This is a genomic window from Microbacterium sp. UMB0228, from assembly GCF_002871415.1.
In the GTDB taxonomy this organism is placed as follows: domain Bacteria; phylum Actinomycetota; class Actinomycetes; order Actinomycetales; family Microbacteriaceae; genus Microbacterium.
In genome coordinates, this window is the sequence record NZ_PNFU01000004.1 from 166,489 (window position 1) to 354,503 (window position 188,015).

Consider the following 188,015-nt stretch of genomic DNA (forward strand, 5'->3'; position numbering starts at 1 on the left):
TCGATGCGTCGTCCACGCGTGCTCCTAGTCGTTGAGGGGTCGGACGATGGCGGTCGCGCCGTTGATCGCACTGACGGCGACCGGCGCCCCCGCGGGGATGGCCATCGGGGTGGTCGTCCTGGCGGTCCAGGTGTCGCCGTTCGCGAGCTTCGCCTGGCCGGAGATCTGCGTGATCTCACTGAGCGCGATGCCGCGGAGGTCGACCAGCGCCTCGACGTTCGAGCGCGTGGGATCGGCTCCGCGGTGCAGGCGGCGCAGGAGGGGTGGCCGCAGGAAGAGGATGAAGAGGGCGGATGCCAAGGCGGCGATGAGGATCTGGATCCAGACCGGGAGGCCGACGAAGTCGGTGACGAGACCGATCACGCTCCCGAAGCTCAGCATCAGGAAGGTGAAGTCGAGGGAGAGCATCTCTATGACGAGGAAGACGGCGATGAGGACCAGCCATCCGATCCATGCCCAGTGGTCGATGAACGTGACGAACGTCGAGAAGTTGTCCATGCGGCCTCCTTTGCCGTCAACGTACCACGCGCGGCGACAGCGGACCGGCCGCCACCGCGCCCCCTTGGTAATCTGTGAGAGCCGTGCGCTCACGGCGTTCCACGCACCATGAGGAGTCACCCGTGACCGACGTTCTTCCCGCAGGATCCCTCGACGGCAAGGTGGCCCTCGTCACCGGCTCATCGCGGGGGATCGGCGCCGACACCGTGCGGTACCTCGCCGAGGCGGGCGCCGACGTCGTGATCAACTACCGGAACAAGGCGCCGCGCGCGGAGAAGCTCGCGGCGCAGCTGCGCGAGCTCGGCCGTCGGGCGCTGGTCGTCGGTGCGGACCTCACCGACCCCGCATCGGTCGCCGAGATGTTCGACGCCGTCCGCGCCGAGTACGGGCGCCTCGATGTGCTCGTCCTGAACGCGTCGGGAGGCATGGAGTCGGGCATGGCCGAGGACTACGCCCTGAAGCTCAACCGTGACGCGCAGCTCAATGTGCTCGACGCCGCGACGCCGCTGCTGTCGGACGGCGCACGCGTCGTGTTCGTCACCAGCCACCAGGCGCACTTCATCCGCACGACGCCGACGATGCCGGAGTACGAGCCCGTCGCGCTCTCCAAGCGCGCCGGTGAGGACGCCCTGCGGGAGCTCATCCCGGGTCTCGCGGAGAAGGGAATCGGCTTCACGGTCGTCTCCGGCGACATGATCGAGGGCACGATCACCGCGACGCTGCTCGAGCGCGCGAACCCGGGCGCCATCGCCGAGCGCCGCGAGTCCGCCGGCCGCCTCTACAACGTGTCCGAGTTCGCCGCCGAGGTCGCCAAGGCCGTGATCGACCCCGTCCCCGCGGACAACACCCGCCTCGTCGGGGACGTGAGCGCCTTCGCCGCGGAATAGTCGTCAGACGCGAAACGCCCCGGACCCGCTGGTGCAGGTCCGGGGCGTCTCGTGTCTGCGGATCAGACGGCGGCAGCGCCCGTGGTGAACGCCTTCTCGTCCTTGCCGAGCGTGATCGCGCGGATGATCTGCACGATGCCGAGCACGACGAGCGAGATGCCCAGGAGCAGCCAGAGCGCGAAGCCGGCGATGACCGGCGAGAAGAGGACGATGATTCCGGCGATGATGCTGAGGATCGCGTAGATCAGCGTCCAGACCCGCGATCCGTCGCTGCCGAGCAGCGAGAGCGCCACGACGCCGTCGACGATCCAGCTCACGCCGATGAAGATCACGACGACCAGCGCGAGGGTGGCGGCGGCGACGTTCAGGTTGAAGAACGCGATGACGCCGGCGACGATGTAGAGCAGGCCGAGCACGATGTGTCCGACGCGCGACCAGCCGCCCTTCGCGCGGGAGAAGATGCCGAGGCCGATGTACACGACTCCCGCGACGATCAAGTAGGACGCGAAGATGGCCGTCACGATGACGGCCGACTTCACCGGCCAGACCAGCAGCGCGATGCCCGCGAGCAGCGCGAGAACGCCGGAGACCGCGAGAGCGACGCGGATGGACTTGAAGAACGACTTCGTTTCAGCGAGTGCTTCAGACATGGCGGGGAACCCCTTCTGAGAGAATCCTGTGAGGATGCCCCCAGGGTAGCGCCGGATCTCCGACAGCGGGGGAGGAGGGCCTCCGCGCGTCGCGGATGGTCATTTCGCGTCTTCCGGCGTCATGGCAGGATCATGACGTGACACCGGTGGATGATGCTCGCCTGCGGGAGCTGGTCGTGATGCGCAAGGTCCGCGACCGCATCGATCGCGAGTACGCGAAGCCCTTGGACGTCGAGGCTCTGGCGCGGGGCGTGCACCTGTCTGCCGGCCATCTCAGCCGGCGGTTTCGCGAGACGTACGGCGAATCCCCGTACTCCTATCTGATGACCCGCCGCATCGAGCGTGCCATGGCGCTGCTGCGTCGCGGCGACCTCAGCGTCACCGAGGTGTGCTTCGCGGTGGGCTGCTCCTCGCTGGGCACGTTCAGCACCCGGTTCTCGGAGCTGGTCGGTGTCCCACCCAGCGTGTACCGTGAACGCGCCGCGAACGTCGAGGGCATCCCGTCGTTCCACGCCAAGCAGGTCACCCGACCGATCAGGAATCGAGAAGCGCCGCGCCCTGAGGCGCACCTAACGTGAGCATCATGAAGATCAGCATCCACTACGCCTTCCTCCCGCACACCGACGCCGACGCCGCCCTCGGCTTCTATCGCGACGCCCTCGGCTTCGAGGTGCGCAACGACGTCGGATACGACGGCCTGCGCTGGCTCACGGTCGGCCCGGTCGGCCAGCCCGAGACCTCGATCGTCCTCCACCCGCCGGCCACCGATCCCGGCATCACCGAGGCGGAGCGGCAGACCATCCTGGAACTCATCGCGAAGGGCAGCTATGGCGCTCTCACCCTCGCGAGCGATGACCTGGACGCCCTGTTCGAGCGGCTGGTCGCTGTCGGCGCCGATGTCGTCCAGGAGCCGATGGACCAGCCCTACGGCGTCCGCGACTGCGCGTTCCGCGACCCCGCCGGCAACCTGCTCCGTATCAACCAGGCCGCCTGACGGCGCCACCACCACGAAGGACCCCGCATGACCGCTGCCGAGCACCCCGCGGACACCCACGACCTCATCCGCGTGCAGGGCGCGCGCGAGAACAACCTCAAGGACGTGAGCGTCGACATCCCGAAACGACGTCTGACGGTGTTCACCGGGGTCTCCGGGTCGGGGAAGAGCTCTCTCGTCTTCGACACGATCGCCGCCGAATCGCGCCGGATGATCGACGAGACGTACAGCGCGTTCGTGCAGGGCTTCATGCCCTCGGTGCCGCGTCCCGACGTCGACGTGCTGGAAGGGCTCACCACGGCGATCATCGTGGACCAGGAGCGTCTCGGCGCGAACCCGCGGTCGACCGTCGGCACGGTGACGGATGCCAATGCGATGCTCCGCATCCTGTTCAGCAAGCTGGGCCAGCCCTACATCGGCGGCCCGACGGCGTTCTCGTTCAACATCCCCACGCAGAAGGCCAGCGGCGTCATGACCGGGCCGGGTGGCGAGAAGAAGATCGTGAAGGATGCGATCTACCTCGGCGGCATGTGCCCACGATGTGAGGGCAGGGGAGTGGTGTCGGACCTCGACCTGTCTCAGATCGTCGATGAGTCGAAGTCCCTCGACGAGGGCGCCATCATGGTGCCCGGGTACACCGCGGATGGGTGGATGGTGAAGGGCTTCTCGCAGTCGGGGTTCTATCCGGCAGACAAGCCCATCTCGTCCTTCACCGACAAGCAACGCCACCTCTTCCTCTACGGAGAGGTCACGAAGGTCAAGATCTCGGGCATCAACATGACCTACGAGGGTCTGATCCCGAAGATCACGAAGTCCATGCTCTCGAAAGACCTCGACGCGCTCCAGCCGCACATCCGTGCCTTCGTCGAGCGCGTGGCCACCTTCGCGGTGTGCCCGGAGTGCGACGGTACTCGTCTCACCGAGGGCGCGCGATCCTCGAAGATCGACGGCGTGAGCATCGCCGACGCGTGCCGCATGCAGGTGACGGATCTTGCCGCGTGGGTCCGCGGCCTGGATCTCCCGGGAGCCGGGCCGCTGCTCCAGGCGCTGAGTGCCAACCTCGACGCCTTCGTGACCCTCGGCCTGGGGTACCTGAGCCTGGACCGGCCCTCGGGGACGCTGTCCGGGGGAGAGGCGCAGCGGATCAAGATGCTGCGGCACCTGGGCTCCTCGTTGACCGACGTCACGTATGTGTTCGACGAGCCGACCATCGGGCTGCATCCGCACGACATCGAGCGGATGAACGGCCTGCTGCTCCGCCTTCGCGACAAGGGGAACACGGTGCTCGTCGTCGAGCACAAGCCGGAGACCATCGCGATCGGCGATCATGTCGTGGACCTGGGGCCGGGTGCGGGAAGCGCCGGGGGAGAGATCTGCTATCAGGGGAGCGTCGAGGGTCTCACAGCCAGTGGAACACTGACCGGGCAGCACCTTGACGACCGTGCACAGCTGAAGGACGCCGTGCGTGGCCGCACCGGCGCGATCGAGGTGCGCGGCGCATCCACCAACAACCTCCAGAACGTGGACGTCGACATCCCGACCGGTGTCCTGACCGTCGTCACCGGTGTCGCCGGCTCCGGCAAGAGCTCGCTCATCCACGGTTCGGTGACAGGACGCGAGGGCGTGGTGGCGATCGATCAATCCGCCATCAAGGGCTCGCGTCGCAGCAACCCCGCGACGTATACGGGCCTGCTGGAACCCATCCGGAAAGCCTTCGCGAAAGCGAACGGCGTGAAGCCCGCCCTGTTCAGCGCGAACTCCGAGGGCGCCTGTCCTACGTGCAAGGGCGCCGGTGTCATCATCACCGAGCTCGGGTTCATGGACACGATCGAGACCCCCTGTGAGGACTGCGGCGGTAAGCGCTTCCAGGCGGCGGTGCTGGAGTACAAGCTCGGTGGCAAGGACATCACCGAGGTGCTCGACCTTCCGGTCTCCGAGGCTCGTGTGTTCTTCAGCGAGGGAGAGGCCAAGCTCCCGGCCGCGGCTGCCATCCTCGGACGCCTGGAGGACGTGGGGCTCGGGTACCTGTCGCTCGGCCAGCCGTTGTCGACCCTGTCGGGCGGTGAACGACAGCGCATCAAGCTCGCGATCCAGATGGGCGAGAAGGGCGACGTGTACGTGCTGGACGAGCCGACGACTGGTCTGCATCTCGCGGACGTCGACACGATCCTCGGCCTGTTGGATCGACTTGTCGACGCCGGCAAGACGGTGGTCGTCATCGAGCATCACCAGGCCGTCATGGCACACGCGGACTGGATCATCGACGTCGGCCCGGGAGCCGGCCACGACGGTGGTCGCATCGTGTTCGAGGGAACGCCTGCCGAGCTCGTCGCTGACGGGTCGACGCTGACGGGCGAACATCTCGCGGCGTACGTCGGTCGTTGAGGGGAAAGTCGAACGTTCCGGGCCCTCTGTTGCGCTCGCCCACCCCTTATACGGAGTATCCGATAATGCACATTATGTCAGCTTACTGATGGGAGCCTCTCCTCCGAAAACGGGTCCGTACTCACCCCCGCCGTCTTCGGTGCTCGGCATAATGGTCGCGTGAGCTACGAACTGGCGTTCTGGTCTGGGGGCGACGAACTCGACCCGTTGGAGGCCTACCGCCGTCTCGACGCGGAACCTATGGAACCCGTCCCGGGTCTGCGAGCTGTCGACCCTGCCGAAGTCGATCGAGCGATCGTCGAAGTCCTCGAGGGGTGGACCCGAGATGGGATCCACCTCCACCCGCCCGGAGTCGAGATCGGCTCGGCTCCTGTGTTCGAGATGCACATCGGACGCCACATTGCGAGGTTCTTCGGGTACGGAATCGAAGAGGGCGACCACTTCAACGCCATCATCGACGTCATGCGTCCGCTCGGATACCGCTTGTTCGACCCGCAGACCAACGAGCGATTCGGTTAACCGGGACGCGGCGCTCCCCCGATCGACAGAGCAGCAACGTGAGTCGTAGCCGGCTTGGCCTCGACCGGGTAGAGCGACAACGATCTCGCTCCCCTGTGGTCACGAGTCCCTCCTGATCTCCTGCGCCCGCGCCACGATGTCATCCACTCGCGATTGGAGGAACGGGCCGGGGCACTCCGTTCCCGACCACGTCTCCTTGTGGGTGATGACGTGCTCTCGGTCGATTCGGAAGCGCACCGGAACGCCGTCCAGGGTCCGGCCGTCGAAGCCTGCGAGCCACGCGATCATCTGCGCGATCTCCTCCACCTGCGCGGTGGTCACCGTGTACTCCGGCGCTCCGGTGAAATCCAGCGTCTCCACCGCCACGGACCGCCAGTTCCAGTCCGCGCCGGTGGACGACGGCTTCGCTCCCGGGCGGATGGTCTCGATGACCGAGCCGTCGTGCCGAAGATAGAACGTGGGAGCCGATGATCTCCTGTTGCAGCGGGAGAAGAAGTCCAACTGGTCCGTCGTCGTGCCGGTGTGGTGGATGATGAAGCGGTCGATGACCGGGCCCACGGTTCGACGTTCGCTTCCCGCGATGCTCCGGTCAACGCGCACCGTCGGGTGGGCGCAGTCCTCGAAACCGAGCGGTACCTCGAGACCGGTGACCGCGCGGTCGTAGACCGGCTCGTACTCTGGTAGCCCTCGGGGGTTGTCCGGGCGGCGTCCGGTGTCGTCTGCCTCTCCCCCGGAGCGCGTGGAGAGCCAGATGCCGATGCCGGTCACCGCGACGCCGGTTCCGGCAGCGATGAGGAATCCCCGCCTCGTGTGCGTCGGGACGTGCTCATCGGCGTCCCGTGCTCCCGGGTCCTCCGGATGCTGACCCTCCCTGCGCGTGCTCATGCGGCCTGGTCGTTGTGGTGTGGCTCTCGGGGATCATCCTGCGGGCGTCGTCCTGGCCAGACGAAATGCGCGACCGAGAAGGCGAGGACGGTCCACGAGACGACGAACGCCCACCACGGGAGCGCCGCTCCCCCGCTTCCGCCCGCCAGCACGACCGACACGATGCAGGCGCCGAGTCCGACGACGACCCCGAGGACGGTGACCTCGCCGTGCGCGAGCCACCGCGCGCGCAGCGCCGAGACGAGGCGAAGGGGCAGGCCGATCACCAGGGCGGTGATCATCGACACGACGGACAGGACGACGGCGATGATGCTCGCCCCGACGAAGGACGTCACCCCGTCGTACTCTTCCGCAACTCCGAGCGCGAGGAAGAAAGCCACCATGAACAGGAAAAAGCCGCCGACGAAGAACTGGCCGAGGATGAGCGAGGCGGTCGAGTCGTCGGCTCCCCGAAAACCCCCGCGTTTCCGCAGGCCTGCGGGGACACGGCGAGGCGAGGTCATATCGTGATCCTACGAGGTGCGGCTTCCCGAGCGGGTGCTCCCTGCGGGCTGCCCCTGAACCTGACGACGAGGGTGATTGCGTGAGCGATGGGGCCGAGAACGCAACTGCTGACAGTCGAGCGCGTCGGCTCACATGGGTCACCGGCGGCGTCCTGTTCCTCCTCTCGATCGTCATCTGGTTCACAGCCCGCGGGGAGTTCGCCGGCTTCGCGATCGCGAAGGATGCCGTGTTCGCATCGGCGGCCGCTCTGTTCGTGGTCGGGGGTCGGTCGTGCGGGTAGCGTCACTGGTCGGCGACCGGTGAGCACCGTCGCGACCGTCCTGCTCGCCGTCGCGCCGTTCGCACAGTCGCTTTGGTTCGATCTCGTTCCGGAGTCGCCGGGCGACCCCCACGCGCGCGAAGACGCCTCGGTGCTTGCTGCCGTGCTGTACTACGGGAGCGTGGCCACGTTCGCGATCACCGCCGCCGTAGGAATCGGACGCGCGAAGGTGGGCCCCGCTGTGGGTCGTCTTCTGGACGCCGCTCGCGTTCGTCGTCGGCATCACCGTCTCCTCGTCGGCGCCCTCCGGCACAGCGACATCAAGGATTGCCGGTCATCTCGTCGTCGACGGGCCCGCAATCGGCAACGTCTTCCTCGGCATCGTCGCCCTCGTCCTCGGCATCCGCGAGCAACGTCTGCGCGTCGCGCCGGTCACCATCACCTGAATGACGGCTTCGGCGTCATTCGGTGACGGTTCATGGAGCGCGTGGCCTGACCAGCGCGTAGACGAACATGTCGCGACGACTTCCGGCGATGGACTGCCAGGAGCGGAGCAGTCCTTCGCGGACGAAGCCCGCGTGCTCGATAGACCGACACGACGCTTCGTTCGCCGGCTCGACGTGAGCCTGCAGCCTCTGTAGATCCTCCATCGTCCACGCCCACTCCGACAGGACGCGAAAGGCCATGGAGGCAGTTCCGCGCCCACGACGACGTGGCCGTATCCAGTAGCCGACCGTCCCCCGTCCCTGCTCGATGTCGCGGAGCCACAGACCGATCTGGCCCACGCACTCCCCCTGGCGCTCTATCGCGAAGGAAAATCCCTCACGACCGGGCCGTGAGCCCGCGCCTACAGCAGAGCATGGCCGACCGGTGCAGCGACTCGCGAACCCTGTCTGCGAGCCATTCACCGTACATCTCCATGCCGCAGACCGTGGCCGAGGAGATCGTCCGGTTCGCCGCGTCCGCGTGAGGGCGGCGGTGCGGCGCATCGCTCGCTCCCACCGGTGTGCGTGCCTGCGCTCGACGCAGGAGTAGCGTGGAAGGGTGCCTCAGGTCTCCCACTCCCCCGTCTCCACACCGGGGTGGCGGGCCTGGGCGATCTGGTCCGTCGGCGTCGCGGCCTACGTGCTCGCCATCACCAACCGGACCTCTCTCGGCGCCGTCGGTGTCGAGGCCGCCGACCGCTTCCAGGCGGACGCCTCGACGCTCGCGCTGTTCGCGGTCGTGCAGCTCGCCGTCTACGGGGGGATGCAGATCCCGGTGGGCGTACTCCTCGACCGCTACGGATCCCGTCCGATCATCACGGCGGGGATGCTGCTCATGGCGGCCGGACAGCTCACCATGGCCCTCTCCCCCAGCATCGGCATCGCGATCGTCGCGCGTGTCCTCCTCGGAGCCGGCGACGCCGCCGTCTTCCCTGCCGTGCTGCGACTGGTGGCCACGTGGTTCCCCGCGCAACGCGGGCCCGTCATGGTCCAGTTCACCGGGATCATCGGGCAGGCCGGGCAGCTGATCGCGCTGGTGCCGGTCGCCGCCCTGCTGCACGCCACCACCTGGTCGATCACGTTCGGCAGCATCGCCGGTCTCGGCCTGCTCTTCACGATCCTCGTGTGGCTCATCGTGCGCAACAACCCCGCCGAGAGCGGCCCGGACGTGTCGGTGAACACGGACACCGGAGTCGTGCGTGTCGTGACGTCGGCGATCGACACGGGCGTCGGCATCCGGGCGGCCTGGGCGCATCCCGGCACGCGGCTCGCGTTCTGGTCGCACTTCACCACTCCGTTCGCCGGCACGGTGTTCGTGCTGCTGTGGGGCATGCCGTTCCTCACGGCAGGCGAGGGCCTGACCACCGCCCACGCGGCGGGGATCATCTCGATCTACGTGGTCGCGGGCATGATCCTCGGTCCGATCATCGGCGATCTCTCCCGCCGCCTCCCGAATCACCGCTCGCTCGCCCTCGTCCTCCCCGCCGTCGGCGTGCAGATGGCCGCGTGGATCGCGGTCATCGCCCTCCCCGGCCCCGCCCCGGACTGGCTCCTCTGGGTCCTGGCGATCGCTCTCGCGACCGGGGGCCCCGCGTCGATGATCGCCTTCGACCACGCCCGCACGCACAACCCCGCGCACCGCCTCAGCACGGCGACCGGAGTCACGAACGCGGGGGGCTTCATCGCAGCCCTGATCGCGGTCTTCGTGATCGGCCTCCTCCTCGACGCCCAGGGCGCCGGCACCCCGGACACCTACACGCTCGACGCTTTCCGTGTCGCGTTCCTCACCCCGATCCCCCTCTGGATCCTCGGGGTCGTCTTCATCCTCATCGAACGCAAACGGACGCGCATCCGCATGGGGCTGGATCCCGAGCGGCGTCGCTGAGCGCCCATAGGATGAGGCATGGCCTCCGCTCCCCCGTCGACCGCCCCCGTCTCGAGCGCCCGAGACGGCCGTACGAGGCCACCGTTGACGGCGGGGCTGCTCGCCGGACTGCTCCTCGGCGCACTCTGGATCGTCTCCGGTGCCATCGCTCGACTCACCGGTTCCGACATCGTTCTGACGCGGTTGCTGAGCTTCGCTGGTATCCAACCGCTTCAGAGTCATGCCTGGCTGCTCCCCGGTGCGTGGGGCGTCCTGGTGCTGACGGTGACGGCCGCCGTGGTGTGCAGCGTCGTCTGGGTCGTGGGACGGGGTGCGCAGGGTGTCGGCCGGGCTCCCGCGTTCCTCGTGCTCTGGTTCGGTGCCGTCCTCGCCGGAACGGTCGTCGGGCTGTGCGATGACGTCACCCGGGTCCTGTCCTTCCTCCCTCTCTCGGGCCTGCACGGTCTCACGGCTGCGGTCGTCGAGTCCGCGCCGGACACTGCCTACTGGGGACTCGCCTGGGGCTGGATCCCCGCCTGGGCGTTCTCGCGCAGAGCCGGTGAGGAATCTGCGCGGCGGTGGTCCCCGGGCCTTCTCGGTGTCACCGTCGCGAGCGTGGTCGCTCTCGTCGTGGTCGGGAGCCTGGCCGATGCCGCGTGGCAGCGCCAGATCGTCGAGGAGAACGCCGCGCTGCAGGGCGCCACCGACGAGACGGGAGCCTTCGTCGATCCGGCGGCAGTGGGCGACCCTGTGCCGGAGCGCGCCCCGGGGGCCTCGACTCCCCAGCTTCCCGCGGGCGCCTGCACCCTCGACCGAGCCACACTGCTGCTCGGAACCGCCGACGGGGCCACGGGGCACCGCGCCCAGAGCATCCGGCTGATGAACGTCGGTGAGGAGCCCTGCGTGGTCGAGGGGTATCCCGACATCGCGTTCGCGGACCACAACGGCCATGCGCTCGACGTCGAGGTGCGCCCCGGTTCCTCATTCCTGGCGACCGACCCCGGTATCGCGCCCGTCACGGTGCCGCCCGGCGGCGAGGCGACCGCGGTGATCGGCTGGGATGCCAATGCCACGGACGGCGCTCTCGTCGCCCGCGCCCTGCATGCCGCCGTGCTCCCCGGACTCGACCGCGGCTCGTGGCCGGTCGAGCTCGACATCGTCTCGGGCTCCGAGGTCGAGATCACCGCTTGGCACCTCGGCGCCGCACCCGCCGCGCCGTGACGGCCCTGCGCGCCGTCAGCGCAGCAGGTGCTGCACCGTCTCCACGATCAACTCGACGCTGACGCGCTCCGGCACCTCCGCGTCGCCCGCCTCGAACTCGGCGAGCTCCACGCCGCGGACGTCGGCGGCCGGGATGGCGGCGAACAGCGCGGCCACCTGGTGCGGCAGCAGACCGTCGCCGACCCGATAGGCCGCGGGGATGTAGCCGGGCTCCAGGACGTCCCAGTCGACATGGATCCACACCGGTCGCCCGGCGATGAGAGCGCTCAGCCGCTCCGGCGTGCTCTCCGCGGGGCTGAGGACGGTCACTCCCGCGCCGGCGAGGAGCTCTCCCTCGGCGGGGTCGATGTCGCGGCCGCCGACGACGATGACCTGCCGCGGGTCGATGCCCGCCCCGTGGCCGCTGTCCCACAGGCCGCAGGCGGCGGCGAGGACCATGCCGCCGAGGTAGCCGGAGTCGGTGGTGTCCGGCGTGTTGAAGTCGCCATGCGCATCGATCCAGAGCACCACCGCGTCGGGGTGGTGCTCGGCGACGCTCGGCAGCGTTCCGAGGCTCGCCGCACACGTGTTCGTCACGAGGAGCGGGGTCGTCTCCCCCGCGATCGCCTCCTGCACCGCGGCACGGAGGCCGGCGAGCGTGTCCGAGGCCTCGGGCAGCGCGACCGACCAGTCGTCGAGCCGACCGGGCTCCGGAGTGCCGACCACGACGGGCTCCCGCCGGAGCAGCGAGGACAGGGCGTCGGCGACGCGGCGCGCCCCGACGAGGGCTCCGTCCGTGCGGTCGGCGACGCGACCCTGGTTGAGGATGAGCGCGAAGGGCCTGGTCATCCGCTCAGTCTCCCACCCGGCGCAGACCGCGGCCAAAACCGCCGTATCCGGCCTGCACTATCGCCGGCGCGGCGTCCATCCCGACGGCAGCCCTCCGTCGACGAAGGCGCGGTCCCGGTCTGCCGCCGCCGACCAGCCCTGCGCCTCCTCCTCGGTGTCGAAGGCGCCCCGGGCCACGCGGAAGCCGACGTCCTCGTGGTGCATGCGCGGCGCTCCCCCACGACGGACCGAGGCGCGGACGCTCCAAGCGTCGTCGGCGAACCCGCCGCCGCGGAAGACCCGGTAGTCGTCGTACCGCGCGGGGTCGAGGAGGTCCCAGCACCATTCCCACACGTTCCCGAGCGTGTCGAACAGCCCATGCAGGTTCGGGAGCTTCCCGCCCACGTCCTGCGGCGTGCCGACTCCGTCGGCAGCGGTCCACGCGGCCTCGGCCAGCGGGGCGTAGTGCGGCCCGGTGGAACCGGCGCGGCAGGCGTACTCCCACTCGGCCTCGGTCGGCAGGCGGTAGCCGTCCGCCGTGGTGTCCCAGGCCACATCCTCACCCTCGAAGTGGTAGACGGGATCGAGCCCCTCCCACTCCGAGGCCGCGTTGCAGAAGTGGACGGCCCGCAGCCAGCTCACGTCGGCGACCGGGCGACGAGGATGCCGTGACGGGGTGCCCAGGACCTCGGTGACCTGTTCTTCGGTCACCGGGAAAACACCGAGGGCGAAGGGTTCGAGTTCCACGGTGCGGCGCGTGCGTCGCCGGGCGTCGTGCAGCGTCACCGTGCCGGCGGGAAGACGGACGAGTTCGATGTCGCTCATGCGCGGGGCACGACGACGCTCACGCCGGAGTCCGCTCGACCCAGGTGGGGTACTTCGCTGCGCGGCCGTCTCCGGACGAGGTCCTCGTCACGCGTCGACGCACCCAGGGCCCGACGAACTCCCGGTAGTAGGCCAGACCCGCGGGGCCGGCGGTCCAGCGATCGAGCGGCGCCCACCAGGCTGCCGGCGGCTCGAAGCCGAGGCCATGCAGCACGCGGGCCGCGACACGATGGTGTCCGGCCGCGTTCATATGAAGCCGGTCCTCCGACCAGTACGCGGGCTTCGAGAGCTCCGTGTCCGGCCAGTTCAGGGCGCGGATCACGTCGGGGCGGTCCTCGATCCGCCGCAGGACCGCCTCGGAGAGCAGGTCGCCACGCCGCTGCACGAGGGAGCCCATCGGAAGCTGCCCGCTGGGATTGGCGCCGGAGAGCAGGATCATCGTCACGCCCTCCTCGTCGCACCGTCGCAGCACCCGGCTGAACGCATCGGCGATGTGCTCCAGGTCGGTCCGCGGCCGCAGCATGTCGTTGCCGCCCCCGTTGAACGACAGGTGCGTGGGACGCAGGGCCAGGGCGGGTTCGAGCTGCTCCTCGACGATCGGCCAGGCCAGCTTCCCCCGGATCGCCAGGTTCGCGTACTGGATGGGGTGCCCCGCGGCATCCGCCCATCCCTGCGCGGCGATGTCGGCCCAGCCGCGCTCGCGCCCATCGGGGAGCACATCGCCCACGCCTTCGGTGAAGGAGTCGCCTATCGCGACGAAACGTACATCAGCCACGCGCCCAGCCTATTCCCGGTCCCGGACGTCACCGGTCGTCCAGCGCCGCTCCGCTCCGGTCGACGAGTCCCCACGCGGCGGCCGCCGCGACGAGGAAGCAGGCCGCGAACACCACGAACAGCAGAGGAGCGCCGCCGGCGACGAGGAGGACAGGAACGGCGAGGGGCGCCACGATGGAGGCGATGCGTCCGACCCCTGCGGACCAGCCCGCCCCGGTGCCGCGCAGCGAGGTCGGGTAGATCTCAGGCGTCACCGCGTACAGCGCGCCCCACGCGCCGAGGGTGAAGAACGACAGCGCCATGCCGGCGCCGATGATCATCGGCACGGTCGTGGCGGTGCCGAAGACGACGGCCGACGCGGTCGCCCCCAGCAGGAAGACCGACAGGGTGATGCGGCGTCCCCACACCTCGATGAGCCAGGCCGCCACGGCGTAGCCCGGGAGCTGCGCGAGCGTGATGATGAGGGTGAAGCCGAACGAACGGACGAGGTCGAATCCGGCGTCCACGAGAATGCTGGGGATCCAGATGAAGGCCCCGTAGTAGGCGAAGTTCACGGCCAGCCACACGAGCCAGAGGCACGCTGTCCGCACGCGGAACTCCGCGTTCCAGAGGGTCGCGAGCCGTGCCCGTGCCGTCTTCGCGATGGCCCGCGACGCCGGTTCCTTCCGGAGGGGCGGGGTGTACTCGACTCCCGCATCGGCCTCGAAGGCCGCCACGATGCGATCCGCTTCCGCGATGCGTCCGCGGGACGCCAGCCAGCGCGGCGACTCGGGCAGACCCCACCGCACGACGAGGGCGTAGACCGCGGGGATCGCGCCGAGCGCGAAGGCCCATCGCCAGCCCGCCTCGGAGGCGGGGATGACGAAGAACCCGATGAGCGCGGAGGCCGTCCAGCCGACGGCCCAGAATGCTTCCAGGATGACGATCAGCCGTCCGCGGATGCGCGCGGGAGCGAACTCGCTCACGTAGGTCGAGGCGACCGGCAGCTCCGCGCCGAGACCGAGGCCGACGAAGAACCGCAGCACGAGCAGGGCCGCCACTCCCCCGACCAGAGCACTCGCTCCGGTGGCCACACCGTAGACGAGCAGAGTGAGGGCGAACACCTGCCGGCGGCCGAAGCGGTCAGCGAGAAGACCGCCGAGGGTCGCGCCGACCGCCATGCCGACGAAGCCGAGCGAGGCGATCCAGCCGGCCTCCCCCTTCGTGAGATCCCACTGCTGTGAGAGCGCCGCGATGATGAAGGAGATGAGTCCGACGTCCATCGCGTCGAGCGCCCAGCCGACGCCGGAGCCCGTGAGCAGGCGCAGGTGCCGGCGGGTGAACGGGAGGACGTCGAGGCGCTCGGCGAGCGAGGTGCGGCTCGGCAGAGCGGTATCGGCCATGATTCTCATCGTAGGGCCGGCCGTCCCGCCGGGCCGCGAGATGACGCCCGCTCAGTCGCGGTCGGCGAGGAGCTTCCGCACCCGAGGGATCACCTCGGTGCCGTACAGCTCGATGCTGCGCATCATCGACTCGTGCGAGAGGGTTCCCGTCGCGTACTTGAGGTCGAAGCGGCCGAGCCCGAGGGTCGTGATCGTGTCGGCGATCTTCGCGGCGACGCGCTCCGGCGAGCCGGCATAGAGGGAGCCCTCGGGACCGATGTCGTTCTGGAAACGCGCGCGGCTGTAGGGCGGCCAGCCGCGCTCGCGACCGATGGTGTTGTTCATCGCCTCGAAGCCCGGGTAGGCCTCGTCCCATGCCTCCGCGTCGGTGGGCGCGATGTGTCCCGGCGAGTGCACGGCCACCGGGTGCGCCGTCGTCCCGAAGGAGGCGACCGAGCGGTGGTACAGGTCGACGAACGGCTTGAATCGCCCGGCCGGGCCGCCGATGATCGCCAGCATGAGGCCGAGACCGTGACGCGCGACACGCACGACGGACTCGGGACTGCCGCCCACGCCGACCCACGTGCGCAGACCATTCTCGGTCTTCGGGAAGACGTCCGCGTTGTCGAGCGACGGCCGCAGCGACCCGGACCACGTCACGGGCTCCTCCTTGAGGAGCTCGACGAACAGCTCCAGCTTCTCCTCGAAGAGCCGGTCGTAATCGCGCAGGTCGTAGCCGAACAGCGGGAAGGACTCGATGAACGAACCGCGCCCGAGCACGACCTCCGCCCGCCCTCCGGACAGGGCGTCGAGGGTCGAGAAGCGCTCGAACACGCGCACCGGGTCGTCCGAGGACAGGACGGTCACGGCGGTTCCCAGCCGGATCCGTTCGGTACGGGCGGCGATCGCCGCGAGCACCATCTCCGGAGATGAGACCGCGAACTCGCGACGATGGTGCTCCCCCACGCCGAAGAAGTCCACGCCGACCGTATCGGCCAGCTCCGCCTGGGCGACGACGTTCCGGATGGTCTGCGCGCCGCTGAGCACCTCGCCGTCCTGATCCCGGGTGATGTCGCCGAACGTGTCCAGCCCGAACTCGATGTCCATGTCACACCTTCCTATTCAGGTGAATGGAACACATGGTGGGAGGCGGGCATTCCCGTCACCGAGGCAGCAGCGCGCTCCGCAGCGTGTCCAGCCCGACGCCGCCCAGATCCAGGGCGCGCTTGTGGAAGCCCTTGAAGCTGAACGCGTCGCCCTCCGCCTGCTGGACGGCGTCGCGCACCTGCTCCCAGATGCGCTGACCGACCTTGTACGACGGCGCCTGACCCGGCCAGCCGAGGTACCGGTTGACCTCGAACTGCACGAACTGGTCCGACATGTTGACGTTGCGACGGAGGAAGTCGAGCGCGTAGTCGGCATCCCAGACGCCGTCACCGTCGAGACGGGGCTTGCCGAGGTGCACGCCGATGTCGAGGACCACGCGCGCCGCCCGCATCCGCTGCCCGTCCAGCATGCCGAGGCGATCCGCCGGGTCATCCAGGTAACCGAGCTGCTCCATCAGTCGCTCCGCATACAGCGCCCAGCCCTCCGCGTGACCGGAGGTGCCGGCGAGCAGCCGTCGCCACGAGTTGAGCTCGGCGCGGTTGTACACGGCCTGGGCGATCTGCAGGTGATGCCCCGGCACACCCTCGTGGTACACGGTGGTGAGCTCGCGCCACGTGTCGAACTCGGTGACGCCCTCGGGGACCGACCACCACATGCGGCCGGGGCGCGAGAAGTCGTCAGTGGGGCCGGTGTAGTAGATCCCGCCCTCCTGCGTCGGCGCGATCATGCACTCCAGAGTGCGGATGGCCTCCGGGATGTCGAAGTGCGAGGCGCCGAGCTCGGCGACCGCGCGGTCGCTGGTCTCCTGCATCCACCGCTGGAGCGCCTCGGTGCCGACGAGCTTGCGGGCGGGGTCCGATTCCAGATGCGCGACGGCCTCTTCGACGGAGGCGCCGGGGAGGATCTCGTTCGCGATCGCCGTCTGCTCGGCCACCATGCGGGCGAGCTCTTCGCGACCCCACTCGTAGGTCTCGTCGAGGTCGATGGTGGCGCCAAGGAATCGACGGGAGTTGAGAGCGTAGAGGTCGCGCCCCACGGCGTCCGTCTCACCGGCCTCGGGCGCGAGCTCCTCCGCCAGGAAGCGCCGCAGCTCCCCGTACGCGACCCGCGCAGCCGCGGAGTTGTCCGCCAGGGTGCGGGCGAGAGAGGCCGGAAGCTGGCCTTCCTCGGGATCGGCGTGCGCGACGAACGCCGCGAAGAAGCCGTCGTCGGCGATGTAGCGGTCGATCTGCGTCGCGACCTCTGCGACCTGGCGTCGTGCAGGCGTCACGCCCTCGGCGATGCCCAGGCGCAGCGTCTCGACGTATCCGCGCAGCGCCGCGGGAACCGCGGAGAGCCGGGTGGAGATGACCTCCCAGTCCTCGACCGTCGCGGTGGGCATCAGGTCGAAGGCGGAGCGGACGTCCTGCGCGGCGGAGGCGATGACGTTCAGATCGCGCAGGTGCCACTTCGCCTCGTGCAGCTCGAGGTCGAGGCGCAGCTCCGCACTGAGGTCGGTCTTGGTCACCTCGTCGATCGCGTCGACGGGCTCCAGCGCGGAGAGCGTGTCGAGGGTGGCCCGCGTCGCCGCGGCGATCTCCTCATGACCTTCCGGGCTCAGATCGCCGAACCGGTCGTTGACCTCGGACCGGCCGATGTAGGTGCCGAGAGTCGGCGCCAGGACGGCGATCGTGTCGACCCATTCATCGGCGACCCTGTCGATGGCGGAGGGGGTGCGGGGTGCTGAAGTCATACCTTCCAGCCTAATCCCCGCCCCCGTCGGCCACCGGGATCAGTGCGCGGCTTCGTTCCAGTCCCGACCGCGGCCCACCTGCACGTCGAGCGGCACGGAGAGCTGAGCGGCATCCCCCATCCGCGTGCGGACGATCTGCTCCACCGCATCCCACTCCCCTGCCGCGACCTCGACGACGAGTTCGTCGTGGATCTGCAGCAGCACCCGCGACTCCAGCTTCGCGGCATGGAGGTCGTCGTGGATGTGGAACAGCGCGATCTTCATGATGTCGGCCGCGCTGCCCTGGATCGGGGCGTTGAGCGCCGCCCGCTCGGCGTTCTCCCGCAGCACGCGGTTGGGGCTCGCGAGATCGGGGAACGGCCGCCGACGCCCGAAGATCGTCTCGGTGTAGCCGACCTCCTTGGCCTTCATCACCGAGGCCCGCAGGTAGTCGCGGACCGCGCCGAACCGTGCGAAGTACTCGACCATGAGCTGCTTGGCCTCGGACTGCTCGATGCGCAGCTGCTTCGAGAGCCCGAAGGCGGAGAGGCCGTAGACGAGGCCGTACGACATCGCCTTCACCTTGGTGCGCATCGCCGGCGTGACCTCGGACGGATCGACGCCGAACACGCGGGCGCCGACGAAGCGGTGCAGGTCTTCACCGCTGTTGAACGCCTCGATCAGCCCCTCGTCGCCCGAGAGGTGCGCCATGATCCGCATCTCGATCTGCGAGTAGTCGGCGGTGAGCAGGGTCTCGTAGCCCTCGCCGACCTCGAAGGCGCTGCGGATGCGCCGCGACTCCTCGGTGCGGACCGGGATGTTCTGCAGGTTCGGATCGGTGCTGGACAGGCGCCCGGTCTGGCTGCCCGTCTGCACATAGGTCGTGTGCACCCGGTGGTCCTCGCGGATGGCAGTGTCGAGGGACTCGATGATCTGCCGCAGCTTGGTCGCCTCACGGTGCTGCAGCAGCAGGCTGAGGAACGGGTGCGGGTGGGATTCCTGCAGGTCGGCGAGCACCGCGGCATCGGTCGAGTACCCGGTCTTCGTCTTGCGCGTCTTCGGGAGCTGCAGGTCTTCGAACAGCACCTCCTGGAGCTGCTTCGGCGACCCGAGATTGAACTCACGACCGACGACCGAGAAGGCTTCCTGGGCCAGGGCGTCCGCCCGCGTCGCGAGCTCGGCCGAGAACGTCGACAGCACCTCGTGCGACACGGCGACACCGGCGAGCTCCATGTCGGCGAGTGTGCGGAGCGTCGGCAGCTCGATGTCGCGGAGCACGGCGTCGACCGGCTCCGGCAGATCGTTCCGCAGCGCCTCGGCCACCCGGAGGATGAACCATGCCTCCTGCGAGGGGGTGGCGCCCTCGGTCTCCGGCACGAGCTGCGACGGATCGGCCTCGGGGAGCTTCTCCCCCAGGTAGCGCTGCACGAGGTCGGACAGCGTCTTGTCGGGGAAGCTGGGGCGCAGCAGCCAGCCCGCGAGGCTCGTGTCGTAGGCGAGCCCGCCCAGACGGATGCCCTGACGGAGCAACGCCTTCACCTGCGGCTTGGCGTCGTGCAGCACCTTCGGCGCGTCGGACTCCAGCCACAGGCGCAGCGCCGCGGCCGCCTCCTCCGACCAATCGAGCTCGCGCAGCTCGCTCCCGGTGGCGACACCGACGCGCACAGGTGCGCCCGACTGCACCACGACCCGGAGAGCGACGTCTCCGTCCTGCGCCGCGGCCCAGGTGGCCAGATCCGGGGCGGACACCTGTGCCGGCGTGGGCATCTCGACGACGGAGGCCGGGTCGTCGGCGACCTCGCCCGCTCCGACGGCCTCGAAGACCCGGGGCAGCAGCGTGCGGAACTCCAGCCGGGCGAAGATGTCGCGGACGGCCTCGGCGTCGATCGGGGCGACGGCGAGGTCAGCCGGTGCGACAGGCAGCTCCACGTCGGTCAGCAGGCGGTTGAGCTTGCGGTTGCGGCGGACGTCTTCGATGTGGTCGCGGAGGTTGCCGCCGACCACGCCCTTGATCTCACCGGCACGCTCGAGCAGCTCGTCGAGGGAGCCGAACTGCGTGAGCCACTTGACGGCCGTCTTCTCCCCCACCTTCGGCACGCCGGGGAGGTTGTCGCTGGTCTCACCGACGAGGGCGGCGATGTCGGGATACTGCTCGGGGCGGACGCCGTAGCGCTCCTGCACGGTCGCCGGGTCGTAGCGCTTGAGCTGCGAGACCCCCTGGACGGACGGATACAGCAGCGTGACGTCGTCGGTGACGAGCTGGATGGTGTCGCGGTCTCCCGAGACCACGAGCACGTCGTAGCCCTGGGCCGCCCCCTGCGTGGAGAGGGTGGCGAGGATGTCGTCGGCCTCGATGCCCTCCTGCGTCAGCACCGGGATCGACATCGCCGCGAGGCAGTCCTGCAGCAGCGGGATCTGGCCCTTGAACTCCTGCGGCGTCTCGGACCGGGTGGCCTTGTACTCCGGGTACTCGTCGGTGCGGAACGAGTGGCGGGAGGTGTCGAACGCGATCGCGAGATGCGTGGGCTGCTCGGCCTTGATGAGGTTGACCAGCATGGACAGGAAGCCGTAGATGGCGTTCGTGTGCTGGTTGTCCTTGGTGGTGAAGTTGTCGACCGGGAGGGCGAAGAAGGCCCGGTAGGCGAGCGAGTGGCCGTCGACGACCATGAGGGTAGGCTTTGCGGAGTCCGTCACCCTGTCAGCCTAACGAGGAGCACGGACACCCGCAGAGGAGGATGCATGAGCGAGGTCGCCACCAGCGAAGGACTCGAGTGGGCGGCCGCCCGCGGCATGGGTGCGCTGGCCGAGAAGATGGGCATGGAGTTCGTCGAGTTCGGCATCGACCGCTGTGTGGCGACGATGCCGGTGGAGGGCAACACCCAGCCGGTCGGTCTCATGCACGGCGGCGCCTACGTCGTGCTCGGCGAGTCGCTCGGCTCCATGGCGGCCAACCTGCACGCGGGCGCCGGCCGCCTCGCTGTCGGCGTCGACATCAACGCCACGCACACCCGGTCGGCCACCTCGGGCGTGGTCACCGGAGTCTGCACGCCCGTGCACCTGGGGCGCAGCATCACGGTGCACGAGATCGTCGTGACCGACGATCAGGGCCGGCGCTGCTCGACGATCCGCATCACCAACATGATCAAGGACGCTCCCGCCGCGGGCTGAGCGGCTCCTCCAGCAGCAGCTGGAACAGGATGTGGTCCTGCCACTCCCCCGCGATCCGCAGGTACTTCGGGGCGATGCCGATGCGCTCGAAGCCGGCGGCGGCGAGGACCCGCTGCGAGGCGACGTTGTGCAGCAGCGTCGACGCCTGGAGGCGGTGCAGCCGCAGCTCGTCCCGCGCGTGCTCAGCCACGAGGGCAACGGCGCGCCCTGCGAGCCCGCGGCGCAGTCGGGTGGAATCGATCCAGTACCCGAGATCGGCGCTCCAGAACGCACCGCGCACGATGGTGTTCAGGTTGACCCGGCCGCGGATCTCGCCGTCGTCCGAGAGGATCACGAACCGGGAACTCCGGCCGAGGGCGGCCTCGGCGACGCACTGCTGCGCGTTCTGCTCCTGCCAGTCCTCCGTGAAGAACGCCTCGGAACGCGCCGGCTCCCACGGGGCGAGGTGCTCTCTGTTCGCGAGATACGCGCGCGCGAGCGCCGCACCGTCGCCGGCGCGGACCGGCCGCAGAACGTGCTCTGCGTCCAGCCGGAGCACCGGAGTGCCTTACTTCTTGGGAGCGAGCTGCTCGATGATCGCCTTGGCGACGTCCTGCATCGTCAGGCGGCGGTCCATCGACGCCTTCTGGATCCAGCGGAACGCCTCGGGCTCGCTCAGGCCCATCTTCTCGTTGAGGAGGCCCTTGGCGCGGTCGACGAGCTTGCGGGTCTCGAAGCGCTCGACCATGTCGGCGACCTCGGCTTCGAGGGTGATGATCTGCTCGTGGCGGGCCAGGGCGATCTCGATCGCGGGGAGGAGATCGTTCGGGGTGAAGGGCTTCACGACGTAGGCCAGGGCTCCGGCCTCGCTCGCGCGCTCCACGAGCTCCTTCTGGCTGAACGCGGTCAGCAGCACGACCGGGGCGATGTTGCCCTTGTGGAGCTTCTCGGCGGCGCTGATGCCGTCGAGCTGGGGCATCTTCACGTCCATGATGACGAGGTCGGGACGCAGCTCGGTGGCGAGGGCCACCGCCGTCTCGCCGTCGCCGGCCTCGCCGACGACATCGAAGCCGTTGTCGCGGAGGATCTCGACGATGTCGAGACGGATCAGCGACTCGTCTTCGGCGACGACGACGCGTCGGGGTGCGGATGCCGTGGGCTGCTCAGCCTGTTCTTGCTCGGTCACCCCTCCATCCTAACGGAGAGGTCCCCACCGCCGGCTGAAGACGGCGGGCGCGCGGGGAACCGTCCGTCGTCTGCGCTACAGTCGAAGTCGCGAGACACGGGCCGGCGTGGCGGAATGGCAGACGCGGAGCACTCAAAATGCTTTGTCCGAGAGGGCGTGTGGGTTCGAGTCCCACCGCCGGCACCAGCATCGCGGACCGCTCGCCCCGTCACTCGGCGAGGGCGGCGAGTTCGGCCATCACGCGGGGGTGGGCGAGGATGCGGAAGTGCCCGCCCGTCTCCAGGACGACGTTCTTGGCCCCGGCGAGCTCGCTCCCCTCGGGGATGTGCGGATCGAACGCGGCGTAGATCGAGACGATGCGGGCGTTCACGTCGAGCTCCCGTCCTAGGGCCACGATCGAGGGGTCATCGGGCGAGAACGCCCGCAGCACCCGTCCGGGGAGCAGCCGCGCGTAGCGGGAGCCTCCGAACGGCGTCGCGATGGCGAGCATGCCGCGGATCCGCGCACCCTCCGGGCCGGTCATCACCAGCTTCCCGGCGAGACCGCCCTTGCTGTGGGCGACGAGGAACACGCCGGAGAGGTCGTGCGCGCGCAGGTAGTCGGCCACCTGATCGGCCTCATCCCGGACCGGGAACTGGTTGCGGCGCAGCGCATCCACGACATGGACCGGGTGCCCCCGCTCGTGCAGCGCGACGATAAGCGGCTCCAGGAAGCGCCAGGTCTCGTAGACACCGGCGAGCACCACGATCGGGGCGCGGTCTCCGGTGGTGAAGTCGTCCGCCTGGTCACGGCCGAAGAACGAGCGGACCTGCCAGAACCCCGCGTAGGCGTAGTCTGCGGCCCACCAGCCCAGGATCCTCAGGACGCTGATCGTGCCCTCCCCCGTCGGAGGGGCGCGGCCGGCACCGCCGTCGGCCATGCTCCCGTCGTGTGGGTCAGGATCGCGGACGCCACCGCCCGGGGCGCGGACTGCTGCGCGACATGATGGTGACCGGGGATCTCCACCAGTCGCGAGACGGCCGCCGCGTCGCGCAGGCGCCGACACCACGCGCGTCCTGCGATCGGATCGTCGCTCCCCCGGACGACGAGCACCGGCATGGTGAGAGCCGCGACCCTCTCCTCCAGGGGATATGCGAGCATGTGCCTAACCTGGCGGAGATACCACCGCACGCCGCAGCGCAGATAGTCGGTGAAGACGACCGTGTTGATCGCCGGGGTCTCGCCGACGGTGTCGACGGCCAGGGCCCGGGCCTGCTCGCCGAGAGTCCGGTGGGCGTCGTCGGTGACGGGACCGATCGTCACGACGGTCCGGACGTACTCGGGATGCCGCAGCGCCGTCTCCACGGCCCACTGCACGCCCATCGAGTGCCCGACGAGCACGACGCGATCGTCGTCGAGGCTCGCCACCACCTGAGCCAGGCCCGCCGCCATCTGCGGGATGGAGACGTCGAACCGCGGCTTGGGCAGGCCGCCGAAGCCCGGGAGGTCGACGGAGACCACCCTGGTGGTGTCGGCGAGCACAGCGTGCAGCCGCGACAGGTACCGATGCGACATCCCGATCCCGTGCACGAGGACCACGGTCGGGGCGGCGCTGCCGGCGGGCCGCGGACTCTCCAGGATGCGGAACGTCAGCCCGGAGGTGACGAGGAGACGACGGAGGACCATGGCAGCACGCTAACGGAGGCCGCCGTCACGGCCGAGAGGCTTGACGCACCGGCCCGGAGATGACAGGGAGGGGCGAGGCCGAAGCCCCGCCCCTCCCGGAACGCCCTGCGTCAGACGCCGGCCTTGTAGATCGGCGCGGCGCCGCGGAGCGCATCGCCGACCTTGTGCACGCGCAGGTCGTTCGTGGAACCGATGATCCCGGGAGGGGACCCCGAGATGACGACGACCTTGTCCCCCTCGACGGCGAGGCCGTTCCCGAGGAGGTACTCGTCGACCTGGTGGTACATGAGGTCGGTGTGCTGCACCATGTCGACGAGGGTGGAGCGGAGACCCCAGGTCAGCGCCATACGACGACGGATGCCGGGCTCCGGCGTGAAGGCCAGCATCGGGATGCGGGAGCGCAGACGGGACAGGCGGCGCGCCGAGTCGCCCGACTGCGTGAACACGCACAGGAACTTGGCGTCCACGAACTCCGCGACCTCGAGGGCCGCGAGCGTGATGGCACCACCCTGCGTGCGGGGCTTCGTGGTGAGCGGCAGGATGCGCTCCAGACCGTGCTCCTCCGTCGACTCGATGATCCGGGCCATCGTCTCGACGACGACGACCGGGTAGTCGCCCACGCTGGTCTCGCCGGAGAGCATGACCGCGTCGGCACCGTCGAGGACGGCGTTGGCGACATCGGAGGTCTCGGCGCGGGTCGGCACCGGGCTGTTGATCATCGACTCGAGCATCTGCGTCGCCACGATCACGGGCTTGGCGTTGCGACGGGCCAGCTCGACGGCGCGCTTCTGCACGATCGGGACGGCTTCGAGGGGCAGCTCCACGCCGAGGTCGCCACGGGCGACCATGATGCCGTCGAACGCGTCGACGATCTCTTCGAGCGCGTCGACGGCCTGCGGCTTCTCGATCTTGGCGATGACCGGGACGCGGACGCCCTCCTCCGCCATGATCTCGTGCACGCGGGTCACGTCCGAGGCGTTGCGCACGAACGACAGCGCGATGAGGTCGGCACCGGTCCGGAGGCCCCAGCGGAGGTCCTCCTCGTCCTTCTCGCTGAGCGCGGGGACGTTGACGGCCACGCCGGGCAGGTTGATGCCCTTGTTGTTCGAGACGGCGCCGGCGACGACGACACGCGTGGTGACGGTCACGCCGTCGGTCTCGACGACCTCGACGCGGACCTTGCCGTCGTCGATCAGCAGGAAGTCGCCGGGCTTGACGTCCTGAGGAAGGCCCTTGAACGTCGTGCCGCTGATCTCCTTGTTGCCGATGATGTCCTCGGTGGTGATCTTGAAGATGTCGCCCTTGGCGAGCTCGTACGGTCCGTCCTCGAAGCGGCCCAGACGGATCTTCGGACCCTGGAGGTCCACGAGGATGGCGACGGCACGACCGGAGTCCTCCGCCGCACGGCGCACGTTCGCGTAGTTGTTCTCGTGGACGGAGTAGTCACCGTGGCTGAGGTTCAGTCGGGCGACGTCCACACCGGCATCGATCAGTGCGCGCACCGTCTCATACGTGGAAGTGGCGGGGCCCAGGGTGGCGACGATTTTCGCGCGTCTCAACATGTCTCCAGGGTAGAAGTGGGGGATTACAAACAGGCGACACTGCCGGCCTCAGCCTACGCGGGCTGGAGGCCGATCGCGACATCGCTCGGGCGCACCGGCTCCGGCAGCACGGTGGTGCCCATGAGGAAGCGGTCGACGTTCGCCGCCGCCGCCCGGCCCTCAGCGATCGCCCAGACGATGAGCGACTGCCCGCGTCCCGCGTCCCCGGCGACGAACACGCCGGGGATCGACGACTCGTAGCTCGCGGCGCGACGGAAGGCGCCGCGCTCGGTCACCTCCGGCCGGGTGTCCTCGGTGTAGCCGTCCTGCTCCGGCCCGGTGAAGCCCATCGCGATGAGCACCAGGTCGGCCGGGATCTCCCGCTCCGTGCCGCTCTTGGGCACGCGGCGGCCGTCGATGTACTCGGTCTCGGCCACGCGCAGCGCGCGGACCTCGCCGACGTCGTTCGACAGGAACTCCACGGTCGAGGCGAGGAAGACCCGCTCCCCGCCCTCCTCGTGAGCCGAGGCCACCTCGAAGATCGTCGGCATCATCGGCCACGGCTGGTGATCCGGCCGCGTCTCGCTCGGCTGCTTGCCGATGGCGAGGTTGGTGACGCTGAGGGCGCCCTGGCGGTGCGCGGTGCCGATGCAGTCGGCGCCCGTGTCGCCGCCGCCGATGACGATGACGTGCTTGCCCTCGGCGGTGATCTGGTCCGGGACGGTGTCGCCGGCGACCGCGTGGTTCGACTCGACGAGGTACTCCATCGCGAAGTGGACGCCGTCGAGGTCGCGACCGGGGATCGGCAGGTCGCGCGGGACCGTGGCGCCGGTGGCGATCACGACCGCGTCGTACCGGGCGCGCAGGTCGGCCCAGGAGATGTCCTTGCCGATCTCGACGCCGGCGCGGAACCGCGTGCCCTCCTCCTGCATCTGGCGCAGGCGGGCCTCGAGCTGGCTCTTCTCCATCTTGAAGTCCGGGATGCCGTAGCGCAGCAGGCCGCCGATGCGGTCGTCCCGCTCGAAGACGGCGACGGTGTGTCCGGCGCGGGTGAGCTGCTGGGCGGCGGCGAGACCGGCGGGGCCCGAGCCCACGACGGCCACGGTCTTGCCCGTCAGACGCTCCGGCGGCTCCGGCTCGACCCAGCCCTTGGCGAAGGCCTCGTCGATGATGGAGACCTCGATCTGCTTGATCGTCACGGCCGGCTGGTTGATGCCGAGGACGCACGAGCTCTCGCACGGGGCCGGGCAGAGCCGTCCGGTGAACTCCGGGAAGTTGTTCGTCGCGTGCAGCCGCTCGATCGCCGCGCGGCCCTCCCCGCGCCAGGTGAGGTCGTTCCACTCCGGGATGAGGTTGCCCAGGGGGCAGCCGGAGTGGCAGAAGGGCACGCCGCAGTCCATGCAGCGACTGGCCTGGCGACGGAGCACCGCCTTGTCGCCGGGCTCGTACACCTCTTTCCAGTCCATGATGCGCACGGGCACCGGACGGCGAGCGGGAAGTTCCCGCTCGGTCACCTTCAGAAAGCCTTTGGGGTCAGCCACCGGTCACCTCCAGGATGCGGTTCCAGACGATGTCGCCGTCGGGGTCGATCCCCTCGGCCAGTGCCTCCTCGCGCATGCTGCGCACGGCGGCGAAGTCGCGCGGGAGCACCTTCACGAACTCCGCCGCGCTGGCGTCGAAGTCCTCCAGCAGAGCCGCGGCGCGCGGGGACGCCGTGCGCTCCACGTGCTCCACGAGCAGGCCGCGCAGCACTTCGAGGTCGGCGCGGTCCAGCGGCTCGAGCCGGAGCTCGCCGCTACCGAGCGACTGCGCGTTGACCTTCGCGGTGTCCAGAGCGTGCACGTAGGCCACTCCCCCGGACATGCCGGCGCCGAAGTTGCGGCCGGTCGATCCGAGGATCACCGCGAGGCCGCCGGTCATGTACTCGAGCGCGTGGTCGCCCACGCCCTCGACCACCGCGGTCGCACCGGAGTTGCGGACGAGGAAGCGCTCGCCCACCACACCGGAGATGAACATGGTGCCGGAGGTGGCGCCGTACCCGATCACGTTGCCCGCGATGACGTTCTCGTGCGGGGCGATCGCGGAGCCGCGGGGCGGCCGGATCGTGATGTCCCCACCGGAGAGTCCCTTGCCGACGTAGTCGTTCGCGTCACCCTCCAGCCGGAGGATGATGCCCGGCGGGAGGAACGCACCGAGAGACTGTCCCGCCGTGCCGGTGAGGGTGACGTCGATGGTCTCCTTCGGCAGTCCGGTGGCGCCGTGGCGCGAGGTCACCTGATGCCCGAGCATCGTGCCGACCGCGCGCTCGGTGTTTGCGATCGGGAGCTCCACCACGACGGGGTCGCCGTTCAGCAGCGCTCCCTTCGCGATGTCGATGAGCTGCACGTCGAAGTGCTTGTCGAGCTCGTGGTCCTGGGCGCGGCCGCTGCGACGCGGCTCGCCGGCCGGGAACGCCGGACCCTCCAGCACCGGGCTGAGGTCGAGTCCCTCGGCCTTCCAGTGCGCGATCGCCGCGTTGGTCTCCAGGAGCTCGGTGCGACCGACGATCTCGTCGATCGAGCGGTAGCCGAGCTCGGCGAGCAGCTCGCGCACCTCCTCGGCGATGAACTCCATGAAGTTCACGACGAACTCGGGCTTGCCGGTGAACCGGTCGCGCAGGACGGGGTTCTGCGTCGCGACGCCCACCGGGCAGGTGTCGAGGTGGCAGACGCGCATCATGATGCAGCCGCTGACCACGAGGGGCGCGGTGGCGAAGCCGAACTCCTCGGCACCGAGCAGGGCGCCGATGATGACGTCCCGTCCGGTCTTGAGCTGCCCGTCGACCTGCACGACGACGCGGTCGCGCATGCCGTTGAGCATGAGCGTCTGCTGCGTCTCCGCGAGGCCGAGCTCCCACGGCGTTCCCGCGTGCTTCAGCGAGTTCAGCGGGCTCGCGCCCGTACCGCCGTCGTGACCGGACACGAGGATGACATCGCTGAGCGCCTTGGCGACACCGGCCGAGACCGCGCCGATGCCGGACTGGCTGACGAGCTTCGTGTGGATGCGCGCCTCGGGATTCGCCCGCTTCAGGTCGAAGATGAGCTGCTTGAGGTCTTCGATCGAGTAGATGTCGTGATGCGGCGGCGGCGAGATGAGGCCGACCCCCGCGGTGGCGTGCCGCGTGCGCGCGACCCAGGGGTACACCTTGGTCGGCGGGAGCTGACCGCCCTCACCGGGCTTGGCGCCCTGGGCGAGCTTGATCTGGATGTCGTCGGCCTCGGTGAGGTAGAGGCTCGTGACACCGAATCGACCCGAGGCCACCTGCTTGATCGCACTGCGCCGCTCGGGGTCGACGAGACGGTCGGGGTCTTCCCCGCCCTCCCCCGTGTTCGACTTGCCGCCGATCCGGTTCATCGCGATCGCGAGCGTCTCGTGCGCCTCCTTGGAGATGGAGCCGTAGCTCATCGCCCCCGTGGAGAAGCGCTTGACGATCGCCGAGACGGGCTCGACCTCGTCGAGCGGCACGGGCTTGCGCGTGCCGGTCCGCAGCGAGAACAGGCCGCGCAGCGTCTTCAGCTCGGCCGCCTGGTCGTCGACGAGCTTCGTGTACTCGCGGAAGATGTCGTAGCGGCGGGTCCGCGTGGAGTGCTGCAGCTTGAACACCGTCTCCGGATTGAAGAGGTGCGGAGAGCCGTCGCGACGCCACTGGTACTCGCCTCCGGTCCACAGGCGCTCGTGAGCGCGGGCCGCGGCATCCTCCGGGTAGGCGTAGTCGTGGCGGGCCTGGTTCTCGGCGAAGATCTCCTCGATCCCGATGCCGCCCAGCTTCGACTCGGTACGCGTGAAGTAGGCGTCGATGAACTCCTGGCTGAGGCCGACCGCCTCGAACACTTGCGCGCCCGCATAGGACGACACCGTGGAGATGCCCATTTTCGACATGATCTTCAGCACGCCCTTGCCGAGCGCGTAGATGAGGTTCTTCACGGCCTTCTCCGGGGAGATGCCCGTGATGTAGCCGGTGCGCACGAGGTGCTCGACCGTCTCCATGGCGAGGTAGGGGTTGATCGCGGAGGCGCCGTAGCCGATGAGCGTCGCGACGTGGTGCACCTCGCGCACGTCGCCGGCCTCGACGATCAGACCGACCTTCATCCGGTTCTCGCGCCGGATGAGGTGGTGGTGGATGGCCGACACCATGAGCAGCGACGGGATCGGGACGAGATCCTTGTTCGAGTCGCGGTCGGACAGGATGATGAACTCCGCGCCGTCCTCGATGGCCTGATCGACTTCGGCGCACATCTCGGTGAGGCGCTCCGCGAGGGTGTGGGGTCCCGCGTCGAAGTGGTAGAGACCGCGGATCGTGGCGCTCGAACGCCCGGGGAGGGCCTTGTCGATGTGCCGGATCTTCGCGAGCTCGTCGTTGTCGATGACCGGGAAGTCGAGCGACACCGTGCGGGTGTGCTCCGGACCCCAGCTCAGCAGGTTGACCTCAGGGCCGAGACCGAGCTTGAGGCTCGTGACGACCTCTTCGCGGATCGAGTCGAGCGGCGGGTTGGTCACCTGCGCGAACTGCTGCGTGAAGTAGTCGAAGAGCAGCCGCGGGCGCTTGCTGAGCACGGCGATCGGGGTGTCCGATCCCATGGCGCCCAGCGGCTCGACACCCGTCTGACCCATCGGGGTGAGGAGGATGCGGACCTCCTCCTCCGTGTACCCGAAGGTGCGCTGCCGCCGAGTGATCGACGCCGGCGGGTGCACGATGTGCTCGCGCTCGGGGAGGTCGGCCAGGCGGACGGAACCCGCGTCCAGCCACTCCTGCCACGGGTGCATCGACGCGAGATCGTGCTTGATCTCCTCATCCTCGACGATCCGGCGCTGAGCCGTGTCGACGAGGAACATCTTGCCGGGCTGCAGCCGGCCGCGGCGCTTGATGCGCTCCGGCTCGAAGTGCAGCACGCCGGTCTCGGAGCCGATGACGACGAGGCCGTCGGTGGTCTCCGTCCAGCGTCCGGGGCGCAGACCGTTGCGGTCCAGGGTAGCGCCGACGAGCGTGCCGTCGGTGAAGATGAGGGCGGCCGGGCCGTCCCACGGCTCCATCTGGTTGGAGTGGTACTCGTAGAACGCTCGCAGCTCCGGCGAGATGTCGGCCTGCTTCTCGTAGGCCTCCGGCACCATCATCATGATCGCGTGCGGCAGGCTGCGGCCGGTGAGGGTGAGCAGCTCCAGCACCTCGTCGAACGAGGCGGAGTCGCTGGCGCCGTCGGTGCAGATGGGCAGCAGGGGCGAGATGTCGCCGAGGAGCTCGGACTCGAGCTGCGACTGGCGGGCGCGCATCCAGTTGCGGTTGCCGCCGACGGTGTTGATCTCGCCGTTGTGGGCCAGCATCCGCAGCGGCTGCGCGAGCGGCCACGAGGGGAAGGTGTTCGTCGAGTACCGCGAGTGCACGACGGCGAGCTCCGAGGCGAAGCGCTCGTCCTGCAGATCCGGGTAGAACGGCTCGAGCTGGAGCGTGGTGACCATGCCCTTGTAGCCGAGCGTGCGGCTGGACAGGGAGACGAAGTAGGCGCCGAGCTCGTGACCGGCGCGCTTGCGGAGGCGATAGGCGACGCGGTCGAGCGTGATGCCGGTCAGCGGCGCATCGGCGAGGGTGGCGCCGCCGGCGCTCACGAAGAGCTGCTCGAAGGCGGGACGGGCCTCGTCGGCGAGCTTGCCGAGGTTCTCGTTGGCTGTGGGGACCTCGCGCCAGCCGAGGACGCGGAGCCCCTCCGCGCGGGCGATCTTCTCGATCCCGGCCTTCTGCTGGCGGCGCTCGCTCGAATCGCGAGGCAGGAAGGCCAGCCCGGCCGCGTACTCCCCCACGGGCGGCAGTTCGAAGCCGGTGACCGCGCGGAGGAACTCGTCCGGCATCTGGGTGAGGATGCCGGCTCCGTCCCCGGTGCCCGCGTCGGACCCGATGGCCCCGCGGTGCTCCAGGTTGCGCAGGGCCTCGAGGGCCAGCGCGATGATGTCGTGCCCGGCTTCGCCGCGCAGCGTTGCGACCATGGCCAGGCCGCAGGCGTCCTTCTCGAACGCCGGGTTGTACATGCCCTGCTTCGGGGGGTATGCGCCGGAGGCGCCGTAAGGGGGCTGGAAGTACACCAGTTACCGTCCTCAGATCTTCAGTGAAACCCGGGGACGTCGTCGGCCCGCTCGTTCAGTGCAATGGTTCTCCCGCCGCGAGTCGGCGTTATCGGGAGCCGTCCCCGCTCGAGGGAGCAGCGCTTGTGGCAGTGGCTCCGGCGGCGACTTCTTCGGCCGGAGGCTCGCTCACGTCCACGAAATCAGAGGGATTGTCCTGCGATTGTACATCAGCGTCCACGTCCTTCCGTCCGCGGCCCGGCTGGTACGGCGAGGGCTCGAGACCGGGGTGACGGCGCGTCTGCACCACGAGGATGACGAGGCCGAGGACGACGCCGATGATGGCGGCCCAGACGTTGCTGCGCAGGCCCAGGATGATCTCGCTCGGGTCGATGCGGATCGACTCCCACAGGATGCGTCCGGCGCTGTACCAGATGAGGTAGATCGCGAAGAGGCGCCCCCACTGGAAGAACAGCTTGCGGCCGAGCCACAGCAGCACGAGGACGCCGAGCCCGTTCCAGATGACCTCGTACAGGAAGGTCGGGTGGAAGAGGGTGCCCTCGGGGAGACCGGGAGGGAAGGCCGAATTGGTCGACTCGATCTCCAGGCCCCACGGCAGCGAGGTCGGCAGGCCGAAGAGCTCGTGGTTGAACCAGTTGCCGAAGCGGCCCATCGCCTGCGCGAGGAGCAGCCCGGGAGCCAGCGCGTCCGCGAAGGTCCAGAAGCGGATGCCGGTCCACCGGCATCCGAGGTAGGCGCCGACGGCACCGCCGATGAGCGCCCCGAAGATGGCGATGCCACCCTCCCAGATCGCCCACACGGAGCCCGGCTCGAAGGGATTCCAGGTGTTCTTGCCTTCGCCGAAGTAGAAGTTCGGGTGCGTGAGCACGTGGAAGATGCGCGCACCGATGATCGCGAGCGGCACGGCGAGGATGGCGATGTCGATGACCACCCACGGCTCCGCGCCGCGCTTGGTGAGGCGGTGGTTCGTCATCAGGACGGCGACGATGATGCCGGCGATGATGCACAGCGCGTAGAAGTGGATCCGGAGCGGACCGAGATCGAAGTACGACACGGGCGGGCTCGGGATGCTGGCGAGCACGCCGGCGGCGGTGCTGTGGAGCGCGGAGGACATGAGTGCGATCCTACTTCTCTGAGGCGAAGCGCGCCGACGCGGTGCCGGCGGCCAGGGTTCGGGTGACTTCGGCGAGGGCGGGCACACCGCCGTCGCGGAGGGCGCGGACGAGAGCGGTGCCCACGATGGCGCCGTCGGCGTACTCGGAGACGCCGGCGATCTGCTCCGGGGTCGAGATGCCGATGCCCACGCAGGCGCGACGGGCACCGTGGTCGCGGAGCCGCGACACGAGGGTTCGCGCCGCACGGTCGAGCTCGGCCCGCTCCCCCGTGATGCCCATGGTCGAGACGGTGTAGACGAAGCCCGTCGAGGACCGCACGACGAGGTCGAGGCGCTCGTCCGACGAGGTCGGAGCCGCGAGGAAGACCCGGTCGAGACCGAGCCGCTCGCTGGCCGCGATCCACTCACCGGCGGCCTCCGGCGTGATGTCCGGGGTGATGAGACCCGCGCCACCCGCGGCGAGCAGGTCCTCGGCATACCGCTCCACCCCGTACTGCAGCACCGGGTTCCAGTACGTCATCACGAGGACGGGGACATCGGTCGCGGCCGTGATCGCGCGGATGGCGGTGAAGAGGTCCTTCATCCGGAAGCCCGCGGCGAGGGCCTTGGTCGTCGCCTCCTGGATGATGGCGCCGTCCATGACGGGATCGCTGTAGGGCGGCCCGAGCTCGATGATGTCCACGCCGTTCTCGGCGAGGGCGATCGCAGCCTGGATGCTCGTCTCCAGGTCGGGGAAGCCGACGGGCAGGTAGCCGACGAAGGCGCTGCGGCCGGCGTCGTGCGCGCGCTGAATGGCTTGTTCCACGCGGCTCACAGCTGCGGCTCTCCCTTCGAGGCCGCGTCCTCGGCGGCGCTCTCCTCGGACACGTCGTGCGCGAGGGCGTCCTCGTCGTAGAGCTCGAAGTAGCGGGCGGCGGTGTCCATGTCCTTGTCGCCGCGACCCGAGAGGCAGATCGCGATGAGGCCGTCGGGGCCGAGCTCGCGGCCGATCCGCAGCGCGCCGGCGAGGGCATGAGCCGACTCGATGGCGGGGATGATGCCCTCGGTCCGGCTCAGCAGCCGTAGAGCCTGCATCGCCTCGTCGTCGGTCGCCGGGATGTACTCGGCGCGGCCGATGTCGGCCAGCCACGAGTGCTCCGGGCCGACGCCCGGGTAGTCGAGACCGGCGGAGATGGAGTGCGATTCGACGGTCTGGCCGTCTTCGTCCTGCAGCACGTACGTCTTCGCGCCGTGCAGCACGCCGGGGCGGCCGCGCTCGATCGAGGCCGCATGCTTGTCGGTGTCGACGCCGTCGCCCGCCGCCTCCACGCCGTACAGCCGCACGCCCTCGTCGTCCAGGAACGCGTCGAACATGCCGATCGCGTTGGATCCGCCGCCGACACAGGCGACGACCGCGTCGGGAAGCCGGCCGACCTCGTCGAGGATCTGCGCGCGGGCCTCCTCGCCGATGATCTTCTGGAAGTCGCGGACCATCGCCGGGAACGGGTGCGGTCCCGCGGCGGTGCCGAAGATGTAGTTGGTGGTCTCGACCGAAGCCACCCAGTCGCGGTAGGCGTCGTTGATCGCGTCCTTCAACGTGCGCGATCCGGAGGTCACCGCGACGACCTCGGCGCCCAGCAGGCGCATCCGGGCGACGTTCAGCGCCTGGCGCTCGGTGTCGACCTCACCCATGTAGATGGTGCAGTCCAGCCCGAACAGCGCGGCGGCGGTCGCCGTGGCGACGCCGTGCTGGCCTGCTCCGGTCTCGGCGATGACCCGGGTCTTGCCGAGGCGCTTGGTGAGCAGAGCCTGCCCCAGCACGTTGTTGATCTTGTGCGAACCGGTGTGGTTGAGGTCCTCGCGCTTGAGGAAGACCCGCGCGCCGCCCGCGTGCTCCGCGAACCGGGGCACCTCGGTGAGCGCGGACGGACGCCCGGCGTAGGAGGACAGCAGGTGGGCGAGCTCGGCACGGAACTCCGGGTCGGCGATGGCCTCCTCGTACGCGACGGTGAGCTCGTCGATCGCGGCGACCAGGGACTCCGGCATGTACCGCCCTCCGAAGTCACCGAAGAACGGACCGTGCTGGTCGCGCAGACTCACTTCGCCTCCAGGAAGCTCTCGAGAGTGGCGACCGGGTCTCCGGTCACCAGGGCCTCGCCGATCAGCACGACGTCGGCACCGGCCGAACGGTAGTGCGCGACGTCAGCGGGGGTGAGCACCGCGGACTCCGCGATCTTGATCGCCGAGTCCGGGATGCGGTCCACGAGCCGGCCGAAAAGATCGCGGTCGAGCTCGAGGGTCTTGAGATTGCGGGCGTTCACGCCGATCAGGGCGGCGCCGAGATCGATCGCGGCGTCCAGCTCCTCCGCCGAGTGTGTCTCCACGAGCGGCGTCATGCCGACTTCGAGGATGAACCCGTACAGGTCGCGGAGGACGTCCGGCTCCAGGCCCGCCACGATCAGGAGGACGAGATCGGCACCGGCGGCACGCGCCTCCAGCACCTGGTACCGGGTGGCGATGAAGTCCTTCCGGAGCACCGGCAGCGAGACCCGGGCGGTGACCGCCTCCAGATCGGCGAGACTGCCGCCGAAGCGGCGCTCCTCGGTGAGGACGCTGATCGCGGAGGCGCCACCGGTCTCGTAGAGCGCGGCCTGATGCGCGGGATCCGGGATCTCCGCGAGGGCACCGCGGGACGGACTCGCCCGCTTCACCTCGGCGATGATCTTCACCCGGTCGGCGGGAGCGAGGAAGGACAGCGCGTCCTTCGCCGCGGGGCGCGCGAGGGCGTCACGCTCGACGACCGCGAGCGGACGGGACTGGGAGCGACGCTCGGCGTCTGCGACAGCGCCGGCCGTCAGGTCGGCGAGGACCACTAGTGCGCCTTCGGAGCGTACTTGGGACCCTTCACGCCGTATCCCGCCTTCGCGAGCACCCAGCCGACGATCGCCCCGATCGGGATCAGTGCGGCGGCGATCCACACCAGGGTCGGCTGCTCGAAGCAGAACGCGACGGTCGCGGCGGCGAAGCCGACGAGCATGATCACGACGGCGGTCCAGGCCGCAGGCGAGTGTCCGTGGCCGGGGTCAGCGATCGGGTTGGTCATGTTCTCCTCCGGGGACGACGTGGGGATCTGGGTTCAGTCTATCGGGGTCAGCGCGTCGGGTCGGACCCGCGGGACAGCTCGTCCCAGGAATCGACCGCGTCGACGGGACCGTCGTGCGGCGCGTCGCTCGGCGCGTCGGTGCGATAGCGACGGCCGCCGGCCTTCCAGCGCCGCCAGGTGGTCAGCACGACGACGGCGGCGGCGAGCAGGATCACCCAGCCGACGAGGGCGAGGAACGGCCAGGCCGACGGCACGATGCTCGCCGCGACCTCGTGGACGGCTCCGCTGCCGGCGAGTCCCGTCGTCTCGGTGACGGTCGCGGCGACGGCACCGTAGGCGTCGCCGAGGAGGAGCTGCAGCGTGGACCAGCCCAGGAACAGTGCGGCCGCGGCTGCCAGCACCCCGAAGACGACGCGCACGACCCGGCCGGCGATCGCGAGGGCGGCACCGAGCGCCAGGACCGCGAGGCTCAGCGGGGCGAGGAGCACGAGGGCGGAGGCACCGGGGACGAGGATGTCCTCCCCCGCGTCCGCGCGCTGCACCGTGAACCAGGTCTGCGTGGAGGAGATGATCCCGATGGCGCCGGCCATCAGGAACCCCGTCACGGAGAGGGAGCGGCCGCGCTCCGCGATGCTCACGAGGCGCTCACCCCGTCGACGGCGTCCAGGTCGGTGGTGTCGAAGCACGTCCGCGTGCCGGTGTGGCATGCGGGGCCGGTCTGATCGACGAGGAGCAGGAGGGCATCTCCGTCGCAGTCGAGCCGGGCCTCCCGCACGACCTGGATGTGGCCGGACGTGTCCCCCTTGCGCCAGTACTCCTGCCGCGAGCGGGACCAGTAGGTCGCACGACCGGAGGTGAGCGTGCGGCGCAGGGCCTCGGCATCCACCCACGCCAGCATGAGCACCTCGCGCGAGTCCCACTGCTGCACGATGATCGGGGCGAGCCCGTCGGCGTTGAAGGCGACCTGCGCGATGCGGTCGTCGACGGAGACCTCGTCCTGCTTCGGCGTGTCGGTCATCGGACGAGCACTCCTTCCGCGCGCAGCGCTTCCTTCACGTCGCCGACGGTCAGGGCTCCGGTATGGAACACGCTGGCCGCGAGCACGGCGTCGGCGCCGGCCTTGATGGCCGGAGCGAAGTCGGTCGCCCGTCCCGCACCGCCGGAGGCGATGACGGGGATCGGCGCGACTTCGCGCATGAGGCGGACGAGCTCGAGGTCGAAGCCGTCGCGGGTGCCGTCGGCGTCGATCGAGTTCACCAGCAGCTCCCCCGCCCCGCGCTCCGCGGCCTCGCGCGCCCAGTCGAGCGCGTCCAGCGTGGTCTGCGTGCGACCGCCGTGCGTGGTGACGACGAAGCCGGAGCGCGTCGTGTCGGCGCGCTTGACGTCGAGCGAGAGCACGAGCACCTGGGCACCGAAGCGATCCGCGATCTCGCCGATGAGCTCGGGACGGGCGATCGCCGCGGAGTTCACGCCGACCTTGTCCGCCCCCACCGAGAGGAGCCGGGCGACGTCGTCGACGCTGCGCACCCCGCCGCCCACCGTCAGCGGCACGAAGACCTGCTCCGCGGTGCGCTGCACGACGTCGTAGGTCGTGGCCCGCGCATCCACCGTCGCGGTGACGTCCAGGAACGTGATCTCGTCGGCACCCTGGGCGGCGTAGTGGCGGGCGAGCTCCACCGGATCGCCCATGTCGCGGAGGTTCTCGAAGTTGACGCCCTTGACGACGCGACCGTCGGCGACGTCGAGGCACGGGATGACGCGACTCGCGAGGGCCATCAGAGCCTCGCCGCGTGGATCGCTGTGACGAGGATGGCCCGGGCGCCCAGGGCGTACAGGTCGTCCATCACCTGGTTGACCCGGCGACGCGGGATCATGACGCGCACGGCCACCCAGGCCGGGTCGCGGAGCGGCGAGATGGTCGCGGACTCGCGACCCGGGGCGATGGCCACGGCCTGATCGACGAGCTCGGTGGGGAGGTCGTAATCGAGGAGCACGTAGCGACGCGCGACCATGACGCCGCGGAGTCGGCGCAGCAGCGTCTCCACGCCGTCGGCCTCACCGGGACGGCTGATCAGCACAGCCTCGGACTCCAAGATCACGGGGCCGAAGATCTCCAGCCCCGCCTGGCGCAGGGTGGTGCCGGTGGACACCACGTCGGCGACCGCGTCGGCGACGCCGAGGCGTACGGCGGACTCCACGGCACCGTCGAGCTGCACGAGCTCGGCGTTCACCCCCTGGTCGCGGAGGAAGGATCCCACCAGACCCGGATAGGCGGAGGCCACGCGGACGCCGTCGAGATCCTGGACGGAGGTGAAGCGTCCGGGAGGACCGGCGAAGCGGAACGTGGACGCCCCGAAGCCGAGCTGCTCGATCTCGCGCGCCGGCTGCTGCACGTCGAGGAGGAGATCACGACCGGTGATGCCGACGTCGAGGGCGCCGGAGGCCACGTAGGTGGCGATGTCACGCGGGCGGAGGAAGAAGAACTCGACGTCGTTCTCGGCGTCGATGACATGCAGGGTCTTGGGGTCGCGGCGGCCGGCGTAGCCCGCCTCCGCGAGCATCTCGGCGGCGGTCTCGGAGAGCGAGCCCTTGTTGGGAACGGCGATGCGCAGCATGAACGGCTTTCAGTTCGAAGGAGTGGGACCGGAGCGCATCACAGATGTCGGTAGACGTCCTGCAGGGTGAGGCCCTTCGCGAGCATCATCACCTGCAGGTGGTAGAGGAGCTGGGAGATCTCCTCGGCGGCAGCGGCATCCGACTCGTACTCCGCCGCCATCCAGACCTCGGCCGCCTCTTCGACGATCTTCTTGCCGATCGCATGCACGCCGCCGTCGAGCTCCGCCACGGTGCCCGATCCCTCGGGTCGGGTCTCGGCCTTGACGCTGAGCTCGGCGAACAGCTCGTCGAAAGTCTTCACCCCTCCAGGCTACCGGCTCGCGCGAGGTCCCTGAGCCGGGTGACGGCCGCCTCCACGTCGTCCGCCCCGTAGACCGCGGATCCGGCGACGAAGGTGTCGGCTCCCGCTTCGGCCGCCTGGGCGATCGTCGCGTCGGAGATGCCGCCGTCGACCTGGAGCCAGACGGACGAGCCGCGGCGCCGCGCCTCCGTGGACAGCGCCTGCAGCTTCGGCATGGTCTCGGGCAGGAAGCCCTGTCCGCCGAACCCCGGCTCGACGGTCATCACGAGGATCTGGTCGAACTCGTCCAGCAAGTCGAAGAGTCCCTCGACAGGGGTCGCGGGCTTGACCGCGACCCCCGCACGGGCGCCGATGTCGCGCAGCCGTCGTGCGAGAGCCACCGGCTCCCCCGCCGCTTCCAGGTGGAAGGTCACGCTCGCGGCGCCGAGCTCGGCGTAGCCCGGGGCCCAGCGATCCGGATCCGTGATCATGAGATGCACGTCCAGCGGCACCGGGCTGGTCTCCTGGATGCGCTGGACCATCTGCGGGCCGAACGTGAGGTTCGGGACGAAGTGGTTGTCCATGACGTCGACGTGCGCGAAGTCGGCCGTCGCGATGCGGGCGAGCTCCGCCTGCATGTTGACGAAGTCGGCGGCGAGGATGCTGGGGTTGATGCGCGGGGCGCGGGGCAGATCCATGGTCTCAACCTTCCTTCGGGGCGTCTGTCGCCTCCAGCGGGCGCTGCAGGAGTGCGAGGAACATCGCGTCGGTGCCGTGCCGATGCGGCCAGAGCTGAGCGCTTCCCGTCTGCGCCCGCCCGTCGTCGGCGAGATCGATCGGCGACTGCGCCACGCCGTGCAGCACCGCGCGGGCATCGAGCTCGACGAGCTCTGGCCGGATGCGCCGCACCTCCTCGACCACCGCCGTGGTCTCCGCGAGATGGGGCGAACAGGTGACGTACGCGACGACGCCTCCCGGTGCGAGAGCGTCCGCAGCCGCCGTGAGCAGGCCGACCTGCAGGGGCACGAGCTCGGCGACGTCCGCCGGGGACTTCCGCCACCGGGCCTCCGGGCGCCGTCGGAGGGCGCCGAGGCCGGTGCAGGGGGCGTCCACGAGGATCCGGTCGAACGCCTCCGGCCGCTCGGCCGCCAGCTCCCGGCCGTCGCGCTCGTGCACGGTGACGTCGCCCGGGACAGCGCGCAGGGCGTTGCGCACGAGCCGGGCGCGGGTCGGCACCACCTCGTTGGCCTCCAGGACGGCGTCGTTCTGCCGGGCGACGGCGGCGAGCAGGGCGGTCTTCCCGCCGGGGCCTGCGCACAGGTCGAGCCATCGCTCCCCCGTGCGCAGCGGCGTCGCCGCGGTCAGCGCGAGCGCGACGAGCTGAGACCCCTCGTCCTGCACCCGGACCGCACCGTCGGAGGCGGCCAGCGCGAGACGCGGATCGCCTCCCGGAGACGCGAACGCCGTGGCGGCGTAGGGCCGGCGGGGCTCCTGCGGCTCCGCGAGCCCGGGGAGGGCGACCAGGGTGACCTCGGGCGAGACGTTGTCGGCCTCCAGCAGGGCGTCCAGCTCCTCGACGCGCCCCTCGGCGGCGAGGGCGCGCCGCAGCGCCCGGATGATCCACACCGGGTGCGCGGCTCGGAGGGCCCGGCGTTCGTCGTCCGATCGCGCCGCCGCCTCGATGCGCGCGAGCCATTCGCCCGGCGACTCGCGGGCGATCCGCCGGAGCACCGCGTTGGCGAAGCTCGACGCGCCACGCCCCGCCGTGAGGGCCACGAGGTTCACGGACTCGTTCACGGCGGCGTGCGAGGCCACCCGCGTCGCGAGGAGCTGATGCACCGCGAGCCGGAGGGCGTCGAGCACGGCGGGGTCGATCGCGTCGGCGGGGCGGTCGGCGGCGGCGGCGATGATCGCGTCGTAGGTGCCCCGGCGACGGAGCGTGCCGTAGGTCAGCTCGGTCGCGAGAGCCGCGTTCTGCGGGTCGAGCCCTGCCTCGGCGATCGCCGTCGGGAGGAGCAGGTTGGCGTAGGCGTCGGAGTCCGACACCGCCCTGATCACGTCGTAGGCCACGCGGCGCGCCGGCTGGACCGACCGGTTCGGGCCGCGGCCGTTCCGCGCCCGGCCTGCGTGCTGCCGACCCGAGCCGGGGCGCCGTCCGTCGTTCGCGTTCACGAGCCGGCCACCGGAGTCGTGCCCTGCAGACCCCGCCACCAGTCGGCGGCGTTCATGGGGCCCTTGCCCGCGGGCTGCAGCCGGGTGACGGCCAGCGGCGAGGTGGCCGTCCCGATCAGGACCTCCGCGCGCGTGCCCGCCATGGCACCCGGTCGCAGGTCCTCCGCCTCGGCACCGGCGGGTCGCGCCTCGAGGATCTTCAGCCGCTGACCGTCGATCGTCGTGTGCGCTCCCGGCTCCGGCGTGACTCCGCGGAACCGGGCATACACGGCGTCGAACGGCTCGCGGAAGTCGAGGAGACCGTCCTCGAGCGTCAGCTTGCCGGCGAACGTCGGCTCGCCCTCCTGCGGGACGGCGCGGGCACTGCCGTCCGCGATCGCGGCGACCACGTCGGCGGTGAGACCGGCGCCGTCGAGGGCCAGAGCCTCCAGCGCCTCCCCCGCCGTGGCGGTCGCCGGGAGCTCGACGGTACGCATCGCGAACACGTCGCCGGCGTCGAGCTCGGGGACGAGCTGGAAGACGCTCGCGCCGAGGACGGCATCTCCCGCGATCAGAGCGCGCTGCACCGGCGCGGCTCCGCGCCAGGCCGGCAGGAGCGAGAAGTGCAGGTTGATCCACCCGGCATCCGGCACCGACAGGAGCGGCTCGCGCACGAGTCCGCCGTACGCGACGATCACGCCGAGCTCCGGGCGCAGGGCCGAGACCTCCGTCGTCACCGGCTCGTCCAGCCGGGCAGCGTGGATGACCGGCAGGCCGAGCTCGACCGCAGCCTGAGCGACCGGCGACGGGGTCAGCACCCGCTTGCGCCCGAGGGGGGCGTCGGGGCGCGTCACCACCGCGACGATGTCGTGCTCGGCGGCGAGGCGTCGCAGAGTGGGGACCGCGGCGGCGGGAGTGCCGGCGAAGACGAGGCGCATGAAGGTTCTCCGGAAGGGTCAGAGTTCTGGATCGAGGATATCGAGGCGGACCGACAGCGTGCTGCGGGCGGCCTTGGTCCGGCCTCGGCGGCCGCTCACCGCCTCCGCCACGACGGCAGCACGGAGGGTGGTCGCGACGCGGCTCCCCGCGCCGTAGTCGAAGCGCACGAGCGCCCGCACGCGGGGCGGGACGTCATCCGATTCGACGGGGACGGGACCGAGCACCGCGTCGGAGGGCAGGGAGAGTTCGGACAGGGCCTCCAGAGCGCGCGCCACGGCGGCGGACGAGCCTTCCACGAGCGCGACGCGTGCGGTCGGCGGCATGTGCAGCGGCGCGCGCTGCTCCAGCTCGGTGCGTGCGTAGGCAGGGTGGTTCCACGTGGCGAGGGCTCTCGCGACGGCGCCGTCGACGCCGACGAGGTGGACGGGGGCGCCCGGCGCGGCGAGGGCGGCGGCGTTCGACCACCACCGCAGACACGCTTCGCCGATGCGCAGATCCGGCGCCTGCAGCATCCGCGGGCCGTCGAGCAGCACGACCGCCCGGTAGCCGCCCTCCGCGAGGGGCTCGGCGCCGCGCGTGGCGACCACGAGGGCCGGGCGCCCGTCGACGCGCTCCACCGGATGGCTGCCGTCGGCGACGATGACGCGGACGCCGGGGAAGGCGCGTCCGAGCTCGTCGGCGGTCCGCTCGCTGCCGGATGAAGCGAGCCGGAGACGGGTCGAGGAGCACGCCGGGCAGGTCCACGCCCTGGCACCACGCCCGCACCACCCGCACACCGGGACCGCGCCACGATGGCGGGCGCCGAGAGGACCGCCGCAATGAGGGCATCGGGCGGGAGCCCGGCAGTCGGCGCAGACGAGGGACGGCGCGAAGCCGGGCCGCGAGACCTGGATGAGCACCGGCCCTTCCGCGGCCGCGTTCCGGGCGGCGAGGAAGGCCGACGACGGCATGCGCTGGGGCGTCGGCTGCTCCATCTCCTGCGGTGTGCTCAGCACCACACGCGGGAGGACCCGTCGGGTCGCGCGGACATCCCGCAGCCAGCCGTGCACGACGAGCCGCTCGACCTCGGTCGTCCGCGTATGACCGGCGAAGAGCAGGGCCGAGCCCTCCGCCTCCTGTCGCAGCAGCGCCGCGTCCCGGGCGTGGACGTAGGGTGCGAGCGGCTCGCCCAGCAGGCTGTCGCCGTCGTCCCACAGCGCCACGAGACCGGCGACGACAGGGGCGTACACGGCGGACCTGTTCCCGACGACGATGCAGGGCGCGTCCTCGAGCGTGCGCAGGAAAGAGCGATAGCGATCCGGGTTGGACTGTCGGGAGTCGTACCGCGCGATCGCCTCCGCAGGGACGAACGTGTCGAGGGCGGCCAGCAGCCGATCGAGGTCACGGTGGTCGGGCACGACGAGGATGGCCGACCTCCCCGCCGCGAGCGTGGTCGCGGCGGCGGCAGCGAGCATCCGCGCCCAGCCCGGTGTGTCGTCGCTGAGCTGCGGGATGGCCTCGACGGCCGCGCGTCCGTTCTCGTCGAGCACCGCCCGCAGTCCGTCGTACAGTCCGACGACGGACGCGGCCGCATCGCGGGCCTCGGGTTCCAGGAGCGGCGTCGGAGCGTCGGCGGTCCAGGCCTTCTCGACCCGCACCTGCCGCTTCGGGATCACCAGCCGCAGCACGTCGGCTGCCGACCCTGCCGCGCGATCGGCGACGCGCCGCGCCAGTCGGTACAGGCGATCCGGCAGCACGGGAACGGCCGACACGATGCTCTCGACCTCGGAGAGAGGCCGATCGGCGTCGTCCTCCACGTCGAGCTCCACCACGAATCCGTCGACCACGCGCCCCGCGGTCCGCAGGGGCACGCGCACGCGGACCCCGGGCTCGACGTCACCGAGCTCCGGCGGGAGCGCGTAGTCGAACAGGCGGTCGAGCTGCGGCAGCGGCGACTCGAGGAGCACCCGCGCGATGCGCCGGCTCTCCGGGGAGATCAGCACCGCGGACCCGTCAGAGCCCGGCAGCGCGCCGCAGCTCCTCGGCCCGGTCCGTCCGCTCCCACGTGAAGTCCGGCAGCTCCCGGCCGAAGTGCCCGTACGCGGCCGTCTGCGCATAGATCGGCCGCAGCAGGTCGAGCTGCTCGATGATGGCCTGCGGCCGGAGGTCGAACACCTCGTCGATGGCGCGGGTGATGACCTCGTCGGACACCCGTCCGGTGCCGAAGGTCTCCACGTACAGGCCGACGGGGCGGGCGACGCCGATCGCGTAGGCGACCTGCACCTCGAGGCGGTCGGCGAGGCCCGCGGCGACCGCGTTCTTGGCGACCCAGCGCGTCGCATAGGCGCCGGAGCGGTCGACCTTCGACGGGTCCTTGCCGCTGAAGGCACCACCGCCGTGCCGTGCGGCGCCGCCGTAGGTGTCGATGATGATCTTGCGGCCGGTGAGCCCGGCGTCTCCCTTGGGGCCGCCCGTGACGAAGGGGCCCGCGGGGTTGATGTAGTAGGTGACGTCGTCGAGGTCGAGGCCGGTCGTGGCGAGGACCGGATCGATGACGTGCTCGCGGATCTGCGCCTTGAGGTCGTCCTGGGCGATGTCCGGGTTGTGCTGCGTGGACAGCACGACGGCGTCGACGGTCTTCGGGGTGAAGCCGTCGTAACCGAGGGTGACCTGCGTCTTCCCGTCCGGGCGCAGGAAGGGCAGCAGCCCGCTGCGGCGCACCTCGGTCAGCCGCTCGGCGATGCGGTGCGCGGTCCATGCGGCCATCGGCATGAGCTGCGGGGTCTCGGTGGTGGCGAACCCGAACATGATGCCCTGGTCCCCGGCGCCGAGGCCGTCGAGCGGATCGACCGACGAGCCGTCGCGGTGCTCCTGGGCGTTGTCGACCCCGTGGGCGATGTCGGTGGACTGCTCCCCCACCGAGACGCTGACGCCGCACGAGTCGCCGTCGAAGCCGGTGTCGGACGACGTGTAGCCGATGCCGTTCACGACCTGGCGGACGATCGTCGGGATGTCGACGTAGGCGTCGGTGCGGATCTCGCCGGCCACATGCACGAGCCCGGTCGTGACGAGCGTCTCGACCGCGACCCGGGAGGCCGGGTCCTTCGCGAGCAGTCCGTCGAGGATGCTGTCCGAGATCTGGTCGCAGATCTTGTCCGGATGCCCTTCGGTGACGGACTCGGACGTGAACAGACGCAGCGCGCTCATCGATGCTCCAGAACGGGGACGGACGGTGGGAGGGTGTGGCACCCATTCTGGACCGCGCCACCGACGTTGCGGCGGCGCGGTCGTCGAGTTACTCCGCGTGACGCAGGCGGAGCTTGTCCTCGTTGATCTCGTGCAGGGCGATGGTGAGCGGCTTGTCCTCGACCGAGGAGTCGACGAGCGGGCCCACGTTGTCGAAGAGGTTCCCCTCGTGCAGGTCGGAGTAGTAGTCGTTGATCTGACGGGCGCGCTTGGCCGCGTAGATCACGAGCTCGTACTTGGAGTCGACACGCTCCAGCAGGTTGTCGATGGGGGGATCGATGATGCCGTTGTTGCGTCCGGCCATGGGTGGACCTCCTGATCAGGCGACGGGATTCGCCGCGAAGACGGTGCTGCGGGCGCGCGACCCTTCGACGAGCTCAGGGACCGGCGTGGTGCTCGACCCTGGAATCAGGTCAGCGCGCAGAGCTTGTAGACAAGTCTACGACCTCGCGAGCGGCGGTGGCGACGTCCTCGTTCACGATGAGGTGGTCGAACTCGTTCTGCGCCGCCAGCTCGACCTTCGCGGTCCGCAGCCGGCGGGCTCGCTCCTCGGCGTCCTCGGTGCCCCGGCCGACCAGTCGGTGCACCAGCTCGTCCCAGCTCGGCGGCAGGAGGAAGATGAGGGTCGCCGACGGCTCGGCCGCGCGCACCTGGCGCGCGCCCTGCAGGTCGATCTCCAGCAGCACCGTCTTCCCCTCGGCCAGGGCGGCGTCGATGGGAGCGCGCGGGGTGCCGTAGCGCGAGCGGTTGTGCACGACCGCGTACTCCAGCAGCTCGCCGTCGGCGATCAGGCGGTCGAACTCGGCGTCGTCCACGAAGTAGTAGTGCACGCCGTCGATCTCGCCCGGGCGTGGCGGTCGGGTGGTCGCCGAGACGGACAGATGGATCTCGGGGTTGTTCTCGCGGATGTGCGCGGCGACGGTCCCCTTGCCCACCGCCGTGGGACCGGCGAGGACGAGCAGTCGGCTGCGCGCCCCGCGCGGGGTCGGCACCGGGAAGCGCTCGTTCAGCCACTCCTCCAGCACCCGGCGCTGCCGGGCGCCCAGCCCGCCGAGCCGCTTGACCGGCGAGATGTGGAGCTGCTCCAGCACGCGGTCGCGCTTTCCCGCGCCGATCGCCGGGAGGGCCAGGAGGAAGTCGGTGATGCGCATGGACCCCTCGACCGAGTCGGGGTCCTCCGTCGCGCGATGCAGCACGGCCTGCGGGGTGACGACGCGCATCGTCAGATCCCGCTTGAGCGAGGCCCTGGCGCGTCTTCTCTCGACCGCACGGCGGGCGGCGGCGGCCCTGTCGACCTCGGGGACGGTGCGGCGTTCCTCAGCCACGGCTGACCTCTCGATACTGGGCGGCACGGTCGGCGATCGTCTCGGCGAGGGCCGCCGGGCCCGCGGAGAGGAGGCTGCGGCTCTCGCTCGCGATCACCGAGGCGGCCTGGGGGCCGAAGCGGCGGGCGAGATCCGCGGGAGTGGCGCCCTGCGCGCCGAAGCCGGGGGCGAGGATCGGGGCGACGGGCGCGAACGGCGCGAGGCCGGCCTCCGCCGCGTCCACGGTGGCACCGATGACGAAGCCGAAACTCCCCCACTCCCCCGCGGGCGTCGCGGCGGCGTTCCGGCGCGACACCTCGGCGACCACGGCCGCGGACACGGTCTCGCCGTCCGCGGTCGTCGCGCGCTGCAGCACGGTGGCCTCGGGGTTGCTGGTCGCCGCGAGGACGAAGAGCCCCTTGCCGTGCTCCTCAGCCAGGGCGAACGCGCCCTCCAGCGCACCGACGCCGAGGTACGGGTTCACCGTCAGGGCGTCCGCCTCCAGCGGCGCACCGGCGGGCAGCCAGGCCTGCGCGTAATCGGCCATCGTCGATCCGATGTCCCCGCGCTTGGCATCGGCGATCACGAGCAGTCCGGCCGCCCGCGCGGCGGCGAGCACGTCCTCCAGCGCGGCGAACCCGGCGGCGCCGTACCGCTCGAAGAACGACACCTGCGGCTTCACGACACCGACGCGACCGGCAGCCGCCTCGACGGTACGGAGCCCGAACTCCCGGACTCCGGCGGCGTCGGCGGTCAGCCCCCACGCCGCCAGCAGAGCGGCGTGGGGGTCGATGCCGACACAGAGCGGACCGTGCGCCTCCAGAGCGGCGCGGGCTCGCTCGCCGAAGCGTTCCGTCATACCGTGGCCATCCGGTCCTGGGCGTACTCCTGCAGGCTCTTGACCTGGAAGCCCTCGTGCGCGGCGTCCATCCCGCTCACCGCCGCGCCGAGCACGGCGATGGTCGTGAAGAGCGCCTTGTCCGCGGCGACGGCGGCGGCGCGGATCTCGTAGCCGTCCGCGCGAGCGGCACCACCGGACGGGGTGTTCACGACGATGTCGATCTGCCCGTCGTTGATGAGGTCGACGATGTTCCGGGCTCCGGACTCCTGGGTCTCGCTGTACTTCTCGACCACGGTGACCGCGATGCCGTTGCGGGACAGGATCTCCGCCGTGCCCTCGGTCGCCACGATCGTGAAGCCGAGCTGCTGGAGGCGGTGCGCCGGAAGGATCACCGCGCGCTTGTCGGAGTCGGCGACCGAGATGAACACGGTGCCCGAGGTCGGCATGCCGCCGTAGGCCGCGGCCTGGGACTTCGCGAACGCGGTCGGGAAGTCGCGATCGATGCCCATGACCTCGCCGGTCGAGCGCATCTCCGGGCCGAGGACCGAGTCGACCGTCTTGCCGTCGGCGGTGCGGAACCGCTTGAAGGGCAGCACGGCCTCCTTGACCGAGACGGGGGCGTCCAGGGGGACGCGCGAGCCGTCCTGCACGGGCAGCATCCCCTCGGCGCGGAGCTCGGCGATGGTGGAGCCGGCCATGATGCGGCTGGCGGCCTTCGCCATCGGGATACCCAGCGCCTTGGAGACGAAGGGCACCGTGCGGCTCGCGCGGGGGTTCGCCTCGATGACGTAGAGCACGCCGGCACTGATCGCGAACTGCACGTTCAGCAGACCGCGCACGCCCACGCCCTGTGCGATGGCGAGGGTGGCCTCGCGGACGCGGTCCACGTCGCTGCGGCCGAGCGAGACCGGCGGCAGCGTGCAGCTCGAGTCGCCGGAGTGGATGCCGGCTTCCTCCAGGTGCTCCATGACGCCGCCGATGAAGAGGTCGGTGCCGTCGTACAGGGCGTCCACATCGAGCTCGATCGCGTCGTCCAGGAAGCGGTCGACCAGGAGCGGCTTGCCCTCCTCGATCACGACCTCACCGGCGGTCCGCACGAAGTAGTCGCGCAGCGCGTCGGTGCCGTAGACGATCTCCATGCCGCGGCCGCCGAGCACGAAGCTCGGGCGCACGAGCACGGGGTAGCCGATCTCCTCGGCGATGCGCACCGCGCCCTCCACGTCGATCGCCGTGCCGTTGCGGGGCGCGAGGAGTCCGGCCTCGTCGAGCAGGCGCGAGAACAGCTCGCGTTCCTCGGCCAGGTCGATGGCCTCCGGGCTCGTCCCCAGGACCGTGTAGCCGGCCGCCTCGATGCCCTTCGCGAGCCCGAGCGGGGTCTGCCCGCCGAGCTGGCAGACGACGCCGAGGATGGTGCCGCTCGCGGCCTCCGCGTCCAGGACCTCCAGCACGTCCTCGAGCGTCAGCGGCTCGAAGTACAGCCGGTCGGACGTGTCGTAGTCAGTCGACACGGTCTCCGGGTTGCAGTTGATCATCACGGTCTCGAAGCCCGCGTCGGACAGCGCGAACGAGGCGTGCACGCAGGAGTAGTCGAACTCGACGCCCTGACCGATGCGGTTCGGGCCGGAGCCGATGATGACGACCTTGGTGCGGTCGGATGGCGCGACCTCGGTCTCGGCGTCGTAGCTCGAGTAGTGGTACGGCGTCAGCGCGGGGAACTCACCGGCACAGGTGTCGACCGTCTTGTAGACCGGGCGGATGCCGAGACCGTGGCGCACGCCGCGGATCTCGGCCTCGCTCTCGCCGCGGAGCTGGGCGATCTGCGCGTCGGAGAAGCCGTGCTCCTTGGCGTAGCGCAGCGTCGCGTCGTCCAGCTCGCCGGCGGTGCGGACGACCTCGGCGACCTCGTTGATGAGGACGATCTGGTCGAGGAACCAGGGGTCGATGGCCGTGGCCTCGAACGCCTGCTCGATGGTCGCGCCCTTGCGCAGCGCCTGCTGCAGGGTGACGATCCGGCCGTCGGTCGGGGTCTTCGCGATCTCGAGCAGTTCCTCGACGGTGCGCGGCTCCTCGCCCCAGTGGAAGCTGGATCCCCGCTTCTCGAGCGACCGCAGCGCCTTCTGCAGCGCGGTGGCGTAGTTGCGGCCGATGGCCATCGCCTCGCCGACCGACTTCATGGTCGTGGTGAGAGTGGCGTCGGCGGCCGGGAACTTCTCGAACGCGAAGCGCGGGACCTTGACGACGACGTAGTCGAGCGTCGGCTCGAAGCTGGCCGGGGTCACGCCGGTGATGTCGTTCGGGATCTCGTCGAGGCGGTAGCCGAGGGCGAGCTTGGCCGCGAGCTTGGCGATCGGGAAGCCGGTGGCCTTCGACGCCAGGGCGCTCGACCGGGACACGCGCGGGTTCATCTCGATGACGATGATGCGCCCGTTCTCGGGGTTGACCGCGAACTGGATGTTGCAGCCACCGGTGTCCACGCCCACGGCGCGGATGATGTCGATGCCGATGTCGCGGAGCTTCTGGTACTCGCGGTCGGTCAGGGTCAAGGCCGGAGCCACCGTGATCGAGTCGCCGGTGTGCACGCCGACCGGGTCGACGTTCTCGATGGAGCAGACGACGACCGTGTTGTCGGCGGTGTCGCGCATGAGCTCGAGCTCGTACTCCTTCCAGCCGAGGATCGACTCCTCCAGGAGCACCTCGGTCGTCGGAGAGTCGCGCAGGCCGGCGCCGCCGATACGGCGCAGGTCCTCCTCGTCGTAGGCGAAGCCGGAGCCCAGCCCACCCATCGTGAAGGACGGGCGCACCACGAGCGGGTAGCCGAGCTGCTCGGCACCGGCGAGGAGGTCGTCCATGGTGTGGGCGATGACGCTCTTGGCGACGTCCGCGCCCGCCTCGAGGACGAGCTCCTTGAAGACCTGACGGTCCTCGCCCTTCTTGATGGCGTCCACCTTCGCGCCGATGAGCTCGACGTCGTACTTCTCGAGGATCCCCTGCTCATGCAGCGCCATCGCCGCGTTGAGCGCCGTCTGGCCGCCGAGCGTCGGCAGGATCGCATCGGGCTTCTCCTTCGCGATGATCGTCTCGATCACCGCGGGGGTGATCGGCTCGATGTAGGTCGCGTCGGCGAAGTCGGGATCGGTCATGATCGTCGCCGGGTTGGAGTTGACGAGGATGACCCGGACGCCCTCCTCACGGAGGACGCGGCACGCCTGGGTGCCGGAGTAGTCGAACTCGCAGGCCTGGCCGATGACGATCGGGCCGGAGCCGATGACGAGGACGGAGCGGATGTCGTCGCGCTTGGGCATTACTTTGCATCTCCCTGGGTGGGTCCCTGTGCCTCGACGGGCTCGGCAACCGAAGTCTTGTTCGCGATGACCATGTCGCGGAAGCGGTCGAAGAGGTAGTTGGCGTCGTGCGGTCCGGCCGCCGCCTCGGGGTGGTACTGCACCGAGAAGGCGGGGATGTCGAGGGCGCGCAGGCCCTCCACGACGTTGTCGTTGAGGCCGACGTGGCTGACCTCGACCTTGCCGTAGCCGTGCGGGCTGTCGAAGGAGCCCTCCAGGGGCGCCTCGACGGCGAAGCCGTGGTTGTGCGCGGTGATCTCCACCTTGCCCGTCTGCTTGTCCAGCACGGGCTGGTTGATGCCGCGGTGGCCGAACGGCAGCTTGTACGTGCCGAGACCCAGGGCCCGGCCGAGGAGCTGGTTTCCGAAGCAGATCCCGAAGAAGGGCAGCCCGTCGTCGAGGACCGCGCGCAGCAGTTCGACGTGGTCGCCCGAGGCCGCGGGGTCGCCGGGACCGTTCGAGTAGAAGACGGCGACCGGCTGGATCGCCCGGATCTCGTCGATGCCCACGTCCTGCGGGAGGACGTGCACGTCGAAGCCGCGGGCCGCGAGGTTGTCGATCGTCGCCTGCTTCACGCCGAGGTCGAGCACGGCGAGGTTGCCGATGCGCTCCCCCACCGCCGGGGTGACGGTCGCGCTCTGGACGGACACCTGCGCGGAGAGGTTGAGGCCGGTCATCTCCGGGGCCTCGCGGACGATGCGCAGCTGCTCCTGCGGGTCGAGCTCCGCCTCCGCACCCGAGAAGATACCGCCCCGCATGGAGCCGGCGGAGCGGATGTGGCGAGTGACCGCACGGGTGTCGATGCCGCTGATGCCGACGATGCCGTCCTCGACGAGGACCTCGTCGAGAGAGGCGTTCGCCCGCCAGTTCGAGACAACGCGCGAGGGGTCGCGCACGATGTAGCCGGCGACCCAGATGCGGCGGGACTCGGTGTCCTCGTCGTTCATGCCGGTGTTGCCGATGTGCGGGGCCGTCTGGAGGACGATCTGTCCGGCGTAGGACGGGTCGGTGATGGTCTCCTGGTATCCCGACATGCCGGTGGCGAACACGACCTCGCCGAGGGTGCGTCCGCGCGCGCCGTACGCGCGTCCGCGGTGTCGGGTGCCGTCCTCCAGGACGAGGACGGCGGGGTCGGGAAGGCGGGCCGCAGAGGCCTGCGGGGAGGAAGTCGAGAGGGTCATGACGAGGCTCCTGTGTCAGGGGCGGCGGGGATGAGCCGCTGCAGGTCGGAGATGAGGGTCGGGAGGTCGCCGCCGGTGAGGCGCACATAGCTGTCGACGACGGTCGTGTCGTCGACGTGCCACGAGATGCGCACGAGCCCGCCGGGCTCCACGACGCGATCGATGGTGACGGTCGCGCGGTCGACGGAGACGAGGCGGTCGGCGGCGAGGAAGACGGTGGGGGCACCGTCCAGTGCCAGCGCGATGCCGCGATCGGTCACAGCCAGCTCGCCGCGTGCGCGGAACGCCAGCGGGGTGATCGCGAGCCGTTCGAGGGGCTGCTCGTGCCGAGTCGTGGACACGTAGAGCACCTCATCGCGGCGCGTCACCTCCGCGTGCTCCGGCACCCCGAGCGGGGCCGTGTACGCGGCATCGCGCCGCACTCGTCGTCGCCAGGCGAACAGCATCGAGAGCAGGATCAGCAGCGCGACGGCGATGATGATCGCGACCGCGAGGTCCCGTGCGCTCATGCGCCGAGCTCCTCGACGACCGCGCCGCCGTCGACCGTGAGGACGCCGCCGTGCACCGTATACTCCACGCGGCCGGGCAGGGCGCGGCCCAGGTAGGGCGAGTTCACGCTGCGCCCGTGCAGGTCCGCGGCGGTGAACACACCGTCGACCGCGGGGTCGTACAGCGTGACGTGCGCGGGCTGCCCGGCTTCGAGCGGCGTGCCGTGGCCGGAGAGCCGGCCGATGCGGGCGGGCGTCGCGCTCATGACGCGGGCCACGTCGGCCCAGCCGATCAGGCCGGTCTGCACCATCGACTGGTGCACGACCCGCAGGGCGCTCTCCAGACCGACCATGCCGTTCGCGGCGGCCTGCCACTCACACGCCTTGTGCTCGCTGGGGTGCGGTGCGTGGTCGGTCGCGACGATGTCGATCGTGCCGTCGGCCAGACCCTCCCGGACCGCGAGGACGTCCTCCTCGCGGCGCAGCGGCGGGTTGACCTTGAACCGCGCGTCGTAGCCGCGAACGAGTTCGTCGGTGAGCAGCAGGTGGTGCGGCGTGACCTCTGCCGTCACGTTGACACCGCGCTTCTTGGCCCAGCGGATGATGTCCACGGAGCCTGCCGTCGAGAGGTGGCACACGTGCAGTCGCGAGCCGACGTGCTCGGCGAGGAGCACGTCGCGGGCGATGATCGACTCCTCGGCGACCGCCGGCCACCCGGCCAGCCCGAGCTCGGCCGAGACGGTGCCCTCGTTCATCTGGGCGCCCTCGGTGAGTCGCGGGTCCTGCGCATGCTGGGCGATGACGCCGTCGAAGGACTTCACGTACTCCAGAGCCCGGCGCATGATCAGCGGGTCCCACACGCAGAAGCCGTCGTCGCTGAAGACCCGAACCTGGGCACGGGAGGTGGCCATGGCGCCCAGCTCGGCGAGGCGCTCGCCCTTCTGCCCCACGGTGACGGCGCCGATCGGCTGCACGGTCGCGTAGCCGGCCGCCTCGCCGAGGGCGAGCTCCTGCTCGACCACGCCCGCCGTGTCGGCGACCGGGGAGGTGTTCGGCATCGCGAACACGGCGGTGAACCCGCCCGCGGCGGCCGCTCTGGTGCCGGTGAGGATCGTCTCGGAGGCCTCGAACCCCGGCTCGCGCAGGTGGGTGTGCAGGTCGACGAGGCCCGGCAGCGCGACCAGGCCCGCGGCGTCGATCACGCGCGCGCCGGTGCGGGTGAGCCCCGTCCCGACCTCGGCGATGACTCCGTCCTCGATGATGATGTCGGCGCCGTCCGCGCCGAGCAGCTGTGCACCGGTGATGACGAGGGTCTCGCTCACAGGTCTCCCCCTCGTTCGTCGTCTCGTTCTCCTGCCAGCAGCAGGTACAGCACCGCCATGCGCACGGAGACCCCGTTCGACACCTGTTCCAGCACCGTCGAACGGGGGGAATCGGCAGCTTCGGAGGAGATCTCCAGTCCCCGGTTCATGGGTCCGGGGTGCAGGACAATGCTACCGCCCGGCAGAGCCGCCACGCGCCGTGCGTCGAGGCCCCACCGGCGCGAATACTCCCGCTCAGTCGGGAAATACGCCGCGTTCATCCGCTCGAGCTGGATGCGCAACATCATCACGGCGTCCGGCCCCTCCGCGAGGGCTTCGTCCAGGTCGTAGACCACGCGGACCGGCCATAGGGACACGTTCTGCGGAACCAGGGTCGGCGGCGAGACGAGCGTGACCTCGGCGCCGAGCGTGGTGAGCAGCCAGACGTTGGAGCGCGCCACCCGGGAGTGCAGCACGTCGCCGACGATAGTCACCCGGAGACCGGAGAGGTCGCGTCCGCGGCTGTCCGCACCGAAGCGACGCTTGCGGATGGTGAAGGCGTCGAGGAGCGCCTGGGTGGGGTGCTCGTGCGTGCCGTCGCCCGCGTTCACGACGCCGGCGGAGATCCAGCCGCTCGTGGCGAGCGTCTGCGGGGCGCCGGAGCCGGGGTGCCGCACGACGACCGCGTCGGCGCCGATCGCCTCGAGCGTCTGCGCGGTGTCCTTCAGGCTCTCGCCCTTGGAGACGCTGGAGCCCTTGGCGGCGAAGTTGATGACGTCGGCGGACAGGCGCTTCGCGGCGGCCTCGAAGGAGATGCGGGTGCGCGTGGAGTCCTCGAAGAAGAGGTTGACGACGGTCTTCCCGCGGAGCGTGGGGAGCTTCTTGACCTCGCGGGACTGGGTGTCGGCCATGTCCTCCGCGACATCGAGGATGCGCAGGGCGGTCGCTCTGTCGAGCGTGCGGGTGTCGAGGAGATGCCTCATTCGCCGATCGTCACCTCCTCGGCGCCGTCGTTCTCGAACAGACGCACGTTGACGCGCTCGGTGCGCGCGGACGGGATGTTCTTGCCCACGAAGTCGGGGCGGATGGGAAGCTCCCGGTGTCCGCGGTCGATGAGGATCGCGAGCCGCACGACGGCGGGACGGCCGATCGACTGCAGGGCGTCGAGCGCGGCGCGGATGCTCCGGCCGGAGAACAGGACGTCGTCGACGAGGACAACCGTCTTCCCGTCGATGCCGCCCGCGGGGATCTCCGTCGGCTGCGGCGATCGCGTCGGGTGCTTGGCGAGGTCATCGCGGAAGAGCGTCACGTCGAGGGATCCGACGGGGACGGAGACCTGCGCGATCTCGCTGATCAGCGCGGCGAGCCGGTGTCCCAGCGTCACGCCGCGGGTCGGGATGCCCAGCAGGACGAGGTCGTCGGCCCCGCGATTGGACTCGAGGATCTCGTGCGCGATCCGGGTCAGCGCTCGTGAGATGTCGGCTTGGTGCAGCACAGTGCGCACACCCATCAGCCGCTCCCTTCTCCGCCTCACAGGACGGTGTTAAAGGTTGCTTGTGATCTCAGTCTATCGGAGGGATCAGACGCCGACGACCTCGACACCGCGCTCTCTGGCGACCGTCGCGAGACGACGGTCGAAGGTCGCCAGCGTCGCGCCGAACGCCTCCGCTGTGACGAGTACCGCGCAGTCCGGGAGCCTCAGGGAGGTCGCGGCGCGGAGCCGCGCTATATGGACCGGTTCATCGACCGTCTCCTCCCGACGCAGCAGCCCGAGGGAGTCGATCTTGGCGAGATCGGCGAGCTCTGTGCCCATCCGCGCCGGATGCACGAGCGTCTCCGCGAGGGTGATCGGGTGGATCAGAAGGTCTTCCTCGGTATCGAGGATGTCGAACGCCGCCTCCTGGTGGACATCGTCGGTGGAAAGGTGCGCGATGAGGACACCGGCGTCCACGACGATCACTCCGGCCAGTCCTTCCGGAGAGCGTCGAGATACCCCGGTGGATAGGCGATCGATCCCCGTGTCGCCTCGAGCGCCGCCCGCCGGGTCGCGCGCCGGTGGGATCCTCGCTCTGCGAGCCGCTCCGCCCCCAGCACCGCGAGCCTCGCCACCTGCTCCGACTTCGGTAGTCCCGGCCACTCGCTTTCCGCGAGTTCCAGCGCCTCGCGCAGCGCGGCGGTCTGCGTCACCTGGATACGGGTCAGAGCGGTCGGCATCGCCTCACGGTACCACCGGCTACGCTCGGTGGTACAGGCGCGCTCAGCTCGCCTCGCGGAGCACCGGATCCGTCACGTCGTCGATCTTCGAGGAACGGATCGGGTGGCCGCTCGTGGAGAGGCAGCGTCCGGTCTTCAGGTCCCACTTCCAGTCGTGCATGCTGCACGTGAGGATGCCGTCCTCGTCGACCTTCCCCGTCTTGGTGAGGTCGGCGCGCAGGTGCGGGCAGCGGCGCTGGACGACCCAGTCGCCGATCTCCGCGTCCTCGGTCTGGTCGGTCTGCTCCTGGTACCAGTTCTCGACGTACTCGATCCGGTCGACGGAGAGGCACTTGAGGAAGGTGGTGAGGAACTCGTTGAACTTGCCGCTGCGCCCGACGGAGAACTGCATCGACAGGAAGATCGAGTTCGACCAGTCGATCTCGTGGTCGCGGATGTTCGTCGAGACGAGGTCGGCCGGGATCGTGTACCAGTACACGCATTCCTCGCCCGCGTACTCGCGGACCTTGGCGCGCGGGAAGTCGACCACCATGTCCAGTTCCCCGATGCGGAAGCGGACGTGCCCGCCGACGCCGAGGCGGATGGTGCGCGACTTCTTCAGCAGCGGCTCCCACCACTCCTTGATCGCGGCCAGCATCTCATCCGGCGGGATGATCTCGGCACGGGAGGCCTCCTCGTCGCGGATCTCCTGCTGGCGGGTCGCGCGCTGCTCCTCCAGGTACTCCCACTTCTCGTCGAAGATGTGGGCGAGCTCGGCCTCGGTGTAGAGCGTCTGCTCGGTGGTCACCGCACCGCCGTCGATCGTGACGAGCGTCCCGGGGACGAAGAGCTGCCCGTCGTACTTCGGGGCCAGCTCCTTCATGTGCGCGATGAACTGCTTCTGGTCCGTGAAGATGGACTCGCCGTTGCGGCCCATCCCGTTGAAGTCGAAGAGGTCGTCGCGGAGGAACATGGGCGGGCCCGCCATCGGGAAGACGTGCGGAGCGTCGACCTTCTCGATGTAGTACATCGCGCGCTTGTTCTGCGCCTCGCGCTTGAGGCGGGCGAAGTTCTGCTTCGCGTCCAGCGGCAGGTCGTAGACCATGGGCCACCAGATCGCTCCGGAGACCTGCGTGAAGTAGGCGTCGGGCTTCCCGAAGTGCAGCAGCTTGTCGAGATCGAGCGGGTGCGAGTCGTTCTGGTTCAGCATCGAACCGGTGCCGTCGTCCACGCTGAGCGACGAATCGCCGATCGGGCCGTCGCTCGGCGCGCGCAGCGGGGTGATCATCATCTTGAGCGCCCCGCGCTCGATGATCTCGCCGGCGGGCGCGTAGGTGATGTTCGTGTAGCCGAGCGCCCGGATGTCCTGCTCCAGGTCGTCGATCGGATACTCCGGCAGGAGCACCTCGATGTCCTTGCGGATGTACCGCTCCAGGAGCGCCGGGTCGAAGTGGTCGCGGTGCCGGTGCGAGATGTAGAGGAAGTCGGCTTCACGACCGTAGCGCTCCCAGTCGAGGGCGCGGTTGTCCGGGAACGGGAACCAGGACCCGAAGAAGGACGGGCCGAGCACCGGGTCGCAGATGATGTTGCCGCCCACCGTCTCGATGAACATGCCGGCGTGGCCGAGTCCCGTGATCCGCATTGCATTCCTCTCGAAGATGAACCGTTCGATTGTACCGACGGCTCCCTGAGCGCCCGGCGGGACGGGCCGGGGAAAACGGTCTAGTCGTCGAAGAGACCGCGGATGTCGTCGGCCGTGAGCGCCTGGGCGAAGAGCGCGTCGTCATCGAGCACGGCGGTGAACAGGCGGGCCTTGCGACGTTGCAGCGCGAGGACCTTCTCCTCGATCGTTCCGCTGGCGATCATGCGGTAGACGAACACCTGGCTGCGCTGGCCGATGCGGTGCGTGCGGTCGACGGCCTGGGCCTCGGCGGCGGGGTTCCACCACGGGTCGAGGAGGAAGACGTAGTCGGCCTCGGTCAGCGTGAGCCCGAACCCGCCGGCCTTCAGGCTGATGAGGAAGACGGGCTGCTCCCCCTCCGCGAAGTCCGCGACCACCTGCTCGCGATGACGCGTCGAGCCGTCGAGGTGCGCGTACGGGATCCCGGCGGCGTCCAGACGCGCGGCCGCCATGTCGAGGAAGGACGTGAACTGGCTGAACACGAGCGCGCGGTGCCCCTCCGCCTGCAGCTCGACGATCCGCTCCAGGAGCTCGTCGAGCTTACGGGAGCCGAGGCGCGCGTCGGCCGGGTCGATCAGCCCCGGAGCGAGGCTCAGCATCCGCAGCAGCGTCAGGGAGCGGAACACGATGAAGCGGTTCCGGTCGAGGTCCTCCAGCAGGCCGAGCACCTTCTGCCGCTCCCGCTGCAACACCGTCTCGTAGAGCTCGCGATGCCCCGCGCTCAGCTCGATCTCCAGCACCTGCTCCTGCTTCGGCGGGAGGTCCGGGGCGACGACTTCCTTGGTGCGGCGGAGCACGAGCGGGCGGATCCGTCGTCGGAGCTGCGCGAGGCGGCGCTGCCGGTACGGTCCGCCCTCCGCGTTCTCCGGGACCTTCCCCTGCTCGATCGGCTGGATGTAGTGCTCGCGGAACTTCCGCGCCGAGGCGAACAGGCCGGGTGCCGTGAGCTTCAGCAGCGCCCAGAGCTCCTCGAGGCTGTTCTCCAGCGGTGTGCCCGTGACCGCGATGGTGACGCCGGCCGGGAAGCGTGCGACGGCACGATGCAGCTTCGTCGCCGGGTTCTTCACGAACTGGGCCTCGTCGAGGATCAGCCCGGCCCAGGTGACGCCCGCGAACCCCTCTTCGTCGAGCCGCGCGACGGCGTAGGTGGTGAGCACCACGTCGGCCTCGCGAGCCACGGCGGCCACGGCAGGCCCGGCGGTCGAGTCCCGGGTGATCACGCGGAGACCCGGAGCGAACCGCGCCGCCTCGGTGCGCCAGGTCGCCAGCACGGATGTCGGCACCACCACGAGGAAAGGGCGTCCCTCCCCCGCCGCACGGGCGTGCAGGATGAGCGCGAGCAGCTGGACCGTCTTCCCGAGACCCATGTCGTCGGCGAGGATGCCGCCGAGCCGATGCGACCAGAGGAACGCGAGCCAGTCCAGCCCCTCCTTCTGGTACGGCCGCAACTGTGCGGTGAGCCCCGGAGGGAGGGGCACCGCCGGCACCGCAGTGGCGCTGCGCAGTCCGTCGGCGGTGGCCCGCCAGCTCACCGCGGGAAGGGCCTCGTCCGCCAGATCCTCGAACTCCTCCCACAGATCCGTCTGATGACGGCTGATCCGCGGGCCCGTCTCCCACTCGTCCAGATCCCCGGCCTCGTCCAGGAGGTCGCGCAGACGGTCGAGCGCCGGGTGGTTCAGGGAGAAGTAGCTGCCGTCGACGAGCAGGAGCTTCCGCCGGCCCGCGCTCAGGGCCGTGAACAGCGGCTCGAAGGGGATGTTCCGCCCGTCGATGCGGACGATCACGCCGAGGTCGAACCAGTCGGGGTCGGTGCTCTCCACGGTCGAGACCGTGATCTCCGGCTCCCCGGCGAGCTCGCGATACGTCTTGCGGCGGCCGGACACCTCCACCTCGACACCCTCCGCCTCCAGCGCCGGGACGAACCGCGTCATGAACTCCGCGGCCTCCACATCGTGGAAGGCCCCCGCGGGGGCGAACGCGACGCCGCGCTCCTCCCAGACGTGCCGAAGCCGGGCCGCCACGTCCGCCTCGGCCTCCGGATCCCGCACGGCCTCCGGACCCGGCGCGAACGGGACCCGCCCGAAGCCGCGATAGTCCCATTCGACGGCGTACTCCACGGTGTCTCCGCGACGGAACGCCACCCGGAGCACGGCACGGGGCGGCGGGAGGTCGGGCAGCGCGACGCGGCCGACCGCGCGGACGGGGAGACGGCGCGCGAGGAGCGGATAGGCATCCTGGAGGAAGGCCGCCTCCTCCGCTGCGGGGACGACGAGCATCCCGGCCCGGAGCAGCGACGGCGCGGGCCCCGCGAGCGGAAGCTCCGCGAGCGTCACCTGCAGGCGCGACCCGCTCTGCGCGACCTCGTACACGCCGGAGCGCCCGAGGGCGCGGATGCTGCCCGGCAGCGACTCGCGCCCGTCCAGGGTCACGACCGGACGAACGACGAGGCCGCCGTCGTCGTCACGGGACACGGTCGCCGTCAGCTCCGCGGTGTCCGCGAGGACGAGCGTCGTCGACCGCTGGGCCGCCACGAGCGGGATGCCGAGGTCGCTCGCCGACCGCAGATGCCCCCAGAGGAGCCGCGACTCGATCAGGTCGGCGACGAGCCAGTCCCCCGCCGTGCCGGAGAGCAGCGTGTCCCGAGCGATGCTCAGCAGATCGGCGAACCACCGCGACTGCTCCCGACCGTACTGGTCCGGCGCACGGCGGACTGCATCCCAGGTGGCGGAGCCGAACACCCAGGACCCCGTCGCCGCGCTCCGCTCCAGCGGACGGATGCCGAGGAGGATCTCCCCCACACCCTTGGCGACGTCACGGGGAGTCGCGGTGCGCTGCGGGCGTGACGCCCAGGGATTGGCGCCTCGGGCGTCGCGGACACGCAGCTCGAAACCGAGAGCGAGGGGGGTCGCCGCCGTCGGAGCAGCGCCCGCCTCGAACAGGGCACGCCAATCCCGCGCTCCGTCTCCCGGGGTGGCGGAGGCGGGCGGGCGGGTCATGAGACGATCCTGCCCGCCACCGCCGACACCGCCGCTGCGGCGCTCAGGCCGAGCGGGCGACGCGGGCGAGCACGCCGTGCACGAACGCGCCCGACTCGTCGGTGGAGAACTCCTTCGCGAGCTCCACCGCCTCGTCGATCGCGACCGCGGTCGGCACCTCGTCGTTGTAGAGGATCTCCCACGCGCCGATGCGCAGCAGGGCGCGGTCGACGGCGGGCATCCGCTCGAGCTTCCAGTCGCGACTGTGCGTCGTGATCTGCTCGTCGATCTCGTCGCGCTGGTCGATGATGCCGTCGACGATCTCGCGGGCGTACAGCCACGACGCCTCACGTGCGGGCTCGTTCGCCGCGCGCTTCGCCTCGGCGGCGAGGGCCACCGCGACCTCGTCGCCGCGGACGTCGGCCGAGAACAGGATGTCGAGCGCGCGCTTGCGCGCCTTCGTGCGGGCGCTCACGCCTTACTTCTCGCGGCCGAGGTACTCGCCCGTGCGGGTGTCGACCTTGACCTTCGTGCCGGTCTCCAGGAACAGCGGGACCTGGATCTCGTAGCCGGTCTCGAGCGTCGCGGGCTTGGTACCGGCGGACGAGCGGTCGCCCTGCAGACCGGGCTCGGTGTAGGTCACCTCGAGGATGACCGAGGCCGGGAGGTCGATGTAGAGGGGGTTGCCGTTGTTGAGGGCGATGGTGACCTGCTGGTTCTCGAGCAGGAAGTTCTTCGCGTCGCCGACCGTGGCCGCCGGCAGCGTGATCTGGTCGAAGTCGGTCTGGTCCATGAACACGAACCCGTCACCGTCGGTGTAGAGGTAGGTGTAGTCCCGGCGGTCGACGTTCTCGATGTCGATCTTCGCCCCGGCGTTGTACGTGCGGTCCACGGTCTTGCCCGAGACGACGTTCTTCAGCTTCGTGCGGACGAAGGCGCCGCCCTTGCCGGGCTTGACGTGCTGGAACTCGATGACGCTCCAGAGCTGCCCGTCGATGCTGAGGACGACGCCGTTCTTGATGTCTGCGGTGGATGCCATGTGCGAGGAGTTCCGTTCCTGAGTCCGTGGGGGCCGGGGTCGGCCGACAGTCGATTCTACGGGATGCCCGGCGCGGGCCGCCGCGGAGGCACGATAGACGCTTGTCCGTGGAAGGGGAACCCCCGTGACGCCGGCGGCTGCCGCCGGCAGCCTGGCTGTGGACAGGAGGAATCGAGATGAGCGAGAACGACCGCGACCGCGACCCGACCAGGATGGCGAATCAGCCGGCGCTGCGGACGTCGTCCGGGGCGGTCTGGCTCATCGTCGCCACGATCTTCACGGCGGTCAGCCTCGTGCCCCTGATCGGGATCGTCCGCAGCGGCGGCGCGGCGGGAACCGTCGGCCTGGTGACCGCGATTATCCTGGTCCTGGGCCTGGTCGCGATGGTCGTCATCCGCCTTGCGGTGTCGAGCGTGCGGCCGCGGCTCCGTGCGCTGGCCGCCTGCTTCCTCGCCATGGCCCTGTTGACGCTCGTGGGCATCACGGTGTGCGTGCTGCTCGTCGGCCTGCCCTGATCCCGCGCGCTCAGAGCTGCGCGACGAGTTCCCGCACCGCGTCGGCGTAGCCCTCCACGCCGCGTCCGATGACACGGACCGCGGCGACGTCATGCAGGTACGAGTGGTAACGGAACTCCTCGCGGGCGTAGACGTCGGAGATGTGCACCTCGGCGAACGGCAGGGCGATGCCGGTGAGCGCGTCGCGCAGGACGACGGACGTGTGGGTGAGACCCCCCGGGTTGATGACGACGCCCGCGCAGTCCGCCCGCGCATCGTGGATCGCGTCGATGAGCACACCCTCGTGGTTGCTCTGCAGCGCCCGCACCTCGAACCCGAGCGCGGCAGCGGCCTCGGCGGTGATCCGCTCGACGTCGGCGAGGGTCGCCGTGCCGTACACCTCGGGTTCGCGGGTGCCGAGGAGGTTGAGGTTGGGGCCGTTGACGAGCAGCAGCCGACGCGGTGCGCTCATGCGGGCACGCTCCCGGTGTCGACCAGCTCGCGACGCATGACCCATTCCCGCCCGAAGTTGGCCGTCTCGATCTCCCCGGTCCGGACGAAGCCGCCTCGGCGGTACACGGCCTGCGCCCGGGAGTTGTCCACGTGCACCTCGAGCACGAGCGCGCGGAGGCCGCGATCCCGGGCCCAGGCCGCCGCGGCGTCGATGAGCGCATCGATGACGCCCGCACCGCGATGCGTATCCGCCACGTAGACCCCGACGACCAGCCCCGCGTCGTGCTGCTCGCGATGCGGGAGCACGGTCACGGTCCCGGTCCAGGTGCCGTCGTCGGCGATCGCGACGAACTGCGCGGCGGCGGCGTCACCCGCGGCATTCGCGGCGCGCTCCTGCCAGAAGCGGTCGGGCTGTGCGGCGGCGTGCTCGACGGAGTCGAGGAAGGCCATCGGTGCGGCCGGGTCGGCGAGGGCCTGCAGCCGCAGCGCCTTGACTTCCCGCCAGTCCTCCGGCGTGATGCGCCGGACGGCGATGCTCATGCGCCGATCTCCTGGTAGGCGGCGAAGAGCAGCGACTCATCCGGCGCCTGGAGCACTGTGGGCTTGGCGATGTCGTCCAGCAGGATGAAGCGGAGCATCCCACCGCGGCTCTTCTTGTCGCGCTGCATCGTGGCGAGCAGCTGCGGCCAGGCACCGGCCCGGTACGACGTCGGCAGGCCGAGCGACTCGAGGATCGTGCGGTGGCGCTCCGCCGCGGCATCCGACAGCCGCCCCGCGAGCCGGGACAGCTCCGCGGCGTACAGCATGCCGATCGAGATGGCCGCCCCGTGCCGCCAGCGGTACCGTTCGGCGTGCTCGATCGCGTGGCCGAGCGTGTGGCCGTAGTTCAGGATCTCCCGCTGCCCGGCCTCGCGGAAGTCGTCCGAGACGACCTGCGCCTTCATGTCGATCGCGAGCTCCACGGCTCGGCGGAACTCGTCCGTCGAGGTGTCGACCGCGCGCGCGGGATCGGCCTCGACGATGTCGAGGATCTCCGGGGCCCAGATGAAACCGGCCTTGACGACCTCCGCGAAGCCGGCGGTGGCCTCGTTGGGGCTCAGGCTGCCCAGTTCGTCGAGGTCGCCGACGACGGCGCGCGGGGCCCAGAAGGCGCCGACGAGGTTCTTGCCCTCCGCGGTGTTGACGCCCGTCTTGCCGCCCACGGCGGCGTCCACGAGGCCGAGGACGGTGGTGGGCACCTGGACGATCTGGATGCCGCGCAGCCAGGTCGCCGCGACGAAGCCGGCGAGGTCGGTCACCGCTCCTCCGCCGTAGCCGACGACGGCGTCCGTCCGGGTGAAGTCCGCCTGGCCCATGACCTGCCAGCAGAAGGCGGCGACCTCGATGCGCTTGCCCTGCTCGGCATCCGGGATCTCGGCGAGCAGCACCTCGCGCGGGCCGTCCGCGGTGTCGGCGAGGAGCCGGTCGCGGAGCTCGGCGGCGCGGGCTGCGAGGGTCGGCGGGTGCACGACGAGGATCTTGCGGACGCCCGGCGCGAGAGCCGCGGACACCTGGTCGAGGATCCCCCGTCCGATCGTGATGCCGTAGGGGTGGTTCCCTGTAACGCTGATGGTCGTCGTGCTCATCGCTGTTCTCTCCTCCATGCCACGATCTCGTCCGCGATGCGCTGCATCGGACGCCGCGAGGTGTCGAACGTGGCCGACGCCACCTCGTCGTACCATCCTCGCCGTTCGGCGAAGATGCGCTTCCACTTCTCGACCGGCTCCTCGCCCGCCAGCAGCGGGCGCGTCCCGCCGCGCAGGCGGTCGGCGACGGCCGCCTCGCTCACGGTGAGGAAGACCACCGGGTGGGCGCGCAGCAGCGCGCGCGTCTCCGGATCCGTGACGGCGCCACCGCCGAGGGAGACCACGCCGCCCTCGGCGAGGGCCTCGCGGACCGCCGCGCGCTCCAGGTCCCGGAAGTGCGCCTCGCCGTGCGTGGCGAAGATCTCGGGGATCGGGCCGTGCGCGGCGACGATGCGCTTGTCGGTGTCGATGAAGGCGACGCCCAGCCGCCGTGCGACCCGTCGTCCGACGCTGGTCTTGCCGGCCGCCATCGGTCCCACGAGGACCAGCGTCAGCGGTTCAGCCTCGTTCGTCATGCGCGATGAGCGCCGCCTCGGACGCAGGGGCCGTGCGCAGCTCCGCGGGGATGCCGTCGAGGTATCCCTCCAGGTTGCGGCGCGTCTCGCGGAGGCTGTCGCCGCCGAACTTCTCCAGCACCGCGCGCGCCAGCTCGATCGCGACCATGGCCTCCGCGACGACCCCCGCCGCGGGCACGGCACAGACGTCGGAACGCTGGTGGTGCGCGGTGGCCTCGTCGCCGGTCGCGACGTCGATCGTGCGCAGCGCGTGGGGCACGGTCGCGATCGGCTTCATGCCGGCCCGCACGCGCAGCACGGTCCCGGTGGACATGCCGCCCTCGGTGCCGCCGGCGCGGTCCGTTCCGCGGGCGATGCCGTCGGCGGTGGCGAAGAGCTCGTCGTGGGCGGCGGAGCCGCGGCGGCGCGTGGTCTCGAAGCCGTCGCCGACCTCCACGCCCTTGATCGCCTGGATACTCATGAGCGCCTGGGCCAGCCGGGCGTCCAGACGGCGATCCCAGTGCACGTGGGAGCCGAGCCCCGGCGGCAGGCCGTACGCGAGGACCTCGACGATGCCGCCGAGCGTGTCGCCGTCCTTCTTGGCGTCGTCCACCTCCGCGACCATGAGCGCCGAGGTCGCGGGGTCGAAGCACCGCAGCGGGTCGGCGTCCAGCGCGTCCACGTCGTCCGGGGTCGGCAGCGGCGCGCCATCCGGCACGCGCACCGGCCCGATGGAGAGCGTGTGGCTGACGAGCCGGATGCCGAGCTCGCCGAGGAACGAGCGGGCGACGGCACCGAGCGCCACGCGGGCGGCGGTCTCTCGGGCGCTCGCGCGCTCGAGGATCGGACGGGCCTCGTCGAAGTCGTACTTCTGCATGCCCACGAGGTCGGCGTGGCCCGGACGCGGCCGGGTCAGCGGTGCGCCACGACCGCGCGAGCGGTCTGTGAGCTCGACGGGCTCCGGGTTCATGACCTCGATCCACTTCGGCCACTCGGTGTTGCCGATGCGCAGGGCGATGGGGCTGCCCAGCGTCTTCCCGTGCCGGACGCCACCGGAGATCGTGAGCTCATCCTGTTCGAACTTCATCCGGGAGCCGCGTCCATAGCCGAGCTTGCGGCGGGCGAGGTCGGCCTGGATGGCCTCGGACGACACCGGGACGCCGGAGGGCAGACCCTCCATGACGGCGATGAGTTCTGGGCCGTGCGATTCGCCGGCCGTGAGCACGCGGAGCATGTGCTCTAGTCTCCCATGCGTTTCCCCCCGCGCCGTGCCGCGTTTCGTCGGGCGGCGCTCAGAGGGTGGCGCGCATCGCGGCGAGGACCGCATCCTCGTCCGGCAGCGGCGTGACCGGGTCGCCGTGCAGGAAGATCCGGATCTGCCGGACCGCCTGATGCAGCAGCATCCCGAGCCCGGAGACCACCGGCGCCACACCCCATGCCGCCGCCAGGGCGGACGGCCACGGCGCGTAGGCGGCGTCGAACAGCGTGCCGCCGCTCTGGGCCAGTCGGGCGGCACTCTCCGGCGGAAGCACCGTGCCGGAGGGCAGGGTCGCCACCGTGAGGTCGACGGCGCCCTCCACCTCGTCGAGCGGTCGCGGGGTGACCACGACGCCGCGTCGCTTCCCGATCCCGGCGAGCCCCGCGGCGCGCTCCGGCCGACGGGCGGCGACCTCGACCCGTGTCGCCCCCAGGTCGGCGAGAGCGACCAGCGCCGAGGCCGCCGTGGCTCCGGCGCCCAGGATCCGCGCCGTCCCGATCTCGCGGATGCCGGCGTCCCCGAGCGCATCGACGATCCCGCCGACGTCGGTGTTGAATCCTGCCGGGGTCTCCGAGAGCAGGAGCGTGTTGACCGCGCCGGTCAACTCCGCGTGGGCGTCTCTGGTGGCGGCGTATCGGTACGCCTCCTCCTTGAGCGGCATCGTCAGGGACAGGCCGCGCCAGGTGTCGTCGAGCGCCTCGACCGCGTCCGTGAAGCCCTCCGCGCCGACCTGACGGCGCCCGTATTCCCAGTCCAGCCCGAGCACCGCGTAGGCCGCAGCGTGCAGCTCCGGCGACCGTGAGTGCCCGATCGGGTCGCCCCAGACCGCCAGCCGTCTCCGGTTCACCGCGTCAGCAACCGGCGTCGGGGTTCGCGCGGCACCAGTCCCGCCACTTCTCCACGCCCTGCTCGTGCTCCGCGAGGGTCTCCGAGAACTGCGTCTCGCCGGTCTCGAGGTTGACGGTGACGAAGTAGATCCACGGCCCGTCCGCGGGGTGCATCGCGGCATCGATCGCGGCATCGTTCGGGCTCGCGATCGGCGTGGCCGGAAGCCCCTTGTTCACGTAGGTGTTCCACTCGTTGGGGTCTTCCAGAGCCTCGGCTGAGCTCGAGACCACGCCCTCGTGCAGGGAGCCGTACCCGTACTGCGCCGTCGAGTCCATCTGGAGCAGCATGTCGTCGTCGAGGCGGTTCTGGATCACACGCGACACCTTGGCGAAGTCGTCCGTGCGGCCTTCGCGCTGGATGATCGAGGCGATCGTGAGGATCCGCTGCGCGTCCTGGTCCGGGACGCCGGCGGCGGCGAGCGATTCGCGCGTCCGGTCGACCATGCGCTGGATGACCTGCGTCGCGGTGACCTCGGGGTCGAACGTGTACACCGCGGGGAACAGCCACCCCTCCAGACTCTGCGCCTCCACCCCGTACGCGGACGGATCGGCGACGGCTGCCTCGAGGTCGGCCAGCGGCATCCCGAGAGTCTCCGCCATGGACGGCAGGGCCGATTCGATCGTCCCGCCCTCCGGCATGGAGACGGTGTTCTCGAGCTTGTTGTCCTCGTTGCGGAGTGCGGCGAGGGCGTCCTCGGCGGTCATCTTCTTCTGCAGGCGGTAGACGCCGGGATAGAAGGTCACCGCGATGTTCTCGTCGATCAGGTAGTCGTAGAAGACGTCTTCGGTCTTCGTGACGCCCGCCTCATAGAGCGCGGTCGACACGGGTCCGCCGGTATCGCCCTCCTTGATCGTGACGAGTACCTCGCCGGTCGCCTGACCGGGCTCCCAGTCCTTCGGCTCCCCCCACCCCATGGCGTCGGCGATGCGGTCGCCGAAGGTGTTCGCGACCCAGACGCCGCCGGTGGCGATGCCGCCGAGGATCACCAGGACGATGATCAGGGCGATGAGGCAACCCTTGCGGCGCTTCTTCTTGGTCGGCGCGCCGTGATCGCGGCCGTCGTCCTGAGCGGCGAAGATCTCGTCGAGTCCTCCGCCCAGCGCGGGTGCGGGGTCTTCGGTGCCGGTCGACCGGCGCGGCCCCGGAGCGGGGCTCTCATCCGCGCTCGTCGCGGCGACGGGCATCGCGCGTGTCACGACCGGTTCGGCATCCGCGCCGGGCACCGCCGGCCGCTGGTCGTTCGCCGGTGTCTCCGCGGTGGTCGCCGCCGACGCCGAGACCGGGCGGGCGGGCACTTGGGCATCGGGCACGATTCCCGCGTCGGGAGCAGGCGGCGCCTGCTGCTCGCGCGCGGCGGCCTCCCTGGCCGCACGGCGGGATCCGGGTGCCGGCGTGTCATCTCCGGCGGTCGGGACCTGCGGGGACGGAGCGGGGAGGTTCTCGAACAGATCCCCCAACCGGGTGCTCTGCTCGTGCTCGGGCGCACGGCTCTCGCGTTCGGACATGTTCAGGCGGGCTCCTCGTCAACGGGGACCGGGGCACCGGCCGGGTTTCCGGTGCTCTTCTCCGTGTCGATCGCCTGCTGCAGCAGCACCACGGCGGCGACCTGATCCACAATGCTACGAGAGTTCTTCTGTGATCGCCCAGAACTCCGCAGCGCCGCATGCGCGGAGACGGTGCTCAGACGCTCGTCGACGAGGCGGACCGGCACACCGCTCCGCGCCTGGAGAGCCGCCGCGAACTCGCGCGCATCCACCGTCGACGGCGTGTCCGCACCCTGCATGTTCACGGGCAGACCGACGACGATTTCCAGCGGCTCGTACTCCGCAGCCAGCTCCGCGATGCGCGTGAGCGAGCGCTCATCGCGGGGTACGGTCTCGACGGGCACGGCCAGCATGCCGTCCGGATCGGACCGCGCCACGCCCACGCGGGCCCGGCCGACGTCGATGCCGAGCCGGACCCCGCGGCGATAACCGCTCACGCGCCGCGCAGCTCCTGGGAGACGGCCTCGAGCGCGGCGGGCAGCGCCGCCGCGTCGGTGCCGCCGCCCTGGGCGACGTCGTCACGCCCACCGCCGCCTCCGCCGAGCACACCGGCGGCGCGCTTCGCGAGCGCACCCGCCTTCGCACCGGCACTGCGCGCAGCCTCGTTCGTGGCGACGACGACGACGGGGCGACCGTTGACGACCGCACCGAGCGCGACGACCGCGGGATCGGAACCCAGCCGGTCGCGCACGCCGTTGACGAGCTCGCGGACATCGTCCGCGGAGGCCACATCGCCCAGCGTCTGCGCCGCCACGCGGAAGTCTCCGACGCGCGTCGCGGCCTCGGCGATGGCGGGAATGCGCCCCGCCCGCTCCTTCGCCTCGAACTGCGCGATGCGCTTCTCCGCGGCCTTGAGGCTCGCGGCGAGATCGGCGATCCGCTCAGGGAGCTGCTCGCGCGGGGTCTTCAGAGAGGCGGTGAGCTGCGAGACGAGAGCACGCTCCGCCGCGAGCTCACGGAACGCATCCGCGCCGACGAGAGCCTCGATCCGGCGGTTGGAGGCGCCGACCGACGACTCCCCCACCACGCTGACCAGGCCGATCTCCGCACTGGTCGACACGTGCGTGCCGGCGCAGAGCTCGCGCGACCACGGGCCACCGATGTCGACCATCCGCACGACATCGCCGTACTTCTCGCCGAAGAGCGCCATGGCGCCGGCTTCCTTGGCCTCGTCGAGCGTCACGATCCGGGTGGTCACCTCGAGGGCGTCCTGCACGGCGCGGTTCGTGATCTCCTCGATCTCCGTGCGGGTGTCCGTCGACAGCGCCTGCGACCAGGCGAAGTCGAACCGCATGTAGCCGGCACGGTTCAGCGACCCGGACTGCGTGGCCGTCGGGCCGAGCGTGTCGCGGAGGGCGGCGTGCACGAGGTGGGTGGCGGAATGCGCCTGGCGGGCGGCGCGGCGGTTCGCGGCGTCAACGATCGTCGTCGCGATGTCGTCGACCGCGACCGTGCCGCGGGAGACCTCGACCGTGTGGCTGATCAGCCCGGGGACCGGACGCTGCACATCGAGCACCTCGAGCTCGTAGCCCGGGCCCACGATGGTGCCCTTGTCGGCGACCTGGCCGCCGGACTCGGCGTACAGCGTCGTCTCGGCGAGCACGACCTCGGCGATCTGGCCCTCGGCGGCGCTGCGCACCGGCGCGCCGTCGACGAGCAGGCCGAGCACACGGGACTCCACCTCGAGGGCCGTGTAGCCGTCGAAGCCCGTCTCGCCCAGCGCGCGCAGGTCGCGGTACACCGAGACATCCGCGAGCTGGCGCTTGCGGTTGCGGGCGTCGTCCTTCGCGCGCTGACGCTGCTCCTGCATGAGGGAGTCGAACGCGGCGCGGTCCACGTCCAGTCCGGCCTCTTCGGCGACCTCCAGGGTGAGGTCGATCGGGAAGCCGTAGGTGTCGTGCAGCAGGAACGCCTCGGAACCGCTGAGGGTCTTCCCGCCGCCCTTCTTCGTCTCGTCGAGCGCGAGGTCGAGGATGGTCGATCCCTGCGCCAGGGTGCGCCGGAAGGTCTCCTCCTCGGCGAAGGCCGCCGAGGAGAGCACGGACCAGTCCCGCTCCAGCTCCGGGTACGCCGACTTCATCGCGTCGCGGGAGGCGGCGAACAGCTCGGGGAACGCGGGGTCGTCGACACCGAGGAGCCGCATGGCGCGCACGGTCCGGCGCATGAGGCGCCGCAGGATGTAGCCTCGGCCCTCGTTCGACGGACGCACGCCGTCGGAGAGGAGCATGAGCGAGGAGCGCACGTGATCCGCGATCACCCGGAAGCGGACGTCGTCCTCGTGGACCGCCCCATAGCGGCGGCCGGAGAGCTCGACGGCGCGGTCGAGCACCGGACGCACCTGGTCGGTCTCGTACATGTTCTCGACGCCCTGCTTGAGGAACGCGACGCGCTCCAGTCCCATGCCGGTGTCGATGTTCTTCATCGGCAGCTCGCCGACGATGTCGAACTCGGTCTTGCCGCGGATGTTCTCGATGAAGTCCTGCATGAACACGAGGTTCCAGATCTCCAGGAACCGCGAGTCGTCGACAGCGGGGCCGCCGTCCTTGCCGTAGGCCGGGCCGCGGTCGAAGAAGATCTCGGAGTCAGGGCCACCGGGACCGGGCTGCCCGGTGTTCCAGTAGTTGTCCGCGCGGCCGAGGCGCTGGATGCGCTCCGGCTTGAGTCCGATGATGTCGCGCCAGATCGCCTCGGCCTCGTCGTCGGTCTCGTAGACGGTGACCCAGAGATCCTTCTCGTCGAAGCCGAGGCCGCCGTCGGCCTCCGAGCTCGTGAGCAGCTCCCAGGCGTAGCGGATCGCGCCTTCCTTGAAGTAGTCGCCGAACGACCAGTTGCCGAGCATCTGGAAGAAAGTGCCGTGACGCGCGGTGCGCCCGACCTCCTCGATGTCGTTGGTCCGGATGCACTTCTGCAGGTCGGCGATGCGCGGGTGCGGCGCCGGGACCACGCCCGTGAGGTACGGGATCATCGGGACCATGCCGGCGACCGTGAACAGCAGCGAGGGGTCGTCGCTGACCAGGGATGCCGAGGGGACGATGAGGTGGTCGTTCTTCTCGAAGTAGGAGAGGTAGCGCTGCGCGATTTCCGCAGTTTTCATAGGAGTGCCGGATGTCCTTGCGTGAGGGGGCGCGCCGAGGCGCAGATGCGGGGGGTCAGTTCTCGCCCGGCTCGGTCAACCGAGCCTCCTGCGCGCGATACGCGTCGCTGAGGATCGCGGCGAGGCCGTTGAGGCGGGCGTCGACGTCGGCCAGGATGTCGTGGCCCCGCGGGTCCTTGTTCATGAAGTGAGCCGCGACGAAGCCGCCGATCACGCCGATCAGGAACCACAGCACATTCTTCATGTCGTCATCCTTGCCCTAGAGCCGCGAAGGCGCGGTCTCTCCATCGTAGGCGGAAACGACAGGAGGCGTCGGGAACCCCGACGCCTCCTGCCTGATGCTCTTCCGCTGGATCAGCGGGCCGCGTAGTACTCGACGACGAGCTGCACTTCACAGGTCACGGGGACCTCGGCGCGCTTCGGACGACGGACCAGACGGGCCTGGAGCTTGTCGAGCTCGACCTCGAGGTAACCCGGAACGGCCGGCAGGACCTCGGCGTGACCGCCGGCGGCCGCCACCTGGAAGGGCTCGAGGCCCTCGCTCTTGGGCTTGACGTGGATGAGCTGACCCGGCTTCACGCGGAACGACGGGCGGTCGACGAGCTGGCCGTCGACGAGGATGTGACGGTGCACGACGAGCTGGCGCGCCTGTGCCGTGGTGCGGGCGAAGCCCGAACGCAGGACGAGGGCGTCGAGACGCATCTCGAGGAGCTCGACGAGGTTCTCACCGGTCAGGCCGTCCTGACGACGGGCCTCGTTGAACGCGATGCGCAGCTGCTTCTCACGGATGCCGTACTGCTCGCGCAGACGCTGCTTCTCACGCAGACGGACGGCGTAGTCGCTGTCGGCCTTGCGCTTGGTGCGGCCATGCTCACCCGGAGCGTAGGGACGCTTCTCGAGGTAGCGGGCGGCCTTGGGGGTGAGGGCCACGCCGAGGGCGCGGCTGAGACGCACCTTGCGGCGGTCCTGGGACTTCGTGACCACGAAGTTATCCTTCCGATGACGTGGACGTGGATTTCACGTCCGACGGACGTATCACCGCGTTCTGCCTCGGGGCGCACGCCGGGGTGCCGTCGAGGTGGGGTGTGAACGAGGAGATGCCCGAAAACTCGGTTTCGAGCCGCTCAAGTCTAACAGACGGCGACAGACGCCCGAGGTCGCCGGCTCACCGATCGCCGAGGATGCGCCGGATGCGCTCCAGTCGCGCGCTGATGTCGCGCTCCGCGCCGAGGTTCTTCGGCTCGTAGTAGTGCCGCCCGTCGAGCTCGTCCGGCAGGTACTGCTGCGGCACGATCCCGAACTCGCTGTCGTGCGCGTAGCGATAGCCGCGGCCGTGCCCGAGGCGCTTCGCCCCGGGGTAGTGCGCGTCGCGGAGGTGAAGGGGCACGCGCCCGAATCCCCCCGCGCGGATGTCGGCGATGGCGGCGTCGATGCCGACGTAGGCCGCGTTCGACTTCGCGGTCGTCGCCAGATACACGGTGGCCTCGGCGAGCGGGATGCGCCCCTCCGGCATTCCGATGAAGGCCACCGCGTCGGCCGCGGCCACGGCGATGCCGAGGGCCTGGGGGTCGGCGAGCCCCACGTCTTCGGAGGCGGAGATGACGAGCCGACGGGCGATGAACCGCGGGTCCTCCCCCGCCTCGATCATGCGGGCGAGGTAGTGCAGCGCGGCGTCCGGGTCGGAACCGCGGATCGACTTGATGAAGGCGCTGATGACGTCGTAGTGCTCGTCGCCCTGGCGGTCGTAACGGAGCAGAGCCTTGTCGACGGCCTGCGCCACGTCGTCGGCGGTGACCTCCGGGACGACCGTCTCCCGGTCTTCGCCGTCGTCGTCGGCCTCGGAGGCGGCGGCGTGCGAGAGCGCCACGGCAGCGGCGGCCTCCAGTCCGGTGAGGGCACGACGGGCGTCGCCCGACGCGAGGCGGATGAGCGCCGACCGCGCCTCATCGCTGAGCGCGACCGTACCGGAGAGTCCGCGGGCGTCCGACACCGCGCGGTCCACGAGCACCCCGATGTCGTCATCGGTGAGCGGCTGCAGCGTGAGCAGCAGCGACCGGGACAGCAGCGGCGAGATCACCGAGAACGAGGGGTTCTCCGTGGTCGCGGCGATGAGGATGACCCACCCGTTCTCCACGCCGGGCAGCAGGGCATCCTGCTGGGCCTTGGTGAAGCGGTGGATCTCATCGAGGAAGAGGATCGTCGTCTGCCCGTAGAGATCGCGCTGGGTGATCGCCTCCTGCATGACCTCCCGCACATCCTTGACGCCGGCGGTGATGGCCGAGAGCTCGACGAACCGGCGGCCGGACGAGCGGGCGATGGCCTGCGCGAGCGTGGTCTTGCCGGTGCCCGGCGGCCCCCAGAGGATGATCGACACCGCGCCGGGCGAGCTGGCCTCCGGGTCGGCGAGAGCCACGATGGGCGACCCGGCCCGCAGCAGGTGGCGCTGCCCCGCGACCTCGTCCAGCGACACCGGGCGCATGCGCACGGCGAGCGGTGTCGCCCCGGAGAGCAGGGCGGAGGGAGAGGACATTCCTCCAGGCTAACGGCGGCCGGGGACACGAGGCGAGGCCGTGCCCCCGGTAGGCTCTCAGGCGACGTCGTGGACCGGCGTCGGACGGGAGAGACAGGGCATGGCCGCACGCGGTTCCAAGAAGGCGCAGACACGCACCGAGGCGGAGCGCGCTCGGCTGCACACCGCCCGCACCCGCTGGCACCAGGATCAGATCCGCCGACGCACTCGCGACAACGCCATCGCGATCACGGTCGGCGCCCTCATCGTCGTGGGCGCGATCATCAGCCAGGTCGTGCATGCGCAGGTGACCGCTCCGGAACCGACGCCCACGCCGTCACCGACCTCGTCGATCGCTCCCTCCCCGACCCCGAGCGATGCGCCCAGCCCGATGCCGACGGCTTCCGAGACGCCGACGGAGTGAGACTCTCCGGCGTCGTCAGTCCTCGTCGAGGACGGCGAGCCGGTACCCGCGCTTGACCACGGTCTGCACCAGGTCCCCGTCGCCGAGGGAGTCCCGCAGCCGCGCCACCGCGACCTCGACCGCACGGGCGCTGCGTCGACCGCCGGGCAGCACCTGGCCGATCTCCCCCCTGGTGAGCACGCGCCCGTCGGCGACGAACAGGGCCTCGAGGATGCTGACCGCGCCGCGGGAGAGCGGGACGAAGCCTCCGTCGATCAGCGCGCCTCCGCTGCGCACCGCCAGGCGCCCCACCGCCGTCCGTCGCTCGAGGACCCCGTACGTGAGCGGGGCGAGAGCGCTCCGGGCGAGGTCGTCCGCGGTGGGCCCGCACGACGTCGATGCGGGCATGCCGCTCTCCGCCAATCGCGCGGTCGCGGCGGCGTCGGTCGTGGCGAGCAGCAGGCGGGACGTGCGCGACCGTTCGCGGATGGCGTCGAGCATGCCCAGTCGTTCCACGGTGGCGAGCCACCCGGGCAGGGCCTCCGCCACGGGGAACAGCACCGCGTCCACCTGACCGGACGCGATCCGGTACAGCGTCCGCTTGGTGCCGGCCGGGATCGCGTGGTCCGCCCGGGGCGGGGTGATCCGGACGACATCCGAGCCGGTCGCAGCGAGGATCCGCAGAAGCGTGTCGACGTCGACCGGCTCCGGGCGCACCGGCCGCGGCGCCTCGACCACCACGACGCGGCAGCCGACGAGCGCCGGAGCAGGACGCGGGGGCGCACTCATGCGGAGCCCTCCGCCGACCTCGCAGTACCGGCGCGTCGCCGTGTCCGTGGCGGGTGCCGGACGACGCCGATCGGGCCTCCGGGCCGCGCGAGGTCCGCCCCGCCGATCAGGGTCTCCGGAACGACGGCGCCGGCGCTCCGCAGGTCCGCGAGTGCGTCCGGTATGTCCTCCGCCCGGAGCCCGCTGACGGCGAGGAGCCCTCGATCGATCCGTACTGTCGCCTCGCGTCGTGCCGCGAGATGACCCACGACGAGGAGCAGCGTCCCGTCGGACTCGTCGCCGACGCGCACCTCCAGGACGGGAGCGGCCGTCGTCCCGCGGAGACGCACCTCGGAGCGAAGGCTTCCGCGGTCGCCCGGCCGTACGCCGACGTTCACCTCGGCGCGCTCCGGCAGCGCGAGCGCGAGACGGCGGAGGCAGGGGCCGCAACCGCGGCTCTCGACCGCACCCTCCAGAGCCTCCGCGACGGTCCGGATCCCGCGGTCCGCGAGCTCCGCTGTCAGCACCTCCAGCGGCGAGCACCGCAGCCCATGTGCGCAGGCCTCCGCTCCGTCCGCGGCCACGGCGGCGGCCAGGAGCGCCCGCGTCACCCTCTGACCGTCGAGCGACCCGGGCGCGAGACCGGCGAGCGAGGCATCCGCCGACGCGCCGATGACCGTCACGCGATGCACCACGCGGGCATCCTCGGAGAGCACGACCTCCCCGAACATGCGGTCTCCCCCGCTCGGAAGAGGGATGTCGACCGTCGGCCCGTCACCGTCCGCGACACGCAGGGCCACGACCTCGATACCGCCGGGACTCCCGCGCCACCCGTGTCCCGCGGGGCTCGCGATCCGAGCGCCGAGCAGGGCGGCCGCCGCTCGATCCGCGGACGCCAGGGCCGCCTCCGTGCCGCCCGATGCCGGGTCCGCGGCGACGTCGCCGATCGCGAGGACGCGCGGGTCGGACGTCCGCCCGTCCGCGTCCACGAGGACACCGCCGCCCGGCCGCGTGGGGAGCCCGGCGTTCCGTGCCAGCTCATCCCGTGCCCGCGCACCCGTCGTCACGATGAGGTCGGTCCGTGCGAACGTGCCGTCCTGGAACTCCACGGCCGTCACCGCGCCCGTCGCGTCGGGGTCGACGCGGGTCACCCGCGTCCGCGTCCGGACCGCGATACCGCGCGCCTCGACGATCCCGCGGAGTGCGCTCGCCCCGGGAACCGTGAGGTGTGCGGGCAGCAGGCGATCCGCGGTGTCCACGATCGTCGTCTGCACCCCGGCGTCGTGCAGCGCGCATGCGGCGTCCACTCCGCCCTCGTCGCCGCCGACGACGACCGCGCGCAGCGCCCGCGGCATCTCCGTCGCACGGACGGCGAGGAACGCACGCAGCATGTGCGCGTCCTCCATCGTGCGCAGGACGAACGACCCCCGGGCACGGATCCCCGGCACGTCGAGCCGCTGGGCGTGGGTGCCGGTCGCGAGGACGAGCGCGTCGTAGTCGTACCACCGGTGCGACCGCGTCCGCACGCGGTGCCCTCCCCTGTCGATCCGCAGGACCCGGTCGTCGTCGATGAGGCGGACGCGGTCGTCGCGGAACGGCGCGCGATCGAGCTCGCCCGCCGACGCCGGAGTGCCGCCGACGATGCGCGCCACGACGGAGCGGTCGTAGGGCAGGCGTCCCTCGTCTCCGAACACCGTGATCCGCACGGCACGGTCCGGGTCCTCCAGCATCCGTGCGACGAAGCGGTGCGCCGCCGCCCCCGCCCCCACGACGACGATCTCCGCTGTGCGCGCTGTGTTGTCGTCCATGGAACTCCTGTCGACCTGGGGACTGTCGTGGTCGCGACGATAGGAGCGCCGTGTTACCCGCAGATGACGCGCAGTGTGTCCTGCATCGAACGTTCTGCTCACGAAACGGTAACGTCCCTCCCCGCGAGACCCCGCCTCGTCGCCGACACCCCGCCTCGTTCGCGCACGAATTGCGGGTTCTCGGCGGGAAGACGGGGTCTCGCGGATCAGAGAGGGCGTACTAGGCTGAGCCTCGTCCTTTCCGCCTCCCGCGGCGTGACCGCGCAAGGAGAATCACCGTGTCTGCCAACGAGCCCGCGAAGCCGACCCCGCCCGTTCCCACCCCGCCCGCCGTGCCGATGCCGCGGAAGACGCCGACTCCGGCCGCCGTCGCCCCGGCCGCCGCGAAGCCGACTCCGGTCTCGTCCGCCGGCGAATGGGGCCGTGTCTCCGAAGACGGCACCGTCGAGGTGCGCGAGGGTGAGTCCTGGCGCGTCGTCGGTCAGTACCCGGACGGTACCCCCGACGAGGCCCTGGCCTACTTCGTCCGCAAGTACGACGACATCGCCTTCAAGGTCGTCGCCCTGGAGCAGCGCCACCAGGCCGGCGGCGCCTCCGCGAGCGACCTGTCGAAGCAGGCCGCGCACCTCATCGACGAAGCCACGGACGCCGCGGCCGTCGGCGACCTCGCCGGTCTGCGCGATCGTCTCACCGCGCTGACCGCGTCGCTGTCCGAGGCCACGGCCCAGGAGGCGCAGCAGGCGAAGGAGCTCGTCGAGCAGGCCGTCGCCGAGCGCACCGCCCTCGTCGAGCGTGCCGAGGCCATCGCCGCCCGCGACCTGAGCAAGGTGCAGTGGAAGCAGGTCACCGCGGAGCTCAACGAGCTGTTCGAGGCCTGGCAGGCCCAGCAGCAGAACGGTCCGCGCCTGTCGAAGGGCGTCTCGCAGCAGCTCTGGAAGCGGTTCCGCGACGCCAGGGCCGTCGTCGACAAGCACCGCCGGGCGTTCTACTCCGAGCTCGACGATGCGCACAAGGCCGCGCGCGACGCGAAGTCCCGCCTGGTCGAACGGGCCGAGGCCCTGGCGCCGCGCGGCGTCGACGGCATCCCCGCCTACCGCTCCCTCCTCGACGAGTGGAAGACGGCCGGACGCGCCGGACGCAAGGCCGACGACGCCCTCTGGGCACGGTTCAAGGCCGCCGGCGACGCCCTCTACGCCGCCCGCGCCGAGCAGGCCGCCGCCGAGGAGGCCGATTCCGCTCCGAAGATCGAGGCCCGGCAGGCGCTGCTCGAGCAGGCCAAGGCGGTCGCCGACGAGCCGAACATCAAGCGCGCCCGCGCCCTGCTCACGCGCATCCAGCGGGAGTGGGACGAGGTCGGTCGCATCTTCCCGCGCGACAAGGAGCGCGCGCTCGACGACAAGCTCCGCGTCATCGAGCAGGCGCTCAAGGCCCGCGAGGACGTCGACTGGAAGAAGAACAACCCGGAGACGAAGGCGCGAGCGAACGACATGAGCTCGCAGCTGCACGAAGCCATCGAGAAGCTGGAGGCCGAACTGGCCGCCGCGGAGAAGGCCGGTGACAGCAAGGCCGCCAAGGAGGCCGCGGACGCCCTCGAGGCCCGTCGCGCCTGGCTCAACGCTCTCGGCGGCTGAGCTCTCCACAGGTCCGGCCAACTCCGTCTGAGCGGGGTGCGCGACGCCACACTGGCGTCATGCACCCCGCTCTGCTCTATCTCCCCGGTTCGCGCCTCAGCCGGCCGGAACTCTGCGCCGCCCGCCTGGACGGTCATGTCGTCGAGATCGGCGACGCCTACATCCCCGCGGACCTGCCGGAGTCCGCCGATGTGCGGGCGAGCAGCATCGCCACGCTCATCCAGGACGGCGCCGCCGCCTGCGGGCCCAGTGCCGCCTGGATCCACGGCGCCCGCGACGAGCCGCCGATCGTCCATCACGCGCGACGCTGCGTCGAGCGGCGGGTGCGTCCGCGCGTGCACGCCAGAGTCATCTTCCACGACACCCGGCTTCCTCGGACGGACGTGCAGCTGCTCGGGGGGATCGCCGTTTCCACGCCCGTCCGGACGATGTGCGACCTGGCCACGAGCCTGCACCGGGACCCGCGGGTCCTCCCGTGGATGCAGGCGCTCGCCCAGGTCCACCCCGAGGCGCTCGACGACGCCATCGCCAGCCTGCGGACCCGGTCGCGCGTTCCGGGCAGCGTCAGCGGCCTCGCCGCACTCGAGCGGCTGGTCAGGAGGAGGTGACGCGGTACACGTCGTAGACCGCGTCGATCCGGCGCACCGCGTTCAGGACGCGGTCCAGGTGCACGGCGTCGCCCATCTCGAACACGAAGCGGCTCAGCGCCAGGCGCTCGTCGGTCGTCGACACGGTCGCCGAGAGGATGTTCACGTGATGCTCGCTGAGCACCCGCGTGACGTCGGAGAGGAGGCCCGAGCGGTCCAGCGCCTCGACCTGGATCTGCACCCGGAACACGCTCTTCTTCGTCGGCGCCCAGGAGACCTCGACGAAGCGGTCCTGCTCGCCGCTGAGGGCCTTCACGTTGACGCAGTCCGCCCGGTGCACGGAGACGCCGCTCCCCCGCGTGACGAACCCGACGATCGGATCGCCGGGCACGGGCGTGCAGCACTTCGCCAGCTTCACCAGGATGTCGTTCGCGCCGCGCACGAGCACGCCCGAGTCGCCACCGCGGGTCTCGCGCGTCTGGACGCTTCCCGGCAGGTCGATCGCCCCGGTGGTGGGCTCGTCGGTGGCGACGAGCGCGGTGACCTTCTCGAGCACCGACTGCGTCGAGACGTGCCCCTCGCCGACGGCGGCGTAGAGACCCGAGACGTCCTCGTAGTGCATCTGGTGGGCGACCTCGGTGAACGAGTCCTGGCTCATCAGCCGCTGCAGCGGCAGGTTCTGCCGGCGCATCGCGCGCGCGATGGCCTCCTTGCCCTGCTCGATGGCCTCCTCGCGGCGCTCCTTCGTGAACCAGCCGCGTATCTTGTTCCTGGCTCGCGTGCTCTTGACGAAGCCGAGCCAGTCCTGGCTGGGCCCCGCGTCCGGGTTCTTCGAGGTGAAGACCTCGACGACGTCGCCGCTCTTCAGCTCCGACTCCAGCGGCACCAGGCGTCCGTTGACCTTGGCGCCCATGGTGCGGTGCCCGATCTCGGTGTGCACGGCATAGGCGAAGTCGACCGGGGTGGCGCCGGCCGGGAGACCGATCACGCGCCCCTTCGGCGTGAAGACGTAGACCTCCTTGGCGCCGATCTCGAACCGCAGCGAGTCGAGGAACTCCCCGGGGTCCGCCGTCTCGGCCTGCCAATCGGAGATGTGCGCCAGCCACGCCATGTCGGTGTCGGAGGCGCGGACCTCGGCCTTGCCGCCGCCGTTCATGCGCTCCTTGTACATCCAGTGCGCGGCGACGCCGTACTCCGCCTGGTGATGCATCTCGTGCGTGCGGATCTGGATCTCGACCGTCCGTCCGGCCGGGCCGATCACGGTCGTGTGCAGCGACTGGTAGAGGTTGAACTTCGGGGTGGCGATGTAATCCTTGAACCGGCCGGGCAGCGGCGTCCAGCGGGCGTGGATGGCGCCGAGCACGGCGTAGCAGTCGCGCACGGAGGAGACGAGGACCCGGATGCCGATCAGGTCGTAGATGTCGTCGAACTCGCGGCCGCGGATGACCATCTTCTGGTACACCGAGTAGAGCTGCTTGGGCCGGCCGACGACCTTGCCGCGGATGCGCAGGTCGCGGAGGTCCTCGTCGATCTCCTCGATGACCTGGCTCAGGTACTTCTCCCGCTGCGGGGTGCGCTGGGCGATGAGGCTGTGGATCTCGTTGTAGATCTTCGGGTGCAGGACGGCGAAGGAGAGGTCTTCGAGCTCCGACTTGATCGCCTGGATACCGAGGCGGTTGGCCAGCGGCGCGTAGATCTCGAGCGTCTCCTTGGCCTTCTTCGCCGCCTTCTCCGGCGGGACGAAGCCCCAGGTGCGGGCGTTGTGCAGCCGGTCGGCGAGCTTGATGAGCAGCACGCGGATGTCCTTCGACATCGCGACGATCATCTTGCGCACGGTCTCGGCCTGCGCGCTCTCGCCGTACTTGACCTTGTCGAGCTTGGTCACGCCGTCGACGAGCATCGCGACCTCGTCGCCGAACTCGGCGGTGAGATCGGTGAGCGCGTAGCCCGTGTCCTCGACGGTGTCGTGCAGCAGGGCGGCCGCGATCGCCCGCGGGCCGAGCCCGAGCTCCGCGAGGATCTGGGCGACGGCGAGCGGATGCGTGATGTACGGCTCGCCGCTCTGCCGCTTCTGTCCCTCGTGCTTCTCCTTGGCCACGGCATAGGCGCGGGAGATGACGGCGAAGTCGCCCTTAGGGTGGTTCGCCCTGACGGTGCGGATCAGGTTGTCGAGATCGTTGATCCGGGACGCACGCGAGAAGATGCGGGGCACCAGCCGTCGCAGACTCGAACCCTGCGATGCCGTCTGCGGCTCCGCCATCCACTCACCTCCGAATCAGACAATCCTACGCGCGCTGAGCGGGGGTCGGCCCCGCGGCGGGGGCGTCAGGCGTCGACAGCCGCTTTGCTCCGAGCCGCGCGGATACGGGCGTCGCGCTCCTTGATCTGCGGCTCGTTCTCGCGGAAGAGCGAGTACAGCGGCGCGGCCACGAAGAGCGTCGAGTACGTCGCCACGAGGATGCCCACGAAGATCGACAGCGAGATGTCGGTCAGCGTCTCCGCACCGAGCCAGAAGGCGCCGATGAAGAGGATCGCACCGACCGGCAGCGCGGCCACCACGGACGTGTTGATCGAGCGGATGAGGGTCTGGTTCACCGCGAGGTTGACCGATTCCCCGAACAGCCGCGACGTCTTCTCCCCGTCCTCCGTCGTGTTCTCCCTGATCTTGTCGAACACCACGGTGGTGTCGTACAGGGAGTACGCGAGGATCGTCAGAAAGCCGATGACGGCCGCCGGCGAGATCTCGAATCCGGCGAGGGCGTACACGCCGACGGTGATCACGAGCACGTCGAGCAGACCGATGATCGCGGCCGCCGACATCTTCCACGTGCGGAAGTAGATCGCGAGGATCAGGAAGGTCAGGGCGAGGAAGATCGCCAGACCCCACAGGGACTGCCGGGTGACGCTCTCGCCCCAGGCCGGGCCGATGAACGAGGAGGCGACGGCGTCCGGCTCGACACCGTAGGCGTCGGCGAGGGCGCGCGCCACCTGCTGCGTCTCGCCCTCGGTCATCTGGTCGGTCTGCACGCGGACGTCCTGGTCGTTGACGATGACGACCTTGGTCGCCGCGCCGGGGACGACCGACTGCACCGCTTCGGTCGCGGTGTCCTGATCCGTGGTGTCCGGCGCGGTCACCGTGAACTGCGAGCCGCCGGTGAACTCGATCGAGAACTGGATCGGGCGGAACAGCGGCACGAGCGCGGAGCCGACGACCAGGGCGATCGCGATGATGAACCAGAGGCGGCGGCGCCCCACGAACGGGAAGGAGGTCTTGCCCGTGTAGAGGTTGTTGCCGAACTCATTCATGGAAGGCATCAGTTGTCTCCCTCCCTTCCGGCCGTGGTCTGTCTCTCGGCGGCGAGGGCCTCCGCCCGCTTGCGCTCGGCGATGGTCTGCCGGCGATCCGCCTCTCCACGCGAACGCGCGTTCTTCGCCCCGCGCCCCGCGGACGCCGTGGCGACCTCGCGGTACTGCGAGCGGCTCCGGTACACGGCGCCCAGGGCCTCCGGATCCAGACCGGAGAGCTTGTGCCCGCCGCCGAAGAACCGCGTGCGCGCGAGCAGCTGCATCACCGGGTGGGTGAAGATCACGAAGATCAGCACGTCGATCACGGTGGTGAGGCCGAGCGTGAACGCGAAGCCCTTCACCGTCGAGTCGGCGAGGATGTACAGCACCACGGCGGCCAGGACGTTGATCGACTTGGAGATGTAGATCGTCCGCTTCGCCCGACCCCAGCCGTCCTCGACGGCACCCGTGATCGACTTGCCGTCGCGCAGCTCGTCGCGGATGCGCTCGAAGTAGACGATGAAGGAGTCGGCGGTGAAGCCGATGGACACGATCAGGCCCGCGACGCCGGCGAGCGACAGGCGGAAGCCGATCCGCCACGCCAGGATGCAGATGACGATATAGGTCAGCACCGCCATCACCGCGATGGACGCGATGATCACCGTCCCGAGCGCCCGGTACGACAGCAGCGAGTACACCGCCACGAGCGCGAGGCCGATGAGGCCCGCGATGAGACCGATCTGGAGCTGCTGAGTGCCGAGGGTCGCGGAGATCGTGTCCGAGCTCTGCACCTCGAAGCTGAGCGGGAGGGCTCCGAACTTGAGCTGATCGGCCAGGGTCGTCGCGCTCTCCTGCGTGAAGCTGCCGGAGATGCTGGGGCGGCCGTCGAGGATGACGCCGTTCATGCGCGGCGCGCTGATGACCTCGCCGTCGAGCACGAAGGCGAACTGGTCGCGCGGCGACAGTCCGTCGATGCGGTTCTGGTTGAGCCGGGTGCTCACCTGGCCGAAGGCGTCCGCGCCGTCGCCGTTCATGGTGAGCTGCACGATCCAGGCGCCGGAGCGCGGGTCGCGTCCCGCCGTCGCGTCGGTGATCGCACGGCCGTCGAGCTCCGCCGGGCCGAGGATGAACTTCGCGGTGTCGTCGGGCGAGCAGGCGATCACTGGCTCGTCCTTCGGCGCCTTCGACGGGTCGTTGGACGGGTTGGCGCAGTCGTACGCCTGGAACTCCGCCGCGAGCTTGTCCGTGACCCACGACAGGTCGCTGGCGTCGGTGGGCTCGGCCGTGGGCTCGGCGTTCAGCGAGGGGTCAGGGCTCGGGTATGGGGTGGAGTTGCCGTCCTCTCCGACGAACTCCGTGCGCGCGGCCGTGGTGTACAGCACCGGACGGAACTCGAGCTGGGCGCTGGACTGGATCCGCTGCCGCGTCTGCTCGTCCGCCTCACCGGGGATCTGGACGACGATGTTGCGTCCGCCCTCGGTGGTGATGTCGGCCTCGGCCACACCGGAGGCGTCGACGCGCTGGCGGATGATCGCCGCGGCCTGGTCGAGCTGCTCCTGCGTCGGCGCTGCTCCGTCCTCCGTCTCGGCACTCAGGATGATCTGGGTGCCGCCCTGCAGGTCGAGCGCGAGCTCGGGTGTCCACGAGCTCTGCTTGAAGACGTACACACCCAGCGCGTTGATGCCGAAGAGCACGCCCGTCACGAGGAGCAGGCCGAGGAGGACCCGCCAGGCGTGACGGACAGGAGAGGATGAAGCCACGTGTGTTCAGCTTTCTGGAAGGACGGTGAGATCCGGGAGGCCGCGAGGCCTTCGTCTTACTTGTCGTCGGCGTCCCGCTCGAGGCGGGCGCGGGTCTCCTCCGGCGTCTCCACCGCGGGGGCGGCGGTCCCGTCGACGATGTGGTCGTCCCCGCCGTCGACGGGCGCGTCGACGATGGCGTCCTTGGGCTCCACGATGCGGAGGATCGCCTGACTGTGCACCTCGATGACGGTGCCGGGCGCGATCTCCACCAGGGCCGGGGAGTCGAGGTCTTCGGCGTCGTACGCGACGATGGTGCCGTAGATGCCGCCCTGCAGCAGGACCTTGGCGCCGGGAACCGTCTTGGTCGCCTTCTCCTCCTGCTCGGCCTTCATCTGCCGGGTGCGCTTGCGCGTGTTGAAGATCATGAAGATCAGCAGGACGGCGAGGAGTCCGAAGAGGACAAATTCCATGGGCATGGGGATGGCGCCTTTCTCAGGTGCACGCACCAGCCTTTGGGCGCACAGCGGTATAGGGGAAGTCTTCAGCGATTATAGGTCATCCAACTTCAGCATCCCGTCCGGGTGCGCCACGCCGAGGTGGGCATACGCCTCCGGCGTCGCGACCCGCCCGCGGGGGGTGCGACCGAGGAAGCCGATCCGCACGAGATAGGGCTCGACCACGCTCTCCACCGTCTCCGGCTCCTCTCCCACCGCCACCGCGAGCGTGCTGAGGCCGACCGGTCCGCCACGGAAGCGTCGCACCAGGGCGTCCAGCACCGCGCGGTCCAGTCGGTCCAGGCCGATCGCGTCGACGTCGTAGAGATCCAGCGCGGCCTGGACGCCGCGCAGGGTCGCCGCACCCCCGCCGTGGACGAGCGCGTAGTCGCGGACGCGACGCAGCAGACGGTTCGCGATGCGCGGGGTCCCGCGGGAGCGTCGCGCGATCTCGGAGAGCGAGTCCGTCGGGAGGTCGACGCCGAGCACCAAGGCGGATCGCCCGATGACCTGCTCCAGCTCGCCCTCGTCGTAGAACTCGAGGTGACCGGTGAAGCCGAAGCGGTCGCGGAGCGGGTTCGGCAGCAGCCCGGAACGCGTGGTGGCGCCGACGAGCGTGAACGGGGAGAGCTCCAGCGGGATGCTGGTGGCCCCCGCGCCCTTGCCGACCATGATGTCGATCCGGTAGTCCTCCATGGCGAGGTACAGCATCTCCTCCGCCGACCGGGCCATGCGATGGATCTCGTCGATGAAGAGCACCTCGCCGGGCACGAGGCTCGACAGCAGCGCCGCGAGGTCGCCGGCGTGCTGGATGGCGGGACCGCTGGACATGCGCAACGGGCGGTCGCTCTCGTGCGCGACGATCATCGCCAGTGTGGTCTTGCCGAGTCCCGGGGGCCCGGCGAGCAGGATGTGGTCCGCAGGACGGGACTGGATGCGGGCCGCCTCCAGGAGCAGCTGCAGCTGTCCGCGCACCTTCTGCTGTCCCACGAACTCGCCGAGGCTCGACGGCCGGAGAGCGCCCTCGATGGCGAGCTCGGACTCGTCGGTCGGCTCGGTCGGATCGAGGGCGTCAGCCACGGCTCTGGCCTGCCTGCGCCGGGCCGAGCAGCGCGAGCGTGCGCCGCAGCAGCAGTGCCACGGAGGCTCGTTCGGCATCCGTGGCGTCCGTCGCCGTCTGGGTCGCCGCCTCGGCCGCGACCTTCTCGGACCAGCCGAGGCCGACCAGAGCCACCGTCACCTGGGCGACGACATCGTCCCCTCCCGAGGCGGCGGGCGCCGACGGGGCGGCCACCGCCTGGACCTTGCCGGCGAGCTGCACGACGATGAGCTTCGCGGTCTTCGGTCCGATGCCGGAGACCCGGCGGAACGGTGCATCGTCCTCTGCGGTCACGGCCTCCGCGATCTGGTCGGCGGTGAGGTGCGACAGCACACCGAGCGCCGACTTCGGGCCGACGCCGGTGACGCTGAGCAGCAGGGTGAAGATCTCCAGCTCGCCGCGGTCGGCGAAGCCGAACAGCGAGAGCGAGTCCTCCCGCACGATGAGGCTCGTGTGCAGGAGGAGCTTCTCCCCCACCGTCGCGGTGTGGGCGACATCGGCGGGGACGGCGACCGCGAAGCCCACGCCCCCGACGTCGATGATGACCTGGTCCGGCGTCGTGTGCAGCACGGTGCCGTGCAGAGAGGAGATCATTCCGCCAGTCTAGGAGCCGGCTCGTAGATATGTTCGAGCGACACGCTCCGCGTCGGCCCAGGCACGCTGCGCGGGAGTGAGGCCGCCGCCCGTCCGGCTCGTCGAGGGAGCGCCGCGGCGCCAGGCGTGACAGAGGGCGATCGCCAGGGCGTCCGCCGCGTCCGCGGGCTGCGGAGGCGCGTCCAGCCGCAGGATCCGGGCGATCATCGCCTGGACCTGGCGCTTGTCGGCGGACCCGTACCCGGTCACCGCGGCCTTCACCTCGCTGGGCGTATGGGTCGCCGCCGGCAGGCCTGCCTCGGCCGCGATCAGGAGGGCGACCCCGCTCGCCTGCGCCGTGCCCATCACCGTGTGCGTGTTCTGCTGGGCGAACACCCGCTCGACCGCGACGGCATCGGGCCGGTGCTCGGCGATCGCTGCGCGGATGCCCGCCGCGACGATCGCGAGCCGGTCGCCGATCTCCGCATCCGGGGCGGAGCGGATGACCCCGACGTGGACGAGCGTGCCCCGACGAGCGCGGTCGACGTCGACGATGCCGACACCGCACCGGGTGAGTCCGGGGTCGATGCCGAGCACGCGCAACGAAGTGGTCACCTGACCAGGCTAGGCCGCGCGCCGCGTCGCCGGCTCGCGCCGCGCCTACGCGTCGTCGTTCTCGAGCTCTGCCTGGACCTCGGGCGACAGGTCGAAGTTGCTGAAGACGTTCTGCACGTCCTCGCTGTCCTCGAGCGCATCGATGAGGCGGAACACCTTGCGGGCGGTCTCGGCGTCGATCTCGACCTTGAGGTTCGGCACGAACTCGACGTCGGCCGACTCGTACTCGATCCCCGCGTCCTGCAGCGCGGAGCGGACGACCACGAGGTCGCTGGCCTCGGTGATGACCTCGAAGCCCTCGGCGTGCGGCTCGATCTCCTCGGCCCCAGCCTCCAGCGCCGCCATCATGACGTCGTCCTCGGTCGTGCCCTCGGAACCGACGACGATGACGCCCTTGCGGCTGAAGTTGTACGCCACGCTGCCCGGGTCGGCGAGGGTGCCGCCGTTACGACTCAGCGCCGTGCGCACCTCGGCGGCGGCGCGGTTCTTGTTGTCGGTCAGACACTCGATCATGAGGGCGACGCCGTTGGGCCCGTAGCCCTCGTACATGATCGAGGTGTACTCGACGGCCTCACCGCCGATGCCGGCGCCGCGCTTGATGGCGCGGTCGATGTTGTCCTTCGGGACCGAGGTCTTCTTCGCCTTGAGCACCGCGTCGAAGAGCGTCGGGTTGCCCTGCAGGTCGGCGCCGCCCAGCTTGGCCGCGACCTCGATGTTCTTGATGAGCTTGGCCCAGGACTTCGCACGGCGCGCGTCGATGACGGCCTTCTTGTGCTTGGTCGTGGCCCATTTGGAATGCCCGGACATAAGTCTCCGCTCGTCGTCTGCGCCCCGGAACGCCGCCCAGGGCGTCGTCCAGTCTATCGAACCGTGCCGCGGCACCGCTGTTGTCCCGCTCGCGCAGGCGTTCGCGCGAGTTCAGGCACCTCCGCGCGCACGCGCCTGATCTCGCGCGCGGGCCTGATCCCACGACCCTGTCAGCGGCGGGAGACCCGGTCGAGGAAGCGTCGGTGGAACCGCGTCTCGTTCGTGATCTCCGGGTGGAAGCTGAGTCCGAGCAGTCCGTCCTGCTCCACTCCGACCACGCGACCGTCGGGCAGGGTCGCGAGCACCGAGGCCCGCGGCCCGACCGCCTCCACGACAGGTCCGCGGATGAAGGCGGCCGTCACCGGCTCGTCGAACGCGGGCACGGTCAGCTCGGCCTCGAACGACTCGGCCTGACGCCCGAACGCGTTGCGCCGCACGACCGCCTCGAGTCCGCCGAAACTCTGCTGTCCGTCGATCGCGTCGACGACCTCATCGGCCAGCAGGATCAGCCCCGCGCAGGTGCCGAGCACCGGCATCCCGTCCGCGATCGCGTCGCGGATCGGCTGCTGCAACCCGAACAGCCGGGCGAGCTTGTCGATCACGGTCGATTCGCCGCCCGGGATCACGAGTCCGTCGACCAGGGCGAGCTCCGCGGGTCGACGGACCAGCGCCACGTCGGCGCCGAGCGCCTCGAGGAGCGCGGCATGCTCTCGCACGTCCCCCTGAAGCGCGAGGACGCCGACGCGCGGGCTACCAGCCACGCTCGGCGAGGCGGTGCGGCGCAGGCAGGTCGCTGACGTTGATGCCGACCATCGCCTCGCCCAGGCCGCGTGAGACCTCGGCGATCACCTTCGGGTCGTCGAAGAACGTGGTGGCCTTGACGATGGCCTTCGCCCGCTCCGCGGGGTTGCCGGACTTGAAGATGCCGGAGCCGACGAAGACGCCGTCGGCTCCGAGCTGCATCATCATCGCCGCGTCGGCCGGGGTCGCGACGCCACCGGCGACGAAGAGCACCACGGGGAGCTTCCCGGTCTCGGCGATCTCCGCGACGAGCTCGTACGGTGCCTGCAGCTCCTTCGCGGCGACGAACAGCTCATCCTTCGGCAGCGCGGTCAGCGCGGCGATCTCTCCCCGGATCTTCCGGATGTGCTTCATCGCCTCGGAGACGTCACCCGTGCCGGCCTCACCCTTGGAGCGGATCATGGCGGCGCCCTCGTTGATACGACGCAGCGCCTCCCCCAGGTTCGTGGCTCCGCAGACGAACGGCACGGTGAAGCCGAACTTGTCGATGTGGTTCACGTAGTCGGCGGGCGAGAGCACCTCGGACTCGTCGATGTAGTCGACGCCGAGCTCCTGCAGCACCTGCGCCTCGACGAAGTGCCCGATCCGCGCCTTCGCCATGACGGGGATGGACACCGCGTCAATGATGCTGTCGATCATGTCCGGGTCGCTCATCCGCGAGACCCCGCCCTGCGCACGGATGTCCGCGGGGACACGCTCCAGCGCCATCACGGCGACGGCACCGGCGTCCTCGGCGATCTTCGCCTGCTCGGCGGTGACGACGTCCATGATGACGCCGCCCTTGAGCATCTCGGCGAGACCGCGCTTCACGCGTGCGGATCCGGTGGTGGGCTGCTCGGTCATGGGGGTCTCCTGTCGGATGATCCGAAATCGATTTTGATCTAGATCAAAGGTAGCACTGTCCGATCCACCTAGAATCTCGGAGGAGGATCATGAGCGAGCAGATCAGGGGAACCACCGCGGCGGAGATCGCGGACAGCGTGCGCGCCCTCCGGGATCGCGGCACGCTCCGTCCCGGCGAGGTCCTCCCTCCCGTGCGCGAGCTCGCGGCGACGCTCGGCGTCAACCGCAACACCGCCGTCGCCGCCTATCGCCAGCTCGCCCAAGCGGGACTCGTGCACTCGCGCGGGCGCGCGGGCACGGTCGTCGCCGGCGTCGACGTCGTGCCGCAGGAGGGCTACGCGCCGGACACCGTGCTCCGCGACATCGGCACCGGCAACCCTGACCCGGCGCGCATCCCCGACCCGTCGCCGGCGCTCGGCACGATCGGTCGTCGTCCCGTGCTCTACGGAGAGCCGGTGATCGACCGCGGTCTCGAAGCGTGGGCGCGGGAGTGGATGGGCGCCGACCTCCCCGGTCACGACTTCCGGGTCACCGTGACCAGCGGTGCGGTGGATGCCGTGGAACGTCTGCTCGCGCAGGCGCTCATGCGTGACGACGCCGTGGCCCTCGAGGATCCCTGCTTCCTCGCGAGCATCCACACCGTGCGGCTGGGCGGATACCGGGCCATCACGGTGCCGGTGGACGAGGAGGGGATGACGGTCGACGGTCTCCGCGCCGCTCTGGACGCGGGCGTCCGTGCCGTCATCTGCACCCCGCGCGCGCAGAATCCGACGGGGGTGAGCCTCTCCCCCGCCCGCGCGGAGGCGCTGCGGGGCGTGCTCGCCGACCACCCCTACCTGCTCGTCATCGAGGACGACCACTTCTCTCTGCTCTCCCAGCGTCCCTACGAATCGCTGATCGGACCCGGGCACCGGCGATTCGCCCTGGTCCGCTCGGTGTCGAAGTTCCTTGGCCCTGACATGTGCCTCGCGCTCGCGGCGACCGACCCGGAGACGGCGGAGCGCCTCGCGATGCGGCTCAGCCCCGGCACCACGTGGGTCAGTCACCTGCTGCAGCGCCTCACGCTCGCCCAGCTCACCGACCCCGACGTCCGCGAGGAGATCGCGGAGGCGGGCCGGCACTACGCCGCGCGGAACGCCGCGTTCGCGGGACGCCTGCGCGCGGAGGGGATCGACGCGCCCGACCCGGACGGCCTGAGCCTGTGGGTCGGATTCGAGAAGCCCGCGCGCACCGTCGCCGACCACCTCATGCGGCGCGGCTGGCTCGCGCGCACCGGTGACGACTTCGCGCTCGACGAGCGCGCCGAGCCCTCGCACCACCTCCGACTCACCGTGCACGACCTCTCCGAGGACGACACGGAGACCCTCATCGCCGACCTCGTCGCCGCCGGACGATGACCACCCGACGCGGGCACCGCCCCGCCCAGAATGAAAGGGACCGGGTATGAAGATCCTGTCCATCCAGTCCGCCGTCGCGTACGGTCACGTCGGCAACTCCGCCGCCGTCTTCCCGCTGCAGCGCATCGGCGTCGAGGTGCTGCCGGTCTACACCGTGACGTTCTCGAACCACACCGGCTACGGCGCCTGGCGCGGCCCGCTGATCGACCCGGCCGACGTCGGCGAGGTCATCACCGGCATCGAGGAACGCGGCGTGTTCGGGTCGATCGACGCGGTGCTCAGCGGCTACCAGGGCAGCGAGGGCATCGGCGACGTCATCATCGACGCGGTCTCCCGGGTGAAGGCGGCCAACCCGGATGCGCTCTACGCGTGCGACCCGGTCATGGGCAACGCCAAGTCCGGCTGCTTCGTGGCTCCGGCCATCCCGATCCTGCTCCGCGAACGCGTCGTTCCCGTGGCCGACATCATCACGCCGAACCAGTTCGAGCTCGGCTTCCTCACCGAGACCGAGCCGGACACGCTCGAGTCGACCCTGGCCTCGGTCGACCTCGCGCGGGCGATGGGGCCGCGTACGGTGCTCGTCACGAGCGTCGAGCGGCCCGACCGCGAAGAGGGCACGATCGAGATGCTCGCCGTCGACGACGCGGGCGCCTGGCTCGTGCAGACCCCGCACCTGCCGATGAAGGCCAACGGCTCCGGAGACGTGACGGCCGCGCTCTTCACCGCGCACTACGTCGCCACCGGCAGCGCGCAGACCGCTCTGGAGCGCACCGCCTCGAGCGTCTACGACCTGCTGCAGGCCACGCTCGACTCGGGCGAGCGCGAGCTGCAGCTCGTCGAGGCGCAGGAGTTCTACGCGAACCCGCGGATGCAGTTCACCGCCCGCCAGGTGCGCTGACTCCTCCCCGACGCTGGGCCCCTGAGCGGGCCCACCCTGGGTCCCTGAGCCTGCCGAAGGGCCTGAGCCACTCGAGGGTGGGTCCCTGAGCCTGTCGAAGGTGGGTCCCTGAGCCTGTCGAAGGGCCTGAGCCTGTCACGCTTCGACAGGCTCAGCGACCCACTCCTGGGCTCAGCGACCCACTCCTGGGCTCAGCGACCCAGAGACGGCTCAGCGATCGGCGGCGGGCCAGGCCTCCGCGACGGCCTCCCGCACCTCACCGAGGAGCTGCGGGAGCGCCTTCGTCTTGGCGATGATCGGGAAGAAGTTCGCGTCCGAGCGCCACCGCGGCACCACGTGCTGATGCAGATGCGCGTCCACGCCCGCTCCGGCCACCGCTCCCTGGTTCATCCCGAGGTTGAAGCCGTCGCAGCCGGAGACCTCGCGGAGCACGCGCATCGCGGTCTGCGTGAGCGCGCCGATCTCCGCGACCTCCTCGGGCGTCGCCTGGTCGTAGGTGGCGATGTGCCGGTACGGGCACACGAGCAGGTGGCCCGAGTTGTACGGGAACAGGTTCAGCAGCACGTACGCGGTCTCCCCGCGCGCCACGATGAGCCGCTCCGCATCCGGGTACTTCGGCGCCTCGCAGAACGGGCATTCCTCGCGCAGCGGTTCCGGCCCGGCCTGGATGTACGCCATCCGATGCGGGGTCCACAGCCGCTGGAACTCGTCGGGCACCCCGACGAGACGGGAGGCGTCCTCGAGGTCCGCCTCACCGCCCGTCATGCGAGGTCACCTGCCTTCAACACCAGCGCGTGCGAGGCGATGGCGGCGCTGATCCGGCGCACCGCGTCGGCCACCGGCACGCCGTTCTCCTGCGTGCCGTCGCGGAAGCGGAACGACACCGTGCCGGCGGCGCGGTCCTGCTCCCCCACGATGAGGATGACCGGGACCTTCGCCGTGGTGTGGGTGCGGATCTTCTTCTGCATGCGGTCGTCGGAGTGATCGACGTCGGCCCGCACGCCCGCCGCGCGCAGCTGCGCGATGACGTCGTCCAGGTAGTCGCCATACTGCTCGGCCACCGGCACACCCACCACCTGGCTCGGCGCGAGCCAGAGCGGGAAGTCGCCGGCGTAGTGCTCGAGGAGGATCGCGAAGAAGCGCTCGACGGAGCCGAGGAGGGCCCGGTGGATCATCACAGGCCGGTGCTTCTGCCCGTCGGGCCCGGTGTACTCCAGCTCGAAGCGGTCGGGCTGGTTGAAGTCGAGCTGGATCGTCGACATCTGCCACGTGCGGCCGATGGCGTCGCGGGCCTGCACCGAGATCTTCGGGCCGTAGAAGGCGGCGCCGCCCGGGTCGGCCACGAGCTCGAGACCGGACTCGATCGCGACCTCGCGCAGCGTGTCGATCGCCGTCGACCACTGCTCGGGCTCGCCGAGGAACTTCGGGTTGCCCTCCTCGTTCGTCGAGAGCTCGAGGTAGAAGTCGTCGAGGCCGTAGTCGCGGAGCAGGTCGAGGACGAGGTTCAGGTTGGTGGTGAGCTCCTCCTTGACCTGGTCCTGGGCGACGTAGATGTGCGCGTCGTCCTGGGTCAGGCCGCGCACCCGGGTCAGCCCCGACAGCGTTCCGCTCTTCTCGTAGCGGTAGACCGTGCCGAACTCGGCCAGACGCAGCGGCAGCTCCCGGTAGGAGCGCCCGCGCGAACGGAAGATGAGGTTGTGGAACGGGCAGTTCATCGGCTTCAGGTAGTAGTCCTGGCCCTGGCGGGTCACGTTGCCCTCGTCGTCGACGACCTCGTCGAGGTGCATCGGGGGGAACATGCCGTCCGCGTAGGTCTGCAGGTGCCCCGACGTCATGAAGAGATCCTTCTTCGTGATGTGCGGGCTGTTGACGAGGTCGTAGCCGTTGCGCAGCAGGTGCTTGCGCAGGTTCTCCTCGATCTCGTAGCGGATGATGCCGCCCTTGGGGTGGAAGACCGCCAGCCCCGAGCCGATCTCGTCCGGGAAGGAGAAGAGGTCCATCTCGGCGCCGAGCTTGCGGTGGTCGCGACGCTCGGCCTCGGCGATGCGCTCCTGGTAGGCGCGCAGCTCGTCCTTCGTCGGCCATGCGGTGCCGTAGATGCGCTGGAGCTGCGGGTTCTTCTCGCTCCCCCGCCAGTACGCGGCGGCGATGCGGGTGAGGTCCCAGCCGTTGCCGATCATGCGCGTGTTGGGCAGGTGCGGACCGCGGCAGAGGTCCTTCCAGACGACCTCGCCATCACGGGTGGTGTTGTCGTAGATCGTGAGCTCGCCCTCGCCCACCTCAACGGAGGCCCCCTCGGCGATCTCGGCAGCACCCTGGGTCCCTGAGCCTGTCGAAGGGCCCTTGAGTCCGATGAGCTCGAGCTTGAACGGCTCGTCCGCGAGCTCCGCACGAGCCTCCTCGTCCGTCACGACACGACGGACGAAGCGCTGGCCCTCGCGGACGATGCGCTGCATCTCCTTGGAGATCGCCTTGATGTCCTCCGGCGTGAACGGGGTGTCGACGCCGAAGTCGTAGTAGAAACCGTCCGTGATGGGCGGACCGATGCCCAGGTTCGCCTGCGGGTTGATCCGCTGCACCGCCTGGGCGAGGACGTGCGCGGTCGAGTGACGCAGGATGTTCAGGCCGTCGGGGCTGTCGATCGTGACGGGCTCGACGTCGTCGGTCTCGGTGACCGTCGCGGCGAGGTCCTTGAGGACGCCGCCGACGCGCATGGCGACGACGTTTCGGTCAGAGAACAGGGCGAAGCCGTCGGTCGGCTGGGCGTTTTCAGGCACTGATCACTCCATCTGGGTCTGGATCTAGGCTACTCGTCCGCTCGCGGGTCGCCGACCGTCACGCGGCGGTCTCCGACAGCGGATCCGCGACCGTCGGCGCGAAGATGATGATCGCCGCCCCGGCCAGCGCCACCACGGAGCCGATCACGTCCCACGAGGTGGGGCGGAATCCGTCGACGATGACGCCCCAGGCGAGGGAGCCGGCGATGAAGATCCCGCCGTACGCGGCCAGGACGCGGCCGAAGTTCGCATCGGGCTGGAGAGCCGCGATGAATCCGTAGGCGCCGAGCGCCATGACCCCGAGGACCGCGAACAACCAGCCCCTGTCCTCCTTCACCGCCTGCCAGATGAGCCAGGCGCCGCCGATCTCGGCGATGGCGGCGAGGAGGAAGAGGACGGTGATGCGCAGCACGGTCATCGCCTCAGTGTGGCAGGCACGGCGTCCGACGGGGACGGTAGCGTGGGCGCATGACACGGACGATCGCCCGCTGGCTCCTCGCTCTCGCCCTCGGCGCGATGGGCGTGCTGCACTTCACGCAGACACGCGGGTTCCGGGTCGTCGTGCCCGACTGGGCGACCCGCCTCACCCGGATGGACAAGGACGCGATCGTCCTGGCGTCGGGTGCGGCCGAGGTCGCGCTCGCGGCGGGGCTGGTGGCTCTGCCCCGCGAGCGCCGACGGATGGGAGTGGCGACGGCCGGTTTCTTCGCCGCGGTCTTCCCCGGCAACTGGCATCAGTGGCGCACCGGGCGATCGACGCCGGGGCTCGACACGGACCGGCGGCGGTTCGGCCGCCTGTTCCTGCAGCCGCTGCTGATCGCCTGGGCCCTGTGGGCGACCCAATGACGTCGCCCTCGATCGTCTGGTTCCGCGACGATCTCCGCCTGGCCGACAACCCCGCGCTGCGTGCTGCCGTCGAGCGCGACGAACCGATCATCGCGCTCTTCGTCCTCGACGAGGAGTCCCCCGGCATCCGTCCGCTGGGCGGCGCGGCGCGCTGGTGGCTGCACCATTCGCTGGCCTCGCTCGCCGAGCGGCTGCAGGAGAAGGGGGCGACGCTGGTGCTGCGGCACGGGCCCGCCGACCGGATCGTGCGGGAGCTGGTCGCCGAGTCGGGCGCCGGAGCGGTCTTCTGGAACCGCCGCTACGGGGCGGCCGGGCGCGAGATCGACGCGGGGCTGAAGACGATGCTGCGCGACGACGGCCTCCAGGTCGCGTCTTTCGCGGGATCGCTCCTGCACGAGCCGTGGACGGTCACCACCGGGAGCGGCACGCACTATTCCGTCTTCACGCCGTTCTGGCGGGCCTGTCTGGCCCTTCCGGCCCCGCGCGCTCCGCTCCCCGAGCCTCGCGAGCTTCGCGGCGCCGGCCGGCGGCTCCGCTCCGATCCGCTCGACGACTGGGACCTGCTGCCGACCGCCCCGGACTGGGCGGGCGGACTCCGCGAGACGTGGGAGCCCGGCGAGCCGGCCGCGCGCCGCCGGTTGCAGCACTTCCTCGCCGAAGACCTCCGCACGTACGACCGCGCTCGCGACGCGCCGGCTGCCGGTGCCACCTCCCGCCTGTCTCCGCGACTGCGCTGGGGCGAGCTCAGCCCCTTCACCGTGTGGCACGAGGCGGTCGACGTCGACGGGGCCGGCGGATTCCTCTCGGAGCTCGGCTGGCGCGAGTTCGCCTGGCACACGCTGTTCCATTTCCCGGACCTCGCGACGAAGAACCTGCGGCGGGAGTTCGACGCCTTCCCGTGGCCTCCCCTGGACCCCGCGCGGCTGGAACTCTGGCAGCACGGCGAGACCGGCGTCCCCCTCGTCGACGCGGGGATGCGGGAGCTCTGGCACACCGGGTACATGCACAACCGGGTGCGGATGGTCACCGCATCGTTCCTCGTCAAGAACCTCCTCATCGACTGGCGCCTCGGCGAGGAGTGGTTCTGGGACACGCTGGTGGACGCCGACGACGCGAGCAACCCGTTCAACTGGCAGTGGGTCGCGGGTTCCGGCGCCGACGCCGCCCCGTACTTCCGCGTGTTCAACCCGGAGCTGCAGGCCAAGAAGTTCGACGGCGAGGGGCAGTACATCGGGCGCTGGGCCGCAGACGCCCCCGCCGAGCCGATCGTCGACCTCGGCGAGACCCGCAAGGCAGCGCTCGCGGCCTACGACGTCGTGAAGCGCTCCGGCGCACCGCGGAGCTGACGCCCGGCTCACGCCCAGCTCACGCCTGCGGCGACCGCCGCCGCATGGCAGACTGGTGCCCGTGAGCCCGTCCCGCAAGCCCGCCCTCGTGCGGGGCTTCGCGACCTCGTCGCTCGCGATCTTCGTGGCTCTCGCCGGTCACGTGAGCGGCGGCGGACAGATGCCGGGCCCTCTGGGCATCCTCGTGCCCTGGCTGTTCGCCTTCATGGTGAGCGTGCTCCTCGCCGGGCGGACGCTCTCCCTCACCCGGCTCACCCTCTCGGTGGCCGTGAGCCAGTTCCTGTTCCACGTGCTCTTCGTGCTCGGCACGGTCAGCGCGTCCGGCGTGGCTGTCCGCCATGTGCACGGCGCTCCGCTCGTGCTCCCCGCGGCCGAGGGCACGGCCGTCGTCGCGACCGCCGACGCCTCGATGTGGCTCGGGCACGCCCTCGCTGCCCTCCTCACCGTGACGGCGCTCCACCGCGGGGAGCGGCTGCTCCTCACCCTGCGCGCGCTCGCCGTCCGAATGGTCCGCTGGGTGCGCCGGCGTGCCGACGCGACGCTCGCCCCGCGCGCCGCCGCTTCTCCGTTCCGCCTCGCCGGGCTCTTCCTCGTGCCGGCGGGCCGTGGTCTGCGCCTCCTCGCTCCGCTTCTCGGGCGCGCCCCGCCCTCTCTCCCCGCGCTCTGATCCGCGCCCGCGGCCTCCCGCCGTGCGGTGCGTCCTCGCGCCGTCCCCGCTGACGCGCGCGTCCGAACGCAGGTACCCGCGTCGCTCGGCGACGTCTGAAGAGAGGCTCTTCCATGTCCCCTGTCCGCAGATTCGCGGCCGGGGCGGTGCTGGCGGCTGTCGCGATCCTCGCGACGGCAGCGCCGGCGACCGCCCATGACCAACTCATCGAGAGCAGCCCCGCCGACGGGGAACGGCTCGACACCGCGCCCGTCAGCGTCACCATGACGTTCTCGGGCGAGCTCCTCGTGCTCGACGAGTCGACCGCCGGGGCCGTCGTCCTCGTGGTCGACGCGGAGGGCGAGGACTGGGCGACGGGCGAGGTGGAGGTGCGCGGACGGAACGTCACCGCCGCCCTCCTGCCCGACATGCCGGACGGCGGGTACCAGGTGCGCTGGCAGGTCGTCTCCGAGGACGGGCACCCGATCGCGGGGGTCATCCCCTTCGCCGTCGGAGACGCCGTCCCGCTGGAGTCGACGGGGAGCCCGGAGCCGACCGCGTCCGCCCCGGGCGGATCGTCGGCCGCACCGGATCAGAACGCAGACGAGACGGGCGGCCCGGTCCGGGTCCTGCTCGTCGGTGGGGCGGGCGCGGCACTCGCCGTCGCCGCCTTCGCCGCCCTCCTCATCCTCCGCCGCCGTCGCGCGGCCGCCGTGGCGCCGGAATCCGGCGACGACACGGCAGAGAACTCCTGAAAGGCATCATCATGAACACTCGCACTTCTCTCCCCCGCCTCGGCGCGGTGATCGTCCTCTCGCTCGTCGCGCTCACCGGGTGCGCTGCGCCCACAGCCGAGACCCCGACTAGCGCCCTCGCCGGTGACGATCTCCGGATCGACGACGCCTGGGTCAAGGCGGCCGACGACGGCATGTCCGCGGCTTTCGGCGTGCTCGTCAACGAGGGCGAGGAGGACGTGACGGTGACATCGGTCACCTCCGCTGCCTCGCCGATGATCGAGCTGCACGAGACCGTGGAGAACGAGGCCGGGGAGATGGTCATGCGGGAGATCGCCGGGGGTTTCGTCGTCCCCGCCGGCGGCAGCCTCGCCCTCGAGCCCGGAGGGAATCACATCATGATGATGGATCTCTCCGAGCCTCTGGAAGCCGGTGACGAGGTCGCTTTCACCGTCACCCTGTCGGACGACTCCACGTTCGAGTTCGACGCGCCGGTGAAGGACTACTCCGGCGCGAACGAGAACTACGACGGGGCCGACGACCACGAGGGCATGGACCACTGATGACCGCGCGCGTCTCGGGCGCGCGCACCGGCCGCACCGGCTCGACCCGGCGGCAGTTCCTCCTCGGAGGGGCTGTCGCCGGTGTCGGCGCCGCCGTCGCGGTCGGGGCCGACCTCGCCCTCACGCGAGCGGACACGGAGGCTCCCGCGGCCCCCGCACCGCTCAACGGCTCCCTCACCGTCCCGTTCCACGGTGTCCATCAGGCAGGGATCGACACCCCTGCCCAGGCGCACGGCTCGTTCGTGGCGCTCGACCTCCGGCCGGAGGTCGACCGCGACGGACTCCGCCGGCTCCTGCGTATTCTCACGGACGACGCGGCGCGGCTCACCCAGGGACGATCGGCGCTCGCAGACTCGGAGCCGGAGCTCGCACTCGCCCCGGCCCGGTTGACGGTCACGTTCGGGTTCGGCCCGACTCTCGTGGCGCGGGCCGGCGGCAGCAGTCCGTCCTGGCTCGCTCCGCTGCCCGCCTTCCGGGTGGACCGCCTGCAGCCGGAGTTCTCGGACGGAGACCTGCTCCTGCAGTTCGCCGCCGACGACCCCCTGACCGTCGCGCACGCGCAGCGTATGCTCCTGAAGGACGCGCGCGGCTTCGCGACCGTCCGGTGGATCCAGCAGGGCTTCCGCCGCGCGCACGGCACCGAGCGACCGGGGACGACCATGCGGAACCTCTTCGGTCAGGTCGACGGCACGAGCAACCCGCAGCCGGGGACCGAGGACTTCGACCGGGTGGTGTGGAGCGATGACGGCTGGCTCGCCGGCGGCACGGGCATGGTCCTGCGCCGCATCCGCATGGACCTCGACGCCTGGGACCGCCTGGATCGCGGAGGCCGCGAGGCCTCGGTGGGGCGGACGCTCCGTGACGGGGCGCCGCTCACGGGGACGTCGGAGTTCGACGAGCCGGACTTCGACGCGACGACGGCCATCGGGTTCCCCGTCATCCCGGCGTTCGCGCACATCCGGCGCGCACGCGGGGATGGGACGGAGCGCATCTTCCGCCGGGCGTACAACTACGACGAGCGCCCGGCCGGAGACGGCGTCTCCGAATCCGGGCTGCTCTTCGCCGCGTTCCAGGCCGACGTCGCGCGGCAGTTCGTCCCGATGCAGCAACGGCTCGACGAGCTCGACCTGCTCAACGAGTGGACGGTCCCGATCGGATTCGCCGTGTTCGCGGTGCCCCCGGGGTGCGCGGAGGGCGGCTACATCGGGGAGACGCTGCTCGACTGAGGGTGAGGACTCAGTGGGGTCCGCGTCGCCGGGCGGCGGCGACGGCGGGCCCCACACCGTCCAGGACGGGTTCTCCGTGACCCGTCAGGACGACCCGCGCGCTCGTGCGTGCCAGGGTGTCCAGCGACTCCATCGCCTCCGTGGTGTCGGCCGTGGCCGCGCTGGCGACGATCTGGGGCCCGGTCTCGCCGGTGTACGGGTCGAGCGTCACGAGGGCGTCGCCGGCGATGAGCACCCCGGACTCCTCGAACAGGTACGCGCAGTGTCCTTCCGTGTGCCCGGGAGTCCACAGCGCGATCGGGGTCCCAGGGGCGTCGATCGGATGCTCGTGTCTCACGCGCGGCTGCGCCTCGACGCCGCGGACGTTCAGGGCTCCGGCGAGTGCCATCCGGGTGATCGTCGGGATCCCCCGCGGATGGGTGAGCACGTAGGGGACGCGCGGTGAGGCCGGGCGGTAGCTGTAGGGATGACGGGCCAGTTGTGCGTCGCGAGGGTGGACGAACACGGAGACCCCCTCCTCGTGCAGCCCGCAGGCGACACCGACGTGGTCGAAATGCCCGTGGGTCAGGACGACCGCATCGATGTCGGACTCCGTCGCCCCGAGGTGGCCGAGCAGGTCGCGCAGCACGCCCCGGCTGCGCGGCAGTCCCGCATCGAACAGCGTCAGCCCGTCCGCGGTCTGCACGAGGTAGCAGTTGACGTCCGCCACGCTGATGCCGAAGAAGCCGGGAACGACCTCCGTCCACTGCCGCCCTCTGCTCATCCCTGGTCCTCCTCGTCGTCGGCGGGTCCGCGCCCCGCATCGAAGTTGCGCTCGTACCGTTCCCTGGCCTCGAGCAGCACGTCTGCGCCGATCACGGCGATGGGTTCCACCTCTCGCAGCAGCGGCTCGCAGTCGGGCCCCCGACCGCAGTGCTCTCCACGGAGGACCCAGGCGATGCGCTGCGGATCCTTCTCGGCGAGGTGCCGGTACTGGCAGAGTTGGCGCGCCAGCCAGTCCTCCAGGGGACGCGTCCACCACCGCTCGGCGTCGAGAGGATTGACGGAGAGGCCGGGGAGCTCGAGTCCGCTCTCGGTGTCGACGCTGGAACGGCGTGCATCCGCATCCGGCCCCTCCGAGTAGCGGACGTGCAGGCCGGGGCATGCGCGGACGACGGCGGCCAGCTGCGCCAGATGGTCGATGCGTCGCAACCCGGTCGCGGCGTCGCGATCGGGAGGAGAGACGGGCCCGCAGGTGCGGTCGAGAGCAGCATCGGTCATGGCCCGAGCGTAAGAAGCGGCGGTGACGACGCCGAGGGGGATTGACAATCCGGGCTTCGAGCGCATCATCGCCGGGGCGCTCGCGGACGCGAGAAACTACCGCGCCGCTTCCGCCGCGTCAATGCCCTCTCAGCCCGTACCCAGGGGTTCTACCTTCGGGCAACCGCACCCACCTTGGAGGGGATCATGAGCGACACCACCCGCACCACCCGCTACGCCGAGACACCGATCCAGAAGACGGCGCTGATCGTCGGCATCGTCTTCCTCATCGTCGGCATCGCCGGCTTCATCCCCGGCCTGACCCACTCGGCCGAACACCTGCACGGAGCCGGAGCAGCGTCGGAGGCTCTGCTCCTCGGCCTCTTTCAGGTCTCGGTCCTGCACAACGTCGTGCACCTGCTGTTCGCCGTCGCGGGCATCGCGCTCGCCGCCTCGCCGCGAGCCTCCCGCCTCTACCTCATCATCGGCGGGCTCGCGTACCTCGTCGTCTGGCTGTACGGCCTCATCGCGGTCGGCAACGAGCAGCTGAACTTCCTGCCGGTGAACAACGCCGACAACTGGCTCCACCTCGGTCTCGCGATCGGCATGGTGCTGCTGGGCATCTTCGTCAGTCGAGAGCCGCGCGTCCCGCGGAACGGCGCAGGCACCGCGCGCGTCTGACCCTCGGTGCACCACGTCGGGACGCCTCCTCCTCGCCTCGCGGAGGGGGCGTCCCTGCTGTCGCCGTCCCGTGCCCTACGACAGGTCCAGGTTGCCGGTGACGGCGCTCCCGGCGGGCTCCGGCACCAGATACAGACCACCGGGCGAGTTCGCCGTGTACGCCAGCGCGTCGACCCAGGCGCGGTTGATCTCCGGCTGGCGGCTGCCGACGTACTTGAACACCATGGAACTCCCGGCGTGGAGCCAGACGGTGATCCGTCCGCCCCCGATGCTGGCGTCCTCCTTCCAGGAGTACGGGAAGGGCTCGCCCCGCCGCAGCTTCGCGGTCATCACGAGCTGCAGATGCCGCAGTGCGCGATCCTCGACCTCGATCTTGGTGCTTCCTTCGTAGATGAATCTGCCCATGTTCGCCCTCCTGGGATGATCGCCACGAAATCTCGTCCCACGGAGGTGCGATCGTCGATCGCCGGTGGTGATGTCCGTCCACCCTGCCACCGGCACCGCACCCGGAAGGACGAAGACAGCGTTGTGCGGACAGGAAACGAACAATTCGTGCGAGCGGTGTCCACTCCCCGGTCACGCCTCCACCGGCTGCACGGCGTTCCCCCAGACCCAGCAGCGGTAGGTGCGCTCGCCGGCACGGAACTCGATGCCCGCCGCAAGCGGAGTGGAGCGGACGACCTTGGCCTCCACACGGATCGCCTCCGGGCCGAACCGCACCCACGCCCGCACCCGCCGCTGGAGCGCGTGCGGATAGACGGTGACGGCGGACTCGCGCAAGGCGAGCTCGCGATCGGACAGGGACTGCAGGGGGCCGCGGCGTGCGGCGGCCTCGATGGCCTGATGCTGCGACCGCATGTCGTTGTACGCGGAGAGCGCGCGACCCGAGTTCCCCACACCGGCTCCTTCCTCCGGCCTCTTCCAGGATACCGATATTCGAACACATCTTCGAACTCGACCCCGAGGGCGCGGACACGCAGATTCGCACCCAGGTCGCAGGGCTCCGCCGTGAGGCTGCGACCTCGCGCGGATCTGCGACCCCGCGCGGAGGGAAGGACGCCCCGCGGGCAAGAAAAAACCCCCGGCAGAACCGGGGGTTTCAGGTGGTGCGCGATACTGGGATCGAACCAGTGACCTCTTCCGTGTCAGGGAAGCGCGCTACCGCTGCGCCAATCGCGCCCGTTGGGGCTATTCAGTTTTCCCGTGAGGTGGCGACGGGATTCGAACCCGTGTAAACGGCTTTGCAGGCCGGTGCCTAGCCGCTCGGCCACGCCACCGTGTGGATTGACCCCACGTGCCGCCGATCTTCGAGAAGATCTACTGCACTCGAGCGGATGACGAGACTCGAACTCGCGACCCCAACCTTGGCAAGGTTGTGCGCTACCAACTGCGCTACATCCGCATTTCGTTCCCGGTTGTCCCGGGCACTTATGAAACATTAGCCGATGATCCGCGCTCCACCAAACCCGTGGCGAATCTCGCGCGTGTCTCCCCGACTGGTCATCGAGGCGCCCGCGGGTCGGGTAGTATCGGTTGACGTACCCCGCGGGTATGGGCGATTGGCGCAGTTGGTAGCGCGCTTCCTTCACACGGAAGAGGTCATCGGTTCGAGTCCGGTATCGCCCACAGAATCCCTCCGAAGGCCCCGATCATCCGGGGCCTTCGGCGTTTCCACCGGTCAGAGGATCCCGCCGTCCCGAGGCGCGCGACACTCACGTGCGCTCCCTCAGGGCGGGCAGGATCTCGGACGCGGCCGCCTTCAGGAACCCGGTCTGCTCCCGACCGACGTGGTGCAGGTAGATCCGGTCGAAGCCGACACCGACGAGCTCCGCCAGTCGTCCCGCGAGGGAACGGGCGTCATGATCGACGAGGACCGCCTTGCGCAGCCCCGCTTCGTCGACCTCGCCCACCGCGGCGTCGAAGTCCTCCGGCTGTTCGATGTTCCACGCGAGCGGCGGGGTGACCACACCCTGCCGCCACTGCTCCTTCGCGGTCGCGTACGCCTCGGCATCGTCGGCGCCCCAGCTCACGTGCGTCTGCAGGATGCACGGCCCCTGTCCCCCGGCGGAGCGGTAGGCCTCGACCACCCTCCGGAGCGCGGACGGCTCCTGCGCGACGGTCGCGAGCCCGTCCGCCCACCCGGCCGCCCACTCCGCGGTCTCCGGACTGACGGCGGTGGCGAAGAGGGGTGGCGGCTGCGCCGGCCGGGTCCAGATCCGCGCGCGGTGCACGCGCACGAGACCGTCATGGTCGACCTCCTCTCCGGCCAGCAGCCGACGGATCACGTCCACGCTCTCGCGCAACCGCGCGTTCCGGACGTCCTTGGCGGGCCAGACGTCGCCGGTCACGTGCTCGTTCATGGCTTCCCCGCTGCCGAGCGCGCCCCAGAACCGTCCGGGGAACATCTCCTCCAGCGTCCCGAAGGCCTGAGCGACGATCGCCGGGTGGTATCGCTGTCCCGGCGCGTTGACCATGCCGATCGAGAAGCGGGTGCGGGCCAGCGCCGCGGCGATCCAGCTGAACGCGAATCCCGACTCCCCCTGCTCGGGCAGCCACGGGGCCAGGTGATCGGAGCACATCGCCCCGTCGAAGCCGGCCCACTCCGCGCTGACGACCGCGTCGAGCAAGGCGCTGGGCGGGATCTGCTCATGGGAGGCGTGGAATCCGATGAAGACCATAGGCCGAGTCTGGCAAGCGACGACGCCCCACGGCAGTGGTTGACAGAAGCGCCGGGTACTGGCAGGTACGGCCGATGTCCGAGGGCGGACGTAGGCTGCACCGGTGCCGAAACCCCGCCTTCTCCCCGGACCCTGCCCGCTCTGCGGCGGTCTCACCGGGCTGCGGACGGACGATGCCTGGCATTGCGTGCTCTGCGGCTGGCGCTACGGGGACTCCCCCGACCCCGACCTGCCGTTCCCGCGGATCGACGTCGTGTACTACCTCCGGTACGACCGCAGGGTGAAGATCGGCACGAGCAGGCAGCCACGGCGCAGACTCGCGAGCATCCGTCACGACGAGCTCCTCGCCTTCGAACGGGGCGACCGGGTGCGCGAACAGCAGCGTCACCGCGAGTTCGCCTCCGCGCGCGAAGGCGGCGAGTGGTTCACCCTGACGCCCGAGATCGGCGCTCACATCGCCCGCTTGCAGCAGGACGGCGACCCCTGGCACCAGTACGCCCGCTGGCTCAGCGCCGCTCTCCGGGGCTGAGCCGCCTATCACCAGGCGCCGGATCGCACCAGGGGATCCCGTCCTTCGCGGACAGCAGGCAGACTCGCCGATGAACGGGCGCACCCGGCGCCCCGCGTGAGAGGACCGGACATGAACGGACGAGAGAACATCCCCGCCGACGACGTCAGCGCGCAGGATCCGCTCGCCGGCGACGGGAGCGGCGACCCGAACAGCGACCGCCAGTTCCTGCAGGATCTGCCTCCCGCCCAGGTCGACACCGAGCAGCAGCAGGAGCATCAGGCCAAGGCCGACGACGAGGAGTAGTCCTCGCGACGACGAGGGGCGACCGGATCGGCATCCGGTCGCCCCTCGTCGTGTCCGGCGTCAGGCGGTCGCCGCGCGTCCGCGGGTGCTCTGCGGCTGGGGCTGAGAGAACAGCACGACGACGATGACGGCGGCACCGACGACGACGTGCGGGAGCCAGACGTTCAGCGCCTCGTCCGCGAAGCCGAACAGCCACGGCGACAGGGCGAGGAAGAGGCTCGCCACGATGTCGAAGACGAGGTGCACGGGCATGGGGATCAGACCGAACGGACCCCACTCGTACTTCGTGAAGAGGCTGTAGACGATGAGGCCGACGCCGAGGACGATCGGGATGACGACGGGGGCTCCGCCCATGCCGGCGAAGCCGAAGAGCCAGGGCGCGGCGATCAGAGCGATTCCGACGACGTAGTCGAGAACTCCATGGACCTTGGTCGGGATGAAACGCATGATTCCTCCTTGGGTGCCGCCGGCGGCGACTCACAGGAAGGTTCGGAGCCCTGCCCCCATCGGATGGGAACGCGGCATCCGCCTCAGCTCTGCGCCCACCCGTATCGCCGCTGGAGCGCCGCGGCGACCCGGGCGTACCGGGTACGGTCCAGGGCCGCCGCCTCCCGGCGGAGACCACGCTCGTGGACGCTGTAGAGCTGTTCGATATCGACCCAGGACTCGCGGCCCTGCCCGTCCCACTCCCCGCTCCCGATCGAGAGGTAGTCGCGGTCGCCGTCGTGCGGCTGGCTGGTCATCCGCACCGCGTACACCCGTTCGGAGGACTGCCGCCCGATCACCAGCACCGGTCGGTCCTTGCCTCGGCCGTCGTTCTCCTCGTACGGCACCCAGGTCCAGACGACCTCGCCCGCATCCGGGGCCCCGTCCCGCTGCGGCGCATAGGACACGCGGACGGCCGGCATGCGCCCGGCGTCGAGCCGCACGGTCTCGGTCCCGCGGGCGCGTCCCGGCTCGACGCCGGCCTCCGATGCCGACCGCCGCTCGCGCTCCTCTGCCGTCCGCAGACGCGCGTCCGGGCGCCGCGGACCGGGAGAGGTCCGCGACGCCCGGGGGGAGCCCACTGCTCGGCGCAGGAGATCCGCGAGTGTCTTCAGGATGCCGTTGCTGGTCGTGCCCACACGGTCACCCTAACCGTCGTCACGCGTTCGCGAGAGCGTAGCCCTCCTCGCCGTGGACGACCTGGTCGACACCGGCGATCTCGTCCTCGTTCGCGATGCGGAACCCGATCGTCTTCTGTATCACGAAGCCGATCACCCAGGCGACCACGAAGGAGTAGATCAGCACGCCGGCGGCGGCGATCACCTGGACGGCGAGCTGGCGGGCGTCGCCACCGACGAAGAGGCCGGTGCCGGTGGCGAAGAAGCCGAGGTACACGGTGCCGATGAGACCGCCGACGAGGTGGATGCCGACCACGTCGAGCGAGTCGTCGAACCCGAGGCGGAACTTCAGCTCCACCGCGAGGGCGCAGACGATGCCGGCGACCGCGCCGAGCAGGAGGGACCACCCGGGGGTGAGGTTGGCGCACGCCGGGGTGATCGCCACGAGGCCCGCCACCGCACCGGAGGCGGCTCCGACGGACGTGGGCTTGCCGTCCTTGATGCGCTCGATGAGGATCCAGCCGAGGATCGCGGCCGCCGTCGCGCCCAGGGTGTTCAGGCCGATGAGGCCGACGCCGCCCATGTCCTCGGCCAGCCACTCCGCACCCGCGTTGAAGCCGAACCAGCCGAACCACAGCAGGGCGGCGCCCAGCAGCGTCAGCGGCACGTTGTGCGGCTTGAGGATGCCCTTCTGGAAGCCGATGCGCTTGCCCAGCACCAGGGCGAGGGCCAGCGCCGCGGCGCCCGCGTTGATGTGCACCGCGGTGCCGCCGGCGTAGTCGATCACGCCGATGCCGCTGTCCTCGCCGAACAGGGTGGTGCCGAGGTTCATGATCCAGCCACCGCCCCAGACCCAGGCGGCGACCGGGAAGTAGCCGACCGTGGCGAAGACGCCCGCGAAGATCAGCCAGCTGCCGAACTTCGCCCGATCGGCGATCGCCCCGGAGATGAGGGCGACGGTGATGATCGCGAAGGTGGCGCCATACGCGACGCTGAGGAGGGCGACGTTCGACCCCTCACCCGAGGCGAGGCTGGACAGGCCGATGTCCGCGAAGGGGTTGCCCGCGAAGGCCGTCGGGCTGTCCACGGCGCTCATCGAGAAGCCGAAGAGAATCCACAGCACGGCGACGAGTCCGATCGAGCCGAAGCTCATCATCATCATGCTGACGACGCTCTTCGCCTTGACGAGACCGCCGTAGAAGAACGCGACGCCGGGCGTCATGAGCAGCACCAGTGCCGTCGCGGTGATCGCCCACGAGATGTTGCCGGGAGCATCCATAGGAAAACCTCACATCCGAAGTAGTTGAGAGCTTCAGTGTGACCACGGGCGATTTCGCCCATGCGTGAGGTTTGTTTCCCCGCGGTTACAGCCCGGCTCCGGGTGTGAACATCGCGTTACGCGGGACTGCGGGCTTACGCAGAATGCGTGAGCGCGTTGAGCCGGGAGATGGCGCGCAGGTACTTCTTGCGGTAGCCGCCGGCGAGCATCTCGTCGGAGAACACGGCGTCGAGCCCGAGGCCCGTCGCGAGGATCGGGATCTGGGCGTCGTAGACGCGGTCGACGAAGGCGACGAACCGCAGGGCCTCGGACTGGTCGGTGAGCTGGCGCACGCCCCGCAGCCCCACCCGGTGCAGGCCGTCGATGAGCCGGATGTAGCGCGAGGGGTGCACCTGCGCCAGGTGCCGGATGAGGTCGTCGAACGCGTCGTCAGAGACGGCGCCGTCCGCCGCGGCGGCGTCTACGGCGGCGCTGTAGGCGGCATCGTCCAGCGCCACGGCGTGACCGTCGATCGCGCGCTGCCGGAAGTCGACGCCGTCGATGCGCAGGGTCTGGAAGCTGTCCGACATCGCGTGGATCTCGCGGAGGAAGTCCTGCGCGGCGAAGCGCCCCTCGCCGAGGGCGTTCGGCGGCGTGTTGGACGTGGCCGCGAGCCGGGTGCCGGTGGGCACGAGCTCCCCGAGCAGACGCGTCATGACCATGGTGTCGCCCGGGTCGTCGAGCTCGAACTCGTCGATGCAGAGCAGATCGGCGCCCTTGAGGAGGTCGACGGTGTTCTTGTAGCCGAGGGCACCCACCAGGGCGGTGTACTCGATGAACGAGCCGAAGTACTTCCGTCGCGCCGGCATCGCGTGGTAGATCGAGGCGAGCAGATGGGTCTTGCCCACGCCGAAGCCGCCGTCGAGGTAGACGCCGGGCTTGAGCTCCGGCTCCTTCTTGGCCCGGCTGAACAGACCGCCGCGCTTGACGGGAGCGCCGCGTCCGGCGAAGCGGAGCAGCGTCTGCTTCGCCTCCTCCTGGGACGGGTAGGCGGGGTCCGCCCGATAGCTGTCGAACGTGGCGTCGTCGAACTGCGGCGGCGGCACGAGGCTCGCGAGCATCTCGGGTCCGCTGACCGTCGGCGTGCGCTCGGTGAGGTGGACGGTTCCGGTGCGGGTGGTCGGGTCGGTCATCACGGTCCTGAATCAGGCAACGGCCTGTGTCGAAGTCTTACGGATCGGGTCCCGGGGGCGCGCGGAGGATCTATCGTCGAAGGGACGGATCCACACTACGCCGTCCGCACCGCCCGCTCGCCCGCTCACCGCTACGGAGACCCCATGGCCATCGAGTTCGACTCCTCCTCCCCCAAGTTCGCCGAGTACGCCGAGCCCGGCCGCCTGGTGACGACCGAGTGGCTCGCCGCCCACCTGGGAGAGCCCGGCCTCGTGGTCGTCGAGTCCGACGAGGACGTCCTCCTCTACGAGACGGGCCACATCCCCGGAGCGGTGAAGGTGGACTGGCACACCGAGCTGAACGACCCGGTGGTGCGGGACTACGTCGACGGCGAAGGCTTCGCCGAGCTGCTCAGCCGCAAGGGCATCGCCCGCGACGACACGGTCGTGATCTACGGCGACAAGAACAACTGGTGGGCCGCCTACGCGCTCTGGGTGTTCTCCCTCTTCGGCCACGAGGACGTGCGCCTCCTCGACGGCGGTCGTGACCGCTGGATCGCGGAGGGCCGCGAGCTCACCCGCGAGGCGACGAACCGCCCCGCCACGGAGTACCCGGTGGTGGAGCGGGATGACACGGCCATCCGCGCCTACAAGGAGGACGTGCTCGCCCACCTCGGCAACCCGCTCATCGACGTGCGCTCGCCGGAGGAGTACAGCGGCGAGCGGACCACGGCTCCCGCCTACCCGGAGGAGGGGACGCTGCGGGCCGGCCACATCCCCACCGCGCAGAGCGTGCCGTGGGCGAAGGCGGTCGCCGAGGACGGCGGCTTCAAGAGCCGTGCGGAACTCGACGCCATCTACCGGGACGGCGCCGGGCTGCAGGACGGCGACGACGTCGTGGCCTACTGCCGCATCGGGGAGCGCTCGAGCCACACGTGGTTCGTGCTGAAGCACCTCCTCGGCTTCGAGAACGTCCGCAACTACGACGGCTCGTGGACGGAGTGGGGCAGCGCGGTGCGCGTCCCGATCGTGACGGGTACCGAGCCCGGCACCGTCTGAGGTGGGAGAATGGCGGGGATGAACGCCTCCGCCCTGCCCGAGACCCTCGCCGAGATCCGCGACGGATTCCTGGAGACCCCGGAATCGGATCGCCTGCTGCTGCTCCTGGAGTACGCGGACGAGCTGCCCGCCGTCTCCGATGAGGTGGCGGCGCATCCGGAGATGTGCGAGCGCGTCGCGGAGTGCCAGTCGCCGGTCTACATCTACGTCGAAGTCCACGACGACGTCGTGACCATGCACGCCACGGCTCCGGAAGAGGCGCCGACGACCCGGGGGTTCGCGAGCATCCTGGTGCAGGGTCTCACCGGACTGACGGCGGATGAGGTCCTGGCGATCCCCGAGGACTACCCGCAGTCGATCGGGCTCACGAAGGCGGTGTCACCGCTGCGGATCGGCGGCATGACCGGCATGCTGATGCGCGCCAAGAACCAGGTCAGGCAGAAGCGCTGAGTCCCTGCGCTGCGAGCCACTCCGTGATCGCTGTGGTCCAGCCCTTCTCGTCGTAGTTCCAGAGCTTGGTGTGCCTCGCGACCGTGAAGCGCGGCATGGTGACGAGGTCCGGCCGCGCCTCCTGCAGGGCGTGCGAGGCGTCCGCGGGGACGAAACCGTCGTCGTCGCTGTGCAGGATGAGGATCGGCGCGTGCAGTTCGTCGGCACGGGCGACCATGTCCAGGCGGTCGAACAGGATGGGTTCGTCCGCGCCGCTGAGCTTCGCCGTGAGCGGCAGCTCCAGCGCCCCCATCGCGAGGGCGGGCAGGGGCTCGCGCACTCGGGCGACCCGCGCCTGGAAGCGCAGCACGGTGCGCCAGTCCACGACCGGCGACTCGAGGATGATGCCCGCGATGCGATCGCGATGGCCGGAGTTGACCGCAGCCTGCAGGGACACCGCCCCGCCCATGGACCATCCCATCAGCACGACCCGCTCCGCGCCGTGACGCAGCGCGTAGGCGATCCCGGCGTCCACGTCGCGCCACTCCGACGCCCCGAGGGCGTAGGCGCCCGCTCTGGTGCGCGGGGCCTCGCCGTCGTTGCGGTAGGACACGACGAGAGTGGGCAGCCCCGCCGCGTGCATCACCGGCACGGCACGGAGGCATTCGGCCCTGGTCGTGCCCCGACCGTGCACCGGGATGACCCAGGTCGAGGAGTCCCCGGGGAAGAACCATGCGGGGCACGGTCCGGCCGGAGAGCCGATGAGCACGTTCTCCCAGCGCAGGTGCAGCTCGCTCGGCGACATGTAGTAGCTGCCGCTGAAGGACGCACCTCGGTCCACCCTGGCGCCGGGTTCGATCTTCGTGAGGAGCTTGCGCCGCACCGTCGTGCCGTCGGCGCTGAGGACGGCACCGAGCTTGACGTAGCCGTAGGTGCCCGTCGTGAACAGGCCGTATCGCCCTGGGAGCTCGGTGTCGAGCGTGCGGCGGAGCTCGATCGTCTGGGCGCCGGTGTCGATCGCGAGGATCTCGGTGTCCTGGATGCGGCTTCGCAACGGGGTGACGACCCGGCGCGCCACCGCGATCACGAGGACCCCGACGGCGGCGCCCACAGCGAGGAGCGCGGGGACAACGATCGCAACGGCGTGCCTGAGACTCTTCATCGCCTTCCGACTCTAGCCTGTTGCCGTGACCGCACACCCCGAGGCCGGGACGCCCTTCGACGCCGCCGTCGCCGAACTGCGCGCGACCGCGTTCCGCGACGACATCGCGGTCCGTGAGATCCCCACGCCGCAGAATCTGGCCCCCTTCGCGATCGCCCTGTCCGCCGACGTCCGCCCGGGCGAGGACGGCGACTCCGTGTACGGGACCGGACGGTTCATCCTGCTGCACGATCCGGACGAGCCGGATGCCTGGGGCGGCGCCTGGCGCATCGTGATCTTCGCCCAGGCGCCACTCGAGACCGAGATCGGCACCGATCCCCTGCTCGCCGACGTCACCTGGTCGTGGCTCGTGGACGCGCTGGATTCCCGGGACGCGATCTACCATTCCCCCTCCGGCACGTCGACGAAGACGCTGTCGAAGGGATTCGGGGGCCTCGCCGACGAGGGCGACGGCGCACAGATAGAATTGCGGGCGTCCTGGACTCCGGAGGGCCCGTTCCGACCGCACGTCGAAGCATGGGCCGAGCTGGTCGGAATGCTGGCGGGGCTTCCGCCGGGTTCCGAGGGCATCGCCGTGATCGGCGCGCGAAAGGCTGTACGTGACTGAATACTCCGTGATCTCCGAAACCGAGGAGTTCCGTGCCGCCTGCGCTGCGCTCGCCGCAGGCACCGGCCCGGTCGCCGTCGATGTCGAGCGGGCGTCCGGCTTCCGCTACTCGCAGCGGGCGTATCTGGTCCAGGTGTTCCGGCGCGAGGCCGGGGTGTTCCTGTTCGACCCACCTGCGATCGGCGACTTCGCGCCCCTGCAGGAGGCCATCGGCGACGTCGAGTGGGTGCTCCACGCGGCCAGCCAGGACCTCCCGTCCCTGCGCGAGCTGCACCTGGAGCCGAAGGAGATCTTCGACACCGAGCTCGCGTCCCGTCTGCTCGGTCACGACCGGGTGGGTCTGGCCGCCGTCGTCGAGGACACGCTCGGCATCACCCTGAAGAAGGAGCACTCGGCGGCCGACTGGTCGACCCGTCCGCTGCCCGACTCCTGGCTGGACTATGCCGCGCTCGACGTGCTGCACCTCGTCGACGTCCGCGACGCCCTCGTCACCGAGCTGGAGGAACAAGGCAAGACCGCGTTCGCCGCGCAGGAGTTCGCCGCCACCCTGGCGCGCGCCCCGAAGGCACCGCGCGAAGACCCCTGGCGGCGGCTGAGCGGGCTCCACCAGGTGCGCGGCGCCCGCAACCTCGCCGTCGCCCGCGCCCTGTGGGAGGCGCGCGAGATGTACGCGCAGCAGCAGGACATCTCACCCGGACGCCTCGTTCCCGACCGCTCCCTCGTCGCCGCGGTCCTCGCCAACCCCGCCTCCAAGCAGGCTCTCGCGGGAGTCAAGGAGTTCCAGGGGCGCGCGAGCCGCACCCAGCTCGACCGCTGGTGGCAGGCGATCGTCGACGGCCGTGCCGCCGAGACGCTGCCGCGCGAGCGTGTGCCCAGCGACGCGCTCCCGCCGCCCCGTGCCTGGAGCGACCGCAACCCGGAGGCGGACGCCCGTCTGAAGGCCGCCCGTCCCGCCGTCGAGGCCGTCGCGGAGGAGCTGGGCATGCCCACCGAGAACCTCCTCACGCCCGAGTACCTGCGCCGCATCGCGTGGGACGGCCCTGGGACGACGGCGGAAGAGGTCGGCGCCGCGCTCTCCGCGCTCGGAGCCCGCCCCTGGCAGGTTGAACAGACTGCACAGAAGATCGCCGACGCCTTTGTAGAGGCGGCGCAATCGCCGGACACCACGTCCGCGACCGCTTCGTAGGTTCGATCCAACCGATTCCTCCCGGTTTCCGGCCGTTCATAGACTGAGGCCACCGCACTAACTTGGAGGCAGAGTGGCCGAGATCTCGGACGTCTTCTTCGTCGATGGAGTGCGCACCCCCTTCGGGCGCGCCGGCGAAAAGGGCATGTACTGGAACACCCGCGCGGATGACCTCGCCGTGAAGGCGACCATCGGCCTGATGGAGCGCAATGCGGCCGTACCGGCGGACCGCATCGACGATGTCGCCATCGCCGCGACGAGCCAGACCGGCGACCAGGGGCTCACCCTCGGGCGGTCGGTGGCGATCCTCGCCGGACTCCCCCAGACCGTCCCCGGACTCGCGGTGGAGCGCATGTGCGCCGGCGCGATGACGAGCGTGACGACCATGGGCGCCTCGATCGGCGTGGGCATGTACGACCTCGCCCTGGCGGGCGGCGTCGAGCACATGGGGCACCACCCGATCGGCGCGAACGCCGACCCCAACCCGCGTTTCGTGGCGGAGAAGATGGTCGACCCCGGAGCCCTCAACATGGGCGTCACCGCGGAGCGGATCTTCGACCGCTTCCCGCACCTCACCAAGGAGCGCTCCGACCGCTACGGCATGCGCAGCCAGCAGAAGGTGCAGGCCGCCTATGACGCCGGCAAGATCCAGCCGGATCTCGTGCCGGTCGCGATCAAGGGCGCCGACGGCGCCTGGGGCCTCGCCACCGAGGACGAGGGCCGCCGTCCGCAGACCACGATGGAGGACCTCGCCGGCCTCAAGACGCCGTTCCGTCCGCACGGCCGCGTCACCGCCGGAACGTCTTCGCCGCTCACCGACGGCGCGACGATGTCGCTGCTCGCCGGCGGCAGCGCCGTCAAGGAGCTCGGCCTCGCGCCGAAGATGCGGATGGTCTCGTTCGCCTTCGCCGGCGTGCAGCCGGAGATCATGGGCATCGGCCCGATCCCGTCGACCGAGAAGGCGCTCAAGAAGGCCGGCCTCGACATCTCCGACATCGGTCTGTTCGAGCTCAACGAGGCGTTCGCCATCCAGGTCATCTCCCTCCTCGATCACTTCGGCATCGACGACGACGACCCCCGGGTGAATCCGTGGGGCGGCGCGATCGCGGTCGGCCACCCGCTGGCCGCTTCCGGCGTCCGGCTCATGATCCAGCTCGCGGCGCAGTTCGCGGAGCGCCCCGACGTGCGCTACGGCCTGACGGCGATGTGCGTCGGTCTCGGCCAGGGCGGCTCGGTCATCTGGGAGAACCCGCACTACGACGGAAAGAAGAAGAAGTGAGCTACGACGACGTCGACTTCTCGCCCATCCAGGCGCTCACCGAGGGAGAGGTCGTCACGCACTCCCCCGTGCGCGACATCCGCCTCGCATCGGGCAAGGTCCTCGCCCTGATCACGCTGGACAACGGTCGTGACCACACCCGTCCGAACACCCTGGGTCCGGCCACCCTCACCGAACTCGGCGCGACGCTGGACGGCCTCACGGCCCGCGCGGCGGCCGGCGAGATCCAGGCGGTCGGCATCACCGGCAAGCAGTACATCATGGCCGCCGGCGCCGACCTCTCGGACATCAGCAAGGTCGGTTCGCGTGACAACGCGCGGCTGATCGCCCAGCTCGGCCACAAGGTACTCGGGAAGCTGAGCGAGCTCGGCGTGCCGTCGTTCGCGTTCGTGAACGGCCTGGCGCTCGGCGGCGGGCTGGAGATCGCCCTGAACTCCACGTACCGCACGGTCGACGCCTCTGCCGCGGCCGTGGCCCTGCCCGAGGTCTTCCTCGGCATCATCCCCGGGTGGGGCGGCGCCTACCTCCTGCCGAACCTCATCGGCATCGAGAACGCCCTCGAGGTGGTCATCTCCAACCCGCTCAAGCAGAACCGCATGCTGAAGCCGCAGCAGGCCTTCGACCTGGGCATCTTCGACGCCATCTTCCCCGCGGCGAACTACCTCGAGAACTCGCTCGCCTGGGCCGACGCGGTCCTCGGCGGCACGAAGGTCGTGCGCAAGAACGAGCCGGGCAAGATCGAGCGCCTCACCAAGTGGCCGATCGCCATCAAGATGGCGCGCGGCATGCTGGAGTCCAAGATCGGCACCGTGCCGAAGTCGCCGTACGCGGCTCTCGAGCTGCTCGACAAGGCGAAGAGCGGCACCAAGGCGGAAGGCTTCGCCCGGGAGGACGAGGCCCTGGCGGAACTGGTGACCGGCGATCAGTTCGCCGCGTCGATGTACGCCTTCGACCTCGTGCAGAAGCGCGCGAAGCGTCCGGTCGGCGCCCCTGACAAGGAGCTCGCGAAGAAGGTCACCAAGGTCGGCATCATCGGTGCGGGTCTCATGGCCAGCCAGTTCGCGCTGCTGTTCGTGCGCAAGCTCCAGGTACCCGTGCTGATCACCGACCTCGACCAGGCGCGCGTCGACAAGGGCGTCGCCTACATCCGCGAGGAGATCGGCAAGCTGGAGGCGAAGGGCCGCGTGGACGCGGACACCGCGAACAAGCTGCGCGGTCTCGTCACCGGCACGACCGACAAGAGCCTCTACGCGGACTGCGACTTCGTCATCGAGGCGGTCTTCGAAGAGGTCGGCGTCAAGCAGCAGGTCTTCGGCGAGATCGAGAAGATCGTCGCGGAGGACGCGGTGCTCGCCACGAACACCTCGTCGCTCTCGGTCGAGGAGATCGGCGCGAAACTCGCCCACCCGGAGCGGCTCGTCGGCTTCCACTTCTTCAATCCGGTCGCGGTCATGCCGCTGATCGAGATCGTGAAGACGCCGGCGACCGCCGACACCGCCCTGTCGACGGCGTTCGTCGTCGCCAAGAATCTCGGCAAGAACGCGGTCCTCACCGCCGACGCCCCGGGCTTCGTGGTGAACCGTCTGCTCGCGAAGGTCATGGGCGAGGCAGCGCGCGCCGTCTACGAGGGCACCCCCATCGCCGACGTCGAGAAGGCGTTCGCACCGCTCGGCCTGCCGATGGGCCCCTTCCAGCTCATCGACCTCGTCGGCTGGAAGGTTGCCGCGCACGTGCAGGACACGATGGTGCGCGCGTTCCCCGACCGGTTCTACGCGAACGAGAACTTCCACGCCCTGGCCGAGCTCGACCAGGTCGTCGAGAAGGACAAGGGCGGCCGTGTGGTCGGCTGGACGAAGCAGGCCGAGAAGGTCCTGGCGCCCGCCGTCGGCAAGAGCCCGGCGTCGGCCGCCACGATCCTGCAGCGCGTGCAGGACGGACTCGCGACCGAGATCAAGCTGATGCTCGACGAGGGCGTGGTGCCGGAGGTCGAGGACATCGACCTGTGCCTCATCCTCGGCGCCGGCTGGCCGTTCATCGATGGTGGGGCGTCGCCGTACCTCGACCGCGAGGGGGCCTCCGAGCGCGCATTCGGCGGCTCGTTCCACACTCCGCAGATCCGCGGTATCCAGAACCGCTGATCAGCTCTCCGCAGGGGGTCGCGCCGTGGGCGCGGCCCCCTGTGTCGTCCGCAGCGTCGGACGGGTATCCGGCTCGCCGTTGCGCGGCCAGTGCGACAGCGCGTGCTCCGCGAGGGCGGTGATGGTCAGGGACGGGTTCACCCCCGGATTCGCGGGCACAGCGGCGCCGTCGACGACGTGCAGCCCGGGGTGTCCCCAGACGCGCTGATACTCGTCCACGACACCGTCCTCCGGCGCACCGGAGATCACCGCTCCCCCGAGGAAGTGCGCGGTGAGCGGGATCCCGAAGACCTCGGGCCAGGAGCCGCGCGCCGCCGCGGGCACCCCGCCCTCGCGCTGCAGACGCGCGGCGATGGCTCGGGCAGCGCGATGCGCCTCGGGCAGGTGACTGGGGTTCGGCGCGCCATGCCCCTGGGCGCTCGTGAGCCGCGTCCGCCCGAGGCGACGCCGCAGGGACAGGGTGAGCGAGTTGTCGGCGGTCTGCATGACGAGCGCGATGATCCCCCGTTCGCTCCAGCGTCGGAGGGAGGCGAGGCGGAGGGCCTGCACGGGTCGGCGCAGCACCTGCCCCGCGAGTGCGGCGAGGCGGCCCGGCAGGGCGCGATCGCCGGGGACCAGCACGGTGGCGAGAGCGCCCATGAGGTTGGATCCCGGACCGTAGCGGACGTTCTCGACGTGGGTGCGGTCGTCCACGTGGAAAGAGGTGGTGATCGCCACGCCCCGCGCCAGCTCCACCCGTTCCGGCACCCGGACGGCGACGGCGCCGTCCAAGGCCTCCGAGTTCGTCCGCGTGAGCCGGCCCACGGCGTCGGAGATCCGCGGGAGCGCGCCCGACGCCTTCATCCGATGGAGGAGCTGCTGGGTGCCCCAGGTCCCCGCCGCCAGCACGACCTCTCGCGCGGTGACGGTCTGCTCACGCCGCCGGAACCAGGCACCGCTCCGCCGTGTCGTGACGGAGAAGCCGCCGTCCGGCAGCTCGCGCACCTCGGTGACGGTGCGCAGCGGCTCGATGACCGCCCCGCGGCGCTCGGCCAGGGCGAGGTAGTTCTTCACGAGGGTGTTCTTCGCGCCGACGCGGCAGCCGACCATGCAGTTCCCACAGAGCGTGCAGCCCGTGCGCTCGGGGCCCTCCCCGCCGAAGAACGGATCGGCGACCCGCTTCCCTGGTTCCCCGAACCACACGCCGACGGGTGCGCGGCGGAACGTCGCGCCCACCCCGAGGTCCTCCGCGGCTCCGGCCATGATCCGCTCGACCGGTCCGTCGTGCGGATAGCGGTCCACCACGCCGAGCATGCGCCGGGCTGTGGCATAGTGCGGGGCGAGCGCGGTGCGCCAGTCCCGGATCGATGCCCACTGCGGGTCGGCGAAGAACGCCGCGCCCGGTTCGTACAGCGTGTTGGCGTAGTTGAGCGACCCGCCGCCCACGCCCGCACCGGCGAGGATCATGACGTGCGGAAGCCGATGGATGCGCTGCACCCCGAAGCACCCGAGCGCCGGGGCCCAGAGGTAACGACGCACGTCCCAGCTGGTCTTCGCGAAGTCCTCGTCGGCGAATCGCCGCCCGGCCTCGAACACGCGGACGCGGTAGTCCTTCTCCGTGAGCCGGAGGGCCGCGACGGAGCCGCCGAAGCCCGAACCGACGATGACGACGTCCTCATCGAACATGCGCGTCCCTCCGCTCCGCCCGGGTCATGACGATCAGTGCGCCCGCGCGGATCGAGATCGTGCAGGTCTCCGCACCGACACGCTCGCCGTCCGCGTAGGCCACGAGACCCGGGGCGGCGACGGTGACCGTGCGGGCCCGGACGTGCCGCACCTCCCGGCGCGCCAGGTGCGTCCCGCGCAGGAGGAGCGGGAACAGTCGCACCAGGCGGAGGCGGCCGAGGGGACCCACGGCGACGATGTCGAGGGCGCCGTCGTCCGGGGCGGCGCCGATGCACACCGGCATCCCCCCGCCGTAGCTCGCGGTGTTCCCGACCGCGACGAGCGTGCCGGGTGCCGCCGTCTCCGGGCCGTCATCGACGCGGATCGTGAAGTCGAACGGGCGCAGCCGGACGAGCTCGACCAGCAGTGCGAGGTAGTACCGCAGCGCACCGGAGGGCCAGCGGAGGCGGTTGGTGCGGTCGCTCACGCGCGCATCGAAACCCAGCGCCGCCACGGTGAGGAAGAGGGAGGTGCCCGTCGACGTCCGCACCTCGCCGATGTCGATGGCACGGGGCACGCCGGTCAGCGCGAGCTCGACCGCCTCCGCCACGTCCGCGCGAGGCAGCCCGAGCGCGCGCGCGAGATCGTTCCCCGTGCCGGCGGGAACCACCGTCACCGGGACACCCGCCGCACACACGACCTCGAGGATGCCCGAGAGGGTGCCGTCGCCGCCCACGACGACGAGTCCGTCCGGCCCCGCGTCCAGGGCCACAGCGGCCAGCCGCCTCGTGTCGGCAGCCGAACGCCCGGCGTACACGCGCACGTCCGCCCCGCGCCGTCGGAGGTGAGCGAGCGCGTCGTCCGCGACCCGCTGCCCGCGGCCCTTGCCGGACAGCGGGTTCGACAGCACCGCGATGTGCCCCATCTCAGACGGTCGTCCCGGTCGGGACATCGGCGAGGACGGCGCCCGGGTTCATGATGCCGCGGGGATCGAGCTCCCGCTTCACGGCGGTGAGGATCCGCATGCCGGTGTCCCCGATCTCCTCCGCGAGCCACGGGGCGTGATCGCGACCCACGGCGTGATGGTGGCTGATGGTCCCGCCGTTCGCGAGGATCGCGTCGTTCACCCTCCCCTTCACGGCCGCCCACGCGCCGAGGGGGTCCCGTCGCAGCCCGGCGAGGACCGTGAAGTAGAGGGAGGCGCCCGTCGGATACACGTGGGAGACATGACACATGATGTACGAGCGGGCATCCGCCGCGTCGAAGCCGTCCCGCAGCGCCGCCTCGACGGCCTCCTTCAGAGTGCGCAGGTTCGACCAGGTGGTCGCGGTCTCCAGCGTCTCGCAGAACACTCCGGCATCGAGCAGAGCATCGCGCAGATACGGACCGTCGAAGCGTCCTGCGGCCCATTCCTCCGCGTCGTTGGTGCCGGCACTGCGGCCGCCTGCCGCGGCGAGGATCGCGGCGGTCCGGGCCCTGCGGCCGGCGGCGTCGTCGCCCTCGAACACCGTCACGACGCTCGCCCCCTTCGCGAGGGCCTTCCCGATCCGGCCGACCTGGGCGAGGCTCACCGCGGTCTCGGCTTCGTCGGAGAGCCGGATCACCGTGGGACCCGCACCCTGCTGCACCACCCGCCGCAGCGCATCGGCGCCACGGTCGAAGTCCGGGAAGGTCCACGACTCGAAGATCCGGTTCGTCGGCACCGGATGCACCCGGACCCGGACCTCGGTGATCACGCCGAAGATCCCCTCGGAGCCCAGGAAGAGGCGGACGAGGTCGGGGCCGGCAGCCGATCCCGGTGCGCGGCCGAGGTCGAGGTCCCCCGTAGGCGTCGCGACCCGGATCCCCGTCACCATCGCGTCGAAACGCCCGTTGCCCGCGGAGTTCTGTCCGGAGGATCGGGCGGCGGCGAAACCGCCGATCGTGGCGTACCGGAAGCTCTGCGGGAAGTGCCCGAGCTCGAACCCCTGGGCGCCGAGCAGCGCTTCGGCCTCCGGTCCGGTCGTGCCCGCCGCGAGAGTCGCCTGACCACTGAGCGGGTCGAGGTGGAGCAGCCCGGAGAGTCGACGCAGGTCCAGGCTGACGACGGCACGATGCCGGCCGGTCTCCGGATCCAGGGCACCGACCACGCTCGTTCCTCCGCCGAACGGGATGACGGCGATCCCGCGCTCCCCCGCCAGAGCGAGGCAGGCGCGCACGGCGTCATGGTCCGCAGGGAACACCACGGCGTCGGGCGCATCCTGCTCGGGATGCCGCCGTCGCAGAAGGTCGGGGGTGGAGCGTCCTCCGGCGTGCCGGAGGCGCACCGACGTCGTGACGTCCACCCCATCGGGGCCGACCACCGCCGCCAGCGCGTCGCGATCATCCGCGGTCAGTCGCGAGGGCCGCACCCGCACGTCATCCAGCCCCGGCGGACGGGGCGGACGGGGAACGCGGCCCAGCAGCAGGGGCAGCAGGCCGCGGACAGCGAGCGGGAGGTCTTTCGCCCGGTCCGGATCGCCCCAGCCGTTCCAGCGCATCTCGGGCCTGTCGGCCCCTCTGCCATTCGCCTGCTCCATGGGTTACAGTGTGACACATCATGGAACAACGTCAACCGCTCGCCGTGCGCTCGGAGATCCTCGCGCCGACCTGGGACGCCACGCAACGCCGGGTGCTCGACGCCGCCGACGACCTGCTCGTCCGCGCCGGCGTCCACGGGGTGACGATCGCTGCCCTCGCGCGTCGTTCCGGCCTCAGCCGGCCCACCATCTACCGGACGTGGCGGGATGCCGACGACGTCGTCCGGTCCGCGCTCCTCCGGCGGGTCGCCGACCTCCTCAGCCGGTTCCCCGCGACGACCGGCTCCCGGGACACGCTCGTCGCGGACGTGCTGCGGTTCACCTCCCTGTTCCGGGCCGACCCTGTGTACGGCCACCTCCTCGACGAGGAACCCGAGGCGTTCACGCGCTACACCCTGCACCGGGTGGGGTCCAGCCAGCGACTCATCCTCCAGTGGCTCGCCGACGCGATCGCGGCGGCGCAGGCCCAGGGCTCGGTGCGCGCGGGTGATCCCGGCGAGATCGCCGTCATGCTGCTCCTGATCGCCCAGTCCGCCGTGCTGTCGCACGGCACGGTGGCCGACCTCATCGACGAGAAGTCCTGGGAGCGCGAGCTCCGCGCCGCGCTGGACGGCCACCTCCGGCCATGACCTCCGCCCCGACCGCCCTCCACGCGGCCCGCCGCCGAAGCGATCTCGCCGCGGCGGCGGACGGCACCTGTGACGTCCTCGTGGTCGGCGGCGGGATCACCGGGACGGGCGTGGCCCTGGACGCCGCGTCGCGCGGTCTCCGGGTGACCCTGATCGAGGCGGAGGACCTCGCCTTCGGGACGAGCCGGTTCAGCTCGAAGCTCGTCCACGGCGGCCTGCGGTACCTCGCGACGGGCGACGTGGCGACGGCGCGCGAGAGTGCGCGGGAGCGGCATCTGCTGATGTCGGTGATCGCGCCCCACCTCATCCGTCCGCTCGGACAGCTGCTCCCGTTCGCCCCCGGTGTCAGCGGCCGCCAGCGGGGGGCCGGGGCGGCGGGGATGGCCATGGGCGACCTCCTCCGGCTGCAGGCGCGCACGAGCGCGAAGACCCTCCCCGGGCCGCACCCCGTCGGGACGGCGAAGGCGCTGCGCCTGTTCCCCGCCCTGAACCCCCGCGGACTGCGCGGCGGCATGGTCACGTACGACGGCCAGCTGTCCGATGACGCCGCCCTCGTCGTCGCGGTCGCGCGCACGGCGGCCGGTCTCGGCGCGCGGATCCTCACCAGGGTCCGCGCCGAGCGGCTGCACGCGGACGGCGCTGCAGCGACGGACACGCTCACCGGCGAACGCATCGATATCCGGGCGCGGACGGTCATCAACGCCACCGGGGTGTGGGCGGCGACCCTCGACGACGGCCTCACCCTGCGCCCGAGCCGCGGCACCCACATCGTCCTGGACGCTGCGGATCTCGGCGATCCGGCCGCGGCGCTGACCATCCCGCTGGAAGGTTCCATCAGCCGCTACGTGTTCGCCCTGCCACAGCGCGCCGGGCGTGTCATCGTCGGTCTCACCGATGTCGAGGCGCCGGGCCCCATCCCCTCCGTCGCCGAGCCCACCGAGGCCGAGATCGGCTTCCTCCTGGAGACACTGAACCGCCTGCTCGCGGTGCCGGTGGCGCCGGACCGCGTCCGCGGAGCCTTCGCCGGGCTCCGCCCGCTCGTCGACACCGGAGCGGCCGAGACCGCAGACGTCTCCCGTCGGCATCTCGTGCGCGCCTCCGCCTCGGGTGTCATCTCCGTTCTCGGCGGCAAGCTGACGACCTACCGGCGGATGGCCGAGGACGCCGTGGACCTGGCGGTGCGGCAGTACGGCCTCCGCGCCGGCCCCAGTGGCACCGCGACCCTGCGCCTGATCGACGATCCCGCACCGGGCGATGTCGTCGAGGGCGGCGCACTCTCCCGCGCCGCCGTCGAGCACGCTGTGCGTTCGGAGGGCGCGATGACCGCAGCCGATGTGCTCGACCGCCGCACGCGGATCGGGCTCGTCTCCGACGACCGCACCCGAGCCCTTCCGGCGGTGGAGCGGATCGTCGCCGAGACACTCGCCGACCTGCCCTGACCGGCAGCGGACGCCGGGGGATCCTCCGTCAGTGACGCTCGTGGAGCGGGAGCTCGATCGCGCCGGTCTCACCGGCGTGGCGGGCCTTCGGGATGCGGGTGCCCAGCACCTGCGCCACGACGTCCTGGGCGATCTTCGAGGCGGTGAGACCGGCGTCGGCGAGGATCTGATCACGTGACGCGTGGTCAATGAACTCGTCGGGAAGGCCCAGCTCGTCCACCGCCGTGTCGATCCCCGCCTCGCGGAGCACCTGCCGCACGCGGGTGCCGATGCCACCCACGCGGATGCCGTCCTCGAGCGTGATCACCAGGCGATGCCGCGCCGCCAGCTCGACCACCGAGGGTTGCACGGGGATCGCCCACCGCGGGTCGATCACGGTGGCGCCGATGCCCTGGGCGCGCAGCCGTTCCGCCACGTCGACGGCCAGCGCGGCGAACGGGCCGATGGCGACGATGAGGACGTCTTCGCCCTCGCCGCGCGCCAGCACGTCCACGCCGTCCGAGAGGCGCTCGAGCGCCGGCAGATCGGCCGAGACGTCGCCCTTCGGGAAGCGGATGACGGTCGGAGCGTCCTCGACGGCGACCGCTTCGTCCAACGCCTCGGTCAGACGCGCACCGTCACGGGGCGCCGCGATCCGGATGTGCGGGACGATCTGCAGCATGGCCAGATCCCACATGCCGTGGTGGCTCGGGCCGTCGGGACCTGTGACGCCGGCACGATCGAGCACGAAGGTCACGCCGGCGCGATGCAGCGCGACGTCCATGAGCACCTGGTCGAACGCCCGTCCCATGAACGTGGCGTACACGGCGACGACGGGGTGCAGGCCGCCGTACGCGAGTCCAGCGGCCGAGGCCACCGCGTGCTGCTCGGCGATGCCGACGTCGTAGACACGGTCGGGGAAGCGCTCTGCGAAGGGGGCGAGCCCGGTGGGCCGGAGCATCGCCGCGGTGATGGCGATCACGTCCGAGCGGCGCTCCCCGACCTTCACGAGGGCGTCGGAGAAGACGTCGGTCCACCCGCGGCCGCCCGAGGACAGCGTCTCCCCCGTCGTCGGGTCGATCTTGCCGACCGCGTGGAACTGGTCGGCCTCATCGTCGCGGGCCGGCTGATACCCGCGGCCCTTCTCGGTGATCGCGTGCACGATGACGGGTGCGCCGTAGGACTTCGCCAGCTCCAGGGTCTCCAGCAGCGCCGGAAGATCGTGGCCGTCCACGGGACCGAGGTACTTGATGTCGAGGTTGGAGTACAGGGCCTCGTTGTTGGTGAACCGCGAGAGGAATCCGTGGGTGCCGCCGCGCACGCCGCGGAACACCGCTCGACCCACCGGCCCGAACGCGCGGAAGAGGCGATCGGACTTGTGGTGGAGATCCTTGTACGCCGCCGCGGTGCGGACCCGGTTCAGGAAGCGGGACATGCCGCCGATGGTCGGCGCGTAGGAGCGGCCGTTGTCGTTGACGACGATCACGAGGTTGCGGTCGTTGTCGTCGGAGATGTTGTTCAGCGCCTCCCACGTCATGCCGCCGGTCAGCGCGCCGTCGCCGACGACCGCGACCACGTGTCGGTCCGCGCGGCCGGTGGCGGTGAGCGCTCGGGACACGCCGTCGGCCCAGCTCAGCGAGCTGGAGGCGTGAGAGGACTCGACGACGTCGTGCGGGCTCTCCGCACGCTGCGGGTAGCCCGCGAGCCCCTCCCGGACGCGCAGCTTCGAGAAGTCCTGCCGGCCGGTGAGGATCTTGTGGACATAGGACTGGTGGCCGGTGTCGAAGATGAAGGGGTCATCCGGCGAGGAGAACACACGGTGCAGGGCGATCGTGAGCTCCACGACACCGAGGTTCGGACCGAGGTGCCCACCCGTCTGCGAGACGTTCTCGACGAGGAAAGCCCGGATCTCCGCGGCGAGTTCTTCCAATTGCTCCGGCGAGAGCCGATCAAGATCGCGCGGTCCAGAGATGCTCGGAAGAATGGGCATCTGCGCCTCCTCACAGGCCTCGACAGAGCGTCCGAACGGGTGCGGACGCCTTCCCGATCCTACCGCTCGGAGCCGGGAATCCCCCGAGGGCGGGAGACCCTTGACACGCCGAAGGGGCCCGTGTCCGTGGACACGAGCCCCTTCGCGATCGCGGCTCAGACGAGCGAGCGCAGCACGTACTGCAGGATGCCGCCGTTGCGGTAGTAGTCCGCCTCACCGGGGGTGTCGATGCGGACGACCGCGTCGAACTCGACGGGCTGCTTGCCCTCGGGCGAGTGCTCGCTCGGGGTGGCGGTGACCTTGACCGTCTTCGGGGTGACGCCGTTGTTGAGCTCCTCGAGTCCTGTGATCGAGACGATCTCGGTGCCGTCGAGACCCAGCGACTCCCAGCTCTCGCCGGCGGGGAACTGCAGCGGGACGACGCCCATGCCGATGAGGTTGGAGCGGTGGATGCGCTCGAAGCTCTCCGTGATCACGGCCTTGACGCCCAGGAGGCTCGTGCCCTTGGCCGCCCAGTCGCGGGACGAGCCGGAGCCGTACTCCTTGCCGCCGAAGACGACGAGCGGGGTGCCCTGCTCGGCGTAGTTCATGCACGCGTCGTAGATGTACGACTGCGGGCCGCCCGGCTGCGTGAAGTCGCGGGTGTAGCCGCCCTCGACGACCTGTCCGTCGTTCACGGCCGAGACCATGAGGTTCTTCAGGCGGATGTTCGCGAACGTGCCGCGGATCATGACCTCGTGGTTGCCGCGACGCGAGCCGAAGGAGTTGAAGTCCTTGCGGTCGACGCCGTGCTCCGTGAGGTACTGGGCCGCGGGGGTACCCGGCTTGATGTTGCCGGCCGGCGAGATGTGGTCGGTGGTGACCGAGTCGCCGAGCGTCGCCATGACGCGTGCACCCTCGATGTCCTTCACCGGGGTGAGCTCCATCGTCATGCCGTCGAAGTACGGGGCCTTGCGCACGTACGTCGAGTTCTCGTCCCACTGGAACGTGTCGTCGTCCGGCGTGGGCAGGTTGCGCCAGCGCTCGTCACCGTCGAACACGGTGGCGTACTGCTTGATGAACTGGTCGCGCGAGATCGACGAGTCGACGATCTCCTGGACCTCTTCCGGCGACGGCCAGATGTCCTTGAGGAACACGTCGTTGCCGTCCGCGTCCTTGCCGAGCGCGTCGGTGTCGAAGTCGAAGTGCATCGAGCCGGCGAGGGCGTACGCGATGACCAGCGGCGGGCTGGCCAGGTAGTTCATCTTCACGTCCGGGCTGATGCGGCCCTCGAAGTTGCGGTTGCCCGAGAGGACGGCCGTGACCGCGAGGTCGTGCGAGTTGATCGCCTCGGAGACCTCTTCGATCAGCGGACCGGAGTTTCCGATGCAGATGGTGCAGCCATAGCCGACGGTGTAGAAGCCGAGGCCCTCGAGGTCCTTGTCCAGACCCGACTTCTCGTAGTAGTCGGTGACGACCTTCGAGCCGGGGCCGAGCGTGGTCTTCACCCAGGGCTTCTGCTTGAGGCCCTTCTCCCGCGCCTTGCGGGCGAGGAGGCCGGCGGCGATCATCACCGACGGGTTGGACGTGTTGGTGCACGACGTGATGGCCGCCAGGGTCACGGCGCCGTTGTCGAGGATGTACTTCTCACCCTCGGGGGTCGTGACCGGCACGGGGTTCGACACGTTGGCCGGCGCACCGCTGCTGATGTGCACGGGACGCGTGGTCGGCTCCTCCTCGCCGGGGACCTGACCGGGGTCGGACGCCGGGAAGGAGTGCTTGGACTCGAGGTCGACGATGTCGTCGCTGGTCGAGGCCGTGGCGTAGTTCAGGATGTCCTGCTCGAACTGCGTCTTCGCCTCGGAGAGGAGGATGCGGTCCTGCGGGCGCTTCGGGCCGGCGATGGACGGGACGACCGTGCCGAGGTCGAGCTCCATGTACTCGCTGAAGACCGGCTCGTGGGAGGCGTCGTGCCAGAGCTTCTGCTCCTTGGCGTAGGCCTCGACGAGCGCGACGGCCTCCTCGCTGCGGCCGGTGAGGCGCAGGTAGTCGAGGGTGACGTCGTCGATCGGGAAGATCGCGGCGGTCGAGCCGAACTCGGGCGACATGTTGCCGATCGTCGCGCGGTTGGCCAGCGGCACCGAGGCGACGCCCTCACCGTAGAACTCGACGAACTTGCCGACGACGCCGTGCTTGCGCAGCATGTCGGTGATGGTCAGCACCACGTCGGTCGCGGTCACGCCGGCGGGGATCTCACCCGAGAGCTTGAAGCCGACGACGCGCGGGATGAGCATCGACACGGGCTGGCCGAGCATCGCGGCCTCGGCCTCGATGCCGCCGACGCCCCAGCCGAGCACGCCCAGTCCGTTGACCATCGTGGTGTGCGAGTCGGTGCCGACACAGGTGTCGGGGTAGGCCTGGAGGACGCCGCCGTTGGTGCGGTCGTAGATGACCTTCGCCAGGTGCTCGATGTTCACCTGGTGGACGATGCCGGTGCCGGGGGGCACGACCTTGAAGTCCTGGAACGCGGTCTGGCCCCAGCGGAGGAACTGGTACCGCTCGCCGTTGCGCTCGTACTCGATCTCGACGTTGCGCTCGAGGGCGTTCTCGGTGCCGAAGAGGTCGGCGATGACGGAGTGGTCGATGACCATCTCGGCCGGCGAGAGCGGGTTGATCTTGTTCGGGTCGCCGCCGAGCGCCGTGACGGCCTCACGCATCGTGGCGAGGTCGACGATGCAGGGCACGCCGGTGAAGTCCTGCATGACCACGCGCGCCGGCGTGAACTGGATCTCCGTGTTGGGCTCCGCGTTGGCGTCCCACGACCCGAGCGCCTCGATCTGCGCCTTCGTGACGTTCGCGCCGTCCTCGGTGCGAAGCAGGTTCTCCAGGAGGACCTTGAGGCTGAAGGGGAGCTTGTCGAAACCGGGCACCGTGTCGATGCGGAAGATCTCGTAGTCGGTGCTGCCGACCGTCAGGGTGCTCTTGGCACCGAAGCTGTTCACCGTGGACACGAATCCGTCTCCTTCTATTCGGATGGGAGCGACAGGCGCCTCCATCTTGCTCGCCGGTGCGGCCGCGCGGCTAGCAAGGGGGACCTAACCAGTCTGCTCCGCGCTGGTCACCGGCGAAAGCCCGTGATTTATCTTGATGTCGAGATAAATCTATCACGCCGCCGCGGGGTCGTCGTGCGACGACGCGCGGGGATAGAGCGCACGGACGACCAGCCAGGTCACCGCGATCAGGGGCGCGAACAACGGCAGTCCCATCACGAGCTTGAGGGTTCCGAGAGCGGTGACGTCGCCGGCCAGGTACAGCGGGAACTGCACGATCAGTCGGGCGAAGAACAGCGTGGCCCAGGCGATGCCCAACCAGAAGAAGGCCCGCCGCTTGCGACGGTCCGCACGCCAGGCGGTTCCCTCCCCCATGAGGAAGCCGACCGCGAGACCGATGACGGACCAGCCGATGAGCGCCGAGACGAGGATCGCCGAGCCGTAGACCGCGTTCGTGATGAGGCCGGGGACGAAATTGTCCTCGCCGCGGCCCGTCCACAGGGCCAGACCGGCGGCGGCCACGGCCGCGATCAGCCCGCCGAGGGCGGCCGACGGCGGCGACTTCTGCATCAGCCGGACGACGGTGAACACGGCGGCCAGACCGACGGACACTCCGAGGGGCAGCAGCAGGGGCTCCGGCCGAAGGGTGAACAGGATCACGAACGCGAGGCTCGGGAGCACCGACTCGAGGATCCCGCGCCAGCCGCCCATGGCCGACCAGACGACCTTGTGCGTGCTCGCGCTCTCGGACGGGTCGAGCCCGGCCTTGCGCGCGGCGCCGCCGAGTGCTGCTCCGAGGATCTCCGACGCGCTCTGCGTGCGCGGCTCCTCGGCGTCCGGCGTGGTCACGCGGAGCCCGGCGTCGCCGGCATCTTCAGCGGGATGAGGTCGCGCGGCGGCATGGGCGCTCCCCCGCGGACGACGACGATCGAGCGGAAGAGGTCCTCGACCTTCGCCGCCGCCTCCGGGTCGGACGCGGCCGCGCCGCCGATCACACCGCGCAGGAACCAGCGGGGCCCGTCGATGCCGATGAAGCGCGCGAGGCGCAGGCCAGAGCCTTCACTGGCGGTCGCGGGCACCTCCGCGAGCAGCTCCTTGCCGAGCGGCCCCTCCCGCTCCTCGACGCGACCGCCCTGCGCCTTGACCTGGTCGCGCAGCTGGACGCGCGTCTCGTCCCACAGACCGCCGCTGCGCGGAGCCGCGAACGGCTGCACCTGGAGCGACGACTCGGCGTAGTCGAGCCCGACCGCCACGATGCGCTTGCTCTGCTCCTCCACCTCGAGCCGCAGGTTCAGTCCCTCGCGCGGCAGGATCTTGATCCCGCCGAGGTCGATGTACGGGCGGACGGGGTTCGCCTCGGAGTCGTCGAACGGGCCCTCGGTGGCGCGGTTCTCCGGCGCCGACTTGGAAGGAGTCTCGTTGCTGTCGGTCATTTCGCCTGTCCTGCTTCGTTCTCGGGGGTCTGTGCCTGGTAGCCGGTCGAGCCGAATCCGCCGGCGCCGCGAACGCTGTCCGGCAGCTCGTCGACCGGGAGGAACCGGGCACGGGTGACGGGCATCACGATGAGCTGTGCGATGCGATCGCCGACGGCGACATCGTACGCGCTGTGGATGTCCGTGTTGATCAGACTGACCTTGATCTCGCCCCGGTAGCCGGCATCGACGGTGCCGGGAGAGTTCACGATCGAGATGCCGTGCTTCGCCGCGAGACCGCTGCGGGGCACCACGAAGGCCGCATAGCCGTCCGGCAGCGCGATGCGTACGCCGGTGGGGACGAGAGCGCGCTCCCCCGGCTCCAGCCGCACGGCCTCGGCGGCGACGAGATCGGCTCCGGCGTCACCCGGATGCGCATAGCCGGGGACCGCTGCGGCGATAATGGGGACATCAACGGAATCGGTCACCCCATGAGGCTAATGCAGAACCCCGCAACGGACGCACGTCCCCGCTACCACGAACGCCTGGCCCCCAGCCTGTGGCTGCTGGTCACGATCGCCCTGGCGGGACCGATGGTGTCCCTGATCTTCGTGCCGGTCGGCTCGACCTTCGCGCTGCTGCTCGGCGGAGCGGTGTCCGCGCTGCTCGTGGTGGCGGCCATCGCCCTGGCTCCGGTCGTCTCGGTGCAGGACGGCGTGCTCCGCGCCGGACCCGCCCACATCGACGTGCGCCACCTCGGCGAGCCGGTGGCGCTGACCGGCGACGAGGCACGGGCCGCACGAGGACCGGAGCTCCCGGCTCGCGGGTGGCACCTCATCCGCGGCGGCATCGACGGTGTCGTCGTGGTGCCGAACATCGACGAGGCAGACCCCGTCATCGCGTGGACGATCTCGACCAGGACGCCCGATCGGCTCGCCGCGGCCATCCGCGCGGCGCGGGGCTGACCGCCCTCCGGAGAAACGACAGCGCGCCCCTGACCGGAGGTCGGGGGCGCGTGAGGCGTCGCGCAGAGGGCTGCTCAGGCAGCGCACTCCTTGCAGATGGGGCCATCGGGTCCCTCGTGGTCGAGCTGCGAGCGGTGCTTCACGAGGAAGCAGCTCATGCAGGTGAACTCGTCCTGCTGCGCGGGCAGCACGACGACATCCAGCTCGAGGTCGGAGAGGTCCGCGCCCGGGAGATCGAAGTTCGACGGGTTGTCGGAGTCCTCGTCTCCGGTCGTGCCGGACAGCTTGTCCGGCACACGCTCCTTGAGGGCTTCGATCGACTCGGAGTCGTCTTCACTCTTTCGGGGAGCGTCGTAATCGGTTGCCATGCGGTGAATCTCCACTTTCATGGTGCGAGTGGGCGGGTGCGCCGTCGGGTAATCGGCGGCCATAGTTTGCATGACCGGCGGGCGTTTCGCAAATGCCCTCCCATGCGACAGGGCAAACTCACGGCACGCCCGCCGTATTCCCTCTCCCGACGCGTCTCCCGTGACACCATGAACGCACACCCATCAGAGGGGCATTCGCATGGAAAACGTCACCATCGTCGGCACAGAAGCAGGAGTGCTCGTCCTCGCGACCGAGGCGGGCGAGCGGTTCGCGCTGCCCATCGACGCCGTGCTGCAGCGGGAGATCCGCCGCGCGACCCGCCAGGCCGAGCCGGCGGCGCAGAAGCTCGCCGCGAGTCCGCGGGACATCCAGGCGCAGATCCGCGCCGGTCTCACCGCCGCCGAGGTCGCGGAGCTCCTCGGGATCAGCGTCGACGACGTCGCACGCTTCGAGGGCCCCGTCCTCGCCGAGCGGGAGCACATCATCGGGCAGGCGCTCGCCGTCCCCGTCCTCATCGGCAGCGAGGTCGAGCCCGACGCGCAGCCGACGTTCGGCGCCGCGGTGCGCGCCAAGCTGGCCGAGGTGGGCGCGTCGTCCGAGCGCTGGGCGAGCTGGAAGGAGGAGTCCGGCTGGATCATCAAGCTGGAGTTCTCCGCCAACGACGTCGAGCACGACGCGCGCTGGAGCTTCGACCCTCGACGGAGCGCCCTCTCGCCGCTGAACGCCGACGCCACGCAGCTCTCGCGACAGGGGTCCCTGCCGGAGGGCCTGATCCCGCGACTGCGGGCCGTGGAGGCCGACCGCGCCGCCTCGCCCTACAAGGACGACAGCCGCTTCGACTCCGGCGCCTTCGGACCGCGCCTGGTCCCGGCCCCCGCCGCCGAGGCAGAGGAGCCGGCGCAGCCCGAGCGCTCGGCGCCAGCGGTCCAGGACGCCGCGATCAACCGCGCCCCCGACGCCGCCTCGACGAGCCCCGAGACCGCCGATCTCCTCGAGGCCCTGCGCCGTCGCCGCGGACAGCGCGAGGCGGCGCCGATCGAGCACGCGATCGAGGACGTTCAGGACGACACCGACCCGATTGCCCTCTTCGTCGCATTGGAGGAGCCGGACGACGAGCCCGCGGCCCCGGAGCCCCCGCCTCGTCAGCCGTCCTCGAACGACGCCGGCGACAGCGGCGGCCGTCGGCGGCGCCGCAACGCCATGCCGTCGTGGGACGAGATCGTCTTCGGAGCACGCACCGACGAGTGACCGCGGTCGCTCGCGTCAGGAGGCGAAGGCGCCGAGCCGCAGGAACGGCACCCTGGTCTCCTCCGGGGTGAGTGCGCCATGCTGCCCGATCATGCCGCGGTTGCGCTGGTCCTCGGCGGTGCCGTCGTAGAGCGCGCGCACACCCGTGGCGGCGATCAGCACGTCACCGATCCGGGGCCGGGCGTCGTCGCTGACGACGGGGCCGAAGAGACCGGCCCGCAGCGCCTCTTCCCGGGTGGCTACCTCGGCCACCCCCTCCAGATCCCGGCGCAGACGCATGGCCAGCACCGCGGTGTCGGTGTCCGGCTCCCGGTACAGGTGCAGCATGCGGGGCTCGCCCCCGACGTGCCGGATGCCGACGAGATGCTCCTCCTCGAGCACGACCTGCCGATGGGACGGTACGTCGACCATGCCGTGATCCGATGTCACCACCACGCCCACGCGCGGCGGGACGCGGACCGAGAGCGCGCCGTCGATCCGCTCCAGCGCGGTGACCCATTCCGCGGAGGCCACCCCGTGCTTGTGCCCCGCCTTGTCGACCTCGGGCAGGTAGCAGTAGACGAGGGAGCCCGGATTCTCCGCAGCCAGCGCGTAGGAGGCCTCGACCCGTTCCTCCGGCGTCGCCGCGGGGACGAATGTCGCGCCGCGGAGGGTCGCATGTGTGAAGCCGCTGTGCGCGTAGGCCGCCAGCCCCACGGCGAAGGCCGGCCGGCCCGTCGCCGCCATGCGCTCGAACACCGTGGGGGCGGCCTGCCAGGTGAGCGGGTCCAGGCCGTCCGTCTCCCACCCGCTGAGCTGATTCACGAGGACATCCCGCTCCGGATCCCGGACGCGATAGCCGACGAGACCGTGCTCCCCCGGCCAGACTCCGGTGGTGAGACTCGTGAGGGCGGCCGCCGTCGTCGTCGGGAAGACCGTCTGCGCGATGTCCTTCTTCGTCATCGTCGCGGTGAGCGAGCGGGCGTGACCGGCGTGCCCGCGGAGGCTGATCGCTCCGAGGCCGTCGATCACCACGAGCACGGCCGAATCGACGCGCGGCAGCGTGGCGGATTCGCCGCGGAGAGCGGCGCACAGGTCGTCCGCCACCCCGACGACGCTCCGGGCGCCCGGCGGAGCGGACGGTAGCATGAAGGACATCCGAGCCAGTCTGACACAGGCTCCCGTACGCCCTCAGGAAGTCCATGCCGAAAACCCCGCCGCCCGAGCCTGTCGAGGAACGCATCCAGGACATCGATCTCTCTCACGAGATGCAGGGCTCCTTCCTGGAGTACGCGTACTCCGTCATCTACTCGCGGGCACTCCCGGACGCCAGAGACGGCCTCAAGCCGGTGCAGCGGCGCATCCTGTTCCAGATGGCCGAGATGGGCCTGCGCCCGGACCGCGGCCATGTGAAGAGCGCCCGCGTCGTCGGCGAGGTCATGGGAAAGCTGCACCCCCATGGCGACTCGGCGATCTATGACGCGCTCGTCCGCCTCGCGCAGGAGTGGGCCCTCCGGGTGCCGCTCGTCGACGGTCACGGCAACTTCGGATCCCTGGACGACGGCCCCGCCGCCGCGCGGTACACCGAGGCGCGTCTCGCCGCCCCCGCGCTCTCGCTCACCGAGAACCTCGACGAGGACGTCGTCGACTTCATCCCGAACTACGACGGCCAGTTCCAGCAGCCGGCTGTGCTGCCCGCGGCGTTCCCCAACCTGCTCGTCAACGGTGCCAGCGGCATCGCGGTGGGCATGGCGACCAACATGGCGCCGCACAACCTCATCGAGGTCGTCGCCGCGGCGACCCACCTGCTCGAGAACCCGGACGCCACCACCGAGGACCTCATGGAGTACGTCCCCGGTCCCGACTTCCCGTCGGGCGGGATCCTCATGGGGCTCGACGGCGTGAAGGACGCCTACACGACGGGTCGCGGCGCCCTCAAGGTTCGCGGACGCACGTCGATCGAGCCGCTGGGCCCCCGGCGCACGGGCATCATCGTGTCGGAGCTGCCCTACATGGTCGGTCCGGAGCGTCTCATCGAGAAGATCCGCGACGCGGTGCAGGCGAAGAAGCTGCAGGGCATCAGCGACGTCACCGATCTCACCGACCGCAACCACGGCCTCCGCGTCGCCATCGGGATCAAGACCGGTTTCGATCCGAACGCCGTGCTGGAGCAGCTCTACCGGCTCACCCCGCTGGAGGACTCCTTCAGCATCAACAACGTCGCCCTCGTCGACGGCCAGCCCCGCACCCTCGGGCTCAAGGAGATGCTCAGCGTCTACGTCGGCCACCGCATCGAGGTCATCACCCGCCGCAGCCGGTACCGTCTCGCCCGCCGGGAGGAGCGCCTGCACCTGGTGGAGGGTCTGCTCATCGCGATCCTCGACATCGACGAGGTCATCCAGGTCATCCGGTCGTCGGACGACACCGAGCAGGCCCGCACCCGGCTCCGGTCCGTGTTCGACCTCAGCGAGCCGCAGGCCGAGTACATCCTCGAGCTGCGGCTGCGACGTCTGACCAAGTTCTCGCGCATCGAGCTCGAGGCGGAGCGCGACGCCCTCCTCGCGGAGATCGCGTCGCTGCGCGAGCTGCTCGCCAGCCCGGCCCTGCTGCGCGCGGCCGTCGCCCGGGAGCTGGACGCCGTGGCCGAGGCGTACGGGACGCCGCGGCGCACCCTGCTGATGAACGCGGCCCCGCCGAAGCCCCGTGCGACGAAGGGCGCCGTCGACCTGCAGATCGCCGACGCGCCGACCACCGTCGTCCTCTCGACGACGGGCCGCGCCGTGCGCGTGGACCTCGGCGAAGGACAGGAGCTGACGGCTCCGGCCCGGCGGAGCAAGCACGATGCCATCCTCGCGACGGTCGAGACGACGGTCCGCGGCGAGGTCGGGGCGCTCACCAGCACGGGACGCGTCGTCCGCTTCTCCCCCGTGGACCTGCCCTCGGTGCCGGGCACCTCGGTGCAGCTCGCCGCGGGGACTCCGCTTCGCGACTACCTGGGGATCGCGGCCAAGGGCGAGCGCATCCTCGGGTTCGTCCGTTTCGACAGCGAGACCCCCGTCGCGCTCGGCACCGCGCAGGGCATCGTGAAGCGCATCGTGCCGTCGACCCTGCCCGTGCGGCCCGACCTGGAGGTCATCGCCCTCAAGACCGGAGACTCCGTGGTCGGGGTGGCCGACGCGGAGGATGACGCCGACCTCGTGTTCCTGACGACGGATGCGCAGCTGCTGCGGTTCTCGGCCTCGACGGTCCGCCCCCAGGGCGCGCCGGCCGGTGGCATGGCGGGCATCAAGCTCGGCTCGGGCGCCTCTGTCCTCTTCTTCGGCGCCGTCCGCCCGGACACCGACGCCGTGGTCGCCACGGTGTCCGGCGCGGAGAGCATCCTGCCCGGCACCGATCCCGGCCGCGCGAAGGTCTCGGCCTTCACGGAGTACCCGTCGAAGGGCCGCGCGACCGGTGGCGTCCGCGCCCACGCCTTCCTGAAGGGCGAGGACCGCCTCACCGTCGCCTGGGTCGGCCCGAGCCCGGCGCTGGCCGTCGACCCGACCGGCGCGGTGCGCAAGCTGCCGGACGTGGGGGCACGACGCGACGCCTCCGGTCAGCCGATCGACGGCGTCATCGGCAGCATCGGCCGCACGCTCGTCTGATCCGTTCCACGAAGAAGGGGACCCGGCCGCGCCGGGTCCCCTTCTTCGTGACTTCTGCTCTCAGGCGTCGATGGACTCGCGGGAGAGCTGGTCGGCGGAGTCGATGATGAACTCCCGCCGCGGGGCGACCTCGTTGCCCATGAGCAGTTCGAAGACGCGGCCCGCCGCCTCGGCGTCCTCCATCCGGACGCGGCGGAGCAGGCGACCGGAGCGGTCCATCGTCGTGTTCGCGAGCTGCTCGGCGTCCATCTCGCCGAGACCCTTGTAGCGCTGGATCGGCTCGTGCCAGCGCTTGCCGGCCTTGCGGAGCTTCGCGAGCAGCGCGTGCAGCTCCTGCTCGCTGTAGGTGTAGATCGTCTCGTTCGGCTTGGATCCCGGGTTGATGACGATGATCCGATGCAGCGGCGGCACGGCGGCGAACACCCGTCCGTGCTCGATGAGCGGCCGCATGTAGCGGAAGAAGAGCGTGAGCAGGAGGGTGCGGATGTGCGCGCCGTCGACGTCGGCGTCGCTCATGAGGATGATCTTCCCGTAGCGTGCGGCGTCGATGTCGAAGGTCCGCCCGGAGCCGGCCCCGATCACCTGGATGATGGACGCGCATTCGGCGTTGGACAGCATGTCGCCGACCGACGCCTTCTGCACGTTGAGGATCTTCCCGCGGATCGGCAGCAGCGCCTGGAACTCGCTGTTGCGCGCGTTCTTCGCCGTGCCGAGGGCCGAGTCTCCCTCGACGATGAAGAGCTCGCTGCGCTCCACGTCGTTCGTCCGACAGTCGACGAGCTTGGTCGGCAGGGTGGACGACTCGAGCGCGTTCTTCCGGCGCTGCGTCTCCTTGTGGGCGCGTGCCGACACGCGCGCCTTCATCTCGGAGACGATCTTGTCGAGCAGCTGCGTGGCCTGGCTCTTGTCGTCGCGCTTGGTGGAGGTGAAGCGCTGCTGGAGGTCCTTGCGCATCACCTGGGCCACGATCTGGCGCACGGCGGGCGTGCCGAGCACCTCCTTCGTCTGACCCTCGAACTGCGGCTCCGGCACGTTGACCGTGAGGACCGCGGTGAGGCCGGCGAGGACGTCGTCCTTCTCCAGCTTGTCGTTGCCGACCTTGAGCCGGCGGGCGTTCTGCTCGACCTGGCTGCGGAGCACCTTCAACAGCTCCTGCTCGAAGCCCTGCTGATGCGTGCCGCCCTTCGGGGTGGAGATGATGTTCACGAAGGAGCGGATGCGGGTGTCGTAGCCGGTGCCCCAGCGCAGGGCGATGTCGACGGCGCAGACGCGCTCGACCTCGGTCGCCACCATGTGCCCGTCCGGCTGCAGGACCGGGACGGTCTCGGTGAACGTGCCCTCCCCCTGGATGCGCCAGGTGTCGGTCACCGGCGGGTCGACCGCGAGGTAGTCCACGAACTCGGAGATGCCGCCCTCGTAGAGGTACGAGGTCTCCACGGGGCCGGTCGGCGCACCGTCCTCCCCCACCCCGGCGCTCGCGGCGCGCTCGTCGCGCACCACGATCTCGAGCCCGGGGACCAGGAAGGCCGTCTGACGCGCCCGCGTCTCGAGCTCGGCGAGCTGGAACGCGGCGTCCTTGGTGAAGATCTGGCGGTCGGCCCAGTACCGCACCCGGGTGCCGGTGACGCCACGCGGCGCCTTGCCGACGACGCGCAGCTCGCTGTTCTCCTCGAACGGGGTGAACGGCGCATCGGGCCGCTTCTCCCCCGAGTCCTGGAAGATGCCGGGCTCACCGCGGTGGAAGGACATCGCGTAGGTCTTGCCGCCGCGGTCGACCTCGACGTCGAGGCGCTCGGAGAGGGCGTTCACGACCGAGGCGCCGACGCCGTGCAGACCGCCCGATGCCGCATAGGAGCCGCCGCCGAACTTCCCTCCGGCGTGCAGCTTCGTGTAGACGACCTCGACGCCGGTCAGACCGGTTCGCGGCTCGACGTCGACGGGGATGCCGCGACCGCGGTCGTGCACCTCGACGCTGCCGTCGTCGTGGAGGATGACGTCGATGCGCGAGCCGTTGCCGGCCACTGCCTCGTCGACGGAGTTGTCGATGATCTCCCAGAGGCAGTGCATGAGCCCGGGCGAACCGTTCGAGCCGATGTACATGCCGGGGCGCTTGCGGACCGCTTCGAGTCCTTCGAGCACCTGGAGATGATGGGCGGAGTACTCGGCATTCACAATCTCCGAGTCTATTCGCGGGAGGGAGCCGCCCCTCGCAGACACTCCCCGGGTCGCCGCGTTCGCGGGTGCGCGCGTACGCGCTGAGCGAAACACGCCGTCGACCGGGCATGCCCCCAGGTACAGCGTGGTTGTATTGAGCACGACCAACAAGGACGCCGACACCCGAGGAGGCCCCGAGATGAATGCAACGACCGAACGTGAGACCTCCGCTGTCGAGTACCGCCTGACCGCGATGGACCGCTGCGACTCGTGTGGAGCGCAGGCCTACATCGCCGCCGAGGTCAACGGTTCCGAGCTGCTCTTCTGCGCCCACCACGGCCGCAAGTACGAAGAGAAGCTGCGCAGCGTGGCCACGAGCTGGCACGACGAGACCGCTCGTCTCATCGAGACGGTCTGATCAGCGCCTGAGCCGGCCGAACCGGTTCAGTCCACGACCCTCCGCCGAATCCGCGGACCGAGGCGGGTGAGGATCTCCTCGCCCACCGTATCGATCCGCTCGGCGAGGGTCGTTGCTGTCTCCTCCCCCTGTGCGCCGGGGCCGAAGATCGTCACCTCGTCGCCGACCGCCATCCCCGGCCAGCCTTCGACGGTCATCGTGGCGACATCGATGGTCGAGACCGCACGCGAGCCGGCGGGGGTGCCCACCGTCATCCCGGTCAGCGTGGAGGGGACGCCGTCCAGACTCCCGACGGCGACGATCGCGCTCTCGCCCTCCACCCGCACGACCGGCGCGACGAGACGCGCCGCGGGACGGACCCCGTCGAGGTCCGGACCGTCCGCCGAGCGGATGCCGTAGCAGAATGCGCCGATCCGCGACACGGTCCCGCGCAGCTCGGGTCGCCACCAGGACGCGGCGGAGGCCGTGAGGTGCACAGACGCCGGCTCCGGCCCGGTCAGGCCGACCTGCCGGACGGCGTCGAGGAACACGGCCTGCGCCTCGTCGTCCTCGGCGTCGCTCGCCTCGGCGATGTGGCTCCAGACCCCGACGAGGACGAGTGCGCCGGAGCGCTCGGCGTCTCGGGCTTCGGCGACCGCGGCCGCCCAGTCCTCCGGGCGCACGCCGTTGCGGTGCAGCCCGGTGTCGATCTTGAGGTGGATCCGTGCGCGCACGCCGAGGACCTCCGCCCGTGCGGCGATGCGCCGGAGATACTCGACCGTGCCGACGCCGAGCTCGATGTCCTGCAGGAGCGCCTCGTCGATCTCCTCATCGGTCGAGGTCGCCCAGGCGAACACCGTCACCTCTCCGCCCGCGATGCGCCGGACCTCGACGCCTCCGCGCACGTCATAGCTGCCGAACGAGGTCACCCCGGCCTCGAGGGCCGTCTCGACCGCCCAGCGGAGCCCGTGGCCGTAGGCGTCGTCCTTGAGGACCAGCATCAGCGTGGAGTCGCCGAGGCGGTCACGGACCGCCGCGATGTTCGTGCGGAAGACGGCGCTGTCCAGACGCAGTTCGGGGCGCATCGGGCCTCCCATCATGCCTCCCATCCGCGCACGGCGTGCGCACCCGGGACCGCGACGAGCTCGGCCGGGGTCATCCGAGTGAGCTCCGCCCAGCGCGCGATGGCGCCGGAGGCGGGTCCGGTCCCTCCGAAGTAGGTCACCGCGTCGCCCACCTCCGCGGGGGCGCCCTGGAGGTCGATGACGCAGACATCCATCGCGACACGCCCGACGATGGGGTGCAGCGCGCCGTCGATCTCCACGTCCGCGTGGTTGCCCAGGGCCCGGACGACGCCCTGAGCGTAGCCGCCCGTCACGAGCGCGACCGTGGTGTCCGCCGCCGCCCGGAAGGTGTAGCCGTACGAGACGGCCTCTCCCGCCCGCAGGCGCTTGGTGGACATGACACGGCCGACCAGGCGCATCACCGGAGGCGTCGTCGGGAGGCCCTCCGCGGACGGCAGCCCGTAGAGGAGACCGGGATCGAGGTCCGGCTCCCTGGTGGTCGTGGCGGTGATGCCTTCGAGACGGAGCGCCTCGACCTCTCCGGGAGAGTCCACGAGGACCTCCTCCGCTCCCGCCGCGGTCACCGCCTGGGCGACGGCGAGCAGACCGTGACCCCACGCATCGCGCCGGAGGTCGGCCCGGCGACCCCCCGCCCGGATCGCCGCGGACGCGCCGGCAGCGAGGGCCGAACGCGAGATCATCGCCTGCGGAAGCGCACTCGAACTCGTGTCACACACGTGCTCCAGCCTAGCTTCCGCGCTCCCAGGAGCCTGGGGGCTCCCCGCGTAGACTGGGACGTCGATCCCTAGACCCGGAGCTTCATGTCTCGTCTTTCTCTCGCGCCCCGCATCCGCTACCTCCTCGGCCGTGCCCGCCGCATCGACGTCGGTTCCGTGTTCGAACGTGCCAAGGAGGCCTCGGCCCAGCATCACCGGCCCGTGCCCACGATCGTCGCCGACATGCTCTGGTCGGCGGCCCGTCACAACGTCGGCTTCCAGGACTACATCGACTACGACTTCGCGATGCTGAACCGCGCCGAGCGCGAGACGTACATGACGCACCCCGTGTCCAACCAGCTCTCGCAGAAGTACGACCACCCCGACTTCCGCTGGATCTTCCAGGACAAGATCGAGTTCAACCGCAAGTTCTCCGCGCACCTGCACCGCGAGTGGATGGTGGTCGAGGAGGGGAACGCCGACGAGGTCCGCGCCCTCACGGAGCGCCTCGGCACGATCGTCACGAAGGAGCCGGTCGGTCAGGCCGGCACCGGTGTGCACCGGTATCACGCGGCCGACATCACGGACTGGACCGAGTTCCACCGCGGCCTCCTCGATCGCGGCGAGCTGCTGATCGAAGAGGTCATCCGTCAGCACGACGACCTGGCGGCGGTATGCCCCGGGACCGTGAACACCACGCGCATCACCGCGTTCTTCGACGGCGAGAAGGCGCACATCCTCGCGATGGCGCAGAAGTTCGGCCGCGGCGCGGTGAGCGACCAGATGACCTTCGGCGGCTTCTACACGATGCTCGACGAGAACGGGCACGCGGTGGGCGCCGGCTACGACTCGCACGGCCACGTCCACGAGACGCACCCGGACTCCGGGTTCCGCATCGCCGACTTCCAGCTGCCGTACATGGACGAGGTGCGCGCGTTCATCGATCAGGTCGCGCGCGTCGTACCGCAGGTGCAGTACGTGGGCTGGGATGTCGTCGTGACCCCGGACGGCCCCGTGCTCGTCGAGGGCAACTGGGGCGCGGGCGTCTACGAGAACAAGCCCAGCGTCACCGGGATCCGCACCGGCCACAAGCCGCGCTACCGCGAGGTCATCGGCTTCTGACCCTTCGACAGGCTCACCCTTCGACAGGCTCAGGGACCCAGCCTGGGTCGCTGAGCCTGTCGAAGCGTCGACCCGGCCCTTTACATACGAACCGGCCCCTTGCGTTCGCACGCAAGGGGCCGGTTCGTTCGTAAAGGGGTGGGTCGACCTGCTCAGACCGCGCGGACGATGCCGAGCGGGGTGGACTCGAGGCCCTGGCCGAGCGGGTTGTCACCCAGGATCTCCACCAGCCGCAGCTCCCCCGCCTTGTCCAGCGTGGAGCCGAGGATGTTGCCGCCGAGATCGTTGATGTCGACCACGGCCACCTCGGCCTGACCACCGATCAGCGTCTTCAGGTGCGCGGCGACGCCATCCGGATCCTTGGGGCCGAGCACGACCGCCTCGTTGTACGGCGGGATGGTGTGCTTCGTCGGGCCGTCGATCGCGCGCGCCTTGTCCCCCGCGATGCGGTAGAAGTCGCCCTTGCGCCCGAAGGCCTTGGTGACCGCCGAGACGGCCGCCGCGAAGAGGATGCGCGGCGTACCGCACTCGCGCAGCGCCATCTCCATCGTCTCCGGCATGCCGAGACCGATGCCGTACGGCGTGCGGGTGACGTACTTCGACAGGAACAGCGCGAGCTTGCGCGGCTTGATCTCGTCGAGGCGGTAGGACCGCCCCTGCGTGATCGCGACGATCTTCTCGGTCACGAAGAGGAGGTCGCCCGGCTGGACGGCATCCATGGCGTACTCCGTGATGATGGCGTCGAGATCGTCGTCCGGCATCACGACACGGGTGCGCAGCGGAATCCGCGCGTAGCTCTTTCCGTCGACGCTCGTCTCGAGCGCCTTGCCCTCGTTCGCCTGCATCACTCGAGGTAGTCCCGCAGCGACTGCGAGCGGCTCGGGTGGCGCAGCTTGGCCATCGTCTTGGACTCGATCTGGCGGATGCGCTCACGCGTCACCCCGAACGTGTCACCGATCTGGTCGAGCGTCTTCGGCTGACCGTCGCCCAGGCCGAAGCGCATCCGGATCACGCCGGCCTCGCGCTCCGAGAGCGAGTCGAGGAGCTGCTCGAGCTGACGCTGCAGCATCGTGAAGCCCACGGCATCGGCGGGGACCACGGCCTCGGTGTCCTCGATGAGGTCACCGAACTCGCTGTCGCCATCTTCGCCGAGCGGCGTGTGCAGGGAGATCGGCTCGCGACCGTACTTCTGCACCTCCACGACCTTCTCCGGGGTCATGTCGAGCTCGCGGCTCAGCTCTTCCGGAGTGGGTTCGCGACCGAGGTCCTGCAGCATCTGGCGCTGCACGCGGGCGAGCTTGTTGATGACCTCGACCATGTGCACCGGGATGCGGATCGTGCGGGCCTGGTCGGCCATGGCGCGGGTGATGGCCTGACGGATCCACCAGGTCGCGTAGGTCGAGAACTTGAAGCCCTTGGTGTAGTCGAACTTCTCGACCGCGCGGATGAGACCGAGGTTGCCCTCCTGGATCAGATCCAGGAACTGCATGCCGCGACCGGTGTAGCGCTTGGCGAGGGAGACGACGAGACGGAGGTTCGCGCCGAGGAGGTGGCTCTTCGCACGCTGACCGTCACGGGCGACCCACTGCAGGTCGAGTCCGAGCTGGCTCGTCTTCTCGGCGGGCGACATCGCGGAGAGCTTCTCCTCCGCGAACAGACCCGCCTCGATGCGCATCGCGAGCTCGACCTCTTCGGCCGCGTTCAGCAGTGCGACCTTTCCGATCTGCTTCAGGTAGTCCTTGACCGGGTCGGCCGTCGCGCCGGTGATCTGGGTCGAGTAGACCGGGACCTCTTCGTCATCCTTGGAGGAGATGACGATCGCACCGGTCGGCAGCGGCTCGGTGAAGGCCGGCTTCGCGTCGTCCTCCTCCTCGTCGCCCGCGGCGTCTTCGGAGCCCTCGGCCGCAGGGGCGTCGTCTTCCTCGACGACGTCGTCCGACTTCTTCTTCTTCGCGGGGGCGCGCTTGGCCGCGGCGCGCTTGGGCGCGGGAGCCGCTTCGGTCGCTTCGACGTCCTCGACCTCGGGATCCGCGGTGATCTGATCGGCCTTCTTCGTCCGCGTGTTCTTCGTCGTGGCAGGAGTCACGTTTCGCCTTTCACGGGGCCGCTGGGAGACCCCGGGACATTTCGGACACTAGTAAGACCCTTGTCAAGTCCAGCGCTCGAAAACACTGATTGACAACGGGTCGGACTCCTAGTATCGCACACGTATGGCGATGAGGACGCATTCGCGCCCGATCCGCACGGACGGATTCAGCCGCGGCCCGGCTTGTCGTCGTCGCCCGACGGACGGGTGGCGAGGTAGCGCTCGAGCTCGGCCGCGAGCTCATCGGCGCTGGGCAGGTCGCGTTCGCTGAATCCGCCTTCGTCGTACGAGTCGTCCTCGGGGTCACGGCCGGCCATGTAGGCGTCGTAGCGACGTTCCAGGTTGTGCACCATCTGCTGCAGCTCGTCATTCGCCGCGACCTGCTCGTCGACCCGGGCGATGTAGTCCGCGCGCCGCTCCTGCACCGCGTCCAGCATGAGCACGAGACCGGTCGACGCCATGAGCTTCTCCGCCGCCGCGCTGACCGCCTCGGGATTCTCGGTCTCGGCGAGGTAGTGCGGCACGAGGAGGACGAAGCCGACGACGCGTTCCCCGCGCTCCGCGAACCGGTACTCCAGCAGGTGGCCGGCGGTGGCGGGCACCTGCGTCCGCGGACGCCACACGGAGTGCGACACGACGAGGTCGCGCCGGTTCCCGCTCACCGTCGTCCCGATGGGACGCGTGTGCGGCACGGGCATGGCGATGGAGTGCACCCAGTGCAGTCCCGACGCCTCGAACTCCGCTGCGAGGTCCAGCACCGTCTCCGCGAAGGCGTTCCAGGCGAAGTCGGGCTCGTAGCCCGTGAGGAGCAGGAACGGGCGTCCGAGCGCGTCCGTGGCGAGGGAGAGCTCGAGTCGGGGCGGGCGGAACTCGGCGAGGTGGTCCTGGTCGAACGAGATCACGGGGCGACGCGCGCGGTAGTCGAGGAGCACGTCGTTGTCGAAGATCGCGAGCGGCTGCGGCGACGTCGTCTCCCTCAGGTGATCGATGAGCCCCGACACCGCACTGCCCGCGTCGGTGAATCCGGTGAGCAGCATCACGAGAGGCAGGCCGTGGGGCACCGTGGGGGCGTTCGCGACGCGTTCGTGGATTTCTCCGGAGAAGGGCATGTCTCCATGCTACGAGCCGCACCCGGACCCGGGCTCTGACCTGTCTCGCTGAGAGCGAACACACCCCGCCGGGCGGGCCGACGACCCCGGGGCGGAGATCCTAGGATGGAGACCATGACGCTTCCCGTGCTCTCGCACACCACCGATCAGTTCCCCGGAAGCGCTGCCGATGCCGCAGTGCTCGTCGTCCCCGATCTCTCCGAGTCGGCCGAGTCCCTGGCGGCTCACCCCGGTCTCGCCGATGTCCTCGCGGGCATCGGCTTCACCGGCGCCGTCGGAGCGTTCGCGCGGGTCTACGCCCCCGAGGTGACGACGCTCCCCTTCGCGGTCGTCGGCGTCGGCTCCACCATCGACGACGCGTCCGTGCGCAGCGCCGCCGGCACGGCTCTCCGCTCCCTCACCGGCTTCGACACCGTCTCGCTCGGCCTCGCCTCCGGACTCGAGCCGCACGCGGCCGCGGCGGCGGAGGGCGCCGTCCTCGGCGGCTACCGCTTCGACGACTATCGCGCCGAGAACGGCAGGAAGAAGCGGGCGACGGCGGTCGTCGTCCACGCCCCGCTCGACGACGCGACGATCGCCCGTGCCCACGCGACGGGCGAGGCCGTCGCCCTCATCAAGGACCTCGTGAACGTGCCCGCCGAGTGGCAGAGCCCTGCGCAGCTCGCGCAGAGCGCCGCCGACAGTGTCGCCGACCTCGACGTCACCGTGCAGATCCTCGACGAGACCGCTCTCGCGGAACAGGGCTTCGGCGGCATCCTCGGCGTCGGCCAGGGCTCCGACCGGCCGCCGCGTCTCGTCCGCCTCGACTACGCGCCGGCGGACGCGCAGCGCCACATCGCCCTCGTCGGCAAGGGCATCACCTTCGACACCGGCGGCCTGTCGCTGAAGCCCGCGGCCTCGATGGTCGGCATGAAGTTCGACATGGCCGGTGCCGCGACCTCCCTCGCCGCCCTCCGCGCCATCGCCGCCCTCCGCCTCCCCGTGCACGTGACCGCCTGGCTCTGCATCACCGACAACATGCCGTCCGGCCGCGCCCTCCGCCCCGGCGACGTCATCCGCATCCTCGACGGCACCACCGTCGAGGTGCTGAACACCGACGCGGAAGGGCGCCTCGTCCTCGCCGACGGTCTGGTCGCTGCGAGCCGCGAGAACCCCGACGTCATCATCGACGTCGCGACCCTGACCGGCGCGATCGTCGCGGCCCTCGGCCACCGTCACACCGGCGTCTTCGGCGACGACGAGACGGTCGCGGAGTTCCTCGCCGCCGCCGCGCGCACGGGGGAGCCGGCGTGGCACATGCCGCTGCCCGCCTACATGGAGGAGACGCTCGACTCCCCCATCGCCGACATGATCAACGCCAACATGGGAGATCGGATGGGCGGCGCGTCCTTCGCCGGCCTCTTCCTGCGGCGCTTCGTCGGCCGCACCTCGGACGCGGACGACGCGCCGCGCATCCCCTGGGTGCACCTCGACATCGCGGGCTCCGGTGAACACGCCGGCGCCCCCTACGGCTTCACCGAGAAGGGCCCCACGGGGGCGATGGTCCGATCGATCATCGCCTTCGCCGAAGCAGCATCCCACCCGGAGGCATGACACCCATGACAACCCACACCTTCGACATCGTCGTCCTGGGCGGCGGCAGCGGCGGGTACGCCGCGGCACTGCGAGCGAGCGAGCTCGGCAAGTCCGTCGCACTGATCGAGAAGGACAAGGTGGGAGGTACATGCCTCCACCGCGGGTGCATCCCCACGAAGGCGCTGCTGCACACCGCCGAGGTGGCGGACCACGTGCGTGACGCCTCCTCCGTGGGAGTCACGGCCTCGTTCGGCGGGATCGACGTCGCCGGGGTGCGCACCTACCGCGAGGGCATCGTCGCCAAGAAGTACAAGGGTCTCGAGGGGCTCGTCAAGGCGCGCGGCATCACGACGGTCACCGGGCTCGGTCGCCTGAACGCGGACCGGAGCGTGAGCGTCGGCGACGACGTCTACGTCGGCACGGACGTGATCCTCGCCACGGGCTCCTACAGCCGCTCGCTGCCGGGGCTCGAGATCGGCGGACGGATCCTGACCAGCGAGCAGGCGCTCGCCCTGGACGTCATCCCCGAGCGCGTGCTCATCCTGGGCGGCGGTGTGATCGGCGTCGAGTTCGCGAGCGTGTGGCGCTCCTTCGGCGCCGAGGTGACGATCGTGGAGGCCCTGCCCCACCTCGTCCCGAACGAAGACATCGCGATGAGCAAGGGGCTCGAGCGCGCGTTCCGCCGCCGCGGCATCCAGTACTCCCTCGGCGTGCGCTTCCAGAGCGCCACGCAGGACGACGCGTCCGTGACCGTCACGCTGGAGGACGGCACGGAGTTCACCGCCGACTACCTCCTCGTCGCCGTCGGCCGCGGCCCGGCCACCGACGACCTGGGCTTCGAGGACGCCGGCGTGCGTCTGGACCGCGGGTTCGTGACGGTGGACGGCGACCTCCGCACCGATGTCCCCGGTGTGTGGGCGGTCGGCGACATCGTCCCGGGTCTCCAGCTCGCCCACCGCGGGTTCCAGCAGGGCATCGCGGTCGCCGAGCGCATCGCGGGTCTCTCCCCCGCGAACGTGCCCGACGTGCAGATCCCGAAGGTCACCTACTCCAGCCCCGAGGTCGCCTCGGTCGGTCTGACGGAGGAGGCGGCGGTCGCCGCTCACGGTGCCGACGCCGTCCGCTCCTACGAGTACAACCTCGCGGGGAACGGGAAGAGCGAGATCATCGGCACGGGCGGCCTCGTCAAGGTCGTCCGTCTCAAGGACGGACCCGTCCTCGGTGTGCACCTCCTCGGCGACCGCGTCGGAGAGCTCATCACCGAAGGGCAGCTCGCGGTCGCGTGGGAAGCCCACCCGGAGGACATCGCGCCGCTCATCCACGCCCACCCGACCCAGAGCGAGGCCCTCGGCGAAGCCTTCCTCGCACTGGCCGGAAAGCCCCTGCACGCCCTCTGAGCACCAACCGGTGCCCGAGTCACTAAGCTAGACAAGCGTCATACAACTTCTGAAGGAGACTCAGTCATGAGCACATCCGTGGTCCTCCCCGCTCTCGGTGAGAGCGTCACAGAGGGTACGGTCACCCGCTGGCTCAAGCAGGTGGGAGACACCGTCCAGGCGGACGAGGGCCTGCTCGAGATCTCGACCGACAAGGTCGACACCGAGATCCCCTCCCCCGTCACCGGCGTCATCGAGGAGATCCTCGTGGCCGAGGACGAGACCGTCGAGGTCGGTGCTCTGCTGGCCCGCATCGGTGACGGCAGCGGCGCGGCCCCTGCCGGCGATGCCCCTGCCGCCGCCGAAGCCGCTCCGGCCGAAGCCGCCGCCCCCGCCGCTCCGGAGCCCGCCGCGGCTCCCGCAGCGGAGCCGCAGGCTCCCGCCGAGTCCGCGCCCGCCGAGTCCGCCCCTGCGGCTCCGTCCGGCGACGCGACCGACATCGTGCTCCCCGAGCTCGGCGAGAGCGTCACCGAGGGCACCGTCACCCGGTGGCTCAAGCAGGTCGGCGACTCGGTCGAGGTCGATGAGGCGCTCCTCGAGATCTCCACCGACAAGGTCGACACCGAGATCCCGTCGCCGGTCGCCGGCGTGCTGCAGGAGATCGTCGCCGGCGAGGACGAGACCGTCGAGGTCGGCGCCGTGCTGGCACGTGTCGGTTCGGGTGCTGCTCCCGCCGCTCAGCCCGAGGCTCCTGCCGCTCCGCAGGCCGAGGCTCCCGCCGCGCCGGCCCCGCAGGCCGAGGCTCCGGCTGCACAGCCCGAGGCTCCGGCTGCTCCCGCTCCGCAGGCGGAGGCCCCCGCCGCGCCGGCCCAGCCCGCCGCTCCCGCACAGCCCGCTGCTCCCGCACAGTCCGCGCAGACCGAGGCTCCCAAGCTGTCGCTGCCGACCGAGAGCGACAACCTGTACGTGACCCCGCTCGTCCGCCGTCTGGCTGCGCAGCAGGGCGTGGATCTGGCCACGGTCAAGGGCACCGGCGTCGGAGGCCGTATCCGCAAGGAGGACGTCCTCAAGGCGGCCGAGACGGCGACCGCCGCACCGGCCGCCGCCGCGGCACCGGCTCCGGCACCGCTCGAGGTGTCGCCGCTGCGCGGGACCACTCAGCCGATGTCGCGCCTGCGCAAGGTCCTCGCCAAGCGCGCGGTCGAGTCGATGCAGCAGACCGCTCAGCTCACCACCGTTGTCGAGGTCGACGTCACCGCTCTCGCCGAGTACCGCGACAGCGTCAAGGCGTCCTTCCTCGAGAAGACGGGCGACAAGCTCTCCTTCCTCCCGTTCTTCGCGCTGGCGGCGGCGGAGGCCCTGCAGGCCTTCCCGATCATCAACGCGACGGTCGACGGCGAGCAGATCGTCTACCCGGCCTCCGAGAACGTCTCGATCGCGGTCGACACCGAGCGCGGTCTGCTCACGCCGGTGCTCCGCGACGCGGCCTCGAAGAACATCGCCGAGATCGCCCACGAGATCGCCGACCTCGCGGCGCGCACGCGCGACAACAAGCTGAAGCCGGACGAGCTCGCCGGCGGCACGTTCACGCTGACCAACACCGGTTCGCGCGGCGCGCTGTTCGACACCCCCGTGGTGTTCCTGCCGCAGTCGGCGATCCTCGGCACCGGCACGGTCGTCAAGCGCCCGGGTCTGGTCAAGGTCGGCGGCACCGATGCGATCGCGGTCCGCTCCTACGTGTACCTGGCTCTGTCGTACGACCACCGCATCATCGACGGTGCCGACGCGGCCCGCTTCCTCGGTGCGGTGAAGGCCCGCCTCGAGGCTGCGCAGTTCAGCGGTCAGCTCGGAGCCTGATCCGGCGGCTTCGCCTCACCTCGGCTGGTCCGCGACGCGATACGCGTCGCGGACCAGCCATTTCTCGTCCACCCACACCACTACGACGATCATCGCCCCCGCGCCTGAGCCGTCTCGACCCGCGGACGACGACGACAGCTCCAGCACGGCGATGTCTCCGTAGCGATCCACCAGCACAGGGTCCTCACCGCCGATGAGCTCTGCCGGGACCGCCCTGATCGCCGGCGCTCCCCCCGCAATCGCCGTCGCGCACACCGGATCCTCTCGCGACTCGCACTCCGCGATCCGCGTGATCACGTCCGGCAGGGCGGCCAGCGGATCATCGACCGCCGGTGGCGTGGCGCCCGCGGTGGGCGACGGCATCGGCGACCGCGCGGGTTCCCGCGAGGTCTCGTCCGCGGGATCCGACGTCGAAGGACGCGCGGACGTCGCCGTACCCGCATCGGGGCTTCCGGCCGCAGAACCCTCTCCTCCGCTGGGCCACAACGACCCGGCGACGAGCACGGCCGCCGCGCAGACTCCGGCGACGACGAAGATCCGCACCCGGCGGGGCCGTGTGCTCCGCCGCTCCGTCCCTCGGGGCGCTGCGACCCCGCGCGGGCGGACGAGGGCGCGCGCTCGGCCGTCGAGGTGGTCGAGGAAGGCGCGAAGGGCGGCGGCGACCGTCGCTCGCTCGCGCACCCGGGGACGGTCCCGCCGCACACCGGTCTCCCGCACCCGCGTGCGCGTGGCGGAGTCGGCTCCGAGGCGCCGGAGCGCCGTGGCGGCGCCGACGGAGGCACCCGCCTGATCCTCGGTCGCAGACTCCAGCGGCCGCGGCGCCGCGATCTCCAGCAGCTCCCGCTCCCCTTCTTCGAGCAGCCGTCGCGGTACACGGCGTTGCGCGGCAGCCGTGCGGAGATGCTCCCGGAGGCGATCGAGGACGCGGATCAGCGCCTTGTCCGCGCAGTCCGCGTGCAGGCGATCCAGGACCGCCAGGACCGTCGACGCCGCGTCCTGGCCCGCTCCCAGCACGAAGACAGGACGGCCGCGTTCGGTGAGCCACCAGGCCCCCGGCACCTCGGCGGCCGGCATCGGTCCCAGCTCGCTCAACCCGCGCAGCATGCTCACGACGACCGTGCTGATCTCCCCCGAGGACAGCCCTCCCCGCGCTCGACCGGCCCGCTCCAGGAAGACGTGCAGAGTCTCCGTACACCACGGAAGCAACACGTCATGTCCGCGCGCGCGACGGATGACGTCGAGAGGGGCGGCGACGTGCTGCGACCCCGCGTACCGCCACCCCGCCCATCCGGTGAGGCCTTCCGCGTCGCGGCGCACGACCGGACCATCCGGCGAGGCGACGAGAGCGCCCTCCAGGGGTCCCTCCCCAGGATCCAGGAGCCGGATCGTGCGATGAGCCTGCGGCAGTACGGCCTGGTCGAAGGGCGGATTCTCGCGCTCATCTGTCATGCGACCCATCCCAACCGATCGCCGCGGTCCCGTCCGCGAATTCAGCCGCTCCGGGACCAGATCCGGCATCGGGCCGGACTGTGCAGGAGAGATCAGGCGCCCTCCTCTCCGCTGCACGCGAACGGCGGCATCGCACGGCTCTCGGACTCGGTAGGCTGGTCTCCATGGCAAAGCGTGCTCCCGAACCCGAGAAGCGTCCTGGGTTCTTCTCCCAGATCAAGTCCCTCTTCCGGTTCACGCGCGAGGCCTACCCCTGGCTCCCCTGGGCGCAGGCCGCGATCCTCATCGGCGGCGTGCTCCTCGGTCTCCTGGCCGGCTACCTGATCCCGCCGTTCCAGGTGTGGACGCTCGTCCTCTGGGCGATCACGGGCCTTATGCTCGGCGTCCTCGGCGCCCTCTTCCTCATGACCCGACTGTCGACCTCGGCCATGTACACGAAGATCGACGGCATGCCCGGTGCGACGGGTCACGTGCTCAGCACCAGCCTCGGCCGACAGTGGCAGGCCTCCGAGACCCCGGTGGGCATCAACCCGAAGACGCAGGAGGCCGTATACCGGACGGTCGGCCGCGGCGGCATCGTCGTCGTCGGCGAGGGCGCCCGCGGACGCCTCACGCGACTGGTGAACGAGGAGCGCAGCCGGGCGCAGCGCGTCGCCCACGGCGTGCCGATCACGGTGCTCTACGTCGGGCACGGCGAGGACGAGGTGCCGATCGCCGACCTCGCGAAGACCATCAAGAAGCTTCCGAAGGCCATCGACAAGGCCACCATGGCGGCCGTCATCCGCCGCATCGACTCGGTGTCGCAGTCGCTGTCGTCGCTTCCCATCCCGAAGGGGATCGACCCGACGAAGGTGCGGGCCCAGCGTCCGCGCTGACCCGCTCCCCGGAACCGCGAAGCGCGGCCGTCCTCATCGAGGGCGGCCGCGCTTCTCTCATTCCGAGAGCGGCTGCTTGGGGAGGCGGCGCACCTTCGCACGCCGGCGCCGACGCTCGGGGATCATCGAGCGCATCTCATCGAGCTTGCCGAAGCAGAACAGGCGGTCGTCGGCCTCGAGGACCACGTGCTTGCGCGGGTTCGGGATGACGCTGACCCCGCGGTGCAGCGTGAGCACCGTGATGTCGCGTTCCCACAGACCGGCCTCTCCCAGCGTCTTCCCGACGAGGTCCGCGGCACCGTGGACCATGAGCTCGGCGACGCCGTAGCCCGTGGAGACCGTGAGGCGCTGCCGCACGTCGATCTCCGGGAAGGCGACCTGACCGGCGATGTAGTCGATGATCGCGCCCGCGACGTCGAGCTTGGTCGCGGTCTCGATGCCCTGCAGGCCCGGGGAGGAGTTGACCTCCATCACGAGGGGTCCCTCGTCCCCCTCCAGCATGTCCACGCCGGCGACACGGAGGCCCATGATCTGGGCCGACCGCACGGCGGCCCGCTCGTAGACCGGGTCGAGCTCGATCGCCTCGACCGAGCCGCCACGGTGCACGTTGGAGCGGAACTCGTCTCCGGCCGCCGAGCGGCGCATCGCCGCGACCACGCGGTCCCCGACGACGAGCGCGCGGATGTCCCGGCCCCTGCTCTCAGCGATGAACTTCTGGATGAGCACGTTCTGCTTGGTCGAGTGCAGCGTCTCGATGATGGCCTCGGCCACCTTCACCTGGGGTGCGAGGATGACGCCGATGCCCTGGGTGCCCTCGAGCAGCTTGATCACCACGGGAGCGCCGCCGACGCGCTCGATCGCCGGTCGCACGTCGGCGCGGTTGCGCACGAAGGCGGTCGGCGGCATCGCGATGTTGTGCCGGGAGAGGATCTGGTTCGCTCGCAGCTTGTCACGCGCGCTGGAGATGCCGTTCGCCGTGTTGGGGGTGTAGACGTCCATCTGCTCGAACTGCCGCACCACGGCGGTGCCGAAGTACGTGATCGAGTTGCCGATGCGGGGCAGGATCGCGTCGTAGTCGCTGAGCTGCCGGCCCCGGTAGTGCAGGTCGGGCTCATCGGAGGTCAGGTCGATCGCGAAGCGCAGCGTGTTGAGCACCTTCACGTTGTGGCCCCGCTGCAGTGCGGCCGCGCGGAGGCGTTGGGTGGAGTACGCCTGCGGCGCACGGGACAGCACTGCGATCTTCACGGGGGATTTCCTGCCAGGATGTATCAGGTGAGTAGGTCTACCCATTCAAACACCCTTACGGGGTGGCGCGAGTGGGTGAGCCTGCCCGATCTCGGAGTCGACTGGATCAAAGCCAAGATCGACACCGGCGCCCGCACCTCGTCCCTGCACGCGTTCGACATCCAGGAGTTCGAGCGCGACGGCGAGGCCTGGGTGCGTTTCCGCGTGAAGCCCTGGCAGGACAGCCAGGAGGACGCCGTCGTCGTGGAGTCCCCCATCCACGATCGCCGGGCCGTCCGGAGCTCGTCCGGGCACGCGCAGGAGCGTCTCGTCGTGCAGCTGATGATCCGGCTCGTCGACCGCGAGGTGATGGCCGAGGTGACCCTGAGCAACCGGGACGAGATGGGATTCCGCATGCTGATCGGCCGCGAAGCGCTGCGCCGCGGCTACGTCGTCGATCCGGCGCGTTCCTTCCTCGGCGGCCGCGCACCCCGTGAGGCACGCCGGCGCAACCGCGGCCGCGCCTGAGCGTCAGGCGCGGATGAGGACCGTTCCCACGGCCTTGTCGTGCAGACCGCGCTGATCCGGGTCCCACACCACGGCCGGGATCACGATCAGGAGCAGCAGCGTGCGCACGATCGGGCGCCACAGACCGACCCATCCGCCGTCGAGACGGACGACACGCATGCCGAGGATGCGGTGCCCGGGGCTGCCGCCCGCGGTCGGGATGAAGAGGATCTGCACGACACCGAAGATGAGCAGCGTGGCGAACGGGTCGTACTGGAAGAACGCGACGGAGAGGATGACGGCTGCCGTCCAGTCGATCGCGAGGGCCCCGATCCGGCGTCCAGGGCGACCGATGCTCCCCGGTCCGGACTCCGGGAGTCCGAGTCGCTCACCGGGGTACGTGTTCACAGCATCCGTCACCCCTCCAGCCTACCGAGGCTGTGGATGCCCTCCGATCCTGCTCACGCTGTAACACGGACGAAACAAAGCGGATACCGTGGAGAAATCCCCCGTCAGTACTGTGCAGAGTGGCCCCGAAGCCATCGATCCGCATCACAGGAGTCGTACATGTTCAAAGATTCGTCCGAGGTACTGGCCTACATCAAGGAGAACGACGTCAAATTCCTTGACATCCGTTTCACCGACCTCCCTGGTGTGCAGCAGCACTTCAACATCCCTGCGGCGACGGTCGACGAGGCCTTCTTCACGGACGGACAGCTGTTCGACGGCTCCTCCATCCGCGGCTTCGCCAGCATCCACGAGTCGGACATGCAGCTCATCCCGGATGTGACGACGGCGTACATCGACCCCTTCCGCGAGGCGAGCACCCTCGTGATGATCTTCGACATCTACAACCCGCGCACCGGCGAGATCTACTCGAAGGACCCGCGTCAGGTCGCGAAGAAGGCGGAGAAGTATCTCACCTCCACCGGCATCGCCGACACCGCGTTCTTCGCTCCCGAGGCCGAGTTCTACATCTTCGACGACGTGCGCTACTCCGTCACGGCCGGCGAGAGCTTCTACAAGGTCGACTCCGAGGAGGCCGCGTGGAACACCGGCCGCGAGGAGGAGGGCGGGAACCTCGCCAACAAGACCCCCTACAAGGGCGGCTACTTCCCCGTCAGCCCGGTCGACAAGACGGCCGACCTGCGCGACGACATCACCCTCAAGCTCATCGATGCGGGCTTCATCCTCGAGCGCTCCCACCACGAGGTGGGCACGGCCGGCCAGCAGGAGATCAACTACCGCTTCGACACCATGGTGCACGCGGCCGACGACATCCTGAAGTTCAAGTACATCGTCAAGAACACCGCCGAGGAGTGGGGCAAGGTCGCCACGTTCATGCCGAAGCCGCTGTACGGCGACAACGGCTCGGGTATGCACACCCACCAGTCGCTGTGGAACGACGGCAAGCCGCTGTTCTATGACGAGGCCGGCTACGGTCAGCTCAGCGACATCGCGCGGTGGTACATCGGCGGCATCCTGGCGCACGCGCCGGCCCTGCTCGCCTTCACCAACCCGACGCTGAACAGCTACCACCGTCTGGTCAAGGGCTTCGAGGCTCCGGTCAACCTGGTCTACTCGGCCGGCAACCGCTCCGCCGCGATCCGCATCCCGATCACGGGCTCGAACCCGAAGGCCAAGCGCATCGAGTTCCGCGCCCCCGATGCCTCGGGCAACCCGTACCTCGCCTTCGCCGCGCAGCTCATGGCAGGTCTCGACGGCATCAAGAACCGCATCGAGCCGCACGAGCCCGTCGACAAGGACCTCTACGAGCTCCCGCCCGAGGAGGCCAAGAACATCCCGCAGGTGCCCAACTCCCTGCTGGACTCGCTCGAGGCGCTCCGCGCCGACCACCAGTTCCTCCTCGAGGGCGGCGTGTTCACCGAGGAGCTCATCGAGACCTGGATCTCCTACAAGTACGAGAACGAGATCCTGCCGATCGCTCAGCGCCCGCACCCGTTCGAGTACGAGCTGTACTTCGGCGTCTGATTCCGGGAGGCCCTCAGAGCCACACTTCCGGTCTCTGAGCCCAGCAATTTGCTGAGCCCCAGGCAGCAATCGCCGTCTGGGGCTCAGTCTATCTCTGGACGTTTACGGACGGCTACGGGGAGTAAACGGACAGGTTTTCGGACAGTGTGGATGCCCGCTTCTGCGCACGCGAACAACGCGCTGACTCGACGGTTCGCTGTTACAGCAGCCCACCGACAGGAGCCCGTGTGAGATCAGGCGCGACGGCGTAGCTGACCGCTGGCACCGCAGCCCATCGTTCCGGTGGCAACGCGCCGAACATCAACTCCAGCGCGAGCCCGACGTCAGCATTGAGAAGCCCCTGCAAGGTGAGCGGCAGCGAAATCGACGCGAGCGCACTGCGCGATTGAACGTTTCGCGCCGAGGCATCCGTCCGCCTCGCCGGCGACGCGCTCGACCGGACCCGGCAGCGCGTCCAACAAGACACCCTCGGGCACCGCGGTCACGCCGGCGACCCGCTCTACGGGGTCCGCCGCACCCTCCACACCGGCGCGAGCTTCCTCACCGAGAAGCAGACCGCGCGGCTCGACGCGGTGTTCGCCGCCGAGGAGCACGTCGAGGTCGAAGCGACCTGGGGCATCTACCAGCGCATCGTCGCCGCCTACCGCGAACCCGACAAGAACAAGGCGAAGGAGATGATGCGGGCGGTGATCGACTCTGTCAGCAACGGCGTCCCCGCGCTGCTCAAAGAGGTCCGTCGCCTCGGCCGCACACTGAAGCAGCGCGCCGCGGACATCCTCGCGTTCTTCGACCGCCCCGGAATGAGCAACGGCCCAACAGAGGCCATCAACGGCCGGCTCGAGCACCTTCGCGGTTCCGCCCTCGGCTTCCGGAACCTCACGCACTACGTCGCCAGATCGCTCCTCGAAGCCGGCGGATTCAGACCGCTCCTACACTCTCATTCGCGATGAGCCGAAAAAGGGGAGATCGGGACCGGCTCTGCCGGCTCCGATCTCCCCTTTCCCAGGGATCAGGAGATCATCAGTGGTCGCTGTGATCGGCGATCAGGCCGTACTCGCTGAGGAGTGCACCGATCTCCGTTCCCGCTCGTATAACGCATCTTTTTCTTCCTTCTCTGTTCCTTGGTCACTCGTAGTCGTAGAAGCCGTGGCCCGTCGAGATGCCGAGCTTGCCCTTGTCGATGTAGTTCTCCTTCAACCAGGCGGCGATCTTCTGAGCCTCCGGGCTGCCGTGCGACATGATGTTGTACGGCGTGGTCAGCCCGATGACGTCGTAGATCTGGAACGGCCCCATGGGGGCGCCGGTCGCGATGCGCCAGACCTTGTCGACGTCATGCGGCTCCGCGTATCCGCCGGCGGCGAGCTCGGCTGCGGCGTTCAGGAAGGGCACCAGGAGAGAGTTCAGGACGTAACCTGCCTTCTCCTTGTGGATCGGAATCGGCACCATGCCGATCTCGGCCGCGAAGTCGACGATCTCATCGAAGACGGCGGGGTCGGTCTCGTCCGTTCCCATCACCTCTCCGGTGTTGAACTTCCAGACCTGATTGGCGAAGTGCAGAGCGAGGAACTTCTGCGGCCGGCCGGTGAAGTCCTTCATGTCGCTGGGCAGCAGCGTCGAGGAATTGGTCGCGAAGATCGTCTTCTCCGGCGCCACCTCGGCGAGCTTCTCGTAGGTCTCCTGCTTCAGCTTCAAGACCTCGGGGATCGCCTCGATCACCAGATCCGCGTCCTTGACGGCGTCTGCCAGGTCGGAGGAATACGTCAGGTTCTCGAGCGCCTTCTCCGCCTTCCCCTCGGCGGCCCCGGCGACGCCGTCCTGCTTGTAGGTCTCTGCCAGTGACGAGAAACGTAACTTCGCCTTCTCGAGAATCTCGTCACTGATGTCGTAGGCGACGACGTCGAAGCCGCTGAACGCCGTCTGGAACGCGATCTGCGATCCCAGGACGCCGGTGCCGAGGACTGTGACCTTGTGGATGCTGCTCATTCTGCTCTCCTTCATTTCCGGTTCTGTGTGGTTGTCATGGTCGACGTTCGCCGGTTGCCTCCCGGGTCGCCGCCAGCCCCCGCACGATCTGCGCGATCTGGTGGCGGAGGTCGTCTCGCAGATCGTGTCCGCGGTGGGCGCCGGTGTACAGCCGAGCGATTGCGAGATGGACCATGGCGAAGACGGAGCTGCTCGCGACGCGTGCGGCGTCGTGGTCGTCGGTCACCCCGCGTCCTCGGTCGCTGTCGACCAGGCGCGCGGCGAGTGCTTCCTCGAAGGCCTGCACGTGAGCGAGGCCCTCGAGCCGGAATCTCTCGGACGGCGACCCGAAGAGCAGCTCGCGCTGGTAGGTGGCCGCGTTCTCCGGCGACTCGCTCGCCCGTGTCACGAGCGGCTCGACCAACGCGACCACGGCCTCGACCGGGTCGCTGACCGATTCGGCGCGCTCCAGGCCCTCGCGAAGCGCCTCGTCGAGCTTGGAGTTGTAGACCATCAACAGCAACTCGCTCTTCGAAGCGGCGTACCGGAACAGAGTGCCTGCGGCCACGTCTGCCCGGTCCGAGATCTGCTGGGTGCTCACGGCGCTGAAGCCCTCGGCGTCAAACAGTTCGGCTGCCGCCTCGGAGATCCGCCGCTGCTTGGACTCCATCGACCTCGACCTTCGACTGACTGCGTTCGTAGCGGACATCCGTTCCTCCTTCTGAAATGGAGCTTACTCATTAATGAGTGCACTCCGCAATGGGGGTGGACGGCTTGCGTTCGGTGCCTTCGTGCCCGCTTCTGCTCACTCCGCGTCCGCGGGCCGCCGCGATGGGTTGAAGTAAGTCACTTGCGCTGCCCGGTGGATGACGTCGTCAACGCGGACTATGCCGTACGCGGCCGCGGTGGCGGTGTGTACGTCGCGGGTGGATTGGAGCCAGAACTGGTCACCGTCGTGGCGGAACTGGGCGGGAAGGATCTTCGCGAAGAATACGGTCGTGTCGTCGAGTCCCTGGCAGTCCAGGGTGAGCCCGTCGCGGTGCCGGTCGATGTCGGCGCGGTCGTTGCGGAACCAGGAGAACGACTCCTTCGATTGTTCCTCGTCGTCGATGATCGCCTGCGTCGCCTGGACGTAGAGGGCTCCCAGCGCTGTCCGCGCCGTCGGCTCGGTGATCCAGGTCACCGACGCGGGGATCCCGTCGATGGTGGCGGCCCCGGTCAGGGCGGTGAGCTGGGAGGAGGTGACGGGGCTGGCGTCGTAGGGGCCGCGGTTGGTGTGCCGGTCGGGGATCGCCGCGGCCAGATCGACATCGGCGGGAGGACCGGAGGCTTCCGGTGCGAGCTGCAGCCGTGCGGCGGGTCCGCCCGGCCCGTCAGGGAACACCTGCACCTGGGGACGGTAGCCCAGTGCCGCGGCCGAGATCGCCATCTGCTCGATCGCGCACCCGAGTCCGGCATAGTGCTCCCGTCCGCTCGCATCGGTGCGGGGCATCTCCCGGTCCGGGTCACCGCTGATCTCGATCACGCCGTCGGTGGAGCGGATGCGCCACGGCTGGGTGTTGTGCGGGTTGCAGGCGAGGATCCCGGCCGCGACGATCCGGTCCCGCCCCTCCCAGGGACGCCCAGGCATGCCAGAGCTCGTAGGGTTCGCCCCTCCCGGCGGAGAACGCGCCGTTCACCGCCCCCCGCACCCCCACGCCGGCTGCGGTGGCGACGACGAGCCCGCCGGTGATCGCTCCCGCCCAGCCGAGCACCGCCCGCCGCGACACCTTCCGGGAGGTATCGTCCTGGTGTTCCCGGGGCTGTCGCTCATCGGCCCGGTCCCGGTGGACGGGTCCGCGCGGCCATCCCGTTGCAGCACACGAGTGGAGACGTCGTGCTTTGATCATCACGTCGGCCCACAGTCGATGGGGAGGGCGAAGGTCCTACCGCAAGATCGGGAGGATACGGTGGACTGGACAAGCAGATCCGCACGACCGGTGGAAGGAACTCGAGAGCGCATGACCACGACGACTCCACATCCCGGCGAGCCGCACACCGCGGGCATCGCCGGCAAACTCAACTGGTTGCGCGCCGGGGTGCTCGGCGCGAACGACGGGATCGTCTCGGTCGCGGCGATCGTCGTCGGCGTCGCCGGCGCCACCAACCAGCTGGCCCCGATCCTCACCGCCGGAACGGCCGCGCTGGTCGGCGGGGCGATCTCGATGGCGCTCGGCGAATACGTGTCGGTGAGCAGTCAGAGCGACAGCGAGAAGGCGCTGATCGCGAAAGAGCGCCGCGAGCTGGCCGAGATGCCCGAACAGGAGCTGGACGAGCTCACCGGCCTCTACCAGGCGAAAGGGATCTCCCCGGAGACCGCCCGGAAGGTCGCCGAGGAGCTCACCGCGCACGACGCCCTCGCCGCACACCTGTCCGCAGAGCTGAACATCGACCGGGAGGACCTGGTCAGCCCGTGGCGGGCGGCTCTCGCATCCGCGGTCGCGTTCACCGTCGGCGGGATCATCCCGTTCGCCGCGATGCTGCTGCCCCCCGCGGTGCGGATCCCGGCGACGTTCCTCGTGGTGCTCCTCGCCCTCGCCGTCACCGGCGCGCTGGGCGCCCGCCTGGGCGGCAGCCCGATGCTGCGCCCCACGATCCGGGTCGTCGTGGGCGGGGCGATCGCCCTGGCTGCGACGTTCCTGATCGGCACCCTGCTGGGCACCACCGGGATCGCGTAGCCCACCCATGACCGCCACCGGCCCGTTGCGTGCTGCGGGAGAGGATGCTGAGGGTTCCGGAACCGTCCCCGCTGCGATACAACAGGCATCGACCATGAGCAACCAGACCGCCCTATCCGCGGCTCCCCTCTTGACAGTGCGGGACGCGGTCGTGCGGGAGAGCGCTGATGTGCTCACCGTGCTGTCCAGCACCCCGGCGGGCCTGACGACGGCGGAGGCGACCGCCCGCAGGGCGGTGGTGGGTCAGAACGTGCTCCGCGAGCACCGGGCACGGCCCTGGCGAGTGCTGGGCAGGCAGCTGAAGAGCCCGATCCTGATCCTGCTGTTCGTCACCGCCGTGGTGTCGATGTTCCTCGGCGAAGCCGCCAACGCGGTCATCATCGGCATCATCCTGGCCGCGAGCATCGGGCTGGGGTTCGTGAACGAGTACCGGGCCGAACGCACCGCCGACGCCCTGCACGACCGGATCCGGCACACCGTCATCGCCCGCCGCGACAGCGCCCCCACCGAGGTCGATGTCACCGACCTGGTCCCCGGAGACGTCGTGCAGCTGAACACCGGCACCGTCGTGCCCGCCGACATGCGCCTCCTCGACGCCCACAACCTCGCCTGCGACGAGAGCATCGTCACCGGCGAATCTCTGCCCACGGCCAAGTCCACGCCACCCGTCCTCGACAGCGCGGGGATCGGTGATCTGACCTCGTGCGTGCTCATGGGCACCGTCGTGCAGTCCGGCACGGGTATCGCGGTCGTGGTCGCGACCGGGGCGCGCACCGAGTTCGGCCGGATCGCCGGCGGGCTTGCCGCCGAGCAGCCGCAGACCGAGTTCCAGCGCGGCCTGGGCCGGTTCTCGGTGCTGCTGCTGGAGGTCGCGCTGATCCTGACCACGGTGATCTTCGTAGCGAACGTGCTGCTGCAACGCCCCGTCCTGGACGCTCTGCTGTTCTCCCTCGCGATCGCGGTGGGCATCACCCCGCAGCTGCTGCCCGCCGTGGTCAGCACCAGCCTCGCCGCCGGATCCCGCGCCCTCACCCGACGCCGCGTCCTGGTGAAACGCCTGGTGTGCATCGAAGACCTCGGCGACATGGACATCCTCGTCACCGACAAGACCGGCACCCTCACCGAAGGACGCATCAGCTTCACCACCGCCCTGCCCGCAGACCCGACCACCAACCCGGAGCGGGTGCAGTTGCTGGGGCTGCTTGCCACCGAAGCCGACTACACCACACCGGCAGAGGCCGCGGTCGGGCTGAACCCGCTCGACGCGGCGCTCTGGGAGGCAACCCGGTCCGAGGCGGTGCGCCTGGAGGGGTACCGGCGAGCGGACCTGCTCGCGTTCGACCATGAACGGCGCCGCACCACGGTGCTCGTGGACACCCCCGCCGGTGAACGGCTGGTCGTGACGAAGGGGTCGCCGGAAGAAGTGATGGGGATCTGCTCTCACATCCCCGCCGGCGCCCCGGGCATCCTCGACCACGAGTACGCAGCCGGCGGGCGGGTGGTCGCGGTCGCCACCAAACCCGTCGCCGGCCTGTCGGCGCTCTCCCCCGGTGACGAGACCGGGCTCACCCTGGTGGGATTCCTGGTGTTCCTCGATAGACCCAAGCCCGACGCGCGTGCGTCGCTGGATCAGCTCGCATCGCTGGGGATCGCGGTGAAGATCGCCACCGGCGACAACGCCGTCGTCGCCGAGAAGGTCCTCCGAGACCTCGGGATCGCCTCCGGCGGCACAATGACAGGCTCCGACATCGACGCGCTCAGTGACGACACGCTGCGTCAGGCGGCGTCCACGGCGACGATCTTCGCCCGGGTGTCGCCGGAGCAGAAGGCGCGGATCATCCGGCTGCTGCGCCGCGCCGGCCGCGGCGTCGGGTTCCTCGGCGACGGCGTCAACGACGCCCTCGCCCTGCACCAGGCCGACATCGGCATCTCCGTGGAGAGCGCCGCGGACGTCGCGAAGGACGCAGCGGACGTGCTGCTGCTCGAGAAGGACCTCGGGGTGCTCGCCGACGGGGTCACGGAGGGACGACGGATCTTCGCCAACACGATCAAGTACGTGCTGATGGGCACCTCCAGCAACTTCGGCAACATGTTCAGCGCCTCGGTCGCCTCCGTGGTGCTCCCGTTCCTGCCGATGCTGCCTGGGCAGATCCTGCTGAACAATCTGCTCTACGACACCGGGCAGCTCGCGATCTCCGGCGACCGGGTCGACCCGGAGCAACTGCAGGCCCCGTCGCACTGGGACATCGGGTTCATCCGCCGGTTCATGCTGCTGTTCGGGCCGATCAGCTCGCTGTTCGACTTCGCCACGTTCGCGCTGATGATGTTCGTGTTCCACGCCGCCGAAGGCGAGTTCCAGGCCGGCTGGTTCATCGAGTCCATCGCCACCCAGGCCCTGATCATCTTCGCGATCCGCACCCGCCGCGTCCCGTTCTTCCGCAGCCGCCCCTCCACGGGCCTGATCCTCGCCTCCCTCGCCGTCGTCGCGGCCGGGGTGTGGCTGCCCTACTCCCCCGTCGCGGGGCTGCTCGGCTTCCAGCCGCTCCCCGCGCCGTTCTTCCTCGCTCTGGTCGGCATGGTCATCGCTTACCTGGTCTGTGTCGAGCTCGCCAAGAGCTGGTTCTTCGCCCGCCCCGCCCAGCAACCCGCGCCGCAACCCCCGGTCGTGGTACGGATGCGCCGCCACCAACGTCGGGTGCATCGCCGCTCCGCACGGTTCACACCTCGGTCGCCCGCTTGAAGCGGCGCCCCCGGCGGATGCCCCGACCATAAACCTTCAACCACACTCGAAGGTCAAGCCGCTATCACCGGGAGATAGACTGCGGTCTATGGATTCGGTGGTGGAGGCTCCCGTGCTGGCGGTGCTCGCCGACCCCACTCGCGCCCGGATCATCCAGCTGATCCGCGATGCCGAGGGCGGTCGTGCGATGGTGAGCCGGCTCGCCGAGCAACTGGGCCTGCGGCAGCCCACCGTCAGCCACCACATGGCGGCGCTGCACGCCGAAGGCCTCGTGGTCCGCGAGCCCGAGGGGCGGCGGGTCTGGTACTCGATCAGCCCCGACGAAGCCGACCGGGTGACCGCCTTGCTCGGCGCGCCCGCTCTCGCCGCCGAGGAGCCGGACTGGGACCGCGTGGTCGACGACCTCGCCGCCCGCTACCACGGCGTCTTCAGCCGCGAGACGATCGCCCGCTACCTGACCGACTCCCGCGACCTGCTCGCCGCCCGCGGCCCCGCCCCGCTACTCGCCTCCCGCTCGGCGGCGTTCACCACGGCCCGCCTCGATGACCTGCACAGCCTCGAGCAGCCGGCCGGGACGCCGTCGGTGCTGTTCGTCTGCGTCCAGAACGCCGGCCGCTCGCAGCTGGCCGCGGGCATCCTCCGCCAGCTCGCCGGCGACCAGGTGATCGTCCGCACCGCGGGGTCCGCCCCCGCGGCCGAGGTCCGCTCGGTGATCGTGACCGCGCTGGACGAGATCGGAGTCACCCTCGGCGGAGAGTTCCCCAAGCCCCTCACCGACGAAGCCGTGAGAGCGGCGGACATCGTGGTCACGATGGGCTGCGGCGACGCCTGCCCGATCTATCCCGGCCGCCGCTACCTGGACTGGGATCTCGCCGACCCGGTCGGCCAGCCGATGAGCGTGATCCGGGCGATCCGCGACGACATCTACCGCCGCGTCCGCACCCTCCTGGAGGAACTGGTCGGCACACCTGGCCCCTAACTGATAGATGGTGGTCTATGCTTTCTGGTGCGAGGAAGCGAGATCCCGTCATGAGTGACAAGCCCACTGTTCTGTTCGTCTGCGTCCACAACGCGGGGAGGTCGCAGATGGCCGCCGGCTATCTGCAGGCCCTGGCCGGAGACCGCGTCGAGGTGCTGTCTGCCGGGTCCGAGCCGAAGGATCAGATCAACCCGGTCGCCGTCCAGGCGATGGCCGAGGAGGGCATCGACATCGCCGGCGGCACGCCGAAGCTGCTCACCGTCGACGCCGTGAAGGAGTCGGACGTGGTGATCACGATGGGCTGCGGGGATGCCTGCTCGATCTTCCCCGGGAAGCGCTACGAGGACTGGGAGCTCGACGACCCCGCCGGCCAAGGCATCGACGTCGTCCGCCCCATCCGCGACGAGATCCGCACCCGGGTCGAGGCCCTGATCGGCGAGCTGCTCCCCGCGGGCAGGGCGGCATGAACGCGCAGCGCGGCCAGGGCGGGCTGCTCTCCCCGGACTCGGTGCTGCACCGCGCCGCCGAACGCCTCACGCACCAGTCCGCCGGAATGGTCAGCGAAGAGACCGTCGAACGGGTCGTGTTCGGGTCCTACACTGCCCTCGCACGCACCGCTAACGTCTCCACCCACTTGCCCACCGTCGCGGAGAAGTTCGCCCGCGACCGGCTCGCCGCCCTCGCTCAGTCGCGCGGGCTGATCGCGAAGCCGGTCCCGGAGATCCTCTACGTCTGCGTCCAGAACTCCGGCCGCTCCCAGATGGCGGCCGCCATCACCCGCCACCTCGGCGGCGACCGCGTGCACGTCCGCTCCGCCGGCTCCCAACCCGCCGCAGGACTCCTCCCCGACGTCATCACCGTGCTCGAAGAGGCCGGGCTCTGGGTGACTGGCGGTACGCCGTCCATGTCGTTGCGCAGTGCTAGCCCGTGCCAGTGCACGGAGGTGTCGGTGTCCAGCTGGTTGCGCACGGTCGCTTTCAGCGTGTCTCCAGCGCCGAGACGGATCACGGGGGCCGGGATCGAACCGAACGCCCAGGTGGCTGCGGTGGTCCCGGCGAGGTCAAGCGCACTGGGTGCGGCGGTCAATGTCGCGGTGGTGACCTTGCCGGTGCCTCCGCGACGGCGTTCGGCCTCCCGCACGGGGGCGCCGTCGGGCTGCACCCAACTCGCAGCGGGAGCGCAGGAGGCCAGAGCAATGGTCGCGAGGGTGCCGACGCTAACGCCGAGGAACGCTCGTCGTGTGAGCAGGAAGCGGGTACGCGGGTCTGATGGCACAGTCATCGGTGTTTCCTCTCGGGTCGCATGGGGTGGCGGTGAGTTTCGTCTTGCCCGTCCGAGTCGGGCGTTGCGTGTTCGGCGTCGGTTCGTGGGACGGTAGTTACTGCCGCGATTCCCGCCGCGGAGGATTGGCGCCGGGATCCCGCTGCGAGCAGGGCCATCGAGATCAGCACGATGACGATGCCGATCCAGCCCCACAGACCGGGGTCTTCCCGCAGGACCACCAGGGACAGGAGCACGCCGAACACCGGCACGAGCAGGGTCCACGCAGTGAGGATGTCCAGACGGGCACGTCGGGTTTCGGTGAACCAGGCGACTGTCGTCGCGGCGGTGCCGACCAGCGACAGGAACAGGAGGGCGAGAAGGAACGGGATGCTCCAGTAGATCCTCGGGGGGCCTTCCGCGAAAGCGGCGGTGCCAGCGAGGAGAGCCCCTCCGATGAGCAGTTGCGCGGCGGCTACGAATCGCGGGTCCGCCTGCACGATCCGCCCGATGAGGGTGCCGGCAGTCGTAGCGGCCGCCGAGGTCAACGCGATCCACACCCCGCCGCCAAGCCCTACCGGCAACACGATGACGAGCAGCCCGGCGAAGCCGAGGGCGATGGCGACGATGGCGACGGGGGTGGGGCGTTCGCGGTAGATCCACCACGCGGGCAGAAGGATGAGGATCGGCTGAGCGTTTGCGAGCACCGACGCGATTCCGGTAGACAGTCCGGTTGCAGCGCCGAACATCGTCGCGAACGCCACGGCGATGTTTACCGCTCCGAGGCAGACAACGAGCACCCAGGTCCGCGGGTCGCGCGGGATCGGCACCCGCTGGATGCCGATGAGCAACGCGAGGGCGGCACCAGCGATGAGGGCCCGCAGCGCCGCGAGCCACAGCACCGGCGCGTCCTCAAGGGCGATGGTGATGGCGACGAAACAGGAACCCCAGGCTGCCGTGATCCACAGCATCCGCCAGGGCCGAGGATGTCCGACTGGGGTGGCACGCAGCCACTGGTGGGCGACGGTATGACGGATCGCGGGGACCATTGCTGATCTCACCGTCGGCGGCGCCGCCATCCTGGCGAGCGCCGCCTGCGTGGTCGTGATTGGTGTGATGGCTGCCGCCGGGGTGGCCGTGGCCGAAGAGGTGCATCGCTGCCATGCCAATGATCGCCACATATGGGAGGGCCGCGAGCACGTGCGGCAGGTGGTCGATGAACAGATAGATAACGATTCCGACGACGGCCAGGCCGATGATGGCCCAGGCAGACAGGGGCATCCGTCGCCGCGGCGCAGCGACACCTGGTTCCTGACCGGGGTGCGGATGCTGGTCATCGGTCATGGTCGGAGTCCTCCGGAGGGGTGAGAAAGTCCTGGCGCATGCCAAGGCTCCTGTCAGTGAGGCGGATCGACGTCTCGGCATCGGTGACGGTGCCGGAGAGGGCGCGGATCGCGTCGATGGTCTCGGGCACGACGATGGCCTCGTTGCAGACCTGGTAGGCGAGGTACGCTTCGTTGCCGGTGACGGTGACCAGGTCTTCCCAGATGGCGACTTCCCACATGTCCCCTCGGGGCCGGCTGAGGTCGCGCATCAGCTCGATCGTGGAATTGAGGGCGACCAAGCCGTCGGACATGCGGATGAAGGCTATGCGGGGCGCGGCACGGAGGGCGCCCAGCACCTCACCCCGGGCGGCTTCCCGGGATAGTTGCAGTGTCCAGAAGTGGGTGTGCGTCTGGGTGTGGGCGCCCTTGGCGGCGATGGTGACGACATCCAGGCCCGGGAGAACGGTCTGCGCGTCGGGACCTTGGTGGGAGGGGATGGTCGGCTCCGGGACGATCGTGTTCATGATGCCGCCCAGGTGCGACTCCCACGGGTCGGTGGCGCGGCGGATGAGCACTCCGCGGGCGCGCTGAAGCAGCCCCGCCGTGTCCAAGGCGCCTAGGACACGAACGATGCTGGTCGTATTGCACGACACCACCCGGGTGCTGTCGCGGCCGAGGGCGGTGACTTAATTGGCTTGGGCGACGAACGAATGCCCAGTGGTGGCGTGGGATTCGCCACCCTGCAGCACCGCTTTCACCCCAGCCCCGCGGTAGCGCTCGAGGTTGCCGGCCGCGACATGCTTGGGGGTGGTGTCCTCCGCCTGCTCATCGCGCTGGCCCTGAGCCTGGTGGTGATGTACTTCTTCACGTTCGCACTGATCAACGTCGTCGGCGATCTCTACCTGAACATCAGCAACCTCTACATGGCCCTGATGATGGTGTTCCCGATGGGCATCATCATGATCGCGATCATGTGGCGCATGTTCCCGAACAAGCCGCTCAACATCGGGCTCATCGTCGCATTCGCCCTGCTCACGGTCGGCGCGTTCTTCATGGGAAGGGCCGCGACGTTCGTGGGAAACCAGCAGTTCCTGGACTCGATGATCCCCCACCACTCCCGAGCCATCCTGCTCTGCGAACAGTCGAACATCACCGACCTGGAGATCAAAGACCTCTGCGGCGAGATCGTCGAGTCCCAGCAACAAGAAATCGATCAGATGAAGGACATCCTGCAGCGGCTCGGGAACTAGACCGGCCCTGCTGGATCAGCGTCGGGCCGAGTCACCGCGGCTAGAGACTGCCGGGCGATCTCGAGCTCCTCGTTTGTGGGCACGACCAGGACGGCGGTCGGGGAGCGGGAGTCGGAGACCGTCCGCGCCTCCCGCCCCGCCGTCGCGCGGTTGCGCTCGTCGTCGAGGCGAATCCCGAGACGCTCCATGCCGGAGACGGCGGCGGCGCGGGTCGCCGGGGCATTCTCGCCGACACCGCCGGTGAACACGATCGCGTCGGCGCCGCCGAGCTGGCCGAGGTAGGCGCCGAGGTAGTGCCGCAGCCGGTAGTGGTAGACCTCCAGCGCCGCAGTCGCGGCGGGATCGCCGGCGACCGCAGCCGCGTGGATGTCGCGCATGTCCTCGGTGCCGGCCAAAGCGCGCAAGCCGCTCTCGCGGGTCAGCAGCTCCTCAAGCTCGTCCCATCCGAGGCCCGCTCGGCCGAGTGCGATGAGCACTCCGGGATCGAGGTCGCCGGCGCGGGTGCCCATGACGAGTCCTGCCAAGGGCGTCATGCCCATCGAGGTGTCCACGGACCGCCCGCCGGCGATCGCGCAGGCGGAGGCGCCGTTCCCCAGATGGAAGACGATCAGCCGCAGCTCCGACAGCGGCCGCCCCAGCCGCTCGGCCGCCCGGGCGGAGACGTATTGGTAGGAGATGCCGTGGAACCCGTACCGGCGGATCCGATGCTGCCGGACGAGCTCCGGCGGCAGCGCATAGGCGGTGGCTGCCGGGGGCAGGGTGCGGTGGAACGCGGTATCGAACACCGCCACGTTCGGGACGCCGGGGAACACGGCGCGGGCGGCGCGGATGCCCGCGAGATTGACTGGGTTGTGCAGCGGCGCCAAGGCGGCGAGATCGTCGATCTGCTGCTCCACCTCGTCGGTGATCAGCGTCGCGGAATCGAACCGGCTGCCGCCGTGCACCACCCGGTGACCGATGACGCCGACAGGTTCATGGCGCAGCTCGGCAAGCAGATCCCGGATCGCGGCACCGTGCCCCGTTCCCTCGGAGGCATCGTGACCGAGCCGTTCCACGGTGCCGCCCCGGATTGCCGTTCCGGACTGCCCGTCGACCAGCCGCCACTTGATCGAGGAGGAGCCCGCGTTCAGCACCAGCACGACGGTCATCCGTAGCCCCCAGAAAGTGCTCTATCGTCATCGTCGTCGGATTCTATGTGCCATGAGTGGCCCCCCGTCGATGCCAACTCCGAACCTTCCACGCGTCGGTGCTTCTTGCGCCTGACGGCGTCCAACGAACAGCCGGAGTCGGCTAATCGGCGCGCTAGCGCGGTAGCGCCTCGGTCGCTCCCTCCCCCCTTTCGCGCGGCCTGCGGTATGAGAGGCGCGACAGCGGGGCTTGTCAGCCTCTCGTAGAGGCGAGCACCGGAGGAGGCCCGCCCATCGCGTAAGCCGCCGACTTCTGCTCGAAGGCTTGGCGCCGCTCGGCGCGGCGAGCCCGGATCAGGATGATGAGGGTGATCGGGCCGTTGACGAGGAACTTCAGCGCGTTCCAGATGAACAGCAGCACGACCAGGTTCAGCCAGCCCGGCCCGCCGTCGGCGATCCACACCGTCAGCAGCCACGCGCCGAGCAGGTACAGCACGGCGATGAGCATGGCGGGCACGCCCCACTTCAGGCCGCGGCGCGTGTGCAGCGCGTCGAGCAGGATGTTCGTCGGCATGTACGTCCGCAGGAACAGCCGAACTCGGATGCTGAGATTCCAGAGCAGTCGGAACACGATGTCCGCCTCCCGAGAGGGTGCGTAGCTCCGCCGAGGAGGTAGATCATGTGGTGAGTGTCCCGAGGGACCGTCGCAAGCGACCTAGAAATCGTGGCTACTACCTCAAGATCAGGGTACGCCCGACCCGCGAGACGCGGAAGGGATGCGGCGGGAGTCGCGAGAGCGCCAAGTAAGGAGCCCCGCGTCTGGCGCGCACTCCAGCCCAGTGGCATGTCGGCTCGCAATGAGCAGTCGCTGAGCATGCCCGTTCTGCCCTTACAGGCGCGGCCCAGCGACCCTGAGACTGCGGGTGGTCGGTCCAGGTTCTGCCGCGCGTGCCGCGAGCTGTTGCGCGCGAAGGGTCGCGGCGCGTGCTCGTGCCGCGTCTGCGCGTTGCGAAGCATCATCGCCGACAAGGCCGAGCCCCCTGGCCACGGCGATGCCGTACTTGTCGCGATAGGCCGCGACGGTGCGTGCCTCGCGTCGCCAAAGTGCGGCGAGCTGCGGATCAGAGGGTTCCATCCCGAGTCCCGAGATCCACTCCCCCGAGGACTCGACGGCCTCGGTGACGAGCGCGTCTGCTCGCTGCTCGATGAGCGCGGCACGTTCACGGAGTGCGCTGCGCATATCGTCGTCCATCGGGCCGAGCGCGGGAGTGACGACTCCGGCGATGGGCGTGGCGGGCTGGCGCACGCGCCCCGCGCCGTTCGTGTGCTCCAGGGCGCGGATCACCCGCTCGTGGAGCACCGCGGCCACATCGCCCGCGTCATTGAGCGGACGAGAAGCGACGAGAGCGCTCAGAAGGCGCTCGGCATCGTAGCCGTCGGCTTCGGCTCGGCGCAGCTCTGCGCTGAGCACGCCGAACGCGGTCGAGTCGATTGCTGCGGATGCCTCGGCCTCGGTGAGCCGCGTCCTTCGCAGCAGAGCCTCCCACCGTGGCTGTTGCGCGGCGGCGGCGATGGTCTCGTATTCGGCGGCGAGTTGCGCGACCGAGCCCCACACAGCCTGCTCGGCGGCGATCGTCTGGCGGGCGGAGAGTTCCGCGCCGACGTGCTGGAGCACCCCGGCGAGCACCTTGCGCGCCGCGACCACGAGGGTGTCCTGAGCGGGCGGGTGAATGTGGTCATCATCGGGGCGGTTGAGGGAGACATAGGCGAAGTTCCCGGCCTTGCCACGGGTCATGGCGACGTAGAAGTTCTCGCGGGTCGCACCGGGCTCGATGAGCGTGTGTCCGGTGTCGACCGTGACTCCTTGCGCCCGGTATGCGGTGACCGCGTAGCCGAGTTCGACATGCTCGGCGACGTATCCGGCAGGGAGTCGCAGCGTCGCGCCTCCGCGTCGCCCGGCAGGCCGCACTCGTAGCGACCCGTCGATGCCGATGGCGGTGATCGTCCACCGGCTGCCGTTGCGCACCCAGCCGCGTCCGGTGCGCAGTTCACGGTCGTTGCGGCGGGTGATGATCGCGTCCCCGACGGACGCCTCGGTGCAGTCGTGCAGCCGCACCTCGGCGCGCGCGTCGACCTGCCCGGCGAGGATGAGGTCGGCGCGGGCGCGCCGGTTCAGGGTGGTGACCATCGCGCTCGACTCGGCAATGAGGATGCTCGCCAGCCCCAACGCGCGGTCGCGCTGCCAGGCGGCGTAGGCGGCGTCGGCCATGCGCTCGGTTTCGCCCGCCCGGATACGACCGTGGGCCTGGTAGGTGTCGATGGCTTCGATGCGGCCGTTGCGTAGATCGCGGGTGGCACCCTTCTCCCAGGCTGCGGTGATGCGGCGCACGTCGGTCAACTCGGGCACGTCGGCACGGTCGGCGACGAGCATCCCGAACGCTCCCCCGGCGTCGACGGACTGGAGTTGCGCGGGATCGCCCACGAGCAGCACCTTCGCTCCGGCGTCGGCTGCGACGCGCACGAGCCGGTCGAGCGCGAGCGTCCCGGCGAGGGATGCCTCGTCCACGATCACGAGCTGCCCGGCGGTGAACCCGGTGCCGTGGTCGCGGTGGGTCTGCCACCACTTCGCGGTGTTCTCCGTCGGGATGCCGAGGTCACCGGCCAGCACCTCGGCCGCGACCGCGGACGGTGCCAGACCGACGACCGCGCCGCGCCCGTGCTCGGCCTCCCACGCACGCCGCAGCGCGCGCAGCGCGGTGGTCTTCCCCGCCCCCGCAGGGCCGACGAGCAGGTCGAGTACCCGACCCGACGACGCAATCGCGGTGAGTGCGGCGCGCTGGTCGTCGCCGAGCGCGCGCCCACGGTGGGGTTGCAGCGCGTGCGCGACGATTGCGTCGGCCAAGCGCGGCGCAATCTGCTCGCGGGAGCGCGCAAGTAGCCGGTCCTCGGCGGCGAGCACCGCGGCACGGCTGTAGCGGGCGGCGTTGCGGGGCCGGAATACGCTCGTCCCATCCGGGCGCTGGAACGCGGCGGGACTCGAGGCCAGCTCAGACGGGGTGAGCCGGATGGATGCTTGCTCCGCGGCGTCCGCGATCATCCCCGTGATCGCGTCGCGGTCCTCGGTGGCGGCGAAGCGCCAGCCCATCGTCCGCCGTGCGGTCTCCGCGTAGAGGTTCCAGCGGCTCCACGTCGTCCGCTTCTCCGCGACCGCGGCCAGCACGGCCGCGCCGAGACGGGCGACCTGCTCCAACGGCACGTCTTCGGCGTGCAGCAGCCCGGCTGGCTCGACTGCGAGGGCTTCCCGTGCCCACGCGGTCGCGTCGCGCCCGAGCAGGCGGCTCGCGCGGGCGCGCCACTCCTGGGCGAGGTCGACGAGCGGGCGAACCTCCTTGTCGGGCCGGGTCGCCAGCGTCGCCTGCTGCCGCAGCCGGATGATCGTCTCCCGTGACGGCGCGTGCCCGTGCGTTCGCTCGTACTCGACGATCAGCCTGTCCTTCTCGATGTCGATGTGCCGCGACCGGGACGAGAACTCGGCGACCAGCTCCTCGGGCACCGTGGCGACCGCCCACACCGGGTTGCGATCCGCGCCCCGGTCGCGCCGCTCCCAGCCGACGCCGAGCGCGCGAGTGAGGTGGTCGGCGAAGACCGCGTTGTGCAGCTCACTCAGCGCCACGGTCGCCGCGTGCAGCGGCCGGCTGTCCAGCGACCGCCACTTGCCGTCGAACACGGTGCGCACCTTGTTGCTCACCACGACGTGCGTGTGCAACTGCGGATCGCACGCCCGCGAATCGAAGTGATCGAACGCCGTGGCGATCAGTCCTGTCACCTCCACCTGTGCAACCGCGCCGTCGCGCGAGGTGGCACCCGAGCGCGTGGCCGCAACCTCACGCTCCATGAACGCAACGACATCCGCAACCGCCGCATGGTGAGCCTCGGCGATCCGCGCCTGGGTCACCGCATCCGCAACGCCCCAAAGCACCGATGCGGACTTCGGCAGCGAGAACGTGAAGTCAAACCCCGCGACCGCACGCCGCGATCTGCGCGCCGATTCCTCCGCTTCGATCACCGCGACCGCCTCGGCACGCTCCGCCGCGCCCAGCGCCGGGTCGAGCCGGGCCAGCCGCGCGGCGATCCGATGCTCGACGCTCGGGAACGCCGGGTACGCCTTCCCCAGCGGATCGCCCGTCACCGGATCAAGGCCCTCGCCGAGCAGGAGCTGGAGCTGCGCCTCGGACACCTGTGCACCCTCGTGGACCTCGCCGTATCCTAGCGAGGCCAGGCCGCTGCCCATCCACCGGCCGGGCGGGGTGCCCTGCTCGGCGTAGTAGCGGGTTAGTGGCATCGAGAGTGCCCGCTCGCCGTCGGCGGACGCCACGGTGCGCAGCAGATACTTGTAGCCATCCCCCGCGCCCAGGACCCGCATCGAAACCGACACCCGGCACCGCCTCTCTCGACAGAGAGGTACGCCACCTGAGCCCGCCGTCAGGCGGGGTCAGCCTCGATGTGCCAGACGTGTACTGGTCTCTGGAGGGCTTCCGAGATCAGACAAGGCGGGCGCGGACGACGGCGATGTCGCGCTCATGATCGCGCACGATCCTGTCAGCCTTGGTCGTGAACTCCGACTTGTGGATCACGACGAGCCGGATACCCTGCTGCGGCAGGATCTCCGCCTTTCGCTGGTCGTAGAGCCGCCGCTGCTCGCCACGGGGCACACCGGAGACGGTCGCGCGGCGGTCGAACAGCGGGACGGCCACGGTGTGCTGCTTCTCCTGGAACTCAACCACGAGCCCCAGCGCAGGCCAATACCCGTCGACAGGGAGCCTGCGAGCCCGTCCGGTCGTCGGCGACACGTCGCCGACAAGCCACAGGAACGTCGCCTGTCGCTCCCCGCAGACCCCGATCACCTCGTCGCAGAGGTCGAGGACGTAGTGCTCATCACTGTCGGCGCGCTTGCCCACGATGCCTACAGGTACTCGATGACTGCCACGACGCGTATGACGCCGTTGAACTCGTCGCCGCCTGCGACGGTGGATAGGGCGACGATGCGGTGCTCCGGCCGGACCGCGAGCTCCTGCGCGAGCACGTCCTTGATCGAGCCGCGCATGAAGTTGTCGACGCGCACCTCCACGATCTCCTGGGTGCTGGTCAGTCCCTGAGCCATGTTCGTCCCTTCGGTGCCCTCGGCCGCGTGCTCGCCACGATACGGCGCACGAGCGACACCTGCTTGCCGAGGATCGTGAGCGGCGAAGTCTGTGGCTACGCCGCCCTTGGCCGACCGGATGTCGCAGGTCTCGGCCAGACTGTAGGGCAATGTCGCGTTGCGTATGAGGACAGCGATCCGTGTGGAAGGGGGGTGCCGTGACACCGTTGACCCCCGATGCTGCGCTCGATGTGCTCGGCGAACTCCACGCTCGCCTTGACTCAAACTTCCGTAGCCTCCAGGAGTCTCGCCGCGCACTCGACACCGACGCCCCTGTATTCGCCTTGGAGCATGGACTTTCCGCGACCGACTTGGACGCCTTGCGTTCCGCTGTCCGCCATGCAGTGGCGCAGGGATTTGACCATCGCTACTGGCGGCAGAACTGGCTTCCGTTCATCGTCTACGCCGCTGAGTCCGGTTACGACTACATCGGCGGCGAGTATTGGCTGAGCTTCGAGCAGTCGACACCGGGATGGGCGCAGTACGGCAGTCGCGACCGCATTCGGATGTGGTTCCGTAAGTTCAATACCGAGTACGGCGGAGCTGTCCCGAAGGGCGCGTTCGCCAAGAACTTCCCGATCATCGCGTGGCCGATCACACACGCGGTGCTGCCGGTCTACCTCCAGCGCTACCTCGCGCAACTCCTCTACGAGTTCCGCATGGGGCTGACGACCAGCCTGCTCCAGAACCCCGAGGAACTTGGCGAGCACCTTGCGGCACGCACTTGGGGCTACACCGAACGGTTCCGCATCTTCTGCGAGAACACTTCCCTGCTCGGTCAGGTCGCTGCCGCGTTGCTCTCGGGCGAGGGGGAAGAGTCCCCGTACTTGCTCCACTCGACGCTGCTCCGCCTGGTCGATGGACTCGAGCAAGAGCGTCAGGCGAAGTTCTGGCTGAACCGAGCACGCCAGGCGGCGAACCAGGTGCGGGCGCGCGGGTTTCAGCCAGGTGTCCCGCGCGGGACAGGAACGGCCTTATACGATCGTCTGCCGAGTCCGACTGATCCGCGCCTCGTGCTCCGTGGGGGCGAGAACGGCTGGCAATTGTTCGCGGAGCTGCCCGAACTCAGCACGCTCAGCGGTCGGCTTCCGCACGTCTACGAGGAACTCCGCACCAAGCGAGCGCGGGTCGAGGGTGCCGACCAGACGATGGTGGCGCGAGGTCGGCTGACTGCGGCCGGTCAGAAGATACGTCTCACGCGACTCCCGAACCCCGAAGTGCCGTTCATTCAACTGGAGAACGGCGAGCCTGCCGTCAACGCACTCGTCCGCGATCAGGTGGAGGTCAGTCGCGGACCGATCTGGCTCTTCAAGCGCCGAGCGCCAGGGTCGGCCGTCGAGGTCAAGGGCAAGCTGATCCACCCTGACAGCACCTACCTCGTCATCCACGATGGTGACTGGTCGGTGCCTGATCTGCCGTGGGTGGAGTCAACCGCCCTCGACGTTGTCGATGCCGAGGCGGTACGGCTTATGGTTCCTGAGCGTCTGACCGAGGAAGCAACCGCTGCCCTGGTCGCGTCGGGGCTGAGCGTCATATCCGACGCGATCATCCGTCCAGTCGGCTTCGCCGCCAGCGCGTGGGACGGCGAAGGTGCGGTGGAGTGGCTGGCTGGTGAGCCAGGGCTTGTCGGCATCCGCGTTCAGCAGATCCCGAGCGTGCTGACGCTCACCCTTGCCGGCAACCGCTACACGCTGGATTGGCCGGACGGCGAACGCGAACTCTTCCTAAGCCTCGATGATCTGCCCGTCGGTTCGCACGAGCTGAGAGTCACGCTGACGGGTGCGCAGGAGCAGGCGCTTGTCGAGGGCTCACTTCAGGTCACCATCCGTGACCCGCAGGCTCGCTCCGAAGCGGCCGAGGCTGGCGAGGGCATCCGCCTGCTGGCGTCGCCAGCTCGTCCCACCATGAGCGAGCTGTGGGAGCCGGAAGCGATCACAATCGCCGGCCCCGAGGGGCTTCGCGTTGACCTGGCCGTCGCGCTCCGGTCGGAGACGAGCGCGGAGCTTGCCAGCATCCGCCAGCAGATCACGCTCCCACTGCGCCCCGCCGACTGGGCCGGTGTCGCCAAGAAGGTGCGTGGCGACAGCCGTTTCAGCCGCTACTTCGACCAGGCAGAGTCGATCGAGCTTTCGGTCTCTCGCGCTGGTGTCGGGTACGCCGTCCTCGCGGCGGATCGTGGCTTCCAGCCGCTTCGATGGCAGCTACTTCGAGACCGTGAAGGCAACCGTGCGCGTCTCATCGATCGGACGGACAGCGGCGCGACCCGCATCGAACTCTTCCGTGTGGAGTCGCCGCTGGCTGCCAGCTTCTGCGAGGCCGGAGCGGACATCGAGCTTCCGGCATCTGGCGGACTGCTCCGCGCGGTTGCTGGGGAGGGCGTCGAAGCCACGGCGACGATCCTTCTTCCGACCGACCCGAACGAGCTTCGAGGAGCGCGTCGCCTCGTTCCCGACGTCCCGACGGGCAGCAAGACACCAGAAGAAGCGATGAAACTCGTTCGCGCCTATCAGCTATGGGCCGACGCTGATCTCCCTGGTGACGTGTTCGCGCAGTTCCAGCGCGACGTGGTGCTGGCGGCGATCACCCGAGCCTTGGTGTCTCTCATCGCTGGAGGCCGGTGGGCGTCGGTCGAGCGGGATATGGCGAACGCCGGGAACCTGGAGGACTTCCTCGACGATATGCAGCGGGTAGTCGGAGAAGCGGAAGAGCAGAAGAAGCTGGCGAAAACGATCGGCATGAGCCTCCACGCCTGGCTCAATCCAGCGTCACTCTTGACTGGCTTTGCCGAAGTCGCGGAGAGCGCAATCCGCACGAGCGGGATCGTCAACCGCCCTTCGGCGGCTCGCTTCCTCCTCACCCTCGCGGGGCATCCTGGGCAGATTCTTCAGTGGGAGGCAGGCGAGCGCGGAGTGCTACTCCAGTACGTTCTGAACTCGCCCATCCTGCTGCGGGCGGCACGCTTTGCCGTGCTTGGCACGAGGGCGCTCAAAGGCGCCGAGGAAGCGCGGAGGGGGTTCTGATGGAGCTTTCGCTACGGACTGCCGACGAGGTTTCCGCGATCTCGGTACGAGTGCTGGGGCTGGATGAGGACAGCATCGCGCTGGACTACCCCGAGGCATTCAGCGCCTCGCTTCGGCGGGCGGCCGCATTCCTCTGCCCGACGACGCCGAGGGCGCTCGTGGACACGGTGCTGGAAGTCCTAACGCCGGTGATCCCGCAGCCGCCAACACGCGACGACCTGATGGGGACACTCGACCAGATGATCTCGACGGGCGATCTGCTCGAATTGGTCGACACGACCAGCGACCGTGCGATGCGCCTCCTCTATCTCGGACCGCCGAGCTTCATCGAGCGGTCGCCTGGTCGCTATCTCCTGACGGGGATTCGACCACTCGGACTGCCCCTCGTCGGAAGCGACATCACCGTCGAGCACGAGGGTTACGCGCGGACGGCGGTGCTCGACGCCGACGACGCCGAGACGCGGCTTCGCGCAGCCGGACTTCACGAGATCAGCCAGACACGGTGGATCGGACAGCCGGCTTCGATGTCCGCAGCCGATTTCCTGACGCAGTACCGGACTCGACTCGACGTCGCGCTGGCCGCAGGCTTCGTCGACGGGCTAACGATCATCGACCCTGCTAGTCGGCCGACCTACTATCGCGGTCGCTGGCGCAATCCGGCCGAGGGCGACTCCGGCGACTTCGTGGGGAGGCGTCCCCAAGCGTATGGCGCGGACCGCTGGTGCCTTGTGCGACTGGTCGACGGTGCTCCCGAACGCCTCATTGATCTTCCCGTCGACAACTCTGTGGCTCCGGCTCGGGATGAGGCGTGGCGACTCCAGGCTGCGATCGACGCCGCGCGAGGCACATCGCTTCCGTACCGCACTCGTCCCATGCCGGGGGTCGATCACGCGCAGGCTGTCGTTGACTTCTTTTCGCCGCTGCCAAGTTGGGCGGAGCGATACCTTGGACTCGTCGGATTGTCGGTGGAGAAGTCGCGCGGTGCGCTGTTCTCCTACCGGCTCCCGACATCCGCGCTGACAGGTCTCGCGTCGGTGTTGACCGAGACCCTGTGGATGACCACCACGACCGATGAGGAAGTCCAGTGACGGCAGAGGCCCCAACGATCGCTGAGACGATCACCAAGATTCAGGCTGCTCTGCGCGACTACATCGAAGCGACCTATCACGTCGGGCATCTGACGCTCATCGAACAACGACGCACGCTGTTGGACGAGGACGGCGTGATCTTCCGCGCACCGTTCATCGAGAGCACCCCGCGCTACCAGACTGACCGGCGCTTCTCGGAGCTGGCGCTCGACCCAGCAGTTCAGACGCTGTTTGCTCGTCTCACCAGTTCGGACGAAGGAACCCCGCTCCTCTACGACCCGCCCTACACGCACCAGGCAGAAGCTCTGGAACTCACCATGCGCGACGGATTGAGCCTGGCGGTGACCACGGGTACCGGCTCTGGCAAGACCGAGTCGTTCCTTCTCCCGATGCTGGCGAAGCTCGCGGCGGAGGCAGCTCATCGCCCGGAGTCGTTCGCTCGTCCTGCGGTGCGCGCCTTGATCCTGTACCCGATGAACGCGCTGGTGAACGACCAACTCGGTCGACTTCGCTTGCTCCTCGGCGATGCCCGCGTGACGAGTCAGTTCCAGTCGTGGGCGCATCGCCCGGCGCGCTTCGCCAGATACACCAGCCGCACGCTCTACCCCGGTGTGCGGAAGGTGGAACGCGACCAGCAGCGGCTCAAGTCCATCGAGGACTTCTACATCGATCTGCTCGACCGGAGTGATGACCCGGCATCGCGGTATCACGCGGACGCGACCGCACTCGTCGGCAAGCTCAAGGAGCGCGGGAAGTGGCCCGCGAAGCCAGATCTCCGCGAGTGGTACGGGGCGAAGGGGTCGCGCTGGAAGAAGGACGGGGAGTTTGTGCGCGCCGTCCTCCAGTCCCGCGACGCCGAACTCTTGACGCGGCATGAGGTGCTTGAAGCCCCGCCGGACGTGCTCATCACGAACTACTCGATGCTCGAATACATGATGATGCGCCCCTTGGAGCGCCCGGTCTTCGATGACACGCGCGAGTGGTTGGCGACCAATCCCGACGAGAAGTTCTTGCTTGTCGTGGATGAGGCGCACCTCTACCGGGGTGCTGCGGGAGCTGAGGTCGCCCTGCTCTTGCGGCGGCTGCGTGCCCGGCTGGGTATTGATGCGGATCGCCTTCAGGTGATCGCCACGAGCGCGAGCTTCGACAGCGCCGACTATGCGCGGAAGTTCGCCGCGCAGCTCAGTGGCAAGGACGCTGACGACTTCCGTACCATCGTCGGGAAGTTGGCGCTTCGCCCGGCGGCAGACGTCGGTTCTGCTGTCGACGCCTCCGAACTCGCAGCGGTCTCGCTTGACGATTTCTACGACGGCGAGGCAGAGAGCGAACGCATCGAAGCCGTCGCCGGCCTCCTGGCGTATCGCGGAGTGACCGCCGAACCAGACGCGACGGTCGGCGCGCTCCTCGACCAAGCGCTCGCCTCCTACGAACCCATGAACCTGCTCGTCAACGAGACGATGCAGCAGGCCCAGCCAGTCAGCGAACTCGGCGCGAAAGTGTTCCCTGGTGTCGATCGGGAGACAGCAGACCGCGCAATCACCGCGCTTGTCGCCCTGGGGAGTGCCGCTCGTCTCAAGCCCGACGACGCGGGTCTTCTCCCGTGCCGCGTCCACGCCTTCTATCGGGGCTTGCCCGGCCTTTGGGCGTGCGCTGACGCCGACTGCCCCGATCTGGATCGAGAGCAGTACCCGGCGCCAGGACCAGTCGGCAAGCTCTACGCCCAGCCCCACGCGACCTGCTCCTGTGGTGCCCGAGTCTTCGAACTCTTCACCTGTCGGCACTGTGGATCGGCGTACCTGCGTGCCTACACCGACGATCTTGCGAACCCGTCGTCGCTGTGGCACGAACCAGGTATCAGCTTCCAGGTGGCCTCGGGTGCGGTTCAGGAACTCCAGCCTCTCGACCTGCTGGTGGAAGAGCCAGATCCCCAACTCGCCGCGCAGCCCGCCGACCTCGATCTCATCACCGGGCGTCTCGACCCGATGAAGCTCGGCTCGCGGATTCGCACGGTGTATCTGCCAGGCAAGCGAGCCGGCGAGGTCGTAACCGCCGACGATGAGGAAGATGACGGCACCAGCGAGGTTAAGGCGGACGGCGAGTTCAAGCCTTGCGGGGTCTGCGGACAGATCGCTGGGTTCGGTCGCTCTTCCGTTCAGGATCACCAGACCAAGGGCGACCAGCCGTTCCAGGCGCTGGTGACGCGGCAGATCGAGGTTCAGCCCCCGTCACGCCCGTATGAAGACTTCGCACCGCTACGCGGTCGGAAGGTGCTGGCGTTCTCCGACTCGCGGCAGGTGGCAGCTCGACTCGCGCCGAACCTCCAGAACTACGCCATGCGCGACGTGATCCGCCCGCTCATCGTGCGCGGATGGAGCGAACTGTCGACCATCCCTGGGATCGGGAAGCAGCTCAGTCTGGAGCACTTGACACTTGCTTCAATGGTGGGGGCGAAGCGGCTCTCGGTGCGGCTTCGCCCTGAGCTTCGTCCAAGCGAATCGATGAGCGCGCTCGCTGACGTAGGGCGGGTCATCGACGCCGGTGCGCTCGACGGCGACGATGATGCGCGGACTGAGCTAGTCATGATGCAGCCGCAAACGCCGGAGTCGCTCCTCAAGGCCATCTACAAGACCCTGACCGATCGCTACTACGGGCTGTCCTCGCTAGGGCTTGCCTCGCTGCGCGAGCGGGGGTCGCTTCGTCAGGAACTGCTCGACGTCCTGCCAGACATCCCGGGCGTCGCAGATAGCGACGAGCGGAAGCTGGCGCTCGTCCGCCTGTGGCTGGCCCAGTGGAGCACACCGTCGTGGGGCATTTGGTTTCCCTCGATGACCGCCGACTGGCGTGGCGTCAAGGAGGGCGTGCGCTCGCACTCCGGCAAGTTCCGTCCGTTCGAGCGATGGCTTGGCTCCGCCACCATCAGCAAGCAGTTCAACCAGGACTGGCTGCCGACGCTGCGTCAGAAGTTCTGCGAGACCGCAGGGAACAAGTACTTCCTGCTCGCCAATCGGATTGCGCTCGAACTCGGCGGTGAATGGGGCTACTGCGAACGGTGCCGCTATACCCAGCGTCCATTCCCTGGCGCGACAAAGTGCGTCAACTGTGGAGCTAACGAGGTCCGCGTCCTTGACCCTGAGACGGACCCTGTTTTCCAGGCGCGCAAGGGGTACTACCGCGCGAGCACCGTCCGTGCGCTCGCCAATCCGCCCGAGCCGCCGATGAGCATCATCGCGGCCGAGCACACCGCCCAGCTCAACGCGGCGCAATCCGACGCGGTGTTCTCGAAGGCGGAGGAACACGAACTGCTCTTCCAGGACGCTAACCTCGGGCTTCCTGGGCCGAACGCCCAGGAGCGGGCAGCCATCGACGTGTTGTCATGTACGACGACAATGGAGGTCGGGATCGACATTGGCGCGCTCTCAGGCGTCGCCCTCCGCAACATGCCGCCGTCCCGCGCCAACTACCAGCAGCGTGCTGGTCGCGCTGGACGTCGTGGCAATGCGGTCGCAACGGTGATCGCCTTCGGCAGCGCCGATACCCACGACGACCACTACTTCCGCGAGCCAGCCGAGATGATCCGTGGCCGCGTTGACGACCCTGTGCTCACGATGGACAACGACGAGATCGCTCGTCGGCACGTTGTTGCCTACCTGCTTCAGCGGTACCACCAGGATCGGCTGCCGACCTTCGACCCCGCGACGCAGTCCTCGCAGTTGTTCGAGGTGCTCGGCACGGTTCAGGATTTCGTCGGCGCTCAGTCACCCCTGAACCGCACCGACTTCGCGCAGTGGCTGGCAACACACGAGGCTCAGCTCAGGACCGACATCGACGGCTGGCTCCCATCTGAGTTGTCATCCGAGAGCCGAGACGCTGTCCTCGGCGGCATTGTCAGCAAGACACTGGAGGATATCGACGAGGCGCTCGACCTGACCGCCGAGGGTACGCTGCCGAAGCCGGTCGAGGGGGATCTCCCGCCAGAGGCGGAAGAGGTCGAGGCGGAAGGCCCTGGCGAGGACGGTGCGGAAGAACCAAGCCCTCAGCGCAGCCAGACCAATCTGCTCGACCGCCTGCTCTACAAGGGTGTGCTGCCTCGGTATGCCTTCCCGACCGACGTGGCCGGATTCCATGTCTTCGACGTGGACAAGTCCGAGCGTTTCCGAGCAGCGTTCCGCTATGCGCCGAGCCAGGGGCTTCCGGTAGCGCTGAGTCAGTACGCGCCGGGCAAGGTCGTTTGGATCGACAACAAGGAATGGCGTTCCGGCGCGATCTACTCTCCGGTTCAGGCGGAGCGGTACAACGCCTGGCAGGGGCACAAGCTCTACTTTGAATGTACGGTCTGCCACTACGCCAACTACTTCGATCAAGAGGAGGCGCACCGTGGTGAAACCCGCGAGTGCCCCGCTTGCGGGTCTGAAGACTCCTTCGGCAAGGCGATGGCCTGGATGCGCCCGCCAGGGTTCGCGCACCCCGCCTACGAAGACCCTGGCACCAGCCCCGATGATGCTCCGGCGCGAAGCTATGCCACCCGCGCCAAGCTCGTCGCCCCTGGTCCTGCCGACGACTCCGCCTGGACTCACGTCACCGACCGCGTTCAGCAGACGTACCACCGCGAGACGCTGCTGGTCACGAACACCGGACCAAGAAATGAGGGCTACACCTACTGCTTCAAGTGCGGCCTGATCGAGCCGACCAAGTCCGCGACCGGCGTGGTCGTCGGGCAGCACAAGAAGCCGTATCCAGACGAGCAGGAGCCGAACTGCCCCGGCTCGTCTTCCACGAGCGGTCTCGTGCTCGGGACCGACTTCATCACCGACGTGCTGCTGGTGCGCCTCAAGGTCAAGCCTCCCGTGCGCCTCGGCCCTCAGCTCCTGTCCACCCAGGTCGCGCTCCGCACCATCGCGGAGGCGATGACGATCGCAGCTACCCAGCGGCTGGACATCGAGGCCACGGAACTTCAGGCCGAGTACCGCCCCGCGTTGACGCTCGGCGGCGCTGAGGGACTCGAGGCAGAGGTCTATCTCTACGACACGCTTGCGGGTGGCGCGGGGTTCACGCGTCGGGTCGAACAGTTCGGCATCGAGATACTTCGCCAGACACTTCAGCGGCTCGAGGAGTGCCCTGCGGACTGCGACGAGTCCTGCTACCGCTGCCTGCGGAGCTTCCGCAATCGCTTCGAGCATGGCCTGCTCGATCGCAAGGTCGGCGCGAGCCTGCTCCGGTACCTGCTCGACGGAACCGCGCCGAGGCTTGACGAAGCTCGCCTGGCGCTGTCAACGGACCGCCTCTATCGCGATCTCGTCGGGCGCGACATCGCTGGCGTGACTTTCGAGCGTGATCAGCAGGTCAGCATCGCCGGCATCGGGCAGGTGGTGGCACCGATCCTGGCGACGAAGGGTGACCGGCAGTTCATCTTCGGCGTTCATGGCCCTCTGACTCCTGACCTTGCGCCCGACCTCGCGCTCAACGACGCCAAGGAGAACCAGACGACCATTCCGGTTCGTCTCATCGACGACATCGTGATCTCACGGAACCTGCCGAACGCCAGCCACCAGGTCGAGAAGGCGCTGGCGTGACGCAGGCAGCAGGCACGATCGACACAGGCATTGCGTCGAGCCGAGCCTCGTTGCCTTCGCCGCCGAACTACTGGAGCTACTCGTCCCTGAAAGAGGTCGAAGCCTGTCCTCGCCGCTATGCCCTGGCGCGGGCAACCTACCCAGACCTCTGGGATGGACGTGGCTACCCATCGCTACCGAGCACGCCCGCCTTGTTCGGCGATGTCGTCCACGGTGCGCTCGAAGTCGTCGTCAAGGCGCTCGCAGAGGCCGGCGTCGAGTCGCCCCAGGCAGTCGAGGCAACGATGGTGCTCCGCGATCTCGGCGGACTCACCTCCGTCGTCGAAGAGATGGTGACCAAGAAACTGGCCCCGCTGGAGGGGAACCCGCGCCTCGACCTTGACCGTCGTCGCCGGATTGCGCGGGAGCTTCGTGCTCAAACCCCCGATGCTCGCGTCCAGGTACAGACCTATCTCAGCCGGACGGTGTTCGCTCCGCGCCCGTCTGGGTCGAGCAGCATGCGGGACGGGAGTGCTGCCGCACGGGGAGGTGCGTCTGCGCGCAGAGCACTCGGGGAGGGATCGCACGCCGAAGCGGTGCTTGTTGCCGAAGAACTGCGCCTGCTGGGGCGTATCGACCTCCTCACCATCGCTGGTGAGTCGGTCGACATTGCCGACTACAAGACCGGCGTCGAAGCCCCCGGGCATCACGAGCAACTACGGTTGTACGCCCTGCTCTGGGATGCGGACCGCCAGTCCAACCCTGCTCGATTGGCGACGGCGAGCTTGACCGCCGCGTATCGGGACCATGACGTCGATGTTCCCGTCCCGTCGAGCGAAGACCTCGACGCGCTTCGGGTGTCCCTGTCTGCTCAGATTGAGCGTGCCGATGCCGAGCTTCGGTTGGGGGTGCCGACGCCTTTGCCGAGTCCGGCGAACTGCGAATGGTGTGCGGTGCGCCACTTGTGCGCTGCCTATTGGGGGTGACTCGGGAGCTGACGGCCATCGGCGACGGCGAGTGGTTCGACTACGAGGGGAGGATCGGGAAGCAGAACGGCCAGCGGAGTTGGTGGGTCGTCGACCCCGAGACGGGCATCGACCAGTTACTGCTCCGAACCACCTCGTCAACACCGCCTTTCGCGCCCGGCGATCATGTTCGACTTCTCGGGCTCCGCTACGAACTCGATCCCGAGGCGCACACGCCGGTTGCTCTCCTGACGGCCTCCTCGGAGGTGTTCCAGGTCGTGTCGTCCTAGAAGTTCTCGACGAAGAGCGTCACGTCGCCCTGCTCGACGTCTGCCGTCTCATCGTTCGGCAACGGCACTCGCGCGGCGTGCCGGAGCGGTCGCACCAGCCGATGAGCACGCATCGACTCGCGCACTGGCTCCTGCTCTGCGCGGCGACGTCCCCAGCGCTCGAACCACCAGCCCACGACCTTAGCTTCGCCATCGGTGAGATCAGCGTCGATCAGGTAGGCCGGGTCGGGGTCGATGCCCAGCGAGTAGTCGCGCAGGTTCTCAACCAGGCGCACGCCGTAGACGATGCGCTCGCGGCCATGCTTCAGCAGTTCGTTGGTCGGCCATCCGAGCGCGGCAAGCCCGAGCCGGACCTTCCGCAGGCGTGGACTCACCCCTTCACCGAACAGGCTGTTGACGCGAACCGTCGCTCCCTTGAGCCGCGACAACCGCACCAGCGCTTCGACGGTCTCATCGGTGAATTGCGAGGTGCCGAAGGAGCGCGACCGACCAAGCTCCTGGAAGCGGATCTGCTCATCCTGCGGGCCGCCCATAACGTCCGCAGGCCAGCGAAGTCGGTTGTACTGACTCGATCCGCTGCCGTAGAGCGACGTGGTGCTGATGAACGAAAGGCGTGACTCGCGCTCGATGGGGCGTCCCGCGATTGACGAGGCGATCTCGCTGGGGCGGGCGTACTTGGCGCGATACGCCGTGACGACCTTCGGAGAGACCGCAAGCGCCCCAACGAGCTTGCCTGCGGCGAGCGCACTGTATGGAGCGACAGCACCGCAGACCGTGAGATCGGCAATGACGGTTCCGACCCGCTCACCCCGAGCGCGACGCATGAGGCGGCGAATCTGCGCCCGAGCCTTCGTGTCCTTGAGCGCCTCCTTCAGCCCTTCGGCTGTCGGAGTCGGGAGCAGGTACGGACCGAGGACGGAGGCAATCTCCAGGGTTTCCGCGAGTACCGACGCGCGCTTGCTCCGAAAGAGCGGCGTCAGCGCGCGCTCCTGCCAGGAGTCCTGCTCGATCTGACGCACCGCGTGGAGTGGTGAGCGGTGGTGCTTCTGGCGATGCCGCTCAGCATCGGCTCGGAGCAGCGCGATGACGTCGGGGGTGGGGTGCCGAAGGTCCGTGGGCTGGATGACAGCGTCCCGCAGGAGGTCATCGAGGTAAATCTCACTGAGCTGACCGTCGATGCGCTCGGTGAGCCACACGGCGATCTCGTCAGTGGGCTTTGCGCACACTGACTCGAGGAAGGTGTCAGTGTCCCATCCGATCCACTGGTCGCGCTCGGCAATCTGAACGACAGGGCTTGAAATGGCGGCGAGACCGATCACGGCGTGGTGCGGCGTCGCCGCGTCCCGAATGAGGATGGGCATCGAGCGCCCAGGGACCGTGAAGTAGGCATTAGACCAGGTGTGGCGGAAATAGCGCCAGATGTCATGGAGGGCGAAGCCCGTCAGCTCACACTTCCCGCCGTCGACGATCTGGATGTAGGGGCGGATGACGGTCTCGGGGTGGGGTTCGCGCTCCAGGGCGTCAGCTAGCTCACGCCCGTCGCGCATCAGGCTGAACACGGAGACCAGCCGTCCCCTGTGTTCGCGTGGCTTCTCCATGCCCTCGACGAACCGCCTGACGCTCGGTTTCCGAAGTTGCGGGTCGCGCCGCAGATGCTCTTGGCGCCGGATGCGTACCTTCTCGATGCCGGGGTCGGAGTGCGACGGCGGCGGAGTCAGCAGCGGCCCGTGCTTGTAGTCGGTCAGCAACCACCCCTGATCCAAGAGGTCGATCAAGGTGTGCGCGGCGGCAGCCAGGGTCGGCTGGTTGTAGAGGTCGCCCAGCTTCGCCTGCGCGAACCAGTACATCCGGTCGATCGCCTCGGTTGGGTCGAGGGTCGTCGCAGCGAGTGCCTTACACAATCGGAGGAATCCCTCGCGCTCGACGCGGCGGGTTCCGCTCGGCAGCGAGATGTTGATGAACTTCGGCTCGTCCTCGTGGCTCATGACTTCTGCAGCATCCGTCCGTAGGTCGCACCCCACACGCGGAGCAGGTCACGATAATCCTGCTCGCTCGCACCGACAGCGGCGACCGAACGCGCGAACGAGAGAAGCAGCAGTTCCAGCGCCGTGCGGACGGGCGCACCCGAGTCGCCCAACTCCTGGAGCGGGCGGTACAGCGCGGTGAAGCCAGGGTGGTCGATGTTCATCGTGACGTTGAGGTGGCGCTGCTTCAGCGTCAGATCGAACATCGACTCTCCCGACAGTTGGTCTGCCCCAAGGTGGTACCTCAGCGCTCCGGTGGTGCGTCCCGAGGTGCGGATCACAGGGAGGTCGGCGTCGGCGGCACCGGCGATGCGGCAAGCACCTTGGACGGTTGCTTCGAACTTTACCTCCTCGAAGGCTTGCCGGACGCGGGCGTTGAGGACGCGGGCGATGGATTCCAGTTCGGGTTCTAGCGCTTCACGAAGCGCAGCCGTGGGGCGCACCCCCTGCTTGTTGACGGTGATACCGAAGTGCTCGTCGAGCGCGGGTTCGAACTCGATCTCGCACCGCCACCAGTCGTCGTAGTTCTCTTTCCGCTTGCCGCCCATGAGGTACCAGCCGCTGGCGATCTCCCGCCCCGCGCGCAGGATCGAGACGCCACCATGCCCCACAATCCCGACCTTCCTCTTCGTGGCGTTGTCGAGGTGATGCCAGCGGGTGACCGGCAGCATGGCGAACGTGACGCTGACGAAGCTGGTTTCCCCAGCGGCAGTCGCAATCTCGTAACGGATTGGCTCGAACGCCAGATCTGCAGAGTGCCCGTTGAGCTTCGTGGAGAGCAGCATCGGATCGAGTGGTTCGACCGTATGCCCGTTGATCCGCAACGTCAGCCCCCGGTCGAGGAACTTCCGGAACATCCGACCCAGATCGCGGTGGAGCGAGCGATCCAGCCAGGCGAGGCGGCGGTACTCAATCCGGTCGCACTCCGTCCAGACGACACGGCAACCAGATGGTGCGGCGCCTCTCGCGCCATCGTGGAGCGCTAGCGACTCTCCCTCGCCCCGCGCCACCGAGTCGACATCGAGGTGAACCGCTCGCGCAACGGTTCCCGCTTGCCACGCTGTCACCTCGACCTGACGTGCCTGGCTTAGCGACGCAGCAGGTAGCCCCATACCGAACCGTCCGAAGGAGGATCGCGAGTCAAAGCGAGATGATCCACCAAAACGCAGGCAAGCCGCCAGTTCTTCCTCAGTCATACCCGTGCCGTCATCCTCGACGCAGATCCGAGGAAGCGCGTCAGGGTCGCTCCGACCGATGGTGATGTCGATAACGGCGGCGCTCGCTTGAAGCGAGTTGTCGATCAGTTCTGCCAACGCCGTAGAGAGGCTGACGTAACCCGACTCGCGGATCGCCCTGATGAAGTTCGCGGGTACGAGCAGGTCGGACGCGTGGCCCTGAGAACGGCCCATTATGACTCCCTCCGTCAGAGATGGGGTTACGTCTAGGGTAGCTCGCCGAGGCGGTCCGCCGCAGGGGAAATTCTGAGAGAAGTGCGGCCCAACACACCGCCGCGAGTGGCAGAGTAGATCCAGCAGGCCACCTAGAGATCCTCCGCAACCTGAAGGTCGTACCGCTACCAGCGAAGCCCTCGTCGCACGCCTGCTCAGCGAGAGGCTCGACGACAGAAACCCTCGCCAATGAGGTGCACCTCTCGCCCCGGCAGAGCACCAAGAGGGTCTCCGTCACGTTTGGCAGGCCGCCGCTCGTCTACCTCACCGCGCCCCACGCGGCGGATGGCGAGACTGCTGGCGGAGGCCGACCTTACACACCGGCTGCCGCCGAACGCCGCGAGTGCAGACGCACGCCTCGTAGGCAGATGCCAGAGTCCTTGATGAGACAGTCAAGACGGGACGTGCGCGGCGAGCCAGGGGCCGCGTCCGTTTGAGTGGTGGTCTTTCGCTTCGTTGCGATGATCAGCTGTCGTTAGTTTAGGCGGCGGTG

172 protein-coding genes, 5 tRNA genes and 3 pseudogenes (1 of these 180 running past the window's edge) are annotated in these 188,015 nt (G+C 69.9%); 57 read left to right on the forward strand and 123 right to left on the reverse strand.

All coding sequences use genetic code 11. From position 1 onward, the window contains the following. A protein-coding gene (locus tag CJ226_RS11350; protein WP_025103444.1) for an SPFH domain-containing protein crosses the window boundary here: on the reverse strand, positions 1 to 16 show its 5' portion. 914 nt of this gene lie to the left of the window's left edge; only the first 16 of its 930 coding nucleotides appear in the window; the start codon lies at positions 14 to 16; its stop codon lies beyond the left edge, outside the window. Positions 17 to 24: 8 nt separating this feature from the next. Next, complete coding sequence (locus CJ226_RS11355; protein ID WP_025103445.1) at positions 25 to 498, reverse strand: NfeD family protein; 474 nt, start codon at positions 496 to 498, stop codon at positions 25 to 27. A 122-nt stretch (positions 499 to 620) separates the two neighbouring features. On the opposite strand from CJ226_RS11355, the gene CJ226_RS11360 reads away from it, so the two are divergent. Then, complete coding sequence (locus CJ226_RS11360; RefSeq protein WP_062634578.1) at positions 621 to 1,385, forward strand: SDR family oxidoreductase; 765 nt, start codon at positions 621 to 623, stop codon at positions 1,383 to 1,385. Between the two features lie 62 nt (positions 1,386 to 1,447). Here CJ226_RS11360 and CJ226_RS11365 read toward each other — a convergent pair whose 3' ends face one another. After that, complete coding sequence (locus tag CJ226_RS11365) at positions 1,448 to 2,035, reverse strand: HdeD family acid-resistance protein (RefSeq protein WP_025103447.1); 588 nt, start codon at positions 2,033 to 2,035, stop codon at positions 1,448 to 1,450. A gap of 179 nt (positions 2,036 to 2,214) precedes the next feature. On the opposite strand from CJ226_RS11365, the gene CJ226_RS11370 reads away from it, so the two are divergent. From CJ226_RS11370 to CJ226_RS11385, 4 genes are all read left to right on the forward strand, one after another. Continuing rightward, positions 2,215 to 2,613: a helix-turn-helix transcriptional regulator gene (locus CJ226_RS11370; protein ID WP_051582213.1), complete on the forward strand. Its 399-nt coding sequence runs from the start codon at positions 2,215 to 2,217 to the stop codon at positions 2,611 to 2,613. A gap of 5 nt (positions 2,614 to 2,618) precedes the next feature. Beyond that, positions 2,619 to 3,029 (forward strand): VOC family protein, encoded by a 411-nt coding sequence (locus tag CJ226_RS11375; RefSeq protein ID WP_025103449.1) that lies wholly within the window; start codon positions 2,619 to 2,621, stop codon positions 3,027 to 3,029. 27 nt (positions 3,030 to 3,056) lie between these two features. Next, positions 3,057 to 5,414, forward strand: coding sequence for an excinuclease ABC subunit UvrA (locus CJ226_RS11380; RefSeq protein ID WP_102209223.1), 2,358 nt, complete (start codon positions 3,057 to 3,059; stop codon positions 5,412 to 5,414). A 159-nt stretch (positions 5,415 to 5,573) separates the two neighbouring features. Next, positions 5,574 to 5,933: a hypothetical protein gene (locus CJ226_RS11385; RefSeq protein ID WP_102209224.1), complete on the forward strand. Its 360-nt coding sequence runs from the start codon at positions 5,574 to 5,576 to the stop codon at positions 5,931 to 5,933. A 99-nt stretch (positions 5,934 to 6,032) separates the two neighbouring features. On the opposite strand, the gene CJ226_RS11390 is transcribed toward CJ226_RS11385, so the two are convergent. Both CJ226_RS11390 and CJ226_RS11395 read right to left on the reverse strand, forming a co-directional pair. Then, positions 6,033 to 6,818, reverse strand: a complete 786-nt coding sequence (locus tag CJ226_RS11390) for an N-acetylmuramoyl-L-alanine amidase (protein ID WP_102209225.1) — start codon at positions 6,816 to 6,818, stop codon at positions 6,033 to 6,035. Then, positions 6,815 to 7,321 (reverse strand): hypothetical protein, encoded by a 507-nt coding sequence (locus tag CJ226_RS11395; RefSeq protein ID WP_102209226.1) that lies wholly within the window; start codon positions 7,319 to 7,321, stop codon positions 6,815 to 6,817. Before CJ226_RS11395 ends, CJ226_RS11390 begins: the two co-directional genes overlap by 4 nt. A gap of 80 nt (positions 7,322 to 7,401) precedes the next feature. Between CJ226_RS11395 and CJ226_RS11400 the strand changes: the two genes are divergently transcribed. Next, positions 7,402 to 7,602 (forward strand): hypothetical protein, encoded by a 201-nt coding sequence (locus CJ226_RS11400; RefSeq protein ID WP_102209227.1) that lies wholly within the window; start codon positions 7,402 to 7,404, stop codon positions 7,600 to 7,602. 455 nt (positions 7,603 to 8,057) lie between these two features. Here the strand turns inward: CJ226_RS11400 and CJ226_RS18660 are convergent, their stop codons facing one another. Further along, positions 8,058 to 8,570: a GNAT family N-acetyltransferase gene (locus CJ226_RS18660; protein WP_102209228.1), complete on the reverse strand. Its 513-nt coding sequence runs from the start codon at positions 8,568 to 8,570 to the stop codon at positions 8,058 to 8,060. A gap of 55 nt (positions 8,571 to 8,625) precedes the next feature. On the opposite strand from CJ226_RS18660, the gene CJ226_RS11410 reads away from it, so the two are divergent. Continuing rightward, positions 8,626 to 9,951 (forward strand): nitrate/nitrite transporter, encoded by a 1,326-nt coding sequence (locus CJ226_RS11410; protein ID WP_025103458.1) that lies wholly within the window; start codon positions 8,626 to 8,628, stop codon positions 9,949 to 9,951. 18 nt (positions 9,952 to 9,969) lie between these two features. Beyond that, the gene (locus CJ226_RS11415; protein ID WP_102209229.1) at positions 9,970 to 11,151 is read left to right on the forward strand and encodes a DUF4232 domain-containing protein; all 1,182 of its coding nucleotides are present in this window, start codon (positions 9,970 to 9,972) and stop codon (positions 11,149 to 11,151) included. A 15-nt stretch (positions 11,152 to 11,166) separates the two neighbouring features. Here the strand turns inward: CJ226_RS11415 and CJ226_RS11420 are convergent, their stop codons facing one another. Genes CJ226_RS11420 through polA form a run of 7 tightly spaced genes read right to left on the reverse strand, consistent with a single transcriptional unit; the run spans position 11,167 to position 20,430 of the window. Beyond that, a complete protein-coding gene (locus CJ226_RS11420; RefSeq protein WP_102209230.1) occupies positions 11,167 to 11,979 on the reverse strand; it encodes an arginase family protein in 813 nt (270 codons plus the stop codon). A gap of 57 nt (positions 11,980 to 12,036) precedes the next feature. Continuing rightward, entirely contained in the window at positions 12,037 to 12,783 is a 747-nt protein-coding gene (locus CJ226_RS11425) for an SUMF1/EgtB/PvdO family nonheme iron enzyme (RefSeq protein WP_102209231.1), read from the reverse strand. A gap of 19 nt (positions 12,784 to 12,802) precedes the next feature. Continuing rightward, positions 12,803 to 13,558: an SGNH/GDSL hydrolase family protein gene (locus tag CJ226_RS11430; protein ID WP_102209232.1), complete on the reverse strand. Its 756-nt coding sequence runs from the start codon at positions 13,556 to 13,558 to the stop codon at positions 12,803 to 12,805. 28 nt (positions 13,559 to 13,586) lie between these two features. Continuing rightward, entirely contained in the window at positions 13,587 to 14,939 is a 1,353-nt protein-coding gene (locus CJ226_RS11435) for an MFS transporter (RefSeq protein ID WP_062634551.1), read from the reverse strand. 51 nt (positions 14,940 to 14,990) lie between these two features. Then, positions 14,991 to 16,025, reverse strand: a complete 1,035-nt coding sequence (locus CJ226_RS11440; RefSeq protein WP_102209233.1) for an LLM class flavin-dependent oxidoreductase — start codon at positions 16,023 to 16,025, stop codon at positions 14,991 to 14,993. Positions 16,026 to 16,080: 55 nt separating this feature from the next. Beyond that, positions 16,081 to 17,757, reverse strand: a complete 1,677-nt coding sequence (locus tag CJ226_RS11445; protein ID WP_025103465.1) for a DUF885 domain-containing protein — start codon at positions 17,755 to 17,757, stop codon at positions 16,081 to 16,083. Positions 17,758 to 17,796: 39 nt separating this feature from the next. Then, a complete protein-coding gene (gene polA / locus CJ226_RS11450; protein ID WP_180964587.1) occupies positions 17,797 to 20,430 on the reverse strand; it encodes a DNA polymerase I in 2,634 nt (877 codons plus the stop codon). A gap of 45 nt (positions 20,431 to 20,475) precedes the next feature. Between polA and CJ226_RS11455 the strand changes: the two genes are divergently transcribed. After that, the gene (locus tag CJ226_RS11455; RefSeq protein ID WP_062634544.1) at positions 20,476 to 20,904 is read left to right on the forward strand and encodes a hotdog fold thioesterase; all 429 of its coding nucleotides are present in this window, start codon (positions 20,476 to 20,478) and stop codon (positions 20,902 to 20,904) included. On the opposite strand, the gene CJ226_RS11460 is transcribed toward CJ226_RS11455, so the two are convergent. Both CJ226_RS11460 and CJ226_RS11465 read right to left on the reverse strand, forming a co-directional pair. Next, entirely contained in the window at positions 20,879 to 21,442 is a 564-nt protein-coding gene (locus CJ226_RS11460; RefSeq protein ID WP_102209235.1) for a GNAT family N-acetyltransferase, read from the reverse strand. The two genes, CJ226_RS11455 and CJ226_RS11460, sit on opposite strands and share 26 nt — an antisense overlap. 9 nt (positions 21,443 to 21,451) lie before the next feature. After that, positions 21,452 to 22,069 carry an ANTAR domain-containing response regulator gene (locus CJ226_RS11465; protein ID WP_025103469.1) on the reverse strand — a complete coding sequence of 206 codons (618 nt, stop codon included), beginning with the start codon at positions 22,067 to 22,069 and terminating at the stop codon, positions 21,452 to 21,454. A 100-nt stretch (positions 22,070 to 22,169) separates the two neighbouring features. Here CJ226_RS11465 and CJ226_RS11470 point away from each other — a divergent pair. Next, positions 22,170 to 22,255: transfer RNA gene (locus CJ226_RS11470), tRNA-Leu, on the forward strand. Positions 22,256 to 22,277: 22 nt separating this feature from the next. Here CJ226_RS11470 and CJ226_RS11475 read toward each other — a convergent pair. The 35 genes from CJ226_RS11475 to efp form a co-directional block, all read right to left on the reverse strand. Beyond that, positions 22,278 to 22,988: a triacylglycerol lipase gene (locus CJ226_RS11475; protein WP_062634539.1), complete on the reverse strand. Its 711-nt coding sequence runs from the start codon at positions 22,986 to 22,988 to the stop codon at positions 22,278 to 22,280. Beyond that, a complete protein-coding gene (locus CJ226_RS11480; RefSeq protein WP_102209236.1) occupies positions 22,928 to 23,734 on the reverse strand; it encodes an alpha/beta fold hydrolase in 807 nt (268 codons plus the stop codon). Before CJ226_RS11480 ends, CJ226_RS11475 begins: the two co-directional genes overlap by 61 nt. A gap of 110 nt (positions 23,735 to 23,844) precedes the next feature. Then, on the reverse strand, positions 23,845 to 25,293 hold the full coding sequence (gene pyk / locus CJ226_RS11485; protein ID WP_062635190.1) for a pyruvate kinase: 1,449 nt from the start codon (positions 25,291 to 25,293) through the stop codon (positions 23,845 to 23,847). 56 nt (positions 25,294 to 25,349) lie between these two features. Next, complete coding sequence (locus CJ226_RS11490) at positions 25,350 to 26,816, reverse strand: glutamate synthase subunit beta (protein WP_025103473.1); 1,467 nt, start codon at positions 26,814 to 26,816, stop codon at positions 25,350 to 25,352. Further along, positions 26,809 to 31,332, reverse strand: coding sequence for a glutamate synthase large subunit (gene gltB / locus CJ226_RS11495; RefSeq protein WP_102209237.1), 4,524 nt, complete (start codon positions 31,330 to 31,332; stop codon positions 26,809 to 26,811). The genes CJ226_RS11490 and gltB overlap by 8 nt, the downstream gene beginning before the upstream one ends. A 142-nt stretch (positions 31,333 to 31,474) precedes the next feature. After that, on the reverse strand, positions 31,475 to 32,500 hold the full coding sequence (lgt, locus tag CJ226_RS11500; protein ID WP_062634533.1) for a prolipoprotein diacylglyceryl transferase: 1,026 nt from the start codon (positions 32,498 to 32,500) through the stop codon (positions 31,475 to 31,477). A gap of 10 nt (positions 32,501 to 32,510) precedes the next feature. Next, positions 32,511 to 33,314, reverse strand: coding sequence for a tryptophan synthase subunit alpha (trpA, locus tag CJ226_RS11505; protein WP_062634531.1), 804 nt, complete (start codon positions 33,312 to 33,314; stop codon positions 32,511 to 32,513). After that, on the reverse strand, positions 33,311 to 34,579 hold the full coding sequence (gene trpB / locus CJ226_RS11510; RefSeq protein WP_062634529.1) for a tryptophan synthase subunit beta: 1,269 nt from the start codon (positions 34,577 to 34,579) through the stop codon (positions 33,311 to 33,313). Before trpB ends, trpA begins: the two co-directional genes overlap by 4 nt. Continuing rightward, positions 34,576 to 35,352, reverse strand: coding sequence for an indole-3-glycerol phosphate synthase TrpC (trpC, locus tag CJ226_RS11515; RefSeq protein ID WP_102209238.1), 777 nt, complete (start codon positions 35,350 to 35,352; stop codon positions 34,576 to 34,578). The genes trpB and trpC overlap by 4 nt, the downstream gene beginning before the upstream one ends. Next, positions 35,352 to 35,582: an HGxxPAAW family protein gene (locus tag CJ226_RS11520; protein ID WP_025103479.1), complete on the reverse strand. Its 231-nt coding sequence runs from the start codon at positions 35,580 to 35,582 to the stop codon at positions 35,352 to 35,354. The genes trpC and CJ226_RS11520 overlap by 1 nt, the downstream gene beginning before the upstream one ends. A gap of 47 nt (positions 35,583 to 35,629) precedes the next feature. After that, positions 35,630 to 36,220, reverse strand: a complete 591-nt coding sequence (locus CJ226_RS11525; RefSeq protein ID WP_102209239.1) for a Trp biosynthesis-associated membrane protein — start codon at positions 36,218 to 36,220, stop codon at positions 35,630 to 35,632. Continuing rightward, complete coding sequence (gene hisI / locus CJ226_RS11530; protein WP_062634521.1) at positions 36,217 to 36,600, reverse strand: phosphoribosyl-AMP cyclohydrolase; 384 nt, start codon at positions 36,598 to 36,600, stop codon at positions 36,217 to 36,219. Before hisI ends, CJ226_RS11525 begins: the two co-directional genes overlap by 4 nt. Then, the gene (gene hisF / locus CJ226_RS11535) at positions 36,597 to 37,358 is read right to left on the reverse strand and encodes an imidazole glycerol phosphate synthase subunit HisF (RefSeq protein WP_102209240.1); all 762 of its coding nucleotides are present in this window, start codon (positions 37,356 to 37,358) and stop codon (positions 36,597 to 36,599) included. Before hisF ends, hisI begins: the two co-directional genes overlap by 4 nt. Next, a complete protein-coding gene (hisG, locus tag CJ226_RS11540) occupies positions 37,358 to 38,197 on the reverse strand; it encodes an ATP phosphoribosyltransferase (protein WP_025103483.1) in 840 nt (279 codons plus the stop codon). The genes hisF and hisG overlap by 1 nt, the downstream gene beginning before the upstream one ends. A 38-nt stretch (positions 38,198 to 38,235) precedes the next feature. Next, on the reverse strand, positions 38,236 to 38,499 hold the full coding sequence (locus CJ226_RS11545; protein ID WP_025103484.1) for a phosphoribosyl-ATP diphosphatase: 264 nt from the start codon (positions 38,497 to 38,499) through the stop codon (positions 38,236 to 38,238). Further along, on the reverse strand, positions 38,496 to 39,176 hold the full coding sequence (rpe, locus tag CJ226_RS11550; protein ID WP_062634518.1) for a ribulose-phosphate 3-epimerase: 681 nt from the start codon (positions 39,174 to 39,176) through the stop codon (positions 38,496 to 38,498). Before rpe ends, CJ226_RS11545 begins: the two co-directional genes overlap by 4 nt. Before the next feature lie 4 nt (positions 39,177 to 39,180). Next, the gene (locus CJ226_RS11555) at positions 39,181 to 40,548 is read right to left on the reverse strand and encodes an RsmB/NOP family class I SAM-dependent RNA methyltransferase (protein ID WP_102209330.1); all 1,368 of its coding nucleotides are present in this window, start codon (positions 40,546 to 40,548) and stop codon (positions 39,181 to 39,183) included. A 98-nt stretch (positions 40,549 to 40,646) separates the two neighbouring features. Further along, positions 40,647 to 41,567: a methionyl-tRNA formyltransferase gene (gene fmt, locus CJ226_RS11560; protein ID WP_102209241.1), complete on the reverse strand. Its 921-nt coding sequence runs from the start codon at positions 41,565 to 41,567 to the stop codon at positions 40,647 to 40,649. A gap of 18 nt (positions 41,568 to 41,585) precedes the next feature. Continuing rightward, the gene (locus tag CJ226_RS11565; protein ID WP_102209331.1) at positions 41,586 to 43,544 is read right to left on the reverse strand and encodes a hypothetical protein; all 1,959 of its coding nucleotides are present in this window, start codon (positions 43,542 to 43,544) and stop codon (positions 41,586 to 41,588) included. Positions 43,545 to 43,560: 16 nt separating this feature from the next. After that, on the reverse strand, positions 43,561 to 44,754 hold the full coding sequence (gene metK, locus CJ226_RS11570) for a methionine adenosyltransferase (protein ID WP_102209242.1): 1,194 nt from the start codon (positions 44,752 to 44,754) through the stop codon (positions 43,561 to 43,563). A gap of 88 nt (positions 44,755 to 44,842) precedes the next feature. Next, positions 44,843 to 45,097 carry a DNA-directed RNA polymerase subunit omega gene (rpoZ, locus tag CJ226_RS11575; RefSeq protein ID WP_025103490.1) on the reverse strand — a complete coding sequence of 85 codons (255 nt, stop codon included), beginning with the start codon at positions 45,095 to 45,097 and terminating at the stop codon, positions 44,843 to 44,845. A 109-nt stretch (positions 45,098 to 45,206) separates the two neighbouring features. Then, a complete protein-coding gene (gene gmk / locus CJ226_RS11580) occupies positions 45,207 to 46,118 on the reverse strand; it encodes a guanylate kinase (protein ID WP_102209243.1) in 912 nt (303 codons plus the stop codon). Continuing rightward, positions 46,111 to 46,956 (reverse strand): orotidine-5'-phosphate decarboxylase, encoded by an 846-nt coding sequence (gene pyrF / locus CJ226_RS11585; protein ID WP_062634510.1) that lies wholly within the window; start codon positions 46,954 to 46,956, stop codon positions 46,111 to 46,113. The genes gmk and pyrF overlap by 8 nt, the downstream gene beginning before the upstream one ends. After that, positions 46,953 to 50,240 carry a carbamoyl-phosphate synthase large subunit gene (gene carB, locus CJ226_RS11590; RefSeq protein ID WP_062634508.1) on the reverse strand — a complete coding sequence of 1,096 codons (3,288 nt, stop codon included), beginning with the start codon at positions 50,238 to 50,240 and terminating at the stop codon, positions 46,953 to 46,955. Before carB ends, pyrF begins: the two co-directional genes overlap by 4 nt. Beyond that, positions 50,240 to 51,460, reverse strand: coding sequence for a glutamine-hydrolyzing carbamoyl-phosphate synthase small subunit (gene carA, locus CJ226_RS11595; protein WP_102209244.1), 1,221 nt, complete (start codon positions 51,458 to 51,460; stop codon positions 50,240 to 50,242). The genes carB and carA overlap by 1 nt, the downstream gene beginning before the upstream one ends. After that, positions 51,457 to 51,969, reverse strand: coding sequence for a hypothetical protein (locus CJ226_RS11600; RefSeq protein WP_062634504.1), 513 nt, complete (start codon positions 51,967 to 51,969; stop codon positions 51,457 to 51,459). Before CJ226_RS11600 ends, carA begins: the two co-directional genes overlap by 4 nt. Further along, positions 51,966 to 53,270, reverse strand: coding sequence for a dihydroorotase (locus CJ226_RS11605; RefSeq protein ID WP_062634502.1), 1,305 nt, complete (start codon positions 53,268 to 53,270; stop codon positions 51,966 to 51,968). The genes CJ226_RS11600 and CJ226_RS11605 overlap by 4 nt, the downstream gene beginning before the upstream one ends. Beyond that, the gene (locus CJ226_RS11610) at positions 53,267 to 54,232 is read right to left on the reverse strand and encodes an aspartate carbamoyltransferase catalytic subunit (protein WP_062634500.1); all 966 of its coding nucleotides are present in this window, start codon (positions 54,230 to 54,232) and stop codon (positions 53,267 to 53,269) included. Before CJ226_RS11610 ends, CJ226_RS11605 begins: the two co-directional genes overlap by 4 nt. After that, positions 54,229 to 54,759, reverse strand: coding sequence for a bifunctional pyr operon transcriptional regulator/uracil phosphoribosyltransferase PyrR (pyrR, locus tag CJ226_RS11615; RefSeq protein WP_025103498.1), 531 nt, complete (start codon positions 54,757 to 54,759; stop codon positions 54,229 to 54,231). Before pyrR ends, CJ226_RS11610 begins: the two co-directional genes overlap by 4 nt. 69 nt (positions 54,760 to 54,828) lie before the next feature. Continuing rightward, complete coding sequence (locus tag CJ226_RS11620; protein ID WP_062634496.1) at positions 54,829 to 55,209, reverse strand: PIN domain-containing protein; 381 nt, start codon at positions 55,207 to 55,209, stop codon at positions 54,829 to 54,831. Continuing rightward, a complete protein-coding gene (locus tag CJ226_RS18115; RefSeq protein ID WP_060922159.1) occupies positions 55,206 to 55,463 on the reverse strand; it encodes a hypothetical protein in 258 nt (85 codons plus the stop codon). The genes CJ226_RS11620 and CJ226_RS18115 overlap by 4 nt, the downstream gene beginning before the upstream one ends. Positions 55,464 to 55,506: 43 nt before the next feature. Then, positions 55,507 to 57,084, reverse strand: a complete 1,578-nt coding sequence (locus CJ226_RS11625) for a Rieske 2Fe-2S domain-containing protein (protein WP_025103499.1) — start codon at positions 57,082 to 57,084, stop codon at positions 55,507 to 55,509. A gap of 80 nt (positions 57,085 to 57,164) precedes the next feature. Next, complete coding sequence (locus CJ226_RS11630; protein WP_102209246.1) at positions 57,165 to 60,119, reverse strand: DEAD/DEAH box helicase; 2,955 nt, start codon at positions 60,117 to 60,119, stop codon at positions 57,165 to 57,167. Positions 60,120 to 60,162: 43 nt separating this feature from the next. Further along, entirely contained in the window at positions 60,163 to 60,573 is a 411-nt protein-coding gene (gene nusB / locus CJ226_RS11635) for a transcription antitermination factor NusB (RefSeq protein WP_060922157.1), read from the reverse strand. A gap of 3 nt (positions 60,574 to 60,576) precedes the next feature. Further along, positions 60,577 to 61,137, reverse strand: coding sequence for an elongation factor P (gene efp, locus CJ226_RS11640; protein WP_025103502.1), 561 nt, complete (start codon positions 61,135 to 61,137; stop codon positions 60,577 to 60,579). A 176-nt stretch (positions 61,138 to 61,313) separates the two neighbouring features. Between efp and CJ226_RS11645 the strand changes: the two genes are divergently transcribed. Further along, complete coding sequence (locus CJ226_RS11645) at positions 61,314 to 61,652, forward strand: hypothetical protein (protein ID WP_102209247.1); 339 nt, start codon at positions 61,314 to 61,316, stop codon at positions 61,650 to 61,652. Between the two features lie 10 nt (positions 61,653 to 61,662). On the opposite strand, the gene CJ226_RS11650 is transcribed toward CJ226_RS11645, so the two are convergent. The 12 genes from CJ226_RS11650 to CJ226_RS11705 form a co-directional block, all read right to left on the reverse strand. Further along, entirely contained in the window at positions 61,663 to 62,103 is a 441-nt protein-coding gene (locus CJ226_RS11650) for a type II 3-dehydroquinate dehydratase (RefSeq protein ID WP_102209248.1), read from the reverse strand. Next, entirely contained in the window at positions 62,100 to 62,624 is a 525-nt protein-coding gene (locus CJ226_RS11655) for an N-acetyltransferase (protein WP_102209249.1), read from the reverse strand. Before CJ226_RS11655 ends, CJ226_RS11650 begins: the two co-directional genes overlap by 4 nt. Beyond that, positions 62,621 to 63,709, reverse strand: a complete 1,089-nt coding sequence (gene aroB / locus CJ226_RS11660; RefSeq protein ID WP_102209250.1) for a 3-dehydroquinate synthase — start codon at positions 63,707 to 63,709, stop codon at positions 62,621 to 62,623. The genes CJ226_RS11655 and aroB overlap by 4 nt, the downstream gene beginning before the upstream one ends. After that, positions 63,706 to 64,224, reverse strand: coding sequence for a shikimate kinase (locus tag CJ226_RS11665; RefSeq protein ID WP_102209251.1), 519 nt, complete (start codon positions 64,222 to 64,224; stop codon positions 63,706 to 63,708). Before CJ226_RS11665 ends, aroB begins: the two co-directional genes overlap by 4 nt. Continuing rightward, positions 64,208 to 65,437: a chorismate synthase gene (gene aroC / locus CJ226_RS11670; protein ID WP_102209252.1), complete on the reverse strand. Its 1,230-nt coding sequence runs from the start codon at positions 65,435 to 65,437 to the stop codon at positions 64,208 to 64,210. Before aroC ends, CJ226_RS11665 begins: the two co-directional genes overlap by 17 nt. 58 nt (positions 65,438 to 65,495) lie before the next feature. Next, entirely contained in the window at positions 65,496 to 66,308 is an 813-nt protein-coding gene (locus CJ226_RS11675; RefSeq protein ID WP_102209253.1) for a shikimate dehydrogenase, read from the reverse strand. A gap of 4 nt (positions 66,309 to 66,312) precedes the next feature. Further along, the gene (gene mltG, locus CJ226_RS11680; RefSeq protein WP_102209254.1) at positions 66,313 to 67,854 is read right to left on the reverse strand and encodes an endolytic transglycosylase MltG; all 1,542 of its coding nucleotides are present in this window, start codon (positions 67,852 to 67,854) and stop codon (positions 66,313 to 66,315) included. Between the two features lie 2 nt (positions 67,855 to 67,856). Next, positions 67,857 to 68,330: a Holliday junction resolvase RuvX gene (gene ruvX / locus CJ226_RS11685; RefSeq protein WP_060923676.1), complete on the reverse strand. Its 474-nt coding sequence runs from the start codon at positions 68,328 to 68,330 to the stop codon at positions 67,857 to 67,859. Continuing rightward, a complete protein-coding gene (gene alaS, locus CJ226_RS11690; RefSeq protein ID WP_102209255.1) occupies positions 68,327 to 70,987 on the reverse strand; it encodes an alanine--tRNA ligase in 2,661 nt (886 codons plus the stop codon). The genes ruvX and alaS overlap by 4 nt, the downstream gene beginning before the upstream one ends. 55 nt (positions 70,988 to 71,042) lie before the next feature. Further along, on the reverse strand, positions 71,043 to 71,231 hold the full coding sequence (locus CJ226_RS11695; RefSeq protein ID WP_025103513.1) for a hypothetical protein: 189 nt from the start codon (positions 71,229 to 71,231) through the stop codon (positions 71,043 to 71,045). Between the two features lie 110 nt (positions 71,232 to 71,341). Further along, positions 71,342 to 71,971, reverse strand: coding sequence for a 30S ribosomal protein S4 (gene rpsD / locus CJ226_RS11700; protein ID WP_025103514.1), 630 nt, complete (start codon positions 71,969 to 71,971; stop codon positions 71,342 to 71,344). Positions 71,972 to 72,152: 181 nt separating this feature from the next. Next, complete coding sequence (locus CJ226_RS11705) at positions 72,153 to 73,517, reverse strand: replication-associated recombination protein A (RefSeq protein WP_102209256.1); 1,365 nt, start codon at positions 73,515 to 73,517, stop codon at positions 72,153 to 72,155. Between the two features lie 100 nt (positions 73,518 to 73,617). Here CJ226_RS11705 and CJ226_RS11710 point away from each other — a divergent pair, with 100 nt between their 5' ends. Beyond that, entirely contained in the window at positions 73,618 to 73,920 is a 303-nt protein-coding gene (locus CJ226_RS11710; protein ID WP_102209257.1) for a hypothetical protein, read from the forward strand. A 15-nt stretch (positions 73,921 to 73,935) separates the two neighbouring features. Here CJ226_RS11710 and CJ226_RS11715 read toward each other — a convergent pair whose 3' ends face one another. Next, positions 73,936 to 74,688: a winged helix-turn-helix domain-containing protein gene (locus CJ226_RS11715; RefSeq protein WP_102209258.1), complete on the reverse strand. Its 753-nt coding sequence runs from the start codon at positions 74,686 to 74,688 to the stop codon at positions 73,936 to 73,938. Further along, positions 74,685 to 76,475 carry an FAD-dependent oxidoreductase gene (locus CJ226_RS11720; protein WP_102209259.1) on the reverse strand — a complete coding sequence of 597 codons (1,791 nt, stop codon included), beginning with the start codon at positions 76,473 to 76,475 and terminating at the stop codon, positions 74,685 to 74,687. The genes CJ226_RS11715 and CJ226_RS11720 overlap by 4 nt, the downstream gene beginning before the upstream one ends. Before the next feature lie 278 nt (positions 76,476 to 76,753). Here CJ226_RS11720 and CJ226_RS11725 point away from each other — a divergent pair, with 278 nt between their 5' ends. Continuing rightward, complete coding sequence (locus tag CJ226_RS11725; protein ID WP_025103519.1) at positions 76,754 to 78,106, forward strand: DUF349 domain-containing protein; 1,353 nt, start codon at positions 76,754 to 76,756, stop codon at positions 78,104 to 78,106. Positions 78,107 to 78,165: 59 nt separating this feature from the next. Then, positions 78,166 to 78,714 (forward strand): hypothetical protein, encoded by a 549-nt coding sequence (locus CJ226_RS11730; protein WP_102209260.1) that lies wholly within the window; start codon positions 78,166 to 78,168, stop codon positions 78,712 to 78,714. On the opposite strand, the gene CJ226_RS11735 is transcribed toward CJ226_RS11730, so the two are convergent. The 10 genes from CJ226_RS11735 to pdxS form a co-directional block, all read right to left on the reverse strand. Further along, complete coding sequence (locus CJ226_RS11735) at positions 78,701 to 80,953, reverse strand: bifunctional (p)ppGpp synthetase/guanosine-3',5'-bis(diphosphate) 3'-pyrophosphohydrolase (RefSeq protein ID WP_025103521.1); 2,253 nt, start codon at positions 80,951 to 80,953, stop codon at positions 78,701 to 78,703. The genes CJ226_RS11730 and CJ226_RS11735 overlap by 14 nt on opposite strands. Positions 80,954 to 81,018: 65 nt before the next feature. Further along, positions 81,019 to 82,008 carry a protein translocase subunit SecF gene (secF, locus tag CJ226_RS11740; RefSeq protein ID WP_025103522.1) on the reverse strand — a complete coding sequence of 330 codons (990 nt, stop codon included), beginning with the start codon at positions 82,006 to 82,008 and terminating at the stop codon, positions 81,019 to 81,021. Beyond that, positions 82,008 to 83,738, reverse strand: coding sequence for a protein translocase subunit SecD (secD, locus tag CJ226_RS11745; protein ID WP_102209261.1), 1,731 nt, complete (start codon positions 83,736 to 83,738; stop codon positions 82,008 to 82,010). The genes secF and secD overlap by 1 nt, the downstream gene beginning before the upstream one ends. A 56-nt stretch (positions 83,739 to 83,794) precedes the next feature. Beyond that, complete coding sequence (yajC, locus tag CJ226_RS11750) at positions 83,795 to 84,196, reverse strand: preprotein translocase subunit YajC (RefSeq protein WP_308409688.1); 402 nt, start codon at positions 84,194 to 84,196, stop codon at positions 83,795 to 83,797. A gap of 72 nt (positions 84,197 to 84,268) precedes the next feature. Further along, complete coding sequence (gene ruvB, locus CJ226_RS11755) at positions 84,269 to 85,294, reverse strand: Holliday junction branch migration DNA helicase RuvB (RefSeq protein WP_102209263.1); 1,026 nt, start codon at positions 85,292 to 85,294, stop codon at positions 84,269 to 84,271. Further along, positions 85,287 to 85,907, reverse strand: coding sequence for a Holliday junction branch migration protein RuvA (gene ruvA / locus CJ226_RS11760; RefSeq protein WP_025103526.1), 621 nt, complete (start codon positions 85,905 to 85,907; stop codon positions 85,287 to 85,289). The genes ruvB and ruvA overlap by 8 nt, the downstream gene beginning before the upstream one ends. A 9-nt stretch (positions 85,908 to 85,916) precedes the next feature. Beyond that, positions 85,917 to 86,501: a crossover junction endodeoxyribonuclease RuvC gene (gene ruvC, locus CJ226_RS11765; protein WP_060922276.1), complete on the reverse strand. Its 585-nt coding sequence runs from the start codon at positions 86,499 to 86,501 to the stop codon at positions 85,917 to 85,919. A 45-nt stretch (positions 86,502 to 86,546) separates the two neighbouring features. After that, a complete protein-coding gene (locus CJ226_RS11770; protein ID WP_102209264.1) occupies positions 86,547 to 87,308 on the reverse strand; it encodes a YebC/PmpR family DNA-binding transcriptional regulator in 762 nt (253 codons plus the stop codon). Between the two features lie 170 nt (positions 87,309 to 87,478). Then, on the reverse strand, positions 87,479 to 88,069 hold the full coding sequence (gene pdxT / locus CJ226_RS11775; protein WP_102209265.1) for a pyridoxal 5'-phosphate synthase glutaminase subunit PdxT: 591 nt from the start codon (positions 88,067 to 88,069) through the stop codon (positions 87,479 to 87,481). Further along, positions 88,059 to 88,952, reverse strand: a complete 894-nt coding sequence (gene pdxS / locus CJ226_RS11780; protein ID WP_025103530.1) for a pyridoxal 5'-phosphate synthase lyase subunit PdxS — start codon at positions 88,950 to 88,952, stop codon at positions 88,059 to 88,061. Before pdxS ends, pdxT begins: the two co-directional genes overlap by 11 nt. 89 nt (positions 88,953 to 89,041) lie before the next feature. Here pdxS and CJ226_RS11785 point away from each other — a divergent pair, with 89 nt between their 5' ends. Both CJ226_RS11785 and pdxY read left to right on the forward strand, forming a co-directional pair. Then, the gene (locus CJ226_RS11785) at positions 89,042 to 90,349 is read left to right on the forward strand and encodes an aminotransferase class I/II-fold pyridoxal phosphate-dependent enzyme (protein WP_102209266.1); all 1,308 of its coding nucleotides are present in this window, start codon (positions 89,042 to 89,044) and stop codon (positions 90,347 to 90,349) included. Positions 90,350 to 90,395: 46 nt separating this feature from the next. After that, a complete protein-coding gene (pdxY, locus tag CJ226_RS11790) occupies positions 90,396 to 91,247 on the forward strand; it encodes a pyridoxal kinase PdxY (RefSeq protein WP_102209267.1) in 852 nt (283 codons plus the stop codon). A 210-nt stretch (positions 91,248 to 91,457) separates the two neighbouring features. On the opposite strand, the gene CJ226_RS11795 is transcribed toward pdxY, so the two are convergent. From CJ226_RS11795 to CJ226_RS11805, 3 genes are all read right to left on the reverse strand, one after another. Beyond that, positions 91,458 to 92,012, reverse strand: coding sequence for an HIT domain-containing protein (locus CJ226_RS11795; protein WP_025103533.1), 555 nt, complete (start codon positions 92,010 to 92,012; stop codon positions 91,458 to 91,460). Then, entirely contained in the window at positions 92,009 to 93,961 is a 1,953-nt protein-coding gene (thrS, locus tag CJ226_RS11800; RefSeq protein ID WP_257996645.1) for a threonine--tRNA ligase, read from the reverse strand. The genes CJ226_RS11795 and thrS overlap by 4 nt, the downstream gene beginning before the upstream one ends. Before the next feature lie 121 nt (positions 93,962 to 94,082). Continuing rightward, a complete protein-coding gene (locus CJ226_RS11805; protein WP_102209269.1) occupies positions 94,083 to 94,442 on the reverse strand; it encodes a YnfA family protein in 360 nt (119 codons plus the stop codon). Between the two features lie 50 nt (positions 94,443 to 94,492). Between CJ226_RS11805 and CJ226_RS11810 the strand changes: the two genes are divergently transcribed. The 6 genes from CJ226_RS11810 (at position 94,493) to CJ226_RS11835 (ending at position 99,385) form a co-directional block, all read left to right on the forward strand. Continuing rightward, positions 94,493 to 94,870 carry a hypothetical protein gene (locus CJ226_RS11810; protein WP_102209270.1) on the forward strand — a complete coding sequence of 126 codons (378 nt, stop codon included), beginning with the start codon at positions 94,493 to 94,495 and terminating at the stop codon, positions 94,868 to 94,870. Beyond that, positions 94,867 to 96,216, forward strand: a complete 1,350-nt coding sequence (locus CJ226_RS11815; protein WP_102209271.1) for a deoxyribodipyrimidine photo-lyase — start codon at positions 94,867 to 94,869, stop codon at positions 96,214 to 96,216. Before CJ226_RS11810 ends, CJ226_RS11815 begins: the two co-directional genes overlap by 4 nt. Positions 96,217 to 96,277: 61 nt before the next feature. Continuing rightward, the gene (locus tag CJ226_RS11820; RefSeq protein ID WP_146008243.1) at positions 96,278 to 96,883 is read left to right on the forward strand and encodes a hypothetical protein; all 606 of its coding nucleotides are present in this window, start codon (positions 96,278 to 96,280) and stop codon (positions 96,881 to 96,883) included. 113 nt (positions 96,884 to 96,996) lie between these two features. Beyond that, positions 96,997 to 97,617, forward strand: coding sequence for a copper resistance CopC family protein (locus tag CJ226_RS11825; protein ID WP_257996634.1), 621 nt, complete (start codon positions 96,997 to 96,999; stop codon positions 97,615 to 97,617). Between the two features lie 11 nt (positions 97,618 to 97,628). Then, positions 97,629 to 98,159 (forward strand): copper chaperone PCu(A)C, encoded by a 531-nt coding sequence (locus CJ226_RS11830; RefSeq protein WP_102209273.1) that lies wholly within the window; start codon positions 97,629 to 97,631, stop codon positions 98,157 to 98,159. Next, entirely contained in the window at positions 98,159 to 99,385 is a 1,227-nt protein-coding gene (locus CJ226_RS11835) for a Dyp-type peroxidase (RefSeq protein WP_102209274.1), read from the forward strand. The genes CJ226_RS11830 and CJ226_RS11835 overlap by 1 nt, the downstream gene beginning before the upstream one ends. A gap of 10 nt (positions 99,386 to 99,395) precedes the next feature. Here CJ226_RS11835 and CJ226_RS11840 read toward each other — a convergent pair whose 3' ends face one another. Both CJ226_RS11840 and CJ226_RS11845 read right to left on the reverse strand, forming a co-directional pair. Beyond that, positions 99,396 to 100,148, reverse strand: a complete 753-nt coding sequence (locus CJ226_RS11840; RefSeq protein WP_102209275.1) for an MBL fold metallo-hydrolase — start codon at positions 100,146 to 100,148, stop codon at positions 99,396 to 99,398. Continuing rightward, complete coding sequence (locus tag CJ226_RS11845; RefSeq protein ID WP_219719909.1) at positions 100,145 to 100,645, reverse strand: DUF6098 family protein; 501 nt, start codon at positions 100,643 to 100,645, stop codon at positions 100,145 to 100,147. Before CJ226_RS11845 ends, CJ226_RS11840 begins: the two co-directional genes overlap by 4 nt. Before the next feature lie 186 nt (positions 100,646 to 100,831). On the opposite strand from CJ226_RS11845, the gene CJ226_RS11850 reads away from it, so the two are divergent. After that, on the forward strand, positions 100,832 to 101,305 hold the full coding sequence (locus CJ226_RS11850) for a DUF4383 domain-containing protein (protein WP_102209276.1): 474 nt from the start codon (positions 100,832 to 100,834) through the stop codon (positions 101,303 to 101,305). A gap of 75 nt (positions 101,306 to 101,380) precedes the next feature. Here CJ226_RS11850 and CJ226_RS11855 read toward each other — a convergent pair whose 3' ends face one another. From CJ226_RS11855 to CJ226_RS11875, 5 genes are all read right to left on the reverse strand, one after another. Beyond that, positions 101,381 to 101,710 carry an ATP-dependent DNA ligase gene (locus CJ226_RS11855; RefSeq protein WP_102209277.1) on the reverse strand — a complete coding sequence of 110 codons (330 nt, stop codon included), beginning with the start codon at positions 101,708 to 101,710 and terminating at the stop codon, positions 101,381 to 101,383. A 171-nt stretch (positions 101,711 to 101,881) separates the two neighbouring features. After that, entirely contained in the window at positions 101,882 to 102,202 is a 321-nt protein-coding gene (locus CJ226_RS11860; protein WP_257996637.1) for a hypothetical protein, read from the reverse strand. A 207-nt stretch (positions 102,203 to 102,409) separates the two neighbouring features. Continuing rightward, positions 102,410 to 102,484, reverse strand: a tRNA-Val gene (locus tag CJ226_RS11865). Positions 102,485 to 102,511: 27 nt separating this feature from the next. Continuing rightward, a tRNA-Cys gene (locus CJ226_RS11870) sits at positions 102,512 to 102,582 on the reverse strand. Positions 102,583 to 102,634: 52 nt separating this feature from the next. Then, positions 102,635 to 102,707 (reverse strand) — tRNA-Gly (locus tag CJ226_RS11875). A 151-nt stretch (positions 102,708 to 102,858) separates the two neighbouring features. Here CJ226_RS11875 and CJ226_RS11880 point away from each other — a divergent pair. Then, positions 102,859 to 102,931, forward strand: a tRNA-Val gene (locus CJ226_RS11880). Positions 102,932 to 103,017: 86 nt separating this feature from the next. Here CJ226_RS11880 and CJ226_RS11885 read toward each other — a convergent pair. Next, positions 103,018 to 103,983 (reverse strand): TIGR03885 family FMN-dependent LLM class oxidoreductase, encoded by a 966-nt coding sequence (locus tag CJ226_RS11885; protein ID WP_102209278.1) that lies wholly within the window; start codon positions 103,981 to 103,983, stop codon positions 103,018 to 103,020. Positions 103,984 to 104,086: 103 nt separating this feature from the next. Between CJ226_RS11885 and CJ226_RS11890 the strand changes: the two genes are divergently transcribed. Further along, positions 104,087 to 104,512 carry a GIY-YIG nuclease family protein gene (locus tag CJ226_RS11890; RefSeq protein WP_102209279.1) on the forward strand — a complete coding sequence of 142 codons (426 nt, stop codon included), beginning with the start codon at positions 104,087 to 104,089 and terminating at the stop codon, positions 104,510 to 104,512. A gap of 111 nt (positions 104,513 to 104,623) precedes the next feature. After that, on the forward strand, positions 104,624 to 104,797 hold the full coding sequence (locus CJ226_RS18120; RefSeq protein WP_180964589.1) for a hypothetical protein: 174 nt from the start codon (positions 104,624 to 104,626) through the stop codon (positions 104,795 to 104,797). A gap of 60 nt (positions 104,798 to 104,857) precedes the next feature. On the opposite strand, the gene CJ226_RS11895 is transcribed toward CJ226_RS18120, so the two are convergent. From CJ226_RS11895 to zapE, 4 genes are all read right to left on the reverse strand, one after another. Then, entirely contained in the window at positions 104,858 to 105,244 is a 387-nt protein-coding gene (locus CJ226_RS11895) for an SPW repeat protein (RefSeq protein ID WP_102209280.1), read from the reverse strand. A gap of 83 nt (positions 105,245 to 105,327) precedes the next feature. Continuing rightward, positions 105,328 to 105,921 (reverse strand): type II toxin-antitoxin system PemK/MazF family toxin, encoded by a 594-nt coding sequence (locus tag CJ226_RS18305; protein WP_102209281.1) that lies wholly within the window; start codon positions 105,919 to 105,921, stop codon positions 105,328 to 105,330. 19 nt (positions 105,922 to 105,940) lie between these two features. Further along, positions 105,941 to 107,179 carry an ammonium transporter gene (locus tag CJ226_RS11905; protein ID WP_102209282.1) on the reverse strand — a complete coding sequence of 413 codons (1,239 nt, stop codon included), beginning with the start codon at positions 107,177 to 107,179 and terminating at the stop codon, positions 105,941 to 105,943. 134 nt (positions 107,180 to 107,313) lie between these two features. Then, positions 107,314 to 108,351 (reverse strand): cell division protein ZapE, encoded by a 1,038-nt coding sequence (gene zapE, locus CJ226_RS11910; RefSeq protein ID WP_025103553.1) that lies wholly within the window; start codon positions 108,349 to 108,351, stop codon positions 107,314 to 107,316. Between the two features lie 144 nt (positions 108,352 to 108,495). On the opposite strand from zapE, the gene CJ226_RS11915 reads away from it, so the two are divergent. Together CJ226_RS11915 and CJ226_RS11920 are read left to right on the forward strand one after the other, a co-directional pair. Then, entirely contained in the window at positions 108,496 to 109,389 is an 894-nt protein-coding gene (locus tag CJ226_RS11915; protein ID WP_025103554.1) for a sulfurtransferase, read from the forward strand. Positions 109,390 to 109,407: 18 nt separating this feature from the next. Then, positions 109,408 to 109,839: a SufE family protein gene (locus tag CJ226_RS11920; protein ID WP_025103555.1), complete on the forward strand. Its 432-nt coding sequence runs from the start codon at positions 109,408 to 109,410 to the stop codon at positions 109,837 to 109,839. Here CJ226_RS11920 and CJ226_RS11925 read toward each other — a convergent pair. Further along, a complete protein-coding gene (locus CJ226_RS11925; protein WP_102209283.1) occupies positions 109,823 to 110,980 on the reverse strand; it encodes a S9 family peptidase in 1,158 nt (385 codons plus the stop codon). The two genes, CJ226_RS11920 and CJ226_RS11925, sit on opposite strands and share 17 nt — an antisense overlap. A 25-nt stretch (positions 110,981 to 111,005) precedes the next feature. Between CJ226_RS11925 and CJ226_RS11930 the strand changes: the two genes are divergently transcribed. From CJ226_RS11930 to CJ226_RS11945, 4 genes are all read left to right on the forward strand, one after another. Continuing rightward, positions 111,006 to 111,587 carry a DUF3000 domain-containing protein gene (locus CJ226_RS11930; protein ID WP_025103557.1) on the forward strand — a complete coding sequence of 194 codons (582 nt, stop codon included), beginning with the start codon at positions 111,006 to 111,008 and terminating at the stop codon, positions 111,585 to 111,587. Next, a complete protein-coding gene (locus CJ226_RS11935; RefSeq protein ID WP_102209284.1) occupies positions 111,580 to 112,773 on the forward strand; it encodes an HRDC domain-containing protein in 1,194 nt (397 codons plus the stop codon). The genes CJ226_RS11930 and CJ226_RS11935 overlap by 8 nt, the downstream gene beginning before the upstream one ends. Before the next feature lie 73 nt (positions 112,774 to 112,846). Further along, entirely contained in the window at positions 112,847 to 114,052 is a 1,206-nt protein-coding gene (locus tag CJ226_RS11940; protein WP_071328680.1) for a thiolase family protein, read from the forward strand. Beyond that, positions 114,049 to 116,190, forward strand: coding sequence for a 3-hydroxyacyl-CoA dehydrogenase NAD-binding domain-containing protein (locus CJ226_RS11945; RefSeq protein WP_102209285.1), 2,142 nt, complete (start codon positions 114,049 to 114,051; stop codon positions 116,188 to 116,190). Before CJ226_RS11940 ends, CJ226_RS11945 begins: the two co-directional genes overlap by 4 nt. Here the strand turns inward: CJ226_RS11945 and CJ226_RS11950 are convergent, their stop codons facing one another. The 3 genes from CJ226_RS11950 to CJ226_RS11960 are packed head-to-tail and all read right to left on the reverse strand — an operon-like array spanning position 116,191 to position 120,392. Beyond that, a complete protein-coding gene (locus tag CJ226_RS11950) occupies positions 116,191 to 117,855 on the reverse strand; it encodes a GMC oxidoreductase (RefSeq protein WP_102209286.1) in 1,665 nt (554 codons plus the stop codon). Continuing rightward, positions 117,845 to 118,759, reverse strand: coding sequence for a YegS/Rv2252/BmrU family lipid kinase (locus tag CJ226_RS11955; RefSeq protein WP_102209287.1), 915 nt, complete (start codon positions 118,757 to 118,759; stop codon positions 117,845 to 117,847). Before CJ226_RS11955 ends, CJ226_RS11950 begins: the two co-directional genes overlap by 11 nt. A gap of 1 nt (position 118,760) precedes the next feature. Next, positions 118,761 to 120,392, reverse strand: a complete 1,632-nt coding sequence (locus CJ226_RS11960) for an FAD-binding oxidoreductase (RefSeq protein WP_257996638.1) — start codon at positions 120,390 to 120,392, stop codon at positions 118,761 to 118,763. A 20-nt stretch (positions 120,393 to 120,412) separates the two neighbouring features. Here CJ226_RS11960 and CJ226_RS11965 point away from each other — a divergent pair, with 20 nt between their 5' ends. Beyond that, complete coding sequence (locus CJ226_RS11965) at positions 120,413 to 121,021, forward strand: TetR/AcrR family transcriptional regulator (protein ID WP_062634421.1); 609 nt, start codon at positions 120,413 to 120,415, stop codon at positions 121,019 to 121,021. Continuing rightward, entirely contained in the window at positions 121,018 to 122,460 is a 1,443-nt protein-coding gene (locus CJ226_RS11970; RefSeq protein WP_102209289.1) for a glycerol-3-phosphate dehydrogenase/oxidase, read from the forward strand. The genes CJ226_RS11965 and CJ226_RS11970 overlap by 4 nt, the downstream gene beginning before the upstream one ends. A 28-nt stretch (positions 122,461 to 122,488) precedes the next feature. On the opposite strand, the gene dxs is transcribed toward CJ226_RS11970, so the two are convergent. The 5 genes from dxs to dut form a co-directional block, all read right to left on the reverse strand. Further along, positions 122,489 to 124,429, reverse strand: coding sequence for a 1-deoxy-D-xylulose-5-phosphate synthase (gene dxs / locus CJ226_RS11975; RefSeq protein WP_102209290.1), 1,941 nt, complete (start codon positions 124,427 to 124,429; stop codon positions 122,489 to 122,491). A gap of 155 nt (positions 124,430 to 124,584) precedes the next feature. Further along, positions 124,585 to 127,464 carry an aconitate hydratase gene (locus tag CJ226_RS11980; protein WP_180964590.1) on the reverse strand — a complete coding sequence of 960 codons (2,880 nt, stop codon included), beginning with the start codon at positions 127,462 to 127,464 and terminating at the stop codon, positions 124,585 to 124,587. 108 nt (positions 127,465 to 127,572) lie between these two features. Further along, positions 127,573 to 128,307 carry a DUF3159 domain-containing protein gene (locus tag CJ226_RS11985; RefSeq protein ID WP_062634414.1) on the reverse strand — a complete coding sequence of 245 codons (735 nt, stop codon included), beginning with the start codon at positions 128,305 to 128,307 and terminating at the stop codon, positions 127,573 to 127,575. Then, positions 128,304 to 128,891, reverse strand: coding sequence for a DUF3710 domain-containing protein (locus CJ226_RS11990; protein WP_025103569.1), 588 nt, complete (start codon positions 128,889 to 128,891; stop codon positions 128,304 to 128,306). Before CJ226_RS11990 ends, CJ226_RS11985 begins: the two co-directional genes overlap by 4 nt. Beyond that, the gene (dut, locus tag CJ226_RS11995) at positions 128,888 to 129,358 is read right to left on the reverse strand and encodes a dUTP diphosphatase (protein ID WP_025103570.1); all 471 of its coding nucleotides are present in this window, start codon (positions 129,356 to 129,358) and stop codon (positions 128,888 to 128,890) included. The genes CJ226_RS11990 and dut overlap by 4 nt, the downstream gene beginning before the upstream one ends. Positions 129,359 to 129,370: 12 nt before the next feature. Between dut and CJ226_RS12000 the strand changes: the two genes are divergently transcribed. Continuing rightward, a complete protein-coding gene (locus CJ226_RS12000; RefSeq protein WP_025103571.1) occupies positions 129,371 to 129,835 on the forward strand; it encodes a DUF3093 domain-containing protein in 465 nt (154 codons plus the stop codon). Between the two features lie 74 nt (positions 129,836 to 129,909). Here the strand turns inward: CJ226_RS12000 and CJ226_RS12005 are convergent, their stop codons facing one another. Continuing rightward, positions 129,910 to 130,203 carry a DUF4193 domain-containing protein gene (locus tag CJ226_RS12005; RefSeq protein WP_025103572.1) on the reverse strand — a complete coding sequence of 98 codons (294 nt, stop codon included), beginning with the start codon at positions 130,201 to 130,203 and terminating at the stop codon, positions 129,910 to 129,912. Between the two features lie 199 nt (positions 130,204 to 130,402). Between CJ226_RS12005 and sepH the strand changes: the two genes are divergently transcribed. After that, entirely contained in the window at positions 130,403 to 131,452 is a 1,050-nt protein-coding gene (sepH, locus tag CJ226_RS12010; RefSeq protein WP_102209292.1) for a septation protein SepH, read from the forward strand. Positions 131,453 to 131,467: 15 nt separating this feature from the next. On the opposite strand, the gene CJ226_RS12015 is transcribed toward sepH, so the two are convergent. Next, on the reverse strand, positions 131,468 to 132,589 hold the full coding sequence (locus tag CJ226_RS12015; RefSeq protein WP_102209293.1) for an alkaline phosphatase family protein: 1,122 nt from the start codon (positions 132,587 to 132,589) through the stop codon (positions 131,468 to 131,470). Between the two features lie 44 nt (positions 132,590 to 132,633). Here CJ226_RS12015 and CJ226_RS12020 point away from each other — a divergent pair, with 44 nt between their 5' ends. Then, the gene (locus CJ226_RS12020; protein WP_102209294.1) at positions 132,634 to 135,075 is read left to right on the forward strand and encodes a DNA topoisomerase (ATP-hydrolyzing) subunit A; all 2,442 of its coding nucleotides are present in this window, start codon (positions 132,634 to 132,636) and stop codon (positions 135,073 to 135,075) included. Positions 135,076 to 135,135: 60 nt separating this feature from the next. On the opposite strand, the gene CJ226_RS12025 is transcribed toward CJ226_RS12020, so the two are convergent. Next, positions 135,136 to 137,247 carry a DNA topoisomerase IV subunit B gene (locus CJ226_RS12025; RefSeq protein WP_025103576.1) on the reverse strand — a complete coding sequence of 704 codons (2,112 nt, stop codon included), beginning with the start codon at positions 137,245 to 137,247 and terminating at the stop codon, positions 135,136 to 135,138. A gap of 181 nt (positions 137,248 to 137,428) precedes the next feature. Here CJ226_RS12025 and CJ226_RS12030 point away from each other — a divergent pair, with 181 nt between their 5' ends. Beyond that, entirely contained in the window at positions 137,429 to 137,647 is a 219-nt protein-coding gene (locus CJ226_RS12030) for a hypothetical protein (protein ID WP_025103577.1), read from the forward strand. A gap of 26 nt (positions 137,648 to 137,673) precedes the next feature. Here the strand turns inward: CJ226_RS12030 and CJ226_RS12035 are convergent, their stop codons facing one another. Together CJ226_RS12035 and CJ226_RS12040 are read right to left on the reverse strand one after the other, a co-directional pair. Beyond that, positions 137,674 to 138,711, reverse strand: coding sequence for an alanine racemase (locus CJ226_RS12035; protein ID WP_102209335.1), 1,038 nt, complete (start codon positions 138,709 to 138,711; stop codon positions 137,674 to 137,676). Between the two features lie 11 nt (positions 138,712 to 138,722). Continuing rightward, complete coding sequence (locus CJ226_RS12040; RefSeq protein ID WP_257996639.1) at positions 138,723 to 139,427, reverse strand: alanine racemase; 705 nt, start codon at positions 139,425 to 139,427, stop codon at positions 138,723 to 138,725. 84 nt (positions 139,428 to 139,511) lie between these two features. Here CJ226_RS12040 and CJ226_RS12045 point away from each other — a divergent pair, with 84 nt between their 5' ends. Beyond that, positions 139,512 to 140,528, forward strand: a complete 1,017-nt coding sequence (locus tag CJ226_RS12045) for a sugar-transfer associated ATP-grasp domain-containing protein (protein WP_025103580.1) — start codon at positions 139,512 to 139,514, stop codon at positions 140,526 to 140,528. Between the two features lie 152 nt (positions 140,529 to 140,680). Here CJ226_RS12045 and CJ226_RS12050 read toward each other — a convergent pair whose 3' ends face one another. From CJ226_RS12050 to CJ226_RS12060, 3 genes are all read right to left on the reverse strand, one after another. Beyond that, positions 140,681 to 141,373 (reverse strand): coenzyme F420-0:L-glutamate ligase, encoded by a 693-nt coding sequence (locus tag CJ226_RS12050; protein WP_180964591.1) that lies wholly within the window; start codon positions 141,371 to 141,373, stop codon positions 140,681 to 140,683. Further along, complete coding sequence (locus tag CJ226_RS12055; protein ID WP_374754534.1) at positions 141,373 to 142,566, reverse strand: RNA polymerase sigma factor; 1,194 nt, start codon at positions 142,564 to 142,566, stop codon at positions 141,373 to 141,375. Before CJ226_RS12055 ends, CJ226_RS12050 begins: the two co-directional genes overlap by 1 nt. A gap of 215 nt (positions 142,567 to 142,781) precedes the next feature. After that, complete coding sequence (locus CJ226_RS12060) at positions 142,782 to 143,723, reverse strand: proteasome assembly chaperone family protein (protein WP_025103583.1); 942 nt, start codon at positions 143,721 to 143,723, stop codon at positions 142,782 to 142,784. A gap of 114 nt (positions 143,724 to 143,837) precedes the next feature. On the opposite strand from CJ226_RS12060, the gene CJ226_RS12065 reads away from it, so the two are divergent. From CJ226_RS12065 to sucB, 3 genes are all read left to right on the forward strand, one after another. Next, on the forward strand, positions 143,838 to 145,316 hold the full coding sequence (locus tag CJ226_RS12065) for a leucyl aminopeptidase (RefSeq protein WP_102209336.1): 1,479 nt from the start codon (positions 143,838 to 143,840) through the stop codon (positions 145,314 to 145,316). A gap of 5 nt (positions 145,317 to 145,321) precedes the next feature. Further along, positions 145,322 to 146,695 (forward strand): dihydrolipoyl dehydrogenase, encoded by a 1,374-nt coding sequence (gene lpdA / locus CJ226_RS12070; RefSeq protein WP_102209298.1) that lies wholly within the window; start codon positions 145,322 to 145,324, stop codon positions 146,693 to 146,695. Between the two features lie 66 nt (positions 146,696 to 146,761). Beyond that, complete coding sequence (gene sucB, locus CJ226_RS12075; protein WP_062634398.1) at positions 146,762 to 148,531, forward strand: 2-oxoglutarate dehydrogenase, E2 component, dihydrolipoamide succinyltransferase; 1,770 nt, start codon at positions 146,762 to 146,764, stop codon at positions 148,529 to 148,531. Between the two features lie 15 nt (positions 148,532 to 148,546). Here sucB and CJ226_RS12080 read toward each other — a convergent pair whose 3' ends face one another. Next, positions 148,547 to 149,980, reverse strand: coding sequence for a hypothetical protein (locus tag CJ226_RS12080; RefSeq protein WP_102209299.1), 1,434 nt, complete (start codon positions 149,978 to 149,980; stop codon positions 148,547 to 148,549). A 164-nt stretch (positions 149,981 to 150,144) separates the two neighbouring features. Here CJ226_RS12080 and CJ226_RS12085 point away from each other — a divergent pair, with 164 nt between their 5' ends. After that, positions 150,145 to 150,855 carry a DUF4191 family protein gene (locus CJ226_RS12085; protein WP_025103588.1) on the forward strand — a complete coding sequence of 237 codons (711 nt, stop codon included), beginning with the start codon at positions 150,145 to 150,147 and terminating at the stop codon, positions 150,853 to 150,855. A gap of 57 nt (positions 150,856 to 150,912) precedes the next feature. Here the strand turns inward: CJ226_RS12085 and CJ226_RS12090 are convergent, their stop codons facing one another. Next, entirely contained in the window at positions 150,913 to 152,100 is a 1,188-nt protein-coding gene (locus CJ226_RS12090; RefSeq protein WP_025103589.1) for a RimK family alpha-L-glutamate ligase, read from the reverse strand. An 18-nt stretch (positions 152,101 to 152,118) separates the two neighbouring features. Between CJ226_RS12090 and CJ226_RS12095 the strand changes: the two genes are divergently transcribed. Next, positions 152,119 to 152,607: an ATP-dependent zinc protease gene (locus tag CJ226_RS12095; RefSeq protein ID WP_036292426.1), complete on the forward strand. Its 489-nt coding sequence runs from the start codon at positions 152,119 to 152,121 to the stop codon at positions 152,605 to 152,607. A gap of 3 nt (positions 152,608 to 152,610) precedes the next feature. Here the strand turns inward: CJ226_RS12095 and CJ226_RS12100 are convergent, their stop codons facing one another. Next, entirely contained in the window at positions 152,611 to 153,006 is a 396-nt protein-coding gene (locus CJ226_RS12100) for an RDD family protein (RefSeq protein WP_025103591.1), read from the reverse strand. Positions 153,007 to 153,153: 147 nt separating this feature from the next. On the opposite strand from CJ226_RS12100, the gene glnA reads away from it, so the two are divergent. Together glnA and CJ226_RS12110 are read left to right on the forward strand one after the other, a co-directional pair. Next, positions 153,154 to 154,578 (forward strand): type I glutamate--ammonia ligase, encoded by a 1,425-nt coding sequence (gene glnA, locus CJ226_RS12105; RefSeq protein WP_025103592.1) that lies wholly within the window; start codon positions 153,154 to 153,156, stop codon positions 154,576 to 154,578. A 410-nt stretch (positions 154,579 to 154,988) separates the two neighbouring features. Further along, positions 154,989 to 155,528: pseudogene (locus CJ226_RS12110) on the forward strand (ISL3-like element ISPfr18 family transposase); the annotation flags it as partial. A 175-nt stretch (positions 155,529 to 155,703) separates the two neighbouring features. On the opposite strand, the gene CJ226_RS12115 reads toward CJ226_RS12110, so the two are convergent. From CJ226_RS12115 to CJ226_RS12125, 3 genes are all read right to left on the reverse strand, one after another. After that, positions 155,704 to 156,561, reverse strand: coding sequence for a 3-hydroxyacyl-CoA dehydrogenase (locus tag CJ226_RS12115; protein WP_102209300.1), 858 nt, complete (start codon positions 156,559 to 156,561; stop codon positions 155,704 to 155,706). Between the two features lie 34 nt (positions 156,562 to 156,595). Further along, positions 156,596 to 157,210: a TetR/AcrR family transcriptional regulator gene (locus CJ226_RS12120; protein ID WP_102209301.1), complete on the reverse strand. Its 615-nt coding sequence runs from the start codon at positions 157,208 to 157,210 to the stop codon at positions 156,596 to 156,598. Positions 157,211 to 157,345: 135 nt separating this feature from the next. Further along, the gene (locus CJ226_RS12125) at positions 157,346 to 158,170 is read right to left on the reverse strand and encodes a hypothetical protein (protein WP_102209302.1); all 825 of its coding nucleotides are present in this window, start codon (positions 158,168 to 158,170) and stop codon (positions 157,346 to 157,348) included. Positions 158,171 to 158,540: 370 nt separating this feature from the next. Here CJ226_RS12125 and CJ226_RS12130 point away from each other — a divergent pair, with 370 nt between their 5' ends. The 5 genes and pseudogenes from CJ226_RS12130 to CJ226_RS18620 all read left to right on the forward strand — a co-directional run. Beyond that, entirely contained in the window at positions 158,541 to 159,257 is a 717-nt protein-coding gene (locus tag CJ226_RS12130) for a VIT family protein (protein WP_102209303.1), read from the forward strand. Between the two features lie 94 nt (positions 159,258 to 159,351). Next, positions 159,352 to 161,997, forward strand: coding sequence for a magnesium-translocating P-type ATPase (gene mgtA / locus CJ226_RS12135; protein WP_102209304.1), 2,646 nt, complete (start codon positions 159,352 to 159,354; stop codon positions 161,995 to 161,997). A gap of 88 nt (positions 161,998 to 162,085) precedes the next feature. After that, positions 162,086 to 162,976, forward strand: a complete 891-nt coding sequence (locus tag CJ226_RS12140; protein ID WP_102209305.1) for a metalloregulator ArsR/SmtB family transcription factor — start codon at positions 162,086 to 162,088, stop codon at positions 162,974 to 162,976. Positions 162,977 to 163,026: 50 nt separating this feature from the next. Further along, positions 163,027 to 163,443: an arsenate reductase ArsC gene (locus tag CJ226_RS12145; protein WP_102209306.1), complete on the forward strand. Its 417-nt coding sequence runs from the start codon at positions 163,027 to 163,029 to the stop codon at positions 163,441 to 163,443. Then, positions 163,440 to 163,817: pseudogene (locus CJ226_RS18620) on the forward strand (three-helix bundle dimerization domain-containing protein); the annotation flags it as partial. The gene CJ226_RS12145 and the pseudogene CJ226_RS18620, both read left to right, overlap by 4 nt. Here CJ226_RS18620 and CJ226_RS18625 read toward each other — a convergent pair. From CJ226_RS18625 to CJ226_RS12165, 4 genes and pseudogenes are all read right to left on the reverse strand, one after another. Then, positions 163,703 to 164,257, reverse strand: a complete 555-nt coding sequence (locus CJ226_RS18625; RefSeq protein ID WP_219719911.1) for a multicopper oxidase domain-containing protein — start codon at positions 164,255 to 164,257, stop codon at positions 163,703 to 163,705. The pseudogene CJ226_RS18620 and the gene CJ226_RS18625 sit on opposite strands and share 115 nt — an antisense overlap. Beyond that, positions 164,254 to 165,207, reverse strand: a complete 954-nt coding sequence (locus CJ226_RS12155; protein ID WP_219719913.1) for a DMT family transporter — start codon at positions 165,205 to 165,207, stop codon at positions 164,254 to 164,256. The genes CJ226_RS18625 and CJ226_RS12155 overlap by 4 nt, the downstream gene beginning before the upstream one ends. Further along, positions 165,149 to 165,661: a DUF2933 domain-containing protein gene (locus CJ226_RS18665; protein ID WP_374754533.1), complete on the reverse strand. Its 513-nt coding sequence runs from the start codon at positions 165,659 to 165,661 to the stop codon at positions 165,149 to 165,151. Before CJ226_RS18665 ends, CJ226_RS12155 begins: the two co-directional genes overlap by 59 nt. Further along, positions 165,570 to 166,232: pseudogene (locus CJ226_RS12165) on the reverse strand (type II glyceraldehyde-3-phosphate dehydrogenase); the annotation flags it as partial. The pseudogene CJ226_RS12165 and the gene CJ226_RS18665, both read right to left, overlap by 92 nt. Before the next feature lie 54 nt (positions 166,233 to 166,286). On the opposite strand from CJ226_RS12165, the gene CJ226_RS12170 reads away from it, so the two are divergent. Beyond that, positions 166,287 to 166,811, forward strand: a complete 525-nt coding sequence (locus tag CJ226_RS12170) for a DUF305 domain-containing protein (RefSeq protein WP_257996643.1) — start codon at positions 166,287 to 166,289, stop codon at positions 166,809 to 166,811. Here the strand turns inward: CJ226_RS12170 and CJ226_RS12175 are convergent. The 5 genes from CJ226_RS12175 to CJ226_RS12195 all read right to left on the reverse strand — a co-directional run bounded on the left by CJ226_RS12175 (position 166,808) and on the right by CJ226_RS12195 (position 173,099). Beyond that, entirely contained in the window at positions 166,808 to 167,959 is a 1,152-nt protein-coding gene (locus tag CJ226_RS12175) for an acetate/propionate family kinase (RefSeq protein WP_102209310.1), read from the reverse strand. The two genes, CJ226_RS12170 and CJ226_RS12175, sit on opposite strands and share 4 nt — an antisense overlap. Positions 167,960 to 168,191: 232 nt before the next feature. After that, positions 168,192 to 168,569, reverse strand: a complete 378-nt coding sequence (locus CJ226_RS12180; RefSeq protein ID WP_228162880.1) for a sulfate permease — start codon at positions 168,567 to 168,569, stop codon at positions 168,192 to 168,194. Positions 168,570 to 168,827: 258 nt separating this feature from the next. Beyond that, positions 168,828 to 172,361, reverse strand: a complete 3,534-nt coding sequence (gene mobF, locus CJ226_RS12185; RefSeq protein WP_102209311.1) for a MobF family relaxase — start codon at positions 172,359 to 172,361, stop codon at positions 168,828 to 168,830. A 118-nt stretch (positions 172,362 to 172,479) separates the two neighbouring features. Beyond that, a complete protein-coding gene (locus CJ226_RS12190; RefSeq protein WP_102209312.1) occupies positions 172,480 to 172,896 on the reverse strand; it encodes a hypothetical protein in 417 nt (138 codons plus the stop codon). Positions 172,897 to 172,901: 5 nt separating this feature from the next. Further along, the gene (locus CJ226_RS12195) at positions 172,902 to 173,099 is read right to left on the reverse strand and encodes a hypothetical protein (protein ID WP_102209313.1); all 198 of its coding nucleotides are present in this window, start codon (positions 173,097 to 173,099) and stop codon (positions 172,902 to 172,904) included. 197 nt (positions 173,100 to 173,296) lie between these two features. Between CJ226_RS12195 and CJ226_RS12200 the strand changes: the two genes are divergently transcribed. The 5 genes from CJ226_RS12200 to CJ226_RS12220 are packed head-to-tail and all read left to right on the forward strand — an operon-like array spanning position 173,297 to position 184,050. Then, the gene (locus tag CJ226_RS12200) at positions 173,297 to 176,158 is read left to right on the forward strand and encodes a hypothetical protein (RefSeq protein WP_102209314.1); all 2,862 of its coding nucleotides are present in this window, start codon (positions 173,297 to 173,299) and stop codon (positions 176,156 to 176,158) included. Continuing rightward, positions 176,158 to 177,246, forward strand: coding sequence for a hypothetical protein (locus CJ226_RS12205; protein WP_102209315.1), 1,089 nt, complete (start codon positions 176,158 to 176,160; stop codon positions 177,244 to 177,246). Before CJ226_RS12200 ends, CJ226_RS12205 begins: the two co-directional genes overlap by 1 nt. Next, positions 177,243 to 182,816 carry a DEAD/DEAH box helicase gene (locus tag CJ226_RS12210; RefSeq protein ID WP_102209316.1) on the forward strand — a complete coding sequence of 1,858 codons (5,574 nt, stop codon included), beginning with the start codon at positions 177,243 to 177,245 and terminating at the stop codon, positions 182,814 to 182,816. The genes CJ226_RS12205 and CJ226_RS12210 overlap by 4 nt, the downstream gene beginning before the upstream one ends. Continuing rightward, the gene (locus CJ226_RS12215) at positions 182,813 to 183,781 is read left to right on the forward strand and encodes a PD-(D/E)XK nuclease family protein (protein ID WP_102209317.1); all 969 of its coding nucleotides are present in this window, start codon (positions 182,813 to 182,815) and stop codon (positions 183,779 to 183,781) included. Before CJ226_RS12210 ends, CJ226_RS12215 begins: the two co-directional genes overlap by 4 nt. Next, positions 183,778 to 184,050, forward strand: a complete 273-nt coding sequence (locus CJ226_RS12220; RefSeq protein ID WP_102209318.1) for a hypothetical protein — start codon at positions 183,778 to 183,780, stop codon at positions 184,048 to 184,050. The genes CJ226_RS12215 and CJ226_RS12220 overlap by 4 nt, the downstream gene beginning before the upstream one ends. On the opposite strand, the gene CJ226_RS12225 is transcribed toward CJ226_RS12220, so the two are convergent. Both CJ226_RS12225 and CJ226_RS12230 read right to left on the reverse strand, forming a co-directional pair. Beyond that, positions 184,047 to 186,035, reverse strand: a complete 1,989-nt coding sequence (locus CJ226_RS12225; RefSeq protein WP_102209319.1) for a Druantia anti-phage system protein DruA — start codon at positions 186,033 to 186,035, stop codon at positions 184,047 to 184,049. The genes CJ226_RS12220 and CJ226_RS12225 overlap by 4 nt on opposite strands. Next, positions 186,032 to 187,483 carry an ATP-binding protein gene (locus CJ226_RS12230; protein WP_102209320.1) on the reverse strand — a complete coding sequence of 484 codons (1,452 nt, stop codon included), beginning with the start codon at positions 187,481 to 187,483 and terminating at the stop codon, positions 186,032 to 186,034. The genes CJ226_RS12225 and CJ226_RS12230 overlap by 4 nt, the downstream gene beginning before the upstream one ends. Between the last annotated feature and the right edge of the window lie 532 nt (positions 187,484 to 188,015).

Bases quoted from the DNA above. Each gene is read 5' to 3' on its own strand.
- lgt (WP_062634533.1), bottom strand. From the start codon at position 32,500: ATGTCCTCCGCGCTCCACAGCACCGCCGCCGGCGTGCTCGCCAGCATC.
- CJ226_RS11380 (WP_102209223.1), top strand. From the start codon at position 3,057: ATGACCGCTGCCGAGCACCCCGCGGACACCCACGACCTCATCCGCGTG.
- CJ226_RS11390 (WP_102209225.1), bottom strand. From the start codon at position 6,818: ATGAGCACGCGCAGGGAGGGTCAGCATCCGGAGGACCCGGGAGCACGG.
- CJ226_RS18625 (WP_219719911.1), bottom strand. From the start codon at position 164,257: ATGACTGTGCCATCAGACCCGCGTACCCGCTTCCTGCTCACACGACGA.
- CJ226_RS11425 (WP_102209231.1), bottom strand. From the start codon at position 12,783: ATGAGCGACATCGAACTCGTCCGTCTTCCCGCCGGCACGGTGACGCTG.
- CJ226_RS12145 (WP_102209306.1), top strand. From the start codon at position 163,027: ATGAGTGACAAGCCCACTGTTCTGTTCGTCTGCGTCCACAACGCGGGG.
- carA (WP_102209244.1), bottom strand. From the start codon at position 51,460: ATGACCCTCTCGACTTCCTCCCCGCAGGCCTCTGCGGCCCGCCTTCCC.
- CJ226_RS12085 (WP_025103588.1), top strand. From the start codon at position 150,145: ATGGCAAAGCGTGCTCCCGAACCCGAGAAGCGTCCTGGGTTCTTCTCC.
- CJ226_RS18120 (WP_180964589.1), top strand. From the start codon at position 104,624: ATGAACGGACGAGAGAACATCCCCGCCGACGACGTCAGCGCGCAGGAT.
- CJ226_RS11840 (WP_102209275.1), bottom strand. From the start codon at position 100,148: ATGAGCAGAGGGCGGCAGTGGACGGAGGTCGTTCCCGGCTTCTTCGGC.
- dxs (WP_102209290.1), bottom strand. From the start codon at position 124,429: ATGCCCATTCTTCCGAGCATCTCTGGACCGCGCGATCTTGATCGGCTC.
- CJ226_RS11715 (WP_102209258.1), bottom strand. From the start codon at position 74,688: ATGAGTGCGCCCCCGCGTCCTGCTCCGGCGCTCGTCGGCTGCCGCGTC.
- gltB (WP_102209237.1), bottom strand. From the start codon at position 31,332: ATGTACAACCCGGCGTTCGAGAAGGACGCCTGCGGCCTGGCCATGGTC.
- pyrF (WP_062634510.1), bottom strand. From the start codon at position 46,956: ATGACGGAACGCTTCGGCGAGCGAGCCCGCGCCGCTCTGGAGGCGCAC.
- CJ226_RS12125 (WP_102209302.1), bottom strand. From the start codon at position 158,170: ATGCCTGGGCGTCCCTGGGAGGGGCGGGACCGGATCGTCGCGGCCGGG.
- CJ226_RS11630 (WP_102209246.1), bottom strand. From the start codon at position 60,119: ATGACCCGCCCGCCCGCCTCCGCCACCCCGGGAGACGGAGCGCGGGAT.
- CJ226_RS11955 (WP_102209287.1), bottom strand. From the start codon at position 118,759: ATGGGGCACATCGCGGTGCTGTCGAACCCGCTGTCCGGCAAGGGCCGC.
- CJ226_RS12115 (WP_102209300.1), bottom strand. From the start codon at position 156,561: ATGAGCAGCATCCACAAGGTCACAGTCCTCGGCACCGGCGTCCTGGGA.
- lpdA (WP_102209298.1), top strand. From the start codon at position 145,322: ATGACAACCCACACCTTCGACATCGTCGTCCTGGGCGGCGGCAGCGGC.
- CJ226_RS12175 (WP_102209310.1), bottom strand. From the start codon at position 167,959: ATGACCGTCGTGCTGGTGCTGAACGCGGGCTCCTCCTCGATCAAGTGG.
- glnA (WP_025103592.1), top strand. From the start codon at position 153,154: ATGTTCAAAGATTCGTCCGAGGTACTGGCCTACATCAAGGAGAACGAC.
- CJ226_RS11885 (WP_102209278.1), bottom strand. From the start codon at position 103,983: ATGGTCTTCATCGGATTCCACGCCTCCCATGAGCAGATCCCGCCCAGC.
- aroC (WP_102209252.1), bottom strand. From the start codon at position 65,437: ATGCTCCGCGTGCTCACGGCCGGCGAATCGCACGGCCCAGAACTCATC.
- CJ226_RS11705 (WP_102209256.1), bottom strand. From the start codon at position 73,517: ATGTCCTCTCCCTCCGCCCTGCTCTCCGGGGCGACACCGCTCGCCGTG.
- CJ226_RS11415 (WP_102209229.1), top strand. From the start codon at position 9,970: ATGGCCTCCGCTCCCCCGTCGACCGCCCCCGTCTCGAGCGCCCGAGAC.
- CJ226_RS11445 (WP_025103465.1), bottom strand. From the start codon at position 17,757: ATGACTTCAGCACCCCGCACCCCCTCCGCCATCGACAGGGTCGCCGAT.
- CJ226_RS11905 (WP_102209282.1), bottom strand. From the start codon at position 107,179: ATGGATGCTCCCGGCAACATCTCGTGGGCGATCACCGCGACGGCACTG.
- pdxS (WP_025103530.1), bottom strand. From the start codon at position 88,952: ATGACCGAGCAGCCCACCACCGGATCCGCACGCGTGAAGCGCGGTCTC.
- CJ226_RS11645 (WP_102209247.1), top strand. From the start codon at position 61,314: ATGAGCGAGAACGACCGCGACCGCGACCCGACCAGGATGGCGAATCAG.
- CJ226_RS11435 (WP_062634551.1), bottom strand. From the start codon at position 14,939: ATGGCCGATACCGCTCTGCCGAGCCGCACCTCGCTCGCCGAGCGCCTC.
- metK (WP_102209242.1), bottom strand. From the start codon at position 44,754: ATGAGCGCGCTGCGTCTGTTCACGTCCGAGTCCGTCACCGAAGGGCAT.
- CJ226_RS11520 (WP_025103479.1), bottom strand. From the start codon at position 35,582: ATGACCAACCCGATCGCTGACCCCGGCCACGGACACTCGCCTGCGGCC.
- rpoZ (WP_025103490.1), bottom strand. From the start codon at position 45,097: ATGGCCGGACGCAACAACGGCATCATCGATCCCCCCATCGACAACCTG.
- CJ226_RS11480 (WP_102209236.1), bottom strand. From the start codon at position 23,734: ATGGTCCTCCGTCGTCTCCTCGTCACCTCCGGGCTGACGTTCCGCATC.
- alaS (WP_102209255.1), bottom strand. From the start codon at position 70,987: ATGAAAACTGCGGAAATCGCGCAGCGCTACCTCTCCTACTTCGAGAAG.
- CJ226_RS11355 (WP_025103445.1), bottom strand. From the start codon at position 498: ATGGACAACTTCTCGACGTTCGTCACGTTCATCGACCACTGGGCATGG.
- CJ226_RS12045 (WP_025103580.1), top strand. From the start codon at position 139,512: ATGTCTCGTCTTTCTCTCGCGCCCCGCATCCGCTACCTCCTCGGCCGT.
- CJ226_RS11625 (WP_025103499.1), bottom strand. From the start codon at position 57,084: ATGCGGATCACGGGACTCGGCCACGCCGGCATGTTCATCGAGACGGTG.
- CJ226_RS11990 (WP_025103569.1), bottom strand. From the start codon at position 128,891: ATGACCGACAGCAACGAGACTCCTTCCAAGTCGGCGCCGGAGAACCGC.
- CJ226_RS11655 (WP_102209249.1), bottom strand. From the start codon at position 62,624: ATGAGCATCGCCGTCCGGCGCATCACGCCGGAGGACTGGCGGGAAGTC.
- carB (WP_062634508.1), bottom strand. From the start codon at position 50,240: ATGCCCAAGCGCGACGACATCCGCTCCGTCCTCGTCATCGGCTCCGGC.
- CJ226_RS11960 (WP_257996638.1), bottom strand. From the start codon at position 120,392: ATGGAGCAGGCGAATGGCAGAGGGGCCGACAGGCCCGAGATGCGCTGG.
- zapE (WP_025103553.1), bottom strand. From the start codon at position 108,351: ATGACCGACCCGACCACCCGCACCGGAACCGTCCACCTCACCGAGCGC.
- CJ226_RS11455 (WP_062634544.1), top strand. From the start codon at position 20,476: ATGAGCGAGGTCGCCACCAGCGAAGGACTCGAGTGGGCGGCCGCCCGC.
- CJ226_RS11420 (WP_102209230.1), bottom strand. From the start codon at position 11,979: ATGACCAGGCCCTTCGCGCTCATCCTCAACCAGGGTCGCGTCGCCGAC.
- hisG (WP_025103483.1), bottom strand. From the start codon at position 38,197: ATGCTGCGCATCGCCGTTCCCAACAAGGGCTCGCTCTCCGAGACCGCC.
- CJ226_RS11830 (WP_102209273.1), top strand. From the start codon at position 97,629: ATGAACACTCGCACTTCTCTCCCCCGCCTCGGCGCGGTGATCGTCCTC.
- CJ226_RS11600 (WP_062634504.1), bottom strand. From the start codon at position 51,969: ATGAGCGCACGGGACCTCGCGGTCGCGATCATCATCGCCGTCGCGCTG.
- CJ226_RS12065 (WP_102209336.1), top strand. From the start codon at position 143,838: ATGACGCTTCCCGTGCTCTCGCACACCACCGATCAGTTCCCCGGAAGC.
- CJ226_RS11730 (WP_102209260.1), top strand. From the start codon at position 78,166: ATGCACCCCGCTCTGCTCTATCTCCCCGGTTCGCGCCTCAGCCGGCCG.
- CJ226_RS12155 (WP_219719913.1), bottom strand. From the start codon at position 165,207: ATGCTGTGGATCACGGCAGCCTGGGGTTCCTGTTTCGTCGCCATCACC.
- CJ226_RS12205 (WP_102209315.1), top strand. From the start codon at position 176,158: ATGGAGCTTTCGCTACGGACTGCCGACGAGGTTTCCGCGATCTCGGTA.
- CJ226_RS11395 (WP_102209226.1), bottom strand. From the start codon at position 7,321: ATGACCTCGCCTCGCCGTGTCCCCGCAGGCCTGCGGAAACGCGGGGGT.
- hisI (WP_062634521.1), bottom strand. From the start codon at position 36,600: ATGACCGACACGCCGAAGCAGGACGAGGTCTCCGTCGACGACCGCATC.
- aroB (WP_102209250.1), bottom strand. From the start codon at position 63,709: ATGAGCACGACGACCATCAGCGTTACAGGGAACCACCCCTACGGCATC.
- CJ226_RS12015 (WP_102209293.1), bottom strand. From the start codon at position 132,589: ATGTCCTTCATGCTACCGTCCGCTCCGCCGGGCGCCCGGAGCGTCGTC.
- CJ226_RS12140 (WP_102209305.1), top strand. From the start codon at position 162,086: ATGGATTCGGTGGTGGAGGCTCCCGTGCTGGCGGTGCTCGCCGACCCC.
- CJ226_RS11795 (WP_025103533.1), bottom strand. From the start codon at position 92,012: ATGACGGGCGGTGAGGCGGACCTCGAGGACGCCTCCCGTCTCGTCGGG.
- CJ226_RS11375 (WP_025103449.1), top strand. From the start codon at position 2,619: ATGAAGATCAGCATCCACTACGCCTTCCTCCCGCACACCGACGCCGAC.
- CJ226_RS12000 (WP_025103571.1), top strand. From the start codon at position 129,371: ATGCAGAACCCCGCAACGGACGCACGTCCCCGCTACCACGAACGCCTG.
- pyrR (WP_025103498.1), bottom strand. From the start codon at position 54,759: ATGGGTGTGCGCACTGTGCTGCACCAAGCCGACATCTCACGAGCGCTG.
- CJ226_RS11770 (WP_102209264.1), bottom strand. From the start codon at position 87,308: ATGTCCGGGCATTCCAAATGGGCCACGACCAAGCACAAGAAGGCCGTC.
- CJ226_RS11665 (WP_102209251.1), bottom strand. From the start codon at position 64,224: ATGACGAACGAGGCTGAACCGCTGACGCTGGTCCTCGTGGGACCGATG.
- CJ226_RS12225 (WP_102209319.1), bottom strand. From the start codon at position 186,035: ATGAGCCACGAGGACGAGCCGAAGTTCATCAACATCTCGCTGCCGAGC.
- CJ226_RS12080 (WP_102209299.1), bottom strand. From the start codon at position 149,980: ATGACAGATGAGCGCGAGAATCCGCCCTTCGACCAGGCCGTACTGCCG.
- CJ226_RS11815 (WP_102209271.1), top strand. From the start codon at position 94,867: ATGACGTCGCCCTCGATCGTCTGGTTCCGCGACGATCTCCGCCTGGCC.
- ruvA (WP_025103526.1), bottom strand. From the start codon at position 85,907: ATGATCTCCTCTCTGCACGGCACCGTGCTGCACACGACGCCGGACCAG.
- hisF (WP_102209240.1), bottom strand. From the start codon at position 37,358: ATGGCCCTCGCGAGTCGCGTCATCCCGTGCCTCGACGTCGCCGACGGT.
- mgtA (WP_102209304.1), top strand. From the start codon at position 159,352: ATGAGCAACCAGACCGCCCTATCCGCGGCTCCCCTCTTGACAGTGCGG.
- CJ226_RS11920 (WP_025103555.1), top strand. From the start codon at position 109,408: ATGAACGCCTCCGCCCTGCCCGAGACCCTCGCCGAGATCCGCGACGGA.
- secF (WP_025103522.1), bottom strand. From the start codon at position 82,008: ATGCCTTCCATGAATGAGTTCGGCAACAACCTCTACACGGGCAAGACC.
- CJ226_RS12120 (WP_102209301.1), bottom strand. From the start codon at position 157,210: ATGGAGTCCAAGCAGCGGCGGATCTCCGAGGCGGCAGCCGAACTGTTT.
- CJ226_RS11610 (WP_062634500.1), bottom strand. From the start codon at position 54,232: ATGAGGCATCTCCTCGACACCCGCACGCTCGACAGAGCGACCGCCCTG.
- CJ226_RS11650 (WP_102209248.1), bottom strand. From the start codon at position 62,103: ATGAGCGCACCGCGTCGGCTGCTGCTCGTCAACGGCCCCAACCTCAAC.
- CJ226_RS11845 (WP_219719909.1), bottom strand. From the start codon at position 100,645: ATGACCGATGCTGCTCTCGACCGCACCTGCGGGCCCGTCTCTCCTCCC.
- CJ226_RS12035 (WP_102209335.1), bottom strand. From the start codon at position 138,711: ATGCGCCCCGAACTGCGTCTGGACAGCGCCGTCTTCCGCACGAACATC.
- CJ226_RS11370 (WP_051582213.1), top strand. From the start codon at position 2,215: ATGCGCAAGGTCCGCGACCGCATCGATCGCGAGTACGCGAAGCCCTTG.
- CJ226_RS11825 (WP_257996634.1), top strand. From the start codon at position 96,997: ATGTCCCCTGTCCGCAGATTCGCGGCCGGGGCGGTGCTGGCGGCTGTC.
- CJ226_RS12030 (WP_025103577.1), top strand. From the start codon at position 137,429: ATGAATGCAACGACCGAACGTGAGACCTCCGCTGTCGAGTACCGCCTG.
- CJ226_RS11925 (WP_102209283.1), bottom strand. From the start codon at position 110,980: ATGAAGAGTCTCAGGCACGCCGTTGCGATCGTTGTCCCCGCGCTCCTC.
- CJ226_RS11735 (WP_025103521.1), bottom strand. From the start codon at position 80,953: ATGGCGGAGCCGCAGACGGCATCGCAGGGTTCGAGTCTGCGACGGCTG.
- CJ226_RS11850 (WP_102209276.1), top strand. From the start codon at position 100,832: ATGAGCGACACCACCCGCACCACCCGCTACGCCGAGACACCGATCCAG.
- mobF (WP_102209311.1), bottom strand. From the start codon at position 172,361: ATGCGGGTCCTGGGCGCGGGGGATGGCTACAAGTATCTGCTGCGCACC.
- CJ226_RS11440 (WP_102209233.1), bottom strand. From the start codon at position 16,025: ATGGACATCGAGTTCGGGCTGGACACGTTCGGCGACATCACCCGGGAT.
- CJ226_RS11915 (WP_025103554.1), top strand. From the start codon at position 108,496: ATGGCCATCGAGTTCGACTCCTCCTCCCCCAAGTTCGCCGAGTACGCC.
- CJ226_RS11785 (WP_102209266.1), top strand. From the start codon at position 89,042: ATGAGCGAGCAGATCAGGGGAACCACCGCGGCGGAGATCGCGGACAGC.
- CJ226_RS11980 (WP_180964590.1), bottom strand. From the start codon at position 127,464: ATGGAGGCGCCTGTCGCTCCCATCCGAATAGAAGGAGACGGATTCGTG.
- CJ226_RS11695 (WP_025103513.1), bottom strand. From the start codon at position 71,231: ATGAAGAATGTGCTGTGGTTCCTGATCGGCGTGATCGGCGGCTTCGTC.
- sepH (WP_102209292.1), top strand. From the start codon at position 130,403: ATGGAAAACGTCACCATCGTCGGCACAGAAGCAGGAGTGCTCGTCCTC.
- pdxY (WP_102209267.1), top strand. From the start codon at position 90,396: ATGAAGATCCTGTCCATCCAGTCCGCCGTCGCGTACGGTCACGTCGGC.
- rpe (WP_062634518.1), bottom strand. From the start codon at position 39,176: ATGGATCTGCCCCGCGCCCCGCGCATCAACCCCAGCATCCTCGCCGCC.
- CJ226_RS12005 (WP_025103572.1), bottom strand. From the start codon at position 130,203: ATGGCAACCGATTACGACGCTCCCCGAAAGAGTGAAGACGACTCCGAG.
- efp (WP_025103502.1), bottom strand. From the start codon at position 61,137: ATGGCATCCACCGCAGACATCAAGAACGGCGTCGTCCTCAGCATCGAC.
- CJ226_RS12230 (WP_102209320.1), bottom strand. From the start codon at position 187,483: ATGGGCCGTTCTCAGGGCCACGCGTCCGACCTGCTCGTACCCGCGAAC.
- CJ226_RS12095 (WP_036292426.1), top strand. From the start codon at position 152,119: ATGTATCAGGTGAGTAGGTCTACCCATTCAAACACCCTTACGGGGTGG.
- sucB (WP_062634398.1), top strand. From the start codon at position 146,762: ATGAGCACATCCGTGGTCCTCCCCGCTCTCGGTGAGAGCGTCACAGAG.
- CJ226_RS12020 (WP_102209294.1), top strand. From the start codon at position 132,634: ATGCCGAAAACCCCGCCGCCCGAGCCTGTCGAGGAACGCATCCAGGAC.
- mltG (WP_102209254.1), bottom strand. From the start codon at position 67,854: ATGTCCGAACGCGAGAGCCGTGCGCCCGAGCACGAGCAGAGCACCCGG.
- CJ226_RS12050 (WP_180964591.1), bottom strand. From the start codon at position 141,373: ATGCAGGCGAACGAGGGCAAGGCGCTCGAGACGAGCGTCGACGGAAAG.
- CJ226_RS12195 (WP_102209313.1), bottom strand. From the start codon at position 173,099: ATGGCTCAGGGACTGACCAGCACCCAGGAGATCGTGGAGGTGCGCGTC.
- CJ226_RS11365 (WP_025103447.1), bottom strand. From the start codon at position 2,035: ATGTCTGAAGCACTCGCTGAAACGAAGTCGTTCTTCAAGTCCATCCGC.
- CJ226_RS11710 (WP_102209257.1), top strand. From the start codon at position 73,618: ATGGCCGCACGCGGTTCCAAGAAGGCGCAGACACGCACCGAGGCGGAG.
- CJ226_RS11805 (WP_102209269.1), bottom strand. From the start codon at position 94,442: ATGACCGTGCTGCGCATCACCGTCCTCTTCCTCCTCGCCGCCATCGCC.
- CJ226_RS11950 (WP_102209286.1), bottom strand. From the start codon at position 117,855: ATGTTCGATGAGGACGTCGTCATCGTCGGTTCGGGCTTCGGCGGCTCC.
- CJ226_RS11965 (WP_062634421.1), top strand. From the start codon at position 120,413: ATGGAACAACGTCAACCGCTCGCCGTGCGCTCGGAGATCCTCGCGCCG.
- CJ226_RS12060 (WP_025103583.1), bottom strand. From the start codon at position 143,723: ATGCCCTTCTCCGGAGAAATCCACGAACGCGTCGCGAACGCCCCCACG.
- thrS (WP_257996645.1), bottom strand. From the start codon at position 93,961: ATGCGCGTCGGCGGCGTCCTCAAGGACCTCGCCGCGACGGTCACCGAG.
- CJ226_RS11720 (WP_102209259.1), bottom strand. From the start codon at position 76,475: ATGGACGACAACACAGCGCGCACAGCGGAGATCGTCGTCGTGGGGGCG.
- CJ226_RS11855 (WP_102209277.1), bottom strand. From the start codon at position 101,710: ATGGGCAGATTCATCTACGAAGGAAGCACCAAGATCGAGGTCGAGGAT.
- CJ226_RS11810 (WP_102209270.1), top strand. From the start codon at position 94,493: ATGACACGGACGATCGCCCGCTGGCTCCTCGCTCTCGCCCTCGGCGCG.
- CJ226_RS18665 (WP_374754533.1), bottom strand. From the start codon at position 165,661: ATGCCGAGACGTCGATCCGCCTCACTGACAGGAGCCTTGGCATGCGCC.
- CJ226_RS18115 (WP_060922159.1), bottom strand. From the start codon at position 55,463: ATGCCGACCGCTCTGACCCGTATCCAGGTGACGCAGACCGCCGCGCTG.
- CJ226_RS12130 (WP_102209303.1), top strand. From the start codon at position 158,541: ATGACCACGACGACTCCACATCCCGGCGAGCCGCACACCGCGGGCATC.
- fmt (WP_102209241.1), bottom strand. From the start codon at position 41,567: ATGCGCCTCGTCTTCGCCGGCACTCCCGCCGCCGCGGTCCCCACTCTG.
- CJ226_RS11475 (WP_062634539.1), bottom strand. From the start codon at position 22,988: ATGGCCGACGGCGGTGCCGGCCGCGCCCCTCCGACGGGGGAGGGCACG.
- yajC (WP_308409688.1), bottom strand. From the start codon at position 84,196: ATGCCCATGGAATTTGTCCTCTTCGGACTCCTCGCCGTCCTGCTGATC.
- CJ226_RS11895 (WP_102209280.1), bottom strand. From the start codon at position 105,244: ATGCGTTTCATCCCGACCAAGGTCCATGGAGTTCTCGACTACGTCGTC.
- CJ226_RS11835 (WP_102209274.1), top strand. From the start codon at position 98,159: ATGACCGCGCGCGTCTCGGGCGCGCGCACCGGCCGCACCGGCTCGACC.
- CJ226_RS11970 (WP_102209289.1), top strand. From the start codon at position 121,018: ATGACCTCCGCCCCGACCGCCCTCCACGCGGCCCGCCGCCGAAGCGAT.
- CJ226_RS18660 (WP_102209228.1), bottom strand. From the start codon at position 8,570: ATGCGCCGCACCGCCGCCCTCACGCGGACGCGGCGAACCGGACGATCT.